We start from the raw sequence: 230,686 nt of genomic DNA on the forward strand, positions 1-230,686 counted from the left end.
AGCCGAAAGCCGATTGCCTTCTCCCGCGTGCGGGAGAAGGTGGAGAGTCACTATGAGGCGAAAGCCGATTGCCTTCTCCCGCGTGCGGGAGAAGGTGGAGAGTCACTATGAGGCGAAAGCCGATTGCCTTCTCCCGCGTGCGGGAGAAGGTGGCGCGCAGCGCCGGATGAGGGCCGCAATGCACTGCTGCCGACACCCAACCGACAAACCCGCTTGCAGCTCAGCCCTTGGTAAACACCAGATGCCCCCCCTCGGCACGCACGCGCACCGTGTCGCCAGTAAGGTACTGGCCGGACAGGATCTGCTGGGCCAGCGGGTTCTCCACCTGCGACTGGATCGCACGCTTGAGCGGGCGTGCGCCATAAACCGGATCGAAGCCGACATTGCCCAGCAATTCCAGCGCGGCATCGTCCAGATCCAGCTTGAGTCCGCGCTCGGATAGGCGCTTTTCCAGCCCATGCAACTGGATGCGCGCGATCGATTTGATCTGCGCCTTGTCCAGCGGATGGAACACCACGATGTCGTCGAGCCGGTTGATGAACTCCGGGCGGAAATGTGCCTGCACCACGCCCATCACCGCCGCCTTCATCTGCGTATAGGCCTCGGCACTGCCATCGCCGGAGAGCTCCTGGATCTGATGCGAGCCCAGGTTGGAGGTCATCACGATCACCGTGTTGCGGAAGTCCACGGTGCGGCCCTGGCCATCGGTCAGACGGCCATCGTCGAGCACCTGCAGCAGGATGTTGAAGACATCGGCGTGCGCCTTTTCCACTTCGTCCAGCAGGATCAGCGAATACGGACGCCGGCGCACCGCCTCGGTGAGATAGCCGCCTTCCTCGTAGCCCACGTAGCCCGGAGGCGCACCGATCAGGCGCGACACCGAATGCTTCTCCATGAACTCGCTCATGTCGATGCGGATCATCGCTTCAGTGCTGTCGAACAGGAAATCCGCCAGCGCCTTGCACAACTCGGTCTTGCCCACGCCGGTCGGCCCCAGGAACAGGAACGAACCGCTCGGGCGATTGGGGTCGGACAGGCCGGCGCGTGAGCGACGTACCGCATCGGACACCACCTTGATCGCCTCGTTCTGGCCGACCACGCGGTGATGCAGCTCATCTTCCATGCGCAGCAATTTGTCACGCTCGCCTTCGAGCATCTTGTTGACCGGAATACCGGTCCAGCGCGACACCACTTCTGCGATTTCCTCGGCGGTCACGCGGTCCTGCACCAACTTGAAGTCGTGATGTTCGACCTCGTTGGCCAGCGCCATCTGCTTCTCCAGCTGCGGCAATACGCCGTACTGGATCTCGCTCATCTTGGCGTAGTCCTGGCGACGCTGCGCGGCTTCCAGTTCCAGCTTGGCGTGCTCGATCTGTTCCTTGACCTTGGTGGTGCCCTGCAGCGCCGCCTTTTCCGACTTCCACAACTCATTGAGGTCGTAGAACTCGCGTTCGAGCTTGTCGATGTCGCTTTCCAGGTCGGACAGGCGTTGCCTGGACGCGTCATCCTTTTCCTTCTTCAGCATCTCGCGCTGGATCTTCAGCTGGATCAGGCGGCGCTCCAGGCGATCAAGTTCCTCCGGCTTGGAGTCGATCTCCATGCGGATGCGCGATGCCGCTTCGTCCATCAAATCGATGGCCTTGTCCGGCAACTGGCGGTCGGTGATGTAGCGGTTGGACAACGTGGCCGCCGCCACGATCGCCGGGTCGGTGATCTCCACGCCGTGATGCACCGCGTAGCGTTCCTTCAAGCCACGCAGGATCGCGATGGTGTCTTCCACCGTCGGTTCGCCCACGAACACCTTCTGGAAACGCCGCTCCAGCGCCGCGTCTTTTTCGATGTACTTGCGGTATTCGTCCAGCGTGGTGGCGCCGATGCAATGCAGCTCGCCGCGCGCCAGCGCCGGCTTGAGCATGTTGCCGGCGTCCATCGCGCCATCGGCCTTGCCCGCGCCGACCATGGTGTGCAGTTCGTCGATGAACAGAATGATCTGGCCTTCGTTCTTGGACAGGTCGCTGAGCACCGCCTTCAGGCGCTCTTCGAACTCGCCGCGGAACTTGGCGCCGGCAATCAGCGCGCCCATGTCCAGCGACAGCACGCGCTTGCCGCGCAGGCCTTCGGGCACTTCGCCGTTGATGATGCGTTGCGCCAGGCCCTCGACAATCGCGGTCTTGCCCACGCCGGGTTCGCCGATCAGCACCGGGTTGTTCTTGGTGCGCCGCTGCAACACTTGAATGGTGCGGCGGATTTCTTCGTCGCGGCCGATCACCGGATCGAGCTTGCCGCTCTCCGCACGCGCGGTGAGATCGATGGTGTATTTCTCCAGCGCCTGGCGTTGTTCCTCGGCGTTTTCCGATTGCACGGTTTCGCCACCGCGCAGCTTGTCGATGGCCGCTTCGATCTTCTTCTTGTCGCCGCCGGCCGCGCGCAAGGCCACGCCCAGCGGGCTGGCATCGTCGGCAGCGGCCAGCACGAACCACTCGCTGGCGATAAAGGCGTCGCCATGTTGCTGGGCGAGTTTGTCGGTCTGGTTGAGCAGGCGGTTGAGATCGTTGCCGATCGACAGATTGCCTTCCTGCCCCGACACCTTGGGCAGCGTATCCAGCGCCTCGCCCAGCCGCTCGCGCAACAAGGGCACGTTGACGCCGGCCTGCGACAGCAGCGGGCGCGTGCTGCCGCCACTCTGGTCGAGCAGCGCAGCCAGCACGTGCACCGGTTCGATGATGTTGTGGTCGCGGCCCACGGCCAGCGACTGTGCGTCGGCCAGTGCCTGCTGGAACCGCGAGGTGAGCTTGTCCATCCGCATGGGGAATCCTCTGAACGGGTGGCCGGCAACGCCGGCGATACCGTGCAGATGCGGCTGCTGTGCGGGGTTTCAAGGTTTGGCGGGCACCAACCGTGCGGTCGCGCGCAGGCGGGCCGGTCCGAACTGGTCGCTGGCCGCGACCTTCGGCGGGTCGAATCGATCGATCCGGCAGGCCGACCGCTCCACCGCAACGATGCCTTGGCGGCCCGCTGGCGCGTCAACGCAAGCGGACGCCCGGCCGTCATTCACTCCACAGAAGCCGCAGCCGATGCAGCAACGCCATGCCAGGCCAGGCGCTGGCGCTGGCGCTGACCAGCCTTCCTGCATCGCCAGCCGATCGCCACAGTGCGTGCTTCCCTACCTTCAGCAACGCAACACCCACCCTGCAGGCACGGCGATCGCTTGCTCCGGCTCAATCGGTGGCCGGCTTTTCCCAGAGATTGATGCCGCCCTCGACCGCGTAGCGATCGATCTCGGCCAGTTCCTGGGTACTGAAGGCCGGTGCCTGCAAGGCCGCGACGTTCTCGATCAGTTGCTCGGGGCGGCTGGCGCCCAGCAAGGCCGAGCTCACCCGCAGGTCGCGCAGCACCCATGCCAACGCCAGCTGCGCCAGGCTCTGCCCACGCCGCCGCGCAATCGCATCCAGTCCACGCGCACGCTGCAGATTGTCGTCGGACAGATGTTCCGGCCGCAGCGAATGGCCACCAGGCCGATTCACGCGCGCATCGCTCGGCACCCCGTCGAGGTATTTGCCGGTGAGCACGCCCTGCGCCAGCGGCGTAAACGCGATCACTCCGGCACCGACCTCGTCAGTGGCATCGAACAAGTCGTGCTCGGCCCAGCGATTGAACAGGTTGTAGGACGGCTGGTGGATCAGTAGCGGCACCTTCCACTCGCGCAGCAGCGCGGCGATCTGGCGTGTGCGCGCCGCCGAATACGACGACACTCCCACATACAGCGCCTTGCCTTGCTGCACCGCGCTGGCCAGCGCACCGGCGGTCTCTTCCAGCGGCGTGTCCACATCGAAGCGATGCGAGTAGAAGATATCCACGTAGTCCACGCCCATCCGCTGCAGGCTCTGGTCAAGACTGGACAGCAGATATTTGCGCGAGCTGCCGCCCTGCCCGTACGGGCCAGGCCACATGTCCCAGCCGGCCTTGGTGGAGATGATCAGCTCATCGCGATACGGTTTGAAATCTTCCCGCAACAAGCGGCCGAAGTTGATCTCCGCACTGCCGTACGGGGGGCCGTAGTTGTTGGCCAGATCGAAATGGGTGATGCCCAGATCGAAGGCGGTGCGCAACAACGCGTGCTGCGTGTCGATCGATGTGCTGTCGCCGAAGTTGTGCCACAGGCCCAGCGACAAGGCAGGCAACACAAGTCCGCTGCGACCGACACGGCGGTAGGCGATACGGTCGTAGCGATCGGGGTGTGCGAGATAGGTCATCGAAGTGTCCGGTTGTTCAGCGTGCGCAGAAGCGTCGTGGGGAACGTGCAAGCCCGAATACTGGTGCACCGGGTATCGGACATGTTCACACAGGCCGTCCACCCCGCTGCGGTTTCGGTGTGATACGCGCTGCATCATCTCCAAAGCGGCGTAAAAAAAGCGGGAAACAGCAGCAGTGGAAGCCGCGCTTGAACCCTCAACGACCTTGCCTGCAACGGTGACCGCCGCTCCTGCACGCGCCGACGAACAAGCCCGTCCCCGTAGCGCGGGTGCTTCGACGACGCGGCGCACAAAAGATCCTGTCAACCGCGATAATGCGCGGATGGAAGCGCCCAAGCCCTGGCATCTTTATCTATTGCTGTGCAGCAACGGCAGCTACTACGCCGGCATCACCAACGATCTGGAACGCCGCTTTCAGGCGCACCTGCGTGGTACCGGCGCGCGTTACACGCGGGCGAATCCACCGCTGCAGGTGATCGCCAGCCATGCGTACCCGGACCGTGCCAGCGCCTCGCGCGCGGAATGGCAGCTCAAGCAGCAACCGCGCGCGCGCAAGCTGGCCTGGCTGCAGGCACAACCGCCGCAGTCTTCGCCCGCCGACGCTTCGGTCATCCCTGGCTAGCGGAGGGTTTCCAGGTCACGCTGTGTAGGCCGTGCATGCCCCTTGGAGATGCGATGCACGACCACCCTCGGGTGCGAAGCGATGGCTGCGCCGCGCAGGCTTGGTGCCGAGGCAAACGGCGTGGCATGGCGCAGGCTGCAGACCGTTGACGCCCACCGTCGGCAAGCGACTCATGGCACACCAATACTGCAGTGCGCGCCTGCTTCCATACCTCGCAGTTCGCCTCGCACTCACCTCACCCTACATCGCAGCTTCTAACCTGCAGCGCTGTGGATGATGGAGCAACGCATGCGTTACAACCTGTATTACTGGACCGGCCTGCAAGGCCGCGGCGAATTCGTGCGCCTGGCACTGGAAGACGCCGGCGCCAACTACACCGATGTGGCACGTGTCCAAGGCGATGCGGTGATGAATGGTTTTCTGGAAGGCGATCAGGCCGGTACCCAACCGTTCGCACCGCCCTTCCTCGAAGCCGACGGCATGCTGGTCGCACAGGTCGCCGCAATCCTGCATGTCATCGCACCGCAGCTGCAATTGGTGCCAGCGTCGGAAGCGCAGCGCATTCAAGCGCTGCAGCTGCAGCTGACCATCGCCGATCTGGTGGCCGAGGTGCACGATACCCATCATCCAATCGCGTCCGGGCTGTATTACCAGGACCAGAAGGCCGAAGCAGCCAAGCGGGCGCAGGACCTGCGCGCGAATCGTTTACCCAAGTTCCTCGGCCATTTCGAACAGGTGCTGCACCGGGCTGGTGGCGTCCACGTGCTGGGCACGCATTCGTATGTCGATCTGTCGTTGTTCCAGCTGATCAGCGGCCTGGAGTACATGTTCCCCAAGCGCATGGCAACCCTGTCGACCGATCTGCCCGGCTTGAAAGCACTGCAGCAGCGCGTGGCCGAACGGCCGCGTATTGCGGCCTATCTGGCCTCCGAGCGCCGTGTGGCGTTCAACACCAACGGCATCTTCCGTCACTACCCGGAGCTGGATGCGGCCTAGGCATTGAGGCGACATGCCAGGCGTCGCAGCGCAGATGCCGCCGAGCACGCACTCCACCGCACCAGCCGCGTTTGCAAGCCGTTGCAGGCCGGCACGCGATGCGGCCTGGTGTCGCGCCCAGCGACGGTGGCGTCAACGCCCCTGCAGCAGCGCCGCACGAATTGTCCGCAGCTGCGCTTTCACCGCGGCCTCTTGCGTCGGGCCGAGTCGCAGCAACGCCTTCTGTCCGACCGACAGCGACTCCAGTGCGGGATCGACGAAGCGGTAGCGGCCGCGCTCGTCGCGCAGCACCACGATCGGCTGGGCCGGATCCGGCGTGCGCAGCAGATGATCGATCACATCGATCACGCGGTCGTTGAAGTAACGATCCGGCGCGCCGAGATCGGCATATGCCTGCTGAAACAGCGGGTAGAAACGCACATAGCTGCGCGCCAGCGCCTGCGCATCAACGCCGGTAAACGCCGCCACGTAAGGCGCATAGCGCGCCGCATTGGCCTGATCGATCACAACAGCGCCAGCGGCATCGGAGACCTGCAACTCACCCGGCACCGGCTGCAGCACCGAGACACGGCGGCTGATGCTGGGCTGGGTGAGATTGTCGATCATCACCACCACACGTTCGATCAGATGCTTGCGCAGCACGAGCGACAACGCGCCGTCGTCCTGCACCAATGCCAGCAGCGCCTGCCAGGCCGCATCGTCGCTTTGCGCCAGGGCAGGAATCGCCGCATCGGCCGCATCGGCGGAAGGCGGTTGCACCGGGTGACGTGGACCGGTGTTGGCCGGCGTGGGTGCGGTCACCGCGGCGGCCACCGCACTGGCGGTACGACTGATTGGCGCGGGTAACGCGTCCGGCGCAGTCGAAGTACCGCTGAATAGCCACCAGGCGGCACCGAGTACGACGGGCACGGCCAGCAACCACGGCCAACGCGACGGTTTGGATTGCATTGTGGAACTCCTCACATCGACAACATCCATGGTGTGACCATGGGAGATCGCGGTGGTTCCATCGATCCTGCAATACGCAGCACCAAGCGTCGCCGCTGCCGCTGCCGCTGCCGCGCCAAGTCGATGTCGTCGGTGTCGTCGGTGTCGGTGTCAGACGGCCCAATTCATCCACGCATCCAGCTTACCGCCGCAACGCGTGGCGGCGCGCGTCATTCGGGCCCTTCGCCGAAGGCGATGCGTGCATCGACCCACTCGGCGACGACGGCTGCCGCGATGCGGTCGGCCTGCGCGGCCTGCATCGCCTTGTGTTCGATCAACCAGCGCGCCGTCGCCGCGCGCGCCGGCTGCAAGGCAGCCAGCGCAGCAGTGCGCTCGGCCTGTGACCACAGCGCCGCGTCTTGCAAGCCGGCGATCGCCGCCGCCGGATCGCGCCGCGGCTCGGCACCTTGCGGGCGGGACAGAAACAGCGTCGGCGAGACCGTGGCCTGCAGCGACAGCACGCGCCACGCGGCAAAATCGGCGTAGCGCATCGTTCCGGTCTCGGCGGATGCCCGCTCGATCATTGCAGAAAACGCCTGATACAGCCGCTTCCATGCCGGTTGATCGAACAGGCCGGGCTGCGGCTGGCAGATGGGCGCGCCGATGTCGCGACTGGATCCGTACATCGGCCCCATCGCCTCGTAAGCGGCTTCGCCCTGCTGCGCGAACACGAAGCAATGCACGTAGGGACGCCCGTTTGGCAACGTATCGGTCACGCCGTAATCGCTGCGCTCGATCCACAACCGCAACAGGGTCAGATCGCGGGCCTGCGCGGCCTGCGCGTCGGCCGGCTCGTCCGTATCGAGCAGCTGAGCGGCGACCGTATCCTGCTTGCGTAACGCAGCACTCGCCGCCGCAAAGCGGGCGCGCGCGTCGGATGCGCCGACGCCGGCCGCTGGCACGAAGCGATGCAGATAGACCAGCCACGCAGAGGCAAGGCCGCCGTCGTATTGGCGCAGCTGTGCAGCGGCTGCGGCCGGCGCCGTGGGAATGCCGGCGATGATGCGGTCCAGTGCGTGTTGCTGCGCAGTGAGCGCCTTGGTCAGCACATCGGCTCTGGCCTTCAATGTGCGCTGCAGGCAATCGTCCAGCTGAGCGTCCTGCGCGCAGGCGTTGCGCTGGCGCAGCCAGGCCCGTTGCTGATCGCGCACGCTCGCTACCGAACTGCGCGGCGTGGTCTCCACCAGCGCCCGATAGGACTCGTCCAACTGATCGTCCAGATTGCCGAGCGCCGGCACCGCACACAACCGTTTTTCGACCGCAGTACTTGCCTGCTTGCAATCGAACGAGGCCGCCCAGGCACCGCTGACGCCGAGCAACAGCGCGCCACCGACAACGGCGCGCAACACACCGACGCGATATGTCATTGCAACGCCTCCTTGCGTGCAGGCAGCAACGAGAGCAGCAGCAAGGTCACCGCCAGCGCGACGTAGGCACCAACGAACTGCCAGCTGATTACCCGCGCCAATCCTTGCAGCGACCACGGCAGATAGATGCCGCCGCGCGGGTCCACCGAATGGATCAAGCCGAACAGCGTCAGCCCTGCTGCGACCAGCAGGAACACCGCTCCACGGCGCAGGCGACCATCGATCATCGCCGCCACCGTGGCGATCCACAGCATCGCGGTGATGATGAAGCCATTGCCCAGCGCGAAGATCACCGCCAGCTCCGGCAAGCCGTGCCCATCGAGTTTGGTGGTCAGCGCAATCAGGTGATCCGGCGCGATCCAGCCAGGCGCCTTGATGGTCAGCAGGTACGCCACCGACGGCAGGAACCCCAACACCATCGCACCGGCGTGATGCCTGGGGGTGGCCTGAAACGCCTGCGTGGTGATGTCGATCGACACATACACGATGATCGGCGCCAGCACCGCCAGCGGCAGCCACTGCACCAGGCCCGAGATCACGCCCAACATGCCGCCGATGCCGACGAACAAACCGGTCAGCAACGTATAGCCGGTACGTGCGCCCATGTGCTTGTACGCGGGCTGGCCGATGTAGGGCGTGGTCTGCGCCACCCCGCCACACACGCCTGCCACCAAGGTTGCAAAGGCTTCCACCAGCAGAATGTCGCGGGTGCGGTAGTCGTCGCCAGCGGCACGCGCGCTCTCGCTGACATTGATGCCGCCCACCACCATCAACAGGCCGAACGGCAGCAGCAACGGCAGATACGCCACTGTGGCCGGCAGGCCATCGATAAAGCCCAGATTCGGCAACGGCAACACGATCGTCGGCGGCGCCCATTCCGGCACGGCAAAGCCGGGCGCACCCAAACCCCCCAGGCCCAGCCCGTAATACAGCGCAGTGCCGATCACGAACGCCACCAGCACGCCGGGCAGCTTGGTCGGTAACCGCCCCTTGGCCAACAGCACGTACAGCAGCAAGCCCAGGGTGACGAAGCCGGCCACCGGCGAGCGCAGCGTCTCCAGCAGCGGCAGCAGGCCCATCAGCACCAGCGCGATGCCGGCAATGGAGCCGAGCAGGGCCGCACGTGGCAGCGCGCGGGTGACCGCTTCGCCGACGAACGACAGCACCAGCTTGAGCAGGCCCATCACCACCAGCGACGCCATGCCGAGTTTCCAGGTGGCGATGGCCGCCGCCTGCGGATCCAGCCCCTGCGCCTTGAAGCCGACGAATGACGGGCCCAGCACCAACAGCGCCATGCCGATGCTGGTGGGCGCATCCAGGCCCAGCGGCATCGCGGTGACGTCGTCGCGCCCGCTGCGAGCGGCCAGCCGCCGCGCCATCAAGGTGTAGAGCAGGTTGCCCACCAGTACGCCGAACGCGGTGCCGGGAAACATGCGCCCGAACACCACCTCGGCCGGGAACTGAAACATCCCGATGAGCGCCATCGCGATGAAACCGAGGATGGAGAGATTGTCGACGACCAGGCCGAAAAAGCCATTGAGGTCGCCGGCGACGAACCAGCGCGGCGCAGCCGCAGTACGCGAAGAAGGGGCCGACATGGGAGCCAGGAAGCGTGGGGATCGACCGATGGTAGCCGCTGCCCCGCATGCGCGACAGCCGCGCAATGGATCAGAGCGTGTCGTTGCGACCGCGCCGATCGGTTCCGTGGCAGGCGGCTGCGTGGCACCGACGGCCCTACTTCATCGCCGCAGCGACCTCGATCCAGCCAACGATGTCGCCACGGCCGGCATCGCGATAGCGCACCTGCACGCGTGTGGCATCGGTGCTGACATCCAGCGCGTCGGCCCGATCGCCCTGCACCAGATAGCGCTTGGTGCTGGTGGCCATGGGCGTGGCGTACAGCGGCAGACGCGCCACCTGCACGCGCAGTTGAACCGGCATCGGGGCGTCCAGCGTGGTGCCGATCTCGCTTGAAACCTTCGTCCCGCGCGCGTCGTAACTCGGCCACACCGATAGCGGCATGCCAGCGTCGGTACCTGGATCCAGCAAGGTCTGGATGTCTGGCGACGCGATCGGCTGCTGCGTCCTGGCCACATACAACCGCCCATCGGCCGCATAACGATACACATCGGCGTACCACATCGGCCCGCTGCGGCAGGAGCTGGTCAAGCTGCGCTGCTGCTTGTCGGGCGTCAGATTGAAGAATCCTTCGCACTGCACCGCCGGGCGGGTAGGCGCGGTCAGCGCACGAAAGCGGCGTTGCGCCGGATCGAACACAAATACCAGCACCGCTTCGTTGACCTGGCCGAGCATCGCCGACACCGCAAGATCCGGATGTCCGTCGAAGTTGTAGTCGTCGCTGTCCACGCCGGTGCCGCCCTCTCCCTCGTCCACGTTCGCGTCGAACCATTGCTCCTTGCCGCCCGGGTTCAGCACCACATGCAGGCGTGCGCCGACCAGTGTGGCGGTCGCACGCGTGTTTGCGTCGAGCGTCACCTGCACGCTGGTGTCGCGTGCCAACGACGCGAACGACAGCCCGCCAAATGCGGCGAACAGCAGCGCGCGCGCAGCGCTCACGCGCATTCGGTGCAGATGTTCAAGGCGCATGGTCACCCGCCTCAGAACGACACCTCAACCGCCTGCCGCGACCACAGCACCGACTGGTGTCCGGTGGCCTGCTTCCAGGCCAGGCGGATCGCCTCGATATCGTTGCGCCGCTGCGGGGTGTCTTCGTGCAGGATCACCAGCACCTTGGTGCCTAGCCGGTTCGGCTCCTTGGCACCGCGGAACAGCCATTGGCCATAGGCGTCGAACACGGTCAGCCCGTCTGGAAAGCGCGGCGTCACTTCCTTGTCCAGGAACGCGCGCCACTGCGCCTCGCCGATCGTCCGGGTCTGCGGGCGGTCGGCCGGGCCGGTTTCCTCGCCGACGCCAAAGTACAGCTCGCTGCGCACCCAGCCCTGGGCGGTCGCCGGCCGTGCCGCATCGCCTTGCAGGCTGGCGGTGGTCGCGCCCGGCGCACCGCCGGGAGTGGTCGCGCAGGCGGACAGCGCCAATAGGGCGGCAAGCAGGCAGGACGGCAGCAACTTCATCGATTTCTCCACAACGGGTCTGGGCGGGCTGATTTGAAGCAAGCTCATGCAGGCCGGGCATCAGCTGATGCCGGCGTGCGCGCACTGTGCCATCTCGCACGCGCCTGAACAACGCGATAACATCTCTCCATCCGGATGAATGTGGACGATCCGCCCCCTTTGCGCCCCCCGCCCGGCCGGATGCCGACCGCACGGCGCATTCGCAGTTGTTGTCGCAGGAGAGAGAGATGACCCGCCCTACCCTTTCGGCTATCGGCCTGGCCATTGCCGCCGTGTTGAGCGCCAACGCGCACGCCCAGCAGGCCGCCTCCGGCGCCACCACCATGGACACGGTGATCGTCACCGGCACGCGTGCCAGCGATCGCACCGTGCTGGAATCGACCGTGCCGGTGGACGTGCTCACCGCCGAGGACATCCGCAAGGCCGGCGTGGTCAATGGCGAGCTTGGCAGCGCGTTGCAGGCGCTGTTGCCGTCGTTCAATTTCCCGCGCCAGTCCAACTCCGGCGGCGCCGACCATATCCGCGCCGCACAGTTGCGCGGGCTCTCGCCCGACCAGGTGCTGGTGCTGGTCAACGGCAAGCGCCGCCACACCTCGGCGCTGGTCAACACCGACAGCAAGATCGGCAAGGGCACCACGCCTGTGGATTTCAACTCCATCCCGATCAATGCGATCAAGCGCATTGAAGTGCTGCGCGACGGCGCCGGCGCGCAATACGGCTCGGATGCGATCGCCGGCGTCATCAACGTGATCCTGGACGACAACCCCTCGCGCGGCGAACTGGAAGCCAGCTTCGGCGCCTACAACACCGATGTGGAGCCGATCAATCGCCGCGTCACCGACGGCCAGACCAGCTACGCCAGCGCCAAGGTCGGCACCCTGCTCGGCGATGACGGCGGCTTCTTCAAGGTCGGCCTGGAGCTGAAGAATCGCGAGGCGACCAATCGCGCCGGCTTCGATCAGATTCCGCCGTTCGAAGAACAGACACCGGCCAATCTGGCGCTGGCCGGCAAGCGCAATTACGTGCTCGGCGATGGTGCCACCAAGGGGCTGAACGCCTGGCTCAACACCAAGGTTCCCTTCAGCGCCAGCGGCGAGTTCTACGCCTTCGGCACGTATAACCAGCGCGATACCGAAGGCGCCAATTACTTCCGTTACCCGGACAGCAGCGCCAACTGGCGCGCGCTCTATCCCAACGGCTATCGGCCGATTTCCGAAGGCGAAAACCGCGATCTGCAGATCGTCACCGGCGCGCGCGGGCAGTTGGGCAACTGGGACTACGACGCCAGCGTCAACTACGGCCGCAACGACTTCACCTACCGGCTGCGCAATTCGCTCAACGCCTCGCTCGGCCCAGGCAGCACCACGCGTTTCAAGACCGGCGACTTCGCCTTTGCGCAGACCGTGGGCAATCTGGATCTGACCCGCGTGTTCGATGCGGCCGGTGCCACCCACACCTTCGGCACCGGCGCCGAATTCCGCCGCGAGCAATACCGCACCCACGCGGGCGATCCGGCCAGCTATGCGGCCGGCCCGTTCACCGATCGTCCCACCGGCTCGCAGGCCGGCGGCGGGCTGACCCCGCAGGACGAAGCCGATCTGTCGCGCAATGTGGCCAGCGCCTACGCCAACGTGTCCAGCCAGTTAGGCGACAAGTTCTCCACCGACCTGGCCGGCCGCTACGAGCATTACCAGGATTTCGGCAGCCAATGGACCGGCAAGCTGGCTGCGCGCTATGCCTTCGCGCCGGCATTCGCGCTGCGCGGCGCGGTCTCCAACAACGTGCGCGCGCCCTCGCTCAGCCAGATCGGTTACGAAGCCACCTCCACCGGTTATGACGCCGCCGGTCGCCTGACCCAGGGCCGGCTGCTGTCGGTCAACAACCCGATCGCACGCGCGCTCGGCGCCACCGACCTGAAGCCGGAAAAATCGCTCAACTACAGCCTGGGCTTCACCAGCCAGCTGGGCGATCACTTCGACCTGTCGCTGGACTTTTTCCAGATCGATATCGACGACCGCATCGCACTGTCCGAAGACATCACCGGCGGCACGCTGACCGACTTCGTGCAACAGAACTTCGGCGTCACCGGCGTACAGAGCGCCAGCTACTTCCTCAATGCCGCCGACACCCGCACCCGCGGCGCCGAGTTGGTCGGCAACTGGCGCCACTACGCCTTCGGCGGCGATCTGCTGCTGACCGGTACCTACAGCTACGCCAAGACCGAGTTGAAGAACGTCATCGCCACACCGGCGCAGTTGCTCGCCCTGGACCCGGAGTACGTGCTGTTCGGTGTCGAAGAGAGCAACACGCTCACCGATGCGGCGCCGCGCACACGCGCCGCCCTGGCCGCCAACTGGACCAACGAGCACTGGAACCTGCAGACCCGCGTCAATCGCTACGGCAGCGCCACCCGCGTGTTCGACTTCGGCGGCGGCTTCGTGCCACGCCAGACCTACGGCGCGGAATGGCAGCTGGACCTGGAAGCGGAGTACCGCCTGGGCACGCAGTGGACGCTGGCGATCGGTGGCCAGAACATCCTCGACAACTACTCGGACCGCTCCATCGACGACATCGCCTACTTCGGCAACCTGCCCTACGACGTGCTCTCGCCGATCGGCAGCAACGGCGCGTATTGGTATGGGCGGGTGCGGTATTCGTTCTAGGCCGGGATTGGAGATTGGAGATTGGGGATTCGGGATTGGCAAGTGCGGCTTTGCTGCGAATCCCGACTCCCCGATCACCCATCCCCCGCAGTTCCAGAACCTGAAGCTCACCCCGGTCGGATCGCTCCATCGACGACATCGCCTATTTCGGCAGCCTGCGCTTTAGGCCGAGATGGCGACTCCGGATTGGGGAGTGAGAAGTGCGGCGTTGTTACGAATCCCGACTCCCCAATCCCCAATCCCCGCCATTCCATAACCTGAATCTCACACCGGTTTGCGCACACTGCCGTGATGGCAGACGCGCACTCCCCCCTTCCGTCGCCGCCATTGCTGGACGATGCCTGCGCATTGTTTCTGGACGTGGACGGCACTCTCATCGACTTCGCCGACAGCCCCGAGGCTGTGCGGCTGCTGCCCGAGGTCCGCGCGGCCATCGGCCGCCTGAGCGGCCGCCTTGGCGGCGCAGTTGCACTGGTCAGCGGACGACCGCTCTCGCAGCTGGATGCCTTGTTCGCGCCGTTGCTGCTGCCGGCCGCCGGCCTGCACGGGCACGAGCTGCGTAGCGACATCGCCGCACGCGCCGCGATGCCGCAAGACACCTCCGAATGGCTGCACGGCCTGCATCAACGCGCTGCCGCACTGACCCGCCAACATCCCGGTGTGCTGGTCGAAGACAAGGGCGTCAGCGTCGCGTTGCATTGGCGCGCGCAGCCACACGCCGGACCGGATGTTCTCGCCTTCGCGCAGCAGGAAATCGCCCAGCTTTCCGGGTATCGCCTGCAACCGGGCGATCACGTGGTCGAATTCGTGCCCGAAGGCAGCAACAAGGGCCTGGCGGTCGAGCAGCTGATGCAGCACGGCGCATTCGCCGGCCGCACGCCGGTATTCGTCGGCGACGACCTCACCGACGAATTCGGCTTCGAAGCGGCCAATCGCCTCGGCGGCTGGAGCGTGCTGGTCGGCGATCGCGCCCAGACCAGCGCGCGCTTCCGCGTCGATGGCACTGCACACGTGCATGCCTGGTTGCAACACAACGCGCGCAACGTGTGATCGTCGCGCGGCTGACTTCTTTTCTCTATCAATAGGATCGTTCGCACTCCATGACCGAGCCAAACCTGGATCTGGGCGTCATCGGCAACTGCAGTTTTGGGGCATTGGTCGATCGACAGGCACGTGTGGTGTGGAGTTGCCTGCCGGCCTTCGACGGCGACCCGGCGTTCTGTTCGCTGCTCTCGCCCAAGGGCGAAGGCGGCGACTTCGCCGTGGAGCTGGAAGACTTCGCCAGCAGCGAGCAACACTACCTGCCCAATACCGCCGTGTTGCGCACGGTGTTGCGCGACAGCCACGGCGGTGAAGTGGAAGTCATCGACTTCGCACCGCGCTGGCGCAATAACGCGCGTTTCTATCGGCCGGTGAGCATCATCCGCCAGATCCGTCCGCTGGCCGGCAACCCGCGCATCATCGTGCGCGCGCGCCCGCTGGCCGACTGGGGTGGCCGCACGCCGGAAACCACCTGGGGCAGCAATCACATCCGCTGGGTGCTGCCCGAGTTCACGCTGCGCCTGACCACCGACGTGCCGGTACGCTTCGTGCGCGACGGCCTGCCGTTCGTACTCAGCCACCCGGTGAGCCTGGTGCTGGGCGTGGACGAATCGCTGACCCGCTCGCTCACCGGTTACGTGCAGGAAGCGCAGGAACGCACCGAGGAATACTGGCGCGAATGGGTGCGCTATCTGTCGATTCCACTCGACTGGCAAGAGGCGGTGATCCGCAGCGCGATCACTCTCAAGCTATGCCAGTACGAGGACAGCGGCGCGATCATCGCGGCGATGACCACCTCGATCCCGGAAGCGCCCAACACCCCGCGCAACTGGGATTACCGCTATTGCTGGCTGCGCGATGCCGCATTCGTGGTGCGTGCGCTCAATCGCTTGGGCGCAACGCGCACGATGGAGCAATTCATCGGCTATATCTTCAATATCGCCACCACCGACGGCACCATGCAGCCGCTGTACGGCATCGGCTTCGAGTCGCAGCTGGAAGAGCACGAAGTCGACACGATGGACGGCTATCGCGGCATGGGTCCGGTGCGGCGCGGCAATCTGGCCTGGATCCAGCAGCAGCACGATGTCTACGGCAGCGTGGTGCTGGCCTCCACGCAGTTGTTCTTCGACCTGCGCCTGAAGGATCAGGGCGACGCCGACACCTTCCGTCGCCTGGAACCGTTGGGCGAGCGCGCCTTCGCGCTGCACAACGTGCCCGATGCCGGCCTGTGGGAATTCCGCGGTCGCGCCGAAGTGCATACCTACACCGCCGCGATGTGCTGGGCCGCCTGCGATCGCCTGTCCAAGATCGCCGAACGGCTCGCGCTGGACGATCGCAGGGCCTACTGGCTCGAACGCGCCGACACCATCCGCGAGCGCGTGTTGAACGACGCCTGGAGCGACGAACACGGCCATTTCACCGATACGCTCGGTGGACATCGCCTGGACGCCTCGCTGCTGTTGCTGGCCGACATCGGCATCGTCGCCAACGACGACAGTCGCTTCGTGCGCACCGTCGAAGCGGTCGGCCGCGTGCTCAAACACGGCGATGCGCTGTACCGCTACATCGCACCGGATGACTTCGGCGAGCCGGAAACCAGCTTCACCATCTGCACGTTCTGGTACATCGATGCACTGGCCGCGATCGGCCGCAAGGAGGAAGCGCGTGAGATGTTCGAGCGTATCCTCTCGCGCCGTAATCACCTCGGCTTGCTGTCGGAAGACCTATCGTTCGAAGACGGCGAAGCCTGGGGGAATTTCCCCCAGACCTATTCGCACGTTGGGCTGATCATTGCGGCAATGCGCTTGTCGCGGAGCTGGCAGGAGGCGTCATGAGTCGTTTGGTGGTGGTATCCAACCGCGTTGCAGTGCCCGGTGAAAACCGTGCCGGCGGCCTGGCGGTTGGCTTGTTGGCTGCGCTCAAGGAGCGCGGCGGTGTGTGGTTCGGCTGGAGCGGCAAGACCGTGCGCGGCGACAGCGGCGGCATGCACGAGCAGACCGAGGGCGACATCAAGTTCGTCACCATGGACCTCAACAAGCGCGACATCGATTCGTACTACAACGGCTTCGCCAACCGCACGCTATGGCCGCTGCTGCACTTCCGTCTGGACCTGGTCGATTACGACCGCGCCACCCGCGAAGGCTATATGCGCGTCAATCGGCTGTTCGCCGAAAAGCTGGCGCCGTTGTTGAAGGACAGCGACACGCTGTGGATCCACGATTACCACATGATCCCGCTGGGCGCGATGCTGCGCGAGATGGGCGTGGGCTGCAAGATGGGTTTCTTCCTGCACGTGCCGATGCCCTCGGCCGACCTGATGCAGGCCATGCCCGACCACGCGCGCCTGTTCAGCACCTTCTATGCCTACGACCTGGTCGGCTTCCAGACCCAACGCGACGCCGAACGTTTCAAGGCCTATGTCCGCCTGTTCGGTGGCGGGCGGGTTCTGGAAGGCGACATCGTCGAAGGCCCCGGCGGGCGTCGCTTCAGTGCGGCCGCCTTCCCAATCGGCATCGATACCGAGTTGATCGCCAACCAGGCGAAAGCCTCGGTCGGCAAGCAGGCAGTACGCGACCTGCGCGAAAGCCTGCGCGGCCGCCAATTGGCGATCGGCGTGGACCGGCTGGATTATTCCAAGGGGCTGCCAGAGCGGTTTCAGGGATTCGAGCGCTATCTGGAACGCTACCCCGATCAATCCGGCAGCCTGACCTACCTGCAGATCGCGCCGGTGTCGCGCGGCGACGTCAACGAGTATCGCCAGTTGCGCGGGCAGCTGGAGCAGATCGCCGGCCACATCAATGGCGGCCATGCAGAGCCCGACTGGACCCCGCTGCGCTACGTCAATCAGAACTTCAGCCATGCGACGCTGACCGGCTTTTATCGCGCCGCCTCGGTGGGCTTGGTCACGCCGTTGCGCGATGGCATGAACCTGGTCGCCAAGGAATTCGTGGCGGCGCAGGATCCGGAAAATCCGGGCGTCCTGGTGCTGTCGTTGCTGGCCGGTGCCGCCGACGAAATGAAAGAGGCGCTGCTGGTCAATCCGCACGATCTGGATGGCGTGGCCGACGCGATCGCCACCGCGGCAAGCATGCCGCTGGCTACGCGCATCGAGCGCTGGCGGGCGATGATGGATCATCTGCGCAAGAACAACATCAATCACTGGCGTCAGCGCTATCTGCAGGCGCTGGCGGATATCTGAACCTGTTTTCCCCGAGCTGATAGCACCACGCGACTAGCGCACAGATGCGCCGCACACTGGCAGCGCCTCCCTTCTCCCATCGGGAGAAGGGGCCCGACGGGCGGATGAGGATACGCTTGCAGGTGGCACTGCAACGGTGCTGCTCTTGCGAATTCCAAAATCCCGAATCCCCACTCCCACCCCAAGAGCCTCGACGCCTTCAGGCGCGGGTGACGACAGCGACTGCGACGCGCGTGCCGCCGGGACGCGCTGTCAGTGCCCGCGCAAGCCCAGCCGGATCGCAGCTCGCATTGCGGATTCGGGCGATTCCAACGCTGCAGATGCACAGCCTGGAACGCTGGTTCTCATTCCGTCACGGACACGCGCGTGGTTGAGGTCTAAAATGTGCACATGATTAGCGCAGAGGGACCCTGGGAGGGGCTGCGCGTTCATATCCAGACGTTCTTGATTAGATCGGGGCCGCTCCTTGCCAGCCCGTGATCTTGCTCCCTCCACGACTCGCCACCGCTTGCTGGTGCCTGGGTCCTTCCTGACATCTCAAAATGACTGATCAATCCTCAAAACGTGGGCTAGGCACCTGGTTGCTGGTGGCCTATGCGGTGGTGATCGCCGTGCTCGGTGCGGTGCTCGCCTACGAAGGCGGCCGCCTGGTCGCCGTCGGCGGTTCCTGGTACTACGTGCTGGCCGGCATCGGCATGTTCCTGGCCGGCGTGTTGCTGACGCTGGGCAAACGCGCCGGCCTGTGGCTGTTTGGCGCCACGCTGGCGGCCACCATTGCGTGGGCGCTGTGGGAAGTGGGCCTGGATGGCTGGGCCCTGGTGCCGCGTCTGGCCTGGATATCGGTGCTGGGTCTGCTGCTGCTGCCGTTCTGGGGCGTGGCACGTCGGCGCATGCAGCCGCTGTCGGGACTTGGGTATGCGGTGGTGACCGGCGTGCTGCCGATCCTGGGCGCCGCCCTGATCCTGTGGCCGTTGCTGGTCCCGCGCAATGTGGAACTGGCCGACGCATCCAAACTGCCGGCCGATAACGCCAGCCCGTTCAGCCGCGCCATCGTGCCAAGCCCGGACGGCAACGTCGCGGCCAACCACGACGCCAGCAACTGGACGTCCTACGCCGGTTCCAACCTGTCCAACCACTACACCCCCGGTGCACAAATCACCCCGGACAACGCCAAGCAACTCAAGGTGGCCTGGGAATTCCACACCGGCGACCTCAAGCCGGCCGGTTCCAAGCTGGGCTATGCCTTCCAGAACACCCCGCTCAAGGTCGGCGACCTGCTCTACATCTGCACCCCGACCCAGAAGGTGATCGCGGTGGAAGCGGCCAACGGCAAGGAGCGCTGGCGCTTCGACCCGCAGACCAATCCGAAGGCGATGGCCGGCGTTGCCGCCACCACCTGCCGCGGCGTGTCGTACTACCAGGCGCCGGAAGGCACTGCCGAGTGCCCGACGCGGATCTTCTGGCCGATGGTCGATGGCCGCCTCGGCGCGCTGGATGCGCAGACCGGCAAGCTGTGCACCAGCTTCGGTAACAACGGCTTTGTCGACCTCAATGCCGGCACCGGCAACACCAAGCCGGGCTTCGTCGGCCCGACCTCGCCGCCGGTAGTGATGCGCGGCGTGGTGATCCAGCCCACCGGCCAGGTCCGCGACGGCCAGGAAGGCGATGCGCCCTCGGGCGTGGTGCGCGGCTTCGATGCCCTCACCGGCCAGCTGCGCTGGGCGTGGGATCTGGGCAACCCGGCGATCACCGCCGAGCCGCCGGCCGGGCAGACCTATACCCGCTCCACCCCGAACGTGTGGTCGCTGATGGCCGCCGACGACGAGCTGGGCCTGGTCTATCTGCCCACCGGCAATGCGTCCGGCGATTTCTTCGGCAAGGGTCGTACCTCGCAGGATGAGGAATACACCGCCTCGCTGGTTGCCGTGGATGCGGCCACCGGCAAGGAGCGTTGGCACTTCCGTACCGTCAACCACGACCTGTGGGACTACGACATCGGCCCGCAGCCGAACCTGGTCGATTGGCCGGTCGCCGGCGGCGGCACCCGTCCTGCGGTGATCCAGGCCACCAAGTCCGGCCAGGTGTTCGTACTGGACCGTGCCACCGGCGCGCCGCTGATGCCGGTCAAGCAGATCGCCGTGCCGCAGGGCACCGATCATGGCGACTGGACCGCTGCCACCCAGCCGATCTCGCCGGGCATGCCCAATACCGTGGGCGCGCCGAGCCGCGAGTTCGAAACCATCGTCGAATCCGATGCCTGGGGCATGACCCCGTTCGACCAGCTGGCCTGCCGGATCCAGTTCAAGCAGCTGCGCTACGAAGGCATGTTCACCCCGCCCACGCTGCAAGGTTCGCTGGCCTTCACCGGCAACCACGGCGGCATCAACTGGGGTGGCGTGTCGGTCGATCTGCAGCGCGGCATCATGGTGATGAACAGCAATCGCCTGCCCTACACCTTGCAGGTCTATACCCGCGAGAAAATGAACGCGCTGGGTGTGGTGTCGGTGTTCGACGGCAAGAGCAAGACGCCCGGGTACATGGCGCAGAAGGGCCTGGCCTACGGCGCGCGCAAGGAGCCGTGGATGTCGCCGCTCAACACCCCGTGCATCGCCCCGCCGTGGGGCTACATCTCCGGCGTGGATCTGCGCACGCAGCAGGTGCTATGGCGCCGTCCGCTGGGCACCGGTTACGACCAGGGCCCGATGGGCGTTCCGTCCAAGACCAAGTTCGAGATCGGCACGCCCAACAACAGCGGCTCGTTGGCCACCGCTGGCGGCGTGACCTTCATCGGCGCATCGCTGGACGACTTCATGCGCGGCTTCGACACCCGCACCGGCAAGCAGGTCTGGGAGACCCGCGTCCCGGCCGGCCCGCAGGCTGCTCCGATGAGCTACACCATCAACGGCAAGCAGTACATCGTGGCCGCAGTGGGTGGACACGACCGCATGGAAACCAAGTCGGGCGACAGCGTGATCGCCTGGGCGTTGCCCGACGACGCGCAAGCCACGCCGGCCAAGTAAGCCGGACGAACGCGGCCGGCAGCGGCAAGCACGCATGCACGGTGTGCTTGCGGCCTGCCGCTCACGTCGATCGGACGGCCGCTCGCCGGACGCCGTCGGCCACGCTCGACCCGCCCTGCGTCAGGGATGCAAGACCATACCGGCCGTCGCAAGACGGCCGGTTTTTTTGTGCGTGGGTCGCCGACCAACACCGACGATTGAACGCATTGCGGGGCCACCGGCCGGCGAACGCTGCGCGACCGCCTCCGCGCGTCTGGCCGACCGGCTTGCGAAAAAACAGACCCAGACACGGACGCACGCCACGCACCCCGTGGCTGGTTCGATCCCAGGCTGCCGTTCGATGGACCGGCGCGGACGATTGCCGTCCAATCTTCACGTAAAACTTACAATCAATGGCCAAGTTCCGTCCTCGCGATGCCCCTAACGCCTCCCACCAACCAGACTGAAAACGCTTCCAAATCAATTACATCGGCATTTTGCTTACTCATCGCTCAGATTCCGACGAACGGTGATTTCACGCCGTCATGATTCGGACTCAGCCGCCGATATCCCCAATGCAGCCACAACTGCCGGAACCGCCCCACTCCAGATCACCTCGTCGGACTCAGCCTATGTCGCCTTTACACGATGCCCCTGCTTCCCGCCGGCCCGCCGGTCGGAACGCTCCGCGCACCAGCACGACTGCATGGCTGCCTGCCGCCGCACAGATCGGGCTGCTGACCGTGCTGACGCTCTACGCCGCCACGCTGATGCCCGGTGGCTTCTGGAGCGGGCTGGGACGTTTGCTGCCGGCTCTGCTGGTACTGGGCCTGGCGAGCGCCGGACTGTGGTGGTGGTCGCGCCGCAGCAACGCCGCGCAATTGCAGACGGCGGTCAGCACGGTCGTGGCGATGGGTGACGAACGCTTCCAGCGTGTGGATCTGCGCAACGCCTCCGGCGAGTTCGCACCATTGCTGCACGCCTTGCAGAACACCCAGGACAAGCTGGCCATCCGCATCGACGTGATGGAACAGGGCCTGCGCCATGGTCAATTCGTGATCAAGGCACTCGACGATCTGGACACCATGATCCGCATCGCCGATGACGATGGCCAGGTGCTGTTCGCCAATCGCAAACTGCTCAAGATGCTCAAGCTGATCGAGCCGGATGTGCAGAGTTTCCGCCCCGGCTTCCGGGCCGAAGGCTTTGTCGGCGGCAGCATCGGCGACATCTATCCGGACAGCCAGGCTGCGATCGACCGCATGCGCGCGTTGACCGCCTCCAAGGCCGTGCGCGCGCCGTTCTTCGGCCGCCAGATCGACTTCGTCTACAGCCCGATCATCGCCGCCGACGGCACCCGGCTGGGCAACATCGCGCAGTGGATGGACGTCACCGCGCAGGTCAAGGCCGAGCAGGCGTTGATCCAGATCATCGATGACGCGGCGGCAGGCGATTTCAGCCACCGCATGCAGATCGACGGCATGGACGGAGTGCTGCTGTCGCTGGCGCAGGGCATCAACCGCATCTACGACTCGGTGGAAACGCATCTGGCCGCGTTGGAACGCGTGATCGGCGCGCTGGCCGAGGGCGACCTCACCCAACGCGTGGACGGCGAGGCACGCGGCATCTTCGCGCGTCTGCGCGACGACACCAATCAGACCGTGACGCGCCTGACCGAGATCATCGGCGGCATCCAGACCGCCTCGGACACGATCCGCAGCGCGGCGGTGGAAATCGCCGCCGGCAATACCGATCTGTCCGGGCGTACCGAGCAACAGGCGGCCAATCTGAAAGAAGCCGCCAGCGCGATGGAAGAACTCACTTCCACGGTGAAACAGAACGCAGAAAGCGCGCTGCATGCCAACCGCCTGGTGGCGGGCACCGGCGACGTCGCCCACAACGGCGGCCAGGTGATGGACGAGGTGGTCGCCACCATGAGCCAGATCAGCACCGCATCGCGCAAGATCGGCGAAATCATCGGCGTCATCGACAGCATCGCGTTCCAGACCAATATCCTTGCGCTCAACGCCGCAGTGGAAGCCGCACGCGCGGGCGAACAGGGCCGTGGCTTTGCGGTTGTGGCCTCGGAAGTGCGGGCGCTGGCGCGGCGCTCGGCCGACGCAGCCAAGGAGATCAAGACGCTGATCGCCGATTCCACCGACAAGGTGGAACTGGGTTCGGGCCTGGTGCACCGCGCTGGCGCGACCATGCGCGAGATCGTCGGTTCGGTCAAACACGTCACCGACATCATGGGCGAGATCACCTCGGCCAGCGCCGAGCAATCCAGCGGTATCGAACAGGTCAACCGCACCGTCGCGCAGCTGGATGAAGTCACCCAACGCAATGCGACGCTGGTGGAAGAAGGCACTGCAGCGGCGCGTAGCCTGGAAGAACAGGCGATGGAACTGGCCGATGCCGTGGCGATCTTCCGCCTGCAGTCTGCCCGGAGCGGCCCCTCCCAGGTGGCGCATGCACGGTTTGCGCATGCGGCTGCGTGATTCGCGCAGCGCATGAAGCAATGCACTGACCACGCGTGATCGATCGCACCCCAGCATCCAGTGGGGTGCGATCAGGTTCACCTGGCGCGCGCCAGCGAATCCTTTCAATCACTAGCGAGCGATGCGAACCTACCCCAGGGACCGTCGCTGTCGGCGACGGTTCGCGCGTCTTCGCCTGAGGCGACGGCAATGGCGATTGCTGCGGTGATGACCGCTGTGTCGCGGCCATGCTGGCTTCAGCACGCGGACGACGACGCGTTATCGATGATGCCGGTCGCGCCCAGGAGCGCACTCATACCTATGGCATCGACTTCAGCAGCTGCAGCTGGCACTGATCGGCGTGAGCGGCGTGATTATTTCAACGCGCAAGCGCCTGGCTGTGCGCGTACTGGATGCCGATCTTCCGCACGCGCGCGCAACTGCCGGCCAGGCAGCAACGCGGTTGACGGTGCTCACTCCAGAAATCGCGCGCGCTGTTCGGGCGTGGGCAGCATGCAGTGCTCGCTGCGGCCGAACCACCGATAGCGATTGCGTGCGATCCGTCGATAGCCGATGTCGCGCACGCGACGTGGCACCACCCGCAGCACACCGGCCAGCCGCCACAGGCCGCCCAGGCCCGCCAGCACCCGCACGATCGCGTCGCTGTCGGTCCATGCACCACTGGCATCCACCAGCAGGAACGACAACGGATCGTCCGGATCCAGACCGTGGTGCTGCAACAGCGCACGCCCGGCCTCGCCTTGCATGGCGGCGAAGCGATAACGCCCGCGCCGGTCGTGCTTCAGCAGAAACTTGACCCAGCCATTGCACAGCAGGCACACGCCATCGAACACGATGGTCGCGGGCGCAACATGTGGCGCGGCACTGGGTGGCTCACTGCGGTTCAAGCCAGCCCTCGTAGCGAATGAACGGACCCACCAGCGGCAAATACACATCGACCAGGAAGGCGTAGCGGCCGCTGTCGGCATGCTCACGACACCGCACCTGGTCGAACCAACGCGCCGGCAGCGGCAGCCAACCGAAGGCCCACACGCGTGTGGCTTGCCAGTACAACGACTGCGCATCGGCCCGCAGCGCGAACTCGAAGCGCACCGCGCCGAGGTGTTCGCGCAGACCGTTGCCCGCTCGCCACATCCGCGAATCCATCGGCACACCGCCGAACCGCCGCTGCCAACGCTCGCCGCGCGCATCGACCACAAACGTCACCGCGACATCCACCTCGCCGCTACGCGGCAACCGGCTCAGCAGCGCCAACAACGGCACCAAGGGATGCCGGCCGCGCTGGATGCGCGCCCAACCGGCAAAGGTCTGCCGTTGTTGCACCGAATGCAGCGCGCGTACCGGCGCAGGCAATTGCGCGAATGCGTCCGCCCCCAGCAGCTGCGCGAACAGCGGCGTGCTCAGGGCGCGATCCAGGCCAGCGTGGCCATGCGTCCGCTGCGACGATCGCGGCGATGCGAAAAGAAGCGTTGCGGGTCGGAAATGGTGCACAGGCCGCCGCCATGAATCGCACTGGCCGCTACACCGGCCTGCTGCAAGCGCTGCCGTGCCAGCGCGTACAGATCCACCCGCCAATGCCCCGGACGCGTCGCGACAAACGCGTGCCGCGCCTGCGCATCGTGCCCGACGAAGGCGGTGAACACGTCCTCGCCGATTTCATACACTTGCGGCCCCGCCGCCGGCCCCAGCCACGCCATCAGCTGCTGTGGCGGCGTGCGCATCGCCGCGACACTGCGCTCCAGCATGCCATCGGCCAGACCGCGCCAACCGGCATGCGCGGCGGCGACTTCGCTGCCATCCACGGCAGCGAGCACCACCGGCAGGCAATCGGCGGTCAGGATCGCCAGCACCACACCTGGCACCGCCGTCACGGCCGCATCGGCAACCGGTTCCTGCGCAGCCGGCACCACGTCGTTCCCGTCATCCCGTTGCGTGCCGTCCGCCGCGGGCGGCGCATCGGCGCGCAGGACCTGCACGCCATGCACCTGCCGCAGCCAGTGCGGCGTACTGGGCAGCGCCAGCGCCTGGACCAGCAACGCCCGGTTGCGTTCCACCCGCTCGGGGATATCGCCGTCCGCACTGCCGCGGTTGCCGAGGTTGAGCGTGTCGAACGGTGCCAGTGATTCGCCCAGCCCGTAGCGCAGCGTGGTCAGCGCGTGGATGCGCGGCGGCGCGGGCCAGTCGGCCGGCAGGAGGAAGGGCGCGGCCACTGTCACCTCAGCGGCGTGCCAACTCGGCCGCGCGCGCACTGTCTTCGCGCAATGCCGTCATCAGCCGCTGCAGGTCGGCCGGCACCGGCGCGCTGGCGCGCACCGGCTCGCCGCTGACCGGATGCAGGAATTCCAGCGTTTCGGCATGCAGCGCCTGGCGCTTGAAGGTGCGCAGCTCGTGCACCAGTTCGTCGGTGGCGCCCTTGGGTAGCTTGAGCGCGCCACCGTACAGCGGGTCGCCGACGATCGGCGACTTCAGGTGCGCCATGTGCACGCGGATCTGATGGGTGCGCCCGGTTTCCAGGCGGCATTCCAGCGCGGTGTGCGCGCGGAAACGCTCGCGCAGGCGGTAATGGGTGACCGCATCGCGGCCGTCGTCGCGCACCGCCATCTTCAGGCGATCGCGCGGGTGGCGGTCGATCGGCGCATTGGCGGTGCCGCCGGACACCAGCGCGCCGACCACCACCGCCAGATACTGGCGATGCACATCGCGCGCGGACAATTGTTCCACCAACGCGGTCTGGGCCTGCAGCGTGCGCGCCACCACCATGACGCCGCTGGTGTCCTTGTCCAGGCGATGCACCACCCCGGCGCGCGGCACCGCCGACAGCGCCGGGTCGCGGAACAGCAAGGCGTTGACCAGGGTACCGTCCGGATTGCCGGCGCCCGGGTGCACCACCAGGCCGGCCGGCTTGTCGATCACCAGCACCTGGTCGTCCTCGTACAACACGTTCAGCGGGATGTCCTGCGGCGCGGCATGGGTCTGGGTTTCCAGCACCACCTGCACTTGCACGCTCTCGCCGCCGCGCAAGGTGTCGCGCGGGCGCGCCATTTCGCCGTCCAGCAGCGCATCGCCGGACTTGATCCACTCCGACAGCCGCGAGCGTGAAAATTCGGGGAACAGCTCGGCCAGCACCGCGTCGAAGCGGCGCCCTGCGGCGTTGTCGGGCACGATGGCCTGGCGGAGGGACGGGTCGAGGGGTTCGGCAGATGGGTCGGACATGGACACAGGCACTCAGGCAAAAGCGGGAATTTGGGGGTCCGGGCGGCGGGAGTCAGTCGCCGGACAGGCCACTAGGCTATCATCGCGCTCTCGTTTTCCTGATGCGTCCTGCCCAGACCCATGATCCGACGGTCCACGTTTTCCGCGCCTGTGCGCCTTATTGCCCTCATGCTGGTCATGGCGTTCGTCGTCACCGGCTGCCATCGCGGTGCCAAGAAGAACCCGGACGAGGGCATGCCGGTCGAGCAGCTTTACGGCAAAAGCCACGGTCTGATGGAGAAAGGCAACTGGGCTGGCGCCGAAGCCAGCTACAAGCGCCTGATCGCCCAGTACCCGTACGGCCCGTACACCGAGCAGGCGATGATCGAAAGCGCCTACGCCCAGTACAAGGCCGGCAAGCACGACGATACGGTGTCCAGCGTCGACCGCTTCATCCGTACTTATCCGACCCATCGCAACATCGCGTACCTGTACTACCTGCGCGGGCTGGCCAACAGCAACCGCGACACGGTGTTCCTGCGCCGCGTGTGGTCGCTGGACCCGAGCCGTCGCGACCTGTCCTCGCCACAGCAGGCCTACAACGATTTCAATACGGTCACCGACCGCTATCCGAACAGCCGTTATGCCGCCGATGCGCGCAAGCGGATGATCGAGCTGCGCGACATCTTCGCCCAGCACGAACTGGACAACGCGCTGTACTACCTGCGCCGCGACGCCTGGGTATCGGCAGCGGGCCGTGCCAACTACCTGCTGGAAACCTATCCGCAGAGCGCCTTCCAGTACGACGCGATCGCCGTGCTGGCCGAGGCCTACACGCACCTGGGTAACAAGACGCTGGCCGCAGACGCACGCCGCGTGCTGGAACTCAACGATCCCAATCACCCGTGGCTGACCGGCAACTGGCCGAAGTATCCGTGGGCAGTGCGCAAGCTCAATCCGTTTGCTGGCGAAAAATCCGCCGCGACCGGTCAGCACAATGCGCAGATGAGCCGCGACTGAGTCCGCAGCGACAGATGCATACCGAAGGGGCCGCAAGGCCCCTTTCTTATTGCCGCATGTCTGGTTGCAGCAGGCAGACCTAAGCCGGGGGCAGCGGCGATTTCACCGCAGTGCCCGGCAGTGCCGGCAGCGCCGGCCCGGCAGACCCGCCAGTCTGCGGGCGCATTGCAGGCCACTGCAAGGAACCGGCACCAAGTCACCGAACGGCGCGGACGGGCTGCCTATACTCGCCGCAGAGCACGATCCGACTCCCTGCCGGCGCCAGCCAGGAAACCATATGTCCCGTTCCCCCGTCTCGCTCATGCTCGCCATGCTGGCGACGTTGCTGACCGCAACGGCCGCGCCCGCAGCGGCCGCGCCCATCGTCTACGGCGTCAACACGCACGACAATCGCCCCGGCTATGCCATGGCCCAGGCCGAGGCCCGCTTCCAGCTGCTGGCAGCGCGCAACCTGCGCAGCTACCGGTTCGACGTGGATCCGCGCGATTACGCAACGCTGGATGTGCTGGTCCCGCTGGCGCGCAAGTACGGCATCACGCTGCGCCCGATGGTCTACCCGATGTCGCGCGAAATCGGCTACCAGCTGGCACGTCGCTATGCGGCGGACATCAAGGTCTGGGAGATCGGCAACGAGCAGGATCTGGTCCGTGCCGAGGCCGATGCCCGCATCGCCGCGATGACCACGATGTATCTGGGCATGCGGCAGGCCTCCGACGAACTGGGCGCCGGCCTGCGCTTCACCATCAACATCACCGCCTGCAACAGCGACGACCGCAGCGCCAACGCACGCTGCCCGGGCGATCGCAATGGGTCGCTATGGTTTCTGGCCAAGGCCAAGGCGGCCGGCTTCAACTTCGACCACATCAGCTTCCACTACTACGCCTTCCACTACGATGCCGGCTACTGGACCGAGTTGTATCTGGGACAACTGCGCACCGCCGCGAAGACCTACAACACGCCGGTCTTCTTCAACGAGCTGAACTGCGCCGAGATCTACACCGGCAACACCACCGGCGGTAGCGAAGGCGATCGCGGTTGCTACGACAGCCTGGCGCAGCTGCTACGCAACGTGCGCGACAACTATGCCGACGTGGTGTCCGAAGTGAACGTCTACGAATTGCTGGATCAGACCACCATCCAGGGCGCGGAAGGCCATTTCGGCCTGATGTACGACCTGGCACGTCCGAAACCGACCCTGGACCTGCTCACCCGCTTCGCCCAGCAGCCGGCCACCACGGCGGCGGCCGATGCAGCGGGTTACTGACCGTAGTAGCCGTTGGTGATCGGATAGCGCCGCTCGCGACCGAACGCGCGCCGCGACACCTTCGGCCCCGGCGCGGCCTGGTGGCGCTTCCATTCGTTGAGCCGCACCAGCCGCAGCACGTGTTCGACCGTATCGGCCGCATAGCCGGCGGCGACGATGTCGTCGCGCGACTGCTCCTGGTCGACATAGCGATACAGAATCCCGTCCAGCACATCGTACGGCGGCAGCGAATCCTGATCGGTCTGGTTGTCGCGCAGCTCGGCCGAGGGCGGGCGCGAAATTACTGCCGGCGGAATCACCGGCGCGCCGCCGACGGTATTGCGCCACTTGGCCAGACCGAACACCTCCGTCTTGTACAGGTCCTTGAGCGGTGCGTAGCCGCCGCACATATCGCCGTAGATGGTGGCGTAGCCGACTGCGTATTCGCTCTTGTTGCCGGTGGTCAGCAGCAGCCCGCCAAACTTGTTGGACAGCGCCATCAGGATCACGCCCCGGCTGCGCGACTGCAGATTTTCTTCGGTGATATCCGGCTGGGTGCCCTCGAACATCGGCCCCAACGCGGCGAGCAAGCCTTCGAAGGCCGGCTCGATCGCGATGGTTTCCAGCTTCACGCCCATCGCGCGGCATTGCTCCTCGGCCAGATCGTTGGACAGGTTGGCCGTATAGCGCGAGGGCAGCCGCACCGCGGTGACGTTCTCGCCGCCCAGCGCATCGACCGCCATCGCCAGCACCAGCGCCGAATCGATACCGCCGGACAGGCCCAGCCAGACCTTGCCGAAGCCGTTCTTGCGGCAATAGTCCTTTAGCCCGCGCACCACCGCGCGCCAGGCCAGCGCGTCCATGCTCTCGTCGCCATCGTCCACCCACACCACCGGGGTGAAGCTGCGCTCGCCGGCGGCATAGTCCACCACCAGCCACTGGTCGACGAATGCGGCGGCAGCCGGATGCACGGTGCCGTCGCCATCGGCCACCACCGAGGCCCCGTCGAACACCAGCGCGTCCTGCCCGCCGACGACGTTGAGATAGGCAATCGCCGCCCCGCTCTCGCGGGTGCGCTCGGCCAGCAAGGCATCGCGCTGCGCATGCTTGCCGCGCTCGTAGGGCGAGGCATTGGGAACCAGCACCAGCTCGGCACCGGCCTGCACCGTCCTGGCCAGCGGCTCGGCAAACCACAGGTCTTCGCAGATCACCACACCCACCTGCACGCCCTTGACCGTGACCACGCAGGCCTCGCCATCCGGGTCCACGTCGAAATAGCGGCGCTCGTCGAACACCGCGTAGTTGGGCAATTCGCGCTTGCGATAGGTCGCTTCGATACGCCCGTCGCGCAACACGCTGGCCGCGTTATAGACCACGCTGCCGGCGCTCTGCGGCCAGCCGACCACCGCGACGATTCCGTGCGTGCTGGCCGCGATGCGCGCGAGCGCTTCTTCGCAATGGGCGAGAAATCCGGGCCGCAGCAGCAGGTCTTCCGGCGGATAACCGCTGATCGTCAGTTCGGAAAACAGCACGATGTCCGCCCCGAACTCGTCCCGTGCCGCCGCGATGAACGCGATGATGCGGTCGGTATTTTGCGCCACTGCGCCGACCGGGAAGTCGAACTGGGCCATGGCGATGCGGAGGGTCTGGGACATATCGGCAGCCTTTTGCGGATTCCTACCGAATGCCGGAAGGAGGAAGAGAAGAGTGGGCGACGCACAGACGTTGCGCAATCGCTTCACACACATCGTTGGTGCGCACCAGCACCTCATTATTCCAGAAGCGCAGCAGCTGGAAGCCCTCTCGGCGCAGGAAGGCCTCGCGCACTGCATCGGAGGACGCATCCAGGTGCTGGCTACCGTCAAGCTCGATGATCAGCGCGCAGTCCAGGCAAGCGAAATCGGCGATATACGGCCCAATGGGACATTGCCTGCGAAACTTGCATCCCAACAGGCGCCGATCACGCAGGTGGCACCAAAGCAAGCGCTCGGCAGCGGTCATCTCGCGCCGCAGCGTTTTTGCGAATCGGATTTTTTCGCCAGCGCGCATTGGACGCTATAGAGGTCTACGGGAGCTCACAGCTTGGGGTGGGGCATGTGCGCCCGCTATCGGCTGTGGTCGTTTGGTGGTGTAGGGGAAAGCGGCCCTCACCCCTACCCCTCTCCCGCAAGCGGGAGAGGGGAAATCAAGGCAAAAGCAGGCAGTAGAACTGCCTTAACTGCTCCTCGCTCTTTCCAGGCATCGCCCTGTCATCGAGAGGCTTCCTCTAATTCGGCCTCTGCGTCTGCTTTTGCCTCTGCTTTTGCCTCTGCTTTTGCCTTTGCCTCCGAGACTGTTTGTGCTTATGCCTCCCGCTTCTGCTTGTGGCTCTAACACCTCTGCTGGTTTTTGCTTTTGCTGTTGCTGTTGCTGTGTCCGCTGTATCGCTACAACACAAGCCACCGCTGCCACTCCCTTCTCCCGCGTGCGGGAGAAGGTGCCCGAAGGGCGGATGAGGGCAGCAAAACCAGCCCATAAAAAAGGCCACCCGAAGGTGGCCTCTCTCAACCCACACGCTTGCGCGCAGCGAGTGCTTACTTCACCAGCGCAGCGATCGCCGCACCCAGATCGCCCGGCGAACGGACGGTCTTGACGCCGGCCGCTTCCATCGCGGCGAACTTGCCTTCGGCGGTGCCCTTGCCGCCCGATGCGATCGCACCGGCGTGGCCCATGCGCTTGCCGGCCGGGGCCGAGGCACCGGCGATGAAGCCGACCACCGGCTTCTTCACGAACTGCTTGATGTACTCGGCACCGGCTTCCTCGGCGTCGCCGCCGATTTCGCCGACCATGATGATGCCTTCGGTCTGCGGGTCTTCGTTGAACAGCTTGAGGCAATCGACGAAGTTCAGGCCGTTGATCGGGTCGCCACCGATCCCGATGCAGGTGCTCTGGCCCAGACCCACTTCGGTGGTCTGCTTGACCGCTTCATAGGTCAGGGTGCCCGAACGCGACACGATGCCGATCTTGCCCGGCTTGTGGATGTGGCCCGGCATGATGCCGATCTTGCACTCGCCCGGGGTAATCACGCCGGGGCAGTTCGGCCCGATCAGCACGGTGTCCGGATGCGAGCGGGTCAGCACGTTCTTGACGCGCAGCATGTCCAGCACCGGGATGCCTTCGGTGATGCAGACGATGACCTTGATGCCGGCCGCAGCCGCCTCCAGGATCGCATCGGCCGCGTACGGCGGCGGCACGTAGATCACCGACGCATCGGCGCCGGTGCTCTGCACGGCATCGGCCACGGTGTTGAACACCGGCAGGTCGATATGGGTGGTGCCGCCCTTGCCCGGCGTCACGCCGCCGACGACCTGGGTGCCGTACTCGATCATCTGAGTGGCGTGGAAGGTGCCCTGCTGGCCGGTGAAGCCCTGCACGATCACCTTGGTGTTCTTGTTAATCAAAACGGACATGGATAGTTCCTTCGGTGTCGTGGATCAGGCGGCGTTCTTGACAGCTTCAACGACCTTCTTGGCACCGTCGTTGATGTTGTCGGCCGGGATGATGGCCATGCCGCTGTCGCGCAGCAGCTGCTTGCCTTCTTCCACGTTGGTGCCTTCCAGGCGCACCACGACCGGCACCTTGACGCCCACTTCCTTGACCGCGGCGATGATGCCTTCGGCGATCATGTCGCAGCGGACGATGCCGCCGAAGATGTTGACGAAGATGCCTTCGACCTTGTCCGAGGACAGGATCAGCTTGAACGCCTCGATGACGCGCTGCTTGTTGGCGCCGCCGCCCACGTCCAGGAAGTTCGCCGGCTCGCCGCCGTTGAGCTTGATGACGTCCATGGTGGCCATGGCCAGGCCTGCGCCGTTGACCATGCAGCCGATGTTGCCGTCCATGGTGACGTAGTTGATGTCCAGCTCCGACGCGGTCACTTCGGTTTCGTCTTCCTGCGTCTTGTCGCGCATGGCGATCAGCTGCTTCTGACGGAATGCGGCGTTGTCGTCGCTGTCGAACTTGCCGTCCAGCGCGTACAGGTTGCCGTCGTCCAGGATCGCCAGCGGGTTGATCTCAACCAGCGCCAGGTCCTTTTCGTTGAACAGGCGATACAGGTTCACCATGATGCTGGCGAACTGGCCGGCCTGCTTGGCATTCAGACCCAGCTTGAAGCCGAAATCGCGGCCGTGGTAACCCTGCACGCCCTCGACGAAGTCGACGTTGAGCGCGTGGATCAGCTCCGGCGTCTCGGCAGCGACCTGCTCGATCTCCACGCCGCCTTCGGACGAGGCGATATAGGTGATGGTCTTGGTGCCGCGATCGACCAGGATCGACAGGTAGAGCTCCTTGACGATCTCGCCGGCGGTGGTCACCAGCACCAGATTGATCGGCAGCTCGACGCCGGCGGTCTGGTAGGTGGACATCTTGGTGCCGAGCATCTTGGCCGCTGCGGCTTTCACATCGTCGGTGGTCTTGCAGAACTTGACGCCGCCAGCCTTGCCACGGCCGCCCGCGTGAATCTGCGCTTTCACCATCCAGGGGCCCTTGCCCAGGGAGTTGGCAACTTCAACCGCTTCGTCCGGGGTCGCCGCGACCTTGCCGGCCGGGACGGGGATGCCGTACTCGGCAAGCAGCTGTTTTGACTGGTATTCGTGGAAATTCATGCGTCACCGTGGGAAAAGGAAACGACCGCTGCGTGCAACGCAGACCGCCAGGGCGGCACGTCATAAGACGCGAACGGGCCGCCTATTGTGGCCGACCACGCTGCGCTGCGCAAAATTCGCCGGCATCGCCCGCCCTTCCTACGCCTGCCTGCGGCCAGCCGCCGCCAGGCCCGCGCGCAGCGCAGGCGCCGTACCTGCCTATACTCGCGGCTTGTTCCAGCGGGGAAGTGGCTTGGCATCCAGCGCATCGCTTATCGACCGGATCCAGTCCGCGCCGCAGCGCGAGCTGTACTTCTTTTCGCTGTACCGGGTGCTGGTGGCCGGGCTGATCGCCGCATTGGTCTTCAGCCCGTTGTCCGACGCCATTCCCGAGCCACGTTACCCGCGCCTGGCCGCCGGGGTGGCGATCGGCTACCTGTCGCTGGCCATCCCGCTGCTGTTCTGGAGCCGCAACGAACGCCGCCTCACCGCCACCGTGCTGTGCGCGGTGATCGCCGACATCCTCGCCGCGACCCTGGCCACGCATGCCCTGCCCGGCGCCAGCGCCGGTATCGCGATGATGTTGCTGTTCAACGTCGCCGCCGCCTCGATCCTGCTGCGCCTGCGCTACGGCATGGGCATCGCCCTGCTCGCCAGCGCCGCCATCGTGCTCGAATACCTGTGGACCCTGCTCGAAGGCGCCGGCGCCACCCGTCCGGTGGCCGAGCTGGCCATGTTTGCCACCAGTTACGTCGCGGTGGCCTTCATCTGCGAACAGATCGCCGCGCGCGCGCGCAGCAATCAGGTGCTGGCCGAACAGCGCGGCGCGCAGGTCGCCAATCTGTACGAGATCAACGAGCTGATCATTCGCCGCCTGCGCACCGGTGTGCTGGTGGTCGATACGCATAACCACATCACCCTGGCCAACGAGGCGGCATTGGCGCTGCTGGGCGATGGCGACCAGCGCAACGCCCCGGCAGATCTGTCGCTGGCCGCACTCACGCCGGAACTGGCGCGTCGCCTGCAACGCTGGCGCAGCGGCTGGTGCCAAGAAGAAGCCCCGCTGCAACTGGGCGCCGACCGCCCGGAAGTGCAGCCGCGCTTTGCGCGCCTGCTGGCCGACAGCGACATGGTGCTGGTGTTTCTGGACGACGCCAGCGTGGTTTCGCGCCGCGCCGAATCGCTGACCTTGTCGGCGATGGGGCGCTTTTCGGCCAGCCTGGCGCACGAGATCCGCAACCCGCTGGCGGCGATCAGCTACGCCTCGCAACTGCTGGAAGAATCCCCGGACATCGGCGATGCCGACCGCCGCCTGCTGCAGATCATCCACCAGCAATGCCAGCGCACCAACGGCATCGTCGAAAGCGTGCTCGGCCTGGCCCGCCGCGAACGCGCAAACCCGGAAAACCTGGATCTGGCCGCCTTCGTGCGGCGCTTCGTGATCGATTACCGGCAGACCCTGTCGATGGAAACCGACAGTCTGGAATCCAGCATCCAGGGCAGCTCGGTGCATGCATTGGTCGACCCCAAGCACCTGCATCAGATCCTCACCGCACTGGTCCACAACGCGCTCAAATACGGCCGAGTGCTGGACGAACCGGCGCGCGTCAAACTGCGCGTCGAGCGCCAGGACCGTATGGCGGTGATCGACGTGATCGACCGCGGCCCGGGCGTTCCGGACACCGTCGCCGCGCAGTTGTTCCGCCCGTTCTACACCACCTCCGAACACGGCACCGGGCTCGGCCTGTATATCGCCCAGGAGCTATGCCGCGCCAACCAGGCGCAACTGGACTACGTGTCGGTCCCCGGGGGCGGCGCGTGTTTCCGGATTCTGTTGCAGGGGCCCAATGGCCTGCTGGGCAAGTGAGTGATCGATCTGCGCTGTCGCACTTCGAGCATCGCTTGGCAAACAGCGCAGCTGCTAGGGAACCGCTGAACAACTCACCGACCATCGGGGGAAGCTTGTAGCCTCGCCTGATCCCGACAAGTGCGCTTACTGAAAATCAAGCGCTTACGCGTGACGCAGTCTGGCTCAGGCTCCGATCGAAGGCCTGAGACAGAGTTGTTCAGAGCTTCCCTAGAACCACATCAGGTGTGCGACATCTGCACGTGCGGATGAAGCCGCGTCCCCACATCGCCCCCCTCCAAGACGACGACAGCCCTGCCCGGCCAGGCCAACCCCACCGCAGTGGAGACGCCTTGCACCACATGCGGCGCGGCACCTATCCCTCGCTTCTGACTGGCACCCATCGGCGCACCTCGATCTGCACACACGCACCAAACATCCGCGTGAACCGTTTGGCGCCAACGCGGCCGGCAATTGTCGACGGTCATCGCGCTGGGATATCGTGGGCAACATGAACGAACAGAAAAGTGCCCTGGTTGTCGATGACGAGCGTGACATCCGCGAGTTGCTTGTCCTGACCCTGGGCCGCATGGGGTTGCGCATCAGCACCGCCGCCAACCTGGCCGAAGCACGCGAACTGCTGGCCAGCAATCCCTACGATCTGTGCCTGACCGACATGCGCCTGCCCGATGGCAACGGCATCGAACTGGTCACCGAAATCGCCAAGCACTATCCGCAAACGCCGGTGGCGATGATCACCGCGTTCGGCAGCATGGACCTGGCGGTGGAAGCGCTGAAGGCCGGCGCCTTCGACTTCGTCAGCAAGCCGGTGGATATCAGCGTGCTGCGCGGCCTGGTCAAGCACGCGCTGGAATTGAACAACCGCGACCGCCCCGCTCCACCGCCACCACCGCCGGAACAGGCCAGCCGCCTGCTCGGCGACTCCGGCGCAATGGAAAGCCTGCGCGCCACCATCGGCAAGGTCGCGCGTAGCCAGGCACCGGTCTACATCGTCGGCGAATCGGGCGTGGGCAAGGAGCTGGTCGCACGCACCATCCACGAACAAGGCGCACGCGCGGCCGGGCCATTCGTCCCGGTCAACTGCGGCGCCATTCCTGCCGAGCTGATGGAAAGCGAATTCTTCGGCCACAAGAAAGGCAGCTTCACCGGCGCGCATGCCGACAAGCCCGGCCTGTTCCAGGCCGCGCATGGCGGCACGCTGTTCCTGGACGAAGTGGCCGAATTGCCGCTGCAGATGCAGGTCAAACTGCTGCGTGCGATCCAGGAAAAATCGATCCGTCCGGTCGGCGCCTCCAGCGAGACGCTGGTGGATGTGCGCATCCTCTCGGCCACCCACAAGGATCTCGGCGACCTGGTGTCCGATGGCCGTTTCCGCCACGACCTCTACTACCGCATCAACGTGATCGAACTGCGCGTCCCACCGCTGCGCGAACGCGGCGGCGACCTGCCGCAACTGGCCGCCGCCATCATCGCCAGACTGGCACATAGCCACGGCCGCCCGATTCCGCTGCTGACCCAATCGGCGCTGGACGCGCTGAACCATTACGGCTTCCCCGGCAACGTACGCGAACTGGAAAACATCCTCGAACGCGCCCTGGCCCTGGCCGAAGACGACCAGATCAGTGCCACCGACCTGCGCCTACCCGCCCATGGCGGCCACCGCCTCGCAGCCAGCCCCGGCAGCGCCGCCATCGAACCGCGCGAAGCGGTGGTCGACATCGACCCCGCCTCGGCCGCCCTGCCGTCCTACATCGAGCAACTGGAACGTGCCGCGATCCAGAAAGCGCTGGAAGAAAACCGCTGGAACAAGACCAAGACCGCCGCGCAACTGGGCATCACCTTTCGTGCGCTGCGCTACAAGCTCAAGAAGTTGGGGATGGAGTAGAGAGGCCGGGAATCGGGAATCGGGAATCGGGAGTGGGGAGTGGGGAGTGGGGAATCGTAAAAGGCGAATGGTCGGTTTCGGCTGCTGTTTTGAGCAATCACAGGCGGTGCGGGGACGGGAGCGCCAGGACTGGAGCGCCGTTACGATTCTCCAACTTGACCCACCCATCCAGGTATAATTTGTCTCGGTCGCACATGCATGAGGAGCCGTCATGAAAAAGCCCAGCCTTGAGACCGTTGTCGAGCATTATCGCGCCACTCGCAGGGACAATTTTGCCGCCAGCCAACGCTTGGAAGGCATCAAAACCCCTGACACAGCTTCAAACAATCAGCGCCCCTTACCCAGCAAAGAGGCATTGCGCAAAAAGTACCTGGCCCTCTCCCGGCCAGGATGAAAGACAAGTATGCGGTCATTGCTGACCCTGCCTGCTATCCCGGCACAGGTGTTCTCCGGAACAAACTGAACATCGTCGACCCTGATGCTTTGGAGGCGGCCGAAGCCGCCTTTGCAGCAACCGCAGTGCAATCCATCGAACTCGGCGCGCCACCGTTCGATCTTGCTTATCTTTGCAGCCTGCATCGGCAACTGTTCGATGAAGTCTACGAATGGGCGGGCATGCTCAGAACAGTGGATATCGCCAAGGGCACCACACGATTTTGCATCAGCAACCGCATTAAAGCCGAAGCGCATCGCTTGCTGAGCCAGCTGGACGCTACCGATCTGACCACGCTGCCTCGCTCCGCACAGATGGCGTTGGTCGCAGAGCTCTATGGCGAATTGAACATGATTCACCCGTTCCGTGAAGGCAACGGTCGGACGCAGCGCCTATTCTTCGAGCATTGGTTGCTGCTCAATGGACTGGCGGTCTCGTGGAGGCATGTGAGCGCAGGCACCTGGGTTGCAGCCTGCATCGCTGCCGTGTCATGCGATTACGTCCCGCTGGAAGAAGTCTTCGATCGCTGCATCACGCAGATCGAAGAACCGTCAGTCGATCAGGATCACGACTGACGCTCCACTCAGTCCTTGGTAACCCGATTAATCTCAGCCAAGCTGGTCACCCCATGCGCCGCCTTGACCAGCGCCGACTGACGCAGATCGCGGATTCCGATCTTCTGCGCCGCCTCTGCAATCTGCATCGCATTACCGCCTTCCAGCACGATCGCGCCGATCTCGTCGTTCATCGGCATCACCTGATAGATACCGGTACGGCCTTTGTAGCCTTCGGTGCACTCCTCGCAACCCACGGCCTCATACAGTTCGATCCCCGCAGCGACCTGCTCTGCAGTGAACCCCTCCGCCAGCAACGCATGCTCAGGCAAGGTCGACTTGCGCTTGCAGTTGCTGCACAAACGCCGCGCAAGACGCTGCGCGATCACCAATGTCACCGACGAGGTGATGTTGTACGGCGCAATCCCCATGTTCATCAGACGCGCGATGGTCTGCGGCGCATCGTTGGTATGCAGCGTGGACAGCACCATATGACCGGTCTGCGCCGCCTTGATCGCAATCTCGGCCGTCTCCAGGTCGCGGATTTCGCCGACCATGATGATGTCCGGGTCCTGGCGCAGGAACGAGCGCAGCGCAGCGGCAAACGTCATGCCGCGCTTGACGTTCTGCTGCACCTGATTCACGCCAGGCAACCGGATTTCCACCGGATCCTCGGCCGTGGAGATATTGCGCGTTTCGTCATTCAAGATGCCCAGCGCCGTATACAACGACACCGTCTTGCCCGAACCGGTCGGACCGGTCACCAGCACCATGCCGTACGGCTTGTGGATCGCATCCAGGAACAGCTTCTGCTGGTCCGCCTCATAGCCCAGCTTCTCGATGCCCAGCTTGGCCGCACTACCGTCCAGGATACGCAGCACCACCTTCTCGCCGAACAAGGTCGGCAAGGTGCTCACACGGAAGTCGATCTGCTTGGTCTTGGACAGGTTGAGCTTGATGCGCCCGTCCTGCGGCACCCGCTTCTCCGCAATGTCCAGCTGCGACATCACCTTCAAGCGCGCGGCGATGCGTTGGCTCAGCTTCACCGGCGCCTTGGCCACGTTCTTCAGCAGCCCATCGATCCGCAACCGCACCCGATAGTCGTCTTCATACGGCTCGAAATGGATGTCGGAGGCTCCCCGCCGGATCGCATCCACCAGCACCTTGTTGACGAACCTCACCACCGGCGTGTCGTCGCCCTTGGCATCGACCCCGGCATCCCCGCCAGCGCCCATGTCCTCGTCCCCGGTGGAGACGTCCAGATCCCCCATGTCGTCATCGTCGTCACCGAGCGATGAGCCAAGCGAGGCGTTGCTGGCCTGCCACTGCTCCAAGGTACGGCGGATCTGGTCCTCGTCCACCAGGATCGGCTCGACCACCAGATTGGTATGAAACTTGATGTCGTCCAGCGCACGCGTCTGGGTCGGGTCACTCACCCCCACGAACAATCGGTTGCCGCGCTTGAACAGCGGCAGCACCTGGTACTTCTGGAGCAACTCCTCGCTGACCAGCTTGATGGCATTCTGGCTGGCGTCGAAGACCGACACGTCCATCAGCGGCATACCGAACTCGACTGCGTTGGCGGCAGCAAGTTGGGACGCGGTGACCAACTTCTTCTCGGAAAACCATTGTGGCAACGGCACCTTAGCGTTAGCGGCCTGATCCATTGCAGATCGTGCAGTAGCTTCTTCTAATGCCCCGTCCTGAACTAGACGTCGGGCGATTCCTGTAATACCAACGAGATTAGCAAAAACGCTAGCATTCATTTCACACCTCAGTTGCACGTCTTACATGAATAGCGCGATAAGTTACATTACAGACGCCGTCCTCGCACTAACGCCGTTTGAAAAACAAAGGCCCCTGAAAAGGGGCCATTGTTTCATAACGACTAGCTCGCACCAGTAAGATTATCCCTTGGTACGGCAGCTAGCTGGAACGTGCTTAGCTTCGCCTGCAGTGTACTTGCATACCCAGGTAATCGGCGCATCTTTGTCAGCTTGGGTCGGAGTTAGCGTCAAAATCGGATCAACCTTTGCACCAGTATTTTGCGTGGTACCGGTGATAACACCCTTATCAATTGCTACACTTTTAACCTTGTCCGTTGCTTGGCCAGCATAACCAGCTGCAGTGTTATCAGCAATGGTGGTTGCCAAAACGCCTTGCGACTGAGCCGTCTCCGCTACCGCAAGCTTAGCTGCAGACATAGCTACCATGGTCTCGCTTACCTTTGTTCGGATCGTGTAATCCTGATAAGCCGGCAGGGCGATAGCTGCCAAGATCGCAATGATGGCAATAACGATCATCAATTCGATAAGAGTAAAACCTTGTTGCTTCTTCATACGTAAATCCCCTAGAGATTGGTTAGATGAAATTTCCTCAGCGTCACTGGCCTGCATGGCCTGGCGCAGGGAGCGTCTTGCAATACTCAGGAAAGCAGGTTCCGTGCCAACTCACCCAACAAGGTAGACCTGCCTCCCTGTGACAGATCATGACAGAGCAATACACAAGATCGACGTGCCAATCCTCGCAAGTGGGACGGAGCCGACGATGTGACGCAATGAGTCACTTTCAGCCCAACAAGGCAGCACGCAAGCGCGCAAGATGTCATACCCGCACAGCTAGATAAGATGATGTATGCAGCGCTAAAACGCGCTAACATCCATGGGGTTGCGGCCTGGGGATGGCCAATGGGGGAGCATATGTCAATTACGCGAAGCGCCATCAAAAAACAGGCGGTGGATCGAACCAGCCAGGTCCAGTCGTTCATTTGGGAGGGAACTGACAAACGCGGCGTCAAAATGAAGGGGGAACAGAGCGCTCGCAATGTGAACATGCTGAGGGCTGAACTTCGCCGTCAAGGAATCATACCGTCTTTAGTCAAGACAAAGCCCAAACCTCTTTTTGGAGCAGCCGGCAAAAAAGTTACGTCGAAAGATATTGCATTCTTCAGCCGCCAAATGGCGACAATGATGAAATCAGGCGTGCCAATTGTTGGCTCACTGGAGATTATTGGTGAGGGGCATAAAAATCCGCGAATGAGACAGATGGTAGGTCGAATTCGAACTGACATCGAAGGAGGATCTTCTCTTTATGAAGCAATTAGCAAGCACCCCGTGCAATTTGACGAACTCTATCGAAACCTTGTAAGAGCGGGTGAGGGAGCTGGTGTGCTAGAAACAGTACTAGATACGGTTGCCAATTATAAAGAGAATATCGAAACACTTAAAGGCAAGATCAAGAAAGCGTTATTTTATCCCGCCATGGTAGTGGCGGTGGCGCTAATAGTTAGCGCAATTCTTCTTATTTTTGTCGTACCACAATTCGAAGAAGTTTTTAAAAGCTTTGGAGCAGAACTACCAGCATTCACACAGATGATCGTTAACGCCTCCCGATTAATGGTTAGTTATTGGTGGTTATTACTCGTTATAATGGCGGGGGGCATTTCTGGGTTAATTTTTGCTTATAAACGCTCGCCCCGTATGCAGCATACCATGGATCGCCTGATCTTGAAATTTCCGATCATTGGCCAAATCATGCATAACAGTTCAATTGCGCGTTTTGCTAGAACTACCGCCGTTACGTTCAAAGCGGGTGTTCCTCTGGTAGAAGCACTCAGCATCGTGGCTGGCGCCACTGGCAACAAGGTCTACGAAGAGGCCGTACTGCGGATGCGCGATGACGTATCGGTTGGCTATCCGGTCAACATGGCGATGAAACAGGTGAACCTATTTCCACACATGGTTATTCAAATGACTGCGATTGGCGAAGAAGCCGGCGCGCTTGATGCAATGCTCTTCAAAGTGGCGGAATACTTTGAGCAGGAAGTCAACAACGCCGTAGACGCGCTCAGCAGCCTACTGGAGCCGCTGATCATGGTGTTCATTGGCACCATCGTAGGCGGCATGGTCATCGGCATGTATCTTCCGATCTTCAAACTCGGCGCAGTGGTTGGATAAGACGTAATGGCATTTCTCGACCAGCATCCCGGTCTCGGCTTTCCCGCCGCGGCCGGACTGGGACTGCTGATCGGCAGCTTCCTGAACGTGGTGATCCTGCGCTTGCCCAAGCGCATGGAGTGGCAGTGGCGGCGCGATGCGCGCGAGATTCTGGAACTACCGGACATCTACGAGCCGCCGCCGCCGGGGATCGTGGTGGAGCCATCGCACGACCCCGTCACCGGCGACAAGCTCAAGTGGTGGGAGAACATCCCGCTCTTCAGCTGGTTGATGTTGCGTGGCAAGTCGCGCTACAGCGGCAAGCCGATCTCGCTCCAGTACCCGCTGGTGGAGTTGTTGACCTCCATCCTGTGCGTAGCCAGCGTCTGGCGCTTCGGCTTCGGCTGGCAGGGCTTTGGCGCGATCGTGCTGAGTTGCTTCCTGGTGGCGATGTCGGGCATCGACCTGCGCCACAAGCTGCTGCCGGACCAGCTGACCCTGCCGTTGATGTGGCTGGGCCTGGTCGGCTCGATGGACAACCTCTACATGCCGGCCAAGCCCGCCCTGCTGGGCGCGGCGGTCGGCTATGTCTCGCTGTGGACGGTGTGGTGGCTGTTCAAGCAGCTCACCGGCAAGGAAGGCATGGGCCACGGCGACTTCAAGCTGCTGGCCGCGCTCGGTGCCTGGTGCGGGCTGAAAGGCATCCTGCCGATCATTCTGATCTCCTCGCTGGTCGGCGCCATCCTCGGCTCGATCTGGCTGGTGGCCAAAGGCCGCGACCGCGCCACCCCGATCCCGTTCGGCCCCTACCTGGCCATCGCCGGCTGGGTGGTGTTCTTCTGGGGCAATGATCTGGTGGACGGCTACCTGCGCTTCGCAGGCCTGCGTTGACCGGGGCACGACGATGAGCGACTTCATCGTCGGCCTGACTGGGGGCATCGCTTCCGGCAAGAGTGCCCTTGCCGCCGAGTTCGAGAAGCTGGGCGTACCGGTGATCGATGCTGATGTGGTTGCGCGGCAGGTTGTCGCACCTGGGCCCATTCTCGATGCCATTGTCGATCGCTTCGGCTCCGGCGTTCTGCTTTCGGACGGAACGCTAGACCGTCAGGCCCTACGTCAGATCGTCTTCGCCGATGCCACGCAGCGGCGGGCACTCGAAGCCATCACGCACCCGGCTATCCGCGCCGAACTGACGCGCGCTGCGAAGGCGGCTAACGGCCCTTATGCCATCGTCGCAATTCCCCTGCTGACCGAGGCTGGAGGACGAACCGCCTATCCCTGGCTGGACCGCATTCTGGTTGTCGATGTACCAGTTGCAACACAGCATGCTCGACTCATGCAACGCGACATCAGCACGCCGGAACTAGCTCATCAGATGATTGCCGCCCAAGCCTCCCGCGAACAACGGATAGCGATAGCAGATGATGTCGTGCGCAATGATGGCCATGCAGAGCGGCTGATGCATGAGGCGCGCAGGCTGAATGCGATCTACCAGACTGCGGCTTCGTCCTAACAACATCGACTTCCGCAAGAACGAGACGTCTTTTTCGTGACTGCTTGCAGGCAGGCCGACGTGATGCCTATGCCGGAGACACCATTACCTACAACAACTCATCAGGCTGCGGTACGTCACCGGCATTGAGCGACGCCATAAGTCTCTGCCAGCCCACAGCCGCTTGTCGGGCTTTGGTATTTCCAGTTCTCGAAACGGGGAAAATGGAAATCAAAACCACCCCTTAATCAGCTAGCCATGTCCGCGATCCTTAAACTATTGGATCGCCAGCACCAGCAAGCATTTGCGCAAAATGCACGCAATTAGGAACGAATTGATTTATCTAGCCGCTGCACGAAGTCATTTTATCGGAAAGCGAAAAAGCACCTGATGGCAGTTGTTGCTTCTGAAAAACCACTTCCGCTGGATTGCGCCTGGCGATTAAGTGCGGGCTTAACTCACACCCTCCCACTGCACATCTCTCGCAGGCGGGAGAAGGAATACCAATTGCAGGCGCGCAAGGCACTTGGTGATCACCGCCGGAACGCCAACGTGGCAATCACGCCACGCTCCTGCCCCGGGCGCACACTCACCCGCCAGCCATACAGATCGCAGAGCCGGCTGACGATCGACAAGCCGATGCCACCGCCTTGCGAGTGGCCGGCGTGGGTGCCGCGGTAACCGCGCTGGAACAGTTTGGCGGCGTCCTCCTCGCTCAGGCCGGGACCGGAGTCGATCACTTCCACCGCATCGCTCAGCACGCGCACGCGCACCTGGCCGTCCTGGGTGTATTTGACGGCGTTGCCGATCAGGTTGCCTAGCGCGACCGACAGGGCGGATTCGGGGGCGTCGATGACCAGATCGCGCTCGCCTTCGATCAGCAACTCCAGTGGCTTGCCACCAAGTTGTGCGCGATGCGCGTCGATCAGTTGTTCGGCCACCTTGGCGACGTTGCTGCTGCCCTGGCCGCGTTCGTTGCGCGAGAGCAGCAGCAGCGAGCCGATCAGGTCGCTGCACTGCAGTTCGGCACGCTGGATGCGCTGCAGACGTTGCAGCACTTTTTCATCCAGGTTGGGCCGGGTGAGCAGCAATTCGGTGGCGCCGCGAATCACCGCCAGCGGGGTGCGTAGTTCATGGCTGACGTCGGCGTTGAATTCGCGGTCGCGTTGCACGACTTCGGTAAGGCGCGCCGAATAGTCGTCCAGCGCCTCGGCAAGCTGGCCCACTTCGTCATCGGGGAAGTGCGCGGCCAAGGGCTTGGGCTCGCTGGTACCGCCGCGGTAGGCACGCAGGCGCGCGGCCAGGTCCGACACCGGGCGCATGACCTTGGAGGCGGACCACCAGCCGATCAGCAGCGAAAATCCGCTGAACACCAGCACCGACAACATCAACGTGCGCTTGAGCTGGATCTCGCCCTTGAGCGTCTGGGTCATGTCGTAGGCCAGGAAGAACCACTCGCTCGGTGTCTTGCGCACGGCCAACTTGTACGAATACGCGTTGCCGCTCTCGTCCACACCGGAAATGGTGTGGATGCCGTCGGGCAATCGGTACCACTCCGGCTGCTCCAGCCGCAGCGCGTCGAACTTGTCGCTTTTGACCACGCGTCCACGCATCTGCTGCACCGGCAGATCGGGGTTGCGCAACGGGTCGGAATAGAAGCGCTGCGCGAACGCGTCGATGTTGCGATTCATCACGTCTTCGACCAACTGGTTTTCCACGCGCGAGCGCGCCCAGTTGGTGGCGAAGGCGAACAGTGTCGTCAGGCAGAAGCCCAACAACACGAACGACAGGATGATGCGGCTGCGCAGGCGCCGCCGGTAGCGGCCACGCTTGGGAGCGGGCCGCACGCCGCCATGGCTTTCAGGCATCGGGCGAAGCGATGCGGTAGCCGATGCCATGACGGGTCTGGATCATCGGCACGTCGAACGGCTTGTCGACGACCGCGCGCAGGCCGTGGATATGCACGCGCAGCGAGTCCGAATCCGGCAACTCCTCGCCCCAGACGCGGGTTTCCAGCTCCTGGCGGGTGACCACGGCCGGCGAGGCTTCCATCAGCGCCTGCAGGATCTTCAGTGCGGTCGGATTGAGCTGCAACAGCTTGCCGCGACGACGCACTTCCAGCGTGTCCAGGTTGTATTCCAGGTCGCCGGTTTCCAGCACGCGCGTGTGGACGCCCTTGCCGCGACGCGACAGTGCGTTGAGCCGCACCTCCACTTCCTGCAGTGCGAACGGCTTGATCAGGTAGTCGTCGGCACCGGAGTCGAAGCCGGCCAGCTTGTTGTCCAGCGAGTCGCGCGCGGTCAGCATCAGCACCGGCGTCTGCTTGCGCGCTTCATTGCGCAGCTTGCGACACACCTCGATACCGTCCATGCCGGGCAGATTGAGGTCGAGCACGATGGCGTCGAACTCGTGCACCACCGCCAGATGCAGACCGGTGACGCCATCGGCGGCAAAGTCCACGGTGTGGCCACGGTCTTCAAGATAGTCGCCCAGATTGGCGGCGATATCGCTGTTGTCTTCGATTACTAGAATTCGCACTGGAACCTCATTGGTTAAACTGTTTTTAGCGCTGGCGCCGAGAAATTTCGTCTTGCCTCACAGTCGTCATCCGGCACGGGCGGCCGTGATCCACTGCTTGGTGCTCATCTGCAAAAACCAAGTGCGCGCTGGCGCCGGCACATCAGCCGGCTATTTTCGCTCGCCTTGGTCAAAATTCTGGTGACGACCTCCTGATCGCTGCCGATAGCGCCACGCCGTGCTGGCAGCAGCGTCGCGTTCGGACATGCCTTCAGTCGCGCCAGGATCCGGTCGATCACTGCCGCCACCTTAACGCGCTCATCCTGACTGATCCCGGAGTCTTTCGCGCCCTCCTCGGACCCGCGCGTACCTGATCTGCCAGCGGCTTGAATAGGGTGTCGGCGCTGCCCCGCGCAGCCACGTCTGGCTGTTGGAAGCACCGGGTACCCGTGGCCAGCCACCCCGCGCTCGATTGATTGGCCATGCTGACGCCTCCTTGTGTCTGACCGATTTAACATTTGGCGAATGTAGACGCGAACCCCGGGGGCGGCAAGTCGTTCAATAAAAAGGCCCAAGTGCGACACCGCACTTGGGCCAAAAGTTCATCCCGATCACCGTCACTGCCGAGAGCGGAGCTACGGTCGGGTGAGGCTAGCGGGCCAAGGATTACATTTTCGTTAATTTTTCGATAAGGGCGGCGACATACCGATCAACGGATCGACTGCTCCAGATGCTCGATGATGCTGGCCGCCACATCGACCCCGCAGACCCCTTCCACCCCTTCCAGGCCGGGGGTCGAGTTGACCTCCAGCACCAGCGGCCCGCGCCTGGAGCGAATCAGGTCCACGCCAGCCACGGCCAGGCCCAGTGCGCGTGCCGAGCGCACCGCCACCTCCTGCTCCTGCGGCGTGGCTTCGGCCACGGCGGCGCTGCCGCCCAGATGCAGGTTGGAGCGGAAGTCGCCTTCGGCCGCCTGGCGCCGCATGGCCGCCACCACCCGGTCGCCGACCACGAAACAGCGCAGGTCCGCGCCTTCGGCCTCGCCGATGAACTCCTGCACGATGAAGTTGGCGTAGAGCCCACGCAGCGCCTCGACCACGCCGCGCGAGGCGCTGGCCTTCTCGGTCAGGATCACCCCGGCGCCCTGCGCGCCTTCGTTCAACTTCACCACATGCGGCGGCGGGCCGAGCATGGACAGCAGATCCTGGGTGTCGTCAGGGTTGTCGCCGAACACGGTCACCGGCATGTCGATGCCTTGTGCCGCCAGCAACTGATGCGCACGCAGCTTGTCGCGCGAACGCAGGATGGCGTCGGACGGGTTCGGCGTATAGGTACCCATGAACTCGAGCTGGCGCAGCACGGCAGTGGCGTAACGGGTGACCGAGGCGCCGATGCGCGGGATGACCGCATCGAAGCCGGTGATGGGCTTGCCCTTGTAGTGCAGGCTGAAGCCATCGGCAGCGATACGCATATAGCAGCGCAGCGGGTCGAGGATGCGCACGGTATGGCCACGCTTGCGCCCGGCTTCGATCAGCCTTCGGGTCGAATACAGCTTGCTGTTGCGCGAGAGGATGGCGATTTTCATAGCAGCGGGCACACGGCGCGGCCTGGACATGGTTCGGAGTCTGATGACGGGTGAGCCATGTCCGCGCCTCCGGCCGATCGCGCGTGCAAGCTGCAATCCTGCACTGCACGCAAACAACCCGACTGGTGTGCGACGGCCCGAGGATGGGACAACGTAGCGTCTCCAAGAACGTTGCGGCGACGCACGCACTGCGCAACCTCAACTGCATCGATGCTAGCAGGGCGCGCGCGCGGCACTCAAGCAACCTGTGCATGCGCGGCACAAGGTGCCGCATTGGGGTGATGGGCGACAAACCGGGCGCTACGTTACGCATGACGGATCGCATCGACCTATGGCACCGTGCGCAAAGCTCCCCTGTCCCAGCTATCCACGTCCAGCCAATGCGAGCATGGCTGTCGCCCTCACGCGGCACCCTTCCGGTCGTAACGCCTTTTGCACAGCTGAAAACGCAATGCTTGCGCCCCCTCATGCCGGCATGCCGGCGCACCCGAGACTCTTCATGCGACGTCCAGCAAGCGCGGCCTATGCCAACCCCTCCCGCATCCGCCAGGGACGCCCGTTTCCACGCGGCGCCATGTTCGATGGCAAAGGCACCAATTTCGCGCTGTTTTCTGCGCATGCCACACGGGTGGAGCTGTGCCTGTTCGACGAACAGGGCACCGAAGTCCGCGTCGACCTACCCGAATACACCAACGAGATCTGGCACGGCTATCTGCCCGACGTCAAACCTGGCCAGCGTTACGGCTATCGCGTCCACGGCCCGTATGCGCCGACCGAAGGTCATCGCTTCAACCACAACAAGCTGTTGATGGACCCGTATGCGCGTGAACTCGAAGGCGATCTGGTGTGGGCAGACGAGCTCTATGGCTACACCGTGGGCCATCCCGATGGCGACCTCAGCTTCGACGAGCGCGACAGCGCGCCGTTCATGCCCAAATGCGTGGTGGTCGAAGATACCTACGACTGGGAAGACGACACGCAGCTGCTGAAGCCGTGGAATGAGATGGTGATTTATGAAACCCACGTACGCGGCTACACCATGCGCAATGCACAGGTGCCCGAGGCCGTGCGCGGCACCTTCGCCGGCCTGGCGCAGCCGCAGGTGCTGCAATACATCAAGGACCTGGGTGTCACTGCGGTCGAGCTATTGCCGGTCCATGCGTATCTGGACGACCAGCATCTGCTCGACAAGGGCCTGCGCAACTACTGGGGCTACAACACCATCGGGTTTTTCGCGTTGAAATCGCGCTATCTGGCCAGCGGCCATCGCGACGAGTTCCGCGACATGGTCAAGGCCATGCACAAGCAAGGCCTGGAAGTCATTCTGGACGTGGTCTACAACCACACCGCAGAAGGCAGCGAGCTGGGGCCGACGCTGTCGTTCAAGGGCATCGATAACGCCAGTTACTACCGCCTCGCCGAAGACAAACGCTATTACATCAACGACACCGGCACCGGAAACACGCTGAATCTCAGCAATTCGCGGGTGATCCAGTTCGTCAACGATTCGCTGCGCTACTGGGCGGGCGAGATGCACGTGGACGGTTTCCGTTTCGACCTGGCCACGATTCTTGGCCGCGAGCCGAGCGGTTTCGATCAACGTGGCGGCTTCCTGGATGCATGCAACCAGGACCCGCTGCTATCGGAAATCAAGCTGATCGCAGAGCCATGGGACTGTGGCCCGGGCGGTTACCAGGTGGGCCATTTCCCGCCTGGCTGGACGGAATGGAACGACAAGTTCCGCGACAACGCGCGCGCCTTCTGGAAGGGCGACGAAGGCATGCTGGCCGAGTTCGCCACGCGCTTTACCGGTTCGGCAGATCTATTCGATCGTCGCGGCCGTCGTCCGTGGGCCTCGGTCAACTTCATCACCGCGCACGATGGCTTCACCCTGCGCGATCTGGTGAGCTACAACGAGAAGCACAACATCGACAACGGCGAGGACAACCGCGACGGTTCGTCCAATGACGGGTCGTGCAACTACGGCGAAGAAGGCGACACCGACAACCCCGACATCCTGCAGATCCGCGAGCGGCAGATGAAGAACCTGCTCGCCACGCTGTTGCTGTCGCAAGGCACGCCGATGATGCTGGCCGGCGATGAGCGTGCGCAATCGCAAGGCGGCAACAACAACACCTATTGCCAGGACAACGCGATCACCTGGCTGGATTGGGAGAATGACCCCACCGATGGCCGCCTGACCGAGTTCGTCAAGGCGCTCACGCAGTTACGCAAGCGCTACCCGATCCTGTCGCGCGGCCGCTTCCTCAATGGCCAGTACAACGAGGAAGCCGGCCTGCGCGATCTCACCTGGCTCAATCCGGGTGGCAGCGAGATGGAAGAGGCGCACTGGAACGATACCGGCGCGCGCTCGGTGGGTTTGCTGCTGGAAGGCAAGGCGCAGACCTCAGGCGTCAAGGAACTTGCCAACGACGCCACCTTGTTGATCGTCATCAACGCTTACCATGAGGGCGTGACCTTCACCCTGCCCGCCAACGACGAGCCGGTGTACTGGAAGCTGGTGCTGTCGACCGACGAGGCGCTGGAAGTGGACATGATGCCCGCAGGCGCCAGCGAGTTTCTGGCACCGCCGCGTAGCGTCTCGGTGTTTGAGTGCAAAAGCGATCAGTAACGCTTGAGCGGTGAAACAAGCGCGCTGCCCGCTGATTTCTGGCGGGCGGCGCGTTTTTCACGTTGGCGTGCGGGCGATGGTTTGAACGCTTTCCACGCAACGCAACTGCAGTTTATTGGGGTATGCCGCTGCACAATCGAATGCCGCCCTATGTCGGCCCGGTTCAACCAGACACTGTGCCAAGCCAGGAAGAAGGTGGCAGCATTGCCCCTTGCCCGAGTTGAAACCCGGCCAAGTCAGCGACAGAAAGCTAACGGACGCGCAGGAACTGGAATGCAGGCCGGCAGGCTGCGAATAAAGTCTCGGCATGCACTCACGCGGCGCGGTTCCTGCAACTGCAACTGCAGATCGCGCAGGACCGCGAACGACGACTTCAAACGACCATGCGCCGATCGATCGCTGGCAAACACCCAACAAAAAGACCGTACCAGCAATGCCCTGACTTCAATAAACCTCAACCCGGATACAACGGAAACCGTTTGTCCGGATGATTGGCTTTCCATTCCTTGTAGGAGCTGGTGCCTTCCCAGGCCTTGAACGCTCGCGGCGTGCGACCGCGCCCGGACCAGGTCTCGCCGGAGTGCGGAATCCAGTATTTGGCCACGACTTCGCCGGTGGACGACAGCGGCCCCTTGGACTTGCCAGTCATCGCCAGGGAAGCGATCTGTGACTTCTGTTTTGCGTTGAACCGGCTACCGAACTGGGTGAGCACCTCGACAACATGGTCGAACGCTTCCAGCGTCTGGGCATACTTCAGCTGGGCCTCTTCCTGCTCCAGCTTACGGAGCTCCTCCAGCAATTTGGCTTTGGCGGCGGCGGCGGCGGGTGAGGCGGGCGGAACCTGGCGCATTGGCAAAACTAAAGGGTTGGGAGGGGTCAGCGAGTATTGCCGTTGCGAAGGCTAGCGTAAAGCGCCGAGTTTTACGTTGGTCTGCCGGCGCTCAGCGATGGCACTGCAGCGCATGCTCCCGGGCCATGGTCAGCACCGGCCCGATACGCCCGGCCCGGATCAGCTCGCTGCAATGCTTGCCAACAAATTCGACCCGTGGCGCAGAGAACCACTGCATCACCCGCTCCAGCTCACCGGCATTGATCGACCAGGCGTGGCACACCGTCTCGCCAAGTTCTTCGACGCCGATCAACCCCAGCTCACGGATCTGCTCGGCGTCGAGCGCGAACATCTGCAGCACCTTGCCCGCATCGTCCGGCGTGCCGAAGCCTGTGCTTATCTGTTGCGCCAGCCCGGTGCAGTAGGCCACCGAGGCGGCGCGTGCAGCCTGGGCGCGACGCATTCCCTTGATCAGCGCGCCAACAAGTTGGGAATGAGTGGTCGTCATGGTGCTCGCTCGATAATGGCTTGCACTATGCCTGTCATGGCGCACCTTCTCAATCAGGAAGTTCCCCACGACTGCGAAGGAAATAACGGAAAATGTTGGCAGCGATGCTCTACATGCAGTTACAACTGCAATCGTCGTCATTGTGTCTGCGAGGTCATCTTGCAAATGGATATTACCTAAATCGACCAGGCTACCCACTCCGTTTTACCGACCAAGACATGGCACACCATGAAGATCGCCGAAAATCGCCGCGCATGAAAAAATGCAAAAACCTGTGAGAAATGCTTAACCGGCAATGCTCAGATCAAGCATCGCCGCCCGAAATTTTTCATACTTTCATCCATCCATTTCTGACTATTCAGAGACCAGGATGCCTGGACGCAACGTTACCCACCTCATATCCAAAACATAATGAACTCCATGACACTTGCGCAACAGCAGTCATTTTCCTCATATAACCCAGACATTGAGAAGATAGAGCGTGGAAAAACAGCGAAACAACAATTGAAAATATCGCCTGATTCTCTTCATCTGGAGACAGGCAACTGCCTTTCGTTTTCAAGTCGTCCCGACAAGTACTTTTCCGCGCATCGATCTGCACAATAGTCGATACACAACTGGCTATAGATTCAGCAACGATCGTTCGCCCAACCGGTTTCAAGTCCGCTATCCGCAGCGATAGAGCAAGGGGTGCACCCTGCCATCAATGCGCTGGATATTCCGGCGCCTGCCTGCCTTGCATACAGGCAGACCACCACCCACGCTTCAGTCCGTTTCTTAGAGGACTGTCGCCAGCACGGTGACGATCCAGCCAAACGATTGCAAAGCCCTGGCGCGGGAAAACACGCAACCCACGAACTTCCGGCTAGCAGGCTCGAGAGTGACGCCACACGACCAAGCTGAATGAATGAAAACCCTTTTATTTCAAGGTGGTGCATCAATAAACCGCAGGTCACCCCTGAAAATTTCGGATAGGCAATGATTCGCCCCCCCTGACCGGAGAACACGCTATGCAATGCCATCTCTTCAACGAACGTCTGTGTTTTTTCGGGCGAGCGCTTCTGGTGACATCTCGCCAACGCTCTATGGTTGCAGCTGGATTTCGCCGGCACGGGATCGAGGCAGATTGGGCGCGATCGACACACGCACCAAGTTCCTACGGCGCTCCGCCTGGTCCGGTTGCTGTGTGGTCTGTCATCGTTCCACTTCCACACGACGCAGTGCGAATGCAGACCTGGCTTGATGGACAGGCTGACTTGCAGGGCATGGAATGACTGCCGGATGTGGAGCAAGGGACGTTGCGGAGCGGGCCACTCCCTCAAAACCATGCACCACATGGAGCGGGCGATGGGAATCGAACCCACGTCAGTAGCTTGGGAAGCTACAGCTCTACCATTGAGCTACGCCCGCGCGGCGTTGCGAGAGTTTAGGCGGGCGCGGGGGCCGGGCGCAATGCGCAGACGTGACGAGGGCCGGTTGCCCGGCCCTCGTTTGCAACACGCGTGGTGCGTAAATCAGAAGTTGCCGCTGAAATTCACGAACAAGGTGGCGTCGCGGGCGCTGCGCTGGGCTGTGGTGGTGCTCAGGCCGACGTTGCTTTGCAAGCCCCACAGGCCGGTACGGGCCCCCAGCACGACGGTGGCGTAGTTGCGATCGAAGTTCTGGCCCGGCACGGTGTACATGCCCACCTCCGGCATCGACTGCAGCCAGGCGCTGGCTTCGCCGCCATCCTTGAACTCGTGGTCGTAGGTCGCCTGCAGGTACGGCTTGACCGCCGCGCCATCCAGGCGCACCTGGAAGCCGATACGGCCGACCAGCGAGTCCACGTCCTGGTCGGCATAACCCAGTGCGGTCGAGCTTTCGTTGCTTTCGGTATAGCCGTCGAGCTTGAGCTTCTGCCAGGTCAGGCCGACCACCGGGCCGTACTTGACGTTGCCTTCGCCCAGCGAGTAGCCGGCGTTGAGCGCAGCGGTGAGGTTGCTGCCGTCCGGCGAGCCGCTGTGCACGCGGGTGGCAGGCCCAAGCTGCACTTCGCGGTCGACGTCGTAGCTCAGCCAGCTGTAGCTCACCTGCGCGTTGACCCACACCGGGCCGGTGTACCAGCCGAAGAAGCCGCCCAGGGTAGTGTCGTCCTGCTTGAAGCTGCCGTTGCGGTTACCGAAGTCGGCGTCCATGCGGCCGAAGCCGGCAAAGCCGCCGAACACCAGGTCACCGGCGCTCCAATCCACGCCGAACAGACCGGCCGGGGCCATGCCGTCGTACAGATCGGCGTGGTCGTAACGCTGCATGTCGCCCCGCACGCTGCCCCACCAACGCAGGCCGTCGGCATCCGGCTTGCCGTCCAGATGCCAGGCCACCTGGTCGGCGCGCGCGCGGCCACCGGCCTGCGCCGAGTGGGTCAGCACCTGCTGCAGACGCGGCGCTTCCAGCAGCGAGATCGCGTACTGGCCCAGGATCTGATGGACCGCGGTGGTCGGGTGGATGCCGTCGGCGAACACATAGGTATTCTGCGCGTTGGCCGCAACCAGGCTGGTCGGGTTACAGGCCGGCAGCGGCACGGCCGGGTTGCAGGCGGTGCCGGTGACGTTGCTGAAGCCGTAGGTGCCCGGATCGGCGACGATTTCCTGCAGCATGTGGAAGGTATCGACCGGGATCACACGCAGGCCGGCCGACTGCAGGCCGTTGAACAGCGCGGTATTGTACGCGGTCGCAGCGCCCGTGCCCTGGGCCATTGCGGCCGCGCCACCGGCACGGAAGCGCGGGGTGATGCCCACGTCCGGAATGGTCGGCACCATGACGTAACGCGCGCCGGCAGCCTGCAGCGCACCGACCGCGCCGACCTGGGCGGTCACGGCATTACCGATGATGGTCTGCGCCTGGGCCGGCACTGCGGCAGCGGCCAGCAGATCGTTGGCACCGCCCCACACGGTGTACAGCGCATTCGGATTGGCCCGACCGCCGTTGGCGCTCAGGTAGGTATTGATCTGGCTGGTCACCGAAGGCGCTGCGCCCAGCGCGCTGACCGAGCTTGCCTGGATGCGGGCGCCGCCGGCAGCGTAGTTGTCGCCGGTCTGGCCATTGCCGTTGGGCGCGGCATTGGTGCCGTAATGGTCGGCCACATATTCGGCCCAGACCCAACCCGGGTTGGTGGTGAACTTGCCGGTGACTGCGCGCGAGGCGGCCGGCAGCAGCGGGTTGTAGTAGCCGCTGTCGGTGAGGCTGTCACCGAAGAACACGGTCTGGTCGAAGGCAGACGCGGCCATGGCCGGGACGGCCGCGATGGCGATGGCAACGGCCATCAGGGAACGGATCGGACGACGAATTGAAGCCATGGAAGTGCCTGCTCAAGGTAGTGTGGAACTGGACCGGCCGCGCATACGTACGCCGGCGAATGGCCTATGGTTTCACCCTCGCCGCCCGCGCTCACGCTGCATTGCCGCATAACGCAAAAACGCGCGCCCTGAAGGCACGCGATGCCACAATGATGACATGAACATTCAACTCAACGGCAGCCCGCGCGATGTTCCCGACGACTTGCTGCTGGCAACCCTGCTGGAGCAGGAAGGTCTTGCACAGCGGCGCGTGGCGGTGGAGGTCAATGGCGAAATCGTATCGCGCGGACGGCATGCCACGCATCGGCTGGGTGCCGGCGATGTGGTGGAGATCGTGCACGCGCTGGGTGGCGGTTGATGCCGGCGCAGACCGGCGCATCCGCGCCCGATCGGTGATAATTGCCCGATGAACACTCCCATCCCCTCTGATGCGCTGGTCATCGCCGGCAAGTCCTACCGTTCGCGCCTGCTGACCGGTACCGGCAAGTTCAAGGATCTGGACGAAACCCGCCTGGCCACCGAAGCGGCCGCTGCGCAGATCGTCACCGTGGCGATCCGCCGGGTGAATATCGGCCAGGACCCAAACGCACCCAGCCTGCTCGACGTGCTGCCGCCGGATCGCTACACGCTGCTGCCCAACACCGCCGGCTGCTACACCGCCGACGATGCGGTGCGCACCTGCCGGCTGGCGCGCGAGCTGCTGGACGGCCACAACCTCACCAAGCTGGAAGTGCTCGGCGACGCGCGCACGCTGTACCCGGACGTGGTGCAGACGCTCAAGGCCGCCGAGCAACTGGTGGCCGACGGCTTCGACGTCATGGTCTATACCTCCGACGATCCGATCCTGGCCAAGCGCCTGGAAGAGATCGGCTGTGTGGCGGTGATGCCGCTGGCTGCGCCGATCGGCTCGGGGCTGGGCATCCAGAACAAGTACAACCTGCTGGAAATCATCGAAAACGCCAAGGTGCCGATCATCGTCGATGCCGGCGTAGGCACCGCTTCGGATGCAGCGATCGCGATGGAGCTGGGCTGCGATGGCGTATTGATGAACACCGCCATTGCCGGCGCACGCGATCCGATCCTGATGGCGAGCGCGATGCGCAAGGCGATCGAGGCGGGGCGCGAGGCATTCCTGGCCGGGCGGATTCCACGCAAGCGCTATGCATCCGCCTCCAGCCCGGTGGATGGTGTGATCGGATGAGCGGGCGTGCTGCGTTGACATTGCAGTCGATGCGCAATGCTGGGCCGTATGCCGTGCCGGATCCTGCCGTCGATCGATTGCGTGTGGCGGCAGACACTGCCTCACCCCAACCCCCGGCCCGCGCCGGCGTCGCGGGCGCTCCCAGGCACGCGCGCCCACGGCGCGCAAGCTGCGCCTCCTCGCCCCGACGGGAGAGTGGCTTTTGTTTTCTGACGTGACTTAATTGATGACTGACCCCTTCACCAGCGACGGCGCCAAGATGCCGCCCAAGCCCTTCACCATCGAAGAGGGCCGCCGGCAGGTGCGCAGCTTCGTGCTGCGCCAGGGGCGCTTCACGCCAGCGCAGCAACGTGCATTCGATGAGTTGTGGCCGCGCTTCGGCCTGGACTACACCGGAGCGCCACGCGATCTCGATGCGGCGTTCGGGCGCACTGCGCCCAAGGTGCTGGAAATTGGCTTCGGCAATGGCGCAGCGTTGCGCTTTGCCGCGCAGCACGACCCCAGCCGCGACTACATCGGCATCGAGGTGCATGCGCCCGGCGTCGGCCGCCTGCTCAACGCCTTGGACCAGGACGGCAGCACGCAGGTGCGCCTCTATCACCACGATGCGGTGGAAGTGCTCGAACACGAGATCGCCGATGGCGCGCTGGACGAAGTGCGCATCTATTTCCCCGATCCGTGGCACAAGAAGCGCCACAACAAGCGCCGCCTGATCCAGCCGGCGTTCGCGCAGCTGGTGGTGCGCAAGCTGCGCGATGGCGGCCGCCTGCACGCGGCCACCGACTGGGCCGACTACGCCGAACAGATGTGGGATGTGCTCGACACCACCGCAGGTCTGGTCAATCGCGCCGGCCCGCGCGGCCACGTCGAACGCCCCGCCTGGCGCCCGCAGACCCACTTCGAAACGCGCGGCCAGAAGCTCGGCCACGGCGTGTGGGATCTGCTGTATGACCGGGAATCGGGAATCGGGAATCGGGAATCGCAAGAGCGAGTGCCCTCAGCATCCGGATAACATCGACCTGCGTTGGAATTTCCCGCTTTTCCAATTCCCCATTCCCGACTCCCCATTCCCGGTACCCAATGGACACCGCGCTGACACTGACCACCGATATGAAGCTCGTCCTCGGGCTGGTCGGTTTCACGATGGCGATGTTCCTGTTCGAGCGCATCCGCGCCGACGTGGTGGCGTTGATCGTGCTGGTGGTGCTCGGCGTGACCGGCCTGGTAGCGCCGGAAGAACTGTTCGGTGGTTTTTCCGGTAATGCGGTGATGAGCATCATCGCCACCACCATTCTGGGGGCGGGGCTGGAGCGCACCGGCGCGTTGAACCGTTTGGCGACCTGGTTGCTGCGGCGTTCGCATGGCAGCGAACAACGCTTGATGATGATGACGCTGGCCATCTCCGGTTTGAATTCCTCGTTCATGCAGAACCCGTCGGTGATGGCCTTGTATCTGCCGGTCGCCTCGCGCCTTGCAGCGCGCACCGGCCTGACCTTGCAGCGCATGTTGCTGCCGATCGCGGCGGCCATCGTGATGGGCGGCGCGCTCACCATGGTGGGCAATTCGCCGTTGATCCTGCTCAACGATCTGCTGGTGTCGGCCAACAACAACCTGCCCTCGGGCATGGCCAGCATCGAGCCGTTGACGATGTTCGCGCCGCTGCCGATCGGCGTGGCGTTGCTGATCGCCGCATTGCTGTACTTCCGCTTCTACGGCGATCGCAAGCTGATCGAAGAGGAAAACCTGATCAACGAAGGCGTCACGCCCTCGCGCACCGAAAGCTATTTCGCCAAGACCTATGGCATCGATGGCGATGTGTTCGAACTCATCGTCAGCGCCGAAAGCCCATTGGTCGGCATGACCCTGGGAGAAGCCGAAGCGATTCACGATGCGCCCCTGTTGCTGGCCCTCAAGACCGGCAACGACACCCGGCTGGCGCCGCCGGCGGACATGCGTATCTGGGTCGGTAGCGTGCTCGGTGCGATGGGCAAGCGTCAGGAAGTGACCGATTTCGCGCAGAACCATTTCCTGCGCATGTCTTCGCGGCTGCGCAATCTGGGCGACCTGTTCAATCCTAGCCTGGCTGGCATTTCAGAGGCAGTGGTTCCGCCGAACTCCCGCCTGATCGGCAAGAGCGCGGGCGAACTGCGCCTGCGCAAGCAGAGCGGCATCAGCCTGCTGGCGATCAACCGCGACAAGCAGGTCATCCGCGAGGACGTGCGCAACGTGCCGTTGCGGGCTGGCGACATGCTGGTCTTCCACAGCATCTGGCAAGACCTGGCACAGGCGGCGGAAAGCCGCGACTTCGTGCCGGTCACCGACTTCCCCAAGGGCGAGCAACGCCCGCACAAGTTCAAGATCGCGATGGCGATCTTCGCTTTCACCATCCTGATCGCACTGACCTCGCGGCTGCCGGTGGCGCTGACGCTGATGACCGGGGTGGCCTGCATGCTGGTCAGCGGCGTGCTGCGCATGGACGAGGCCTATGCGTCGATCAACTGGAAGACCATCTTCATGATGGCCGGGCTGATTCCGCTGGGCTGGGCGATGGACAGCAGCGGCACCGCCGCCTGGGTCGCCGGCCACACCATCGACCGCCTGCCCGATGGCATCCCGGTATGGGCGCTGGAAATCAGCCTTGCCTTGCTGACCACCGCGTTTTCGCTGGTGATCAGCCACGTGGGCGCGACCATCGTGATGGTGCCGATCGCGGTCAATCTGGCGCTGGCGGCCAACGGCAATCCCACCGCATTCGCGCTGATCGTGGCGTTGTCGGCATCCAACAATCTGATGACCGCCTCCAACCCGGTGATCTCGATGGTGGCCGGCCCGGCCAACTATCAACCGCGCGAGCTGTGGCGCGTCGGCGCACCGCTGTCGCTGATCTACATCGTGGTGATGGTGTCGATGATCAATCTGATGTTCTGGTGGGCGGCGCGCTGAGTCGGCGCCTTGGTCAGCTGCACGGAGATGCGTGGACCGATACGCATGGCTGCACGACCTTCATTGGCAGTGGTACACGCCCACCCTCCTCTCTCGTCAAGGCACGGCCTGGCGAGGGCTTGCGCCTACTTCAGGCCCGCTGGTGGATGCGGCGATGTGCCGCTGACACTCTCATGCGTACCGCCAAGGGCATACGCAGCACCCCCGCGACATTCACCAGCCCCTAGAGTGGCTTAGCGCGTCGCCGTCGTGCAGGTGCGAGGGATCCAGAGGAATGGAATCCACCAGTGACACATGCCGATTGCGTGCGCTAGCCGCCCCCGCCTGATGACGATGCGGGAGCGCATGCGTCGCTCAGTCGGACACTTCTCCCAACACCACCTGTTCGCCCTCGACGCGCACCGGCACCGTCAGCAGCGACTCGCCGCGACACGGCCCGCTGATGCACTCGCCGCCGCGCAGCTCGAACGCAGCGCCATGCGCTGCGCAGACCAGGTGACCCTCTTTGGTTTTGAGGAACTGACCAGGCGCCCAGTCCAGGCGTCTGCCGGCATGCGGGCAGACGTTCAACCACGCCCGCACCTGCGCACCGTCGCGATACAGCACCAGCGACTCCATGCCGCCCTCCCAGGGAGCTTCGACTTCCAGAAATCCGGCATCGGGAATCTGTGTCAGTACGGCAAGCGTGGCGGGCAAGGACGAGGACATGACGGGCTGCGGATCTGGAGCGATCGTGGATTGTGGCATGCATCTGCCTAGCATCACGGCAGCCGTGTCCACGCCACTTCCTCGACGCAATCTGCCTGCATCCGTCGTCACTGCAACCCTACTGACGCATGCGCACTGTGATCCACTTAACAAAACGCGCCGCGGTTTAACGAACTTTTCACTCAATGACATGAAACCGCAACGATACTGCGCGCTTGTTTCCTGCCCCGGCAGCCCACCGCCATGTCTGCACGCATCTTCCAATTCGGCAACCTGCACCACCTGTTTGCACCGCGCAAGCCGCGTCACCCATTGGTGCGCGTTGCCGCCGGTCTGGCGGGTCTGGTCATCCTTGCGGTGCTGATCTTCTTCAGCGTGTTCGTCGGCGCGGCGATGATCCTGGGCGGCATCGCCTGGAAGCTGCTGAGCAAGTCGAACCGCCGCACGCCACAGCACGCACGCGTGGTCGATGCCGAGTACCACGTGGTGCGCAAGCCCGCGCTGCCCTGGTCGCACTGAGCACAGGCATCACAAGCCTCTGACTGTCGCCACACGGCGCCACGCCGCTGCACTGCTGAGAGTTGGAAACGGCACGCACTCACGTACGTGCCGTTTTTTGTGCTTGCCCGATGCATCCGGCGAGTGTCCGCACGCTGCGGCAGTGGCCTGAAGCGTGTTGTACGGTTGCCTCCACGGTTCCGTCATCCATCATCAAACAGCTAGACTCATGCACCCCGTTCTTCAAGGATGCGCGCATGACCCACGACGTGATTCCCGCCGCCGATGTTCCGCGCATTCCGGTGGTTGGCGGCGGCAGCTTTCCGGTGCACCGCATCTACTGCGTCGGCCGTAACTTCGCCGACCATGCGCGCGAGATGGGCGCCACCGCCCCCGCATCCAAAGACGAGCGCGGCCAGCCGACGTTTTTCATGAAGCCCGCCGATGCCATCGTGGTCGGTCACGGCGACCGCATTCCGTATCCGCCCGGCACCAAGGAGCTGCACCACGAAGTGGAGCTGGTAGTGGCGCTGGGCAGCGACGCGCCGGCTGGCGAGTTGCCGGTGGAGCAGGCCGATGGCTTGATCTACGGCTACGGCGTGGGCCTGGACCTGACTCGCCGCGATCTGCAAGCGGTGGCCAAATCCAAGGGCTTGCCGTGGGATATCGCCAAGGGGTTCGATCATTCCGCACCGGTCAGCGAACTGGTGCATGCCGGTGAAGTCGGCGCGCTGGAGGCGTTGAACCTGTCGTTGGAGGTCAATGGGCAGGTGCGTCAGCAGTCGTTGCTGGATCAGATGATCTGGAGCGTGCCGGAGGTTCTGCATGAGCTCTCCAAGCTCTATGCATTGCGCGCGGGCGATCTGATCTTCATGGGCACGCCGGCCGGCGTCGGCCCGTTGCTGCCAGGCGACCAGTTCAGTGCACGCCTGGAAAACGTCGCCGAGCGTCACGGCGTCATCGCGGGCTGACACGCGGCCGGTTACGCTCCGGGTGCGGCAGTTGGTCCGCGACCGCATCTGGAGTGCGCTATGGGAATGGTCAGCGAATTCAAACAATTCGCGATGCGTGGCAATGTCATCGACCTTGCAGTGGGCGTGGTCATCGGCGCGGCGTTCGGCAAGATCGTCACTGCGCTGGTGGAGAAGATCATCATGCCGCCGATCGGCTGGGCCATCGGCAATGTGGATTTCTCGAGCCTGGCCTGGGTGCTCAAGCCGGCCGGAGTCGATGCCACCGGCAAGGACATCCCCGCCGTGGCGATCGGCTATGGCGACTTCATCAATACCGTCGTGCAGTTCGTGATCATTGCCTTCGCCATCTTTCTGGTGGTGAAGCTGATCAACCGCTTCACCCAGCGCAAGCCGGATGCTCCCAAAGGTCCGAGCGAAGAAGTGCTGCTGCTGCGCGAGATTCGTGACTCGCTGAAAAACGACACCCTCAAAACGCCGAACGTGCCGTAAGCAAGCGGACGCATCCACTGCGCGACATCGCGCACGAGGATGACCTTTCGCACGCAGCAGGGGGACCTTGCGCTGATAAGCTCGGGGTCCCCCTTGTCGTTGGAGCCGCCCTGCATGCGTCGCCTCGCTGTTGCCATCTCTGCCCTACTCGCCTGCTCCCCCGCGCTCGCCGCGCAGACCACCATTGCCGACAGCGCGTTGCGTACCGCTGCGCAGCTGCGCGAGCAGGCGTTGGCCGATAACACCGGCTTTGCGGTGGTGGAATCGTTGACCACCGAAGTGGGACCGCGCATTGCCGGTGGCGAGGCCGATCCGCGCGCGGTGGCCTGGGCCAAGGCCAAGTTCCAGTCGCTTGGCTTCGACAAGGTGTGGACCGAGCCGGTGACGTTTCCCAAGTGGCAGCGTCGCAGCGAACAGGCCGCGGTGATCGGCGCGCATGCGCAGCCGTTGCACATCACCGCATTGGGCGGCAGCCCTGGCGGCACCGTCGAAGGCGAGGTGGTGCGCTTCGAAAACCTGGCTGCACTACAGGCGGCACCGGCCGGCTCGCTGGCCGGCAAGATCGCGTTTGTCGATTACCAGATGATCAAGGCGCGCGACGGCAAGGATTACGGCAATGGCGGCGCAGTGCGGAGCAAGGGGCCGTCGGAAGCGATCCGCAAGGGCGCGATCGGTTTTGTGATGCGCTCGGCCGGCACCGACTCGCACCGCGTGCCGCATACCGGCATCACCCGCTTCGATGACGGCGTGACGCCGGTACCGGCAGCGGCATTGTCGGTGCCCGATGCCAACCAGCTCGCGCGCCTGACCGCACTGGGCAGCACGCGTGTGCGCCTGGCACTGGATTGCGGCTGGGACGGCACTGCGACCTCGTACAACGTGATCGGCGAAATCACCGGACGCAGCAAGCCGAAGGAAGTGGTGGTGATCGGCGGACACCTGGATTCGTGGGATCTGGGCACAGGCGCCATCGACGATGGTGCAGGCGTGGCGATCACCATGGCCGCAGGCCACCTGATCGGCCAGCTCAAGCAGGCACCCAGGCGCACCATCCGCGTGGTGGCCTTTGCCAACGAGGAGCAAGGCCTGTACGGCGGCAAAGCGTATGCCGCGGCCCACGGCAGGGATGCCAAGGACATGGCGCTGCATCAGATCGGTGCGGAGAGCGACTTCGGTGCCGGGCGCATCTATGCGTTCAACACCGGTTCTGCGGCGCCGGAAGAATCCCGCGCAGCCACCAGGCAGATCGCCGACGTGCTCGCACCGTTGGGCATCGCGTATACGCCGGACAAGGGTGGTCCCGGCCCGGATGTCGGCCCGATTTCCGCCAAGGGCGGTGCGTGGGCGTGGCTTGCACAGGACGGCACCGACTACTTCGATCTGCACCACACCGCCGACGACACGCTGGACAAGATCGACCCGAAGGCGCTCGCGCAGAACGTCGCTGCCTACACGGTATTTGCGTATCTGGCCGCCGAAGCGGATGGCGATTTCGGTAGCCGCGCGAAGGATGTGCAACCGCCGAGGGAGTAAGAGCGGCTAACAAAACGATTTCGCGTCAGCCTACTGCAGGTCGGCTGATCTGCGACCTGGCTGCAGGGCCCTTGCCCGCCCAGCGTCGCGGGACACGCTGCAAGTACGTCCTTGTAAGCGCTTACGCGGCATCCATGCCGCGTAAGAGCCCACGACGCTGGGCGGGCAAGGACCAGTCGAGATGGTCGGCATGCATGGGTTAAACACAGCAACCAGCGGAGTCTCTGCTGCGGTGTCCTCACCGCTTGCGGGACCGTGTGGCGGCATGGATGCCGCCACCGAGCCTCCATGGATGGACTCACGGCGTGTCCCGCGAGCGGTGAGGGCACCGCGCATTCGACCCACGCAGTGTTTGATCTGGACTTCTGACGGCATCCACCAAGACGCGGCCGACAAAACCACTGCACTCACTGACAGGCGCTCGCTCGCCAGGTTTTGTTAGCTGCTCTAAGTGCGGCGGTGTCCGGTGGGCCGCGTCGTGCTGCCGTCGCGAGACGGAAACGGCGCATCCCGCCGAAGACGTCTTGACCGCCAAAGCATGCCCTGGGCAGGCGCATACCCAATCGACATACCTGCACGGACGTTCGCAACAGGGTGAGGCGTTGCGGGATGGATGTTCGTCGGCAGTTCGCGCGCATCTGCTGCGTGCGCTGGGTGTCTGTCGTGATGTCCGCCGAGCACGCGAGCAGGCGCATGCGCTCGATGCAGGCTGGAATGGTTGAACGTGGATCGGCGCGCGATTGCGCACCGTCCACTTGACTGCCAGGTGCACTGCGGGCAGCGGTGCGATATCTGTATCGGACCCGCTGACCCACGCGCATGAACGTCGGCTGCGCGTCACTGCCATAGCCGTACATAGCCGTGCGCGCGACGGCTATGGCAGAGACACCTCGGCGCACACAGGCGAGCGCGCATCCTCGATCGGCTGCACGCCACTGGCGTCGAACTGCAACGCCGCGTTCCCCGCAGCGAATGTCGGCCAGGCCGGCAAGCCCTTGGTGTTCGGGTTGCCGGACTGCACGAAGGCGGCCCAATAGCGCTGCAGGTTCACCGGAGGTTGGCCGATCGGCAGCCCCTTGAACAGGAACGGCAGCTCGGCGCTGTGGGTCACCCGCCCGCCGGGTGCGGCGGTGTCGAACAGGTAATGCCAGACCGGCACGCCGAGCGCGGCCTGCTGGCGCGCGACAGCGAGGGCCGGACACCGGAACGTCAGATCGGTGGACAGCTGCATCGCCGCATCGCCTTGACGTGCAGCGCGCTGCGCCTGATGGCTGCGTTGCGCCTGCAGCACGGCGTCGGCCTGCGCGGGATAGTCGCGGCGCAGACGTGCCTGCGCACCCTGCTTGCCGCCGTATTCCAGCTCCTGCACCACATAGCCGATCAACAACGGCACCTTGGCCTGTGCGCCGGCCGCCAGCATGTCGGCCGGCGCATCTGGCAGCACGCGTCCATCGACAACGGCCTGCAGCCAGATGTAGCCATCGTCATCCAGTGCCGGCACGTCGATGCCCTGCGCAGCCGCGAGCAATCGGTCGGCCGGTAGTGCGCGCAATTGCGTCAGGCGCGTCGCAGCGTCCTCGATGCCTGCGCGCTCGGCGATGCGCACGCCCAGGCTGCGATTTTCCTCCAGGCTGCGTGCAGGCAGCCCGAAGCCCGCCGTGCCGCTCTGCTCGATCGCCGCAGAAAACAGGCCGCGTGCAAGCGGGCTGAGCATCAGCAAACCCACGTCCTGCCCGCCGGCCGACTGCCCGGCGATGGTCACGCGCGCAGGGTCGCCACCGAACCGGGCGATGTTGTCGCGCACCCATTGCAGCGCGGCGATCTGATCGAGCAAGGCATAGTTGCCAGCCGCTGCGTTGTCGCCATCGCGCAATTCGGGCAGCGACAGGAACCCCAGCGCACCGAGCCGATACTGCAGCGTGACCACCAGCATCCGCTGCGCAACCAGGTTGGTGGGCAGATGCCCGTCGGCGCCGCCGGCCACATTGGCACCGCCGTGTATCCACACCAGCACCGGCAACGGTTCGCTCGGCTGCAACTGCGGCGTCTGTACTTCGACATACAGGCAATCTTCGCTGCCACGTTTGGCCATCGCGTTGTTCCAGCCCAAGGCGGGCTGGACGCAGGGTCTGGCCGCATGGGTGGCATCGCGCACCGTCGACCATGCAGCCAGCGGTTGCGGCGGCTTCCAGCGCAGCGCGCCCAGCGGCGGCGCAGCGAACGGGATCCCCCGGAACACCGCGCTACCGTCGTCCTGCCATTGCCCACGCACCGCACCGTGGTCAGTGCGTACCTGCGGCGGCGCGGCAGGCCTGGACGGCCCGGCCGCATCGACCGTCGCGCTCACGGCGCAGCTGGCGGCAAGCAACCAGGCAGACAGGCGCATCACGCCTGCCCGGCAAGCGCGCGGGCGCACCAGGCGGCCTGGAAGACCGCAGTGGCCGAGGCCACATTGAGACTTTCGACCTGGCCGCTGCCACGGATGGACAACTGCAGGTCGCAATCGCGCGCGAACTGGCGGTCCATGCCCTCGCTCTCTGCGCCCATCACGTACACCAGCCGCTGCGGCAATGCGGCGGCGAACACATCCTGGCCGCCCTCCACCAGCGTGGCGGCCACGGCGAAACCGGCCTGACGCAACTGCGCCATCGCCTCGACGGTTTCGGGCAACTGCACCAACGGCACTGCTTCGGCGCCGCCCTCGGCCACACGCGCCGCCGCGCCGGACAGCCCCAGGGTGGAGCCGGCCGGCAGCAGCAGACCGGCCACGCCAAAGTGCGCAGACGAGCGCAGGATCGCGCCGAAGTTGTGCGGGTTGCCCACACCATCCAGCCATAGCGCCAGCACCGGCCCCTGCGGCAACGCCGCCAGCCAGTCCTGCAACGGCTGCGGGGTGACGCGCAGCACCTCGGCCACCACACCCTCGTGATGCGCACTGGCGGCGAGCTTGCTGAGGTCGGCGTCCTCGACCACGCGGTAGCCGATGCGCTGCGCAACGCACCAGGCCAACAGCGCCTTGAACTGCGGAATACGCGCCTCGCTCAGATACAGCTTGCGCACCGCCTGCGGACGCGCCTTGAACACGGCCTGCACCGCATTGATGCCGTACAGCCGCACTTCGCGCGCGTTGCCACCGGGCGGCGGCGATGCAGGCGGTGCGGCTACCGGCGCGGACTGCGCCGGCGGCCGCTGCGCAGGCGCGCGCGGCACGGCGCGGCCCCAGGGATTGTGCGAGGCGCCAGAGCTGCCGCCATCGCGCGGCGGGCGTCCGCCACGTCCATCATGCTGTGTCATCGTTGTATCCAGAAGTTCGCGTGCTGTGCAGTCCCGGCAAGGCCTGCTTCGGCCCCATCGCCACTGCGGTGGTTCGTGTCGTCCCGCAGGGTCGGCATGACCGGCGCTGCAGGCAGTGGCGACGATGGTAAGCCACTTGTGCGCCTGCTCGTGGGGAGCGGTCGACGATGCCGCGATTTTCCTGGCCCCTGCGATGTCCCCGGGCGCTCGCGGTACGAGCGAGGCAATCCGCTGCAAGCTCAGTCATCCAGCGCGCGGTCACCCAGGCCACAGGCAGTCGATCGAGCGTAACCATGGGCGTCATCCCGTTCGACTGACGGTATTGCGCATGCATCCACTGGCTTGGCGACACGCGCGAACACACGCAGGTCGTGCAATCCATCTGGTCGCACGATCGCGCAGCGGCTGACGCCTTCTTCGACGAAGCCGTTGCGCAGCAGCACCTTGGCCGATGCCGGGTTGGTATCGAGCACGGTGGCCTGGACGCGATAGAGCGGCAAGGTCTGCATTGCCCAGGCAACATACGTGGCCATGATGCGTGTCATCCAGCCACGGCCCCAATAGGCGCTGCCGATCCAATATCCCAACTCGGCGCAAAAGCGTCGTTCGCCCTGTCCTGGACGCACCGCGATCGTGCCGCAGGCCTGGCCGTCGATCTCGATGGCCAGCACGGGATGCTGCAGATCGACCACGTCTCCGGCCAGGAAGGCTTGGCCATCGGTGCGCGTGTACGGATGCGGGAAACGCTCGCTCAATCCGCGCGGCACCAGCGGGTCGTTGGCATGCCGCAACAAGGCGTCCAGGTCGCACTGACGCCAGCGACGCAACACGAAGCCCTCTCCGTGCAGCATCAGTGATTCGTCCATCGCTTCGGCCTCATGCGTGCAGCATCGACACTGCCGATGCTGCACGCAATGACCGCACGTCGCAACTCAGCGCTTGGCGGTTTGCGCCTGCTTGAGCGCGGCGCACAGGCGGATGGTTTCGCCGGTCTGCGCCAAGCCGCGATCGGCGCCGCTGAGCGTTGCCAGGCGCGGCTTGAAGAAGGCATCCAGGCGGTCGGCCTCTTCCACGCTGCAGCCGCCGGATGCGCCGAGCGCCGGCAGACCACCGCCGTCGAACGAACCGCTGCGCTGCACGATGCGATCGAAGTTGGCGGTGAACCACGGCCACATCGAATCATGCGAGGCCTCATCAGTGTGCCCGCGGGTCAGCAGGCTCTTCATCTCGCCCACCTTGATCGCGTCGGTGAGCGCGAAGTCGCGCACCTGCTTGAGCAGCGCCGGGTCCTGCACGGTGCCCAATGCAGCGATCATGGCGTTGCGCTGCGCGGGGTCGGCGTGCGTGCGCAATGCCTCGATCAGGGCCTGCACGGCGGGCGCGCCGCGTTCCTGCGCGGTGACCGCCAGTGCGGTGCCGAGCAGGTCCGGGTTGGCCGCAGAGAAATCCAGCGCCCCGTTGCCGCCGGACAGCACCGCATCGCCCTGGGCGAGCAGCGCCTTGCGCACTTCCGCGTTCTGCAGGCGCAGCGCAAACAGGCCGACCAGCGACGAACGCAACGTGGTGTCGTCGATCGACTCACCGTTGCGCCGCGTATAGCCCAACTGACGCAGGCGCGGCAAATAGGCCTGTTCGGCGACCTTGCGCAACGCGCCGCGCTGCGCCTCGGTGGTGGTCTGGTAACGCCAGATCCACAGGAAGCGATCCACCAGCGCGGTCGAGACATCGGACGATGCAGACGGGGCCAGTTGCTTGATCGCCATCAATACCGCATCGCTGTCCGCATCGCCGTGGCGGTAGGCCGCATCGATCGCATCGGCATAGGCCAGCTGCTCGCTGTCGTCGAGCTGGCCGACCTGCTTGCCCAGAGCGGCCAGCTGCTTTTTCGGCAGGCTGAAGCGGTAATAGCCGGCGCCACGCGCGTTCGGGAACACCCAGGTGTTCTTGCCGGCGCCTTCCAGCACGATGCTGCCGCTGCCGCTCTCCAGCATCTGGCAGGCGGTGCCGACCTGGTTCTTGCCCTTGCCGTACTTCACGCACACCGGCACGCCCCATTGTTGCGCGGTGGAACCGGTCGAACCCAGCGGCAAATACCGCTGCTGCTGCAGCTTGACCACGGTCTTGCCGTCTTCGCGCGCCACCTGGGCCTGAAGATACGGCACGCCCGGCTGGTCGAGGAAGCTGCGGAATGCGGCCTTGAAATCATCCCCCTTGCCCGCCGCGGCAGCGATCGCATCGACTAGATCATCGGCGGTGGCGCTACCGAATTGATGCTTGGCGATATAGGCACGCATGCCTTCGCGGAACACGTCTTCGCCGACGAACGCCTCGAACATGCCCAGCACCGCCGCACCCTTTTGATAGGTGATGCCGTCGAAGGCGGTTTCGATATCGCCGTTGCCGGTGATCGGCTGGCGGATCTTGCGCGCACTGACCAGGCTGTCGTTGTCCATCGCGTGCTGCGCGCCGCCGATGCGGTCCAGGTTGGCGCGGTATTCCGGGTGCAGCTGCATGGTGATCTTCTGCTGCATCCAGGTGGCGAACGCCTCGTTCAACCACAGGTCGTCCCACCAGGCCATGGTGACGGTGTCGCCGGTCCACTGGTGGGCCAGTTCATGCGCGTTGGTATTGAAGGACCGCTGCAGGTTCTCTGCAGGTGAATCCTTGTCCAGCAACAGCAGCCAGTCGCGGAAGGTCACAAAGCCGGGGTTTTCCATCGCACCGGCGCTGAAGTCCGGGGCGGCGACCAGGTCGAGCTTGTCGAACGGATAGCCGAAGGCGTAGTAGTCCTCCAGCGCGGCGATGATCGCCGGCGTCTGGTCCAGCGCCGGGGTGATGCGCGGGCCCTGGCCCTTGGCGGCGATGCCGCGCAACGGAGTTGGATTGGGGCGCTGCGGGGTGGCCGGCATGGCCGGTACGTCCACCACATCCCACGGGCCGGCAGCATAGGCGACCAGATAGGTCGGCAGCGGCACGGTCGGGGCGAAAGTCACCGTCTTCCAGCCCTTGCCGGCCGGCTTGCTGGAGGTGGCGATGGTATTGGCCAGCGCCTGGTCGTCGGTGGGCACGGTCAGGCTGAGATCGAACGGGGTCTTGAACGCGGGCTCGTCGAAACCGGGAAACGCATAGCGCGCGCTGATCGGCTCCATCTGCGTCATCGCATAGGACTGGCCCTGGTACTTCACCTGGTACAGGCCCTGCAGCTGCCGATTGAGCGGCGCGCTGTAGGTGATGTCCACGGTGAGCGTCTGCGGTTTGAGCGTGCGTCCGAAGTCCAGGCGCACCACACCGGTCTGCGCATCGGCATCGACGTAGCGTGCGGTGAGTGCCTTGCCCTTGCCCGGCTTGACCGTGGCCTTGCTGACCTTCAATTCCTTGCCGTGCAGCCAGAGGTGATCGGAGGCCTGCTTGAGCTGCACGCGGATGGTGGTGCGGCCGCTGAACTCGGCCTGGTCAGGGTCGATCTTGAACGCCAGGCTGTAGCGCTCGGGCACCGCCCAGGCCGGCAGCCTGCCGTTGGGGACCGGCTCGCCGGACGACTGCGCGATGGCGGTGCCACAGCACAACGCAAGGAGGGAAGGTGCAAGCAGGCAGGCAAGACGACGCATTGGCAATTCCGGTCAGGGTAACCGTCGAAGTCGACCATAGCCGGGCATGACTGTCATGTGACCTTCGTCATTGCGCCGGTCTCCCGACGCCATGACTCAGGCGTGCCCACCCACCGACGGCGTCTGCGCCTCCAGCGTCTCCAGCGCGCGCGCCACCGCTTCGGGCGATTTGGTGAAGGGCGCAATCAGGCTGTAGAAGGCCGGCACCACGTACAGCGACAGCAACGTGGACAGCGACACGCCGAAGATCACCACCACACCGATGGTGGCACGGCTGGCCGAGCCGGGCCCGCCGGCCACCACCAGCGGAATCGCACCGACCACGGTGGCGATCGAGGTCATCAGGATCGGACGCAGGCGCACCGATGCCGATTCCACGATCGCCGCATGCACGCTGCGGCCTTCGTCGCGCAACTGATTGGCGAACTCCACGATCAGGATGCCGTTCTTGGCCGCCAGGCCCACCAGCATCACGATGCCGATCTGACTGAACAAATTGAGCGTGCCTCCGGTGAGCCACAAGCCGACCAACGCCCCCAACACCGCCAGCGGCACGGTGAGCATGATCACCAGCGGATGCGCAAAGCTCTCGAACTGCGCCGCCAGCACCAGATACACCACCAGCAAGGCCATGCCGAAGGTCAGCAACACCGCGCTGCCGGATTGCTGGTATTCGCGCGATTCGCCCTTCCAGTCCACCTGCGCGTACTCGGGCAACTCCTCGCGTGCAGCCTGTTGCGTCCAGGCGATTGCCTCACCGAGCGGGTAGCCCGGCGCCAGGCCTGCGCTGATGGTGATCGCGCGCAGGCGATTGAAGCGATTCAAGGTACCGGCTTCGGCCACTTCGCTCAGCGTGACCAGGTTGGACAACGGAATCAGCTCGCCACGGATCGAACGCACGCGGATGGCGGTGAGGTCTTCCGGCGCCATGCGGCCTTCGCGGCCGGCCTGCAGCATGACGTCGTATTCCTCGCCGTTGTCGACGAAGGTGGTGACGCGACGCGACCCCATCATCGCCTCCAGCGCGCCGCCGATCGCGGTGACCGACACGCCCAGATCGGCGGCGCGCAGACGATCGATATTGACGCGCATCTGCGGGCGGGTTTCCTTGTAGTCCGAGTCCGGGCCCACCAGCCCCGGATTGGCTTCCATGCGCTGCAGGATACGATCGCGCCACTGCGCAATCTCCGCATAATCCGGCCCGCCCAGCACCAGCTGGAACGGTTGCCCGCGGCTACGCACCAACCCGCCACTCACCTGCGTGCGTGCGCGCACGCCGCTGAGCACGTTGAGTTTCTGCTGCAGTTCGTCGGCCACTTCGGTGGTCGGCCGGCTGCGCTTTTGCCAGTCCTGCAAAAACACGCTGACGCGACCGGTGTGCATTTCCTCGCTGCTGCCAAAGCCGCCGGGCACGCGCGGGTTGGCCCGCACGATCGGCTTGTCCGGGCCCACGTACGGGCCGAGGATGGCTTCGACCTGATGCATCTGCCCCACGGTGTAGTCGAAGCCGGCGCCTTCAGGCCCGTCGATCATGATCTGGAAATTGCCGCGGTCTTCGGCCGGCGCCAGTTCGGAGGGAATGCGGCTCATCAACCAGGCGCTGGCACCCAGCGCCAACAGCATCAGCAGCGCGAAGATCCAGGTGCGATGCACATGCCGCTCCAGCGAGCGCCCGTACGCAGCGGACACCGCCTGCATGCGGCCATCGAACCAGCGATGGAAGCGATTGGGCTTGGCCTGCCCGTGCGACCGCAGCAGCTTGGACGACATCATCGGCGTCAGCGTCAGCGCCACGAACGCCGAGATCGCTACCGCTGCGGCCAACGCCACCGCCAGCTCGCGGAACAGGCGCCCGGTATTGCCTTCCAGGAAGCCCACCGGCAGGAACACCGCCACCAGCACCGCAGTGGTGGCGATCACCGCGAAGGCGACCTGCCCGGTCCCGCGCTTGGCGGCCACCAATGGCGGCTCGCCCAGGTCGATGCGGCGCTGGATGTTTTCCACCACCACGATGGCATCGTCCACCACCAGGCCGATACACAGCACCAGCGCCAGCAGGGTCAGCAGGTTGATCGAGAAATCGAAGGCGTACAGCGCGATGAACGCGGCGATCAGGCACACCGGCACCGTCACCGCCGGAATCAAGGCCGCACGTGCGCTGCCCAGGAACACCCAGATCACCACCAGCACCAGCACCACCGCTTCGACCAGCGTGTGGTACACGCGCTCCACCGCCGCGTCGATGAAGGTCGTGGTGTCGAAGGCGACGAAGATGTTGGTGCCCTGCGGCAGCGTTTTCTGTATTTCTTCGGCCTGCGCGCGCGCCTCGCGGGCCACATCCAGCGCATTGGCGGTGGAGTTGCGCACGATGCCCAGGCCCACATTGGGCACGCCGTTGCTCTGGAAATAGGCACGCCGTTCGGCCGAGGTCAGCTCGACCCTGGCCACATCGCCCAGGCGCACCACATAGCCGCCCTCGCCCTTGCTGAGCGGCAGCTTGGCGAAGTCTTCGGGCTTGAGATAACTGCGCTCCACGCGCAGGGTGAAGTCGCGCTGCGCCGATTCGATGCTGCCGGCCGGCAGCTCCACATTTTCGTTCTGCAGCGCGGTTTCGACGTCGGCCACGGTGAGCGCGCGCGCTGCCAGCTGGTCGCGGTCCAGCCAGATGCGCATCGCATAGCGCTGACGTCCGCCAATACGCACCTGCGCCACGCCATCCAGGCTGGAGAAGCGGTCCACCACATACCGCTCGGCGTAGTCGGACAGCTGCAGGGTATCCATCGTGCTGGAGCTCATGTTGAGCCACAGGATCGGGTCGGCGTCGGCTTCGACCTTGGAAATTTCCGGCGGGCGCGCCTGGTCGGGCATGCGATCGGAGACGCGGCTGACCGCATCGCGCACATCGTTGGCGGCCGCCTCCATATCGCGCGTCTGCACGAATTCGATGCTGATATCCGAGGACCCATTGCGGCTGCGCGCCTCGATGGTGGCGATCCCTTCGATACCGGCCAGCGCGTCTTCCAGCACCTGGGTGATGCGGCTTTCCACCACCGCCGCCGAAGCGCCGGTGTATTCCACATCCACCGACACGATGGGCGGGTCGATCGCCGGCAACTCGCGCAGCGTGAGCCGGGTGAACGACATCACCCCCAGCACGATCAGCAGCAGGCTCATCACCACCGCCATCACCGGGCGGGTAATGGACAGATCGGAAAGTTTCATCGCGCTGCCTGCGGGCGTGCCGGCGGCGGCGCGGCTTGATCGACCACCTTCAGGCCCGGACGCAGCTTGCCGGTGCCGTCCACCACGATGCGCTCACCTTGCTTGATGCCTTCCAGGATTTCCACCTTGCCGTCGCGCCGCTCGCCCAGGCGCACATCGGCACGCTCCACGCTGCTGTCGGGCTTGACCCGGAACACGTAGGACTCGCGCCCCACCTGCACCAACGCAATCTCCGGGATCACCACCGCCTGCCGCGCCGGCTGGAACAACCGCACATCCAGCAACATGCCCGGGCGCAGCCGGCGATCGCCGTTGGGGAAGTCCGCGCGTACCGTCACCGAGCGGGTGGTCTCGTCGATACGCGAATCGATCGCCGCCACCACGCCTTCGAACTGTTCGCCCGGGTACGCCGCCGCGCTGCCATTGACGGTATTGCCGAGCTGCACCAGGCCGAACTGCGATTCCGGCACCTGGAAGTCCACGTACATGCGTTCCACATCGTCCAGCGTGGCGATCACGGTACTCGATGTGATCAACGAACCCGGGCTGATCTGGCGGATGCCCAGCACGCCGGAAAACGGCGCGCGCACTTCGCGGTCGGTGATTTCCGCGCGCATCTGCTGTACCCGCGCCTGTGCGGCGTCGCGCAGGGCGCGCTGGGTATCCACCGTGGATTTGGCCACCAGCTGCTGGCCGACCAGGCTCAGCTGCCGACGATACAACTGGTCGGTTTCTTCGAAGGTGGCCTGTGCGGCAGTCAACGCCGCCTGCTGCGAATTGCCGCGCAGGCGCAGCAGCAACTGCCCGGCCTTGACCTCGTCGCCGCTGTCGAAATTGACCTGCTCCACCACATCGCTCACCGCTGCGGTCAGCGCCACCGACTCGCGCGCACGCACGGTGGCGATCGATTGCACGGTCGAATTCCAGGGTTGGGTGGTCACCGCCTGCACAGAGACCGGAATGGGTTTGGCGGCGGCCGGCGTGGCGGCCTGACGGCTACAGCCGGCCACTACAACGGCCAACAGGAGCGCGGCGCAAAAACGCGCGCTGGGTCGAACAAGCATCGGAACATCCTGGCGGGGTACGTCGAAAGTTTAACGACCTAGCCGCCATGGAGTTGGCAGAAAGGGCGCGCTTGCACCATGACCAAAGACCCTTGCCGTCGTCAGCGCGATGCGCTGGTCAGCGGTCCAGCCCGAGAAACTCAAGCACCTGGTGCGCCAGCGCCTCTACATTCTCACCATCGGCGTGAAGATGGATCTCCGGCGCGTCCGGCGCCTCGTATGGCGAATCGATGCCGGTGAAGTTGGGGATCTGCCCGGCCCGCGCCTTGCGGTACAGCCCCTTCACGTCGCGCGCTTCGGCGACCGCGAGCGGCACGTCCACGAACACCTCGACGAATTCCCCGTCGTCGAACCGCTCGCGCGCCAGTTGCCGTTCGGCACGGAACGGCGAAATGAAGCTCACCAGCACGATCAGGCCCGCGTCGGCCATCAGCCGCGCCACTTCGGCCACGCGGCGGATATTTTCCACGCGGTCTTCGTCGGTGAAGCCCAGATCGCGGTTGAGCCCGTGGCGCACGTTGTCGCCGTCCAGGATGAAGGTGTGATGGCCCAGTGCGTGCAGCCGCTTGTCCACCAGATTGGCGACGGTGGATTTGCCCGCCCCGGACAAGCCGGTGAACCACAGCACGCGCGGAGTCTGGCCCTTGATGTACGCACGCGCGGCGCGGTCCACGTCCAGATGCTGCCAGTGCACGTTGCCGGCGCGGCGCAGCGCAAATTGCAGCGTCCCGGCGGCGACCGTGGCGTTGCTCTGCCTGTCGATCAGGATGAACCCGCCGAGCACGCGGCTGCGCGCATACGGCGAAAACGCGATGGGCTCGTCCAGCGCCAGATTGCAGTAGCCCACCTCATTGAGCTCCAGCCGCTTGGCGGCCAGGCGCTCCTGCGTGTTCACATCGACCTTGTGCTTGATCTCGCTGATGCTCACGGTGACCGTGCGGGTGCCGATCTTGAGCCAGTACGGGCGGCCCGGCAGCAACGCGGCATCATCCATCCACAGCAGATGCGCAGCGAACTGGTCGGCCACTTCCGGTGGGTCGTCGATGGCGGCGATGATGTCGCCGCGACTGATGTCGATGTCTTCGCGCAAGGTCAGCGTCACGGCCTGTCCGGCGCGTGCGCTGCCCACCTCGCCATCGGCATCCAGCACCGATGCCACCTGCGCGCGGCGCCCCGATGGCACCACCACCACCGCATCGCCCACGCGCACCTGCCCGGACGCGATGGTGCCGGCATAGCCACGAAACTGCGAATTGGGGCGATTGACCCACTGCACCGGCAGACGGAACCCGCTATCGGCTTCGGGCGCCAGTTGCACTGTTTCGAGATGCTGCAGCAGATACGGCCCGCCATACCACGGCATCCGCGTCGAGGCGCTGGACAGATTTTCGCCAGCCAATGCCGACAGCGGAATGCACTGCACATCGGCAATGCCCAGCTGCGCGGCCAGCACGCGATAGGCATCGGCGATCTCGGCGAACACCTGTGCGTCGTAATCCACCAGATCCATCTTGTTGACCGCCAGCACCACATGGCGAATGCCCAGCAACGACACGATGTAACTGTGTCGGCGCGTCTGCGCCAACAGCCCCTTGCGCGCGTCCACCAGCACCACCGCAACATCGGCGGTGGATGCGCCGGTGGCCATGTTGCGCGTGTACTGCTCATGCCCCGGGCAATCGGCGACGATGAACTTGCGCTGGTCGGTATCGAAGTAGCGATACGCCACATCGATGGTGATGCCTTGTTCGCGCTCGGCGGCCAGCCCATCCATCAACAACGCATAGTCGATACTCGCGCCCTGCGTGCCATGCCGGCGGCTATCGCTTTCCAGCGCCGCCAGTTGATCGTCGAACAGCCGCTTGCTGTCGTACAACAAGCGCCCGATCAATGTGCTCTTGCCGTCATCCACGCTGCCGCAGGTGATGAAGCGCAGCAACGGCTTGGATTCGTGTCGATGCAGGTAGGCGCCGATGGCGCCGGGATTGGGGAGTCGGGAATCGGGAATCGCAACGGCGGCCTCCTCCCTCATCGCGTTCGCGGCCAACTGCTGTTGCGATTCCCCATTCCCGATTCCCGATTCACTGCCCATCAGAAATATCCCTCAAGCTTCTTCTGCTCCATCGATGCACCCGGCGCATGATCGATCATGCGGCCCTGGCGTTCGGAGCTGGTGCTGACCAGCATTTCGGCGATCACCGCTTCCAGCGTGTCTGCAGTCGATTCGATCGCGCCGGTCAGCGGATAGCAGCCCAGCGTGCGGAAGCGCACCGAGCGCAGTTGCGGGGTCTCGCCGTCGTGCAGCGGCAGGCGATCGTCGTCGACCATGATCCAGGCACCGTCGCGTTCCACCACCGGACGCGGCGCGGCGAAATACAGCGGCACCACCGGAATTTTCTCGCGGTAGATGTACAGCCAGATATCCAGCTCGGTCCAGTTGGACAACGGAAACACGCGCACGCTCTCGCCGGGTTTGGTGCGCGCGTTATAGAGATTCCATAGTTCGGGACGCTGATTCTTGGGGTCCCAGCGATGGCGTGCGTTGCGGAACGAGAACACGCGCTCCTTGGCGCGTGATTTCTCCTCGTCGCGGCGCGCTCCGCCAATGGCCGCATCGAAGCCGCCCTGCTCCAGCGCCTGCTTCAACCCCTGGGTCTTCATCACATCGGTATGCACCGCCGCGCCATGGCTGATCGGGCCGATCCCCTGTTCGATACCGTCCGGGTTGATGTGCACGCGCAGGTCCACGCCGGTCTCGGCGGCGCGGCGGTCGCGGAAGGCGATCATCTCGCCGAACTTCCAGCGCGTGTCCACGTGCAACAACGGGATCGGTGGCGACGACGGGGCAAACGCCTTGAGCAGCAGATGCAGCAGCACCGAGCTGTCCTTGCCCACCGAATACAGCATCACCGGGGCCCGGAATTCGGCGGCGACCTCGCGCAGGATGTGGATGCTTTCGGCCTCGAGTCGGTCGAGGTGGGACAGGGGCTGCAGGGTCATCGGAGCGTCGGGGGCGTGAGCAGCAGGGCCCACCCATGGTAGGCCATGGCAGCGCAGTGTGTGGCGGAGGCGATATCCGGCTGAAATAAGCGCCCGGCATAACGCGATAACCGGTGGTCCTTTCTGGCGGCGGCGGCGCTTCCCTACCATCACTGGTCTCATCGATGCCCCACGGACCCGAATGACCGCCGCCAGTTCGACGCTACCGCCCAGCCCCTTGCCCGACGAGCGCAAGGCGCTGCTGGACCGGTTGGTGGACGGCCTGGATTCGGCATCGCTGTGGTGGCTGTCCGGCTACACCGCCGGACTGGCGCAAGGCCAGCCGCCGCGCTCGCTGGCGGTACTGCCGGGCGGCCAGCCGCACGCCGTGGCGCAGGAAAGCCAGCGCCTGACCGTGCTGTACGGCAGCCAGACCGGCAACGCGCGCAGGGAAGCCGAGCGCCTGGCGGCCGAGGCCGACGCTGCGGGCCTGAGCGTGCGCCTGCAGCGTGCGGACCAGTACCCCACCCGCGAACTGGCCGGCGAGCGCCTGCTCTATGTGGTCATCAGCACCCAGGGCGAAGGCGACCCGCCGGACGATGCGATCGGCCTGGTGGAATTTCTGGCCAGCCGGCGCGCGCCCAAGCTACCCGAGCTCAACTACGCCGTGCTGGGGCTGGGCGATTCCAGTTACGCGGATTTTTGCGGTATCGCAAAGCGCATCGACGACCGCTTGGCCGAACTCGGCGGCAGCCGCGTGCTGGCGCGTGGCGAAGCCGATCTGGATATCGACAGCGTGGCTGCGCCCTGGCGTGCACAAGCGCTCAAGCATGCGCGCGAGCACCTCAAGAACGGCCCGCCCTCGGCCACCGTCACGCCATTGCGCAGCGGCGTGGCCGCGCCGGTGTGGTCGCATCAACACCCGTTCCCCGCCGAGCTGCTGGCCAACCAGATCATCAGCGGGCGCGACTTCAAGGGGCCGGGGTTCCGCGTCTATGCATCGCCCGGCAAGCGCGTGCGTCACCTGGAACTGTCGCTGGAAGGCAGTGGGCTGAGCTACGCGCCCGGCGATGCGCTGGGCATCCGTCACCGCAATCCGTCCGCGTTGGTGGATGCGGTGCTGCAGACCTTGCGCCTGGATGGTCATGCCCCCGTCACCATCGGCGAAGAGACTCTGCCCTTGAACGAGTGGCTGGCCACCCGGCGCGAACTGACCAAGCTGTCGCGGCCGCTGTTGGCCGCACACGCCGAGCGTGCGCGCGCCGACGACCTGCAGGCGCTACTCACCCCGACCCAGACTGCCGGCCTGGCGTCGTTGCTCGCCGATCATCAAGTGATCGACGTGCTGCGACGCTGGCCGGCGGCTTGGGACCATGACGGCCTGCTGGCCGCCTTGCGTCCGCTCACTCCACGCCTGTATTCGATCGCCTCCAGCCGCAAGCGCGTGGGCGAGGAAGTGCACCTGGTCGTGGACGAACTCCGTTACCACGCGCATGGCCATGCCCATCTGGGCTCGGCCAGCGGCTTTCTCGCCGCCCTTGTCGAAGGCGACAGCGCACCGGTCTATATCGAGCCGAACGAACGCTTCCGGGTGCCGCCCGATCCGGATCGCGACATCGTGATGATCGGTCCCGGCACCGGCGTGGCACCGTTTCGCGGCTTCGTGCAGGAACGCGCCGAAACCGGCGCCAAGGGCCGTAACTGGCTGTTCTTCGGCGCCCAGCATTTCACTACCGATTTCCTGTATCAGGCCGAGTGGCAACAGGCCTTGCAGCGCGGCGAACTGCACGCGCTGGACCTGGCGTTCTCGCGCGACCAGGCGGAGAAGATCTACGTACAACATCGCCTGCGCGCGCGCGGCGCCGAGGTCTATGCCTGGCTGCAAGGCGGCGCGCATCTGTATGTGTGCGGGGCCATCGGCATGGGCAAGGACGTGCATGCCGCGCTGCTGGATATCGTCGCCACCCACGGCGCCCTGGATGCGGAAGCCGCCGCCGCGTATCTCACCCGTTTGCAAGTGGAGGGGCGGTATGCGCGCGATGTCTATTAGTGCCGGGAATCGGGAGTGGGGAATCGGGAATCGGTACAGCCCGCACCTGAGTTTTTCCGGCAGACCAGCCAGCTTTTTACGATTCCCTATTCCCCATTCCCGATTCCCATGACCCATTCCGTCGAAGACATCAAATCCGAAAGTCGCCGTCTGCGCGGGTCGCTGGAACAGAGCCTGGCCGATGCGGTGACCGGCGCGTTGCGCGAGGACGATCAGACGCTGATCAAGTACCACGGCAGCTACCAGCAGGACGATCGCGATATCCGCGATGAGCGGCGTCGGCAGAAGCTCGAACCGGCGTATCAGTTCATGATCCGCACGCGCACGCCGGGCGGGGTGATCTCGCCCACGCAGTGGCTGGCGCTGGATGGCATCGCTACGCGGTACGCCAATCACTCGCTGCGCATCACCACCCGCCAGGCATTCCAGTTCCATGGCGTGATCAAGCGCGAACTCAAGGCGACCATGCAGGCGATCAACGCGACCTTGATCGATACACTGGCCGCCTGCGGCGATGTCAATCGCAATGTGCAAGTGGCCGCCAACCCGCTGCTGTCGCAGGCGCATGCCACGCTGTATGCCGATGCCGCGCGGGTGTCCGAGCACCTGTTGCCCAACACCCGGGCGTATTACGAGATCTGGCTGGACGAAGAACGTGTATCCGGCTCCGGCAGTGAAGAGGAACCGATCTACGGCGACCGCTATCTGCCGCGTAAGTTCAAGATCGGTTTCGCCGCACCGCCGCTCAACGATGTGGACGTGTTCGCCAACGACCTGGGCTTTATCGCGATCCTGCACGCGGGTGAGTTGCTCGGCTACAACGTCAGCATCGGCGGCGGCATGGGCGCCAGCCACGGCGATGCGGAAACCTGGCCGCGCGTGGCCAATGTCATTGGGTTTGTCAGCCGCGATCAGCTGCTGGATGTCGCCACCGCCGTGGTCACCACCCAGCGCGACTTCGGCAACCGGGCGGTACGAAAACGCGCGCGCTTCAAGTACACCATCGACGATCACGGCCTGCACACCATCGTGGCCGAGATCGAACGGCGTGCAGGCTTTGCGCTGCAACCTGCAAGGCCGTTCGCCTTCGAGCACAACGGCGATCGTTATGGCTGGGTCGAGGGCGAACACGGGCTGTGGCACCTGACCCTGTCGCTGCCGGCCGGGCGCATCGCCGATACCGACACCGTTGCGCATCTGAGCGGCCTGCGCGCGATTGCGCAATTGAACGTTGGGCAATTCCGCATGACGCCCAACCAGAACCTGGTCATCGCCGGCATACCGGCCGACGCACGCGCGCGCGTCGATGCCCTGGTTGCGCAACACGGCCTGGATGCCGGCAATCGCGCACCCACCGCGCTGGCGCGTGGCGCGATGGCCTGCGTGGCGCTGCCCACCTGCGGCCTGGCGATGGCCGAAGCCGAGCGGTATCTGCCCGACTTCAGCGCGGCCTTGCAGCCGCTGCTGGAGCGGCACGGCTTGGCCGACACCCCAATTGTGTTGCGCCTGTCCGGTTGCCCGAATGGGTGCTCGCGCCCGTATTTGGCCGAGATCGCGCTGGTCGGCAAAGCCCCGGGGCGCTACAACCTGATGCTCGGCGGCGATCGCCGTGGCCAGCGCTTGAACACGCTGTACCGCGAAAACATCACCGAAGCGGAGATCCTCGCGGAACTGGAGCTATTGCTGGCCCGCTATGCGGCCGAACGCGACCAGGCCGGCGACGAAGGCTTCGGCGATTTCCTGCATCGCCGTGGCCTGATCGCCCTGCCGCCCTATCCCACGCACCGTCACCTCGACCTGGAATTGCTCGCATGACCGCGCTGCCAGCTGCATCGATCGCACTTTCCGCGCTGGACGACCTGGACACACTCAACGCGCAGCTGGAAGGCCTGCGTGCCGACGAACGCGTGGCCTGGGCGTTGCAGCACGGCCCGCAGGACGCGGCGCTGTCGTCCAGCTTCGGCGCGCAATCGGCGGTCACGCTGCACCTGCTCACCCAGCAGCGCCCCGACATTCCGGTGATCCTGATCGACACCGGCTACCTGTTCCCGGAAACCTACCGCTTCGCCGACACGCTGGCCGACCGCCTCAAGCTCAACCTCAAGGTGTATCGCCCGCTGGTCAGCCGTGCCTGGATGGAGGCGCGCCATGGTCGCTTGTGGGAACAAGGCATGGTGGGGATCGATCAGTACAACAATCTGCGCAAGGTCGAGCCGATGCGGCGCGCCCTGGACGAGCTCAACGTCGGCACCTGGTTCACCGGCTTGCGCCGTAGCCAGTCCGGTGGACGCGCACAGACGCCGATCGTGCAGAAGCGTGGCGAGCGCTACAAGATCAGCCCGATCGCCGACTGGACCGACCGCGACGTGTGGCAATACCTGCAGGCGCACGACCTGCCGTATCACCCGCTGTGGGAACAAGGCTACGTGTCGATCGGCGACTTCCACACCACCCGCCGCTGGGAACCGGGCATGCGCGAAGAAGACACGCGCTTCTTCGGGCTGAAGCGCGAGTGCGGCATCCACGAAGACATCTGATCAACCGCGCTGCATCCGGCCGAACCAGTACCGATCCAGCAGCCACATCAGCAGCAACGATGCACCGACCAGCGGGAAGATCAGCCCGCAGATCACCAGTGCCAGCATCAGACCGCGCAGCGTGCGCGGATCGGCCGGCAATGGCGGCACGCCCAGTCCACCGACCGGGCGACGTTTCCACCACATCACCGCTGCGCTCACGCACAGCAGCACGATCGCCGCGCAGGCCAACAGCAGGATCAGTTGATTGGCAGTGCCGTATTGCTGGCCCAGATGCACATTGATGCCCCATTCCAGCGCGCGCCCCACCGGACCGTAGTCGCCGTAAGTCATGTCGAGCAGCACCGCCCCGCTGTATTGGTCCAGATGGATCACCCGCTGACGTTGCAGGTCGGCTGGATATACCGAGGCGGTATACACGCCGGTCGCGCCACGCGGCGGCGACACGCTATAGCCCGGCACGATGCCGAGCGCATCGAAGCGTGCCATCGCCGCATCCAGCCCAATCGCGCCAATCCCCGGCGCAGCGACACTGCCGACGCCACCGTGAGCTGCATGTTCTGTGTGCTCTGCGCCTTCAGTGGGCTGCGAATGTTCCGAATGTTCCAAGTGCTCCGAATGTTCCGAGTGTTCTGCTAGCGCGAAGCGGGGTGTGGAATGACGATCGGCCGCACGCATCGCATCCGCCTGCGACCCGCCCGCTTGCCCGTCATGCAAGCGTTCCTCCTGCGCGCCAGGCCCACGTCCCGGCACGCCAGACTCCGGGACGCGCGCCTGCCGCAACGACCACGCCGGATCGGTGGTATCGACCAGCCGCTGCTCCGACATCGGCTGCTGCACCCGCAGACCGGCCGGATACCCGAAATCATGCCCATTGACCCAGCGATTGACCTGCGCGCCCCACAGCCACGACCACGGCATTCCGGTCAGCGCTAGGAACAGCAATACCGCGCCAACGCCCGCACCGGTGACCGCATGCAGGTCGCGCCAGAACAGCCGCTGCGCCGGCTTGCCGCGCACGCTGACCACCCCGCCACGGCGCCCGCGCGGCCACCACAGATACACGCCGGTCAGCACCAGCACGATCGCCCAACCCGCCGCCATCTCGATCAGCCCGCGCGCAAATGGCCCGATCAACTCAAGACTGTGCAACCGACGGATCGTCCAGGCCAGGGTGCCATGCTCGGGCAACGTACCGAGCACGCGTGCACGATACGGATCGACATAGGCCACCTGGCGCACACCATGCGCATCGACCAAGCCGATTTCGGCGCTGGCATCTGCCTGCCTGGGCGTGGTGTAGCGAAACACCGTGCCGCCATAGCGGCGCTGCGCCGCATCGACCAAGCGCTGCGCGGAGACGCGCACCTCGCCCACCGGCACGACTTTCAACGCATGATGCACGCTGCGATCGATCGCATCCTGGTACAGAAACGCCGCACCGGTCAGCGCCAGCCAGATGATGAAGGGCAGCACCAGCAGACCGGCGTAGAAATGCCAGCGCCACACCGCGCGATAGAAGCGCCAGCGGCTGTCCTGGCTCGTCTGCGCACGCGCGCCCTCTGCCGTCGATACGCGCATCAGAAGCTCCAGTCCCACGACAGCGACAGCGCACGCCCATCGCCTGGCGAATAGCCGGAACTGCCGCTGTCGTACCAGGCGTACACATACGCGCGGTCGGTGACGTTACGCAGCTGCGCACTGAGCGCATGACGCGCATTCAGCGTCCAGCGCGCGCCCAGATTGAGCAAGGCGTAGCCACCGGTGCGGCCCAGCGTATTGCTGCGTTCCAGGTAGTAGTCGCCTTGCGCATTGCCCCACGCGCTCAACTGCACCGCCGGATTGAGCTGCCACTCAAGCCCGGCGGTCGCCAGCCAGTGCGGCACGTTTTCGATCTCCTTGCCGCGCGTGGCCGGCGCGCTGGGGTCGGGTGTGGCGATGCTGGCCTTCTGCCGCGAATACGACATCCACGCACGCCAGTGTTCGGCCGGTTGCAGATTCACTTGCGCATCCCAGCCGCGCCGCAACGTGCGTCCGACGTTGGCGACATCGCCGACGCCGGCAACCCCGTTCACGCCCAGAATGGTCGCCACTTCGCCGGAGGCGCGTTGCTCCCAGTACGCCACGCGTCCATCCAGCAGCGCCGATGGCGCGAACTTGAAGCCGGCCTCCCAACCGTCGTTGATCGATGGCCCCAGGTTGCCTGGCTGGCGCCGATACGCACCATCGCCACTGCCGATCTGAAACGTGCGGCCCCAGTTCGCGTACACGCTGCTCTGCTCGGCCAGTTGATAGCTGGCACTGAACTTGGGCTGCTTGATCGTGCCGTAGTCGTAGGTGGGTGCGTACAGGCCGGCGAGGATATCGTGCAGTTCGCCATCGACGCGATCGATGCGATAGCCCGGCACCAACTGCAGGCGCGCAAGCGGTGTCAGCACCGCCTGTACATAGGCGCCGCGTGTACGCAGGTCGTAATCCCAATCGCGCAATTGGGCACCGCGCACACGTGCCGCAGTGCGGTAACGCTGCGACTGGTTGTCCTGCCACTGCGCATCCACGCCGGCTTCGAGCTTGGCGGCCAGCGCGCCCCACGCCGGTTGCCAGTTGCCGCGCAACAACAGCCCGCGATGGGTTTCATCGGTATCGCGTTCCTGCTGCAAACCCGCTTCGGAAAACCGTACCCAACGCTGATTGCGGTAGTCGTTCTGGTAGGCCTTCGCGCTCCATTGCGCATCGGCAGCCAGCGTGCCATCGGCATGCAACGCGGTCTGCCGCACTCGGCGCTCGCTGCGATCGTCTTGCGCATAGGTCGGCGAACTGCGTGGCGCCGCACGTGCGGTGGCCGCATCCAGATAGCCGGCTTCCAGCGCGTGGTTATCGAAGTAACGCGTGGTCAGCCCGGCACGAAACGCGCCATCGGGGTCGGTGTAGAACCACTTGCCTGCGACGCTGCGTTTGCGGGCGTCGGCATGGTCGCGGTAACCATCGGAGTCGCGCCAGGCAAGCACATAGTTCTGACTCCACGCACCGTGTTCGATGCCCTTGCTCAGCTGCACCTCGCGCGCACCGAAGCTACCGCCGGTGACGCTCAAGCGGCCATCGTTGCCGCCGGTACGCGTCAGCACATCCACACTGCCGGCGATTGCGTTCAAGCCATAACGCGCATCGTTGGTGCCGCGCACGATCTCGATCGCGCTGATGTCCTGCGCAAACACCGCATCCAGATACGGCATACCGCCCGCGTTGTCGTTGCTGGGAATACCGTCGATCAGCAGCTTCACCGCATTGATACGCCCTTCGCCATTGAAACCGCGGAACGAAAACCGCCCCGCATCGGTGCCCATCCGGAACTGGGTCACCTGCACACCCGGCGCACGCATCAGCAATTCCCAGCTGTAGTCCACGTGTTGATCGTGCAGCAGCTCGCCACCGATCACATCCACCGAACTCAGCACGCGCGCCGTACTCGGGCTGCGCTGGGCCTGCGCGCTCACCTGCACCTTGCCCAGCGTCAACGCCGCATCCTGCGCCTGCACACCGCAGGCCGGGCCCCACACCAGCGCCAACGACGGCGCGTACCACATCGTTTTCAACAACCGTAAACGCATGACCAAACCCTTTGCCGTGCCGGCACGGCACCACCGCCGTGCACCGCAGCGACTGCGGCGGGCACGGGCATCACTCGATCGGGGAACGCGTCGCCCTTCCCTGACGTGCCTGCAGGCCGAGCTTGCGGGCCTTTATGGTCACGATGGATGGAACAAACGCTCGCACTGGGGCAAGACGTGGCGCGTGTGATGCCGGTTGAGAGGCGATGCATCGGCCGGCAACGGGACCAGACCGGTGCCGCGTGCCGCCGACGTTGGCTGGCCGCCAACGCAGACGCAGTGCACGCCGCGTGCCGCCAACGACCACCTACCGGCAATCGCCCTGTAGCGCGTCGAAACTGCGGTACGCGTCATCTCAACGCGTCACGGGCCGCTTCGCACCCACCTCAAAGGGAATCACACGTGCCGAGCGTGCAGCGGCGGCCCGCGTGCCCCAAGGCCAGCCCAGCGCAGGGCCGACCACGTCCGCGTCTTGACGTGTACCGCAACCGGCGATGGCCGCAGTTGCAGCAGGCACAGCACCACCAGCGCCAGCCATGGCAGCAGGCGCGCAGCCAGTCCGCAGTAATCGCAGGCTTGGCCGTGCGTGGCCGCGTCGTGGTCACCGGCGTGTTGCCGGATCGCTGGCGCGCTGTCGTACTGGGACGCCACAGGCTGCATCGTCATGGCCGGATGACCGGCGTGCAGCGCGCCGGCGGCCTGTTCCGGCGCGCTTACGCACATCGGCTCGGAGGGCCGCGCCTGGCTCCAGCGGCTGATCAGCGGCGCCACCAGCATCAGCGCCACCGCCAGAAAGGCAAGCAGGTGCAGCCAACGGTGGTCACGCAGCGAACGCATCGGGCGAGTGTAAGCCGCCGATACCGCAGGCGCGATGGGCGCGGCCGGAGACGCGACCAGATGTCGCACCCCGCCGACGGCCTGCGTGGCCAGCTGCAGTGCCCTACCCATTCCTTCAGCCCAGCACTATCCACCGGACCGCCACACACCATGCGTCATCACCGATATGCGCTCGCGCCCGGTTGCCCGCGCTGGCGGTCACAGTTCCCATTGCGGGCGTGACCGTGCACACATGCCGGGCCTGTCCATGCCCTATGCTTATCGCTCTCTTTTTTCGCATCCTGCGCGCGCATGAGCATCGTCCTGTCCGATCCAGCGGCTGAGCCGCTTCCCTGCGCGCCAAAACCGCCCAGCGAAGCGATGCGTCTGCAGGCGCTACGTAGTTACGGCATTCTCGATACCCCCCGTGAGGCGGCCTTTGAGGACATCACCCGGCTGGCGTCGATCATCTGCCAGACCCCGATCGCCCTGATCAGCCTGGTGGACGCCGACCGCCAGTGGTTCAAGAGCGAGCGCGGCATGGGCGAGCGCGAGACGCCACTGTTCAAGTCGATGTGCGCGCATGCGCTGCTGGACAACGACGTGCTGGTGGTGCCCGACACGCGCCGCGACGTTCGCTTTGCGCGCAACCCGCTGGTCACCGGCGAATCGCCGCTGTATTTCTATGCCGGCGCACTGCTCAAAACCGCCGACGGCCTGCCGTTGGGCACGGTCTGCGTGCTGGACCGGCAACCGCGCCAACTCACCGACGAACAGGTCGAAGCGCTGAAGGCGCTGGCACGCCAGACCATGGCGCAGCTGGAACTGCGCCGCGCGCTGCTGCTTGCCGAAGAGTCCGATCGCTACCGCAGCCGCCTGATGGCCATCGCCGGGCATGACCTGAAGACCCCGCTGCGCACTGCCGCCTACGCCATCGACAAGATGCGCCGGCATGCCAATGTCGAATCCATTCCGAACCTGGTGACCGCACGCGACGCCATCGGCCTGGTGGCGCGCAGCCTGGACGAGCTGGCCACGCTGGCGGCAGCCAGCAAGACCGCCACACCGGATATGCAGTCGATCCCGCTGGAAGATGTCGTACATGCGGTGCTGGGGGTGTGGCGGCAACCGGCGATCGACAAGGGTCTGTCGCTGCGCCATGTGCCCACCTCGCTACGTGTGCGCAGCCACCCCACCTTGCTGACCACCTTGATCGGCAACCTGGTCGGCAATGCCATCAAGTACACCGAGCGCGGACGCGTGCTGGTCGGCACCCGGCGCCGGCCCGGCCATGCGGTGGTGGAAATCATCGACAGCGGCATCGGTTTGAATCTGGATCAGCCCGAGCAGGTGTTCCAGGCATTCCGCCAGGCCGACCCGCGTAGCGACGGGCTCGGCATCGGGCTGTGGATCGTGCACCGCACCGCCGAAACGCTCGGCTGCGAGATCGATGTCCGCGCGCGTGCGCAGGGTGGCACCTGTTTCTCGGTGCGTATCCCGCTGGCCTGAGTCCAGGCGTTTCCAGCGGTGCGCACGGCGGCGCGCCAAGCGGTTGCGCAGGGCCACTGTGGTATTCCGGCGCGGCATGCCGCTCGCACGGCGGCCACGTTGGCGACAGACCGACGGCATCGTGGCGCCGACGTCATGTCGCGCAAAAAAAAGGCGGATCCAGGCTCCCGACCTGGATCCGCCGCCAAGCACGCCAGGCCTCTCCCCAGGGACCCGGGTGCGCCAGCCGCGTCGTCGCGCAGCCTCGCGCAACGATGATGCGACAGCGCTAGCAACCCTCGACGACACCCAAACCGACCGACCCTGCGCTCTCTGCATTGCCGGTCCTGCGCCGTCCACCCCTAGACGTCTGAAAGTGTCGTGTTATGGCTGCTATAAGTATTTACGACAGCGCCACGCCCAACTTGATGGACGTCGATGACGCCGGCCCGGCGGCCCTGACATGGGTAGGGGAAAATCACCGACAGCAAGGCTCCTCACTCGCCAAGCGACGCACGCATCCCCTTGATCGCAATGGATTTTCTTCAGAGCGAACACGCTGCGGCGCAGCAATTTCGGGATTCGGGATTCGGGATTCGGGATTCGGGATTCGGGATTCGGGAGGCGGGAGGCGGGAGGCGGGAGGCGGGAGGCCAAGGATCGCAGCAGCGGTTCCGTCTCCACGCCGATCGACGGAGCCGCATGCCCTGGCTCTCGTAACCCCCACTCCCCCACTCCCGAATCCCCGCACCTCAGGCCTCGAAATCGTCCGCATCCTGACGCGCGAACCATGCCGCCGAGTGCACCTCTTCTGCCGCCACCTCCAGCACCTGCCGCAATACGGCCAGTGGAATCTGTACCTGCGTGCCGCCGGCAGGCAGCGCGATCCACAGCGATTCGTCCTGCGCATCGGCCACGACGGTCAGCACCGCGTGCTCGCGCCCATCCACGGTGGCCGACAGCTGCAACGACATGCCGCCGTCCTGGTCGGGCGACCACAGCCTGCTCAGCGGCGGGCGCAGTGTCTCGTTCATCGGTGGCAGTGCCTCGGGGCTGACAGGGCGGTATGCGTGGGCAGCGCTGAAACGGGAGCGCGCCGCACGTTGGAAGTGCAGTGTACGAGTCTGCAGTGCCTGCGGGCGTCGGACCCGAGCCGCGCAACCCGTGCGGCTGCGCAGTCGCGCCCGCACACGCAACCGCACTCAGCTGGTAATCGTCTGGGTCAGCGATTCCCAGGTCGGGGGCAGCGGCCAGGCCGGGGCCTGGTTGCCGTCCAGCACGCGGCGCAGGTCGCGCTTGTCGATCTGGGGCGCCAGCACATGCACCAAATCCAGCGCGTAGTCGCGCAGCACACGGTCGCGCGGCAGCACCGCCCAGGCGATGCACTCGGCGATCGGCGCCGGTGCCGGCCAGGCGCGCAGGTCCTCGTCGCTGGCGCTGACCGCCATCTCCGCGACCAGGCCCACGCCCAGCCCCGCGCGCACGTAAGTCTTGATCAAATCGGCATCCAGCGCCGTCAACGCGATGCTCGGCTCCAGCCCGACCTGCGCGAACGCGCGCTGCAGCGACGAACCCGGCCGGGTGGAGGATTCGTAGCTGATCAAGGGGTGCTGCGACAGCGCCTGCATGTCCGGCGCGGTGCGCACCTGATCCAGCGGATGGCCGCGCGGCACGATCACCAACCGCCGCCAGCGGTACAACGGTACGGCGATGCCGGCACCGGGTTCGCTACCGGCGGTGCTGACCACCGCGATGTCGGCATCGCCCTGGCTGAGCAGATCCAGCGCCGCACTTTCGGCCGCCTGTTGCAGATGCACGCTCACCTGCGGATAGGCGTGCTTGATCTGCGCCACCGCCGGCGGCAGCACGAAGCGCGCCTGGGTGTGGGTGGTGGTCAGGGTCAGCTGGCCCTGGCTCTCGCGACGTTGGTTGGCCGCATAGGTGCGGATGTTGTTGGCTTCCGACAGCACCGCGCGCGCGCGCTCGATCACCTCCATGCCGGCCGGCGTCACCGCATCCAGGCTGCGGCCCTTGCGCACGAACAGCAGAAAGCCCAGCTCGTCCTCCAGCTGCTTGAGTTGCTTGGACAGCCCGGGCTGGGTGGCATGCACCCGCGCAGCGGCGAGCGTGATGTTGAGCTCGGCATCGGCGATGGCCACCAGGTAACGAAGTTGGGTCAGCGTCATGGGCTTATATCCAAAAAAGCGCGAGGCGCTACAGGGGCTCGACTGTAGAGGAGTTCTACCGGCCAGCTTATAACCGAACGCTATTTTCAGGGCGCATGAAGTCATTTCCGACCGCTATATGCCGGCGTTACGGTCTGGCCCTGTCCTTTCGATGCTATGGCCGTGCCCTCTGTGTTCCCGCTTCTTGCCGACTTGCGTGGCCGTGCCGTCCTGGTGATCGGCGGCGGCGCCGAGGCCGAGCGCGCCACCGCCAACCTGTTGCAGGCCGGCGCGCTGCCGCTGGTGGGCGCACCGGAACTCACCCCGCAACTGCGCCGTTGGGCACAGGCCGGGCAGTTGCGCTGGCTGGCAGGGCGGTTCGACCCGGCATGGCTGGCACTGCCCGAGCAACCGGTGTGGCTGGCGATCGCCGCCAGCGAGGCCGGGGAACTCAATGACGCGCTACGCGCTGCGGCAAGCGCGCACCGCCTGCTCACCCATGACGCCACGCCAGCCGTCACCGCGTCCACGCCACCGCGCGCCCCCACGTACCGCACTGCCGTCGGCACAGTGTCCCCTGGCAGCGTGACCCTGGTCGGCGCCGGCCCTGGCGACCCCGGCCTGCTCACGCGCCACGCCTTGCGCGCGCTCCGCCAGGCCGACGTCGTGCTCCACGACCGCCTGGTCAGCCCGCAGATCCTGCGCCTGGCCCGTCGCGGCGCGCTCTGCGTGGAAGTCGGCAAGGCCGCGCAAGGCCATAGCACCCGCCAGGAGCAGATCCATGCGCTGATGCTCGAACATGCGCGCGCCGGGCGTCGGGTGGTCCGGCTCAAGGGCGGCGACCCGTTCGTGTTCGGCCGTGGCGGCGAAGAGCTGGAATTCCTGCGCGCGCACGGCATCGGCTTCCAGGTCGTCCCCGGCATCACCGCCGCCATCGCCTGCGCCGCCTACGCCGGCATTCCGCTCACCCATCGCGACCACGCGCAATCGCTGCGGCTGATCACCGCGCACTGCAAGGATTCGCTGGACACGCTGGACTGGCAGGCGCTCGGCCAGGAGCACCAGACGCTGGCGTTCTACATGGGCGTGGCCGGCCTGGAGGGCATCCAGCAACGTCTGCTACAGGCCGGCCGCGCGCCCACCACACCCTTCGCGCTGGTGGAAAACGGCTCGCGCCCGCAGCAACGCGTGGTCACCGGCACCCTCGCCAGCCTGGCCGTCACCGCGCAGCAGCACGCCGTGCGCGCCCCGGCCTTGCTGATCCTGGGCGAGGTCGCCGGGCTGGCCGCCAGCTTGCATTGGTACGGCGCGCCGCCGTTGACCGGTCCCCCGCTGCTGCACTCACCCATCGCAACGCCCCACGCGCCCACACTTGCCCACGCAGCCTGATTCCGACGGAGACCCCATGGCCCTGTACGACAACATCCTCGACACCATCGGCCGCACCCCGGTGGTCAAACTCCATCGCCTCGCGCCCGAGCACGTGACCCTGTACGTCAAGGTCGAGTCGTTCAATCCGGGCGGCTCGGTCAAGGACCGCCTGGCGCTGGCGATCATCCTCGATGCCGAACAGCGCGGCCTGCTCAAGCCCGGCGACACCATTGTCGAAGCCACCTCCGGCAACACCGGCGTGGCGCTGGCGATGGTGGCCGCCGCGCGCGGCTACAAGTTCGTCGCCACCATGGTGGAAACCTTCTCCATCGAGCGCCGCAAGCTGATGCGCGCCTACGGCGCCAAGGTCATCCTGACCCCGGCCGCCGAGCGTGGCAGCGGCATGGTGCGCAGGGCCAAGGAACTGGCCGAGGAACACGGGTGGTTCCTGGCCAGCCAGTTCGCCAATCCGGCCAATCCCGCCTATCACCGCAACACCACCGCCGCTGAAATCCTGCGCGACTTCGCCGGCCACCGGCTGGACCATTTCGTTACCGGCTGGGGCACCGGCGGCACGCTCACCGGCGTGGGCGAAGTGCTGCGCGTGGCCCGCCCCGAGGTGCGCATCACCGCCACCGAGCCGGCCGGCGCTGCATTACTGCAGGGCCAGGACTGGAAGCCGCACAAGATCCAGGGCTGGACCCCGGATTTCGTGCCGGAAGTACTCAATCGCGACGTCGCGCATGAAGTGCTGAGCGTGGAAGACACCGACGCGATCAGCGTGGCCCGCCGCCTGGCCGCCGAAGAAGGCATCTTCACCGGCATTTCCGGCGGCGCCACCGTCGCCACCGCACTGCGCGTGGCCGACAGCGCAGTGCCCGGCGCGGTGGTGCTGGCGATGCTGCCCGATACCGGCGAGCGGTATTTCTCCACCCCGTTGTTCGCCGACATCAACGAAGGCTCCGACGACGACTGGCTGGCCGGCCTGCCCTGATCGCTCGCCGCGTCTGTCTGCATCGCCAAGGCCGCGCATTGGACGCGGCCTTTTTCATGCGCCCGGTAGAAAGGCAGGCACGCCGGGCGCTACAGGATTTCGCAAGCCATTGGCTGCCACACCCTGCGCAGAACGGCACGCGCACACTGACGTGCATGTCAAGGAAACGTTAGGATGGCGACCCTCATGCAGGGAGAGACGTTGTGAGCAACAGGCCGTATGGACACAGCAACAGCCGCGCCTGGCGCGCACCATGGCTGGTCAAGATCACCTCCCCTGTGCACTTCGCGCTGGCGCTGGGTCTGGGCGCCTGGCTGCAACGCATGTTGGACCTGCCCTTGCCCGCACCCACGCCATTGGCCTGGATCGAATTGGCAGGTGGCGTGATTGCCAGCCTGGGGCTGGCATTGGCAGTGAGTTGCTTCATCCTGTTCGCGCGGCGGCGCACCACCATCATGCCCAGCGGACACCCATCGCGGCTGGTGCTGGATGGCCCGTATCGCTTCACCCGTAACCCGATGTACCTGGCACTGGTGCTGAGCTACGTCGGTCTGTGCCTGCAGCTAGGGTTGCTGTGGGCGGTCGCGGTCTTGCCGCTGCCGTGGTTGGCCTTGCAGCTGTACGTCATCCCATTTGAAGAAGCGCGTCTGCGCACCGAATTCGGCCGCCATTACAACGACTACTGCCTGCGCGTCCGACGCTGGTTGTAGGAGCGCGGAGGGTGCCAAGACACCTGCCTGGCGATTGAGCGGAACGATCACCGCAGCGCGTTGATGCCGCTGGCCGACGACACAGAAACAGCGCCCGCCCGGCAGTCGCAGCGCATGAGATGAATGGGCAATAGCGTGCATGCTCCGCAGTGCTTACCCATCACGCCCCCATCATGCAAATCCCATAATTATCACGCCATGAGAATTGAAGTCTGGCAAGGCGACATCACAGAACTCGACGTGGACGTCATCGTCAACGCCGCCAATGAATCATTGCTGGGCGGTGGCGGCGTCGATGGTGCCATCCATCGTGCGGCCGGCCCGCGCTTGCTGGAAGCCTGCGAAGCATTGCCGCAGGTGCGCCCGGGCGTACGTTGCCCCACCGGCGAAATCCGCATCACCGACGGCTTCGATCTCAAGGCACGCCATGTGTTCCATACCGTTGGCCCGGTGTGGCGCGACGGCAAGCACAATGAGCCGGAACAACTCGCCAACTGCTACTGGCAATCGTTGAAGCTGGCAGAGCAGATGATGCTGCATTCGATCGCATTCCCGGCGATCAGCTGCGGCATTTATGGCTACCCGCTGTACCAGGCCGCACGTATCGCGGTTACCGAAACGCGCGATTGGCAACGCTCGCACAAGGTGCCCAAGCACATCGTGCTGGTGGCCTATAACGAAGCGACCTTCAAGGCGTATCAGCAGGCCTTGGCAATGCAGGAGACTGATGCTGCCTGACGGCATCGACACAGAGTTGAAACGACGAGCGCCGCAAGGCGCTCGTTGCGTTTCAGACATGCGTCCTGGCTGGCCGCAATCGAGCATCGCGTACCTGCTCTCAAAGCATTCCGCATCTTCGGCGACCGCCACAGCATGTCGTGCGGCGCTTGCAAGACGGTTGTCCATCCGGTGCTGAAGGCAGCGAGCGATGCGCCATCGGTCCATGTCTATCGCCAACCCGCTCACTTCCACCGCGAGCAGCGAATGAAGTGCTGCACGACGCAATACCACGGGCGTCGGCCACCACGCATATCCATTGCCCACAGGCCAGTCCCTGCGGGCAACGACGCCGTGTGCGATGCCTGATGAAAGCCACGTCACCGCACATCGCACGTTGACCTGGATGCAGGCGGGGCGCGACCGATGCGGTGCGCTTGCTTATCGGTCGGCGCAAAACGCAAGACGCCGGCATCGCTGCCGGCGTCCTGGTATCACGGTCGATCTGGCGTCAGCCGAAGATCAGCCCTTCCACTTGCCCAGCGCGGCCAGGCCGTTTTCCTTGGCGCGCTCATAGATGACCTGCTGCGCCTTGGCGTAATTGCCGGTCATGTCCTTGGCCCACAGCGCCAGGGCAGCCTGCTGCATGGCGCGGCCATACGAGAAACTCAGCGGCCACGGCAGATTGCCAAGCTGATGCATCTCGTTGAGGTGTGCGGTGGACTGCTCGTCGGTCTGGCCGCCGGACAGGAACACGATGCCCGGCAGGATCGCCGGCACGGTCGACTTCAGGCACATCACGGTGGATTCGGCCACTTCTTCGATGCCGGCCTGCTCTTCGCAGCCCTTGCCGGAGATGACCATCGAGGCCTTCAGGATGGTGCCTTCGAGCACGACATTCTGCTCATACAGTGCGCCGAACAGCGAACGCAGCGTGGCTTCGGTGACTTCGTAGCAGGTTTCGATATCGTGGTTGCCGTCCATGATCACTTCCGGCTCGACCATCGGCACCAGGCCCTGTTCCTGGCACAGCGCGGCGTAACGCGCCAGCGCATGCGAGTTGGCCTCGATGCAGGTGCCGGACGGAATGTCTTCGCCGATGTTGATGACCGCACGCCATTTGGCGAAACGCGCGCCCAGCGTGTAGTACTCCTCAAGCCGTGCACGCAGGCCGTCCAGGCCTTCGGTGACCAGCTCGCCCGGCATGCCGGCCAGCGGCTGCGCGCCCTTGTCGACCTTGATGCCGGGAATGATGCCGTGGGCAGTCATGTACTCGGCAAACGGCACGCCGTCCTTGGTCTTCTGACGGATGGTCTCGTCGAACAGGATGGCGCCGGAGATGTAGTCGCTCAGCTTGGGCGTGGTCAGCAGCAGTTCGCGGTAGGCGCGACGGTTTTCTTCGATGTTCTCGATGCCGACGCTGGCAAAACGCTTGGCGATCGTGCTGGTCGATTCGTCGATGGCGATGATGCCCTTGCCCGGGGCGACCATGGCCTGGGCGGTTTCGGCAAGCTGTTCGATGCTCATGTAGTTCCTGTGGCAGCAGCGGGGGAGAACGAAAGTATAGCGACGAAAGTTGCAGACATTCCTTCACGGAATGTCTGCAACCGATTACACGTATGTCGCGTGACGCAATGCGTGCGGCCGGGCACCTCGCTGCGGTCGGCATGCGCCGCGTTGCCGTTTTCGCTGGCGTCGCAGTCCGTGATGTGGGCATCTGCATCGGCCGCAGGCGTGCGGCGGCACGACGTCATGTCGAGGTCGCGCTCACCGCGCTGCCTGACTGCATGAACGCCGCCGCGAAGATGGATTGCGACAGGTTGGTGTGGTGGCACGCGCGCTATGGGTCGGCAGCGCCACGCGTTGTCGCACGGGATGACCGCCTGCGTGCCACGCCTGTACCGCGCAATCAGCAGGGACCGAACACCACACAGCACAACGGCGACCCGCAGGCCGCCGTTGTCGTTCGCTCACGCTTGCCTGTCACTTCACGCATCGCCCGTGGCAGATGCGCAGGCGACACGTCGGGCGTTACAGCTCGCCCAGACCGCTGGCGCGGCCGTCCTCGCCCACTTCCAGCAGACGCAGGGTATTGGTGGCGCCATGGGTTTCCATGTGCTCGCCGCTGGTGAACACCACGCGGTCGCCAGGACCCATGCGCTCGTTCTCCACCAGCAGACGGATCGCCGCACGCGCAGCTTCGCGCGGGGTCAGGCCGCGGCTGTCGAAGCTGATCGGGAACACGCCGCGCATCATCGCCATATGGCGGCGTGCGCCATCGTGACGGGTGAAGGCGTAGATCGGCATGTTGGAACGGAAGCGCGACAGGTACCGCGGCGTGCCGCCGGACTCTGTCAACGCGACCACACCGGCCAGACCGATATGCTCGGACAGGAACATGGTCGCCATTGCAATCGCCTGGTCGGCACGCTGCAGATTGCGTTGCGCCGCTTCGAAATCGGTATCGAATTCGAACTGGCGCTCGGCTCCCAGACAGATGCGCGCCATCGCTTCCACCGCACGCACCGGGTAGGCGCCGGCAGCGGTTTCGGCCGAGAGCATCACCGCGTCGGTGCCGTCGATGACCGCATTGGCCACGTCGAGCACTTCGGCGCGGGTCGGGATCGGACTTTCCACCATCGACTGCAGCATCTGCGTGGCGGTGATCACCACCTTGTTCTGCGCCAGCGACTCGCGAATGATTTTCTTCTGCAGGCCGGGCAATTCGGCATCGCCGATTTCCACGCCCAGATCACCGCGCGCCACCATCACCACGTCGGAGGCTTCGACGATCTCGACCAGGTTTTCGATCGCTTCGGTGCGCTCGATCTTGGATACCAGTGCGGCATCGCAGCCGTGCTGGCGCGCGATGCGGCGCGCATCGTTCATGTCTTCGGCGTTGCGGCAGAACGATACGGCGATGAAGTCCACGCCGATCTTGGCGACGATGCCGATCAGTTCCTTGTCGCGCTCGGTCAGCGCACCGAGCGACAGTCCGCCGCCCTGCTTGTTCAGGCCCTTGCGATCGGACAACACGCCGTCGTTGAGCACGGTGGTGACGATGCGCTGCCCCTGCACTTCGGTCACCTGCAGCTGCACCAGGCCATCGTCGAGCAGCAGCACATCGCCGGCGGCCACGTCCTGCGGCAGGCCGAGGTAGCTGACGCCGACCTGGTGCTGGTCGCCGGCCGGCGCGTTGGCATCGGCCACCAGGTCGAAACGCGCGCCCATGGCGAGTTTGATCTTGCCTTCGGCGAAGCGCTCGATGCGGATCTTCGGGCCGGGCAGATCGGCCAGGATGCCGACCTCGGCGCCGACGCGCACGGCGGCCGCGCGCACTTCGGCCGCGCGCTTGGCCTGGCCGGACGGGTCGCCGTGGCTGAAATTGAGGCGCACCACGTTGACGCCCGCCTTGAACAAGGCCTCCAGCACACCGGGCGGATCCGTCGCCGGTCCGAGCGTGGCGAGAATCTTGGTGCGGCGTTGACGTTCTTTCATGGTGGCCTCCCTGTAAAAGCCGCGAAACTTAACACACGCGTCACGTCCCAAGGATGGCATTGCGGCATAGCCACCCTCGTATTCCGGCATGTCCTATAGACAGTGCGGGACAGTACGTACGCTTTCCGCACGGCGCCCAGGCGCGGCGGGGTGTTGCTGTGGGTTGCCACCCTAACGCGGCGGCGGTGAAGGTCACACGCTTCGGAACGGCCAACACCGCGTGGCGAGCGATTATCAGGCAACGCGCGTCCGTGGCTGGAGGTGACTACGGACGGTGCTTTTTAAGAACCGCCATCAATCCGCCGGCATCCGGCGCCCCGGCTGCGCTCGCCTGACAGTGCGTGCAGCCGGGGTGTCAGTTACGCCTATGCAGCGATCAATGTGCGCAATTGGTCCGGCGCATGTGCGATCGCACCGGCACCGGCGGCGCGCAGCTCGGCGTCGTCACCGAAGCCCCACAACACACCGATGCTATGGATGCCGTGGTGGTTGGCGCCATCGATGTCCATCCGACGGTCGCCGATCATCACGCAGCCGGTCTTGGCGATGTCCAGACGCCGCAGCGCCTCGGCGATCAGGTCCGGCTTGAAGCGGCGCTCGCCGTCCTCGCTGGCGCCGATCACCTCCTCGAAGCACGCACCGAACGGCAGATGCTCGACGATCCGGCGTGCATAGCGCTCGTTCTTCGAGGTCACTACCGCCAGGCGATGACCGGCACGATGCAGGTCGATGACGACGTTGCCGATGCCGTCGAACACGCTGAGTTCGGTCCAGCCCACCGCGTCGTAACGCCCGCGATACGCCGCCAACGCGCGCTGCACCAGCTCCGGATCATCGGGGAAACACTCGCTGAAGCTGTCGCGCAGCGGCGGGCCGATCCATGCGCGCAGGGTCTGCGCCGATGGACGTGGCTGGCCGACTGCGTCGAAGGCATGCACGATGCTGGCGACGATGCCCGGTTCCGAATCGACCAAGGTGCCGTCCAGATCGAAAAACAGCGTGGCTGCAGTCACTTGCCGCGCGCCTCGAGCGCGGCCACCGCCGGCAAGGTCTTGCCTTCCAGGAATTCCAGGAACGCGCCGCCACCGGTGGAGATGTAGGTGACGTCCTTGGCGATGTCGTACTTGTCCACCGCGGCCAGGGTGTCGCCGCCACCGGCAATGGAGAACGCCTTGGACGCGGCGATCGCACGCGCCAGGGTTTCGGTGCCGTGGCTGAAAGGCTCGAACTCGAACACGCCGACCGGCCCGTTCCACACGACGGTGCCGGCGTTGGCGATCAGTTCGGCATAACGCGCGGCGGTCTGCGGTCCGATGTCCAGAATCAGATCGTCGGCCTCGACGGCATCGAGCGACTTCACGCTGGCTTGCGCATCGGGCAGGAACTGCTTGGCGACGACCACATCGGTGGGCAGCGGAATCTCGGCGCCGCGCGTCTTGGCATCGGCCACGATCTGGTTGGCGGTGGGAATCAGATCCGGCTCGCTCAGGGACTTGCCCACGTCATGCCCGGCCGCTGCGATGAAGGTATTGGCGATGCCGCCGCCGACGATCAGCTGGTCGACCTTGTTGACCAGGTTGGACAGCAGCTCCAGCTTGGTGGACACCTTGCTGCCGGCCACGATCGCCAGCAGCGGCTTGGCCGGGTTGTCCAGCGCCTTGGCCAGCGCATCCAGTTCGGCCATCAGCAACGGGCCGCCCGCAGCCACCGGCGCAAAGCGGATCACGCCATGCGTGGACGCCTGCGCGCGATGCGCGGTGCCGAAGGCGTCCATGACGAACACATCGCACAGCGCGGCGTACTTGCGCGCCAGGGTCTCGTCGTCCTTGCCCTCGCCGACATTCATGCGGCAGTTTTCCAGCAACACCACCTGGCCCGGTGCAACCTCGACACCGTCGACCCAGTCGCGTACCAGCGTGACTTCCACACCCAGCAAGGTGGTCAGGCGCGCGGCCACCGGCGCCAGCGAATCTTCTTCGCTCCAGCTGCCTTCCTTGGGCCGGCCCAGGTGCGAGGTGACCATGACGGCCGCGCCCTTTTCCAGCGCCAGTTTGAGGGTGGGCACCGAGGCGGTGATGCGTTGCTCGGAGGTGATCTGGCCGTTGTCGATCGGCACGTTGAGATCCTGGCGGATCAGCACGCGCTTGCCGGAGAGATCGAGGTCGGTCATGCGGACAATGGACATGGGGTCAGCTCGCTAAGTCTGGGGATTGGGGAATCGGGATCGGGGAATCGAAAAAGCAGTTGCTGCGGACTGCTGCGCTCTGGGCGCTGCGCGGGCAGACGGCCTGGGGCAGCCATCGCACGATCGCGTTATGCGCACGTGCGGATCGCGGAGATTGCAGCTTGCCTGTCGCGCATGTCGCCGCCCGTACGGCTGGCGATGCGGGGGATGGTCGGTCAAAGACGACGGGCAATGCGGCTGCCTTGGCGACGGGGGATGCCCATTGTCGGACCTTCCCGTCGCAGCGGCAAACGGTGGTGCGCTGCGTGCGGTCGTCAGGGCGTGCGATTGGCCGCCGAGTTGCGCAGCAGACTCACTGCGAAACCACCGACCAGCAACGCGCCGCCGACCAGCAGCCCCCACAGCAACCACCGTTTCCAGTCGCGCGGGGGAGTGGCCGGCTGCAGTGCGGTATCGCCGGCCAGTGGCTGTGCCTGCGCAGCCACGCTGGCCGGTGCCGGTTGCCATTGCGCACCACGTTCGCGGCGCAGCGCTTGCAGCATCGAGGCCAGTGGCGCGTCGCCGCGTTGCGCACGCGCGCTGCCCGCGGCTACCGCATACGGCGGCTGACCCTGCGCGAGGAACATCAGGCGCTCCGGCTGGTAGCCCACCCGCAGGGTCGGCACCGCAGTGCTGCGCCCTTGCGCGGCAATCAGTCGCCATTGGCGATCGCGTACCGGTGCTGACAACTCTTGCGGCGGCGACGCGGCTGCAGCGCCCTTGCCAAGTCGATACGCCAACCACGGCCCGGCGCGACGCAGCCACGGCGCGTCATCGGCATCGCGGCTTTCCACGATCCATTCGACCGCCTCGGCCTGACCGCCACTGACATCGACCTGCGTGATCGGAAAACGCCCCGGCAAGACATACACCACCGCCGTGTCCTGTGCGGTGCCGCGTAATTCCAGCCACTGCGATTGCGTCGGTGCGGCGATGCCGTCCAGTTCCGCATCGACCGCGCGCAAGGCCGGCAGTTCGCCAGCCACCGGGACGATGCGCAGGTAGCGTGCGCCCTCGTCCAATGCGATGCGGCGTTGCTGTAGGCGCTGGGCCTGATTGTCCAGCGCCATGACCGTGGCGTCCAAGGCAAGCACGCGCCAGTCGCGCAGATCGTCGCTGCCTTCCACACGCAGCCGGGCCTGCACCGGCATATTGCCGTCCCAGTCCAGCCACAGCGCGCGCGGTCGGTCGTGCAAGGCGCTGGCATCGATCAGCCAACTGCCACCGGTACCGGCAGCAGTGGGTGCGCCGGTGGCAAAACGGCCTTCCAGCCGGCGCACGGCGCCACTGGCATCGCGTTCTGCGATCAACTGCAGATCGCCATTGGCAGGTGCCGCACCGGCGGGCAACGCAAACAACGGCAAGCGTTGCCGACGGGGTGCAGCGGCCGGCGCGGTATCCACGGCTAATCGCGCGGACGGCATTTCTTCGCCGCGCGCATCGATCACCGTGACATCGCGCAGCGCCGCATCCTGTGCGCTGCGATAGATCGCCGCGTTCACGCGTAGCTGATACATGCCGGCATCGGAACCGGTCACCTGCAACGGCCACTGTTGGCGATAGTCCTGCCGCACATCGGCTGCCTGCGCCACTAGCGGCACCAACAGCAGCCAACCCCAGTGCTTCGGTTTCATGCGTGATCCTTTTCGACGCCATCGTCTGCGACAACATGCGATTCGGCAGCCACCCGACGCGGCGGTGCCGGCGCCAGATAGCCCACCACGGTGCACAACAGGCCATAGGCCATGAACGAACCGATGCCGAGCAGATTGCCCAGATGCTGGCGGTCGACCAAGACCAGCTTGGCCAACACCAGGCCCATCAACAACGCTCCGCCCAGCCACAGCCCACGCTGACCGCGCCGCGAACCGATCACCCAGCCCAGCACGCCCAGCACGCTCCACACGATGGTCAGGCTGGTCTGCGACAAGGTCGCGCCGATCAAGCTGGCATCCCACGGCACGCCGCCCCAGTGATGCACGCTGTGCAAGGTGCTGCCGGTGATCAACGCCCACCCCAGCACGCCCAGCGCGGTGACACGCCGACGTTGCAGCATCGCCGATGCCTGCGCCGACCACGCCCACCGTGCGAGCAAGGCGAGCACCGCCAGTTGCGCCAGCTCGGCCGGGTTGAGCAAGGGCAACCACGGCAAGGGCGCGGCGCTCACCGGATCCAGCAGCACGATCAACCAACCGATGCCCAGCACCGCGAACAGGCAGCCCAGCAATGCGTTGCGTGCGCGATCGAAGCTGGTTCCCTGCGGCCACGCCAGCCACGGCCACTGCAGCACCCCCACTGCCGCCACGATCAGCCAGGGCGCGGCGAGCAAGGCGCAACGCCACCCAGTTGCGAGTATGAACGTATCGGCCAACCAGGCGGCACCCAACGCCACCACCAACGGCCACAGCAGCCACCAGATGAACTGCGCGGCTACGGCGCCTGCGCCGTGCTGCATGCGCAGGCACCACAGCGCACGCGTGCCCGCCACGGCAAACCCCAACCAGGCCATGGCGCCCCAATGCGCGAAGGGTTGCGTATGCGCATGGCTCTGCCACACCGCCAGCGGCGCAGCCAGCGCCAGCCCGAACATCGCCGTCCACACCAGCACCGTGGCCGGGCGACGACGGTGCACTTCGGCCACCAGCCATACGGTCAGTGCGACAAAGCCCAGCAATAGATCCGGCTCGCTGCGCAGATCGCCGGCAAAACGGAAGATCTCGTGCACACCGCACAACGTCCACCAGCCCAGCCCCCACAGATACGCCACCAGCGCGCGCCGCGGCTGCCCCGCGTCGCGCAGGAACCAGGCACTGGCCAGACCGGCAAGTGCGAGCAGCAAGGTGCTCATGCAGGTGGCATTGGCCACCGCCACGCTGTCGTAGCGCCATGCATCCACACCAAAGGCTACGCCCACCGCTGCCAGCAACTGCAAGGCCACGCCGCTGATCTGCGGGATGCGTCGCTGCTGACGCAAGCCCAACCACAACAACCCCACACCTTCCAGCGCAAAGACGCTGGCGGTGGCGCGTGCCGACAATGCCAGCGGCACCGCCAACGTGGCAAAGCCAGCCGCCAGCATCGCGTGCGCCTCGCCCAGCAAGCGCGTGGAGGCGCGTCGCAGCAACCAACTCGCCAGACCCGCATACAACGCAGCAACCGCCAACGCGCACAAGGCCAGCGGCAGCCGATCGCCCTCCAGCAAGCGCGCCTGCAATGCAAACGCCACCAGCGGTGTGCCGAACAACAGGCTGCCATCGATGACCTTGCCGGCGCTGCCATCGCCGCGACGCGCATGCAGCACCGGAATCGCCACGTACATGGCGAAGAACAACAGCAGGAACGGTTCGGTCGTGGCGAATTTCGCCGGGCTGTATTGCAGCGCGCCCCACAGCGTGCCGATGCCGAAGGTGAAAACGAATCCGAGCAGGTTCAGCACCCGCCACGGGCGCGTCCAGGCGATCGCCACGATGCCGGCATTGAGCACGGCGTAATACGAAAACAGCGCGACATGATTGCCGCTACCGGTGGACAGCCAGATCGGCGCAAGGAAGCCGGCCAGCACACCCAGCACGGCCAGCGTACGCGACTCCTGCACCACCGCCAGCACGCACATGCCGGCAATCAGCACCACGCTGATGCCCATCGCCAGGCCGGCGCCGAGCAGTCCGTACAACTTGAAGGCGGCAAACACGGTCAGCAGCAAACCGCCGATGGCGCCGCCCTGCAAGGCCAACGCAAAGCCCGGCCGCTGCAACCGCTGTTTCCAACCGAACACCAGGCCGGCAAGCGCCAGCACGCTGATACCGGCCAGGCGCAGCTCGACCGGCATGCGCATCCAGCCCTGGTCGCTGGCGTACTTCAACAACGACGCCACGCCGGCCAGCAACACCAGCATGCCGACCTTGACCGGCACATTGCCTTCGGTAAACCAACGCTTCAGCGCGCTTGCGGCGCGCGATACCGGGTCGGGTTCGCGCGGCGGCAGTGGTGCTTGTGGTGCGTGCGATTGCGATGCGGACGCCGGTACATCGACTCCATCGCGCGCGAAAGGCGTAGGCGCTTGCGCAGGCAGGGGGGGCGGCAACGGCACGACGGGCGCAGGTGCCACATCGCCGTCCACCTGACGCGGCAGATCGCCTGGATCGGAGGCAGGCATGTCGAAGCCGGAAGCGTGGCCAGACACGTCGACCGGCGGCTCCCACTCCCTGCCCTGCCGTTGCGCCGACGTGCGGCCTGTCGTACCGGCGATTCCGGCATCGCTTGCAGCCTGCCATTGCGCAAGCCGCTGCTCCAGCGCATCCACGCGCCGCCGCAGCCCGACGACCCACACCAATGCAATCACCAACCCCACCGGGACCGCAAGCAGCACCAGCGCCACCACGACGAACATTGTTTCCACGCCAACTCCCGAGTTCGGCGTCCGGCCGAATGCGCGCACCATACAGCCTCGGATGCACCTGGGCAGCAAATGCCAGCGCCAGGACTGGACGCTGCAGAACGCCGTCTCAACGCGGCGCCGTAGCAGACACAAAAAAACGCCCGGAGAACCGGGCGTTTTGTGTGTTATTCGCGGTAGCCGCTGTCGTTCTTGTTATGGATGATCCAGATCAGGTTGCCGCCGGTGTCCATCGACTTGCCTGCGAACACCAGACGCCCCTGGCCCTTATAGGCCATCTCATAACGGTAGCGGTCGCCACCGAAAAAGAACGGGATGAACGCCTTGCCGGTCACATAGGAGCCTTGGTCGGTTGGCTGCCCGATCAGATCGGTGACCTGCTTCATCGGCATACCGATCTTCAGCTGGGTGAACTTGCTGTCCGGCGCCGGTTTGCCGGTGATCTCGCCTTCGTAATCGTTGACGCCCTTGACCGTTTCGCCATAGCCCGCCTCCACGTCGGAGGATTTGATCACTTCCCCATCGGCATTCATCCAGGCCGGCGTACCGGTCTGCTTCTTGGCAATCGCCTCAGGTGCAATGCCCCCCAACACCATGGTCAGCACCATGGCTCCCATCCACATACGACTGATCTGCACGTTGTCTCTCCTTGAATTCATTGGGTGCCCCTGTACGTCCTCTGTCGTCCCAGCGCAGGAACAACCGCTGGCCGGCGAGGCCATTAGCGCACGCGTTTGGGTCGATGTCCACGCTTGACCCTCCTGCAGCGGCAATCAACTACTTGCCGAGCGTTGCCGCTAGTGCTAAAAACGCGCCAGCGCCCGGGTGAGCACCCGATTCGCAAGGATCAACGGCATCGCTGCCCTGCAAGGACGTATCACAATGCACGCTCTTTTCCGCTCTTACTCACTGCCCGCCCTTTGCGCCATCGTGCTGCTAACGACCGCAGCGCCGGCATCTGCTGACCTGTTCGGCACCGCTGAAGTTATCGCCCAAAGCTGGGTCGGCCACGACGCCACAGAGCTCATGATGCAATGGCCGGTAGGAAAAGGCCTCTATACGTCCGAGAACACCGAGACGCAGGAGACCGCCTACACCTATAACTTTGGCATTGAAGCGCATTACCGCACCAATTACTGGACCACGCAGGGAGGCATTATCGGCATGGACCGCGGCACCCCGATCTTTGAGGAATACCAGCACAGCGAGAAAGTCTATGTTCCCGCCGAGCATCATTGCGAAATCACCTTCATCGCCGACGCGGAAGGCATCATCACCCGATACGATTTCGCTGGCACCAAGTGCCATGAGCATGCCCGCAACTGGGGGCGCCCAAAAAAGAAGAAGTAGCCCTGCCACGTGATCGACATCAATTTATCAACCAAGGAACGTTCGAATGAAAGCACGGAATTCACTGAGTCGTACTGCATGGTTAATGCTCGCACTGGCGCAATGCATGTTGGCCATGCCGGTCATGGCCGAATCGGCAAGGCACGGGACCATTGCGGCACTGGAGCCCATCGAGAACAAAGGCGATAATGTTCCAGAACGCAATAAAAACCTTAAAAATGCCGCCTCGGACCTCGGTGGCATAGCCGGCAGCTTTCTCGGCCTGAAGTCCAACAACCGATTCGGTGCAGAAGCCGGAGCAGCGGCAGGCACTTATGCTGGCAAGCAGGTTGGCGACAAAGTTGTCAGCAGCGGCGTGGCCTCGCATTACATGTTGAAGATCCGTTTCGACAACAAGTCGCAAGTGATCGTGACAAAGCCGAGTGCCGAAGTCTCCGGCTTGGCGGTTGGCAGCCGAGTCGCCGTCACGGGCAAAGGCGAAAGCATGCGCATCACTGCAGAATAAGCGCTTGCTGAAAAAACGCGACTCCAAATAAAAAAGCGCCCAAGGGCGCTTTTTTATTCAATGACGACGATGCTTACTTCGCCACAACCCGCACCATTTCCAGGCACTTGTTGGAGTAGCCCCACTCGTTGTCGTACCAGGACACCAGCTTGACGAAGGTCGAGTCCAGCGCGATGCCGGCGTCGGCGTCGAACACCGAGGTGCAGGTCTCGCCACGGAAATCGGTGGCCACGACCTTGTCTTCGGTGTAGCCCAGCACCCCCTTCAAGGCGCCTTCGCTCTGCGCCTTCACTTCGGCGCAGATCTCGGCGTAGGTGGCCGGCTTTTCCAGTTCGACGGTGAGGTCGACCACCGACACGTCCGAGGTCGGCACGCGGAAGCTCATGCCAGTGAGCTTCTTGTTGAGCTCGGGAATCACCACGCCCACGGCCTTGGCCGCGCCGGTGGAGGACGGAATGATGTTCTCCAGGATGCCGCGGCCGCCGCGCCAGTCCTTGTTCGACGGGCCGTCCACGGTCTTCTGCGTGGCGGTGGCCGCATGCACGGTGGTCATCAGGCCGCGCTTGATGCCCCACTTGTCGTTGATGACCTTGGCCAACGGCGCCAGGCAGTTGGTGGTGCACGAGGCGTTGGAGACGATCGCCTCGCCCTTGTAGGTCTTGTCGTTGACGCCGTAGACGAACATCGGCGTGTCGTCCTTGGACGGCGCCGACAGGATCACCTTCTTGGCGCCCGCGTCGATGTGCTTCTGCGCGGTGTCCTTGGTCAGGAACAGGCCGGTGGACTCGATCACCACCTCGGCGCCGACCGCATCCCACTTGAGGTTGGCCGGGTCGCGTTCCTGGGTCAGACGGATCTTCTTGCCGTTGACGATCAGGGTGTTGCCGTCGACCGACACCTCGGCCTTGAAGCGGCCGTGCACCGAGTCGTACTGCAGCATGTAGGCCAGGTAGTCGGGCTCGAGCAGGTCATTGATGGCCACGATCTCGATGTCATTGCCGAAGTTCTGCACCGCAGAGCGCAGCACGTTGCGACCGATGCGACCGAATCCGTTGATGCCGACCTTGATTGCCATGTTCACTAGCTCCTGCGGCCGCGACAGCGCGGCGGATGGAAAGGGATCGCCATTCTAGCAGCGTCGTCCGTATGGGGCCGGGATCGGAGCATCGGGAGCCAGGCTAGGAGCCGGTGGCGATTGCACTGCCGGACAGGTTGGCCAGCACGGCAAGCCGACCGATGGGCCCCGCCATGCCCGACACTGCACTTGCAGACCATCTGGCAAAACGCGCCCCGACAAGCGCCGATCGGGAGAGACGTTCGTCGATGAAATACGCCGGCACCGGGGTGCTGCTTCAAGCACCACAGCGCAGCGGCCACGGAGTGGATACGCGAACGCCTGGCATGGCCACCAGCACCAACATACCCCTGCCTTGATCAGGATCAAGGCGGCCGACGGACAAACCCGCAAGACTTTCATCCCCCCACTGCCATTACGAGAGTTTCATGCGCATGCGCTCGACCCTGTTGTTCGCCGGCCTGGCCGCCGCCTTCGTCAGCGCTTCCGCTCTGGCTCAATCCAAGGGCGACTGGACCGTTGCCGTCGGCGCGCACCAGGTCGCCCCCACATCCGACAACGGCCGCCTGGTCGGCGGCACGCTCGAGGTGGACGTCGGCAACGACATCAAGCCGACCTTCACTGCCGAATATTTCATCGCCGACACCCTGGGGATCGAAGTACTGGCTGCGCTACCGTTCGAGCACGCGATCACACTCCGTGGCCTGGGCCGGGTCGGCAGCACCAAACACCTGCCGCCGGTGATCTCGCTGCAGTACCACTTCAACCGCCAGGGCAAGGTCTCGCCGTTCCTCGGCGCCGGCATCAACTACACCCGTTTCTTCAGCACCGATACCCGTGGCGCGCTGGCCGGCAGCAGGCTGGAGCTGGGCGATTCCTGGGGTTTGGCTGCGCATGCGGGACTGGACTTCACGCTCAGCCACCGCAGCGCCCTGCGTGTGGACCTGCGCTGGATCGACATCGATTCCACCGCCCGCCTCGATGGCGCCCGTATCGGCACGGTCCACATCGACCCGCTGGCCTATGGCATGGCGTACGTACATCGGTTCTGACCCACAGCGGCGGGCGCGGCGCATCTCTGGCACACTTGACCTCCAGGGACGTGAATCCACCGCCGGAGTTGCGGACAGGTTGGTCACGTCGACCGCCCGTCCGACCTACCGGGGATTCCATGAGCATGCTGATTCGCACCGCCCTCGCCATCGCATTGACCGCTTCGGCCGCACCCGCCCTTGCCCAGTCGGCCGGCCACTGGACGACCGGCTACGGTGCCGGCTATGTCTCACCCAAATCCGACAGCGGCACCTTCGGTGGCACGCGTGCCGAGATCAAGGGCGCGCCGGCACTCTCGTTCACCTACGAATACTTCCTGCGCAACAACCTCGGCATCGAGGTGCACGCCGCCGTCGCGGGCAGGCACGACCTCGAACTGGAAGGCATCGGCAAGGTAGGCAGTTATTGGTCGGTGCCGCCAAGCGTGCTGCTGCAGTACCACATCAACGGCTATGGCACGGTCTCGCCGTTCGTGGGGGTCGGCATCAACTACACCACCTTCCTAGGCGAGGACACCGAAGACACCTTCGGCAATGGCAATCTGCGCTTCGACGACTCGGTGGGCGCCACCGCGCATGTCGGCGTGGACTTCATCTTCAACGAGCGCAGCGGGTTGCGCGTGGATGCGCGCTGGACCGATTCGCGCAGCAACGTCGACTTCAATGGCACACGGCTGGGCAAGGCGCAGATCGATCCGTTGACCTACGGCGTGTCCTACCTGGTCTACTTCTGATCGCAGCGCCGACGCCATGCTGAGGCGTGGCTGTCGCCGGACCGGACGGCCATCAAACTGTACCGAACCGATGCGTACAATCGGCGGATGAAGACTCTCTCTGCTCGCCTCATCGTCATTGCCGCCGCCGTTGTCGCGGCGCTCCAGCCCGCCAGTGCATTCGCCTGGGGGCCCCAGGGACACCGCCTGGTGGCCCGCATCGCCGAAACCGAACTGAGCCCGCAGGCACGCGCGCAGGTGGCGCAGCTGCTGGCCGGCGAGCCCGATCCCAGCCTGCACGGCGTGGCCACCTGGGCCGATGAGTTGCGCGAGCACGACCCGAATCTGGGCAAACGCTCCGGGCCCTGGCATTACGTCAATCTTGGCGAACACGACTGCACATACCAGCCGCCGCGCGACTGCCCGGATGGCAATTGCGTGATTGCCGCGCTGGATCAGCAAACCGCCCTGCTTGCCGACCGCAGCCAGCCGCTGGACGTGCGCCGCCAGGCCTTGAAGTTCGTGGTGCATTTTGTCGGCGACATCCATCAGCCGATGCATGCCGGCTACGCGCACGACAAGGGCGGCAACGATTTCCAGCTGCAGGTCAACGGCAAGGGCAGCAACCTGCATGCGCTATGGGACAGCGGCATGCTCAACGATCGCCACCTGAGCGACGATGCGTACCTGCAGCGTCTGCTGGCCTTGCCGGCCGCCACTGCGGTGTCGCCAGCGCTGCCGCCGGCCGCTGCAGCCTGGGCGCAGGCGTCCTGCAAGATCGCCATCACGCCGGGCGTCTATCCAAGCGCGCACGTGTTGCCTGACACCTATATCGCCACCTATCGCCCGATTGCCGAAACGCAATTGCGCATCGCCGGCGATCGTCTGGCTGCCGTGCTCAATGCGGCGCTGGCCGCACCCTGACGTGGGGACGCCGATGCAGCCCCAGGTGCTTGCGTTCTTTCACGCCGACAGCAACACCTTCACCTATGTGGTCGCCGATACAGCGACCGGTGCAGCGGCGGTGATCGATCCCGCGCTGGACTACGCAGCCGACACCGGCATCACCGGCACGCACGCAGCACACCCCGTCGTCGATGCAGTTGCCCGACACCGATGGCAGGTGCAATGGCTGCTGGAAACCCATGCACATGCCGATCATCTGTCGGCGGCGCAGTGGTTGAAACAGCAGTGGCCGCAGGCGCGTATCGGCATCGGCGAAGGCATTCGGGATGTGCAGCAGACACTCGCGCCACGCTATGCGTTGCCGGACGACTTTCGCGCCGATGGCTCGCAATTCGATCACCTGTTCGCCGATGACGAGCGCTTCCTGCTCGGCCGTCTCCAGGCGTGGGTCATCGCCGTCCCCGGGCACACCAGCGACAGCATCGCGTATCTGATCGGCGATGCGCTGTTTCCCGGCGATTCGTTGTTCATGCCGGACGCCGGTACGGCGCGTTGCGATTTTCCCGGCGGCGATGCGCGGCAGCTCTACGCATCGATCCAGCGCTTGTATGCGTTGCCGGAAGATACGCGTGTGTTCGTCTGTCACGACTACGGTCCGGGCGGGCGCGCGGTGGCACACCAGACCAGCATTGGCGAACAGCGGCGCAGCAATATCCACGTGCACGATGGCGTGGACGTGGAGACATTCGTGCGCCAGCGACAGGCGCGCGATGCCACGTTGGCCGAGCCCAAGCTGATCCGGCCTGCGCTGCAGGCCAATCTTCAGGCGGGACGCTGCGACTGGGTGAGTCCATAGTGTCCGTCGTGCCCGCCACGCGGGGCTGATCGCACAGCCGCTATGATCGGCGTTTGATCCTGTTGGAGTTCACCATGCGTACGATCGGCTTCTGGCAGCGCACGCTCTGCGTGCTGATGCTTGCCTTGCCTGTTCTGGCCACCGCGCAGACCGCGCCGGTGACGGTGTTCGCGGCAGCAAGTTTGAAGGAGTCGATGGACGAGGCGGCATCTGCGTACGAAAAAGCGACCGGCACACCGGTGCGCGTGTCGTATGCCGCCAGTTCTGCGCTGGCGCGTCAGATCGAGCAAGGCGCTCCGGCTGACGTGTTCTTCTCGGCCGACCTGGAATGGATGGACTATCTGCAGCAGCGCGGCCTGGTCGTGCCCGCGCAGCGCTACAACCTGCTCGGCAATACGTTGGTCTTGATCGCACCGGCCAGCAGCAAGGCACGCGTGGATCCACGTCAGCCCGGCGCGATTGCCAAGGCGCTCGGCGACCGTGGCCGATTGGCGGTTGGGCAGACCAACAGCGTGCCGGCCGGCAAATATGCCGCTGCATCGTTGCGCACACTGGGCCAATGGGAGGGCTTACGTGATCGTCTCGCCGAGTCCGAAAGCGTGCGCGCCGCGTTGATGCTGGTATCGCGCGGCGAGGCGCCGCTGGGTATCGTGTACGGCTCGGACGCACGCGCCGAGCCCAAGGTGCGCGTGGTCGCCCCGTTTCCCGATGACAGTCACGAGGCAATCGTGTACCCGCTGGCCGCGCTGAAGAACAGCCGCAACCCGGGCACCGCCGCGTTCGTGCAGTGGCTGCGCAGCGCGCCGGCGCGGGCGATCTTCGCGCGCCGTGGTTTTTCGTTGAAGGATTGAGGCGCAGCGCTTGTCGATGTTCACCCCGCAAGAGCTGACCGCGATCGGCTTGAGTCTCAAGGTCGCCCTGGTCGCGGCGATCGCCAGCCTGCCGCCGGGCATCGCCTGCGGCTGGCTGCTGGCGCGGCGACGCTTTCCCGGCAAGGCGCTGCTGGACGCACTGCTGCATCTACCGCTGGTGATGCCGCCGGTGGTCACCGGTTATGCGTTGCTGGTGGTGCTGGGCACGCAGGGGCCGGTCGGCAGTTGGCTGCTGGAGCATGTCGGTGTGCAGTTCGCGTTCCGCTGGACCGGTGCCGCGCTGGCCTGCGCGGTGATGGGGTTTCCGTTGATGGTGCGTGCGATCCGCCTGTCCATCGAAGCGACCGATCGCCGCCTGGAAGCGGCCGCCGCCACGCTGGGCGCTGGCCCGTGGCGGGTGTTTTTCAGCATCACCTTGCCGCTGGCCTGGCCCGGCCTGGTGGCCGGCATGGTGCTGGCGTTCGCCAAGGCCCTGGGCGAATTCGGCGCAACCATCACCTTCGTATCCAACATCCCCGGCGAAACGCAGACCTTGTCGTCGGCCATCTACGGCCTGATGCAGGTGCCGGGCATGGAATCGGGCGTCTGGCGGCTGGCGGGGGTTGCATTGGCGATCTCGCTGGCGGCCTTGCTGCTATCGGAGTGGCTGGTGCGCCGGCCACTTCCACGCGAGGAGCAATAGCGATGCATTCGTTTTTCGAACAACGTGGGTTGGAGAGACAGGAGAGTCCGTCGGCGATGCCTTGCGCACTGTCTGATGCGTGGATACATCAAACAGCGCAACGTTGGCGCGCGCTCTGGCAGCCCCAGCCCGAACAGCCATGCGGATGCATGCCCGCTGCCATGCCATCGCCCGGGCGTCATGCATGAGGATTTTTCCCCGCCGACCTATCGTTACCGCATCCCGGCGCGGCGCACGCCACTCACGTAACGAACGCGTGCTCTGATGCTCGATCTCGACCTGCAGCTGCAACGCGGCAACTTCACACGGCATCTGCGTATCGAGGATGACGCACGCGTGGTGGCCTTGGTCGGCCCGTCCGGCGCGGGCAAGAGCACCGTTCTCAACGCGATTGCCGGGCTGGTGCGCCCGCAGGCCGGGCACATCCATATCGATGGGCGATGTCTGTTCGACAGCCAGCACGGCGTGAACCTGCCCACGCACAAGCGCAGGATCGGCTATGTGTTTCAGGATGCGCGGCTGTTCCCGCATCTGGATGTGCGACGCAACCTGCGTTACGGCCGGCATGCCCGTGGCGCTTCGCCCTTCGGCTTCGACGATGTGGTGGCACTGCTGGGCATTGCGCCGTTGCTGCAGCGCCGGCCGCGCAATCTTTCCGGCGGCGAAGCGCAACGCGTGGCGATCGGCCGTGCCCTGTTATCGCAGCCGGCAATCCTGCTGTTCGACGAGCCGTTGTCGGCGCTGGATCAGGCACGCCGTGAGGAATTGATCCCCTACCTGCAGCGCGTGCGCGACGAGATCCGTCTGCCGATGTTGTACGTCAGCCACAATCCCGACGAAGTGCAGCGCATCGCCGATAGCGTGCATGTGCTGGAGTGAGCGCGGCCGACGGAATGGTTTTGCGATGGCTGAAGGAATAATCGAGGATCGACGTTCAACACGCACCGCGCATCCGTGCACGAACCGCTCGCTTCGGCCGGTGATCGGCCGCGTCAAACTGTGCATGCTGCTGCACCCGCCTGGCGGCAGGCACCAAGCCGGCAACGCGCGCCTTGCTTGAAACAAGGCACATGGCGCGGCTGAAAAGACCTGGCCAGTGGCGGTCAGCTGGATGCGGACAGCGCGCTCGCGTGTGGCACATGGCACGTCCGAGCGCTTGCCACGTCCGTCCGCCACTGCACGCAGCGGCGTTGTTGGCCGCGCATCTCAACGCGCAACCTTGCCGGTGCGTACGCTGACCTTGCCTTGCCGCACCTCGAAGGTGAACGCGTACGAGAGCGTCACCGGCACCGGCTCTTCGCGGCTGGCGCCGCTGCAGTCGTCCGACGCCGCCGGTTGCGCCACACCGGGCGCGAACGTGCACATCGCGGCCGGCACGAACTCCCAATGCTGCACCGTGGTGCGCACCGCCTGCACCAGATCGGCATTGTCCGGCAGCAGACCGGCGGCGCATTCGTCGCGGTCGGACATGGGATCCACGCGCTGTACCGCGCCTTCGGCGCTCAGGATCACATGCGTGCACACGGTGGTTGGCGGCAAGCTCTGCCGTGGCGAGTCGGCCGGCAGCTCCGGGGCCTCGCTGTGCAGCGCGCGCGGCATCCGGAAGCGCTGGGTCGGCGCCAGCGTGTAGGACTGGATGGCGGCATCGCCATTACCTCCCGACTGCGCGCTCAACATGCGCTGGTCCACCGAATCTTCGCGCTGGCTGCGCTGCTGTTCCTGCACGGGTGGTGTTGCGCATGCGCCAAGCGACAGCGCGAGAAGTGCACCGCAGATCCGACCGACTCGCATCACAGCGTCTCCTGCTTCAAACAGCCTGATCCGGTGCAACCGGCGAGTCGGCCGGACTGTGCCGCATCCGATCGCGCGGTGGCGGCAGTGGCGGCGGTAGCCGGTCTCTCCGGCTCCGGCGCATCCATCGCAAACCTGACCGGCACGAGGACGCTGGATGCAACCGGCTTGCCGTGTGCAATCGCGGGCTTCAACCGCCATCGGCGCGCTGCGTCCAGCACCGCTTGATCGAACACGCCGGCCGGCGTGCTCTGCACAACGGCGATGCGCTGCGGTACGCCGCTTGGGTCGATATCGATCTGCAGTTCGACAAAGCCCTCGGTGCCAGCAGCCAACGCAGTTGCCGGATACGTGGGTGGCTGCAGCGTGGCGAAATCCAGCGCGTTGCCGGCTGCAGGCGCGGCGTGCGCGGGTGTCGCCACGCGTGCGGGCTGCGTGGCCCAGGTCGCCGTACTGAGTGTCGCAGCCAGCAGCAGCACCGACGCCACGCGCCAGCGCGCGCGCCTGGCATCGGCCACGGGGCCGCGCAATGCCGCGATCCGTTGCGTCAATGGATGCGACGCAGCCCAATGACAGCCCAGCGGCGTGCAACCGGGGCCAAGCTGGGTCTTGAGCATTGCGGTGGCATAGCTGCGTCGTTTGCCTGGGTGCTGCGCCAGCACGCCGGCATCGCAGGCCAGTTCCTGATCCAGCCGGAACGCGCGCCAGGCCAGATGCATCAGCGGGTTGAACCATCCGATGCAGAGCATCACCGCCGAAAGCAGATTGGCATGCAGATCGCCGCGACGCAGATGCAGCCGTTCATGCGCCAGAATCAAGGCACGCTCATCGGCGCTGTAGCGCACCTCGAAGTCGGCCGGCACCACGATGCGCGGGCGCCACAGTCCCAGCGACGCAGGCAGACCGACATCGTGCGCAGCCGCCCACAACCTGCCATCCAGCATCTGTAGCGGCCCCAGACTGCGCAGGAAGCGCTGTTGCCGCCACCACAACGCCACGGCCATCAAGACCGCGCCAACAAGCCACGCGGCTGCCAACCAGACACGCCACGCATCGCCTTCGCCACGCACGCTGGAAAGTGCCGGCATGGCAGCCAGTGTTGGCAACGTCAGCACCTTTGCGCTGGCGGGCGGGCCTGGCAGCAAGGCAGCCACCCACGCGAGCGGCACGCAGACCCAGATCGCATAGGCCGCGGTGGCACCCAGCCAGGCACGCAGTGGACGGCGCACCAGCAGGCACGCCAGCAACGCAGCCGTGATGTACAAGGTTGCGCGCAGCAACAGCACCGATGCATCAAGGTTCATCGTCCAACTCCTTGAGAAGCCGCTTCAATTCCGCGATGTCCGACGCGCTGAGTTGTCCGCGCTCGCTGAAGTGCGCCACCAGCGGCGCCACCCGCCCACCGAACAGGCGCTGCAGCAATCCTTCGCTCTGTTGCTGCACCCATTGCGCGCGCTCCAGCAGCGGCGAGTAGAGGTAGCGCCGCCCCTCTTTCACCGCGCAAATGGCGCCCTTGGCCAGCAGGCGGTTGAGCAGCGTCTTGACGGTGGGCTCGGCCCAGTCGCTGCGCGATGCCAACGCGGCCACCACGTCGTCGGCGCTGCGTGGCGCCGCCTCCCAGAGCACCTGCATCACCACTGCTTCGGCATCGCTGATCGGCATACGATTACACCCGTAATTTTTATCGATTACGCGCGTAATTTTATTGCTTGTCAAGTAGGCGCTTGGCTTGCTGGCGGCTGTTCCCGACGGCGGTGGTAGACGCCGGCAGATCGTGCGACCGATAGCGGGCCGACCTCACCCACTGCATCGTTACGGATCGCTGGAGATCGAGCTGCAGATGCCGGGCCATGGCGATGTCCTAGCCAGCATATGCAGACCACATTGCCTAGCCATCGGGCCAAGCAATGCCACCGCATGCGCGGTCTCGGTCAGCTGACCGGACTGCCCGCGAATCGCACACTGACGCGCAAACCGCCCAACGTAGGTGCTTCATCCAGCTGCACGTGCGCCGCATGTGCCACCGCAATGTCGTGCACGATCGAAAGACCCAGGCCGCTGCCTTCCACCCCGGTGCCCAGCTCTCGATGGAAGCGGTGGAAAACGCGTTCGCGCGCCGCGTCCGCAATGCCGGGGCCGGAATCTTCCACCACCAGCATCGGCGACGGTTCGGCGTGCGTGCTGACGCGGATGCGCCCACCCGGCGGGGTGTAGCGCACGGCGTTCTCCAACAGATTGCGCAGCAGCAGCGACAACGCGGTTTCATCGGCGATGACCAGCACCGGCTGCAGTGCCAGCTCCACGGTCTGCTGGCGCTGCAGCGCAACCGCCAGCACGTCTTCGGATTCGCTGCGCACCAACGTGTCCAGACTCACGCTGCGCCGTGGCAAGGCAGTCACCGCTTCGACCCGGCTCAAGGCAAGCAATTGCGCGACCATGCGTTCGATGCGCAGCACGTTGGCATCGAGTTGCTGTTGTGATTCGTCGCGCTCCTGCGCATCGGCGGCCAGGCGCAGATTGGCCGCATGCACCTTCAACGCCGCGATCGGCGTACGCAGTTCGTGTGCGGCATCGGCGATGAAGCGACGCTCGCGCTCCAAGCCGTCCTGCACACGGTCCATCAACCCGTTGACCGCGCGTACCAAGCCGTGGACTTCGCGTGGCATGTGCTGCGGCTGCAGCGGCTGTAGCCGCTTGGGGTCGCGTTCGCCGATCTCGTCGGAGACACGCACCAACGAACGCGTGGCCCAGTTCACCACGGCCCAGATCAACAGCGCCATCAACGGCAAGGCCATCAGCAGCGGAAACAAGGTTCCCAGCGCGATATCTTCGGCAAGCTCTTCGCGGATGTCGGCGCGCTCGGCCGATTGAAACCAGCGCCCACCCGGCGAGTGCAACGTAAAGGTGCGCCATTGCCCATCGGCCAGTTGCACGTCTGCATAGCCGGCGCGCAGCGGCGCCAATGGCTGCGCCGGCGCACTGTCCGAACGCAACACCAGCGCACCGGCAGCATTGCGCACCTGGAACGCCAGCTTGGTTTCGTAGGCGTGGCCATCCTTGAACGCCAGCGCTTCGCCGACGCCTTGCGCCTGCCCGTGCCATCCACGGATCACGATCGGCTCGCCTTGCGGCAGATCGTCCAAGGGTTCGTCCACCAACGACAGCAGCACGCGCGCCGATTGCACCAGACGCGCATCGAACATCTCACCGGCTTCCTGCAGGCCTGCGCGATAGCTGAAACCGGCCGCAGCCAGCATCAGCAACGACAACACGCCCAGCAAGGCGAGCAGCAACACGCGACGGATCGAATTCATTGCGGCGGCGGCACGGCGGCGGCCTGGGCGGCCAGTTCGTCGAGCGCGTAGCCGATACCGCGCACGGTGCGGATCAGCGCTGGCGACAGCTTGCGACGCAGCTGATACACGTGCACGTCCACCGCATTGCTGGCGACGTCTTCATCCCATCCGTACAGATGTTGCTGGATACGCTCGCGCCCGATCGGGCGGCCGCGTTGCTCCATCAGCAGCCACAGCAATGCGAACTCGCGCCGGGTCAGATCCAGATCGCGGCCATGCCAGCGCACCGACATGCCGGCCGGATCCAGCCGTAACGCACCCGCCTGCAACGCCGGTTGCGCACGTCCGGCGGCGCGGCGCAGCAATGCGCGCGTGCGCGCCAACAGTTCGTTGATGTCGAATGGCTTGCCCAGATAATCGTCGGCGCCCACATCCAGGCCGAGCGCGCGATCTGCGGCGCGCTCGCGTGCGCTGAGTACCAGGATCGGCGTGTCCAGCGCACGTGCGCGTGCGGTACGGATGACCTCGATGCCATCCATGCGCGGCAGCCCCAGATCCAGGATGACCAGATCCAGGGTGTCTTCCTGCAAGGCCATCAACGCACTGACGCCGTCATGCACCCAATCCACTGCATAGGCGGCACGCCGCAATGCGGTGCGGATGCCTTCGCCCAGTGAGAGATCGTCTTCGACCAGCAGAATGCGCATGTGGGCCAGTCTGTAAGCCTGCTCAATGCTTGGCAAGCTGCGCGCGCACTTCTGCCAGTTTGGCGGCCAGTTCCTTGCGGCGACCGGCATCGGCAAGTTGCCGGCCAGGCCGTGGCGGCGCGGCTGCGGCCTTTTCAAACGCTTGCTCCGCGCCCGCCCAATCCTTCTGGTCGCGCAGGAAATCGCCGACGAAATAATTGCTGTCCAGTCCGTCAGGATCGATCGCCAACCCCTGATAGAGGAAGCTGCGCGCCTTGGCGTCGTCGCCGAATCCGATCGGCCAACCGGGCACCTGGTAGTACAACGCGCCCAGGCTGGTGTAAGCCGCTCCATCGAGCGCGCGCGGTGCGCGCTTGATGGCCTGTTCGAAATCGGTGCGGGCGAGCTTGACCTGCGCCAATGCGCCCAGACCGCCTTTTTCACCTGCCAGGCTGGAACGCACGATGCCGTCCCAGATCAAGGCTTGGGGATCGTCCGGCAGGGCATGGCGCACCTGATCGGCCTGCTGTGCAAGGGCCTCCAGCGCCGCAACCCGCTGCGGTTTTGGCGTTTGATACGCGATCACCGCCCAGCGGTCCTGCAGCTGCGCCACCTGCGGCGACAGATCGGCTGCGCAAGCGGCACCGGCGATCAGGCATAACGCCAGCGCAGAGAAAACGCGCGATTTACGGCGACTGCGGTGCATGGGAAAGCTCCTGCGTGGTGACGCCGGTGGGCCGCGCGTGGCGGCGGATGGTGGAAAGCTGCTTGCGCAACGCGCGGTCGACCAGTTCCGGCAGCAGTCCGTTGAGCCGGGCAAACAGCTTTTCCGGCCAGCCCAGCTGCCGTCGCGTATCGCCACGTACGATCGATTGCAACAGCGCTGCGGCCACCGCATCGGCATGATCCACCGTCGTTCCCAGGTCTGCGTTGAGCGCATCGACCGCGGCCGGGTTGAATGCCGTGGCGGTGGCACGCGGCGACAGGTACTGAAAGCGCACGCAGGTGTCGGCATGCTCGCGCGCCAATGCTTCGAACAGACCGCGCAAGCCGAACTTGCTTGCGCTGTAGCCGGCAAACCCGGCAAACCCGATGCTGCCGAAGGTGGAGCCGACCGCCACTACCGACGCTTCCGGCTGACGCGACAACGCCGGCAACAGCGCCTGCACCAGCAGCATCGGCACGGTCAGATTCAGATGCACCATTGCGCTCAGCGCGGCCGGATTCTGATCCTGCAGCAATCCGAACTGGCTTTGCGCATGCGCAAGCACCAGCACCGAGGGTGCCGGGCGCATCTCGTGCGCACGCGCCAGCAACAACGCGCGGCCCGCCTCACTGGCCAGATCGGCCGCAACCGGAACGATGCGGCCGGGCGGATGCACGGCCGCCAGGCGCTGCAAGGTCTCGGCTGTACGCCCCACTGCAACGACCGTTGCGCCGGCGTCGATCAAGCTGGCGCAGAGCGCGCTGCCGATGCCGCCGGTGGCGCCGGTCAACACGACGCACTTGCCGTGGAGGTCCATCACGCCGCCTCCGCCAGACGCAAGCCGTCGCTGCGCAGGGTGCGAAACAGATCGCCGTACAGCACGTAGAAACGCTTGGCCGCATGCACCACCGCCTGCTGGTCGAGCGGGTCGTCGAGCCGGTTCATCAGTGTTTCAAAAAAGCCGGCGTGCTCGATATCCAGATCGCCGTGCGACAACAGGTAACTGAAGGCATTGCGCGGCAGTTCCAGCGACTGCGCGATGCTGTTGGCCGCACGCGTGGCCAGCGCCACGCTGGTGCCTTCCAGCACCAGCACCATGCCGAAGAAACCGACCGGGTTGCCGCGCTGGATGGTGTCGTACGCGTAGCTGACCAACAATTCGGTGGCCAGTGACGGCCCGGCCAACACGGTCGCGTCGCGCGCCTGCCCGCACGCCACCAGATCGTCCAGGATCCATTCCTGGTGACCCATCTCTTCCTCGATGTATTCGCCGATGGCTTCGCGCAGCCATTCCAGCCGCGCCGGCAGCCGCGCGCCGCAGGCCATCAGCAACGGCACGGTATGCCGCACGTGGTGATAGGCCTGGCCGAGAAACGCGATGTAATCGTCGCCGGCGATATTGCCGGTCAGCGCCGCCTGGATGATCGGCACTTGGGTCATGCGCTCGCGTTCGACCTGGGTCTGCGCCAGGAGGGATGTGTAAAACGTCATCGAGAAATTCCTTGAGAGACGACAGTGGCCGGCGACCGATAACTGCGATCGACTGCGGATTGGTAGCGCGCGAGGATCGCGTCGCGGCGGGGGCGCCCGTTGGCCGTGAGCAGGCCCTGGTGTGCGCTGAACGGTGCATCGGCGCGCACGAAGCGCGCCACCCGTGCGTAATCGGGCAGACCGGCATTGACCTCGGCCAACGCCTTGGCGATGGCCGCGTCGTCGCTGTCGGGCCGGCGCGGCCACAGCACCGCCACGTTGTCGGCCTGCGCCTCGCCCCACACCACCGCCTGCGCAAGCAGTGGATGTTGCAGCAATTCGCTTTCCACCCATTCGGGCGACACGTTGCGGCCGAAGGCGGTGATGAACACATGCTTGCGGCGCCCGGTGATGTGCACGAAACCGTCGCGGTCCACATACCCCAGATCGCCGGTACGTACAGGCCCCGGCGGCAGCGTTTCTTCGCCCAGATAACCGAGTGCGCGCACGCCATCGACCTGAATTTCGCCATCGACGATCTGCACCCGCGCATGCGCCAGCGCCTGACCGACACTGCCGGCGCGCACTGCATCCGGCCGATTGAGGCAGACCACCGAGCCGCATTCGGTCAGGCCGTACCCTTCGAACACCGGCAAACCCAATGCACCCGCCCGCGCCAGCAGACTGGGGCCGATATGCCCGCCGCCCACCGCGATGTAGCGCAACGATGCCGGCAACGCCACGCCTTGCTCGGCAGCGCTGACCAGGGCGAGCAACAACTGCGGCACCAGGATCACGCTCTCCGGTTGATACCGCTGCAGGCAGTGCAGCAGGGTGGGCACATCCAGCCCACTGGCGCCGGTGTAGCCGATCTGCGCCAGCGACGGCAGCGCCACCTGCGCACCGGACAACAAGGTGGCGTACAGCCCGGCGACGTTTTCCAGCAAGGTGGACAAGGGCATCAGGCACAGATGCCGGCGCGGCGCGATCGCGGCCGATGCCTCCACCAGCGAGCCGGCCACCGTGAGCAAGCTGTCGGCCGACAGGCAAACGCCCTTGGGCCGCCCGGTGGTGCCGGAGGTGTAGGTGATGCAGGCGGTGCCGCCGGGCAATGGAGGCAGCGGACCGATCGCTTCGACCCGCCATGCGCGTAAGGTCTCGCGCCCAAGCGTCGACAGCGTGCCGCTGGTGCCGGCCGGCGCGGCGGCGGCAGCTTCGGTCACCACGCACTGCGCGCCGCTGGAGGTCACTGCGTGCAGCACCTGCGCATCGGAGAAGAACGTCGGCAAGGGCACGTGCACCGCATCGATCAGGCGTAGCGCCAGATCCAGCATCAACCAGTCCGGACCGTTATCCAGGCGACTGGCAACCCGCGTCAGCCCTGCCGCCTGCAAGCGCATCGCCAATTGTGCGATCGCATCGGCCGCTGTCTGCGCATCCAGGCTGCCTGTCGAGGTCAGCACCCGTGGCGCATGCCCATGCAGGTTGCCGATCAGCTGTGCAAAGCCGGCGCTCATGCGCCTACTCCCATCTGGCAGGGCATCGCCTCGAAGCCATAGCGTGCCACCTGCGGATGCAGCGCCTGGCGTTCCAGCAGAAACGCATGGCCGGCGGCAACGTCACCACACAGCACCTGCGGTTGGGTCGCGTAGTAGCTGCCCCAGTCGGTTCCGTCATCGCCCACGCGTGATTGCAGCGCCGGCGCCAGCGCCACCGGCTGCAGTTGCAATCGATCGAAGGTGTTGCGCAAGCCGCGCGTGGCGGTGAACAACACCCAGCGCACGCCGGCGTGATGCAGCGCACGGGTCATCTGCGGAATCAGCGCGCGTGCGCTGCCGGAGCTGATCGCGGCGAAATTGCCCACCTCTGCCAGACCCGAGCGTGCCACCGGTGCCGCCATGCGGGTCGCCAGCGCCGACTCGGCGGGCACGTCCAGATACTGCTCCACGAATAGGTCGCCAGTGCTGCCGAGCCGCATTCCCACCACGGCCATCAGCGCACCGTCGGCATCGCGGTAGGCAAGCAATTGCGGAAGGAAGCTGCGCAGCTGCGCGCCGTAGCGGCGCAGGTAGACCGCAGCGATGAACGATTCCACCTCCTGGCGTTGTGCATGCCCAGCCTCGACCACGCTGGCACTGGCAAATCCATGGTGGGACCACAAACGAGAGGGCGTGGTTGAGCTGATCATGCAGCGCATGCTGAGCGCGCTCGATTAAGTCACCATGAGCCGACTGTTATGTAGTTGTAATTTCTAACGAAGCAATGCGTTGCCCGCTGTCGGGCGCCGCCTGACAGGTGTCGGCACCTCCACCACAGCCGTTTCGGCTACGCTCTGACGCATGAATCGACATGCAACTGATCTGAGCACGGCGCTCGCGCACATCCTGCATCATATCGACGGTCCCTTGCGGGTAGGCGCGCCCCTGGGCATCGGCAAACCGCACCGGCTGTTGAACGCACTCTACGCGCAGCTCAAGGACACGCCATCGCGGCCATTGGCGATCTACACCGCGCTGTCGCTCAATCCGCCCAAGCCGGGCGCCGGTCTTGAAGCGCGCTTTGCTGCACCATTTGTCGCACGCCATTTCGGGGAAGACTTCCCACGTCTTGCCTATGTCGATGCCATGCTGCGCGACGCACTGCCGGCGCATGTGCAGGTGGAAGAGTTCTACATGCAATCCGGTGGCCTGCTGCGCTCCACTCAAGCGCAGGCCAACTACACCAGTCTCAACTACACCCATGCCGCTGCGGCCGTGGCGCAACGCGCACCGAATCTGATCGTGCAGAAAGTGGCACGCGAACCCGGTGGTACGCGGCTGTCGTTATCGTGCAACAACGACATCACCCAGGACACCCTGGATGCGGTGCAGGCACTCGGCTTGCCGCGCCCCATGCTGGTGGCCGAAGTCGACCCGCAACTGCCGTGGATCGGCGGAACCGCTGCAGTGGATGCCACGTTCTTCGACCTGGTCATCGACCTGCCCGGCCCGTCGCCGCGGCTGTTCGGCTTGCCTCGGCAAGCGGTGAACAGCGTCGATTACGCGATCGGCTTGTATGCCAGCACGCTGGTGCGCGACGGCGGCACCTTGCAGATCGGCATCGGGACCTTGGCCGATGCATTGAGCCATGCACTGGTGCTGCGGCATACCGACAACGCAACCTATCGGCGCGTGCTGCACGCACTGGACCCGGCGCTGGAACAACATCCTGCAGTGCGTACCAGCGGTGGCCTGGAGCCGTTCGCGATCGGCCTGTACGGCTGCAGCGAGATGCTCAACGAAGGCTTCAAGCAACTGGTCAGCAGTGGCGTGATCCGCCGCAAGGTGCACGACGATCCGGCGCTGATGCAACGCATCGCCGATGGCAGCGCCGACGCAGACGATCATGCGCGGCTGGCACGCGAAGGCGAGTTTCTGCATGGCGCGTTCTATCTCGGCTCACCCGACTTCTACCAATGGCTCCGCGACCTGGATGCGGACACACGCGATGCCATCGGCATGCGCCGCATCAGCGAGATCAATCAGCTCTACGGCGGCAATGAGGCATTGGAGCGTTTGCAGCGCCGCGACGCACGCTTCTTCAACTCCTGCATGATGGCGACCGCACTCGGCGCTGCGGTGTCCGATGGGCTGGAAGATGGCCGCGTGGTCTCCGGCGTCGGTGGCCAGTACAACTTCGTGGCGATGGCGCATGCCTTGCCGCAGGCGCGTAGCACGCTGATGCTGCGCGCCACCCGCGATACCGGCGCAGATGCAGCCAGCAATGTGCGCTGGAACTATGGGCACACCACCATCCCCCGCCATCTGCGCGATCTGTACATCACCGAGTACGGCATTGCCGATCTACGCCACAAGACCGATCAGGACTGCGTGCTGGAGATGGCCGGCATCTGCGATGCGCGCTTCCAGCAGGCTCTGCTCACGCAGGCCAGGCAGTCGCGCAAACTGCGTGAGGCACCGGCACTGCCCGCGCGTGCCCAGCGCAACACGCCTCAGGCACTGGAGCAGGCACTGGCGCCATTTCGCCGCGATGGCAGCCTGCCCGATTATCCGCTTGGCAGCGACTTCACCGACGTCGAGCAACGTCTGCTGCGCGCACTGACATGGCTCAAAACCGCCACCGCGACCAACGGCGCCAAATTGACGACGCTGGTGCGCGCGATAGGATCGCGCGGCATCGGCCACGCCGACGACGCTGCCTGTCTGCAACGCATGGCATTGGACACACCGCAGACTGTTGGCGAGCGCATCCAGGCACGCTTGCTGGCCTATGCATTGCGCCAAACAACGCCGCAATGAAACTATCCATGTATTGATGGAACACAGTCCGTTGTACGCATTGGAGCAATTGACGCACGACGGCAACATTGTGGAAAGGTTTGCGTCAAGCTGAGCCCGGATGATGACGACCACCTTGTTTCCTGGCGTCACCGCATGCGTTTTTTCCCGGTTTTTCCCGCGTCTTATTCAGGCATTCACCGCAAAGCGAAGTCATCACGCGCGAAGCGAAGCAAGTTGGCGCAAATTGCATTGTTCGGTGTCTCGATCACGACCACGCTCGCGCTGTCTGCCGCGCCGCGCCTCACCGACCTGCAGTACATCGGTAGTCACAACAGCTACCACGCCGGCTTCGCGCCCAGCGAAGCCACGCTGCTGAAACAGCTGAATCCTGCGTTGTTCGCGGCGCTGGATTACCGCCACCCGTCGCTGACGCAGCAACTGGACGATGGCGTCAGGCAACTGGAACTGGATGTATTCGCCGATGCGCACGGTGGCCGCTACGCACACCCGGCGCTTGCTGCGCAGATTGCCAAGGCCGGGCTGCCGCCCGCACCACCCAGCGCACCGGCCGGCGTGATGGACAAGCCTGGCTTCAAGGTCATGCACGTGCAGGACGTGGACCAGCGCAGCAACTGCCAGCCGCTGATCGCCTGCCTGCAGCAAGTGCGCAGCTGGTCCAGGCAGCATCCCGGGCATGTGCCGATCTTCATCCTGCTGGAAACCAAGCAGGCGCCGGTGCAGCTGGACTTTCCCACCGTGCAGCCCGAGCCGTTCGACGCAAAGACCATGGATGCGCTGGATGCCGAACTCCGCTCGGTGTTCCAAGCTGGCGAATACGTCAGCCCCGACCAGGTCCGTGGCAACGCGCGCACGCTCAATGCAGCAGTGCGCGCGCAGGGCTGGCCGTCGTTGGCCGACACGCGCGGCAAGGTGGTGTTTCTGCTCGACCAACGTACGGCCGGCGCGAGCTACCTGCCGGGGCATCCATCGCTGCGTGGCCGTGTCTGTTTCACCAATGCCGAGCCTGGGCAAGACGATGCCGCATTTACCGAACTCAACGATGGTCCTGCCGACAAGATCACGCAGCTGGTGAAAGCCGGCTATCTGGTGCGCACGCGGACCGACGCAGACCTGAAGGAAGCGCTGCAGCACGACACCACCCGCCGCGACAGCATGCTGGCCAGTGGCGCGCAGTTGCTCAGCACCGACTTCCCCGCACATGAGCCGGCCAGCAACGGTTACGTGGTGCGCATGGACGGCGATGCGGTGGCGCGCTGCGCTCCGCAGCTGCCGCCTGCGCATTGCAAGGGCGTCGATCTGCGTCACTGATCGGCGCCGCTTGCGTCGACGCAATACCGCATCCCCGCACACACAGACCTGTCGCAATGGAAGGCGTCGGCGCTGCACGCCTGCGCCCGCGTCACGGGGCAGGCGCCCCCTTTCATTCACGCGAGTCCATAGCATGCACACTCCACGCACCCTCCATCGTCTGAGCTGCGCCATCGCACTGGCGCTATCCGCGCCGGTGTTCGCCGAGACGCCGGAACTGAGCACCACCACGTTGGATTCGGTCAACGTGCAGGCCAAACACGCCGCCGCACCCGGCTCGCTCAACGAACAGCGCCTGTCCAGCAGCGTCAACAGCGTGATGAGCAAGCAGCAGATCGACGCCATCCCCTCCGGCGGCATCGCCGATGTCGTGGCGCACATGCCAGGCCTGTCGTCGTACAGCGACATGCATCTGGGCCAGGCCACCACCGGCGAGAACGCCTACGTCAGCATCCGTGGCATGGACGCCAGCTACAACGCGTACAGGCTCAACGGCTTCGGCATGCCGGAAACCGATTCATCCACGCGCGCGATCTCGTTGAACATGCTGGCGCCGTTCGGCATCCAGTCGGTGCAGGTGTCCAAATCGCCCACACCCGACATGCCCGGCGACGCGATCGGCGGCGCGATCGACATGCGCACACCCAACGCGTTCGATTTCGGCCAGGATTTCTACGCCAAGAGCACCGCGCAAGGTCAGTTCAATGCACTGGCCTCGCACCTGGGCGGCAAGGACACCGGTGGCACCTTCCAGCAGGAACTCGCCTGGAAATTCGGCGACAATTACGCCTTCGGGCTTTATGCATCGGCCTATTACGGCAAGAACAACAACATGGCACAGGCGCCGGCACCCAACAGCAAGTACCTGCCGGCCGACCCTGCATTGGCCAGCGCAACCGACCTGCGTGATGTCGGCCCGTTGATCAACACCCGCTACAAATACAGCCTGTACACCAGCCAGATCGAACGCTATGGCGCCAATCTCTCGCTCGACTGGCAAGGCGACAACAGTGCGCTGTTTGCCCGCGCCATCTACGGCAGCTACGGGGTCACAGGCCAACAGGATCAGTCCAGCGCGCGCCTGGAAACCTATCTCAACCAACCCACTGCCGTGCGTGGCGGTTACTTCAACACCCATGATATCGACGAGAAGCTGGCGACCTTGCAGCTGGGCGGTCAGACCACGCTGGATCGCTTGCGCTTCGACTACGGCACCTCGGTGGGTCGCGGCACGCGCAGCCGGCCGGATTATGTGTCGGCGAGCCTGTATGGCTTTACCCCGGGCAGCTTCGCCTTCGACCTCAGCGACCCGACCTACCCCAGCATCGGCCCCAGCTCGGCGGCGTTGAAGGACTTCTTCTACAACCTGGATTCGTCGCTGCTGTGGAAGGTGCAAGGCCATGATGCCGGCAGTCACGACAACCGCATCAACGCGCACACCGATATCACCTACCAGGTCGATGGCGATGTACTGGACAGCGTCAAGCTGGGCCTGTCTGCCGACCACTCTGACCGCGGCGCCTACGATCACCCGTTCTTCCACAAGGACGGCAACTTCGTCAGCAACGGGCCTTACTTTGGCGGCCCCAACTACGCATTCCCCACTGCTGGCGGACCGCCGCTGAGCGCCATTCCGGGCCGCCTCACCTATCACGCGTTCGATGGTCACTACGCGGGTCCGTTCAAATTGCTGGACCGCGACTGGATGCTTGCGCAAGCCTTGCCCTATAGATACATCGACGACCCCAAGGGCGCGGGCGTCTATACCGCCAACGACTACAACGCCAACACCACCTCCAGCACCGAGGCGATCTATTCGGGCTACGCGATGGCCGCGCTGCACTTCGGCCAGGTGAGCGTGCTACCTGGCGTGCGTTACGAATTGACCCGCTATTCGGCCGATTCCTGGCAATCCAGCGGAGACGGCGCCAGCGGCAGTTTCGTCGGCACCGGCAGCACCTACGGGCAGGTCCTGCCCGGCATCAGCATCAACTATCGACCCGACGATCTCACCGTCTACCGCGCCTCGCTGCGCCGCAGTTTCAGCCGTCCGGCCTTCGGACTGATTTCCGGCGAGACGGTGTACTCCATCGACGACACCCAACGCGTGGTCGGCATTTCCAAACCCAACCCCGATCTGCATCCGAGCAAGGCCGACAACGCCGATCTGTCGGCCGAGTTCTACGATCACAACGGCGGCGTGCTCAGCGCCTCGACCTACTACAAGCGCATCACCGGTTTCATCTACACCTCGCAATCGGCAACCAGCAACGACAACACGCTTGGTGGACTGGTGCCGACCGGCACTACCTTCGAAAACGGCGTGCCGGTGACCATGCCGCAGAACGGCGGCACCGCCACGCTTTACGGGCTGGAACTGGCAGCGAGCAAACGTCTGCAGGATTTGCCGGGCATCTGGAGCAATTTCGGCGTCACTGCAAACCTCACGCTGCAGCACAGCGAAGCGGACAGCAAACGTGCCGATCAACCGGAAAAGACCTGGTTGCCGCGCGCCCCGGAGCGCATCTACAACCTGGACCTGTTCTACGACGACAGCCACCTGCGCGCAGACCTGAGCTACAACTACACCGGCCTGCAATTGCTGGGGCTGACCACCGACCGGCTCAATTACTACCTGCAGCCGGTCAAGTCGCTGGATTTCAACGCCACCTATCACCTGCCGCACCACATCGATGTAGGCGTGTCGGCAAAGAACCTGCTCAATGCCGCCACGTTCTACGAAACCCAGGGCAGATCCAAACGCTACATGGCCTACGACAACGGCGCCGATGGCGCGTATGTGCAGACCGGACGGGTGTACATGCTGACGTTGGGCTACACCTACTGACGACAAACCCTGCGCGATACGCGGCGACGTGGGTGCTCACGCACGTCGCTGCCGATGCCATCGGCCGATCGTCTGCGCATCACGCAGGCGACCGGTTCCGGTCGATGCTGCCGGATCGCACACGCCAGCCTGCGCGCCCCGCCACGTGCAACGTGACGGTTGCATCCGCAGCGGCGCAAGACCACATCCCCTCCTCGTCGGCCAGTGGCCGCATCGATATCCCACCCTCAGTCAGTCAGGGTGCAGCCATTTCACGCAGCAAGCGCAGCCCGCTCGGGCAAGGTGCGCCCATGCATCCATCGGATCTGCTCATGCCCCCACGCCCTTACGCTCGCCTCTGCCTGCTCGCCCTAGCCCTGGGCACGTCGCTCTGCGCGTCGGCACAGGCGCCACAACCGCCCGCCACTGCTGCGCCTGCCGCTGCGCCCGCTGCGGGTGCCGTAGCAACCGGCCCGCGTTCGGACCTGCACGCACAGGTGCTGCTGGACCGTGCACATTTTTCGCCGGGGCAGATCGATGGCGAACGTGGCTCCAACCAGAAGCGCGCCGTGTCCGGCTTCCAGGCCGCACACGCGATCAAGGTGAGCGGCGAGCTGGATGACGCCACCTGGCAGGCCTTGCAGGCCGATACCACGCCCGCGCTGGTGCAATACACGCTCACCGCTGCCGATGTCGCCGGACCGTTCCTGCCAATTCCCAAGGGCCCGGCCGAACAGGCCAAGCTACCCTCGCTCGGCTACACCTCGGTGGACGAGGCCCTGGGTGAGCGCTTCCATGCCGCCCCCGAACTATTGCGCCACCTCAACCCCGGTGTGGATTTGAGCAAGGCCGGCAGCGTCATCCAGGTCCCCAACATCGATGGCGTGCCGGCGCTGGCCAAGCCGGCCAAGCTGGTGATCGATAAATCCGACTCGACGCTGCGGCTGTTCGATGCCGACGGCAAGGTGTATGCGCAATTTCCGGTATCGTCCGGCAGCAAGCACGATCCGCTGCCGATCGGCCACTGGAAGATCCAGGGCATCTCGCGCGATCCGGTGTTCAAGTACAACCCCAAACTGTTCTGGGACGCGAAGAAAGGCGATCAGAAAGCCACCTTGCCCTCCGGCCCGAACAATCCGGTCGGCCGCGTCTGGATCGACCTCTCCAAGCCACACTACGGCCTGCACGGCACGCCGGAACCCGGCCATGTCGGCAAGACCGAATCGCATGGGTGCGTGCGCCTGACCAACTGGGATGTGGTCAACCTGGCCAGTGTGGTTGGTCCCTCGGTGCCGGTGGTGATGCAGGAGTAAGCATGAAGCTGCTGTTGACCTTGATGCTGGGGCTATTGATCGGTGCCGCTGGCTATTGGTGGCTGGAACGTGGCGCGCCGGATGCGGCGGTGTCGCCGTCGCCGTCTCCCACGCCCACGCCCACGTCAACGGCGACAGCCGAACGCGCAGCAGCCGATGCGGCTGCGGCGGCGGCGGCGTTGCCAGCGGCCTCTCCAACATTGGGTACGTCCGCGCCAGCGCTTGCCGCATCGCCTGCGCCAACAGCGCCGGTAGAGCAAGCACCTGCGCCCACGACCTCGACTGCGACTGCGACTGCGCCGCAACCCACAGGCAGCGGATTGCTCATTCCGGTGCAAGGCATCGGTCCCGACCAACTGCAGGACACCTTTACCGACGCACGCAGCGAAGGCCGCGTCCACGACGCCATCGACATCCTCGCCCCCACCGGCACACCGGTGCTTGCGGTTGCAGATGGCACGGTGGAAAAACTGTTCGACAGCGAGCGCGGCGGCCTGACCGTGTATCAGTTCGAGCCAAGCGGCACGTATTGCTACTACTACGCCCACTTGCAGCGCTATGCAGACGGCCTGACGGAAAAGCAATCCATCAAGCGTGGCCAGGTCATCGGCTACGTGGGCAGTACCGGCAACGCCGACCCTGGCGCACCGCATCTGCATTTCGAGATCCATCGTCTCGGCCCGGAGAAGCAATGGTGGAAGGGCGAAGCGTTGAATCCCTATCCCGTCCTGCATGGCGATCAGACGCTGCAGTGATGCACTGACGGATTGATGCACACAAGGGGCCGACGGCACGACGGAAACGGCTTATTCGTTTGGTATATGCCGATTCCGGGCACCGGCAGCGCGCCTGCCGGCTAAAGGCTGGAGTTGTTGCCCGCTCTCAGATCAACATTCCGCCCGACACTTCGATGCGCTGGGCGTTGATCCAGCCGGTACCCGGCGCAAGCAGCGCCGCCACCACGGGCCCGATATCGTCCGGCACTCCTGGCCGGCCCAACGCAGTGACCGACGCCACCATCGCATTGACCTGCGCGTTGTCGCGCACGCTGCCGCCATTGAAGTCGGTTTCGATGGCACCCGGTGCCAGGGTATTGGCACGGATACCGCGTGCACCCAGCTCCTTGGCCAGATAGCGGGTGAACACTTCCACTCCGCCCTTCATCATCGCGTAGGCCGACGAGCCGGGCAGCGCGAAACGTGCAAGACCACCGGACACGTTGAGGATGCGCCCACTATCGGCAATCAGCGGCAACAGTGCCTGGGTCAGCGATCTGGCCCACCACGATCTTGTGCATTACGCGCCGACGCTGGGCCAGCAGGCGTCGGGCCTTGAATATGACGACGGGCATGCTTATCAACTGCAGCCGATGCGCGGCCCGGTAACGGTGAACAACGGCGATGCGTATCTGGCCGCTGCGTTGGCCGGCCTGGGCATCATCCAGGCACCGGCCAGCCCGCTGCGTGCGTATCTAGACAGCGGCGCCTTGATCGAAGTGCTTGCCGATCTCGCACCGGAACCGATCCCTGTCACCCTGCTCTACGCGCAACGCCGCCATCTGCCGCAGCGTGCGCGTGCGTTCATGGACTGGGTCGCAGAGGTGATGCCGCCGCATGTGCAACCGATGTTGCCTTGAGCTGCTGCGGATTCGGATACAGAGCTTTTAGATTTTTCGATCGCGTGATGAAACGCAAGCGTCAGCAATGCAGCGCTATATGACTGCCTGGTTGCCACGGCATCTGCGGCGTCCTTTCGCGCTAGGACGCTTACGCTTTGCGCAACCTGCAGACGCCAACTTCGCCCAGGAAACAACCGCACTCCTTCCAGCAAGAGACGGCTGTTTCTGTTGATGCCAGCCGCACAAAAAAAACACGGGCACCTTTTGCAAGGTGCCCGTGCAATCTCACGGCACTACGTCAAGCACACACGTTATGCCAGCAGTCGTCCGCGATCAGAACGTGTAATTGAAGGTCAGCATGCCGTTTCGTGATGCGCCCCAGGCGTCATAGCCCGCATTGATCTGCGAGTAGTAGCGCTTGTCGAGCAGGTTATCCAGATTCAGCTGCACCGAGAACTGCGGCGAGAGCCTGTAGCGTGCGAACGCACTGACCAAGGCATAGGCATCCTGTTGCAAGGTGCCGTAGGCCGAATCCACGTAGTAAATGCGGTTCTGCCAATTGACGCCACCGCCAACAGTCAGGTCACTCCACGTCCCCTGCGGGGTGTAGCTATTGAACAGCTTGATGGTGGTACGCGGCAGCTGCTTGTTGATCGAGGTGTCGTTGGCATCGCGTGCGGTGTAGTGCGAAGCGCCGAAGGTGGTGTTCCAGCCCTCAACAAGGCGGCCCGACACTTCAAAATCGAAGCCTTCGCTGATGGTGCCGCGCGCCGCGAAGTAGGCTTGTTCGCCGTTAGGCAGCAAGACACTGGTAGGCTGTGCAACGTTGTCCTGTTCGATACGGAAGATCGCCAGCGATGCATTTAATTTGTCGTCGAACCACGCTGCCTTGACACCGGCCTCGTAGCTCCTGCCATCGATCGGATCCAGAAACGTGCTATTGCGACTACGCAGGCTCTGCGGCTGAAAAATTTCGGTGTAGCTGACATAGGTCGACCAAGTGTCGTCGATGTCGTAGATCAGACCGGCGTACGGCACGGTCACCGTGTGAGAGCGGTCAGCGCCCTCCCCTTCACTCTGCCAATCGGTGTAACGCGTGCCCGCAATCAATGTCAGCGGGTCGGCCAGCGACAAGCGCACCGCCGCATAACCTGCCTTCTGGGTAATAGTGCCGCCACTTGGAAAGACCTCCGTAGTACTCCAATCAGGCTGCGGATAGCTACCGTTCCATGCCCGATAGTCGGGAATGGTTTGGTACACGAGTGGATCGAGTGAAACGACAGGAAAGTTCGACCGGCCCAAGTTCACATACTCCCTGCGGTTATAGCTTAGGCCGCCCATGAACTGGTGTTCGCGTCCGAATGCCTGGAATGCGCCTTCGACGTAGGTATCTGCGCCATCAACCTTGCGCTTGGTTTCGTAGTGGCCCGAATAAGGTATGACGCCACCTCCGGTCTGACGGTCGAAGCCATAAATCGTATAGAACGGGTAGAACAGCGTGTTTGCGGCAGACGTTTCTTCGTGGCTGACGTTCGCCTTGAGCGTCCAGTCGTTCTCGAAGGCGTGCTCCAGGCTAGCAAACGTGCGCTCCATGCGCGTGTCCCAATAGGTCCAATCGGCCGCCGGGTTGAACGAATTCGGGAAGTTGGTGCGCGTACCGTCGCTGTACACCGGCGGGAAACCACCCCAGGTAACGTCGTCGGCTTCTTTCTTCTGATACTCGTAGCCCACGCTCAGCAGCGTGCTGTCGGTGAGATCGGCATCGATGATCGCCGAGCCGATCTTCTTGCGCATGCTGTAGCGGTCCATCTCCGACTCGCCATCCTGATATACGCCCACCACGCGTGCGCGCACATTGCCGCTGGACGTCAGTGGCACGGTGACATCGACCACGTTGCGGGTCTTGTTGAAATCGCCACCGCCCACCGACACCGTGCCGGTGAAATCACGGCTCAGCGCATGCTTGCGCACCAGGTTGATCGAGGCCGACGGATTGCCCGAGCCGGTCAGCAAGCCGGTCGCACCACGCACCACTTCCACGCGTTCGTACAGCGCCACGTCCAGCGCCGAGTCGCCGTAGCTCCAGGCCTGATCCATGTAGGCCGGAATACCGTCGAACTGGTAATTGTCGATGTAGAAGCCGCGCGCGTAAAACTCCACACGCTCGCTGTCGCTGGGCACCGACGACACGCCGGTGACGTTGTTGAGCACGTCGCCGATGCTCTGCATGTTCTGGTCGTCCATGCGCTCGCGTGTGACCACCGTGACCGACTGCGGAATCTCCCGCAGCGACAGGTCCATGCGCGTGCCGGCGGTGGTCTTTTCCACCGTATAGCCGTTGGCCTGTTCAGCCTGCACGTTGAGCCGGTCCAGCGTGGTGACCTCGGCATCGGCGGCGGCAACAGGCGCCTCGGCCAGCACCTGGCCGGCGGCCATCGTGCACAGCGCAGCCAACAGCGCGCGCGGCAAGACATGGCGACGCGCGCCCACAGAAGCAAGACGCAATTCGGTACTACGGGTCATCGGGGACTCCAACGCAAACGGATCAGACCACGCGCTGCGAAGAGGCGGCGCCGGCAACAAGGGGGAACGTGTGCCTTACCACCGGCAACGCACCATCTTAATGGGAATGATTCACATTTTAAACAGGAGGATTTACAAATTTTTAGCGCCCGTTCAACCCAAGCGAACGCTACAGACATGCCGATGCGTGCTGCCAGCAGACGCACCGGGTCGGAGGCACGCGCCACCCAAAGGATCAGCCCGGTTTAACCGCGCCCCTGCAATGCCGGGCGCTCCCATCGCCCGCTCCGCCGACACCACGGATCCGCCGTGATTGCCCGCAAGACATCAACATCCGCCTCCGCACGTCTGCTGGACGACAGGCATTGTGGTCGAAGCCGCCTGCACGCAACACTCGGCGCGAGTGCCAGGCAGACAGGCCACTCATCGACAACGGAGTGCAACGCAATGGAGATCAGATGAAGAAATGCTGGATGGCAGCCGCACTCCTGCTGCAGTGCGCGCCGGGACTGAGCGCTGCACCTTCAAAGGAAATACCGCCGAACGATGCGTGCCGTGCGCCGGGCAGCAGCGTGCACGAAGCCGGCCTTGTCCCGATTGGCGGTATCCTGCAATGGGTCACGATCGAAGGCCAGGACTGCCGCAACCCCGTGGTGCTGATCGTCCATGGCGGGCCGGGCAATCCCAACACGCCGTTCGCGCAACCTCCGTTCGGCAGCTGGACGCGCGATTTCACCATCGTGCAGTGGGACCAACGCAGCTCCGGCAAGACCTACGCGGCAAGCAAACCCGCCGACGGCGAGACGCTGACGATGCAGCGGCTGACCAGGACGGTCGCGAGGTCGCACGCTATGCCACGCAACGGCTGGGCAAGCACAAACTCATCCTGATGGGCGGATCGTGGGGCTCGGCGCTGGCCGTCAACATCGCCAAGGCCAGTCCCGAGCTGTTTCATGCCTATGTCGGCACGGCGCAACTGGTCAATTACCAGAACGACATGGCGTCGAGCTACGCCAAGACGCTGCGCCTGGCCCAGGCGGCCAGCGATGCAGACGCCATCGGCAAGCTGGAAACGATCGGGCCGCCGCCCTGGAGCAACCCGCGCAACTTCGGGGTGCTTCGGCGCCTGACGCGCAAGTACGAAGCCTTGAGCACCGATCCGGCACCGGACGGCTGGTTCACCTTCGCAGCCGAGTACGACACGCCCGACTACCGCGCAGCTTATGAAGCCGGCGAAGACTATTCCTTCCTGCAGTTCGTCGGGCTGGCAGGCGACGGCATGGGGCCGCGGATCGACCTGCACAAACTCGGGCCGCAGTTCGCCATGCCGGTCTACCTGATCCAGGGCGAGCAGGATCTGGTCACCCCGAAGGAGATCAGCAAGGCTTATTTCGATGGGCTTTCTGCCCCGTCCAAGCACTTCCTGTTGCTGCCGCGCACCGGGCACGATCCCAATCCGCCGATGCTGGACGCACAGTTGCACGTGCTGACCAGGATCCGCGCATCGGCGCTGGCCAACGACGCGCACTGACACGCGCAATGTCTCCGTTGCACGGTGGCGCATCGCACACAAGGTAAAAAAAAGCCGGCTTTCGCCGGCTCTTCTTTCAGGCAACACCTCAGGCCTTACAGCGCCTTGGCAGCCGCAACCACATGCTCGGCGGTGATCTTGAAGTACGCATACAGCTGATCCGCCGGCGCCGAGGCGCCGAAGGTGTCGATACCGACCACATCGCCATCCAGGCCCACGTATTTGCGCCAGAAGCCGGTCACGCCCGCTTCCACCGCCACGCGCTTGCGCACTGCATTCGGAAGCACCGACTCGCGGTAGGACGCATCCTGGCGATCGAACACGTCGGTGGACGGCATCGACACCACGCGCGTCTTCAAACCGGCAGCGTCCAGGGTCTTCTTGGCTTCCATCGCCAGGCCGACTTCCGAACCGGTACCGATCAGGATCACGTCGGGCGTGCCGCCTTCGGCATCGGCCAGCACGTAACCACCGCGCTCGATCAGCTTGAGCTGCTCGGCGCTACGCGGCTGGTGCTGCAGGTTCTGGCGGCTGAACACCAGGCAGCTCGGGCCGTCCTTGCGGGTGATGGCGGCCTTCCAGCTCACCGCCGATTCCACCGCGTCGCCCGGGCGCCACACATCGTTGTTGGGGATGTAGCGCAGCGAGGCAAGGTGTTCCACCGGCTGATGGGTCGGGCCGTCTTCACCCAGGCCGATCGAGTCGTGCGTGTACACGTGGATGGCATGCGCCGGATTCAACGCGCTCATGCGTACGCCATTGCGCGCGTAGTCGCTGAACACCAGGAAGGTGGCATCGAAAGGAATGAAGCCACCATGCAGCGCCAGACCATTGGCGATGGCGGTCATGCCGAATTCGCGCACGCCGTAATACACGTAGTTGGCATCCGGGTCGTCGGTGGCCACCGACTTGCTGGCCTTCCACAAGGTCAGGTTGGAATGCGCCAGATCGGCCGAGCCGCCGATCAGTTCCGGCAACAGCGGCGCGAACGCTTCGATCGCCAGCTGCGAGGCCTTGCGCGAGGCGATGGTCTGGCCGTCCTGCTGCGCCTTGGCGATGTAGGCATCGGCCTGGGCGATGAAGTCGGCCGGCAGTTCGGCGTGCGAGCGACGGGTCAGTTCGGCAGCTTCGGCCGCGTACTGCTTGCCGTACTTGTCGAACAGCTGCTCCCACTCGGCCTGACGCAGCGTACCGGTGCCACCTGCGCGCCAGCCGGCGTAGATCTCTTCGGGAATTTCGAACGGGCCGTACGGCCAATCCAGCGCCTTGCGCGCACCTTCCAGTTCTTCCTTGCCCAGCGGCGCGCCGTGCGAGGATTCCTTGCCGGCCTTGGTCGGCGCACCGAAGCCGATCTTGGTGCGGCAGCAGATCAGGGTCGGCTTGTCGCTGTTTTCCAGCGCGGCTTCAATCGCCGCCTTGATCTTGTCGGCGTCATGCCCGTCCACATCGCGGATCACATGCCAGCCGTAGGCTTCGAAACGCGCCGGGGTGTCGTCGCTGAACCAGCCGGCGGTGTTGCCGTCGATAGAGATATGGTTGTTGTCCCAGAACGCGACCAGCTTGCCCAGGCCCCAGGTGCCGGCCAGCGAGGCGGCTTCATGGGAAATGCCTTCCATCATGCAGCCATCGCCCATGAACACCCAGGTGCGGTGGTCGACGATTTCCAGCTCCGGGCGGTTATAGCGCTGCGCCAGCAACTTCTCGGCCAGCGCAAAGCCCACGGCATTGGCAAAGCCCTGCCCCAGCGGACCGGTGGTGGTTTCCACCCCGGGGGTTTCGCTGCGCTCGGGGTGGCCCGCGGTCTTGCTGTGCAGCTGACGGAACTGCTTGAGCTGTTCGATCGGCAGGTCGTAGCCGGACAGGTGCAGCAGCGCGTATTGCAGCATCGAGCCGTGGCCGTTGGACAGCACGAAACGGTCGCGGTTGAACCACTGCGGGTTGTTCGGGTTGTGCCGGAAGAAATCGTTCCACAGCACTTCGGCGATATCGGCCATGCCCATGGGCATGCCGGGATGGCCGGATTTGGCGGCTTCGACCGCATCGGCGGCGAGAAAACGGATGGCGTTGGCCAGCTGGCGGCGGGTGGGCTGGGTCATGGGCGTCTATGGAAGCGGAGGGAAACCGCTGGAAGCGGAGACCGCTATTCTCCCACAGAGCGTGTTAGTGGGGCCGGAAATGGAGAATTGAGAATGGGGAATCGGATGCAGCGTTGCAGGTTGGCCGCTAACGCTGCTCGTAGACATGGCCCTCGCATCGCACGTGCCGATCGCAACAGCCCGCTTTACCCATTCACTACTCCCGATTCCCTATTCCTCGCCCTTGGCCACCAAGGTCGTCAGCGCCAGGTCGCCCGTGACATTGAGCGCAGTGCGACACATATCCAGGAAGTGGTTCACGCCCAGGATCATGCCGATGCCGACCGGGTTGACCCCGACCATCGCGCAGATCAGCGCCACCACCGGCAGCGAGCCAGACGGTACGCCAGCGGTGCCGATGCCGCCCAGGATGCAGACCAGCATCACCATGAATTGCTGGCCGATGCTCAAGTCCACATTGAAGAACTGCGCCAGGAAGATCACCGTCACGCCCTCGAACAGCGCGGTGCCGTTCTGGTTTGCGGTGGCGCCGACGGTCAGCACAAAGCGCGACACGCGCGGCGGCAGGCCCATTTCGTCGGCCACACGCAAGGCGGTGGGCAAGGTCGCGTTACTGGAGGCAGTGGAAAACGCCATCATCGTGGCCTCCTGGGTCTGCTTGAAGAAGCCCAGCGGCGAGCGCCCGGCAAACTTCACCGCCAGCCCGTAGCTGACCACCATGTGCAGGCCCAGCGCCAACACCACCACGCCCACGTAGGCGCCCAGGCGGATCAACAGATCGAACCCGAACAGCGCGGCCAGGTTGAACATGAAGCAGGCCACCGCATACGGAGCCAGGCGAATCACCAGCCCGATCAAGGTCATCGAGATTTCGAAGATGCCCTCGATGCCGCGCTTGAGCGTGGCGACCTTTTCGTCGGCGGTGAGCACCATGCCGACGCCAAACATCACTGCGAAGAACATCAGCGACAGGATCGCGCCATTGCTGGACGCGGCGGCGATCACGTTGTTGGGCACGATCGACAGCAACATATCCATGCCCTGCGGCTGGGTGCCGGAGCTGGAAATGATCTCGCGGGTGCGGTCGGCGTTTTCCTGGATCAGCTGATTGGCCAGCTGCGGGTCCACGCCAGCACCGGGCTTGAGCACGTTGACCAGCACCAGACCGAGCAGCACCGCAATGCCGGACAGCACCACGGTGTAGCCCAGCGTGCGCCACCCCACCCGCCCCAGCGCGCGGATGTCACCCATTTCGGAGATGCCCATCACCAGCGCCGAAAACAGCAGCGGCACGATCAGCATGAAGATCAGATTGAGGAAAATCTGCGAGAACGGCGTCGTCACGTACTTGGTCGCCAGCCGCACCCACTCGGCATCGCTGCCGGCCAGGTAGTACACGGCCAGACCCAACAACAGGCCCACGGCGAAGCCAATGCCCATCTTCCAATGCAGGGGCAGGCCCGGGCGGCGTGCGGCTGGGGATGCAGTCATCTGGTCGGCCTTGATCTGGACACAATCCCCGGAGCTTAACAAACGCCATCCCCGCGGCCACCTACCCGGCACGACGCCATGCTTCTGTCCAAGGGTAGGTGCATCTCGACGGTAGCTGCATTCACCACCCCGTGGAGGGTGGCGGCACGTGCCGGGGTGCTGCGATGAGTGAATCCACGTTATTTTTGGAGCGTCGCGCCAAGGGCGAAAATCTACATGTCCTTACGGCAAAACGCTTCGGCGACAACGGTTACGGCGGGGATCAGGTTGAAGCAGTTGCAGAGGACTTTTCCTATTTTGTCGCCAGCTTGAAAACCGAATTATTCGTAGCAAACAGCAGATTGCACTAAACGAAAGGTTCGGTTTCGGGGAATGCGGATCGCCAAGATCGGTGGTCGAGGGCAAGGACACCGCGCCAGGACATGTGCTGATTGCTTTGCTGAAAACCTTGCGTACCGATCGTCTCGACTGGCCCTTACCCGCCTACCGTCGCGGGCTCTATGCGGCATGGATGCTGCAGAAGAGAGCACACAAGGACGTACTTGCGGCGTGTCCCGCGATGTAGGCGGGCAAGCGCCCTGCAGCCAAGCCGCAGCCCAACGCTCTACGTTCGGCAACACCGCTAGTCACCCAGTTGCGCAATCAGATTCAATGGGTCACAGCGATACACGGCATGGCGACCATCCACGGTCTGTCAACCGATGAAGCGGCAGCACAGCCGATCACGGCGCAGGCGGATACAACGGCGCCAGCACCTCCGGCTCTGCTGCGGTGGCATTGCGCCAGCGCGGCCCCTTGGCGAAGGCTTGCCGCAGTGCCGCCCGCGCCGCAGCCACATCGCCATCGCCGCCCCAGCGGGCGCGCTGCATCTGCGCCACCGCCGCACGCTGGGCCGGATCCGCCAACGCTGCGAGCACGCTGTCGATCTCGGTCAGGCCAGCCATACCGCACAACACCGCAGCCACATCGTCCATGCCACCGCTATCGAGCGCGCGGCGCAACTCGGCCACGCCATGGGTCGCACGCCGGCCGGGCGCAGGCGCGTCGCTGCCAGTGCTCGCCGGGGCACGGTGCACTCCCCCGCGACGCTGCAGCAAGGCCCACACCAGGGTGGCGATCCACAACAACGCAAACCCGATCGCCGCGCCGATCCAGCCCCATGGCCGTGATGCAGCTGCCGATGGCTGCGCACCCAGTGCGCTGGCCGCTGGAGCAGGCGCTGCGTTATCCGGCGACGGACTTGCTGCGGGTGCAGGCGCAGGCGTCGCAAAGGCCCCACTCCCGGCGACCACGTCCAGCGTGAGGTCCGGCAGCGCTGCGGTCTTGGCCGCCGCCGCCCCCACGTCCCACCAAGCCACCTGCAAACCCGGCACCACCAGCGGGCCGGCGCGATTGGGCACGATCGAATAGCGCCGGGTCAGCCGCAGTTGCGGCGATCCATCCACGAAGCGTTCCTCGTACTGCGCTGGCTCGGCGAACACTTGCGCGTCGGGCACGCTCGGAGTCGGCAATTCCGGGAACTGTGCCTGGGTGGCGCCGCGTGCGCTGGCTTCGACCACGATCTGCGCCGCTTCACCGGCCCTCGCGCGCTGCGGCGTGGTCGTATAGCGCAACTGCAGGCTGCGCAGCGGCAACCACGGCTGCGGCGCATTGGCAGGCTGCGCGCGCACCTGCAGCGCAATGCTGGCGCTGCGCGCGCTCAGTTCGCCGTTGCCGCGACCGAAGTAGTCGTCGAAGAACCCGCCCACCGAGCGCCCATTGAACCGCGCCGAGGGCAGCACCACGCGTCCGCTGCGCTCGGGCACCAGCAGGTAACGGCGCTCCACGACGTTGTAGCGGCGCCCGTTGACCATCTTGACCGAATTGACGTCATCGCCAACGCGTTGCAGCGATGCGCCAGCGGGCGCATCCAGATCCAGTTCGCCCGACGCCAGCTGGTTGGCGAAGTACAACCGCAACACCACCCCGACGCTTTGCTGCACATAGGGCTGCGGATCGTCCACCTGCGTCTGGACGAAGACCTCCTCGTTGCCCTGCGCCGCACTCGCTTCGCCCGGTGCGCTACTGCCGGCATCGTTTGCCGCACCAACCACCTGCAACCGCAACGGCTCGGTGCGCTCATTACCGACGCGGATCGCCGGCACGATCAGCTCGCCGCTCTTGCGCGGGGTCAACACCACACCGAACAACGCACGCACCGTCACCGCGCCATTGGTCACCTGCATCTGCTGGTTGGCGCTCTTGGCGCCCAGCGCGAAGTCGTTGCGCAACGGCGTGTAATCCGGATCGACGCCGCGTTGATCGGTTTCGATATTCAACATCACCACGTCGCCGGCGTTGGCGCTGTCCCGATCCAGCCAGGCGCGCGTCACCGCACCAACCGGAGCGCTGGCGAGCAGCACCACGCTGGTCAACATGCCGATTGCCGCGCGGCGCAAATGGAGTGTGCCGATCATCGTCCGTCCCGTTGCCTGCGTTCGTGTTCCAGCCTGAATTTGGTGCGCAGCAAGCTGCCCGGATCGTCCGGTACCCGCCGCAACCAGGCATCCACCGCCTGGCGTTGCTCACGCTGTTCCGGCGTCTCGCTGTCGCTTGCCGCAGTCGCCGGTTTGCCGCTTACATCGGCGTTCTTGTCGCCGGCCTGGGCCATCGCCTGCTGCATCTTTTGCCGCTGTGCGGCATCGGCCTGCTGCTGTGCCTTGGCATCGGCCGATTGCGGCGGTGCGTCCTGCTTGCTCTGCTCGCCTTGCCCGCTCTTGGACTGTTGGTCCTGCGACTTTCCGTCCTGTGGCGGCTGCGAAGATGACTGGTCCTTGCCGTCCGGTTTGCCCTGCGAATCCTGCTGGTCCTGCCCGTCCTGACCAGAGGACTGGTTGTCCTGCTTGTTCTGCCCGGCGTGATTTTCGCCGGCGTTGTTCTGCCCGGATGGCTTCTGATCTTTGGACTGGCCTTTCCCGTCTTTGTTGTTCTGCTGCTGGCGCTTGCGCGCCGCCTCGACCGCCGCGCGATTGGCAATGGCATCGGGCTGACGGGGCTGTTGCTTGAGCGCACGATCGTAGGCCGCAATCGCCTCGTCGTACTGCCCCTGCCGCGCCAGCGCATTGCCGAGGTTATACAACCCCTCATCGGTGGGCACGCCTTCAAAGGCTTTCTGCGCCGCCGCAAAATCACCTCGGCGGTAGGCCTGCACGCCCGCATCCAGACGTTGTTGCTGCACCTGGTCGGCACGCTGCCACAACGAGCGATCGGCGGCTTCTGCCGGCTGGGCCAGCGGCAACACGCACACCAGCGCCAGGACCGCCACCACAGCGCGGCGACGAAACGCCAGCAGGCCCAGCAGCATCACCGGCAGCAGCAACCAATACCCTTCGTCCAGCCAGGTCTTGCCGCCGTTGGCTTCGGCCGTCTCATCAGCCAGTGGTTGTTGCGCAGGATCGAGCACACCCAACGCGCGCAGATCCGCATCATCGGGCGCGATGCGCGCGTACCGGCCACCGCCCTGCCCGACCAGATCGCGCAGGCTGCCCTCGTCGAGCTTGGCCTGCGCGATCTCGCCGTTGGCCGTGCGATAGGCCGCACCGCGCTCGCTGCCTGCACCGAGCGCAGACACGCGGAATCCGCGCGAACGCGCCAGCCGCGCCGCACTGTCGGCGGCCCTGTCCGCGCTATCGCTGACCAGCAGGATGTCGCCCTGCCGGAAGCCGGCGTGCAACAACAACTGCGTGGCCGCGTCGATGGCGGTATCGGCGCGCTTGCCGTCCACCGGCATCACCGATGGCGATAGCGCATCCAGAAACAGCGCAACGTTTGCGGTGTCGTCGGTCAACGGCGCCACGGTGAAGCTTTCGCCCGCGTAGACCAGCAGCGCGACTTCGCCGCCGGCCCGCTTGCGCAGGAGCGTGGCCAATTTGGCGCGTGCCTGCAGCAGGCGCGATGGCGGCAGATCGTTGGCATTGATGCTGGACGATAGATCCAGCGCCACCACCAACGGCCTGCTGGATTGGTACACCGGCCGCTCGGTCTGGCGCCAACTCGGCCCGCTCATTGCCACCACCGCCAGTGAGTAGGTCAACGCAGCCAGTGCGAATCCCAGCCATCCACGCCGACCACCGGCAACCAGCAACCTCGGCAACAGATGCGCATCCACGTTGTGCCGCCACACATCCGCACTGCGGCGACGCACGTGCCACAGCACCGCTGCCGGAACGATCGCAAGCAGCGCCCAGAGCAGCATCGGGCGCAATAGATGCAACGACTGCCACGCGCCCATGACCTCGGCCAGCGCGTTCATCGCCATCTCCGTGGCAACACGTAGGCCAGCAGCGCAATCACGATCGCCGCGCCCAGCGGCCAGTAATAGCGCTCCACGCGCGGCTGCACCGACGGGCCGAGTGCCTTCACCGGCTCCAGACGATCCAGCTCGGCGTAGATGCCGGCCAGCTCTTCGGTATCGCGGGCGCGAAAGAAACGCCCGCCGGTCTGCTGGGCGATCTTGCGCAGCCCGTCTTCATCGATATCGTCGTTGGCGCCGGCCGGGATCGGCACGCCGAACAACGAATAACTTCCGCTGCCGCCAAAGGCGATGGTGTGGACCCGAACGCCTTCGGCCTTGGCGAGTTCGGCCGCCTTGAGCGGATTGAGCACGCCTGCGGTATTGACGCCATCGGTCAGCAACACCACCACGCGCTGACCTTGTTTTTGCTCGCGCAGCCGCTTGACCGACAAGGCGATCGCATCGCCGATCGCGGTTTCGCGCCCGGCCAGTCCGACCACGCTGTCGGCCAACTGGTCGCGCACGGAGGTCAGGTCGGCGGTCAACGGGGTCAACGCATAAGCACGCTGGCCGAACACCAGCAGGCCGACACGATCGCCGTCGCGCCGGTCCAGAAAGTCCGACAACACCGCCTTGGCGGCGGTCAGGCGATCCACCACGTTGCCGCCGAGCACCATGTCCGGCTCGCTCATGCTGCCGGACAGGTCCACCGCCAACATCATCTGGCGCGCCTCGCGCGGCGGCTGGATCACATCGCCCAGTTGCTGCGGGCGCGCGAGCGCCGCGCACAACAAGAACCAGCCCAACCAGGCGAGCCAACGTGGCACCCGCAGCGCCGGTATGCTTTTGGACTGCGCCACTGCACGCAACTGATCCGCATAAGGCACGCGCAGCGCAGCCGTATCGGCGCGACGCTGCGGCCAGAACCACATCAGCAACGGTAGCGGCATCAACCACCACGCCCACGGCCATGCGCAATTTGCCAGCGCGTCCTGCCATTGCGACCACTGCAGCCAGTTCATCGCCGGCCCCGCATCAAGCTCACAAAGCGCTGGCGCGCCAACGCCTGCACCGCATCCAGGTCGGCCACCGTCGGCGCACGTTGAAATCCTCCCTCCAGTACCGCTCGGCCCGGTCCCTGCGAAAAGGCCTGCGTCTTGCTCTTACGTCCGTCCAGAAACTGCAGCCACTCCTCGCCCTGCAGCCGATCGGCCTGCGCATCGACACCGCGCGCCGCGCGCCGCAACAACCCAGACAAGGTTGCCAATCGCTGCGCCGGCGTCGTCGCGCGTCGCAGCTCGGCATCGAAAGCCGCCAACCAGCGACGCTGCTGACGGCGGCGACGCCACCACCAGAACCACACAGTTCCAAGCACCAGCACCACCGCTGCGATCACCAGCCACCAACCAAGCGCCAGCGGCCACCACGAGGGTGACGGCGGCAGATGGACATCGCGTAGCGGCAGCGATTGCGGCGCCATCGTCATCGGCTCCGCACGGCGGTGCTGCTGCCCAACCAGGCGTCGCTGGCATCGTCGGTGGACAGGCGATGCAAGCGCACGCCGCGTGCCTGCAACAGCGAGGTCAGTTGTTCGAGCGGCGCCACGAATTCGGCCTGCCACCGCGCGCGTCCGGCCTGCGTGGACAGATCGATCGCAATGCGCTCGCCACGCACATCGAAGGTGAGCGCGCTTGCAGGCGGCGACAGCTCCAACGGATCGACCAACACGATCACCACCACCTCGTGATGCAACGCCAGGCCCGACCAACGCGTGGCGGAAATCCGGCTGGCGCTGCGTGCGTCGGCCAGCACGGTCAGCCGCGCACCCGGGCGCAGCAGTCGTGCGGCATGATCCAGTGCGACATCCAGACCGGCATCGCCGGACGGCGGCTGCGCGTACCAGCGCGCCAACGCATCCAGCACCGGCAGCACGCCGCGTTGACCGGAGCGCGGGGCGATCGGCGCCTCGCTGGCAGTGCCACGCAAGGCGGCGATCCGGTCGCCTTGCCGCTGCGCCAACCACGCGGCCACCGCGCCGGCACGTGCGGCCTGCACCGATTTGTAGCGCACCCGCGTACCGAAGAAGAGCGCAGGCGAGGTATCGGCCACGATCAGACTCAGGCGTTCGCGCTCGGCCTGAAACAGCTTGGTGTGGGCACGCCCGGTGCGCGCGGTGACGCGCCAGTCGATATGCCGCGCATCGTCGCCAGCCACGTACTCACGCGACTCGGCGTACTCCATCCCGCGTCCACGTGTCGCCGCCGGCACCGGCCCCACCACCCCATGCCGACCACGACCCGGCTGTCCGCGGTGGATGGCGCTGCCACGCAGCGCGATCAACTCCGCAAGCGTGGGGCGCAGTCCATCACCGGCGATGGACGACGGCGCGATGGCAGGGGACGAAGACGGCATCGAAGACATCGGATTCTGGTCAGAGGGCGGCATACCTCGGCGACACGCTACCCGATCAGGGCAGCGGAATCTTTTCCAGCAAGGCGGCGACCAGACGTTCGCCATCCCAGCCTTCGGCGGTGGCTTCGTAGCTGGGCAATACGCGATGACGCAGCACATCCGGCGCGATCGCACGGATATCGTCCGGCGTCACATAGTCGCGTCCGGCCAGCCAGGCACGCGCACGTGCGCAGCGCTCCAGCGCAATGGAACCACGCGGGCTCGCACCCCACGCAATCCGACGCGCCAGCGCCGGGTCATAGCGCTGGGCGTCGCGCGAGGCCAGCACGATCTCGATCAGATAGCGTTCCAGCTGCGGTGCCAAGTGCACATCCAGCACCACGCGTCGTGCGGCGAACACATCTTCCAGCGGAATCTTCTCGGGCACGGTCTCGTGCTTTTCCAAGGTGTCGCGCGCAGCTTCGCGTGCCAGGCGCAGGATCTCCGCCTCGGCGTCGGCGTGCGGATAACCGATGCGCACATGCATCAGGAAGCGATCCAGCTGCGCCTCGGGCAACGGAAACGTGCCCTCCTGCTCGATCGGGTTCTGTGTCGCCATCACCAGGAACAGCTGCGGCAATGCATAGGTATGCCGGCCGACAGTGACCTGCCGCTCGCCCATGGCTTCCAGCAGCGCCGACTGCACCTTGGCCGGCGCACGGTTGATCTCGTCGGCCAGCAGGATCGGATGGAAGATTGGCCCCGGCATGAACTCGAACCGGCTGTCCTGCGGTCGCCAGATCTCGGTACCGGTCAGATCGGAAGGCAACAGATCAGGGGTGAACTGCACCCGCGCGAAATCGGCTTCCAGCCGCGAGGCCAGCGCGCGGATCGCGGTGGTCTTGGCCAGCCCGGGCGCGCCCTCTACCAGCAGGTGACCGTCGGCCAGCAAGGCGATCAACAAGCGCTCGACCAGCGCCGACTGCCCGACGATGCGCTGCGCCAGCGACTCGCGCAGTGAGGTGAATTGACGATGCAACCGGTCCTCGGCGGGCGCGGCAGCGGCTTCTGGGGGTAAAAGCGGCGGTGCGTTCATAGACCCAGTGTGACCGATTCGGGGGCGAATGGTTCACTGCGGACCAGGAATGACGTTCAGTGAGCGGCCAGGGTCATGCTGCCTGCCAACGGATATGCGGCGCACCTGAATCGCGGAAAGACACCACGGCATTGATCGCCCCGGTCTAACGGTCAGGTAAGCCTCCCAACTTGGGACGGACGTATTTGCACTGCGCCTAGGATTCGAGTGCATCGCCTAAAAGAAGAAGGCCGCTTTCGCGGCCTCCTACATTCAGCACATTTACCGCGCTGCGTTTGCGACCCGCAATACCTTGGGGGTCACAAAGACCAGCAGCTCGGCCTTTTCCTTGCTGCGCCCACGCTTCTTGAACAGGTTGCCCAGGAACGGGATGTCACCCAGGAACGGCACCTTCGACACACTCTCACGATCAGTGAATTCGTACACACCGCCGATCACCACCGTCTCGCCATCGGCCACCAATACTGCTGTATTGACTTCCCGACGGTTGATTTCCGGCACGGTGCCGTATTGCGGCAAGGTAATGAAGCGTGCCACTTCGTCCTTTTTGACATTCATATTGAGGAAAACGCGGTTATCGTTGGTGATCGTCGGCGTCACCTTGAGTTCGAGCAGGACCTCCTTGAACTGCACATTGGCCTGCGACCCGCCACCTGCAGCGCCCGCGCCACTGATGGTCACATAGCCGATTTCGCGGCCCTGTTTGATCACACCTTCACGCTGATTGGCGGTCACGATGCGCGGATTGGAAACGACTTCGCCGCGCCCTTCTTCCTGCATTGCCGACAGCTCGATATCCAGGTTGAAGTTGGAGCCCAGCAGGGTATAGGCGAGCCCAGCCGCACCACTGTTGGTGAAGCCGCCAGCCCCAAGATCAAGATTCAGCCCCGATGGAAACAGATGCGCCGGCAACGTGTTACTGGTTCCGGGCGAAGTGCCAGTTCGAGTGTTATTCAGCTCATTCTGTCGCTGTGCCGAGGTGTTCAAATAGTTGACATTGCTTTCCAGCGAACCACTGAGAATTCCACGCCCAGTTGCGCCTGTCACACCAAAGCGCGCCCCGAGGTCACGCGCAAACGTATCGGTCGCAATCACGATCCGGCTCTCGATCAACACCTGATCCACCGGACGATCGATATGCGAGATCAGTTCGCGCATCTGCGCAACCTTCTTCGGGATATCGCTGATCATTAGCGTATTGGTGCGTTCGTCAGCGACCAAGCGTCCGCGAGGCGACAAAAATCCGTTGTCCTGCTGCCCTGCACCGCCACCACCCTGGCCACCACCTTGACCGCCGCCACCGCCGCCGCCAATCCCCTTCGCCTCGGTCAGCGCTTTGAAGATCACTGCTGCATTGTGGTAATTGATCTGCACGTAATCGGTAATCAAGTCCTCGCGGTTCTCGATCGCGATGCGGGCGTCTTCCTTGTCCTGCTCGAACTTGGCCAGCTCCGGCTGCGGGGCGACCCACACCACGCCGCCGTCGCGGCGCTTGTCCAGGCCCTTGGCGCGCAACACGATGTCCAGTGCCTGGTCCCACGGCACGTTCATCAGGCGCAGCGTGACATTGCCCTGCACGGTGTCGGAAGCGACGATGTTGAGATTCGATTCCTCGGCGATCAGCTGCAGCACGGTGCGCACCGGCACGTCCTGGAAGTTGAACGTCACCGGGCGACCGCTGTAACCGCGTGCAGCGATCTGCGCTGCGGCCTGGGTGACCGCCGTGGCGCTCACGCCACCGACCGCCGGCTGGCCCTTGCGCGGAGTGATCTCGACCACGTATTCGTTGCCGGTCTGATAGGCCAGCGAGTCGAACGCGCCCTTGGTCGACAGCACCAGCTGCGAACCGGAACCGGACGGCTTGACCTCGACCCGCTGCACCGGCGTCGCGAAATCGGTGACATTGAGCGGGCGCTGCAACTCGGCGGGCAACTTGGCGTTGCTGATGTCCACCACCACGTTGTCGCCCTGCGTGCGCAGGTCCGGGCTGGCGCCCTGACCGTCGAATTGCAGGATCAGGCGGCCCGCACCATCTTCACCGCGCTTGAAGTCGATCTTGGACACCGCCAGGCTTGCCGGAGCGGCCTTGGCTGAGGTCTGCGCAGGCTGAGCGAGCGCTGCCGCCGCGAACGAACTGCCGCTGGCCAGTGCCAGCGCCAATCCCAACCCGCAGGCATGGAGCAGCGCGTGGCGTCGAACCGGACGCAGCCGCCGGGCATTGGAAAACGTCATCGTGCTATCCCCTATCACTTTATTGATCATCCAATGCGAGCGCGGCCGGCCGTTCAAGCCATCCACCCGCACCGTCCGGCACAAGTTCAATCAGTTCGATGCGGTCTTCGTAGACCCCGGTCACCCGGCCATCGCTCTGTCCCAGATACACGCCCGGCCGCACCCGGTAGGTCACCTTGTCCGGCGCCATCACCAGAGCGATCAAGCCCGACCCACCGCCAATGGTCCCCACCATGTCGAGGGCGTCGAGCGGAAAGGCTTCCAACGGTTCCTTGCGCCGGTTCGGATCCGGACGCGTGCCGTTACCACCTTCCGCACTGACCCAGGCATCGCTGAACGGGTCGCGCATCGACTGCGCTGCGTATTCGAACGTCTCGAACTGCTGCATCACCGGCAATGGCTCCAATGGCGGCGCCGGGCGCGCACGCACCTCGGCGACCCAGGCTTGCAGATTGGGCGCATCGCCCGGTGTGCTGGTCACGCCGCGGCTACACGCCGGCAATACTGCAATTAGCGCCACACAGGACAGGATCTTGAGCAATTTCATGGTCATTGGCCGCCCTTCTTCGCAGCGTCGGCCGCAGCCTTCTCCTGCTCGGCCATTTCCTCATCGTCCAGATACCGATAGGTCTTGACCGTGCCGGACAGTTCCAGCGCCCCGCGCGGCGTAATGCCGGCCTTGGCGTCCTTCGGCTTGAGGTTGATGTCGTGCATGGTCAGGATCACAACGCGCGGCAGCGAGGCCACGCCGCTGACGAAGGCGCCGAACTGGTGGTAGCTGCCCACCATGCGCAAGGCGATCGGCTTTTCGGCATAGAACTCTTTCGGCGATTCCGGGCCCGGCTGAAACAGCTCGTTGGACAGGCCGCTGGACAGCGCGGTCTGCGAGATGTCGATGATCAGGTCCGGCATTTCGGTCTTGCTGGGCAGCTGACGCAGCATCTGCTGCAGCACCTGTTCCATCTGCGCGAGCTGCTGTTTGAGCGGCTCCAGGTTCACCGCACGCCCCTGCTGCGTCTCGAATTCGGTACGCAGCTGGGATTCGGTACCTTCCAGCCCTTCCAGTTCATCGCGCTTGCTGCTGATCAACAGGAACCAGGCCAGCACCAGGATGAACAGCCCGACGACCACGCAGAACACGATGCGCGCCTGCTGCGGCCAACCACCGATATTGTTGAAATCCAGATCGCTGAGCTTGAATGATTTCTTACTCATGACGCCGCCCCCTCCTGCGGCCGATTGGCAGACGCGGGCGCGGGCTGCACGGGTGCAGGCGCGGCGGCCGGTGGTGTGGCGGACGCAGGTGCAGCGGCAGGTGCCGCCGCTGGCGTGGACGCAGGTGCCGTCCCGGCTGGCGTCGGCGTCGCGCCCGGCGCTTGCGCGTCGACCGCAGCCGGCGTGGCGCCGTCCTTGTCAGTCTCGTTCGGATTGGCCAGCTTGACCTTGAGCGTGAACACGTACGGCAACGCCTTGGTATCCATCGACGAGGCAGGCTGCCCGGCCTTGTCCTGGCTCTTGGCCTCGATGATCGACAGGTCCGGATTGGTCATCCAGCCCGAGCCTTCCAGGTTGCGCATGTAGGCACTGACGCGCGCGTTGGATTGCGAGCGGCCTTCCAGGGTCAGGATGTCGCCGTCCTGCTTGATGTTGGTCAGCGCCACGCCATCGGGGATGGTGCGCACCAGCGAATCGAACAGGTGCACCATCTGCGAGCGGTTGGCCTGCAGTTCCTCGATCACCTTCTTGCGCGCAAGCAGGCGGTCCTTCTTCTTGTCGAGTTCCTTGATTTCTTCGTTCTGCGCCTTGACCTTGTCGATCTCGGTGGTCAGGAACGCATTGCGCTCGGTCTGGCCGCTGATCTGCGCGTCGTAGTAGAACCAGATCAACGCCGACAGCAGCACGCCGCCCAACGCGGCGAAGCCCAGCATCGAATAGAACTCACGCTCGCGCGCCTTCCGGCGCTCGGCGCGCCAGGGCAATAGATTGATTCTTGCCATCAGTCAAAGCTCCTCAGGGCCAGGCCGGTGGCGATCATCAATGCAGGCGCATCCAGCGCCAGCGCATGGGCCTGAACCTTCGGGCCGAGCGTCATCTGTGCAAGCGGGTTGGCGACCACGGTGGTCACACCCAGTTGCTCTTCCACCATCTCCGGCAGGCGCGACAGCGCGGCGCAACCGCCGGCCAGCACGATGCAGTCGACGCGATTGAATTCGCTGCCCGCATAGAAGAACTGCAGCAAGCGGCTGATCTGCTGCACCGTCGCCTCCTTGAACGGCTCCAGCACTTCGACCTCGTAGCTCTCCGGCAACCCGCCCTGACGCTTGGCCAGGCCGGCCTCTTCGTAGGTCAGGCCATAGCGGCGCATCACTTCGTCGGTCAGCTGCTTGCCGCCGAACACTTGTTCGCGGCTGTACAGGCTACGACCGGAGCGCAGCACGCTCAGCGTGGTCATGGTGGCGCCGATATCCACCAGCGCGACCACCGCATCGGCGGCCACCGGCAGTTCGCTGGCAACCAGGGCAAAGGCGTTTTCGACCGCGAAGGCCTCCACGTCCATCACCTTGGCGGTCAGGCCACCGAGTTCCAGCGCCGACTGGCGCAGTTCCACATTCTCCGAGCGCGAGGCCGCCAGCAGCACCTGGACCATGTCCGGGCTGTTGGGCATCGGGCCGATCACCTCGAAATCGAGATTCACTTCCTCGATCGGGTACGGAATGTAGTTGGTGGCTTCCAGTTCGACCTGGGCTTCCAGATCGCTGTCATCCAGATCGGCGGGCATCGGGATCAGCTTGGTGATCACAGCGGACCCGGCCACCGCAGCTGCCGCGTTCTTGGCCTTGCTGCCGGACCGATTGATGGCGCGACGAATGGCTTCGCCCACCGCCTCGACCTCGACGATGTTCTTTTCCACGACCGCATTCGGCGGCAATGGTTCCACCGCGTAATGTTCCACGCGAAAACGATTCCCGCTGCGCGACAGCTGCAAGAGCTTGACCGCAGTGGAACTGATATCGACACCTATAAGTGGCGATTGACTCTTGGGTAGAAGCCCCACGGAAACTCCCCTGCCGATGGGCACTTGGACGCTTGTCTGCGCCCGCGTATTAATAATCAAATTTTAACAGTTGACAAGCACTTCACGCGCAGGGCAACAACCCCGCGACGTGCCCCCTGCTGTCTTCTGCGATCCCCAGAGTTCGGCCCCAGCCAAACTCGGCGTCATCTATACTCTGTGACCAAGCAATCCGCAATCGGAATCTCTCTTACATGCCCCGTATTCGCCGTTGGCTGGGCTGGATCCTGGCCACGCTCGTCGTGCTCGCACTGCTTGGCGCCATTGCCGCCGGCGGACTGTACTACGCCATCTCCTCCAAGCTGCCGGATGTGCAGTCGCTCAAGCAGGTCGAACTGCAGGAGCCGATGTACGTCTATTCCAGCGATGGCCGCCTGATGGCGGTCTATGGCGAGACCCGGCGCTATCCGATCCAGATGAAGGACGTGCCGCTGCGCCTCAAGCAGGCCTTCCTGGCCACCGAGGATGCGCGCTTCTACCAGCATGGGGGCGTGGACTACAAGGGCATCGCCCGCGCGGTCTGGCTGCTGGCCACCACCGACGCCAAGCGCGTGCCGGGCGGTTCGACGATCACCCAGCAGGTGGCGCGCCAATTCTTCCTCAGCTCCGAGTACAGCTACACCCGCAAGCTGGCGGAGATCCTGCTGGCCCGCAAGATCGAAAGTGAACTGAGCAAGGACGAAATCTTCGAGCTGTATCTCAACAAGAGCTTCTTCGGCAACCGTGCCTATGGCGTGGGTGCTGCAGCCGAGTACTACTACGGCAAGAAGATGAATGAGCTCAGCCTGGACGAGATGGCCTCGCTGGCCGGCATCCCCAAGTTCCCGTCCAGCGGCAACCCGATCAGCAACCCCGAACGTGCGCAGGAACGTCGCGACTATTACGTGCTGCAACGCATGGCCGACCTGGGCTTCGTCAGCCAGGCCGAAGCCGATGCCGCCAAGGCGGTGCCGATGCACGCCAAGCCGCACGAGCCGCCGGTCGAGGTGTATGCCCCGTACGTGGCCGAGCTGGTACGCCAGGAAATGATCGCCAAATACGGCGGCGATGTGCTCAACAAGGGCTACCACGTCACCACCACCATCGATGCGACCCTGCAGACCGGCGCCGACGCGGCAATCGCCGAAGGCCTGCGTCTGTACGATCACCGGCATGGTTGGCACGGCGTGGAGCAGCACTTCGACGTGGCCGCCGATGCCGATGCGCCGACGCTGGCCAAGCATTTGTCCGGTGCGTTCACCCAGGGCGGGCTGCAGGCGGTGATCGTGGCGCGCGTCAATGCCGATGGCGGTGTCACCGTCGTGCAACGCGACAAGACCGAGTTGACCTTGCCGGCAAGCGCCAGCCGCTGGACCAACAAGACCCCGGCCAAGCTGCTGACGCGTGGCGACGTCACCCGCATCCGAGCCGGCGAGAAGGAAGGCGAGTGGATCATCGACCAGCTGCCGCGCGGCCAGGCCGCCTTGGTGTCGCTGGATGCCAATAGCGGCGCCCTGCGCGCGCTGGTCGGCGGCTTCAGCTTCGCCGGCAACAAGTTCAACCGCGCCACCCAGGCACGCCGCCAGCCGGGCTCGAGCTTCAAGCCGTTCGTCTATGCGGCGGCATTCGAGAAGGGCTTCAACCCCGCCTCGATCGTGCTGGATGCGCCGGTGGTGTTCCGCGACCGCCGCGGCAAGACCTGGTCGCCACAAAACGACGGCGGCGGCTTCCGCGGCCCGATGCGCTTGCGCGAAGCGTTGGTGCAATCGCGCAACCTGGTGTCGGTGCGCCTGTTGGACGCGATCACCGTCGATTTTGCACGCAAATACATCAGCCAATTCGGCTTCCAGGAAGCAGAGCTGCCGCCCAACCTGTCGATGTCGCTGGGCACCGCGTCGCTGACGCCGTTGTCGGTGGCCCGGGGCTATGCAGTGTTCGCCAATGGCGGCTCACGCGTGGACACCTGGATCGTCGACGAGGTCAAGGACCGCGACGGCAACCTCATCTTCAAGGAAGTGCCGGCCGTGGCCTGCCGCACGTGCGCAATGCAGGGCGGCACCGCCGCACCGGTCAGCCAGGTGGTGGACGGCTTCAACTTCGGCGCGCCTGAGCTGCCCAAGTCGATCGAACCGGCCGCAGCGACGCCGGCCACGCCGGCAGAGACCGCCCCGGTCGCCACTGCCGAAACCAAGATCGCACCACGCGCCATCGACGCACGTACCGCGTACCAGCTGGTCTCGATGATGCGCGACGTGGTCCAGCGCGGCACCGGCACTGCCGCAAAGGTGCTGGGACGCGAGGACGTCGGCGGCAAGACCGGCTCGACCAACGATCACCGCGACGCCTGGTTCTCCGGTTTCGGCGGCCCCTACGCCACCACCGTGTGGGTCGGCCGGGACGATTTCCGTTCGCTGGGCTACCGCGAGTACGGCGGCAAGGCCGCGCTGCCGATCTGGATCGACTACATGCGCGTGGCGCTCAAGGACAAGGCGATCGCCGCCAACGATCCGCCTGAGGGCATGACCCAGGCCACGATCAACGGCGCGGTGGAGTGGGTGAAGAACGAAGATCTCGACCGTCTGCAGGACTACGACTACGGCCTGCAGGAACAGCAGGACGAGAAGGCATTCGATATTTTCTGAGGGCCGGGAATCGGAAATCGGGATTGGGGAATCGGAACGGCGCGCGCCTGACGATTCCCCGAGCCCACGTAGCGACCTCGACGGTATAACGCTACGCATCTGCGCGGCGCCATGGCACCGATTGCGTCATTCGGACATCGCGTCCATCCGGTGTGGGGCGTTCGCCACGCCGTCATGCGGCTGTTGTAGAGTCGGACCAGGTTGCTTAGGGGAGCCCGGTCATGCATCACGCGCGCGAACACGCCGATACCCGAACCCGAGAACGTCGCCACCGCCTGGCGCACGAAGCCGCCCGCCTGATGGCCGAAGGCGGCATCCGCGATTTTCATCAGGCCAAGCTCAAGGCGGCCAGCCGCCTGGGCATCCACGACGATGCATCGCTGCCGCGCAATCGCGAGATCGAAGATGCCTTGCGCGAGCACCAACGCCTGTTCGCCGGACCTGCGCATGGGCTGCGACTGCGCCAACGCCGCGAAGCCGCCTTGCGCGCACTGGAGTTTCTCGGCCCGTTCCAGCCGCGACTGACCGGCCCGGTGCTCGATGGCACCGCCGACGCCAATGCGCCGGTACAGTTGCAGCTGCACAGCGACGACGCCGATGCGGTGCAGCGGTTTCTGGATGAGCACCGCATCCCCGCCGAACTGCGCACGCGCCGGTTGCGACTGGATCGTGAGCGTACTGCCGAATTCCCGGTGTGGCTGTTCAGCGCCGAGGAACTGACCTTCGACCTGACCGTGCTGCCATACGACGCCCTGCGCCAGGCGCCGCTCTCGCCGCTGGACGAAAAACCGATGCAGCGCGCCTCGGCCGCCCAGGTGCGCCAGCTGTTGGCAGACGACGACGGGGGCGATGCCCTGCCACGCGCGCGCTGATCGTCGCGCGCCGTCAGCGGGTCACAACGCACGCCGTACCCCGTAAAAGCAAACGCCCCGCAGTGCGGGGCGTTGGTTCAAACGGACAACCGCCAGCGCTTAGCGCTGGCCGGCATCCTTGTACTCACGCTTGTCGTAGCCGGTGTAGATCTGGCGCGGACGGCCGATCTTCATTTCCGGGTCGACCTGCTGTTCCAGCCAATGCGACACCCAGCCGGCGGTGCGTGCGATGGCGAACATCACGGTGAACATTTCCACCGGGATATTCAGCGCCTTGTAGATCAGGCCGGAGTAGAAGTCGACATTCGGGTACAACTTGCGCTGCACGAAGTAATCGTCCTTCAGCGCGGCTTCTTCCAGCTTCAGCGCCACTTCCAGCAACGGATCGTTGACGCCCAGCTCGCCCAGCACCTTGTGGGTCATCTCGCGGATGATCTTGGCGCGCGGGTCGAAGTTCTTGTAGACGCGGTGACCGAAGCCCATCAGACGGAACGAGGAGTTCTTGTCCTTGGCCTTGGCCACGGCGGACTCGACGTTGTCTGCGGTGCCGATCTCTTCCAGCATCTTCAGCACCGCCTCGTTGGCGCCGCCGTGTGCCGGGCCCCACAGCGCGGTGATGCCGGCTGCGACCGAGGCGTACGGATTGGCACCGGTCGAACCGACCAGACGCACGGTCGAGGTCGAGGCATTCTGCTCGTGGTCGGCGTGCAGGATGAACAGCAGATCCAGCGCCTTGGCGACCACCGGATTGATCTCCAGCGGCTCGCTCGGCACTTCGAACATCATGTGCAGGAAGCGGTCGACGTAGTTGAGGTTGTTGCGCGGATAGCGGATCGGCCAGCCGATCGAATAGCGGTACGCCGCAGCAGCCAGGGTCGGCACCTTGGCGATCAGACGGATGGCGGCCTGACGGCGCTGTTCCGGATCGTTGAGGTCCAGGGTGTCGTGATAGAACGCCGACAGCGACGCGACCGAACCGGCCAGCATGGCCATCGGATGGGCGTCGTGACGGAAGCCACCGAGGAAGTTCTTCAGCGACTCGTGCATCATCGTGTGATGCGTGACTTCGTGGTCGAACTTCTGGAATTCGTCCGCCGTCGGCAGCTCGCCGTTCATCAGCAGGTACGACACTTCGAGGAAGCTGGACTTCTCGGCCAACTGTTCGATCGGGTAGCCGCGATACAGCAACACGCCGTTGTCGCCATCGATGTAGGTGATGGCCGACTTGCAGCTGGCGGTGGCGGTGAAGCCCGAGTCGTAGGTGAACAGACCGGTTTCTTTGGTCAGCTTTGAAATATCGACGCAATCATTGCCAAGCGTGGGCTTGAGTACCGGCAGAACGACCGACTTGTCGCCGGCGTTGAGCGTGACCTGATCAAGATCGGACACTATGTACGCTCCTTCAGTGGAAGGCGCCTGTCACCAAATGGGCAGGCACGTGATGGAAGTCCAGGGCATCGCCCCGGATCACGTCATTATCGCACAGCAACATTTTGGCCGTCGCTTGGACAGAAGTCGTAGACGCACCCGTCCAGGGCGCGAAAACGAAGCTATCGCCGCACAAAAAACAACGGCCGCGCAATGCGCGGCCGTTGCCGGTACAGCCCGTCCTGCAAGTTCAGCGCGCGTAGCGCTTCTGGAACTTGTCGATACGGCCGCCGGTGTCGATCACCTTGTGCTTGCCGGTATAGAACGGGTGCGATGCCGAGGAAATATCCACCTTGATCAGCGGATAGTCCTGGCCGTCTTCCCACTTCACGGTCTCTTTCGAGCTCATGGTGGAACGGGTCAGAATCTTGAAATCGGACGTCACGTCGTGGAAGACGACGTCGTTGTAGCTGGGATGAACGTTATCTTTCATGGACTTGGCGCCGGGCTGCCTGGATAAGCCGGTCATTATAGCGGCCACTCTTTGCCCGGTGCAACCCAGGCCCTAACCCGCTGCCAATGCCGCCCCGACCAGGCCATAGAACTGCTGGCAGTCGTACTCCAGCAGCAGATTGGCGTTGTCGGACCCGCCGCCTTGGCGATTCCAGTCCACCAGGGTCATGCCGCGGGTGTGGGTGCCGGTCAGCTCGATGTGGACCGGCCGCCGCTCCAGCCGCTGCGCGCCTTCCGGGTGCAGCGCGAACGCCATCGCCAGCGCATCGGCGGCATACCAATGCTCGCCACGGCTGTCTTCGGACCACAGGCGGGTCTTGCGCGAGATTTCTTCATAGAAGCGCGCACGCACCGAGTCGGCCGCCAGCCATTGCTCGACATCGCGATGCAACAGACCGTGCGCGATGGTGGCTTCCCAGTCGGCGACATCGAACTGCGGAAAACCGCGGAACACGATATGCGCCGCTTCCGGGTCGAAGCCGATATTGAATTCGGCCGCCGCGGTGATGTTGCCGTGCCCGGTCAGCGCCCCGCCCATCACCACCAGCCGCGCCACGCGCTGCGGCAGGGTCGGGTCCAGCGTGAGCGCCAGCGCCAGATTGGTCAGCGGACCGAGCGCGACCAGCAGCAGCGTGCCGGCGTGGGCGTGCGACAGGCGCAGGATGGCCAGCGCGGCATGCTCGGCCTCGGCAGTGCGTTTGGCCGGCGCCAGGCCGACATCGCCAAAGCCATCGATGCCATGCACATGCGCCGCGTCCACCGAGGGATGCAGCAGCGGCTGCGGGCAGCCCGCGTACACCGGCACATCGTCACGCCCGGCAATCTCGCAGACCTTCAGGGCGTTGCGCACGGTGTGCTCCAGGCCCACGTTGCCGGCCGCGATGGTCAGGCCAACGACCTCATGCCGGGTGTCGTTGAAGGCCATCAGCAATGCCAGCGCGTCGTCCACGCCCGGGTCGGTGTCGATCAGCAGCGGTATCTTTTTGGTCATGGGATTGGAGATTGGGCATTCGGGATTCGTTACCGCATCTTCGCAAGGATCGGCGTGTCAGGCGAATCACCCGGACGCCCAGGACACAGCAGCCTCCTCGCTTTTCCGATTCCCGATTCCCGGCCGCTCACGCGGCCGCGTAACGCACCGCGCTGCCGATCCAGCGTGCGACCACACGGTCTGCAATGTCCGGCGCCTCGTCCAGCAAGCGTTCGGCAAGGACCTGAACGCGCGGCAGCAGGCCGGCGTCGCGGGCCAGATCGGCAATGCGGAAACTTGCCAGGCCGGTCTGACGGGTGCCCAGCAATTCGCCCGGGCCGCGCAGTTCCAGATCCTTTTCGGCGATCACGAAGCCGTCGTTGGTCTGACGCATGGTTTCCAGGCGCTGGCGCGCCATCATCGACAACGGCGCCTGATACAGCAGCACGCAACTGGACGCGGCCGCGCCGCGCCCGACCCGGCCGCGCAACTGGTGCAACTGCGCCAGACCCAGGCGCTCGGCATTTTCGATGATCATCAGCGAGGCATTGGGCACGTCCACGCCGACCTCGATCACCGTGGTGGCGACCAGCAGATCGGTGTTTCCCTGCTTGAAATCCAGCATGGCCTTCTGTTTTTCGGCCGGTTTCATGCGCCCGTGTACCAGCGCCACGCGCACGCCGGGCAATTGCGCGGACAAGGCTTCGAAGGTGACCTGCGCCGCCTGCGCTTCGATCTTTGGCGGGCCACTGGGCACCCCCTTGCCGGGCTCTTCGCTTTCTTCGATCAAGGTGCACACCCAGTACGCCTGCCGCCCTTCGGCGCAGGCGGCGCGGATGCGCTCGACCAGGTCCGGCCGCCGTTCGGCACTGAGCACGATGGTCTGCACCGGCGTGCGCCCGGGCGGGAGCTCGTCGATGGCCGAGACATCCAGATCCGCATAGGTGGACATGGCCAAGGTGCGCGGGATCGGCGTGGCGGTCATCACCAACTGATGCGGCACGCTGCCGGCAGCCGCGCCCTTGTCGCGCAAGGCCAGGCGTTGATGCACGCCGAAGCGGTGCTGCTCGTCGATGATGGCCAACGCCAGATCGTGGAAGACCACCGCCTCCTGCATCAAGGCATGCGTGCCCACCACCACCTGCGCCTGGCCGGAGGCCACCTCGGCCATTGCCGCGGCGCGCGCCTTGCCGGTGACCTTGCCGGCCAGCCAGACGATGCGCACGCCCAGCGGTTCCAGCCAGCCGCGCAGATTGGTGAGGTGTTGTTCGGCCAGCAATTCGGTCGGTGCGGCCAGCGCGACCTGCTTGCCCTGCTCCACCGCCAGCATCGCCGCCAAGGCGGCGACCACGGTCTTGCCGCTACCGACATCGCCCTGCACCAGCCGCAGCATCGGCGATGGCTTGGCCAGGTCACGGGCAATCTGCTCGAACACGCGCTGCTGCGCACCGGTGAGCTGGAACGGCAATGCCGCACGCAATTGCTGCACCAGGCTCCCATTACCGGGCAGCCTAGGCGCATGAAAGCGCTGCAAGGCGATGCGTTGGCGACGCAGGCTGAGCTGATGCGCCAGCAATTCTTCAAGCGCCAGGCGCTGCTGGGCCGGATGACCGCCTGCCAGCAGCTGCTGCGGATCGGTGTTCACCGGCGGGCGATGCATGGTCAGCAACGCCGCGCGCAACGACGGCAGCTGCTCGTCCTGCAGCCAGTGCGGCGGCAGCAGTTCCAGCGCCGCCTCCGCTGGCAACCGTTCCAGCGCCTGGCCGATGAGTTTGCGCAGCGTGGCCGGGCCGACCCCTTCCAGCACCGGATAGACCGGATCCAGGCTGTCGCCCAGCCCGGCATCCTCGCCCGGTGCGAGTACGCGGTAACTGGGATGCACGATTTCCCAGCCGTTCTGTCCCGGCTTGGGCGTGCCGAAGACCCGCAGCCGCGCGCCCGGTGAAAATTGCGCCACCTGCGCGGCGCGGAAATGGAAGAAGCGCAGCACCACGGTGCCGTGCGAATCGTCCGACACCGCCACCCGCAACATCGGCCGGTAACGGAAGCCGCGTTCCACCGCATCGACGCGGCCTTCGATCTGCGCCGGCACACCGGCCTGCAGCTGCGCGATCGTGGTCAGCCGCGTGCGGTCTTCGTAGCGCAACGGCAGATGCAGCCACAGATCCTGCAGGGTCAAAATGCCGCGCGCAGCGAACTTGTCGGCCACTTTCGGGCCGACGCCGGGCAGGCTGGCAAGCGAGGCCTGGCCTGCGACGGCCAGGCTTGGCGTGACGGTAGGTGCGCGCGGCACGGCAGAGCGTTCGGATCAGCCGACCTGACTCAGTCGAGCACCATCACCGCATCGACTTCAAAGCCCGCGCCCTTGGGCAGGCCGGAGACCTCGATGGTCGAACGCGCGGGGAACGGGGCCTGGAAATACTCCTGCATCACCGCATTGACCGCGGCGAACTGGCTGAGATCGGTCAGGTACAGGCCCAGCCGCACGATCTTGTCGAGCGAGCCGCCGGCGGCTTCGGCAACCGCCTTGAGGTTATCGAAGCAGCGGCGTGCCTGCGCACCGATGTCGCCGGGCACGATCTCGCCGGTGGCCGGATCCAGCGGGATCTGCCCGGAGAAATACACCGTGTTGCCGGCACGCACGGCCTGCGAGTACGGGCCAATGGCGGCAGGCGCCTGGTCGGTATGGATGATCTGGGACATGGCAACTCCGTCAACGCTGAAAACGAACGCGCATTGTATCGGCGCCCGCCCTGCCCGAGCCAATGCGACGGCGCGGCGCATGCGTCGGGTTCCAGGCAGCGAAGGCCGGAAGCTGGCTCAGGTGATCGGTGCCGGATTGAACAAGGCCAGATCGTTGTGCAACCGATGCCGCTCGGTCCAGGTGCGCTGCCCGCTGGCCACGTCCAGATACCGCTGGAACAGTTCCCAGCCGAGTTGCTCCAGCGTCTTGGCGCCGGTGGCGACGACGCCGGCATCGATGTCCATCAGGTCGGACCAGCGCTGCGCCAGCTCGGTACGCGTGGCGACCTTGATCACCGGCACCATGCCCAGGCCGTACGGCGTTCCGCGTCCGGTGGTGAAGACATGCAGATTCATGCCCGCCGCTACCTGCAAGGTGCCGCAGACAAAGTCGCTGGCAGGCGTGGCGCAGTACTGCAGCCCGCGCCCCTTGAGCCGTTCGCCCGGCGACACCACGCCGTTGATCGGCGAGGAGCCCGACTTGGCGATCGACCCCATCGCCTTTTCGACGATGTTGGCCAGGCCGCCTTTCTTGTTGCCGGGCGTGGTGTTGGCACTGCGGTCGGCCTGCCCGCGCGCAAGATAGGCGTCGTACCAGGCCATCTCGCGCACCAGCGCCTTGGCCACCTCGGCATCGGCTGCGCGCGGCACCAGCAGATGGATGCCGTCGCGCACCTCGGTGTTCTCCGAGAACATCACCGTGGCGCCGGCACGCACCAGCAGATCGGCCGCAATCCCCAGGCCGGGGTTGGCGGTCACGCCGGAGAACGCATCGCTGCCACCACATTGCATGCCCACCACCAATTCGCTGGCGGGGACGGTTTGGCGGCGGCGCGTGTCCAGATGGCGCAGCCGTTCTTCGGCCATCGCCATGATCGAGTCGACCATGTCGGCAAAGCCCAAGGAGGCCTGCTGCAGGCGATAGATAGCGCTGTCGTCGGTGCTGGCATCGTCGGCCAGCAGGCGCTCGGGCGCCAGCTTCTCGCAGCCCAGCCCGACGATCAGCGCCTGGCCGCCGAAATTGGGACTGCGCGCGATGTTGCGCAGCGTGCGGATCGGGATGATCGCTTCTGGCGCAGTGATGGCCACGCCGCAGCCATAGACGTGATTGACCGCGACCACATCGTCGACATTGGGATACTTGGGCAGCAACTCGGCGCGGATGCGTGCGACCGCATGCCCGAGCACGCCGACCACGCATTGCACGCTGGTCATGATGCCGAGGATGTTGCGCGTGCCGACGCTGCCGTCGCGGTTGCGGAAACCCTCGAAGGTGTAGCCCTGCAGTGGCTCGGGAGCTGGCGCCGGCTGCAGCGACAGATCCAGCGTGGCCAGCTCGGGGGCCTCCGGCATGTCCAGCAGTTGCTCGCTCACCCACGCACCGCGCGCGATGTCGGCATTGGCGGTGCCGATGACCGCGCCCAGGCGGACCACCGGCGCCCCCCTGGGCACGTCTTCCAGGGCTATCTTGTGGCCCTGCGGCACGTGCTCGATGGCGGTCGGCCCATCTGGAAAGGCGGCTCCGGCCGGCGCGCCGCCGTCGTTGACGACGATGGCGACATTGTCGTGCGCATGCGCGCGGATACTGAGCCAGCGAGCGGGTTGCTGGGTTGCGGACATCGTGGGCTACCTTGCGAAACGTGTGGGGAAGGCACTATCGGTTGGGGCTGTCGAACTGACGCCGATACTGCAGAATCAGGCGGTTTTCATCGACATTGCGCTGGTAATTGGAGCGGAAGGTCCCGTTGAACCAGATGATGCTCAGATGCTTGAAGCGCTCGCCCTGGAACTGATAGGTGGTCAACACATCGCGCGCCCACTCGCGGCCTTCGCCGGCGTAGGCCGCCGGCCGTGCATTGTCGCCGCTGATGTAGCGCGCCATGACGCTGAGGCCGGGAATGCCGATGCCGTCGCCATCGATGTTGTAGCGCAGTTGCCAGCTGCGCTCGCCACGTTCGAGGAAGTCGTTGATGAAGGTCCAGTTGAAGACATTGCCATCGGTGCCGCCCGGCCATGGCATGGCGCTGGGCCCGGACAGTGCTTGATAGCCCGCACCGAATTCGTGGGCGCCGCTGCGCCAGGACACCATCGTGCTGAACATGCGGTTGTCGATCGGGCCCGCGCGCGACTGGCCGATATCGTCGGTGCGGAAGTAGCGCAGATCCACGCGAAGACGATCCTTGCCGAACATGTGGGTCTGGATCAGGTTGTAGAGCTGCTGACGATAGACGTCTTCCATCAGCCCACCCTGATAGCGCAGTTGGGTGCCCGGAGCGAGCGTGTAAGTCGCCGAGAGCAGATTGAAGGCGTCCGAATCCGGCGTCCCGCTGAAGCGTCGATTCTTGTTGGTCAGGGTGATCGGCACGCGCGAATCGCCATCGCGATACCAGGCGCTGGTGAAGCGCGCGAGCAGCAGATCGAGCTTGGGCACGTCCTTGGATTCCAGCGTCACGCCTTGAAACGTCTCCGGCATGATGCGGGTGATGCTGGCGCGTACCAGCGGCTCGTTGGGAATGAAGCTGCCCCACTTCAATTCGGTTTGCGAGGCGCGCAGTTTGAGCGTGGGTGCCACCCGCATCAGCGCATGTTGCGCTGTGCCATCGTCGTTGTTGGGCAGCAGGCCGGTGCCGCCTTCGGCGCGCACGCCATCGAGCTTGAAATCGCCGATGCCGAGCAGATCCAGCCCGGCGCCGACAGGGCCACGGGTGTATCCGCTTTTGGCATCGACGACGAAACCCTGCGCCCATTCGGCGCGTTTGCCCTGTCCGTCGCCACTGCGAAAATCACGGTTGTAATAGAAATTGAGCGCGGTGAGCTCGGTGCTTGCGCCATTCCAGAACCCGTCTTCCGGCGCTTGCGCACGTGCACGCCCGGCAGCGCCGACCGCCAGCAGCGCAGCGCTACCGAGTGCCATCATGTTCTTCATTGATCCGTTCTCCGGCTGTGGTGACCTTGCGTGTGGCGCGCCGTAGACGACGGCAGCGCTAGCGCACCAGGCACGGCCGCTTGTTGTCGAAGCTCCAGTTCGGAATCAGCGCCTGCATCGCCGCCGCGTCGTCGCGCGCCCCGAGGCCCAGTCCCTGATAGGTGCGATGCGCCGCTTCCAGCGCATCCATATCGAGTTCGACACCCAGTCCGGGCTTCGCCGGCACCTGGATCTGGCCACCGGCGATCTGTAACGGGGTGTGGGTCAGGCGTTGGCCGTCCTGCCAGATCCAGTGCGTGTCGATCGCGGTCACCCGCCCCGGCGCTGCGGCGGCAACGTGGGTAAACATCGCCAGCGAAATATCGAAATGGTTGTTGGAATGCGAGCCCCAGGTCAGGCCCCAGTCGCGGCACAGTTGCGCCACCCGCACCGAGCCTTGCAGCGTCCAGAAGTGCGGGTCGGCCAGCGGGATATCCACCGACTGCAGCTGGATGGCGTGGCCCATCTGCCGCCAGTCGGTGGCGATCATGTTGGTGGCCGTGGGCAGGCCGGTGGCGCGGCGGAATTCGGCCATCACCTCACGCCCTGAATAGCCATCCTGCGCGCCGCACGGATCCTCGGCATAGGCCATCACGCCATGCATGTCACGACACAGCGCGATGGCCTGCTCAAGCGACCAGGCGCCATTGGGATCGAGGGTGATGCGCGCCTGCGGAAAACGCGCATGCAACGCATGGATCGCGGCAATCTCATCCTCGCCGCGCAACACGCCGCCCTTGAGCTTGAAATCGCGAAAGCCGTATTTCTCGTACGCCGCTTCGGCCAGGCGCACCACCGACTCGGGCGTCAATGCTTCCTGGTCGCGTAGCGCTTCCCACGCATCGTTGGCATTGCTGCCGTCACGATAATCCAGCGCTGTCTTGCGACGATCGCCGATGAAAAACAGATAGCCCAGCACATCCACCGCATCGCGCTGCTGGCCCTCGCCGAGCAGTGCGGCAACCGGTTGATCCAGAAACTGTCCAAGCAGATCGAGCAATGCCGCTTCGATGGCGGTCACCGCATGGATGGTGATGCGCAGATCGAAGGTCTGCAGGCCGCGCCCGGCGCTGTCGCGGTCGGCGAACGCCGTGCGTACCTGGTTGAGGATGCGCGGGTAATCGGCGATGGAGCGGCCATGAATGAGCGCAGCGGCATCGCGCAGCAGCCCGGCGATGGCATCGCCGCCAGGCACCTCGCCTACGCCGGTGCGCCCGGACGAATCGCGCAGGACGAGCACGTTGCGGGTGAAGTACGGCGCATGCGCGCCACTGAGATTGAGCAGCATGCTGTCCTGGCCGGCGACCGGTACGACGCGCACGTCGGTGATGCGCGGCGTGGTACCGATGCCGTCAGGTGAGCGATGGATAGTCATCACGATTCTCCGAAGATGGTCAAAGCGGTGCGGGGACGGGCGTGGATGGGCCGCCCGGCGGGGCCTTCAATTCCACGCGCTTGATTTCGCCGACGACCACCAGATAGGACAGCACCGCCAGCAAGGCATTGAGTCCCACGAACACCAGCGCCCACTTGAAGGTGCCGGTGGTGGAGACGATGTAGCCGATCACGATCGGCGTGGTGATGCCGGCGATGTTGCCGAAGGTATTGAACAGGCCACCGGACAGACCGGCGATTTCCTTGGGCGAGGTGTCGGCGACCACCGCCCAGCCGAGAGCACCGATGCCCTTGCCGAAGAACGCCAGCGCCATCAGACCGACCACCATCCATTCGGCTTGCACGTAGTTGCAGCCGATCATCGTCACCGACATCAACATGCCGACCACGATGGGCGTCTTGCGCGAGACGGTCAGCGAATAGCCACGCCGCACCATGCGGTCGGAGATATAGCCGCCCAGCACGCCACCGGCGAAGCCGCACACCGCTGGCAACGAGGCGACGAAACCGGCTTCCAGGATCGACATGCCGCGCTCCTTGACCAGATACACCGGAAACCAGGTCAGGAAGAAATACGTCAGCGTGGTGATGCAGTACTGGCCGATGTACACGCCCAGCAACATGCGATTGCACAACAACTGCTTGGCGTAATGCCATTGCGTGCCCTTGGGCTGGCTACCGGACCTGTTGCCCTGCTCCATGTCCACCAGCGCGCCGTTGCGCCGGATGTAGTCCAGTTCCTGCGCCGACAACCTGGGGTGTTCGCGCGGCGCGAAGATCGTCTTTTTCCACAGTGCGGCCAGCAATACGCCCACCGCACCCATCACCAGAAACACGTGTTCCCACCCCCAGGCATGCACCAGCCAGCCCATCAGCGGCGCAAACGCCACCGTGGCGAAATACTGCGCGGAGTTGAAGATCGATGCGGCCAGGCCGCGCTCGGCGGTGGGAAACCACGCCGCCACGATGCGGCTATTGCCAGGGAACGACGGCGCTTCGGCAATGCCGACCAGAAAGCGCAGCACGAACAAGGTGGTGACCGCCCAGGTCACCGGCACCCAGCCGATAAAGCCCTGCAGCGCGGTGAACAACGACCAGATCAGCAGCGACAGGCCGTAGACGCGCCGCGAGCCGAAGCGATCGAGCAACCAGCCGCCGGGAATCTGCCCGGCCACGTAGGCCCAGCCGAACGCGGAAAAGATGAAACCCATCTGCAGCGCGTCGATGCCCAGTGCGTCCTGGACGGCCGAACCGGCGATGGACAGGGTGGCGCGATCGGCATAGTTGATCGTGGTCACCACGAACAGCATCAGCAGAATCAGATAACGCCTGCGTGGAACCGTCGTTGAATCGACTGTCGTTGCACCGACAGTCTTTGTGTCGATAGCCATCATCGTTCCTCACCTATGACGATGGAAGCGCAGTGCGCTTCGATGCTCCAAAGTGCGCCTGTCGCCAGCGTGCCGGACCCTCCTCCGGCACGCCTCAGGCATCGTTGCCGCGGTCGCGCTCAGTCGTGGCCCAGCGCGCCGTCGACACGTCGCCACAACCCGAGCGGATTGCCATCGGCCAAGGCAGCGGGCATGAGCGCGGCAGGCAGATCCTGGTAGCAGACCGGCCGCAGGAAGCGGTCGATCGCCAGCGTGCCCACCGAGGTGCTGCGGCTATCGGAGGTCGCCGGAAACGGGCCGCCGTGCACCATCGCGTGGCAAACCTCCACGCCGGTAGGCCAGTCGTTGACCAGGATGCGCCCGGCCTTGCGCTCCAGAATCGGCAGCAGCGCGGCGGCGGTTGCGGTATCGCCTGCATCCATGTGCAGCGTGGCGGTGAGCTGGCCTTCCAACTGCTCGCTCAATGCGGCCAACTGCGCGCTGTCCCTGCACCGAACCAGCAGCGACGAGGCGCCGAACACTTCGGCCTGTAACGCTTCATCGGCCAGAAACGCATCGGCGTCGGTAGCAAACAAGGCTGCCGGGCAGCGACCCGCATCCGGCGCATCGCCACGCGCCAGCGTGGTCACCTGCGGATGCGCGACCAGGCGTTGCACACCCTGGGCATAAGCGTGGCCGATCCCGGCAGTGAGCATCACGCCGGGCGAGACCTGTTGCAGGGCTTGCGTTGCAGAGGCGATGAAGGCATCCAGCGCAGGCGAATCGATCGCCAGCAACAGGCCGGGATTGGTGCAGAACTGGCCAGCGCCCAGCGTAAGCGAGCCGACGCAGGCCTTGCCCAATGCCTGCGCACGCGCCTGCAGCGCGTGCGGCAACAAATACACCGGATTGATCGCGCTCATTTCCGCATACACCGGAATCGGCTCACGGCGCGCCGCCGCGATCTGCAGCAGCGCCATGCCACCGCCACGCGACCCGGTGAAACCGACCGCCTTGATCCGCGCATCGGCCACCAGCTGCGCGCCGATCTCGATGCCGGCGTCGAACAGCAGCGAGAACACGCCCTCCGGCAATCCGCATTGCGCCACCGCGGCCTGAATCGCGCGGCCCACCAGTTCCGAGGTCCCCGGATGCGCGCCGTGTGCCTTGACCACCACCGGGCACCCGGCTGCCAGGGCCGAAGCGGTATCGCCGCCGGCCACCGAGAACGCCAGCGGGAAATTGCTGGCGCCGAACACCGCCACCGGCCCCAGCGCGATATGGCGCTGGCGCAGGTCCGCGCGCGGCAACGGCGTGCGCTGCGGCAGCGCAGGGTCGATGCGCGCCTGCAGCCAGCTGCCCTCGCGCACCACGCTGGCGAACACGCGCAGTTGCCCCACGGTGCGTCCGCGCTCGCCTTCCAGGCGTGCGCGCGGCAGGCCGCTTTCGCGCATCGCGCGTTCGATCAAGGCATCGCCCAGCGCCACGATGTTGTCGGCGATCGTCTCCAGGAACTGCGCCCGTGCCTGCAGCGGTGTTTCGCGATAAGAATCGAAGGCCGCCTGTGCCAGGGCGCAAGCCTGCTCCAGGTCCGGCGCGGTCGCCGACCCGAACACCGGCTCCAGCAGCTCGCCGCTGGCGGCATCCACGCCCTGCAAGGCAACGCCGGTGCCGACCACGCTGCGCTGGCCGATCAGCGATTCACCCAGGATCGTGTACATCAGCGGCGCCCTCCGATCAGTTGCTTGAGCTGGGCGGATTCGGCGTCGGTCAGATCGGCCAACGGCGTGCGCACCGGCCCGGCTGGGCGGCCCACCGCGCGCATGCCGGCCTTGACGATGGACACCGCATAGCCGGCGCGCCGGTTGCGCAGCACCGTGTACGGCAGCACGAAGTCGTTGAGCTCGCGGTAGATGGTGGCGTGGTCACGCGCCCGCACCGCCGCGTAGAACGCCAGTGCCCATTCCGGCAGGAAATTGAAGATGGCCGAGGAATACGTGGTAACGCCCATTTCCAGATACGGCAATGCAAAGGTTTCGGCCGTCGGCAGGCCGCCGACATACAGCAGGCGATCGCCTAGCCGCGCATAGATGCGGGTCATGCGATCCACATCGCCGATGCCATCCTTGTAGCCCACCAGGTTGGGGCAGCGCTCGGCCACGCGCGCCAGTGTCACATCGTCGAGCTTGGCGTTGGCACGCCCGTAGACGATCACGCCCAGCTTGGTCGCCTTGCAGACGCGCTCGACATGCGCAGCCACGCCGTCTGCGTCGCACTCGGTCAGGTATGGCGGGAACAGCAGGATGCCGTCGGCATCGTTGCGCTCGGCCGCCTGCGCCATGTCGACCGCAATCGCGGTGCCGTAGCCGGCCGGTGCGATCACCGGCATGCGGCCTGCGGTCTGGGTCACTGCCGCGCGCACCGCGCGGTTGACTTCGTCCAGGGTCAGCGAGAACAACTCGCCGGTGCCGCCTGCGGCGAACAGGCCCGCAGCCGGATGCGAGGACAGCCAGTCCAGGTTGCTGCGGTAGGCCGGCTCGTCGAAGGCCAGCGCCGCGTCGAAATGGGTGACCGGAAACGACAGCAATCCGGCGCCTAGCGCCTGGGCCATTTCGGTAGGTGTGTATCTGCTGCTCATGGATGCGTGGGTCCTAGGCGGGGGTGGAAGGATCCTAGGAAGGCGCATCGTTGCTGGTCCAAACCAAATTACGTATTGTTTGATACCTCTATTGAATCAGTGCCTGCACGGAAACGGCGCAGCGATTGCAAGCCGCTGCTTTGCAACGGCTTTTTTGTCGCCGCGTGATTGCCCGCGATGGCGCACGCGCAGGCAGCGAACACTGCGGCAGGCGTATTCATCTGCACCGCCGCAGCAAACATGCTGCGAGTGCAGCACCCGATCACCGCAGCATCGCTCTGAGAGGCAACCCCGGATGTTCGATCTGCCGCAATTACGCTGCTTTGTCGCGGTTGCCGACGAACTGCATTTCCGTCGCGCGGCCGAGCGTCTGAACATGACCCAGCCACCGCTGAGCCGGCAGATCCAATTGCTGGAGCACAACGTCGGTACACCGCTGCTCGAACGCAACAGCCGCCACGTGCGCCTGACCCAGGCCGGGCGCAGCCTGTTGGCCGAGGCGCGCGCGATCCTGCGCCTGGCGGAAAACGCCGGCCTGCGCGCGCGACGCATTGGCATGGGCGATGCCGGCAGCGTATCGGTGGGTTTCACCGCAGGCGCCAGCTACCGTTTTTTGCCGGAGGCCATCGCACGCTGGCGCAGCGAAGCGCCGGATGTCGATCTGCAACTCAAGGAGATGGTCAGCCTGGCGCAACTGGACGCCCTGGACGCCGGGCGCCTGGACATCGGCCTGCTGCGACCGCCGATCCAGCGACAGGGCTTGCGCAGTCGCTGCGTGGCGCGCGAACCGCTGATTGCCGCGCTCCCCGAGGACGCGCCATTGGCGCAGCGGAGCAGTCTGCGCCTGCAGGACTTCGACCGACAGCCGCTGGTCAACTACGCGCCCGACGAAGCGCGCTACTTCTACGATCTGCTCGCGCAATTGTTCGGTGCGCGTGGCATCGCGCCGCGCTCGGTGCAATACGTCAGCCAGATCCACTCGGTGCTGGCGCTGGTGCGTGGCGGCATGGGCATGGCGCTGGTGCCCGAAGGCGCCAGCGGCCTGCGCTATGCCGGCATCGTCTATCTGCCGTTGCAGGACGATGCGCCCGCCACACCGGTGGAACTGCACCTGGTGTGGAAGCAGGACAACGACAACCCCGCCTTGCACCGGCTGATCGCCTAGAGCCTGTGACACCAGGCCACTGGCCTGGGAGCCAGTCACTCGCCGTGCCGCGTGTTCGGCAAGGCGATGCGATTCTCCGCGTCATCGCCGCGTGCAGCCATCCGGCGGCTACTGACGACCGACGCTCTGCACCACATGCAACCGCCGCAGCCGGCGCATCACCTCGGCCAGATGGCGGCGGTCGCGGACCTGGATGTTGAAACGCAACACCGCCGCATTGAAATCGCGGTCCAGGTAATCCACGCGTTCGATATTGGACTGGCTCTGCGCGATCGCCGCCGCAAGCTGGGCCAGCACCCCGGTGCGGTTTTCCACTTCGACCACCAGGGCGGTGTCGTAATCGCCGGTGACGCCGGAATCCCAATCGATCGGCACCCAGCGCTCGGGCGACTTGCGCAGTTCGGCCAGGTTGGGGCAGTCCAGCCGGTGCACCACGATGCCCTTGCCGGCGGTGTGGTAGCCCATGATTTCGTCGCCGGGAATCGGCTGGCAACAGTTGGCGAAACTGATCACGCCACGCTCGCTGCCATCGATCAGGATCTTTTCGTGCGAATGCTTGGAATGCCCGCCGCCGCGCAGCTCGGCGTAGGCCATCAACGCCTGTGCGGCCTGGGTCGGCATCCAGTTGCCCAGCGCGACATCGGCCAGCAGGGCTTCCAGGCGCGGGTAGCGATGCTCGGTGAGGAAGGCATCCAGGCGGCCCTTGGGCAACCGCTCCAGCGAGCTGTCCATCGCTTCCAGCGCACGATCGAGCATGCGGTGGCCAAGCTGCACGGCGTCTTCGTGTTCGAGTTGCTTGAGCTGGTGGCGGATCGCCGTACGCGCCTTGCTGCTGACCACAAATTCCAGCCACTGCGGCTTGGGCGTGGCCGAGCGCGCGGTGATGATCTCCACCGCCTGCCCGCTGACCAGCTTGGTGCGCAGCGGCACCAGCTTCTTGTCCACCCGCGAGGCCACCGCGCGATTGCCCACATCGGTATGCACCGCGTAGGCGAAATCCAGCGCGGTGGAATTGCGTGGCAACGCCAGGATCTTGCCCTTTGGCGTGAACAGATAGACCTCGTCCGGGAACAGATCCACCTTGACGTTGTCCAGAAACTCCAGCGACGAGCCGGCGGCGCGCTGCGAATCGATCAGCTCCACGATCCAGTCGTGCGCACGGCTCTGCGCGCTGTTGGGCGAGGCCGAGCCGACCTTGTAGGTCCAGTGCGCGGCCACGCCGCGTTCGGCGATCAGGTCCATCTCTTCGGTGCGGATCTGCACCTCGATCGGCGAGCCATACGGGCCGAACAACACCGTGTGCAGCGACTGATAGCCGTTGGCCTTGGGGATCGCAATGAAATCGCGGAAGCGCCCGTCCAGCGGCTTGAAGGTGGCATGCACCGCGCCCAGCGCGTGATAGCAATCGGCCACCGAACGCACCACCAGGCGGAAGCCGAATACATCCATCACCTGGTCGAAGGACTTGTTCTCTTCGTGCATCTTGGAATAGATGCTCCAGGGCGTCTTGATGCGGCTGACCAGCCGATGTTCCAGCCCTTCCTTGGCCAGCCGCTGCGACAACTGCACCTCCACCTGCGCCATCGACTCGCGGCGCACCACCGGCTGGCTGCGAATGTGTTTTTCGAGGATGGCATGACGCCACGGATACAGTGCGCGGAAGCCCAGGTTCTGCAGCTCGGACTTGATCAGGCTCATGCCCAGGCGCTGGGCGATCGGCGCATAGATCTCCAGCGTTTCGCGCGCAATGCGGCTGCGTGCTTCGCTGCTCTGCGCGCCGAGCGTGCGCATGTTGTGCAGGCGGTCGGCGAGCTTGATCATGATCACGCGCAGGTCGCGCGACATCGCCAGCAGCATCTTGCGGAAACTTTCCGCCGCCGCTTCCTGACGGTCGCGGAACTTGAGCTTGTCCAGCTTGGTGACGCCATCGACCAGCTCGGCCACCGCTTCGCCGAATTCGGACGCCAGCTCTGCGCGGGTCAACGGGGTGTCTTCGATGGTGTCGTGCAGGATCGCGGCGATCAGCGATTCCATGTCCAGCCCGAGCTCGGCGAGCACGCCGGCCACGGCCACCGGATGGGTGATGTAGGGCTCGCCCGACTTGCGGGTCTGGCCGGCATGCGCGATGGCGCCCACTTCCCAGGCACGGCGCAGGATCGGCAGCTGCTCCTTGGGAAGGTAGCTGGCAGCGCGTTCGAGGTGCAGGACATAGTCGGGGATGGCCGGGTCGGAAGACGAGGACGTCACGACGGTCGCCTGGGCAGTGGGGCCTGGGTTCATCCCTGAAGACTATGCCAGCAACGCAGTCACGGCAAACGTTTGCGCGCTGCGCGCGGCAAAGCCGGTATCAAACGAAAACAGCCCGCGCGAGGCGGGCTGTTCAAATCGATCGCAGTGATGCGGGCAATCAATCGTCGTTCTTGGACATGTCTTCGTCGGCGACGACTTCGGCAGCGGCCCATTCCAGCGCTTCGCGCTCGGCACGCTCGCGCTCGGCCTTCTCGACTTCATCGATCAGCGCGTTGTCGATCCGGCGTGCGGCGATTTCGCGCAGCGCCATCACGGTGGGCTTGTCGCTGGCGTCGGCGTTCTCGATCAGCGGCTGCACGCCGTTGGCGAGCTGACGGGCGCGCTTGGAGGCCATCATGACCAGTTCGAAACGGTTGTTCACGACTTCCAGGCAATCTTCTACGGTAATGCGGGCCATGCGGGCTCCCGGCGACCAGCAATGGCCGCGCATCGAATGAGGGAAAGGGGGCGGAGTGTACGCCCGCCCTTGCGCCACGGCAACCGGCACCCATTCAGTTTCCTTTGGAATCAGCTATTTGAGTGCGCGCTGATTGGCGATCGCGCGCGGTCACGCAGCCTCGGCAGATGCGCGCCCTGCCCGTCCGCGCGACACACTGCCTGCCCTGACGGCCGCCGCGCCAGAGCAGCGGGCGCGGGACGACCGTGTCGCATTCAGTCCAGCAACGCCTGGATCAAGCCGGCATGCCGCTGCTGTTGCGCCTGCCGCCGCAGCCGGCTGGCGGTGAAGATCGCGCACATCTCCGACACTGCCGTGTCGAAGGTCTCGTTGATGATGACGTAGTCGAACTCCTCGAAGTGCAGCATCTCTTCGCGGGCGGCGGCCAGGCGCTGCGCCATGACGTCCTCGCTGTCCTGCCCGCGCTTGCGCATGCGCTCGTCCAGCGCCTGGCGCGACGGCGGCAGGATGAACACGCTGACCGCATCGGGCACTTTCTGGCGCACCTGACGCGCGCCCTGCCAGTCGATTTCCAGCAACACATCGTGGCCGGCCGCCAGTTGCGGTTCGACCGACTGCCGCGCAGTGCCCTTCCAGTCGCCATGCACCAGCGCATATTCGAAGAAGTCGCCCGCTTCGATCATGCGCTGAAATTCGTCGGCAGAGACGAAATGGTAATGCTCCGCATGCCGTTCGCCCGGACGCGGCGGGCGCGAAGTGAACGAGATCGACAAGGCGATCTTGGGATCACGCGCCAGCGTGGCGTTGACGATGCTGCTCTTGCCGGCACCGGAGGGAGCCGCAACGATATAGAGGGTGCCGCGCATTTTAGGGAATAGAGAGTCGAGAATAGGGAATGGGGCACCGCGCCAAGCAAGCAGGCCAAGGTGAATCGTACCTGCTTTGACGATTCCCCATTCCCGATTGCCTATTCCCGGCTATTCGATGTTCTGCACCTGCTCGCGGATCTGGTCGATCAGCACCTTCAGATCCACCGCGGCGTTGGACGTGCGGCTGTCCACCGACTTGGAACCGAGCGTATTGGCTTCGCGGTTGAATTCCTGCAGCAGGAAGTCCAGGCGACGGCCGACCGGCTCGCGTTGTTTGAGCACGCGGCGGATCTCGGCGATGTGACTGGAGAGGCGGTCGAGTTCTTCGTCCACGTCCAGCTTCTGCAGCCACAGCACCAGTTCCTGCTCGGCGCGGCCCGGGTCCACCGGATGCGGCAGATCGGCCAGGCGGGCGGCCAGCTTGGCGCGCTGGCCGTCGCGAATGGCAGGGATCAAGGTGCGCACTTCAGCGGCGATGCGTTCGATCGCATCCACCCGCTCGCTGATCGCCTCGGCCAGCTTGCCGCCTTCGCGCTCGCGCGCGGCGACAAAGCTGTCCACCACCTCATCGAGCAACGCCAAGGCCTGCGCCTGCAACGCCGGTGCGTCCACGTCCTGCACCTGCAGGACGCCGGGCAGCTGCAGCAGATCGGTAAAGCCGACCTGCAACTTGGGAAACACACCGTCCAGCCGCGTGGCCAGTGCGCCTAATTCCTGCAGCAGCGATTCGTTGACGGCCAGCGTGTGTGCGTTGTCCGGCGCGCGCAGACGCAGCGTCAGATCCAGCTTGCCGCGGCTGTTTTTCGCCGCCACGCGCTCGCGCAGCATCGGTTCCAGCGCGCGCAACTCTTCGGGCAGACGCACGCCCACTTCCAGAAACCGGTGATTGACCGAGCGCAGCTCGCAACCGAGCGTGCCCCAGGGCGTGATGCGTTCGCCGCCAGCAAACGCGGTCATGCTTCGGATCATCGTGAATCCCGTGACGTCAAAGCGCGAATGGTACCCTAGCCGCCCGCGCTGGCTGACCGCCTCGCCACGCGCTGGCCCAGACCACCTCCCGACTTCCGGACTCATTGCATGACCTTTTCCCGTCCCAGCGGCCGCACGGCCGACCAGCTGCGCCCGGTGCGCATCGAACGCGCCTTCACCCGTCACGCCGAAGGCTCGGTGCTGGTCAGCTTCGGCGATACCCGCGTGCTGTGCACCGCCAGCGTGGAAAACCGCGTGCCGGGGTTCCTGCGCGGCAAGGGCGAAGGCTGGGTGACCGCCGAATACGGCATGTTGCCGCGCTCCACCCATACCCGCTCCGACCGCGAGGCCGCGCGTGGCAAGCAGGGCGGGCGCACGCTGGAAATCCAGCGCCTGATCGGCCGCGCACTGCGCGCCTGCGTCGATCGCAATGCCTTGGGCGAGCGCACCATCACCCTGGACTGCGACGTGCTGCAGGCCGATGGCGGCACCCGCACTGCTGCCATCACCGGCGCGTATGTGGCCTTGGCCGATGCAGTGAACCTGCTGCGCAAGCGCGGCGACATCAAGAAGCATCCGTTGATCGGTGCAGTGGCTGCGGTCTCGGTGGGCATTTATCGCGGCGAGCCGGTGCTGGACCTGGATTACCCCGAAGACAGCGACTGCGATACCGACATGAATGTCGTGATGAATGACGGCGGCGGGTTCATCGAGTTGCAAGGCACCGCCGAAGGCCATGCATTCCGCCGCGACGAACTCAACGCGCTGCTCGCCCTTGCCGAAAAGGGCGTGGCCGAGTTGTTCGAACTGCAACGCGCCGCGCTGGCCGGATGAAGCGGCGCATCGCCCTGACCACCTTGCTGGTCGCCGACTACGATGCCGCGATCGCCTGGTATACCGGCGCGCTCGGCTTTGCCGTGCTGGAGGACCGCGCGCTGGGCGATGGCAAACGCTGGGTCTGCATCGGTCCTGGCGATGCGCAGGACGCGGCCTTGTTACTCGCGCAACCAGCCGATGCCGCGCAACGCGCGCGCATCGGCGACCAGACCGGCGGACGGGTCGATCGTTTCCTCTACACCGACGACTTCTGGCGCGACCACGCGGCCATGCAGGCCTTCGGTGTGGAATTTCTGGAAACCCCGCGCGAGGAGCCGTACGGCACGGTCGTCGTCTTCCGCGATCTGTACGGCAACAAGTGGGATCTGCTGGAGCCCAAGCAATGAAACAACTGGTCCTGGCCAGCGGCAACGCCGGCAAGCTGGAAGAACTGCGCGCCATGCTCGCCGACCTGCCGCTGCGCATCGTCGCGCAAGGCGACCTCGGTGTGGAAGATGTGCCGGAAACCGGCCTGACCTTCGTCGAGAACGCCTTGATCAAGGCGCGCCATGCCAGCGCGGTCACCGGCCTGCCGGCACTGGCCGACGACTCCGGCCTCATCGTCGATGCACTCGGCGGCGCGCCGGGCTTGTACAGCGCGCGCTACGCCGGCAGCCCGACCGACGCACAGGCCAACAACGCCAAGTTGCTCGACGCCATGCGCGCCGTGCCGGCCGAGCGCCGCAGCGCGCGGTTTTACGCGGTGATCGTGCTGCTGCGCCACCCGGAGGATCCGCAACCGCTGATCGCCGAGGGCAGCTGGGAAGGGATGATCACCACCGAACCGCGCGGCGATGGCGGCTTCGGCTACAACCCGGTGTTTCTGGACCCGGTGCATGGCCTGACCGCTGCGGAAATGGAGACCGCGTTGAAGAATCGGCTGAGTCACCGGGCGGTGGCGTTGGCCACGTTGCAGCACAAGCTGCACGCCCTGTCGCTGTGAACGATGGCCTGATGCAGTGCCCGACCTGATTCCGCCCCCGTTGTCGCTGTACGTGCACCTGCCCTGGTGCGTGCGCAAATGCCCGTACTGCGATTTCAATTCGCATGCGGCCAAGGGCGTGCTGCCGTTCGAGGAGTACGTGGATGCGTTGATCCGCGATCTGGACAACGATTTGCCGCTGGTGTGGGGACGCGTGGTGCATTCGGTGTTCTTCGGCGGCGGCACGCCGAGCCTGTTTCCGCCCGAGGCGATCGATCGATTCCTGCAAGCGGCAGCAGCGCGACTGCGCTTTGCGCCGAATCTGGAAATCACCCTGGAAACCAATCCGGGCACCGCAGAACATGGCCGCTTCGATGGCTATCGCGCTGCGGGGGTGAACCGTTTGAGCTTCGGCGTGCAGACCTTCGACGACGTGGCGCTGCAGCGGCTCGGTCGCATCCACGACAGCGCCGAGGCCGAGCGTGCGATCAAGCTGGCGCAGGATGCCGGCTACGACAATTTCAATATCGACCTGATGTACGCGCTGCCCGAGCAAACCCTGGCGCAGGCCGAGCACGATCTTGAGCGCGCCTTCGCGCTGCAGCCCACCCACCTGTCGCATTACCAGCTCACGCTGGAGCCGAACACGGTGTTCTTCGCGCGGCCGCCCAAGGGCATTCCCGATGACGATGCGGCCTGGGACATCCAGGAACATTGCCAAGCGCTGCTCGCCGACGCCGGCTATGCGCAGTACGAAGTCAGCGCCTACGCCAAACCGGGGCGGCAGTGCGCGCACAACCTCAATTACTGGCGGTTTGGCGATTACCTGGGCATCGGCGCCGGTGCGCACGGCAAGATCAGTTCCGGGGCCGGGCAGCAGGTCTTGCGCCGTTGGAAGCACAAGCATCCGCAGAGTTATCTGGCCAGCGCCGGTCGCGCGGCGTCGATCGGCGGCGACGAAATCGTGCCGCGCGAACGGCTGCCGTTCGAATACATGCTCAATCTGTTGCGCCTGCACGAAGGCTTCCGGCTGAGCGATTTCGAGGCCTGCACCGGCCTGGCGGCTTCCACTCTCGATCTGCCCGTGGCGCGGGCGATTGCGCAGGGCTGGATGACCGAGCGGAATGGTCGCATCGTGCCGACCGAACTGGGCCGCCGCTTCACCAACGATGTGGTCGAGCTGTTTCTGGCCTGAAATCCGCAGCCGCAGCGCGTCAGGCGCCGCACGCGCCCAGGCGACGAAGGTAGGCGCAGACCTGGCCGATTGCGGCGCCGCCCCTGCTGCAGCGTGCCCACGCAGCCCTGGCGCAACCGCCCGTCGGTGCCGGTGCAGTCGCTGATTGAGGGGAAAACATGCTACATAGCTCACGCTTCGACCCGAGCCCGCCTCCCGGATGTCCACTCTCGCCTCTTCCCTGCAACCCGCGCTCAGCGGCCCAATCGCCGATGCGGCAGTGTCCGCGCGCGGCCGCCGCCTGCTTGCGGCCGTGCATGCGCACTGCGTGCAGACGCTCAGCGGCCCATTGCGGCTGACCATCGTCGAGCTGGAACGCGAGTTGCTGCAGCAGGCCGAACACGCACGTACCAGCCAACTCCAGGCCGAGACCTACGCGCAGATGCGTGGCCTGCGCGATCACATCGACCGGTTTCCGCAGGCATTCCTGCAACAGCTGGCGCAGGCGCTGGCCGATGTGCGGCAGCGCCCTTCCAAGACCGCACTGCCCCCTGCCCCCGCGCAACCGCAGATATTGACGCTGACGCTGGTGGAAGACACCGATATCGACCGCGACATCGTGCTGAGCGAGATCGCCCGCCGCGAGACCTCGCGCCGGGCCGATGCCTTGCAACTGCTGGCGCAGCGGCTGGCGGTGATCGGTGCGGTGCCGGAATTCGAACTGGAAGAGCTACCGCTCGGGCCTTACGCGCTATGCCGCATGCTGCGGCACTGTGGCGAGGCGCTGGGACTGAGCCTGGACGGGCAACTCACGCTGTACAGGGTGTTCGAGCGCCAGGTGTTCGATCGCCTGGGCGATCTGTTCGAGCGCGCCAACGGCCTACTGGCGCAGGAGGGCATCCTGCCGGGGCTGATCTATCACCCCTATCTGGTCAGGCCCACGCACGTGCAGACCCGGCGAGCGCCGGCGGCATCGTCCAATGCCCCCCATGCCCATGACACCCCAGCGGCCAGCAAAGCCATCGCCACGCCGCATGGTGAGCGCCCCGCGACCACCTGGAGTGGCCAGCCCGTGGAGGGCGGATGGCAGGGCGCGCTGCAGCATCGGTCCGACGCACCCATGGCGCTGTCAGTGTCGCCACCGGGCCACTCGGCGACACCGGCACTGGACGACGCGGCACAGGCACTCGGCAGCCTGTTGTCGTCCGTGCGTCGATCGCAAGCCGCTGGCGGTATCGGAGCACATGCCGGCAGCGCCGCCGCGCCTGCAATGTCCCTGGCTGCGCTCTCTGCGCAAGGCTCCTATCCGTTCGCTGCTGGCCAGGACGCTGTCGCCGAAGTGCCCAAGAGCGCCGTCAGCGACGCGCTGGTCAGCCTGCAGCAGGTGCAGGCCGCCGCCTCGCAGCCATCGGGCATCGATGCGGTGCAGCGCCAGGTGCTGGAGCTGCTGCGCGCCCGGCACGGCGCGGACGCGGCACTGCCGCAGCACGATGCCGACACCTTCGACCTGCTCGGCCTGCTCTACGCGCAAATGCAGCGCGAAGTGCGCGACCAGACACCGGCGCAAACCCTGCTCACCAAGTTGCAGGTGCCGGTGGTGCGCGCCGCGTTGGCCGACCCGCATTTCTTCGTGCGCGACCAGCATCCGGTACGCGAACTGCTCAATACCGTGGCCGAATCGGGGGCGGTGTGGCTGGGCGAAGACGATGTGGATCCGCAGCTGCTGCACAAGCTGAGTAGCGCGGTCGACAAGATCATCCACGACTATCAGGGCGACGAAGCGGTGTTCGCTGCCGCCAACGACGATATCCAGACCCACCTGCGCGCGCTTGCACGCAAGGCCGAGGTCGCCGAGCGCCGCCACGTCGACGCTGCACGCGGCAAGGAGCGGCTGGAGTCGGCCAAGCAACAGGCCGAGGACCGCATCGAACAGTTGTGCGAAGACAACGCGCCGCCGCGTTTTGTGCAGGCGCTGCTGCGCCAGGCATGGTCGGACGTGCTGACGCTCACGCTGTTGCGGCAAGGCGAACAATCGCCCGAATGGGACGAACGCCAGGCACTGACCGCACGCATCGCCGAGGTCACCTGCCGCAGCAAGGGGCAGCCCACCGACACCGCGCTGGGCGCCAATGTCGAAACCGCACTGCTGCAGGTCGGCTATCACCACGACGAAGCAGCGGCGATCGCACGGCGCCTGTCCACGCCCGGAGGCGAAGACGAGGTGACCTCGCGCACCGAACTGGCCGCCAAGCTCAAGGCACGCACCCGCCTGGGCGATCAGGGCGATGACGTCCCGCGCAGGCAGGCCGCCACGCCGCGTACGCCGGCCGAGGAGGCCTGCCACACGCAGCTGCGCAATCTGCCGTTCGGCAGCTGGTTCGAATTCGTGATCAACCAGCAGGGCGATCTGCGCCGGCAACGCTTGTCCTGGTACAGCCCGATGACCGGACACGCGCTGTTCGTCAATCAGCGTGGGCAGAAGGTCGGCGAGCAGTCGCTCGACAACCTTTCGCGGCTGATGACCACCGGGCAGGCGCGCTTGCTGGTCGAAGAAAAATCGCGGCCGATCGATCGCGCCTGGCATGCCACGGTGCGCGCGCTGCGCAGCCTGGCCGGGCAATCCCCTGTTGCTGAGGCTCACCCATGATCCAGGACACCCGTCGCGCGCCGCGCCGCCAGCCGACCGACCTGGTCCCGGTCACCGATGTGCTCAACGAGGCGCAGATCGGCCGGGTCGGCAACGTCTCGGAAACCGGCATGCTGCTGTTGGCTTCGGTTCGCTTGCATGACGATGCCCTGTATCAATTGCGCTTCAGCCTGCCCGAGCGCATCGGCCGGGCCACCGACATCGACGTCGGCGTCCACCTGCTGTGGACCGAAGCCGCCCATGCCCCCGGTCAGGCCTGGGCCGGTTTTCGTTTTCTGACCATGTCCGAGCCGCACCGACGACGCCTGCGCGCCTGGATCGCCGAAGAACACATGCTCGGCTGACCAACAGCATCGCAACGTTGATTGCGGCAAAATCGGGCATTGCCTTTGCATTGCCGATCGAGTCCCGCATGACCCAGCCCCGCCTGAGCCACCTGTATTCCGACCACCTGCGCACGCTGACCGCGCGCGCCGACCAGGCGCTGCAGCGCGGCGGCTTCGATCACCTGGTGATCCCCAGCGGTACCGCGCACTACCAGGTGTTCGACGATCGCGACTACCCGTATGCGGTCAACCCGCAGTTCAAGGCCTGGGTGCCGCTGACGCGCGTGCCCAACAGCTGGCTGATCTACACGCCGGGCAAGCGCCCGACGGTGATTTTCTACCAGCCGTTCGACTACTGGCATGTGGTCCCCGATGCGCCCAGCGGCTGGTGGGTGGAGCATTGCGACATCCACATCATCCGCACCCCGGACGCGGCCTTGGCGCTGCTGCCCAAGCAGATCGAGCGCTGCGCCATCGTGGGTGAGCCGAACAGCACCCTCGGCGCCTATGTCCCGAACAATCCGCAGCCGGTGATCGATTACCTGGACTACCAGCGCGCCTTCAAGACGCCGTACGAACTCACCCTGATGCGCATCGCCCAGCAGTTGGCCGTACGCGGCCATCGCGCCGCCGAAGCGGCCTTCCGTGCCGGCCAGAGCGAATTCGGCATCCACATGGCCTATTGCGCGGCCGTCGGCCAGGATGCCAACGAGCTGCCGTACGGCAACATCATCGCGCTCAACGAACATGGCGCGGTGCTGCACTACACCGAACTCGGCCAGCAGCCGCCGCAACCGCTGCGCAGCTTCTTGATCGACGCCGGCGCGTCGGCCTATGGCTACGCCAGCGATATCACCCGCACCTACGCAGCCGACACCGGCAGCGATTTCCAGGCACTGATCGACGCGGTCGATGCCGCGCAACAGCGCATGGGCGAGAGCGTGCGTGCAGGCGTGGACTACAAGCAACTGCATGTGGATGCGCACCTGTCGCTGATGGGCATCCTCAAGGACGTCGGCATCCTCACCGTGTCGCCGGAAGCCGCGCTCGCCACCGGCGTCAGCGCCGCATTCTTCCCGCACGGGCTGGGCCATCTGATCGGCCTGCAGGTCCACGATGTGGCCGGCTTCGCCGCCAACGATCGCGGCGGCCGTATCGAGCGCCCCACCGGCCATCCGTACCTGCGGCTGACCCGCGTGCTGGAACCGGGCATGGTGGTCACCATCGAGCCGGGCGTGTACTTCATCGACATGCTGCTGGACGAAGTGAAGAAGAACGGCCACGCCGCCAGCATCGACTGGCAGCGCCTGGAGCAGTTCAAACCCTACGGCGGCATCCGCATCGAAGACGAGGTGGTGTGCACCGATGGCGCCCCGGAAAACCTGACCCGCCCGGTGTTTGCCGCCCCATGAGTGATGACGCACAGACACGGAGCACTGCCATGAACGATCCACGCCAGCCCTCGCATCCCGACCACACGCTGTATCAGCAGATCGAACGCGGCGTGCACGCGATCGATGCCGCCCATGGGCGCGCGCCCGACCAGACCAGTGCGCGGCTGACCGCGGCCCTGTTGCCGCTGGCAAAGGAAGGCGGCCTGTCGCGCGTGGACCACGTATTGATGAGCGAGGCCAACAATCGCGGCGTGCATGGCGGCGAAAATGTGTTCGTCGTGCAAGGCGATCCGGCCAACCCGGCGCATCTGCGCGCGCACATGAAGACCGAACAGGCACTCAATACCCCGGAAGAACAGTCGTTCGCGCGCGCGCAGCAACTTGCGGCACCAGGCGAACAGGTCCAGCAGCCCGAGCGCACGCAAACACCACAGCTCGGCCAGTAACCGACGCGGCACGGGATGCGCCGCGCCGCACGCAGTGACGACCCACCAGGACGCGGCCTCAGACACCTGCGCCCGGTACTGGAAACAGCGCTGCCACGCGCACGTGGTGTCTATCGGATACCGCCATGACGTGCAGCCCAGGTCGGCAAACGGGCGATCACCCTGCTTGTCACCGCGCCAGGCGCGTCACGCGATGGCGCCGGCCATCTCCGCTTCGATCTCATCGGCGCTACGCGCCAGCGCATCGGTCAGCACGCGATGGCCCTCGGCGGTGATCAGCACGTTGTCTTCGGTGCGGATCCCGATACCGCGCCACCTGGCTTCCACCGTGGTGTCGTCGGCGGAAATGTACAGGCCCGGTTCGATGGTGAACACCATGCCGGGTTCGAGCAGGCGCGAATCGCCCGCCAGCCGGTAGTCGCCCACATCGTGCACATCCAGGCCCAGCCAGTGGCCGGTCTTGTGCCGATAAAAGCGCTTGTAATGGCCGTCGGCGATATTGCGCTCCAGCTTGCCCTTGAGCAGCCCCAGGCGCAGCAATCCGTCGGTCAAGGTTTCCACTGCGGCCAGATGCCCGGCTTCGTACGCTACGCCAGGGCGCGCCTGCGCGAGTGCGGCAGCCTGCGCAGCACCGACCAGATCGTGCAGCGCACGCTGCGCCTGAGTGAAGCGACCGTTGACCGGAAAGGTGCGGGTGATATCGGCCGCATAGCCGCGGTATTCGGCGCCGGCATCGATCAGCACCAGCTCGCCATCGCGGCTGCGCGCGTTGTTGGCGCGGTAGTGCAGCACGCAGGCATTGCTGCCGGTGCCGACGATGCTGCCGTACGCCGGCCACCCATCGGCAGCGCGGAACTCGCGCTCCACCTCGGCCTGCAGTTCGTACTCATGCACGCCCGGTCGCGCCAGCCGCATCGCGGCGCGATGCGCACGCACGCTGATATCGGCGGCCTGCTGCATCAACGCGATCTCGTCGCGCGACTTGAACAGCCGTTGCTCGTGCAGCAGATGTCCGAGTTCGAGAAATTCATGTGGCGGCTGCGCGCCGTGCCGCACCTGCTCGCGGACCCGCTTGAGCCAGCCGATCAACTTGAGATCGAAATCGACATCGCGCCCGAAGTGGTAGTACACGCGGCTGCGCCCTTCCAGCAGGCCCGGCAGGATCTCGTCCACATCGTCGATGGGATACGCATCGTCCATGCCGTAGCGCTCCACCGCACCTTCCTGGCCCTCGCGCGGGCCGTCCCAGGCTTCGCGCTCGGCATCGCGCTCGCGGCAGAACAGGATCGCCTCGCCATGCTTGCGCCCGGGCACCAGCACCAACACCGCTTCCGGCTCGGGGAAGCCGCTCAGATACCAGAAATCCGAATCCTGCCGGTACGGGTAATGGGTGTCGTGGCTGCGCACCCGCTCGGGTGCGGCCGGCAGGATCAGAATTGCTTGATCGCCGGCCATCTGCATCAGCTGCTTGCGCCGACGCGCGTATTCGGCCGCGCCGATCCCGGTGAGCTTTTTCATGGCGGGTGCGGTCAGTTCAAACGTTGACGGAAACGCGGCCCCATCACGCAATCGCCATGCAGCAACAACACCGCCACGCGCACGAACTCCTCGATTTCCGCCAGCGCGGTGTCGTCTTCGTCGGCGGCATCGAAATCGTCGCTGGAGGCCTGCGCCAGGCGGGCCAGGTCCTGCAGCGCTTCTTCGCCTTCTTCGGTCAGTACCGGGCGCTGCTGCGCAGCCAGGCCAAAGCCGCCGAGAAAGGCGCGACACCAGTCGAACAAGGCATCGGTACGTTCCGGCAGCGGTGCGCCGTCTTCGACCAGCAACAGGTCGAAGGCGAAATCGCGGTCTTCCAGTTGCGCCACGGTGGCCTGCCGCATCTGGTCCAGCGCGCCGCCCTGAGCAGGCGCCACCTGCACGGTGTCGGCCAGGATGCGCGCCAGCCAGTCGCCGCTGTCGGCGCCGCCACCGGAGAGCCACCCGCACAGCCCGCCATGCAATTCCGCTGCGGAGGACGCCAGCGCGAGCTGACGACTTTCAGTTTGCACAGCGGTTACGTCGGGCAGATCCATCGAATCATCCAGGCTAAGGGCAGAGGGGCCGGCGCATGCACCGGCGATCAGACTGCCCAGTGTATCAAGGCCTCCTGATTCGGCTGCTACCGTCACGTTCCATGCTGCGTTCCACGGGCACTCCACCTGCCCGCAGCAGGCGTCGGCGAGCCTTGTCGGGATTGGCCTGACGGCAGGTAAGCGGGCGATGACCGGATGCTTGACCGGCGCGCGCACGCGCCCCTATCGTGAGCGCATGGACAACGCCGCCGCCCTCGCCCAACTCCGCGCACTTGCCGCCCGCGTGGAGGCGTTGGTCGAGCGAACTCAACGGTTGACCGACGAGAACCGCAGCCTGCGTCACCAGCAGGAGCAGTTGATCGGCGAACGCGCGCAACTGCTGACCAAGAACGAGCAGGCGCGCTCGCGGGTGGAAGCGATGATCGTGCGATTGAAGTCACTGGAGCAGCACACGTGAGCAGCAACGAGCCGGTCAGTGTCCGTATTCTGGATCGTGAATACACGGTCGGCGTCACCGCAGACGAACGCGAGAGCCTCACCGCCGCCGCACGGCTGCTGGATCTGCGCATGCGCGAGATTCGTGGCAGCAATCGCATGGCGGCGGTGGATCGCGTCGCAGTGCTGGCGGCGCTGAATCTGGCGCACGAATTGCAGCAACTGCGCGAGCAGCAGGCGCTCTACGAGCGTGAGCTGGCAAACACGCTGGACAACTTGAATCGTCGCCTGGACAGCGTTGCCGACACGCCGCGTTGAGGCGGACGTCGCATTGCCATCGCAAAGATGAATCTTCAAACCGGCTGGCCGACGAATGGGCTAGCCATCGCGCAGCAGAGGTCTATACTTCACCTGCGTTCTCTGCTGTAAACGACAGCGTGCAAAACATTCGCCTTGTCCCTTAATTACGACCACGGGGGCGCGACGAAGCCGGGAGTGCAAGTCCGCCTTGTAGCGGGAAGCCCGATGGCCTCACAACGTCCCCACTTGAACCCCGGGTTCAAGGTCGTTTCGCCCGCATCGTTCATGGCGGAGAATGCAAATCTGAAACGGCGCCTTCGGGCGTCGTTTCTTTTTGCGTTGCCGATACGTCGCGCCTGCAGAACGCCGCCATGCGCATGACGTCCGAACGGGCGACGTGGCGGTCCATCAGCTGGCTAGCATGAGCCTGCTACGCAGGGCACGTGTGGCATCGACGCGCCGTCTCCGCCACGACTGCGCGCGCAGACACCACCTGGCAGCGTTACGCACGGGTTCGTGTTGAAAGCGAACCGGTGGCCACACCGCGGCGCTGACGCATGGGGCTCTACAGTCATACCTCATCCGCCGCGCAACGCTCGTGGGCGATGCGGATCGCCTGCCGCCAGCGAATGCGCCCCGCACCATTTTGACACCGCTCCCCGCCACACCGCGATGCAGGCATCGACACGCCTAGCCTCAATACCGCCGCTAGGCACACGCACGTCCGCCACCGACAATGAGCGCCCTTCTCCTCGCTACGAGAAACCAATGACCGACCACCGAGATGCGCTACGTCAACAGCTGCGCGCACTGCGCCGCAGCCTGCCGGCGGCGCAGCGACTGGCGGCCGCCGATGCCTTGGCCGAGCGCCTGCTGGCGCTGCCGTTTGCGCCGCAGACTGGCGCGGTGGCCGGTTACTGGGCGATGGATGGCGAAATCGCGCTGCATCGCTGGCAGCTAAGCCTGCCGCACGGCGTGCGGTATTGCCTGCCGGTGCTGGACGGGCGCGTATTGCGCTTTGCGCCGTGGCGTCCGGGCCAGAGCCTGGTCAGCAATCGCTATGGCATTCCCGAACCGGACGTTGACCGCGCCGATACGCTCGCACCGGAGGAAATGGCGTTGGTGATTACCCCGCTGACCGGATTCGATACGCAGTGTCGGCGGCTAGGCATGGGAGGCGGCTGGTATGATCGCAGCTTCGCGTTCCGGCATCGCCAGGCGCCGCCGCCGTGGCTGGTCGGCGTCGGCTTCGCCGCGCAGCAGGTGCCCGCCTTGCCCACCGAATCCTGGGATGTGGCGGTGGACGCCCTCTGTACCGAACACGCCACCTTCCTGAAAGACGACGCCGTTTCCGTATGACTGCCCGCAAGCGCTACTGGTTGATGAAGTCCGAGCCGGACACGTTTTCCATCGATGATCTGCAACGCGTCGGCACCGAGCCGTGGAACGGCGTGCGCAACTACCAGGCGCGCAATTTCATGCGCGACGGCATGCAGGTCGGCGACGGCGTGTTTTTCTATCATTCCAACTGCAAGGTGCCCGGCATCGTCGGCATCGCCAAGGTCGCGAGCGCGGCGTATCCGGACGACACCCAGTTCGACCCCAAGTCTGATTACCACGATCCCAAGGCCAGCCGCGAAGATCCGCGCTGGATGCTGGTGGACGTGGCGTTCGAGCGCAAACTCCAACGCACGATTTCGCTGGATGAGATCAAGCAGCACGCCGATGCGCTGGGCGAAGGTTTCCCGCTGATCGCACGCGGCAACCGGCTGTCGATCCTGCCGGTGACTGCCGCCCAGTGGAAGCTGCTTCTAGCAATGGAATAGCCGAGATTGGGGATTGGGGATTCGCTCGATGCCCGCCGCCCGCTTTGCACCGCTCTTATCAAATCCCAAATCACCAATCACCAATTCCGAGCACTTATCAATGTCCGAAGCAAAACGCCTGGCCGCCGAGAAGGCAATCGATTATGTGGAAGACGGCATGATCGTCGGTGTCGGCACCGGTTCGACGGTGGCCTATTTCATCGACGCGTTGGGCCGCATCGGCCATCGCATCAAGGGGGCGGTCTCCAGTTCCGAGCAGAGCACCACGCGCCTGCGCCAGCACGGCATCGAGGTACTGGATCTCAACCACACCGGCAATCTGTCGCTGTATGTGGACGGCGCCGACGAGTGCGACCCGAACCGCTGTCTGATCAAGGGCGGCGGCGCGGCGCTGACGCGCGAGAAGATCATCGCCGAGGCCAGCGAGCGCTTCATCTGCATCGTGGACCCGAGCAAGCAGGTGCCGGTGCTGGGCGGCTTTCCGCTGCCGGTCGAGGTGATTCCGATGGCGCGCAGCCTGGTCGCCCGCCAGATCCTGGCGCTCACTGGCGGCCAGCCGGTGTGGCGCGACGGCGTGGTCACCGATAACGGCAATGTGGTGCTGGACGTGCACAACCTGCAGATCACCGACCCGGTGGCGCTGGAGCGCAACTTGAACCAGATTCCCGGCGTGGTCTGTGTGGGCCTGTTCGCGCGTCGCCCGGCCGATGTGGTGATCGTCGGCGGCGAACCGCCGCGCGTGATCTGATCTATCCGGTCGCGGGCGCAGGTGCGGGCCCGTTCCGTCGGCAGGCGCGGCTAGCGGCCGCGCCTATCCGGCGCTTCAGACACTGCAGGTGAATGCGCGTTGGCGGCTTGACGCACAGGCGGCGCTTGGCAGAAGGTGCGCCATCCCTGCCCAGTTGGTATGCCACATGCGCCATGTTCGCTTCCTCGTCCTTGCCTGCCTGCTCCTGCTGGGCGGCTGCGCCGCCAACGGTTCATGGGTGGAGTTGGCTGGCAGCCGCTATGCGGTGGAGCTGGCGCAGAACGATGCCGACCGTGCGCAAGGGTTGATGTTCCGCGATGCGATGGACGCCGATCGCGGCATGCTGTTCATCCACGACCGCCAGGAGCCGCTGGCGTACTGGATGAAGAACACCAAGATCGCACTGGACATCCTGTATTTCGATAATGAACGCCGGCTGGTGTCGCAGCAGCGCGACGTGCCTCCATGCTCGGCCGGCGACGCCTGCCCGCCCTACCCAAGCAAGCGCCCGGCACGTTATGTGCTGGAGCTCAATGCCGGCGAGGCGGCCAAGCTCAACCTGCAAGATGGCGCCACGCTGACCTTCAGCCCGGACATTCCGACCCTCAAGTAATTCTCATCCGCAGGCGCGCTGTCAGGAAGTACCGGACTTGAACCCTGCGCCGCTTGCCGACACTCTTGGCAGCATGGTCGACATGCTCCCACTTCCCCATTGGACCGCCCTCGCCAGCCTGGACGACGATGCGGTGCCGTTGATGTCCACCGCGCTACTGATCGCGCGCGACGAATATCCGCAGCTGGATGCCGAGTTGTATGACACGCTGGTGCAGAGCCACGTCGAACATCTGCGCCGCGAGGTGGAGGCAATCGATCTATGGCCGTTGAAGATGGCCGCAGTCAATCGCTACCTGTTCGATGAATTGGGCTACTCGGGCAACCACGACGAGTACTACGACCCGCGCAACAGCTACCTCAACCAGGTATTCGAGCGCCGGCTGGGCAATCCGATCTCGCTGGCGATGGTGCAGATCGAAGTGGCGCGCCGGCTGGGCATTCCGCTGGCGGGGGTGTCGTTTCCCGGGCATTTTCTGGTGCGCCTGCCGGTGGACGATGGCGTGCTGGTGATGGACCCGTTCAACGGCGGCCGCCCGCTGGGTGTGGATGAACTACGCGAACGTGCACGCCCGCATCTGGGGGGCGAAATTCCCGACGATCGCGCGCTGGCGCAGATCCTGGATCCGGCACCGCATCGCGCGATCCTGATCCGCATCCTGCGCAATCTGCACGGTGTGTATGCCGATGCCGAACAGTGGGACCGCGCCGCACGCAGCGCCGACCGCATCCTGAAGCTGGTGCCGGATCAGCCCGAAGCGCTGCGCGATCGCGGCATGGCGTATCTGCACCTGGGCCATCGCAACGGTGCCCGGCACGACCTGTCGCGCTATCTGCTGCTCAACCCGGGTGCGAAGGATGCGGCCAATCTGCACGAGCATCTGGTCGAGTTGAACAGTCAGCGCGCGCGGGCGCACTGACTGTTGCTAACAAGAAGGCGCAATCCCCTTATCGAGGTTGACCCTGAGGAGAACTGGGCACCTGATAAGAGGTTATATACTCACCGTTCGCACCATATATAACTAATATATTATAATTTGCATCACTGTAGACGACTTATGCACTGCAAGGGCAGTTTGCCTGAGCTGTCATCATCCCGTTTGGCTGCGCCATAGCGCTCTGTGCATTGGCTCCTATAGGCAGCTGAGATGCTGCGCCCGGCACCAGGGATAGCACTGCCAACACATCAGCAACCAAAAATAATGAAGACTCTGGCAGCCATCGCGGGCCGCCCATGGAGGCTACGCTTGTTAAATTTGGCTTGCAACTTTCACAAATAAGACACTCAATCAAAGGAGATTAATTCCATTACTCTCCAGAGATAAGATCAATAAGACTTTTTCAACAGTATTCCGTCAGTCGATCTCGACCATCTCGAAGTCGTCCTTGGTCACGCCGCAATCCGGGCAGGTCCAGGTCTCGGGAACGTCTTGCCAGCTGGTCCCTGGCGCGATGCCTTCTTCGGGGATGCCGTCGGCCTCGTGGTAGAGAAATCCGCAGACCACGCACATCCAGGTGCGGTAGGTGGTGGTGGTGGATGTGTCGCTCATTGGATAATCGCGGTCACGCAACGGTGGGGCTGCATTGTCCCATCCCACCCACCGCTTCCGGAAGCGCTGCCATGCTCCAGCTGCAAGACGCCCGCGGCGTCTACCTGATCACCCCCGACGATGCCGATACGCAGCGCCTGCTTGCGCGTACCGCGCCGCTGTTGCCGTGCATCACCTGGCTGCAATACCGCAACAAGCACGCCGACGCGGCGCTACGGCTGCAGCAGGCGACCGCCCTGCGCAAGGCCTGCGCCGCCCACGGCGTGCCGCTGATCATCAACGACGATGCGCAGCTGGCAGCGCAGGTCGGCGCGCACGGCGTGCATCTGGGCGAAGACGATGGCGAGGTAGCGGCGGCACGCGCGCTACTGGGGCCGCAGGCGATCATCGGGGTGTCGTGCTACGACGAGATCGCTCGCGCCCGCGCCGCAACTGCCGCAGGTGCCAGCTACGTGGCCTTCGGTGCGTTTTTCCCGACCACGACCAAGGTGACGACGCGTCGCGCCACGCCTGCGTTGCTACAGCAAGCTGGAAAACTGGGAGTGCCACGGGTGGCGATTGGCGGCATCGCGGCTGCGCAGGTGCCCGAGTTGGTTGCAGCAGGTGCCGAGTTGGTTGCAGTGGTTAGTGGCGTGTACGCCGCGCCGGACCCGCTCGCAGCAGTGCAGGCATATCGGGCCGGGTTTGCGCAGTAGCGCTGCTGGCAGACGACAGCATTGCCCTCGACACGTGCTGTCCAAGACGCCAGACGCAAGACCATCACGATTTCGAGTCGTAGCGATGTTTGATGCAGTCGGGAGCTCAGATCAAAAGCTTGGTGAGTCGAGGGCGCGGTGCCCTCACCGCACCAGGACGTTGGTCGGTAGCCGGATCAAAAGCTGGCTGCCTCGCAAGTTGCGTAGGCTTGCTGGCATGGCTCGCAGAACACGCTAGCTGACGAACTAGAAGTGCGTCATGCCCTGCTTGCAACCATGCACACCGATCATCTCGACTGGTCCTTGCCCGCCTACCGTCGCGGGACCTTACGCGGCATGGATGCCGCGTAAGAGCTTACAAGGACGTACTTGCAGCGTGTCCCGCGATGGTAGGCGGGCAAGGGCCCTGCAGCCAAACCGCAGATCAACCGCTCTGCAAGTGATCTATCCGCATCATCCACCCCACCCAAGACAACCGAATGATCGAGTCGTCGCGTCGGATAGATGCAGGCAACAGCTCAGTGGGCCGAGGACGCGCTGCCCTCGCCGAACCAGAAGGTTGGTCGTGACCCGGTAAAAAAAGTCGAGCGGGTCGCGCCTCTTATTCAGACGATTGAAGCTGGTTAGAGCCCCATCACCGCAAAAAAAACAGCGACGCGTGGCATCACACGTCGCTGCTGGTTGTGACTCCGTCGCCTAACGCAATTAGAAGTCGTAGCTCAACGTCACCCGGCCCGAGCGCGGTGCCTGGTAGGCCACGACCTGATCCCACAGCGGGTTGGTGGTGTTGTCGGGCAGCTGCGAGAAAGGATAGATATTGGTCGCGGTCTGCTCGTTGGTGATGTTGAACACATCGAAGCGCACTGCCAGCTTGCCGTCGGCGAACGCCGGCTTGTAGGTCACCCCCATGTCAAGCTGGGCGATCCAGCCAAGCCGTCCCTGCGAGCCCGGAGGCGATGCACTGCCGGTGCCGGTTTCCGGGTTGTAGCAGTAGTGGTACGGCCCACCGGTGATCGCACTGCCGCCGTAGCCGGCCGGGTCGCGGCCACTGTAGGTATCTCCGTAGTAGTTGCCCAGGCAGTTATGCGGCGCGCCCGAGATCAGGCTGAAGTTGGCCGAGGCGCCCCATTGCGGAGTGAACTGATAGAAGCCGAACAGCTTGAGCTGATGACGGTGGTCGTTGGATTGATCGCCGTTGAAGTGCTCCATCAACGCCGCATGGTCCCAACTCTGCGTGGTGGAGACCGACGCCTGGCCCTGGTAGCTGCCGAGTGCGCCGCCGGTGCGCCACAGATCCGAGCGCACCTGGCCTTCGGTGGTGCCGTAGCTATGCGACCAGACGTAGTTGACCTTGGCGTACCACTTGCCGTCGAACGGGCGCTCCAGGTTGAACTCCACCGCCGAGTAATTACGCTTGAACTTCGGGAAGCCCGCAGCCTCGCGGCTGACCGCCACTTCATGGAACTGGCCATCGGTGCCGATCACGCCCCAGGTATTGGTCTGGCCGGGATTGATCAGCGATGCACCCGCCACTTGCGAGAAGTCGATGGTCACGCCTTGCGCCGCAGCGGCGTCGATCAGCGCGGTGTTGGAGACGTCGTAGTTCTGGTCGTCGATGCCGGCATTGAGGCGACGATGGGTACCGCGCACGCCCAGCACCCAGCCGGTGTCCAGCTGCTTGGTGAAGCCCAGGATCACTTCGTCCTGGTTCTCGCCTTCGATGTCCTTGACCACCGCGGTGCGCACATCGGCGATACGGCCGAAGCGCGAGTTGGCCGACACTGCCGAGCCCAGCTGCTGCGCCAGGACCGGCGTGCCATCGGCGTTGATGCCGCTGTAGGTGAAGTAGGTATCGGTGGTGGTGGCCGGGGTGAACAGGCTCACTGCCGACAACGGCAGGCCCAGATAGTAACGGCCGACGTTGCCGAACACCTTCAGGCTGGAATCGCCGTTGACGTCCCAACTGAAACCCAAGCGTGGTGCCCAGGCGTTATCCACTTCGATGTAGGGATCGCCGAACGGGGTGTAGTTGGTGAACTCGTCCTTGCGCAGGCCGATGCTCAGCAGCACGTTGTCGGTGACCTGCCACTTGTCTTCGATGTAGTAGGCGCGTTGCTTGGCTTCGTAGGAATACAGGCTGGTGTTGATGTTGCGCACCACGTAATAACCGCTCGATCCGTTGACCGGATCGACCAAGCCCGGGCTCGGCGCACCGATGCCGCCGGCTTCGTTGGCCGACTGGCTGACCAGGCCGCCGGTCGCCAGCCCGTTAGGATCGTTGGTGCGGCCGTAGGTCCATGCATAGCCTGGGCCGGATAGCACCGAGCCGACATCGACACCTTCGGATTTCTGGTTGTCGATACCGAAGTTGAGCGTGTGGCGGCCGATACGCCATTCAAGATTCAGGCGCTGATTGTCTTTTTTGTACTCGCGATCCGGCGAGCTGACCGACGTGACCAACTGGTTGCCGATGCGCTGCGTACCACCGGTGTAGGCCGGGTTCTGCAAGGCGGCGCTATTGATGACCGGGCCACCTGCCGCGTCGTAGTTGAAGGGTGTCAGTTCATCGGGCGTGGTCATCTTGCCGTACAGCGCGGTCACGGTGAGGTTGTCGCCGATGTAGCCGGTGTACTTGCCGGTAAACAACGTCGGCCCGGTTTTCCAGGTGGACTCGTCGGTGAAGTAGCTGCCGCGCTCGCGGTCGACATAGTTGTAGCGGTAGATGGAGCCGCTGGTTTCAGCCTCGTCGCTGGCACCGGTCACCTCGATCAGGTGATTGTCGGTGATGTTCCAGTCCACCTTTGCGTACCAGCGCTTCTGCTTGTAATCGTAGTCGGTGAGGCCGCCGGTACGGCCGTTGTCGGAATCGCGATTGGACGCCACCCGCACACCGTCCGAATCCACTTGTTCGGCAGCCAGGAAGAAAAACAGCTTGTCCTGAATGATCGGGCCACCGACATAGGCGCTATAGGTGGTCTGGCTGGCTTCGGCCGCGCTCTGCGGCTGATACAGCCCATTGGCGGCACGCGCGTAGCTGTAGGCGGCGTTGTTGACCGCACTGGTCTGGCTGTCCGGGCGCCAGTAAATATCGCGCTGGTTGGCCTTCAGACCGTTCGGTTCCCAGATGGTGGCGGCGCCGAACTTCCATTCGTTGGTGCCGCGCTTGCCGATCTGGTTGATCACACCGCCGTTGGAACGGCCGAACTGCGCGCCGTAGCCACCGGTGAAGATTTCCTGCTGGTCGATGGCCCCGTACGGCAAGGTCAGACCGCCCAGGTTGTTGCTGATCGCGGTGGTGTTGAAGCCGTTGAGGTAGTAGGCGTTTTCGCTGGCAGCCGAACCGCCGAAGCTGGGCAGCGAGCCGCCGAGCGGGCCGTTGTCGAAGCCGCCGCTGTTGACCACCACGCCCGGCGCCAGCAGCGCGATGGCTTCGGCAGTGCGGCCCAGCGGCAGTTGCGCCAGCTGTTCGGCGGTGACCACGGTGCGGGTGTCCACGCTGCTGACGTCGATGCTGGCCAGGCTGGCGGCATTGACGGTGACGCTGTCCAGCGTCTGCACGCCGCTTGCCGACGCCGCAGCGAAGGACACATCGGTGTTGGCGCCGACGGTGATGGCGACATTCTCGCGGGTTTCCACCACCGCGCCATCGCGCTTGACCGTCACCTTGTAGGTGCCCAGCGGAAGATTGCCGGCGGTGTAGCGGCCGCGCGCATCCACCGGCACCTCGCGGGCAAAGCCGCTGTTGTTTTCCACCAGCACGCTGGTGCCGCTGCCCTGCCCCACGCTGCCGACGATGCTGCCGGTGGTGGACTGCGCCTGCGCGCTGCCGATTGCCACGACCAGCGCCAACGCCAAGGCACGCTTCTGGATACTACGGTTCATGCTTTCTCCCCAAGTCTGTCACTGTCGGCAAGGCGACTAGAAATTGAACGGCGCCAACGGCTACCGGAATCACACTCTGTGAAGATCTGCGGCAGGGCGCCAATAACTGCGGGCCATGACGTCATGCCCAAAGCCGCCGCATGCCCGACCATCGATCACGTCGCGCTTGATCATAGGCAGCCGCCCGGCCCTACCCGGGCGCTCCGACGGGTAGGCGGCCACCTGGTGGGTAGGCGCAGAGCCCCCCAGGCCTGACAATGGTCAACGCGGTGCCCGGCAACGGGCATCGACGTCCCCCATCGGCACCACTCTCGGCACCACTCAAGGATCTGCGCGCATGAACCACTCCCGCTCCCACGCCCTCTTTACCCAGGCGCAGACCTTGCTGCCCGGCGGAGTCAACTCGCCGGTGCGTGCATTCAAGTCGGTCGGCGGCGAGCCGTTCTTCGTGGCGCGCGCCGATGGCCCGTATCTGTACGACGTGGACGACAACCGCTACATCGACTACGTGGGCTCATGGGGCCCGATGATCGCCGGTCATAACCACCCAGCGGTACGCGAGGCGGTGGAGCGTGCGATTCGGGACGGCCTGTCGTTCGGCGCGCCCTGCGCGGCCGAGGTCACCATGGCGCAGACCATCAATCGGCTGGTGCCGTCCTGCGAGATGGTGCGCATGGTCAACTCCGGCACCGAGGCCACGTTGTCGGCGGTGCGGCTGGCGCGCGGCGCCACCGGGCGTAACCGCATCATCAAGTTCGAAGGCTGTTACCACGGCCACGGCGACTCGTTCCTGGTCAAGGCCGGCAGCGGCATGCTGACCCTGGGCGTGCCGACCTCGCCGGGCGTGCCGGCCGGCCTGAGCGAACTGACCGCCACGCTCAGCTTCAACGACTTCGAAGGCGCCACCGCCATGTTCGACGAGATCGGCGCCGACGTGGCGGCGGTGATCATCGAACCGGTGGTGGGCAACGCCAACTGCATTCCGCCGCAGGCCGGCTATCTGCAGCACCTGCGCACGCTGTGCACGCGGCATGGCGCGCTGCTGATCTTCGACGAGGTGATGACCGGCTTCCGCGTCGCGCTCGGCGGCGCGCAGGCGCACTACGGGGTAACACCGGACCTGAGCACCTTCGGCAAGATCATCGGTGGCGGCATGCCGGTGGGCGCCTATGGCGGCCGACGCGACTTGATGGAACAGATCGCTCCTGCCGGCCCGATCTACCAGGCCGGCACCTTGTCCGGCAATCCGGTCGCCATGGCTGCCGGCCTGGCAATGCTGGAGCTGGTGCAGGAGCCGGGCTTCCACGCGCGCCTGAGCGAGGCCACCAGTGTGCTGTGCGAAGGCGTGGAAGATGCCGCCCATGCCGCCGGCATCGCGGTCACCACCAACCAGGTCGGCGGCATGTTCGGGCTGTTCTTCACCGACGAGATCGTGGAGAGCTACGCGCAGGCCACCGCCTGCGACATCACCACCTTCAATCGCTTCTTCCACGCGATGCTGCAGCGGGGCGTGTATCTGGCGCCATCGGCATACGAGGCCGGCTTCATGTCCAGCGCCCACGACGCATCGGTGATCGAAGCCACGCTGGCGGCAGCGCGCGAAGCGTTTGCGGAAGTGGCGCGCTAAAGCGCATTCATGCCCGTGCGCTGCAAGCCTGAATAGCACGGGCTAGCCACCGCAACGGCAACGTCTTGAACGCCGGCACTGCTGCAAGCGCCGTTGGCGGTGCGGGCACCTGCCTTTGCGCAGGTGCGGCGGCCGGCAGGCAGGCAGGCAGAAGTGCCGCGTCCAGGACCGGCAGTTCATTCGCAGCCCGCCACGCACGCGCCAGACGGACGCGACCGTTCCTTGATCTTGCGCACACCTCGCATCATCGATCGCGCCCAAGACGGCTGACAACGGCCATTAGGCTTTGCTTTTGTCTTGTCGCTGTCATACCTTTCTGTAAGGTGTCCACGGATGGGCATGGGTGGGGACCCTTCGAAGCAGCCGATCCGCCGTTGTCGCCGTCACGGCGACGCACTGGCCGTTGCCGCTGTTTCACTCTGTTGTGCAGCGTGTCGAGCCGACACGCTGTCGACGCTTTACACGGCCGCCCTCGCCTCATGCTCAAGCCTGTTGCGTTGCTCACCCCGCGCCCGTCACCGCCGCGCGAATCCGCCCTTCCCGATTGGCTGCTTGCCAGCAAGCTCGAGCCACCCTTGCCGCGTCCCGGTGTGGTGGTGCGCGAGGCGTTGCTGGCCGCGCTGGCTCAAGCACAGGCGCAGCCGCTCACCCTGCTGCTGGCACCACCGGGCTTCGGCAAGACCACGCTGCTGGCGCAGTGGCATGCGCGGTTGCTTGCACGCGAACACGGCGCAGCGGCGTGGCTGTCGCTGGATGAAGAGGATGCGGACGCGGCGCGCTTCCTCGGCCATTTCGCACTGGCCATCCAGAACGCGGGCGCAGATCCCGCGCTCTGCGCGACGGTGCTGCACAACCGCGACCAGGACCCGCGCGAAGCGGTGACCGTGTTGATCCGCGCACTGCGTGCCGCGCCACGCCGCATCAGCGTGATTCTCGATGATTACGACCGGCTCGGCAGCGGCCTTGTCGACGAACTGGTGTTGCGTCTGATCGAACACAGTGGTGGGCAGCTGCATCTGCTGCTTGCCACCCGACGGGTGCCGGCGCTGCCGCTGGCGCGCCTGGATCTGCAGGCGCAACTCAGCCGCGTCGGCAGCGCGCAACTGGCGCTGGACGCGCACGAAGCGCAGGCATTGCTCGGGCCGCAGATACCGCCACCGGTGGTGGACGCATTGCTGCGCTACACCGAGGGCTGGCCGGTTGCGCTGCACCTGGCACGGCTGTGGCTGGAAGGCGGCGCGCAACGTCAGCAGGAAGTTGCCGCGCGGTTTTCCGGCCGCAGCGCGCAGATTGCGGCATATCTGGCCGAACAGGTGGTCAACGACCTGGATGCCGACACGCGCGACCTGCTGTTGCGTACCAGCCCGCTGGAGCGCGTCAACGCCTCGCTGGCCGATGCGGTGCGCCAGCGTACCGATAGCGGACGCCTGCTGGCGCGGCTGGAACATTTCCACGGGCTGCTGGTGCCGTTGGACGAGGAACGCGAGTGGTTTCGCTATCACCCGCTGTTTGCCGACTTCCTGCAGCAGCTGCTCGACCGCGAACATCCCGGCCAGGCCACGCAGCTGCATCAGCGCGCCGCACGCTGGTTCGGCGATCACCAGCATCTGGCCGAGGCGGTACGGCATGCCGCACGTGGCGATTGCGGCGACCTGGCTGCCAGCTACATCGCCCGCGCAGGCACCTGGCAATTGTTATTGACCCACGGCACCCACGCAGTCCGCGCGCTGCTGCGCCACTTCGAACACCGCATCATCCGCGACACGCCGGCACTGAATCTCACCCAGGCGCACCTGCACATCAGGCTCGGCGAATTCAGTCACGCACGCGTGTTGCTGGAACGCTTTCGCGACTTTCCCGCTGCGCTGCGCGAGCCGTTGCAGCGCGACTACACCGTGGTGGTGGCGCTGCTGCGCGATCGTCTGGACGAAATCTGCGCCAATCCGCACGGCCTGACCCAGATCGCCGCGCAGGCAAGCGCACTGGACGAGGACGACCATCTGGGCCGCGGCATGCTGCTGTGCATCTGCGCCAACACGGCCATGGCACAGGGCGCCTTTGCGACTGCAGAACGCTATGCAGTCAATGCAAGCGACGCGATGCATCGTGGCGGCAGCGACCTGGGCGCCAGCCAGGCACTGCTGTCGTTGGGCCAGAGCTTCTTCTATCGCGGCCGGCTCGGCGATGCCGAAACCTGTTACCAACAGGCATTGAACTGGTGCAGGCGCACGCCGCAGCTGGACCGCGTACTGGAGGCCGCCGGCAACTGCCTGCTGGCACAGCTGCACTACGAACGCGGCCACCACGACGATGCCGCCGACCTGCTGCATCCGGCGCTGGAATTGCTGGAGCAACACGACGGCGGCATCGATGTGCTGGCAGCCGGCTACGACACGGCGCTGGGCCTGGAACGCCTACGCGATCACAGCGGGCGCAGCGCATTGGCGGTGCTCGAACACGTCGAGCAGATCGCCCATGGGCGCAAGCTGACACGGCTGTCGGAGCTGGCGGCGGCATGGCGCCTGATGCTGCTGCTGGAACATCCCGGCAATGCCGCCATCGATGTCCTGATCGCACGGACCGGTGGCGAATCCGGTTTGGCGCATACGCTACGTTCGCCGCATCGCTGGCGCGATCGTGCGGCGATGGGATTTGCGCTGGCCCGCTGGCATCGCCTGGCCGGACGCAGCAGCGCCGCGCTGACCATCCTGGGCCAGATCGAACAGGCCTGCCTCGCCAACGACAATCTGTGCCACCTCGCCCGCACCCGCGCGCGCATCGCCCTGGTGCTGCAGCAACGTGGCGAACTGCTCGCTGCGCTGCCGCATCTCTATAGCGCGCTGGAACATGTGGCGCTGACGCAGAGCTGGCAGGCAATTGTCGAACTCGGCCTACCTGCAAAGGCCATGCTGCGCTCGCTCCGCCAGCACGACCCGCACACCGTTGGCGGTACCACGCGTGCACTCACCATCCAGTCGCTGCTCGAACGCCTCAGCGGCGAAGATGAGCCAGCCAACGACATCTTCAGCGAACGCGAACTGGAAGTCCTCGCGCAACTGGCACGCGGCTACTCCAACAAACAGATCGCACGCTGCCTGCACCTATCGGAAAACACGGTCAAATTCCATCTGAAGAATCTGTACCGCAAGCTCGACGCGCGCAGCCGCGAAAGCGCGCTGGCGCAGGCGCTGCAGCGTGGGCTATTGCGTGCCGCGGATCCGCAGGACGGACCGGAACCGCCGTCACCGAACTGAACGCGCGCATCCCGCCCTCGAGACAGGAGATGCGCCCCTCTCAGTTGCGATGCCAGCGATGGGCGCATCGCACGCCATCAACCAAAGCTCAGCGTGCCTTTCATCATCGCCCAGTGGCCGGGGAACGATTCAAAGAACGTATTGTTGATGGTGCGCACCTCTTCCGCCAACCACGATTTGGGATATATGCTGTCAACGACCGTGTCCTAGCAGATGCATTTGCATTGATGATTGCGAATCCAGGCGTCGTTCGGGTACGAGACGCTGCGAATTTACAAGCGATTGATCGAAGCAATAAAAACTATACTTTCAACGCATCGGCACATATGTATGGAGGCCTCTATGAATGAGCAAGCTGCAATTCCCGTTACTATCTCCCACGATTCCCATAAAGGGGAATTTTTTGTCCTTGAGCCCAGTTTCTGGGGCAATGGAAAAGTGCCTGGAATAGAAATCGAAAATGAAAAAAAGCTCAGGCTTCCTGGAAGCTTTATCGTTGAGCCGCCTAATGGCGATCCAGGGCAGTACTCGGAAAAACCTCATTTAGTCCATCTACCTGAATTGGGTGGCATGCCACGCGATTTTGAAAATCTGTTTGGTATGTGGATTGTTTCTGAAGCGTTGAAACGCGTTTTCGAATCAGTGGATCCAGAGGGCTTTGCGTTTGCGGCGTGTGACTTCACGCTCGCTGATGGCAAGCCTGGGCCTCAACACTACTTATGCGAAGTAGTGCGTTCGCTAGATGCACTCGATGAGGATTTGTCCCAGGTAAAGATTGAGTTCGAACGAGATCATCAAACAGGTGAAGATCTAAAGTTCTACAGCGTTTCCGGTGGAGCCAGCCTCATTTTCAAGCAAGAAGTCGTGGGGAGTGCGCATGTTTTTCGACAGCCCAGACTCGGTATCAACGCTATTTGCGACCGTGTTCTAGCTGAAGCACTCAATACTGCGAATCTGGACGGTATCGAACTAACCGACGCTTCGAAATTTTGATTCGTAAAACCTAGCCCAGGCGTTATCGCGCGGGAACATTAAAATGGCAGACACTCCGGTCTTTCAAGGTCATCACGTCATCGAACAAGCTGCTTATGGCCGCAGCAAATTATTAAACACCTTGTCAGAGCGTGGCTTATTCAATATTGATGGCCCCGGCAGCATGCTAAACCTACCAGCTGACAAGGCTTTAGCAGCCCAAATGGGATTATCGCCTCATCCAGGCGGACCACTTGGCGCTTATAATAAAGAACTCGCAATTAAACTGCAGCGCTTGGAGATATCACCCGACGGCCAGGCGATGTTCCGTGGTGACGAAGCCGCTACACAACGCATCGTGGCTAGGGTCAATAATCTTACCGCCACGCTCAAAGCCGGCCTGGTCAATGGCGACCTTGTGACTAACGCGCCTCAGGGCATGACGCCGGAGCAAGCCAACGCAAAAATTCGGACGTTCTTCGGTGACATCGAGGGCTACCAGCGGAACCACGCTACTCAGATTGCCGAACTTGGCAAGATGTCAGCAGCAGAGGCGCAATGGGCGGCCGTTACGAAGTCAGAAGGCAACGTGAAACTGGCATTGGACGCAATCGATCAGACAGGCGTCTCTGCGCTGAGTGATCGCTGGGGCGGACGGCAGTCTCTCGGCACGGCGATTGCCGAAGCAAACCAAGCCGGTCGCTTGCCACTCACCGAGCCGGTAGAAACGCGGCTGCGCCTCGCCTTTGCCCAGGAGATGCCCCCGGTTCTGGCACGGCCACCGGCTGGGCCGCGGCTTCCTGGCGCCCCAGGCGAAGGCGGCATCGTGGCGGGCGAAGGGCTTGCAGCGGAGGCTGCCGGGGCACGGGGGCTTTCTGGTGCTCGTGTCGCGGGTGCGGCCGGCGTTGCGCTGATGGCCTATGACTTCGCCGTGACCGGCCACCGCGTTGTCCAGCTAAGTACGCAGGGCAACGACACCGGCGCCGAGTCGGCAGCCACGCACTTCGTCGGCCGCAATGCAGGCGGCATCGCAGGCGGCTTCCTGCTTGGTGCAGGCTACGGTGCCGTCACAGGGTCGTGGACGGGGCCTGGCGCGCTGGCTACTGGCTTGGTTGGCGGCGTGGCGGGCGCCTACCTTGGCGAACGTTGGGCCGAGAAGCAGGACATCAACCGGATCTACACACAGCCAGACCGCAGTGGCAACGAGTGGACGCGCAACCCAGAGGATCCCCAAGGCACGTGGACGCGTACGGTGAGCGCTCCGTTGCCAAGCGGCGGCTATCAGGAAACACGGCTGGTTGCCGCTGGCCGCCTTGTCGACGAACTGAATTATCGCGCGGCTAACGACTCGTATTCACTCGGGCTGGCAAATCCACCAAAGCCGCAGGATCCATACCGCCTGGATGCCAAGAACGAGACGCATCCGCCGCGCGAGCCGTCTGAAACGGGCCGCGACTATGTGCGCGATGCGCAGACCGGGAAGTGGCAGCTTGAAATCAGGGAAAATATCGACGGCAAGATACCAGTCACACGCAGTGCCCCGATCAGCGCCGAGCGTGGGGCCGCGTTGGAGAGCCAGTCCCAGACGATCATTGCGCAGAACGCCGCCAACACGCCGGAAGCAACAGCGGCCCGCTACCAGATCGCCTACAACCAGTTCGGCTGGAATGAGTTCGCCAATCGCGAGCCGGTGCCGCAGGCCATCACGAACGCACGCACGCAACCGCAGCCGTTACAGGCGTCCGACGGTCATTCCTACACCCGCGACGCCCACGGCGAATGGACCACGCCCGGCACGCTCTATGGCACCAATGCGGCTACCGGCAACACGCGCGAGGAATTGAACCGCACGTGGCAGAGCCAACAGGCCGGGCTTCAAGACATGGCCTCGATGGCGGAGGTTGCCCGCAGCAATCCCACACCGACGCAGAGCGACTTGCACAGCCAGGTGGCCGGGATGTACGCCCGCGCTGGCATTACGCGCACTGACGCGCAGATCGATGCCGCCACGGCGGCAGTTGCACAAGACCATGCACGCGATACGGGCAAGCAGATGCCCTTTTTCCTGCAGCTGCAGAAAGATGGCTCGATTGCCACGGTGGTTGGTCAGAACGACGACCGCATGGAGATCAAGGCGACCACGACGGCAGCAGAGATATCGCAGGCAGAACGGCAGCAAGCCATGCCTGCCAACGCCACCTCGCCCAATCCTCCTGCGCAGTCGCCTCAGATGCAGCAGCCTGCGGCACCTTCCTCGCAAACCCCATTACCCAGCGCGCCGTCGTCGCAGACAGCGCCAGGAAGGTCGTCCTCGCTGGACGACGATCATGCGCAGGGGCGTACAGCGGCCACCGGCGCGACCACAGCACAGGTCGCCGCACCGGGAATGCAGATGGGTGCGCGCTCTGTTGCATGGCACGATCCACGTGAAGACGAGCAGCCATCTGTGAGTCGTCAAAGCGACGTTGGCCCGAAGCCGCAAGACGCTGCGCTGGTGGAGCAACTCCGCTCATCCATCGCAAGGCTCGATGAAAGCGCCAACAAACCGTGGGATGAGCGCAGCGATTGCATGGTTGCGAGCGCGTACAAAATGGCTGTTGAAGCGGGATTCAAGCCCGGCGACAAGGTCGATGTCGCACTGAACGTACCGACCGACAAGCTTCCAGGGGGCGTGACCATGTTTGTCATGCGCAGTGGCCCTGGAGCCTCTCCGGATCCGTATGCCAACCGCGCACACATGCCGACCAGCGAGGCGCTGGCGGCGGCTCCGGAACAGCAATACCTAGCTGCGACTCAGACCCGCGATACGCAGGAGCAAACACGATTACAAGAGCTAACGCAGGCACGTGACCACAGCCAAGAGGACCCAAGCAGAAGCGGGCCGAGAATGTCCTAACTGGACTAGGATCGGCTAACAAAACGTAGCGAGCAGCCGTTAGGCGGGTACGGACGGCGCGGAGAAACCGCAGTGGACGAGTAGTACATGAAAATTCCGAGCACCGGCCACGCCCGCCTGGCGGCCGCACAGTAGCTTTGATAGCCGCTCTAAGCTTTTGATTGATGAGAGTTGAGACCTTGAAGGTGATGAAACTAATCTGCCCTGTCAATGCCTCTCACTGCGCCTTGCAATAGGAGCAACGATGGCGAAGAAGTCCACCAGCCTTTGTTTCTTGAAGAAGCTCCCATGTCACATTGTCAGTAAATCTGCGTAGCCACGCCATCAACCAAAGCTCAGCGTGCCTTTCATCATCGCCCAGTGGCCGGGAAACGAGCAGAAGAACGTGTAGTCGCCGCCCTTGCTCAGCTTGCTGGTCGGAAAGCTCACGGTGGTGGTGTCACCGCCGCCGATGACCTTGGTATGCGCGATCACCCGGGCATCGGCCTTGGGCAGATAACTGTCGGCGATGGTCGAGCGCACGCCGGCATTGGCGACAGCCTGGAAATCGGCAGACTTGGTCAGCACCCAGTTGTGGCCCATCACCGTGGCCGCCATCTTGCCGGAGTGCTTGAGTGTGAGGTCCACCTGCGTGCAGTCGGGCGCCAGTTTGATCGCGCTCTGGTCGAACTTCATCTGATCGTTGCCGGCGATGGTCACCGCGCACGTCCGCGCCCATGCCGAAGGCGCCATCAGCACCAGGCCAACCACGGCAAACATCGAAAACAATTTCAAAGGAACACTCCTGCGATAAAGAATGCGCAACGCGCGGCGCGCCTGCCCGCACCGACGCGTGTGCACGTGCCGGTGCGATCAGGGTAACGCCTCACGCGTAACGGAAAAAAGCATCCATCGGATCATGCGCATCGGCCGTGGCTTCCGACAACGGGAACGGGCCGCGCTTGCCGGCCATCACCTGCACGAACGCCTGCTTGAAGCGCGCCATCTCCGCCTCGGTGCCCACCGTGATCCGCGACCAGGTCGGCCACACCGGCCAGCTACGACCGATGAACACGCCATGGGTGGCCATGTCGTCCTTGAATCCTGCGGCAGGGCGCTTTACATCGACCATGAAGCAGTTGCTCTCCGACGCGGTGCAGGCATAGCCCTGCTTGGCGAGAAAATCCATGACGTCCTTGCGCGTGGCGGCAGTGCGGGCGCGGCGCTGCGGCACCAGTGCCGGGTCGCGCAAGCTCGCCAGCCCGGCAGCGACTGCAGTCACCGGCAAGCTGTTGACGCTGTAGAACATGAGCTTGGCCAACAGGTCCGGGCGTGCGGCCGCATAGCCCAGACGCATGCCGGCCATGCCGTAGAGTTTGGAGAACGTGCGCAACACCACGACGTCCTCGCCTGCGGCAACCATGTCCACCACGCTGCGGGTGCTTTGCGCAAAGTGGATATAGGCCTCGTCCACCACCAGCACGCTTCCCTTGGGCTTGTGCGCCAGGGCGTAATCCAGATCCTTGCGGGCGGTCACCGAACCGGTGGGATTGTTGGGATTGCAGATGTAGATCACGCCGGGGCTGGTATCGGCCGCGCACATCGCCTGCACATCGTGCGAGAAGTCCTTGCGCAGCGGCACCTTGATGAGCTTGGCGCCATTCCGGGTGGCGGCACGCCAGCCGGATTCGTAGGTGGGATCGGCGGTGACGAGCGCGGCACTGGGCGAGGTGAACGCCAGCATGGTGTAGTCCAGCGGTTCGGTGGAACCGGCATAGGCCATCAAATGATTCACCGGCAACTTGAGTTCGGCAGCCAGGGTATTCATCAGTTCCATCTGCACATCGCGCAGGTAACGCCCGCCTCGTGGCGCAATCTGCGCAATGGCCTGCAACGCAGCGGGCGACGGACCATCGGGAAATTCGTTGGAACCGATCATCACCGGCGACAACGCGCTTGCCGCTGTCGGCACGGCAGCGGCGGCACGCTCGGCCGCATTGGCCAGCAGCGGCAGGGCACTGGCGCCGGCAGCACCGGCAAACAGGGCGGAATCACGCAGAAACATGCGGCGCGAAAGAGCAGTTTTCATCACAACCTCCAACAGGACGGCAACGCCGATTCAAGGACGAACAGCGACCACTTCAATTTCCACCCGATACAGCGGATTGCCCAATGCGGCGATCTGGAACGCGGAACGCGCCGGCAGATTGGGCTGCTCCTTGGTGCCGAAGAACTGGCGGTAGCCCTCCATGAACCCGTTGAAATCCATCTTGCCGCCCAGTGCCGGATCGCCGACCAGAAACACCTGCATCTTCACCACGTCTCCCATCCCCAAACCGATTGCAGCGAGTTGCTGCTTGACTTGATTCAACACGCTCACCGTCTGCGTCTTGGTGTCGCCATAGGCGGCAGCCGAGTCTTTCGGCGCGCTGGTATCCACCACTGCCGGCACCTTGCCGCTGACGTAGACGGTGGCCTTGCCGGCGGGAATCTCCACGGCGGCAGCGATGGGGAAATCGCTATTGGGAATCTTGTGACGGATCACCTCGGCAGCATGCGCGGCGGTCAGGCAGGCGGACCACAACATCGCGGCAGTGAGAACAGACGTCAGTGGACGAAACATGGCAACTCCTTGCATGAGTGGAAATCAGTGGCGCAGCAATTTGACGTCGTCAACGGTGACGGCATCGGCGTGATCGTTACCGAAGTGGGTGCGCACATAGCTCACCACCTCGGCCACCTGGCGGTCGTCGAGCATGTCGCCAAAGCCGGGCATGCCGGCATGCCCGTCGAGCACCATCATGGTCACATAGGGCGCGGCGGCCAGTTTGGGATTGTCGGCAAGCGCGGGATATTCGCCCGCACCGTGCGCACCGTTGCCGGCCGACATGTGACAGCCCTGGCAGATCGCTTGATAGACATCCTTGCCGGACGCCTTGGCAAAACCCTGCTGCGGAAACAGCTGCGTGGCATCGGAACTCTGCGCCTGCGCCTCGTACATCCCCGGTGGCATCAGCAACCCTGCAAGCGCCACCACGAAAGCGGCGATGGCCCATCGTGACAACAGGCTCATGCGCGGGCTCCTCCGGCAAGCACCTTGCGATGCAGTCGGTCCACGACATCGTGCGCGGACAGAATCGCGCCTTCCTGCCAGGCCGGGATGTAGGACACATGCTCGCCTGCCAACGCCAGGCGGCCGTCGATCTGGCACAGCGGCGTGTAGTGCTCGGCACGTGCCTGCTCGCTCCACATGCCGAAGCAGCCATGCGTGAACGGCACGCGGTGCCAGCCGACCGAAACGCCGTTCTCGAATTCGCGTGGATACTGCGGATGCAATTGCGTGCCGTACTCGACCGCCTTGCGCACGCGCTGCTCCGGCGTCATCGAGGTGAACTGGTAGGCATCCAGCCCCCACACATAGGCGCCAAGCAGCACGCCTTTGCCTGGGCTGTGATAGTTGGTGCTGGGATAGCTGATCAAGGTGATCGGCAGATCGGTGTAGCTGATGCCGCCATAGATGGCTTCGTCCTCTTCCCAGAAGCGGCGCTTGAATTGCAGGCCCACCTTGACCGATGCCGCGTATGGTACCTGGCCGATCGCGGTGGTCATCGCGTCGCTGGCGGTCACCGGAATGCGGCTGAGCACCGATAAGGGAATCGTGCAGATGCACCAATCGGCAGTGGCGGTGCGTTCTTCGCCGCCGCGTGCGGCGTCCTGCCAGGACACGCGCACGCCGCTACTGTCCTGGTCGATCTTGGTGACCTTGGCGTTGTAGGTAATGCTATCGCCGAGCTGGCGCGCGAACGCCTTGCCGATCTGATCCATGCCGCCCACCGGCTGAAACATGCTGGTCTGCATTTCGTAGTTGTTGCCTGCGGCCAGGGTGGTCCACAGCCGCGAACGCAGCACATCCTGCACGTTGAAAGGGTCGGAAAATTCCGGCTTGCCCGATAGACCACCGCCGGGATAGCGCGCAAATCCGCGCCGTTCGCTGCTTTCCTTGCCTTTGACGTAGCCGAAGTTGTGGTCGAGTGCGCCCCAGTTGCGAAGCGATTCGAGCAAGATTTCCTGGTCTTGGCGACTGACGCTCTTGTCGAGTGCGTGTTGCTGCGTGCACTTGGCCAACAGCTCGGACACGTGCCCCTTGTAGTCGGCATCGATCGCGCGAAACCGTTGCGGCTTGCCGCCGAAGCCTTTCTGGCTATGCAGCAGCGCGTTGAAGTTGACCTGGTTGAACGCTTCCAGCGCCACGCCGAACTGCTTGCAGTAACTCAGTACCGCCTTGTGGTGATGCGGAATGCGCCACGGGCCGGGATTGAGATACAGCCCATCGTCGAACTGACAGTGCTGGGTCGCCCCGCCAAGCTCGGTATAGCGATCGCCGCCGCGCAGTGTCCAGTTACGGCCACCGGGGCGATCGTTGTATTCGAGCAATTGCACGCGATACCCGGCCTTGCGCAGCTCGAAGGCGGCAGCCATGCCGGCCAACCCGGCGCCCAGAATCAGCACCGAGGCGCCTTTCGGGTCGCCGTCCAGTTGCAACGGCCCCTTGAAGTTGGATTCGGCCGCCATGCCCAGGCTGCTCATCGCCTGATACATCATTGCGCCGCCAGCGGTCATGCCGATGCGCGCCAGCAATTGTCGCCGTGTCATCGCCCCAGAGTGATTGCCTTGCATCAACGCGTTGTCCTTGCATGTCATGGATCAAGAGCGACTGACAAACTCGTATGCGGCCGGCAACGATGCCGGCCGCATCACCGCCTCAGAACTTGTAGGACAGGCTGGCGAACAGTTGGCGCGGTGCGACCAGCTGATAGGAGCCGGAGCTTTCGTTGGGGAATACCGCACCGATCGCATCGTCCTTGTCGAACAGGTTGTAGACCGACACCTGCAGCCGTCCACCGGCGAGAAAGCCGGTGTCATCGCCCTGATAGCCGACACTGCCGTTGACGATGAAGGTGGCATCGACCTGATCGGTGTTGAGCGTGTCGCCGTAGCGTTTGCCGGTGTACTTGGTATCGAGGTTGGCGAAGAAATGCTCGCCTTCCCACCCGCCGTTGACGCTGAACATCACCTTGGGTGAATCGGGCACGTCGTTGCCTTTCACCTGCACCAGGTTGCCGCTGACCGGGCCGAAGTAGTTGTCCTGGAATTCGGATGTGTTCCAGGTCAGCGATGCCCCCAATCGCCAGCCCGGCGCCGGCTTCCACATGCCGGATAGTTCCGCGCCATAGGTCTGTACGTCGCCGACGTTGGCGTAGACGGTGGGCGCGACCACCAGCGGGTCCGGGTCGGTGAGCGCGATGATGCGGTTCGCGTAATCGATCTTGTAGGCCGCGAGATAACCGCTCCACTGCGTCGATTCGGCACGGATACCGATGTCGATATTGGTCGATTCTTCCGGCGCGATATCCGGATTGAACGCGCCCGAGGTCAGTGCCAGGCGCGGCGCGGAGCTGAAGTTTTCCGCGTAGTTGGCGAACACCTGCACACCGTCGGCGAGCTGGAAGCTGGCACCCACCTGCGGCTGGAACCAGTCGCTGTTCTTGATGGTGACATCGCGCCGCGCACCGACGTTGAAGTCATCGAGATTGGCGATGCCGTTGTAATCGCGTTTGACGTCCAGTCCCTTGGCGCCGAACTCCATGGTGAGCCGGTCATCGAGCAGGCGCAGCGTGTCCTTGATGTAGAGCTGCTTCACTTCGGTGGAGAAATGGTTGTCGTAGTAAATGACGACCGGCAAGGCGTTCTTGAGCAACCCGCCGGTGGCCGGGTCCAGGTTGTACAGCGGGCGCACCTGGTCGAAATCGTAGCTCTCGTACCACGCGCCGACTTCGAGCTTGTTGTGTTCGGTCTCCCACGACACCGCCGTGGTCGCACCATAGCGATCGCCGCCCATGAGCTCTTCGCGCCGGGTCATCGCACCGACGCGGGTGACATTGCCGTTGGCATCGACAATCTGCGGATCGTTGATGGCGATATCGGTGCGCCCGGGCGTACCGGCAATGGCGTCGTTGTACAGGCCAGTGGCCGTGCTCGGCGGGGTACCGCCGACGCCATAGCCATGCTTGTTCTCGTAGTAGCCGGTGAAGGTGAAGCCGATCGCATCGTTGAACAGGAAATCGCCGTGCAGGCTGAGCAGCGAATCGCGCCGGCCGTTCTGCCATTCGCTGTAATGTTCGGCGTCCACTTCCGGATTGCCGGTGATGCGTTCCTTGATATCCCACGACACCGAACCGTCGGAGTTGTACGACTGCACGTCGTAGTCCTTGCGGTTGTTGTAGATCCAGCCCAGGGTCAGGCTGCCGACGTCCCAGGCCTGGCGGATCCTGGCTTCGAAGTGGTCGCTCTTCTGCGTGGCCGGCTCCATGTCCCACACCCCGCCCTGCGTGCGCGATGCGGAAAGGTAGGCACTGGGGCCGCCCTCCCACCAATCCGGCGTATCCAGACGCACGAAGCTCCGCACCAGATCGTTGGAGCCGATGGTCTGGGTGGCATTGCCGCTCCAGGTATCGCCGCCTCTGGGCGGCAGACTGGTGTAGCGGATCGCACCGCCCAGTGCGTGATAAGAGGGCTGGGTGACGTCGCCCGAGCCGGCCGACACGGTGACGTCGAGCAGATTTTCGCTGGACACATAACGCGTGATCGGCCCGCCTTCGCGGGTGTCGAAGGTTTCGATCGGAATGCCATCCAGCGTCACGCCGATCTGATTGGCGGAAAAGCCGCGAATGGTCATCGAGTCGCCGAATTCGTACAACCCGAATGGGTCGGTGGTCTGCACGTTCACGCCCGGCAGGCTCGCCAGTAACTGCTGCGGCGCCACGCCGGGCACCTGTGCCTGGATCTCGTCGGCGGAAATGGATGCCGTGGTGCGCGTGGAGCCGGTACCGACCACACTGACCGCATCCAGGGTACGCGCTTCCTGGGCCAGGCCTGGCAGGCTGTGCGCGCCAGCTAGCAACACGGCCATCGAGGTGAGCGTGCGGCGACGCGTGGCGGCGGTGAGAATGGCGGCGACCGAGACCGCCAGTTGATCGGTTTTGAAGCGCTTAGGCATGCAATCGACCCCTGGAGTGTACGTGCTGAGTGATCGGCCCCCTCCCAGGACCGGCTGACACCGCTGATGCGGCATGAAGCGACCATAACCAGCGCGGTTCCGCCGCATGCCTCATGCGGAGGGTGGGGTCTGCCTAGGTGGGTAGGTTTCTGCCGAATTCAAAACTATGAATAGGTAATAGCCCCACCCATCCGGACGCACCCGCTCCTACGAGCTCCCGCCCACTTGCCATGCCGCAGCGGATCGACAACGCTGCCGGGCCGCATCGCGAGCACACCTATGCCGCTTCCCTCGCCGTCCCTGCTGTTGCTCGACTTCGATGGCGTGCTCGCCAGCTACGCGCGGCCGCGGCGTCTGGCCGCACTCGCCATTGCAGCGACATGCAGCTCCCAGCGCGTGCACCAGGTGCTGTTCGAACAGGGTCTGGAGCGCGCCTACGACACCGGCACGATCGACACGCAGGCCTATCTGGCGCAGTTGAGCGCGGGGCTGGGGCACCCGATCGATCGCGCTACCTGGATCGATACGCGCGTGGCCGCCTGCCGTGTCGACCCGGCGATCGTGGCGCAGGTGCTGGCGGTGTCGGCAACGACCGCGGTGGCGGTGCTCACCAACAATGGGCCACTGATGACCGAGGCGATCGAGCGGATCGTACCGACACTGTTCCCGCGTTTGAACGGCCGGGTGTTGTGCAGCGGCGCGCTGGGCGGACGCAAACCCGATGTGCAGGTCTATCTGCGCGCGCTTGCGCAACTCGATGCGATTGCGTCGCGGACGTTGTTTATCGACGACCTGTTCGTCAACGTGCGCGGCGCACGCACGGCCGGACTGCATGCAGAGACGGTGCGCGATGCAGGTGGCTTGCGACGTGTGTTGAAGCGGTATGGGGTGGCGTGAGCGGCTGGAATTGGGAATTGGGAATTGGGAATTGGGAATTGGGAATTGGGAATTGGGAATTGGGAATTGGGAATTGGGAATCGGGAATCGGGAATCGGGAATCGGGAATCGGGAATCGAAAAGCATCGCAGGAGCGCGATCACCAGCGACGGCACACCTGACACGACCTGCAGCATTCAGCGCATCGGCATGCCCCTCTCCCGCCACTGCCCTGATCACCCGGCGGTGACCGATGCCCCCATCCGCCCTTCGGGCACCTTTCCCCGCATGCGGGGGAAGGCAAGACACGAAGAAGGCAAGACACGGGGAAGACAAGCATCGATCGCCGCAATCAAGCCCCTCTCCCGCTTGCGGGAGAGGGGTTGGGGTGAGGGCACGACCGACGTCCCCCAACTCAACAGAACGCGCCTGGGGAAGAACGATGCGGACATCCACTCTCTACAAAGCGCCGCCAGTCACTCGCGTCCAGGCTCCAACACTCCACGCAACTGCGTCGCCAGAGCGTCCAGCAGATCGCGCGATGCAGGCAACGGCACACCCTCCGGATAAAACCTCAACAACCCATCCACATCCCGCCGTGGCTGCACATGCAGATGCACATGCGGCACTTCCTGCCCACCCGCCACGCCGTTGGACTGCCACAGGTTGCTGCCGGCCGGCGCCCAGCACTGCTGCATTGCGCACACCACGCGATGCGCAACACGCATCAACTGCGCAGCGCTGTCCTCGTCAAGATCGTGCAGTTGCGGTGCATGCACACGCGGCACCACCAGCACACGCCCCGGCACGGGCTGGCGCAGATCGACAAACGCGACGACCTGCGCGTCTTCCCACACCACGCTGGCCGGCGCGGGGCCGGCCACGATGGCGCAGAACACGCAGGTATCGATCATTTCTGCGCGACGTACTCGGCGATCGCCAGATGCAGGCGCGCCAGGCCGTCGGCCAGTTCGGCATCGGTGAGATTGAGCGCCGGCACAAAGCGCAGCACATCCGGCCCGGCCTGCAACAGCAGCAAGCCGTGCTTGGCGGCCAGATCGAGGATCGCGCCCGCCTGACCGGCATGCGCCGGTGCCAGCACCGCGCCCAGCATCAGCCCGCGCCCACGAATCTGCGCGAACAGGCCGAACTCGGCGTTGAGCGCCTCCAGACCGGCGCTTAACGCCGCCGACTGCCGCGCCACGTTCTCGGCGATCTGCGGCGACGCCAGCTTGCGCAGCGCCACGCGCGCCACTGCTGCAGCCAGCGGATTGCCGCCGAAGGTGGTGCCATGCGCACCGAACTGCATGGTCTCTGCGACCTTGGGTCCAGCCAGCATCGCGCCGATCGGGAACCCGCCACCCAGCGCCTTGGCCAAGGTCACGATGTCTGGCGTCACCTGCTCCTGCCAATGCGCGAACAGCGTGCCGGTGCGGCCCATACCGCATTGGATCTCGTCCAGTACCAGCAAGGCATCGTGCTGGTCGCACAGCGCGCGCACGCGGGCGACAAAGCCCGGCGCGGCCGGCATCACGCCGCCCTCGCCCTGGATCGGCTCGAGCATCACCGCCGCCACATCGCCCGACGCCATCGCCGCTTCCAGCGCGGGCACATCGTTGAAATCCACGTAGCGGAACCCACCCGGCAGCGGCTCGTAACCTTCCTGGTACTTGGGCTGCGCGGTCGCGGTGATCGATGCCAGGGTGCGCCCGTGGAAGCTGCCACGGAAGGTCACGATGACGCGTTTGTCCGCCGGGCGGCCCTGATTGCTGGCCCATTTACGGACCAGCTTGATTGCCGCTTCGTTGGCCTCGGTGCCGGAGTTGCACAGAAACACCTTGTGCGCAAAACGCGAGGCGGTCACCAATTCTTCGGCCAGTCGCAGCGGCGGCGCGCTGTAGAACACGTTGCTGGTGTGCCACAGCTTGCCGGCCTGCTCGGTGAGGGCAGCCATCAGATCCGCATCGTTGTGGCCCAGCCCGCTGACCGCGATGCCGGCAGACAGATCCAGATACTCGCGACCCTGATCGTCCCACACGCGACTGCCCTGCCCACGCTCCAGCACCACCTGACGCGGGCGGTACACCGGCAGGTAGTAATGCGCGAGGGACAGGGGCGAATCGGCAGCGGTGCTCATGGTGGTGGGTCGCAGAAGCGGAGGGAGAACCGGCATTCTCGCGCATTCGCCGGCCTGCGGCACAATGCACGCATGCGCCCTTTCTCCGATCCCCAGCTCACGCCCGCCACCGCCGACGGCTGGCGCCGGCAGTGGTTCGACATCATCTACCGGCACGACACCCGCCCGTCGCGTAATTTCGACCTGATGCTGGTGGTGGCGATCCTCACCAGCGTGGTGGTGATCATGATCGACAGCGTGCCGCGCATCCATGCGCATTCGGCGCATTGGCTGGTGCCGCTGGAATGGGCGTTCACGGTGCTGTTCACCATCGAATACGCATTGCGCCTGGCGGTGGTGCGACGTCCGCTGCACTACGCGCTCAGCGCATGGGGTGTGATCGACCTGCTGTCGATCCTGCCGAGTTACCTGTCGTTCTTCGTGCCGGGTGCGCAGACGCTGCTGGTGGTACGCGTGCTACGCATCCTGCGCCTGTTCCGCATCCTCAAGCTCACCCGCTATATCGAAGAAAGCGGGCAACTGGTGGACGCGCTATGGCGTAGCCGGCGCAAGGTGCTGGTATTCCTGTTCACCGTGCTCACCATCACCGTGATCGCCGGCGCGACGATGTACGTCATCGAAGGTCCGCAACACGGCTTCACCAGCATCCCCACCAGCATGTACTGGGCCATCGTCACCATGGCCACCGTTGGTTTCGGCGACCTGGTACCGCAGACCACGCTTGGCCGCTTCGTCACCTCGGCCTTGATCCTGACCGGCTACAGCATCATCGCCGTGCCCACCGGGATCTACACCGCCGAACTGGCCAGCACGCTGCGCGAAGGCGGCCACACCGGCAAGCGCGATGCGCGCAATTGTCCACGTTGCGGACTGGAAGGCCACACACCCGATGCACGCTACTGCCGGCAGTGCGCCGAGCCGCTGACGGATATCTCCAACGGCTGACGCGGTGCTACCTACTTCGGGGAAGGTAACAACTACTTCCCCAGCGATTAGGTGGCGGCAGCTGGAGTTGCAGTTCCCATCGGCACACGACCAAGCTGGTAGGCGCGGTGCCCTCGCCGCTTGCGGGACCCTTGGTGGCATGGATGCCGCCATGGAGCATCCACGGACGGATTCACGGCGTGTCCCGCGAGCGGTGAGGGCATCGCGCCCTCGACCGACTCGGCTTTTGACGGCATCTAAATGCAGCGATTACTCGAAATAGCCGCGCGTTGGAACTTGCACGGTTATCTGCTCGATGCGCTTACACAACGCAACAGAGATGCCTGCACAGCATCAATGCGACATGCGGTTGCTCATTTCGATCAGGTCGTTGTAGCTGGCCAGCACCGCCTGGCGCGTGCCATTCGGCGGGATCGAGCCGCTGTCCAACAGCATCTGCTCGCTCTTGTTCACCGGTGTCTTGGTGCGGATACGCTCGAGCAGACGCCCCGACTCGCGTGCGAGCTTGTCGGCGGAACGTTCCATGTGACCCCACATCGCATCGCCCTGGCCGACCTTGGCTTTCTGCGCTTCCTCCAGAATGCCCTGGTAGCGCGTCAGCTGGGTCTGCGCTGCGGCTAGATCCGGCGCATCGTGATCGAGCACCTGCACCAACTGCTTGCCCTCGCCGATGATCTTCAATTGGTACCAGGACGCGTTACGCCCTTCTTCCTTTTCGATCGCATCGATCTGCGCCTGGCGCCGGGTATCTTCGTTGTGTTCCAGCGCAGTATTCATCGCTTCGCTGGCTTCGAAGAACGCGTCGTACGCCTGCATCAGCGGCGCATGCAGCGCCTTCATGCCCTTGCCGTCGTCGCGCAGATAATCCTCGCGGTCGTAGTAGCGCACCGCTTCCCCGATACGCTCGTTGAGCGCTGTGAAGCGTTGCTGGTAGGTCTTTGCCACCGGATCGAGCTCGGCGTTGGCCGGGGTCTGTGCCAATGCTGCGGTCATCGGCGCACCGCATGCCTCCACGTGATGGGACAGCACCGTGCCCGGCGCATGGATGTTGGTTTCCTTGCCGGTCGGGCCGGCCTTGGGATCCTGCATCCACTCGATGTATTGCTGGTAGCTTTCATGGATCGGCTGCTCGACGCCGTTGAAACAGGCGATATACGCATTGATCTTGTCGGCGCCTTCGACCGCTCCGGCGGGCGCATCTTTTTGGCAGCCGGCAAGCAGCGCGGCAAAAGCGATCGCCGCAGTCAGCGGCGCATAACGAAGGGGACGGGTCATGTCGCGTTCCATTGATGAGGTTGAAGAAGGTGGTCGCCGCAGCGTGCGACCGCCTGGCCTTGCCGACGATCGGCACACAGCGCGGCGGCGGAAGACGTGGTGATTACTGCCGATTGCTTGCGGAAACCAGCGCGTTGTAGGTGTTGAGCAGCTTGCGTGACGAGCCTTCGGGCGCCAGCGAGGGGCTATCCAGCCAGCCCTGTTCGATCTTGCTGTAGGGGGTTTTTTCCACCACGCGCTTGACCCGCGCCTTGGCTTGCCTGCGGAAGGTTTCTGCTGCGGTTTCGAAACTGTTCCAGGTCAACTTGCCCGGTTCCTGATCGGCCACCTTGGCATGCGCTTCATCGGACAGGCGGTTGAAGCCGTCCAGCAACGCATTGGCGCGCGTCACGTCGAACTGCTCCGCTTCCAACAGATCGGCGAGTTGCCTGGCGTCGAGCATCATCGCCAACCGGTAATACTCGCGGGTGCGGCCCTTGCCCTGTTCCAGCGTTTTGAGTTGTTGCCGTTGCACCGCGTCGTTCTGTACGTCCAGCTCGGCGCTGAAGGCATCACTGGCATCGGCGTAGGTCGACAACGCCTCCATCAACTGCGGGTGCAGTCGCTTGCCCTTGGCGAACTGGTCGTCTTCGTAATCCTGACGCGTGTAGTAATCGGCCACCTCGTGGCTGACCGGCCGCAGCGCCTTGAGCGCGGCGTGATACTGCAACGCTGCCTTATCCAGTGCCGGCAGCGAGGGTTTCGCGGCAGCGGCCGCACTGACCGGCGCATCGCAGTGCTTCATGTCGTCGTCGTCGATGTCGTACGGGCCGGTCATGCCGGACTCGCGGCCGGTCGGGCCCGCGAACGGGTCCTGCATCCAGCCGGTGTAGTGCTTGGCGCCCGCATGCACCCGCGCGTTGACGTGGTTGAAGCAGTCGATATACGCGCCCAGCTTGGTGGTCACGCCTTGCGAGGCATCCCGCTGTGTTTCAGCGGTTGTGGCAATGGCATCGCTTGCAGGCTGCTGCGATTTACCACCACAGGCAGCGGCCACGACGCAGACGGCAACGGCCAGAGCAGGCACACGGAACATCGAAGACACGGACGCACATCCTTGTTGGAAACGTTTTCAGCCGCGCACCATAGCAAACCTTGCCGTGAATCCTTTGTGCTCAATCGAAGACGTGCTCCCCGCGCCGACATGCGTGATACGCAGCCCCATCGACACTGTCTATATCTGCAGTCGACTCACCTGCACGACCCGATTCCCGCGCGTGCTGCGTATGACGTGCTCGTAGCCAGCACGCAAGTGCTCCCCCGCAGACACTGCCGCCGGTACCTGCAAGCGATCTGCCGACGCGTTCCCTCGTATCCCCGCCAAGCAGCGACACCGCAACCGCTGCGCTCAGTCGATGAACAGATCCGGCAACAGCGCGCGCGATGGGTCCACCGCGTAACCGCCCAGGTCGGTGACGCCAGCCTGCGCCAGCACCTGGTCATCGATCAGGAACTGGCCATGAAACCCGGCTGCCTCGCGGATCAGCACCGCATGCGCCGCGTCGGCCACGATATCCGGCCGGCGACAGGCAGCTGCGTCCACGCCGGGAAGCATGTTGATCGCATCGGTGGCAATCACGGTGCGTGGCCACAGCGCATTGATCGCCACGCCTTGCGGGCCGAATTCGGCTGCCAGCCCCAGCGTCACCAGGCTCATGCCCATCTTGGCGAGCGTGTAGCCGGTATGCGCACCCCACCACGCCGGGTTCAACGATGGCGGCGGCGCAAGGCTGAGGATGTGCGGATTGGGCGCCTGCAGCAGATGCGGCAGACACGCTTGCGCACACAGAAAACTGCCACGTGCATTGACCTGCTGCATCAGATCGAAACGCTTCATCGGCGTCTCCAACGCACCGCGCAACCAGATCGCGCTGGCGTTGTTGACCAGGATGTCGATGCCGCCAAAGGCATCGACCGTAGCGGCCACGGCCGCGTGCACCTGGTCTTCGTCGCGGATATCGCATTTGAGCGCCAGCGCCTGTCCACCGGCCGCGGTCACCGCCTCGGCCGCGCTATGGATCGTGCCCGGCAACTTGGGATTGGCCACCGCCGATTTGGCCGCAATGGCCACATTGGCCCCATCGCGCGCCGCCCGCAATGCGATCGCCAAACCAATCCCGCGCGAGGCACCGGTGATGAACAGGGTTTTGCCTTTCAAGGTCATGGCAATCGGGAATCGAGAATGGGGAATCGCAAAAGCTTAGCGCCTTGAACGTCGAGCAGCCGAGGAACAATCAGCTGCCGCAATACGCTCTACCTATTCCCTATTCCCTATTCCCTATTCCCTATTCCCGGCACCTCACGGCTTCGGCCCCTGCCCTTCGTTGTCTTCCCAATGCAGCACGCGGCGGGTCACGAAGCGGTAGACCGGTTTGCCGGTGGCGAACCACAGCTCGCGCACCCAGGAGGTGCGCTTGAGCACGCGGCGTTCCACCGGGGTGATCGCGGTCGGGCAATACATGCGCTTGTGCTTGAGCAGGTGACGCAGGTCTTCGCGTGCAAGCAGACGCATCCAGCGCGCGCGCGGATGGCCGCGCACGGCCAGCTGGAAATCGATCACCGCCGGGCTGCCGTCGTCCTGCACCAGCCAGTTGGCTTCCTTGGCCAGGTCGTTGTGCGCCACGCCGCAGCGATGCAGCTGCTGCAACAACTTGCGTGCGGTGCGGAAATAGGCCAGGTCGCCGCGCGGCGGGCGCTGGTACATCGCATCGCCGGCCAGATAGCTGCGATCCAGATGGCGTCCGTCCCAATGCAACAGGCGCGGTGTGCGCGGCAATCCATCCAGCTGACGCAAGGCCAACGCTTCGCGGCGCGCCAGCCACCAGGCCACGCCGCGCAGCAACCACGGCGCCACGCTCAGATCGCGCCGCACGAACACGCGATCGGCTTCGCGGATCAACAGGATGCGCCCGAAGGTATCGGACTTCAGCGGCAGATTGTCGGCGGGATCGTCACTCATCCCCCCATTGTAGGCGGCCTGCCGCATCGCCGATCGCAAGCGCCACCGGACATTGCGCACGCGCGTCAGGCGGGCGTCCGCTCGCAACCCCAGGTGAAGCGGGCAGGCCGATGTGAGGACGGTGCCAGTCAGTTGCCACCATGCCCACTTATAATTGGCCGATGAATTCATGGATCGACGCCACGCTGGAGTGGATCGGACACCACCCCACCCTGGCAGGCGTGGTGATTTTCGCCATCGCATTTTGCGATGCGGTGATCGTGCTCGGTGCCATCGTGCCGGCACTGCCATTGCTGTTCGCCATCGGCGTGCTGATCGGGCTCGGTCAGATCAATGGGCCGTATGCGGTGACCTGCGCCGCCCTGGGCGCCTTCATCGGCGATACGCTGAGCTTCTGGATCGGCCATCGCTGGGGCCATCAGTTGCACACCTATTGGCCGTTCCGCCGCTACCCGCAATTGCTGGAGCGTGGCGAGCTACTGTTTCGGCGCAATGCCTTCAAGAGCATCCTCATCGCGCGTTATGTGGGCGCGGTGCGGCCGTTCGTGCCGGCCATCGCCGGCATGTCGCACATGCCGTTCAAGCGCTATCTGGTCGCCAGCGGCCTGGCCTGCATCTCATGGGCGCTGCTGTTCCTGGTGCCCGGCTGGGTGCTGGGCACCGCCTACGACGCGGTGGCTGCGGTGGCCGGCCGCCTGTTTGTGGTGGTCGCCTTGCTGGCCGCCGTGATCGGCCTGGCCTGGGCGATGGTGCTGTATTCGTATCGCTGGTCGGCCGGCCACCTGGATGCCTTGCTGGCCCGGCTGCTGGAGTGGTCGCATCGGCATCCGGTGCTGGGCAACTGGTCGGTGAGCGTGTTCGACCCGCGCCGACGCGAGTCGGTGCCGTTGGCGATGATGGCCTTGATGCTGCTGTTGCTGGGCTGGGGTTGGTTCGTGTTGTTGATGGTGGTGTTGGCGCACGGCGAGCCGCTACGCGTGGACCTGGCCGTGCACGATCTGATGCTGGCGCTGCGCAACCCGTTGGCCGATTACCCAATGGTGGCGCTCGCCTCGCTGGGCGATTGGCAAGTGCTGTTGCCGGCGATTGCAGCGGCGATGGGCTATCTGGCCTGGCGCCGCCGCTGGATGGCGGCGACGCATTGGGTGATCGCGCTGGCGTTCGGGCTTGCCTTGACCCAGTTGCTTGGCGCTACCGTCCAGGTGGTGCGCCCGCCCGCAGCCAGCAGCGGTTTCGGATTCCCATCGGTGGCGGTCACCATGGCCACGATCGGGTTCGGTTTCTTTGCGCTGCTGATCGCGCGCGAACTGCCCGGCCGTCGCCGTGTATGGCCGTATCTGGTCAGTGGCGCAATCGTGTCGCTTATCGGTTTCGCACGCCTGTACCTGGGCGCGCATTGGCTCAGCGACGTGGTCGGCGGCATGTTGTTCGGCATCTTCTGGCTGTTGGTGCTGGGTATCGCCTATCGCCGTCGCGCCACGCGGGCGTTCTGGGTCAAACCGGTGTCGTGGATCTTCTATGGCGTGTTCCTGATCTGCGCGATCGTGTTCGCGCCGCGCAATCTGGAAACCAAACTGGCCAAATTCGAGCCGCCACCGCCGTTGCTGATGGAATTGCCGGCCAGCGATTGGTGGCAGGGCCAATGGCGATTGCTGCCGGCACGCCGCAACGAATTCGACGACGACCAGCGCTGGCCGCTGGACGTCCAACTGGCCGGGCCGCTCGCCCCCTTGCAGCGCCAGCTGGAAGCACGCGGCTGGCGGGTGCAACCGCAGGCCGGCTGGGAGCAGGCGCTGCATCTGCTGGATGTCAGCGGTCGCCCGGACGAGGTGCCGATTTTGCCGGCCACCCTGGACACCCAGGTCGAAGCCTTGCTGATGGTGCGCCACGCCACGCCCGGCCATGTGCATGTCCTGCGGCTGTGGCCGGCGCCCGCACGCCTGCAGCCGGGGGCACAGCCGTTGTGGGTAGGCAGCACCCAGACACTGCGCTATGGCCGCCATTTCAGCCTGATCGGGCTGTGGTATCCGCTGCGCGGGGTGGACCCGGCGCTGAGTGCATTGCGTGAGGCGCTGGGTCCGTTGCCGTATCGCATCGAACAACGTCGACGCTCGCAGGTACCGGTGATGTTGATCGACAGCACCTCGGGAGATGCAGTGCGCGGCAATGGCGCAGCGCAAGCGCAGCCCGCTACCGACGCGGCAACTGCAACTGGTCGCACTGCAGCTGATCCGGCACAGCCGCAGCCTTAGAGCGGCTAACAAAACCACTTCGCGTCAGCCTACTGCAGGCCGGCTGATCTGCGGCCTGGCTGCAGGGCCCTTGCCCGCCCAGCGTCGCGGGACACGCTGCAAGGACGTCCTTGTAGCTCTTGCGCGGCATCCATGCCGCGTAAGGTCCCGCGACGCTGGGTGGGCAAGGACCAGTCGAGATGGTCGGCATGCATGGGTTTAAACACAGCAACCAGCGGAGTCTCTGCTGCGGTGTCCTCGCCGCTTGCGGGACCGTGTGGCGGCATGGATGCCGCCACCGAGCCTCCAGGGATGGATTCACGGCGTGTCCCGCCAGCGGTGAGGGCACCGCGCATTCGACCCACTCAGTGTTTGATCTGGATTTCTGACGGCATCCACCAAGATACGGCCGACAAGACCACTGCACTCACTGACAGGCGCTCGCTCGCCAGGTTTTGTTAGCTGCTCTTAGTCAGTCGCTGCAGCAAGGGCGATCGAACGGGCGATGGCCCGACGGTGGCAGGCTATTGCGGCAGCGTCGGCGCAGTCGCGCGCCGCGCGGGTAGCGGCTAACGCGCTTGCGCCTGCGGCTACCGACAGAGTGGCACAGCAATCACGCGGCATCAGTCCGGCACCGCTTGCGGCACTGGCCCGCTCTGCAGCACCACGCGAGTCGACCGCGCGACGCACCCACACGCATCGCGGCAGGCCGCGCGCGCGTTGCAGCACTCACCACAACACGCCATCCTCCGGCTTCATCGGTTCCGGTGCCTGTTCGCCGATGGCTTGCAGCGCATCGATTTCCACCGTGCGGCACATGCTGTCCAGCGGCAGATCGTGGATGGTGTTGGCGAACGGATCGACCAGATCGTCGCCGATCTTGTACACCGCCAGAAACATCAAGCCGGCCACGGTGGAGCCTACCGGTGTGGCGTACTGCAACGTCTCCACCAGCCCGATGGGCAGCAATACACAGAACAGCCGCGTAAACAGGTTCGGATAGAAGCGGTACTGATAGGGCAGCGGCGTGTTCTTCAGCCGCTCCATGCCGCCCTGTGCGTTGGCGATGTCCACCAGAATGCGCTCGACACTGGCCTGCTGGATGCTGTCGATCCAGCCATCGCGGCGCGCCTGTTCGACATTGCGCCCGGTGGTGTCGAGCAAGCCATTGGCGACATTGGTACGCGTGATCACCGCTGCGATTTCATCGGCATCCAGCCGTGGCTCCAAGGCCATGGCGATCGGCAAGCGACGCAACTGGCAGCGCAGCGCATTGACGTAGGCAATCTGGCGCCGTGCGATGGTGCGCCCCAGGACCTCTGCTTCAGGAGCCGACAGGATGCTGGTGCTCAGGCGCACCAGATTGCGCGAGGCATTGATCATCTGGCCCCACAGCACACGCCCTTCCCACCAACGTTGGTAGGTCGAATTGGCGCGAAAGCCCAGGAATAACGCCAGTGCCGAACCGAAGATGGTCAGCGGCAACGCCGGCGCGCGGAACGGCAGCCCGTAGTAGATGATCGTGATCAACACGTCCCATACGAACAATACCGCCAGGGTCCGCCAGACCTGACTGATTACATCCGCCACACGCGGTTTGACGTCGATGATCAAGGGCACACTCCATGGATCGATGACGAGTGCCGCCAATGCGCGCATCCAGTGCGTGGATGCCATCGGCAGCGCACTCTCGAGCGTGAGCAGTGTGCCGTTGCAGCGGTGCAAGCGCGGTGATGGGCCACCTGCACCCATCAGCTCATCAAGGCATCCACGCCAGCAATTGATCCAGGCGCCGATGCGGATCGTCCTGCTGCAACAACGACAAGCGTTGTTGCTCGGTGAGCGGCAACAATTCGGCCAGCCGCCAGCCGACCCATGCGGCTTGATCCAGTAACCCCGGCCCGGCCGAGGCGAATTCGCCGCCGATCTGTTCGAGCATGCGTTCGAGCACGGTGGCCAGCAATCCATGCTCGGGCCGCAATTCGTCATCGCTCTCGGGCTCGCACCATGTCACCTCGCCCACCACCAGCCCGTTGTCGCGAATACGCGACCGCTGCACACGGAAGCGACGGGCCCCGCGCAAGCGCAATACCAGTACGCCATCGGCGCCGACATCGAAGTCCTCGATGCGCACCTCGGTCCCGAACGCAGCCGGCGTTGCCGGCGCACCCACCTCGGCGCCATCCAGGATCAGGCACACACCGAAACTGGTGCCGCTACGTCCACTGTCGCGCACCAGATCCAGATAGCGTCGCTCGAACACCCGCAGCCCGATCGCCGCGCCGGGCAGCAATACGCTGTGCAGCGGGAACAATGGCAAGTCGGCGGTGGCGGTGCTCGGTGCCATCAGGACAGCTGCGCCAGGAAGCGACGCGGTGCGCCGTCGAATCCGCCATTGGACATGAACACCACATGGTCACCCGGCTGCGCAATCTCGCCCAGTGTCTGCAGCAATCCCTCCACATCATGCGCAACACGGGCCTGGCCGCGCACCTGCGCGATGATCGGTGCGGCATCCCATGCCAGCTCTGGCCGATGCAGAAACACCACCGCGTCGGCATCCTGTAACGACGGCGCCAGCGCCTGCGCATGCGCGCCCAGCCGCATCGAATTGCTGCGCGGCTCCATCGCCACCAGCACGCGTGCGCGACCCACCTTCGCACGCAAGCCCTGCAACGTGGTCGCAATCGCGGTGGGGTGATGCGCGAAGTCGTCGTAGACGGTGATTGCGCGCGCCTGTCCCAGCACTTCCAATCGCCGCTTGACGCTCTGGAAGCGCGCCAACGCCGGCATCACCGTTGCCGGGTCCACGCCCACCGCATGCACGGCAGCCAGTGCCGCCAGACCGTTCAGCACGTTATGCCGGCCAACCAACGGCCACTGCACCTGGCCGATGTCCACACCACGATGCAGCACCGCAAACACGCTGCCATCGGCGGCGATCAGGCGTGCGCTCCACTCCAGCGACGCATCGAAACCGAAGCGTTCCACCGGCGTCCAGCAGCCCATCGCCAGCACCTCGGCCAGGCGCGCATCCTCACCGTTGACGATCAGCCGCCCGCGCGCGGGCACCGTGCGCACCAGATGATGGAACTGGCGCTGGATCGCGGCCACGTCCGGAAAGATATCGGCGTGGTCGTATTCCAGGTTGTTGAGGATCGCCACCAGCGGCCGGTAGTGCACGAACTTGCTGCGCTTGTCGAAAAACGCGGTGTCGTATTCGTCGGCCTCCACCACGAACGCACGCCCCTGCCCCAGTCGCGCCGAGACGCCGAAGTCCTCGGCCACGCCGCCGATCAAAAAGCCCGGCGCACGGCCGGCGGCCTCCAGCAGGTAGCTCAGGATGGTGGTGGTGGTGGTCTTGCCGTGCGTCCCGGCGACCGCCAGCGTGTCGCGGCCCGGCAGCACCTGCTCGGCCAGCCACTGTGCCCCGGAGGTGTAGCGACGACCGGCGTCGAGCACGGCTTCCACCGCCGGATTGCCACGCGACAAGGCATTCCCGATGACGACCTCGGTGGCGTCGGAAGAAATATTGGAGGGCGCGTAACCTTGGGCAAGCGCGATGCCGAGGGTTTCCAGCTGGGTGGACATCGGCGGATAGATGGCCTGGTCGCTGCCTTCCACCTGCCAGCCCAGCTCGCGCGCAAGGGCGGCCACACCGCCCATGAAAGTCCCGGCGATGCCGAGGATGTGGAGTTTGGTCATGCCGCATATTGTCGCCGATCGCCGGAGTTGCGGGACATTCAATCCGCCGCCGGTCGCAGTGTCAGAAAACACCTACTGCACTGTCGGGAATCTCCCGATATGCGAACTACGTCACATCGCTCATCCTGCTGAACGCCAGTCGCAGTACCTTTTTTGGTCCTACTCCCCAAGTGGCCAAAATCCCCAGGGAGCTCATGCTGCGGGGCTCTGAGCAAGCTCATTACTGGCGTTATTTCTGCCCCGGTCGCCTTGTGCGACCGGGGTTTTTCTTTGTGCATTCAATGCGTTGCATGCACCTTGCCCGCCAGCGACGCGGGCCAACATGGACCGGGCCTGCGCCCGGCCCGCCCGCCGTCAGCGACCGAGCGCCTTGCTGATACGGTCCAGCACTTCGTCCAGCGTCCCCACGCCGTCCACGCGCGCCAACTTGCCGCGCTGCTCGTAGAAGCCGATCACCGGCGCAGTGGAGTCGGTATAGACCTGCAAGCGCTTGCGCACCGACTCGGGGTTATCGTCCTCACGGCCTTCGGCCTTGGCACGACCGGCGATGCGCTCGACCAGCAACTCGCTGGCGACATCCAGTTGCACCACCGCGTCCAACGGCTGGCCGATCTTGCCGAGCAGTTCGTCCAGCGCATTGGCCTGGGCCACATTGCGCGGATAGCCATCGAGGATGAAGCCCTTGGCAACATCGGGCTGACCGAGCCGCGACTCCAGCATGCCGAGCAGGATGTCGTCGGACACCAGGTCGCCGCGCGCCATCACTTCCTTGGCCTTCAAACCCAGCGGCGAACCGGCAGCCACTTCGGCACGCAGCAGGTCGCCGGTGGAAATGTGCGGGATCTCAAACGTGTCTTTGAGACGTGTCGCCTGGGTGCCCTTGCCCGAACCGGGCGGTCCCAACAGAACCAATCGCATCAGTGGACTCCACTTTCGAATAAAAACGCGTTGCGGTTGGCGGCGTTAGACTCAGGTCTTCGCCAGCGCTGACCGTATGGTCGTGCAGCTTACCGCATCCGGGGAATGTCCCGGCACTGTCCCCCTGCGCCATGTTTCCATGTGAGGAGCCCGTTCCCCTATGTCCACTGGCAACCTGTTGTATGCCCAATCCGGCGGCGTCACTGCCGTCATCAACGCCACCGCCGCCGGCGTCATCACCGAAGCGCGCGCGCGCAAGATCAAGGTGCTGGCCGCACGTAACGGCATCCTGGGCGCATTGCGCGAGGAATTGATCGACACCTCGAAGGAATCGGCTGCCGCAATCGCCGCGCTGGCGCAGACCCCCGGCGGCGCGTTCGGCTCGTGCCGCTACAAGCTCAAGTCGCTGGAAGAAGACAGCGCCAAGTACGAACGCCTGCTCGATGTATTGCGCGCGCATGACGTGCGCTGGTTCCTCTACAACGGCGGCAACGATTCGGCCGATACCGCCTGGAAGGTCTCGCAATTGGCCAAGGCCTATGGCTACCCGCTGCACTGCATCGGCGTACCCAAGACCATCGACAACGACCTGGCGGTGACCGACACCTGCCCTGGCTTCGGCTCGGCCGCCAAGTACACCGCCGTGTCGGTCCGCGAGGCCGCGCTGGATGTCGCCGCAATGGCCGACACTTCGACCAAGGTCTTCATCTACGAGGCAATGGGCCGCCACGCCGGCTGGCTGGCGGCGGCCGCAGGCCTGGCCGGCCAGGGCCCGGACGAGGCGCCGCAGATCATCCTGCTGCCTGAGCGCGCCTACGACCAGGCCGCGTTCCTGGCCAAGGTGAAACAGGTCGTCGAGAAGGTCGGCTGGTGCGTGGTGGTTGCCAGCGAAGGCATCCAGGATGCACATGGCAGCTTTGTCGCCGATGCCGGCGGCGCGACCGACTCGTTCGGCCACGCGCAACTCGGCGGGGTGGCCTCGTTCCTCGCCGCGCAGGTCAAGCAGGAGCTCGGCTACAAGGTGCACTGGACGCTGCCCGATTATCTGCAGCGTTCCGCACGCCACCTCGCCTCCAAGACCGACTGGGAACAGGCCCAGGCCGTCGGCAAGGCCGCGGTGCAATACGCACTCAAGGGCATGAACGCGGTGATCCCGGTGATCGAACGCGTCAGCGACGCCCCCTATCGCTGGAAGATCGTGCCCGCCCCGCTGCACAAGGTGGCCAACCACGAAAAGAAGATGCCGCCCAGCTTCCTGCGCAAGGACGGCTTCGGCATCACCGAACGCGCCCGGCGCTATTTCGCCCCGCTGATCAAGGGCGAAGCCCCGCTGGCGTATGGCAGCGATGGGTTGCCCAAGTATGTGACGCTGAAGAATGTGGCGGTGGCGAAGAAATTGCCGGTGTGGGAGGGGTGAGCAAGGGGAGGATGGCCGCCAGCCTGGGCAACGGTGACAGCGCTAGCACTTCAGCTGCGTCGGGATATAACCGATTCCGCCTACCCAAGCCCGGGGATGCGTCTGCCGGAATACCTTCTGGTTCCAGCTGGCGCCGTCCAGCGCCCGCTGTCTATTGACCGTAACCGGGCCTGGCAAAGGAAGCTGCCACGCAGGCAAATGCCGCGATCGACTGTAGGGATTTCCTTACAAAAAGTGGCAAAACAAGCCAGGCCGCGCCTGAGCAGCGCGCCCGGGCCTGGCACCCTTTGCCGGCTTGGTAGAAATTTGGTTAAGCGTGTGCGACAGTTCGCACCAAACCTGCCTCATCGCGCATAAGGATCATGGCACAGCAGGCAAATCATCTCGAGCGCTTCCCCGGTGGTCAGCCAGTGCCGCCGGGGAGGCTGTGTCCGGACAAAACGGCCTCACTCACTCGCGACGAGCGCATGATTTATAAAGCCTCACCGTCCAGCTGAACGCGCATCTGCCATCCATTGCTCTTTCTGTTATCGCTGTTCCCGCCACCCACCTGTACCGAACCGACCATCGCCGCCGCCCTATGGCAGGGCAATATGGGCACGTTCCTCACCTACACCGCGTTTAATAATGCAGCAGCCCCAGGCCCGCAAGGGCAACCGGCTGGGTCGTATACGCCACAGCGGACAGCGCCTAACACCGATAGACCCGACGATAGCGCTTACAGGACGAATAGTGGGGCATCTAGAACCATAACTGGCGCAGATACTAGCGATGCAGTAACCCCTGGAACGCTAGGATTAGCTGGACAAAATTCGAGGACTCAAGGTTAGCACTACGAGTTAATCCTAAAGCTTTATAAAAACCCTCGAAGAGGCGCGCATGAACTTTAGAAAAGAAGTTTTTCTTGCTATTGCATTAATAATGTATTCCTCAGCTGGCCTTGCTGAACAAGGCTGTCCGCCAGGGCAATATCCCATCGGCGGCCAAGGCGTAGCTGCATGCGCTCCAATCCCTCAGAATGGTTCTACACAGGCGGCTCGGCCGACTGGCAAATGGCTTAAAACTTGGGGTGCAATTGCCAGTGACGGCGGAGACAACTTAGGCGTCGCCAAAAATAAAATAAAGAAGTCAGAAGCTCAGAAGGAGGCACTTGAAAAGTGCAGATCAACTAGCGGAAAAGAATGCACAGTTGATTTCACTTATGAGAATCAATGCGCATCTATTGCAGAGCCTTATGTTGGTGATAAATCCATTTCGGGAATGCTTTCGTATGCCGGAGGAGCATCCAAAGATATTTCAAGTGAAGGCGCGATTTCCCGCTGCATAAAAGACAATAAAGACACAAAATGCAGAGTTATATATTCCGCATGCTCCGAGCCGATATTCGAATCTTATTAAATACCTCTTTTTCATAAAAAGGATATCTTATGAAAAATCCTGGATCACCGCATTACCGCTTCAAACAATAGTCTCCAATTCCCCCGCCAAAACACCTACTGACGTTCACCACGAAGTAATCTCTACTACAAAGACGACACCTTCACATCTTGTACGCTGGTCGAGCTCATCGATTACTGACTCCCTTTTGATCCGCCACCCGCGCGTCGATTCATCTGCAGCGTGTCGACCTTTGGTTTGGCTTTTAAATCTCTGTTGACACTGCTAATCCGCGTCGCCGCGCTGGCGCGATCTCGGGATTAGTGCGGATCGCTCAATGCGCGGCTAAACTGCGCATCTTGATTGCGCAATGCGCGCAGGCAGCAGAAGCATCTCCAATGACTCCCAAGATTTTCGGCAGTTTCGCTTTTCTCCTCGTGCCCTTCTTCTTTGCAGGATGCAAGCCCATGAATGCCCCCAGCGAGCCCTCATCTCCCTACAACGTCGACACCGATCCGGTCTACCGGAAGAACCCGCATCCTGTGCAGGCGTATCGCATCACCATGATGATTGAAGATGCGCCTGGGCCGTTTGACTGGATCTCAGGCACGGCGTTTTACGAAATGACCAACCGCGATGCCTGCACGCCTTTTGATCGTTCGCTGGGCATGTCGACAAAGCAAAAAGAGGATGTAATTCCCATACACTTCGAGAAGCGTGATGCATCCACCTATGTGGCGACGATCTATGCCGATGGCATGGTCGATGCAGACTACTACGGCAAAGGCATGTGCGTATTTGAACTCAATGGAGTCGGCATCTCATTAAAGGCCACTGGAAAAAAAGAGGAAACACGCTTTCAGCCAGTTCTGTTTAAAAGCGAGATTCATAGTTCAGCACCCAAGATCACCTATTTCTGGAAAGGTCGTTACCCCAAGGAAGATATGGAAAACTTCCCGGATGGCGGTCGACTTTCTGTCGATCAATTCAATGATGATGCGCGAAACAACATCTTCAAAGTCACCTTGACTGCGGAGAGGGTTCAGTTATGAGCCTCACAAGCCAGCAATATGCAGCGCTTTCGAAGGATGTTTACGACCGCCCCGAGGAAGTCGGAGCGAACAGCAGCCCAGTAGATATTGGCGGAATTTCTTATCGCCGCCTGGAGTATGCCGATAGCACATCAGGCTACCAGGGCATCATTTATCAACGTGTCGACACAAACGAAATCATCGTTGCTCATCGAGGAACAGAATTCGAGCGTCAACCAAAACAAGATGGTGCCCACGCGGATGGTGGCATGGTTGCAGCACGTCATAACCGCCAGGTGCATGATGCGCTTGAACTGACACAACATGCGTTCGCTTATGCGCAAAAAATAGGCAAGGATGGAGCGGCCCCCGAAATCACCGTCACCGGCCACTCGCTCGGAGGCGACTTGGCGCAAGTCACGGCACATCACTACGG

General features: G+C 64.7%; 182 protein-coding genes, 1 tRNA gene, 2 other RNA genes and 5 pseudogenes (1 of these 190 cut by a window edge). 82 read left to right on the forward strand and 108 right to left on the reverse strand.

Going from position 1 to position 230,686, the window contains the following annotated elements:
- Positions 1–220: 220 nt before the first annotated feature.
- Together clpB and mgrA are read right to left on the reverse strand one after the other, a co-directional pair.
- Complete coding sequence (gene clpB, locus GGR62_RS08300) at positions 221–2,806, reverse strand: ATP-dependent chaperone ClpB (protein ID WP_184407446.1); 2,586 nt, start codon at positions 2,804–2,806, stop codon at positions 221–223.
- A gap of 412 nt (positions 2,807–3,218) precedes the next feature.
- Complete coding sequence (gene mgrA / locus GGR62_RS08305; RefSeq protein ID WP_184407447.1) at positions 3,219–4,253, reverse strand: L-glyceraldehyde 3-phosphate reductase; 1,035 nt, start codon at positions 4,251–4,253, stop codon at positions 3,219–3,221.
- A gap of 322 nt (positions 4,254–4,575) precedes the next feature.
- Here mgrA and GGR62_RS08310 point away from each other — a divergent pair, with 322 nt between their 5' ends.
- Together GGR62_RS08310 and GGR62_RS08315 are read left to right on the forward strand one after the other, a co-directional pair.
- Positions 4,576–4,875 (forward strand): GIY-YIG nuclease family protein, encoded by a 300-nt coding sequence (locus GGR62_RS08310; protein ID WP_184407448.1) that lies wholly within the window; start codon positions 4,576–4,578, stop codon positions 4,873–4,875.
- 288 nt (positions 4,876–5,163) lie between these two features.
- Positions 5,164–5,871: a glutathione S-transferase gene (locus tag GGR62_RS08315; protein ID WP_184407449.1), complete on the forward strand. Its 708-nt coding sequence runs from the start codon at positions 5,164–5,166 to the stop codon at positions 5,869–5,871.
- Positions 5,872–6,003: 132 nt separating this feature from the next.
- On the opposite strand, the gene GGR62_RS08320 is transcribed toward GGR62_RS08315, so the two are convergent.
- The 5 genes from GGR62_RS08320 to GGR62_RS08340 all read right to left on the reverse strand — a co-directional run bounded on the left by GGR62_RS08320 (position 6,004) and on the right by GGR62_RS08340 (position 11,317).
- Positions 6,004–6,819 (reverse strand): DUF3014 domain-containing protein, encoded by an 816-nt coding sequence (locus GGR62_RS08320; RefSeq protein ID WP_184407450.1) that lies wholly within the window; start codon positions 6,817–6,819, stop codon positions 6,004–6,006.
- Positions 6,820–7,028: 209 nt separating this feature from the next.
- Positions 7,029–8,225 carry a lysozyme inhibitor LprI family protein gene (locus GGR62_RS08325; protein WP_184407451.1) on the reverse strand — a complete coding sequence of 399 codons (1,197 nt, stop codon included), beginning with the start codon at positions 8,223–8,225 and terminating at the stop codon, positions 7,029–7,031.
- Positions 8,222–9,823 carry a hypothetical protein gene (locus GGR62_RS08330; protein WP_184407452.1) on the reverse strand — a complete coding sequence of 534 codons (1,602 nt, stop codon included), beginning with the start codon at positions 9,821–9,823 and terminating at the stop codon, positions 8,222–8,224. The genes GGR62_RS08325 and GGR62_RS08330 overlap by 4 nt, the downstream gene beginning before the upstream one ends.
- Before the next feature lie 136 nt (positions 9,824–9,959).
- Positions 9,960–10,832, reverse strand: coding sequence for a hypothetical protein (locus GGR62_RS08335; protein ID WP_184407453.1), 873 nt, complete (start codon positions 10,830–10,832; stop codon positions 9,960–9,962).
- Positions 10,833–10,843: 11 nt separating this feature from the next.
- Positions 10,844–11,317: a DUF3574 domain-containing protein gene (locus tag GGR62_RS08340; protein WP_184407454.1), complete on the reverse strand. Its 474-nt coding sequence runs from the start codon at positions 11,315–11,317 to the stop codon at positions 10,844–10,846.
- Positions 11,318–11,544: 227 nt separating this feature from the next.
- Between GGR62_RS08340 and GGR62_RS08345 the strand changes: the two genes are divergently transcribed.
- The 6 genes from GGR62_RS08345 (at position 11,545) to GGR62_RS08370 (ending at position 23,720) form a co-directional block, all read left to right on the forward strand.
- Entirely contained in the window at positions 11,545–13,980 is a 2,436-nt protein-coding gene (locus tag GGR62_RS08345; RefSeq protein ID WP_184407455.1) for a TonB-dependent receptor, read from the forward strand.
- Between the two features lie 291 nt (positions 13,981–14,271).
- The gene (otsB, locus tag GGR62_RS08350; RefSeq protein ID WP_184407456.1) at positions 14,272–15,030 is read left to right on the forward strand and encodes a trehalose-phosphatase; all 759 of its coding nucleotides are present in this window, start codon (positions 14,272–14,274) and stop codon (positions 15,028–15,030) included.
- A gap of 50 nt (positions 15,031–15,080) precedes the next feature.
- Positions 15,081–16,859 (forward strand): glycoside hydrolase family 15 protein, encoded by a 1,779-nt coding sequence (locus tag GGR62_RS08355; RefSeq protein WP_184407457.1) that lies wholly within the window; start codon positions 15,081–15,083, stop codon positions 16,857–16,859.
- Positions 16,856–18,223, forward strand: coding sequence for an alpha,alpha-trehalose-phosphate synthase (UDP-forming) (gene otsA, locus GGR62_RS08360; protein WP_184407458.1), 1,368 nt, complete (start codon positions 16,856–16,858; stop codon positions 18,221–18,223). The genes GGR62_RS08355 and otsA overlap by 4 nt, the downstream gene beginning before the upstream one ends.
- A 581-nt stretch (positions 18,224–18,804) precedes the next feature.
- A complete protein-coding gene (locus GGR62_RS08365; protein WP_184407603.1) occupies positions 18,805–21,243 on the forward strand; it encodes a glucose/quinate/shikimate family membrane-bound PQQ-dependent dehydrogenase in 2,439 nt (812 codons plus the stop codon).
- A 611-nt stretch (positions 21,244–21,854) separates the two neighbouring features.
- Positions 21,855–23,720 (forward strand): methyl-accepting chemotaxis protein, encoded by a 1,866-nt coding sequence (locus tag GGR62_RS08370; RefSeq protein ID WP_184407459.1) that lies wholly within the window; start codon positions 21,855–21,857, stop codon positions 23,718–23,720.
- A 452-nt stretch (positions 23,721–24,172) separates the two neighbouring features.
- Here the strand turns inward: GGR62_RS08370 and GGR62_RS08375 are convergent, their stop codons facing one another.
- Genes GGR62_RS08375 through rluD form a run of 4 tightly spaced genes read right to left on the reverse strand, consistent with a single transcriptional unit; the run spans position 24,173 to position 26,933 of the window.
- Positions 24,173–24,607: a thiol-disulfide oxidoreductase DCC family protein gene (locus GGR62_RS08375; protein ID WP_260305684.1), complete on the reverse strand. Its 435-nt coding sequence runs from the start codon at positions 24,605–24,607 to the stop codon at positions 24,173–24,175.
- Positions 24,594–25,100 carry a DUF4166 domain-containing protein gene (locus tag GGR62_RS08380; RefSeq protein WP_184407604.1) on the reverse strand — a complete coding sequence of 169 codons (507 nt, stop codon included), beginning with the start codon at positions 25,098–25,100 and terminating at the stop codon, positions 24,594–24,596. Before GGR62_RS08380 ends, GGR62_RS08375 begins: the two co-directional genes overlap by 14 nt.
- Before the next feature lie 20 nt (positions 25,101–25,120).
- Positions 25,121–25,936, reverse strand: a complete 816-nt coding sequence (gene pgeF / locus GGR62_RS08385) for a peptidoglycan editing factor PgeF (protein WP_184407461.1) — start codon at positions 25,934–25,936, stop codon at positions 25,121–25,123.
- A 1-nt stretch (position 25,937) separates the two neighbouring features.
- Positions 25,938–26,933 (reverse strand): 23S rRNA pseudouridine(1911/1915/1917) synthase RluD, encoded by a 996-nt coding sequence (gene rluD / locus GGR62_RS08390; protein WP_184407462.1) that lies wholly within the window; start codon positions 26,931–26,933, stop codon positions 25,938–25,940.
- A 120-nt stretch (positions 26,934–27,053) separates the two neighbouring features.
- Here rluD and GGR62_RS08395 point away from each other — a divergent pair, with 120 nt between their 5' ends.
- Both GGR62_RS08395 and GGR62_RS08400 read left to right on the forward strand, forming a co-directional pair.
- Complete coding sequence (locus GGR62_RS08395) at positions 27,054–27,932, forward strand: outer membrane protein assembly factor BamD (protein ID WP_184407463.1); 879 nt, start codon at positions 27,054–27,056, stop codon at positions 27,930–27,932.
- 277 nt (positions 27,933–28,209) lie between these two features.
- Entirely contained in the window at positions 28,210–29,196 is a 987-nt protein-coding gene (locus GGR62_RS08400; protein ID WP_184407464.1) for a hypothetical protein, read from the forward strand.
- Here the strand turns inward: GGR62_RS08400 and GGR62_RS08405 are convergent.
- From GGR62_RS08405 to sucC, 4 genes are all read right to left on the reverse strand, one after another.
- Positions 29,190–30,830 (reverse strand): NAD+ synthase, encoded by a 1,641-nt coding sequence (locus GGR62_RS08405; RefSeq protein ID WP_184407465.1) that lies wholly within the window; start codon positions 30,828–30,830, stop codon positions 29,190–29,192. The two genes, GGR62_RS08400 and GGR62_RS08405, sit on opposite strands and share 7 nt — an antisense overlap.
- A gap of 22 nt (positions 30,831–30,852) precedes the next feature.
- A complete protein-coding gene (locus GGR62_RS08410; RefSeq protein WP_184407466.1) occupies positions 30,853–31,224 on the reverse strand; it encodes a DUF559 domain-containing protein in 372 nt (123 codons plus the stop codon).
- A gap of 524 nt (positions 31,225–31,748) precedes the next feature.
- Positions 31,749–32,624 (reverse strand): succinate--CoA ligase subunit alpha, encoded by an 876-nt coding sequence (gene sucD / locus GGR62_RS08415; RefSeq protein WP_011038208.1) that lies wholly within the window; start codon positions 32,622–32,624, stop codon positions 31,749–31,751.
- Between the two features lie 24 nt (positions 32,625–32,648).
- Positions 32,649–33,818 carry an ADP-forming succinate--CoA ligase subunit beta gene (gene sucC, locus GGR62_RS08420; RefSeq protein WP_005992833.1) on the reverse strand — a complete coding sequence of 390 codons (1,170 nt, stop codon included), beginning with the start codon at positions 33,816–33,818 and terminating at the stop codon, positions 32,649–32,651.
- A 232-nt stretch (positions 33,819–34,050) separates the two neighbouring features.
- Here sucC and GGR62_RS08425 point away from each other — a divergent pair, with 232 nt between their 5' ends.
- The 4 genes from GGR62_RS08425 (at position 34,051) to GGR62_RS08440 (ending at position 38,557) form a co-directional block, all read left to right on the forward strand.
- Positions 34,051–35,664 (forward strand): HAMP domain-containing sensor histidine kinase, encoded by a 1,614-nt coding sequence (locus tag GGR62_RS08425; protein WP_184407467.1) that lies wholly within the window; start codon positions 34,051–34,053, stop codon positions 35,662–35,664.
- A gap of 490 nt (positions 35,665–36,154) precedes the next feature.
- A complete protein-coding gene (locus GGR62_RS08430) occupies positions 36,155–37,549 on the forward strand; it encodes a sigma-54 dependent transcriptional regulator (protein WP_184407468.1) in 1,395 nt (464 codons plus the stop codon).
- Positions 37,550–37,760: 211 nt separating this feature from the next.
- Complete coding sequence (locus GGR62_RS08435) at positions 37,761–37,943, forward strand: YhfG family protein (RefSeq protein ID WP_184407469.1); 183 nt, start codon at positions 37,761–37,763, stop codon at positions 37,941–37,943.
- Entirely contained in the window at positions 37,940–38,557 is a 618-nt protein-coding gene (locus tag GGR62_RS08440) for a Fic family protein (protein ID WP_184407470.1), read from the forward strand. The genes GGR62_RS08435 and GGR62_RS08440 overlap by 4 nt, the downstream gene beginning before the upstream one ends.
- A gap of 8 nt (positions 38,558–38,565) precedes the next feature.
- On the opposite strand, the gene pilB is transcribed toward GGR62_RS08440, so the two are convergent.
- On the reverse strand, positions 38,566–40,302 hold the full coding sequence (pilB, locus tag GGR62_RS08445; RefSeq protein WP_184407471.1) for a type IV-A pilus assembly ATPase PilB: 1,737 nt from the start codon (positions 40,300–40,302) through the stop codon (positions 38,566–38,568).
- A 141-nt stretch (positions 40,303–40,443) separates the two neighbouring features.
- On the reverse strand, positions 40,444–40,875 hold the full coding sequence (locus GGR62_RS08450; RefSeq protein ID WP_184407472.1) for a pilin: 432 nt from the start codon (positions 40,873–40,875) through the stop codon (positions 40,444–40,446).
- A gap of 360 nt (positions 40,876–41,235) precedes the next feature.
- On the opposite strand from GGR62_RS08450, the gene GGR62_RS08455 reads away from it, so the two are divergent.
- From GGR62_RS08455 to coaE, 3 genes are read left to right on the forward strand one after another with little or no spacing between them, the layout of a single operon-like run.
- Positions 41,236–42,492: a type II secretion system F family protein gene (locus tag GGR62_RS08455; RefSeq protein WP_184407605.1), complete on the forward strand. Its 1,257-nt coding sequence runs from the start codon at positions 41,236–41,238 to the stop codon at positions 42,490–42,492.
- A 6-nt stretch (positions 42,493–42,498) separates the two neighbouring features.
- Positions 42,499–43,362: an A24 family peptidase gene (locus tag GGR62_RS08460; RefSeq protein WP_184407473.1), complete on the forward strand. Its 864-nt coding sequence runs from the start codon at positions 42,499–42,501 to the stop codon at positions 43,360–43,362.
- Positions 43,363–43,375: 13 nt separating this feature from the next.
- Positions 43,376–43,984 carry a dephospho-CoA kinase gene (coaE, locus tag GGR62_RS08465; RefSeq protein WP_184407474.1) on the forward strand — a complete coding sequence of 203 codons (609 nt, stop codon included), beginning with the start codon at positions 43,376–43,378 and terminating at the stop codon, positions 43,982–43,984.
- A gap of 512 nt (positions 43,985–44,496) precedes the next feature.
- Here coaE and GGR62_RS08470 read toward each other — a convergent pair.
- The 4 genes from GGR62_RS08470 to rimK form a co-directional block, all read right to left on the reverse strand.
- Complete coding sequence (locus tag GGR62_RS08470) at positions 44,497–45,831, reverse strand: HAMP domain-containing sensor histidine kinase (protein ID WP_184407475.1); 1,335 nt, start codon at positions 45,829–45,831, stop codon at positions 44,497–44,499.
- A complete protein-coding gene (locus GGR62_RS08475) occupies positions 45,824–46,501 on the reverse strand; it encodes a response regulator transcription factor (RefSeq protein WP_003490678.1) in 678 nt (225 codons plus the stop codon). The genes GGR62_RS08470 and GGR62_RS08475 overlap by 8 nt, the downstream gene beginning before the upstream one ends.
- A 104-nt stretch (positions 46,502–46,605) precedes the next feature.
- The gene (locus GGR62_RS08480) at positions 46,606–46,779 is read right to left on the reverse strand and encodes a hypothetical protein (protein WP_184407476.1); all 174 of its coding nucleotides are present in this window, start codon (positions 46,777–46,779) and stop codon (positions 46,606–46,608) included.
- 410 nt (positions 46,780–47,189) lie between these two features.
- A complete protein-coding gene (gene rimK / locus GGR62_RS08485; protein WP_184407477.1) occupies positions 47,190–48,095 on the reverse strand; it encodes a 30S ribosomal protein S6--L-glutamate ligase in 906 nt (301 codons plus the stop codon).
- Between the two features lie 469 nt (positions 48,096–48,564).
- Between rimK and glgX the strand changes: the two genes are divergently transcribed.
- Entirely contained in the window at positions 48,565–50,697 is a 2,133-nt protein-coding gene (gene glgX, locus GGR62_RS08490; RefSeq protein ID WP_184407478.1) for a glycogen debranching protein GlgX, read from the forward strand.
- Between the two features lie 454 nt (positions 50,698–51,151).
- Here glgX and GGR62_RS08495 read toward each other — a convergent pair whose 3' ends face one another.
- The 4 genes from GGR62_RS08495 to GGR62_RS08510 all read right to left on the reverse strand — a co-directional run bounded on the left by GGR62_RS08495 (position 51,152) and on the right by GGR62_RS08510 (position 55,333).
- Positions 51,152–51,547: an H-NS family nucleoid-associated regulatory protein gene (locus tag GGR62_RS08495; RefSeq protein WP_184407479.1), complete on the reverse strand. Its 396-nt coding sequence runs from the start codon at positions 51,545–51,547 to the stop codon at positions 51,152–51,154.
- Positions 51,548–51,638: 91 nt separating this feature from the next.
- Entirely contained in the window at positions 51,639–52,034 is a 396-nt protein-coding gene (locus tag GGR62_RS08500) for a hypothetical protein (RefSeq protein ID WP_184407606.1), read from the reverse strand.
- 1,336 nt (positions 52,035–53,370) lie between these two features.
- Positions 53,371–53,444, reverse strand: a tRNA-Gly gene (locus GGR62_RS08505).
- 104 nt (positions 53,445–53,548) lie between these two features.
- Complete coding sequence (locus tag GGR62_RS08510; RefSeq protein WP_184407607.1) at positions 53,549–55,333, reverse strand: autotransporter domain-containing protein; 1,785 nt, start codon at positions 55,331–55,333, stop codon at positions 53,549–53,551.
- Between the two features lie 190 nt (positions 55,334–55,523).
- On the opposite strand from GGR62_RS08510, the gene thiS reads away from it, so the two are divergent.
- The 4 genes from thiS (at position 55,524) to GGR62_RS08530 (ending at position 59,510) form a co-directional block, all read left to right on the forward strand.
- Positions 55,524–55,724, forward strand: coding sequence for a sulfur carrier protein ThiS (thiS, locus tag GGR62_RS08515; protein ID WP_184407480.1), 201 nt, complete (start codon positions 55,524–55,526; stop codon positions 55,722–55,724).
- Positions 55,725–55,772: 48 nt separating this feature from the next.
- Positions 55,773–56,567: a thiazole synthase gene (locus GGR62_RS08520; RefSeq protein ID WP_184407481.1), complete on the forward strand. Its 795-nt coding sequence runs from the start codon at positions 55,773–55,775 to the stop codon at positions 56,565–56,567.
- A 226-nt stretch (positions 56,568–56,793) separates the two neighbouring features.
- On the forward strand, positions 56,794–57,579 hold the full coding sequence (gene trmB, locus GGR62_RS08525; protein ID WP_184407482.1) for a tRNA (guanosine(46)-N7)-methyltransferase TrmB: 786 nt from the start codon (positions 56,794–56,796) through the stop codon (positions 57,577–57,579).
- 68 nt (positions 57,580–57,647) lie between these two features.
- Positions 57,648–59,510: an SLC13 family permease gene (locus tag GGR62_RS08530; RefSeq protein ID WP_184407483.1), complete on the forward strand. Its 1,863-nt coding sequence runs from the start codon at positions 57,648–57,650 to the stop codon at positions 59,508–59,510.
- Positions 59,511–59,864: 354 nt separating this feature from the next.
- Here the strand turns inward: GGR62_RS08530 and GGR62_RS08535 are convergent, their stop codons facing one another.
- Entirely contained in the window at positions 59,865–60,218 is a 354-nt protein-coding gene (locus tag GGR62_RS08535; RefSeq protein WP_184407484.1) for a Rieske (2Fe-2S) protein, read from the reverse strand.
- A gap of 243 nt (positions 60,219–60,461) precedes the next feature.
- On the opposite strand from GGR62_RS08535, the gene GGR62_RS08540 reads away from it, so the two are divergent.
- The 4 genes from GGR62_RS08540 to GGR62_RS08555 all read left to right on the forward strand — a co-directional run bounded on the left by GGR62_RS08540 (position 60,462) and on the right by GGR62_RS08555 (position 63,712).
- Positions 60,462–60,737 carry a hypothetical protein gene (locus GGR62_RS08540; RefSeq protein WP_184407485.1) on the forward strand — a complete coding sequence of 92 codons (276 nt, stop codon included), beginning with the start codon at positions 60,462–60,464 and terminating at the stop codon, positions 60,735–60,737.
- A gap of 236 nt (positions 60,738–60,973) precedes the next feature.
- On the forward strand, positions 60,974–61,687 hold the full coding sequence (locus GGR62_RS08545; RefSeq protein WP_184407486.1) for a fumarylacetoacetate hydrolase family protein: 714 nt from the start codon (positions 60,974–60,976) through the stop codon (positions 61,685–61,687).
- A 60-nt stretch (positions 61,688–61,747) separates the two neighbouring features.
- Positions 61,748–62,179 (forward strand): large-conductance mechanosensitive channel protein MscL, encoded by a 432-nt coding sequence (mscL, locus tag GGR62_RS08550; RefSeq protein ID WP_184407487.1) that lies wholly within the window; start codon positions 61,748–61,750, stop codon positions 62,177–62,179.
- 114 nt (positions 62,180–62,293) lie between these two features.
- Positions 62,294–63,712, forward strand: coding sequence for a M28 family peptidase (locus tag GGR62_RS08555; RefSeq protein WP_184407488.1), 1,419 nt, complete (start codon positions 62,294–62,296; stop codon positions 63,710–63,712).
- A gap of 874 nt (positions 63,713–64,586) precedes the next feature.
- Here the strand turns inward: GGR62_RS08555 and GGR62_RS08560 are convergent.
- The 8 genes and pseudogenes from GGR62_RS08560 to cysD form a co-directional block, all read right to left on the reverse strand.
- Complete coding sequence (locus tag GGR62_RS08560) at positions 64,587–66,098, reverse strand: carboxylesterase family protein (RefSeq protein ID WP_184407489.1); 1,512 nt, start codon at positions 66,096–66,098, stop codon at positions 64,587–64,589.
- Positions 66,098–67,006: a TrmH family RNA methyltransferase gene (locus tag GGR62_RS08565; protein WP_184407490.1), complete on the reverse strand. Its 909-nt coding sequence runs from the start codon at positions 67,004–67,006 to the stop codon at positions 66,098–66,100. The genes GGR62_RS08560 and GGR62_RS08565 overlap by 1 nt, the downstream gene beginning before the upstream one ends.
- Positions 67,007–67,353: 347 nt before the next feature.
- Positions 67,354–67,872 (reverse strand): annotated as a pseudogene (locus GGR62_RS08570) (GNAT family protein); the annotation flags it as partial.
- 66 nt (positions 67,873–67,938) lie between these two features.
- Positions 67,939–70,614 (reverse strand): M1 family metallopeptidase, encoded by a 2,676-nt coding sequence (locus GGR62_RS08575; protein ID WP_184407491.1) that lies wholly within the window; start codon positions 70,612–70,614, stop codon positions 67,939–67,941.
- 96 nt (positions 70,615–70,710) lie between these two features.
- The gene (locus GGR62_RS08580; protein WP_184407492.1) at positions 70,711–73,836 is read right to left on the reverse strand and encodes an efflux RND transporter permease subunit; all 3,126 of its coding nucleotides are present in this window, start codon (positions 73,834–73,836) and stop codon (positions 70,711–70,713) included.
- Complete coding sequence (locus tag GGR62_RS08585; RefSeq protein WP_184407493.1) at positions 73,833–74,900, reverse strand: efflux RND transporter periplasmic adaptor subunit; 1,068 nt, start codon at positions 74,898–74,900, stop codon at positions 73,833–73,835. The genes GGR62_RS08580 and GGR62_RS08585 overlap by 4 nt, the downstream gene beginning before the upstream one ends.
- A gap of 118 nt (positions 74,901–75,018) precedes the next feature.
- Positions 75,019–76,992: a sulfate adenylyltransferase subunit CysN gene (gene cysN, locus GGR62_RS08590; RefSeq protein ID WP_184407494.1), complete on the reverse strand. Its 1,974-nt coding sequence runs from the start codon at positions 76,990–76,992 to the stop codon at positions 75,019–75,021.
- The gene (gene cysD / locus GGR62_RS08595) at positions 76,992–77,900 is read right to left on the reverse strand and encodes a sulfate adenylyltransferase subunit CysD (RefSeq protein WP_184407495.1); all 909 of its coding nucleotides are present in this window, start codon (positions 77,898–77,900) and stop codon (positions 76,992–76,994) included. Before cysD ends, cysN begins: the two co-directional genes overlap by 1 nt.
- A 181-nt stretch (positions 77,901–78,081) precedes the next feature.
- On the opposite strand from cysD, the gene GGR62_RS08600 reads away from it, so the two are divergent.
- The 3 genes from GGR62_RS08600 to GGR62_RS08610 all read left to right on the forward strand — a co-directional run bounded on the left by GGR62_RS08600 (position 78,082) and on the right by GGR62_RS08610 (position 82,466).
- Entirely contained in the window at positions 78,082–79,929 is a 1,848-nt protein-coding gene (locus tag GGR62_RS08600; RefSeq protein ID WP_184407496.1) for an assimilatory sulfite reductase (NADPH) flavoprotein subunit, read from the forward strand.
- A 108-nt stretch (positions 79,930–80,037) separates the two neighbouring features.
- The gene (gene cysI / locus GGR62_RS08605) at positions 80,038–81,744 is read left to right on the forward strand and encodes an assimilatory sulfite reductase (NADPH) hemoprotein subunit (RefSeq protein WP_184407497.1); all 1,707 of its coding nucleotides are present in this window, start codon (positions 80,038–80,040) and stop codon (positions 81,742–81,744) included.
- Entirely contained in the window at positions 81,741–82,466 is a 726-nt protein-coding gene (locus GGR62_RS08610; RefSeq protein ID WP_184407498.1) for a phosphoadenylyl-sulfate reductase, read from the forward strand. Before cysI ends, GGR62_RS08610 begins: the two co-directional genes overlap by 4 nt.
- Here the strand turns inward: GGR62_RS08610 and GGR62_RS08615 are convergent, their stop codons facing one another.
- From GGR62_RS08615 to GGR62_RS08625, 3 genes are all read right to left on the reverse strand, one after another.
- Entirely contained in the window at positions 82,467–84,047 is a 1,581-nt protein-coding gene (locus tag GGR62_RS08615) for a PepSY domain-containing protein (RefSeq protein ID WP_184407499.1), read from the reverse strand.
- Positions 84,047–86,050, reverse strand: coding sequence for a TonB-dependent receptor (locus GGR62_RS08620; protein WP_184407608.1), 2,004 nt, complete (start codon positions 86,048–86,050; stop codon positions 84,047–84,049). The genes GGR62_RS08615 and GGR62_RS08620 overlap by 1 nt, the downstream gene beginning before the upstream one ends.
- A 420-nt stretch (positions 86,051–86,470) precedes the next feature.
- Complete coding sequence (locus GGR62_RS08625; protein ID WP_184407500.1) at positions 86,471–86,911, reverse strand: DUF2946 family protein; 441 nt, start codon at positions 86,909–86,911, stop codon at positions 86,471–86,473.
- Between the two features lie 291 nt (positions 86,912–87,202).
- Here GGR62_RS08625 and GGR62_RS08630 point away from each other — a divergent pair, with 291 nt between their 5' ends.
- Complete coding sequence (locus GGR62_RS08630; protein WP_184407501.1) at positions 87,203–88,399, forward strand: GAF domain-containing sensor histidine kinase; 1,197 nt, start codon at positions 87,203–87,205, stop codon at positions 88,397–88,399.
- 731 nt (positions 88,400–89,130) lie between these two features.
- Here GGR62_RS08630 and GGR62_RS08635 read toward each other — a convergent pair.
- Both GGR62_RS08635 and GGR62_RS08640 read right to left on the reverse strand, forming a co-directional pair.
- Positions 89,131–89,412, reverse strand: coding sequence for a hypothetical protein (locus GGR62_RS08635; protein WP_184407502.1), 282 nt, complete (start codon positions 89,410–89,412; stop codon positions 89,131–89,133).
- Between the two features lie 168 nt (positions 89,413–89,580).
- A complete protein-coding gene (locus GGR62_RS08640) occupies positions 89,581–90,564 on the reverse strand; it encodes a LysR family transcriptional regulator (protein ID WP_184407503.1) in 984 nt (327 codons plus the stop codon).
- Between the two features lie 162 nt (positions 90,565–90,726).
- On the opposite strand from GGR62_RS08640, the gene cobA reads away from it, so the two are divergent.
- The 4 genes from cobA to GGR62_RS08660 all read left to right on the forward strand — a co-directional run bounded on the left by cobA (position 90,727) and on the right by GGR62_RS08660 (position 94,356).
- Entirely contained in the window at positions 90,727–91,932 is a 1,206-nt protein-coding gene (cobA, locus tag GGR62_RS08645; RefSeq protein WP_184407504.1) for a uroporphyrinogen-III C-methyltransferase, read from the forward strand.
- 16 nt (positions 91,933–91,948) lie between these two features.
- Entirely contained in the window at positions 91,949–92,908 is a 960-nt protein-coding gene (gene cysK, locus GGR62_RS08650) for a cysteine synthase A (RefSeq protein WP_184407505.1), read from the forward strand.
- Between the two features lie 203 nt (positions 92,909–93,111).
- Positions 93,112–93,618, forward strand: coding sequence for an isoprenylcysteine carboxylmethyltransferase family protein (locus GGR62_RS08655; RefSeq protein ID WP_184407506.1), 507 nt, complete (start codon positions 93,112–93,114; stop codon positions 93,616–93,618).
- A gap of 198 nt (positions 93,619–93,816) precedes the next feature.
- On the forward strand, positions 93,817–94,356 hold the full coding sequence (locus GGR62_RS08660; protein ID WP_184407507.1) for an O-acetyl-ADP-ribose deacetylase: 540 nt from the start codon (positions 93,817–93,819) through the stop codon (positions 94,354–94,356).
- A gap of 501 nt (positions 94,357–94,857) precedes the next feature.
- On the opposite strand, the gene GGR62_RS08665 is transcribed toward GGR62_RS08660, so the two are convergent.
- The 7 genes from GGR62_RS08665 to GGR62_RS08695 form a co-directional block, all read right to left on the reverse strand.
- Positions 94,858–95,862, reverse strand: coding sequence for a class I fructose-bisphosphate aldolase (locus GGR62_RS08665; RefSeq protein WP_184407508.1), 1,005 nt, complete (start codon positions 95,860–95,862; stop codon positions 94,858–94,860).
- 504 nt (positions 95,863–96,366) lie between these two features.
- Positions 96,367–97,833, reverse strand: coding sequence for a pyruvate kinase (gene pyk, locus GGR62_RS08670; protein ID WP_184407509.1), 1,467 nt, complete (start codon positions 97,831–97,833; stop codon positions 96,367–96,369).
- A gap of 365 nt (positions 97,834–98,198) precedes the next feature.
- Positions 98,199–98,846, reverse strand: a complete 648-nt coding sequence (locus GGR62_RS08675) for an HAD family hydrolase (protein WP_184407510.1) — start codon at positions 98,844–98,846, stop codon at positions 98,199–98,201.
- Complete coding sequence (locus tag GGR62_RS08680) at positions 98,843–100,018, reverse strand: phosphoglycerate kinase (protein ID WP_184407511.1); 1,176 nt, start codon at positions 100,016–100,018, stop codon at positions 98,843–98,845. The genes GGR62_RS08675 and GGR62_RS08680 overlap by 4 nt, the downstream gene beginning before the upstream one ends.
- Before the next feature lie 314 nt (positions 100,019–100,332).
- On the reverse strand, positions 100,333–101,691 hold the full coding sequence (locus GGR62_RS08685) for a DUF3999 domain-containing protein (RefSeq protein WP_184407512.1): 1,359 nt from the start codon (positions 101,689–101,691) through the stop codon (positions 100,333–100,335).
- Positions 101,688–104,447, reverse strand: a complete 2,760-nt coding sequence (locus GGR62_RS08690) for a DUF2339 domain-containing protein (RefSeq protein ID WP_184407609.1) — start codon at positions 104,445–104,447, stop codon at positions 101,688–101,690. The genes GGR62_RS08685 and GGR62_RS08690 overlap by 4 nt, the downstream gene beginning before the upstream one ends.
- A gap of 173 nt (positions 104,448–104,620) precedes the next feature.
- Positions 104,621–105,049 carry a hypothetical protein gene (locus GGR62_RS08695; protein WP_184407610.1) on the reverse strand — a complete coding sequence of 143 codons (429 nt, stop codon included), beginning with the start codon at positions 105,047–105,049 and terminating at the stop codon, positions 104,621–104,623.
- A 286-nt stretch (positions 105,050–105,335) separates the two neighbouring features.
- On the opposite strand from GGR62_RS08695, the gene GGR62_RS08700 reads away from it, so the two are divergent.
- Complete coding sequence (locus GGR62_RS08700) at positions 105,336–105,803, forward strand: hypothetical protein (protein ID WP_184407513.1); 468 nt, start codon at positions 105,336–105,338, stop codon at positions 105,801–105,803.
- Positions 105,804–105,909: 106 nt separating this feature from the next.
- Positions 105,910–106,308 carry a hypothetical protein gene (locus tag GGR62_RS08705; RefSeq protein WP_184407611.1) on the forward strand — a complete coding sequence of 133 codons (399 nt, stop codon included), beginning with the start codon at positions 105,910–105,912 and terminating at the stop codon, positions 106,306–106,308.
- 73 nt (positions 106,309–106,381) lie between these two features.
- On the opposite strand, the gene gap is transcribed toward GGR62_RS08705, so the two are convergent.
- Positions 106,382–107,383 carry a type I glyceraldehyde-3-phosphate dehydrogenase gene (gene gap / locus GGR62_RS08710; RefSeq protein ID WP_184407514.1) on the reverse strand — a complete coding sequence of 334 codons (1,002 nt, stop codon included), beginning with the start codon at positions 107,381–107,383 and terminating at the stop codon, positions 106,382–106,384.
- A 428-nt stretch (positions 107,384–107,811) separates the two neighbouring features.
- Here gap and GGR62_RS08715 point away from each other — a divergent pair, with 428 nt between their 5' ends.
- The 7 genes from GGR62_RS08715 to modC all read left to right on the forward strand — a co-directional run bounded on the left by GGR62_RS08715 (position 107,812) and on the right by modC (position 113,343).
- Positions 107,812–108,435: an OmpW family outer membrane protein gene (locus GGR62_RS08715; RefSeq protein WP_184407515.1), complete on the forward strand. Its 624-nt coding sequence runs from the start codon at positions 107,812–107,814 to the stop codon at positions 108,433–108,435.
- 119 nt (positions 108,436–108,554) lie between these two features.
- Positions 108,555–109,169, forward strand: a complete 615-nt coding sequence (locus GGR62_RS08720) for an OmpW family outer membrane protein (protein ID WP_184407516.1) — start codon at positions 108,555–108,557, stop codon at positions 109,167–109,169.
- 87 nt (positions 109,170–109,256) lie between these two features.
- Complete coding sequence (locus tag GGR62_RS08725; RefSeq protein WP_184407517.1) at positions 109,257–110,072, forward strand: S1/P1 nuclease; 816 nt, start codon at positions 109,257–109,259, stop codon at positions 110,070–110,072.
- A 13-nt stretch (positions 110,073–110,085) separates the two neighbouring features.
- Positions 110,086–110,910, forward strand: a complete 825-nt coding sequence (locus GGR62_RS08730; protein WP_184407518.1) for an MBL fold metallo-hydrolase — start codon at positions 110,086–110,088, stop codon at positions 110,908–110,910.
- 74 nt (positions 110,911–110,984) lie between these two features.
- Positions 110,985–111,761, forward strand: a complete 777-nt coding sequence (modA, locus tag GGR62_RS08735; protein WP_184407519.1) for a molybdate ABC transporter substrate-binding protein — start codon at positions 110,985–110,987, stop codon at positions 111,759–111,761.
- 16 nt (positions 111,762–111,777) lie between these two features.
- Entirely contained in the window at positions 111,778–112,464 is a 687-nt protein-coding gene (gene modB, locus GGR62_RS08740; protein WP_184407520.1) for a molybdate ABC transporter permease subunit, read from the forward strand.
- A 264-nt stretch (positions 112,465–112,728) separates the two neighbouring features.
- Positions 112,729–113,343 (forward strand): molybdenum ABC transporter ATP-binding protein, encoded by a 615-nt coding sequence (gene modC / locus GGR62_RS08745; RefSeq protein WP_184407521.1) that lies wholly within the window; start codon positions 112,729–112,731, stop codon positions 113,341–113,343.
- A gap of 327 nt (positions 113,344–113,670) precedes the next feature.
- On the opposite strand, the gene GGR62_RS08750 is transcribed toward modC, so the two are convergent.
- The 10 genes from GGR62_RS08750 to GGR62_RS08795 all read right to left on the reverse strand — a co-directional run bounded on the left by GGR62_RS08750 (position 113,671) and on the right by GGR62_RS08795 (position 122,574).
- Positions 113,671–114,255, reverse strand: a complete 585-nt coding sequence (locus tag GGR62_RS08750) for a hypothetical protein (RefSeq protein ID WP_184407522.1) — start codon at positions 114,253–114,255, stop codon at positions 113,671–113,673.
- On the reverse strand, positions 114,255–115,559 hold the full coding sequence (locus GGR62_RS08755) for a TonB family protein (protein WP_184407523.1): 1,305 nt from the start codon (positions 115,557–115,559) through the stop codon (positions 114,255–114,257). The genes GGR62_RS08750 and GGR62_RS08755 overlap by 1 nt, the downstream gene beginning before the upstream one ends.
- On the reverse strand, positions 115,549–115,917 hold the full coding sequence (locus GGR62_RS08760; RefSeq protein WP_184407524.1) for a BlaI/MecI/CopY family transcriptional regulator: 369 nt from the start codon (positions 115,915–115,917) through the stop codon (positions 115,549–115,551). The genes GGR62_RS08755 and GGR62_RS08760 overlap by 11 nt, the downstream gene beginning before the upstream one ends.
- A gap of 269 nt (positions 115,918–116,186) precedes the next feature.
- The gene (locus GGR62_RS08765; RefSeq protein WP_184407612.1) at positions 116,187–117,548 is read right to left on the reverse strand and encodes an ATP-binding protein; all 1,362 of its coding nucleotides are present in this window, start codon (positions 117,546–117,548) and stop codon (positions 116,187–116,189) included.
- A gap of 17 nt (positions 117,549–117,565) precedes the next feature.
- On the reverse strand, positions 117,566–118,258 hold the full coding sequence (locus GGR62_RS08770) for a response regulator transcription factor (protein ID WP_184407525.1): 693 nt from the start codon (positions 118,256–118,258) through the stop codon (positions 117,566–117,568).
- Positions 118,259–118,280: 22 nt separating this feature from the next.
- Positions 118,281–118,943 (reverse strand): hypothetical protein, encoded by a 663-nt coding sequence (locus GGR62_RS08775; protein WP_184407526.1) that lies wholly within the window; start codon positions 118,941–118,943, stop codon positions 118,281–118,283.
- Positions 118,924–119,760, reverse strand: coding sequence for an SDR family oxidoreductase (locus tag GGR62_RS08780; RefSeq protein WP_184407613.1), 837 nt, complete (start codon positions 119,758–119,760; stop codon positions 118,924–118,926). Before GGR62_RS08780 ends, GGR62_RS08775 begins: the two co-directional genes overlap by 20 nt.
- Positions 119,760–120,434 (reverse strand): iron-containing redox enzyme family protein, encoded by a 675-nt coding sequence (locus GGR62_RS08785; RefSeq protein WP_184407527.1) that lies wholly within the window; start codon positions 120,432–120,434, stop codon positions 119,760–119,762. Before GGR62_RS08785 ends, GGR62_RS08780 begins: the two co-directional genes overlap by 1 nt.
- The gene (locus GGR62_RS08790) at positions 120,431–121,930 is read right to left on the reverse strand and encodes an AMP-binding protein (RefSeq protein WP_184407528.1); all 1,500 of its coding nucleotides are present in this window, start codon (positions 121,928–121,930) and stop codon (positions 120,431–120,433) included. Before GGR62_RS08790 ends, GGR62_RS08785 begins: the two co-directional genes overlap by 4 nt.
- Complete coding sequence (locus tag GGR62_RS08795; protein WP_184407614.1) at positions 121,927–122,574, reverse strand: thermostable hemolysin; 648 nt, start codon at positions 122,572–122,574, stop codon at positions 121,927–121,929. The genes GGR62_RS08790 and GGR62_RS08795 overlap by 4 nt, the downstream gene beginning before the upstream one ends.
- 178 nt (positions 122,575–122,752) lie before the next feature.
- Between GGR62_RS08795 and GGR62_RS08800 the strand changes: the two genes are divergently transcribed.
- The 5 genes from GGR62_RS08800 (at position 122,753) to GGR62_RS08820 (ending at position 130,917) form a co-directional block, all read left to right on the forward strand.
- The gene (locus GGR62_RS08800) at positions 122,753–124,711 is read left to right on the forward strand and encodes an acetyl-CoA hydrolase/transferase C-terminal domain-containing protein (protein ID WP_184407529.1); all 1,959 of its coding nucleotides are present in this window, start codon (positions 122,753–122,755) and stop codon (positions 124,709–124,711) included.
- A 135-nt stretch (positions 124,712–124,846) separates the two neighbouring features.
- Positions 124,847–126,022: a phosphatidylinositol-specific phospholipase C1-like protein gene (locus GGR62_RS08805; protein WP_184407530.1), complete on the forward strand. Its 1,176-nt coding sequence runs from the start codon at positions 124,847–124,849 to the stop codon at positions 126,020–126,022.
- Positions 126,023–126,155: 133 nt separating this feature from the next.
- Positions 126,156–128,870 (forward strand): TonB-dependent receptor, encoded by a 2,715-nt coding sequence (locus GGR62_RS08810; protein WP_184407531.1) that lies wholly within the window; start codon positions 126,156–126,158, stop codon positions 128,868–128,870.
- A gap of 311 nt (positions 128,871–129,181) precedes the next feature.
- Positions 129,182–130,162, forward strand: coding sequence for a L,D-transpeptidase (locus GGR62_RS08815; RefSeq protein ID WP_184407532.1), 981 nt, complete (start codon positions 129,182–129,184; stop codon positions 130,160–130,162).
- A 2-nt stretch (positions 130,163–130,164) separates the two neighbouring features.
- On the forward strand, positions 130,165–130,917 hold the full coding sequence (locus GGR62_RS08820) for a M23 family metallopeptidase (protein WP_184407533.1): 753 nt from the start codon (positions 130,165–130,167) through the stop codon (positions 130,915–130,917).
- A gap of 127 nt (positions 130,918–131,044) precedes the next feature.
- Here GGR62_RS08820 and GGR62_RS08825 read toward each other — a convergent pair.
- Positions 131,045–131,431 (reverse strand): annotated as a pseudogene (locus GGR62_RS08825) (SDR family oxidoreductase); the annotation flags it as partial.
- Between GGR62_RS08825 and GGR62_RS08830 the strand changes: the two are divergent.
- Positions 131,427–131,798 (forward strand): annotated as a pseudogene (locus GGR62_RS08830) (LysR substrate-binding domain-containing protein); the annotation flags it as partial. The pseudogenes GGR62_RS08825 and GGR62_RS08830 sit on opposite strands and share 5 nt — an antisense overlap.
- Positions 131,799–132,113: 315 nt before the next feature.
- Here the strand turns inward: GGR62_RS08830 and fhuE are convergent.
- Positions 132,114–134,303: a ferric-rhodotorulic acid/ferric-coprogen receptor FhuE gene (fhuE, locus tag GGR62_RS08835; protein ID WP_184407534.1), complete on the reverse strand. Its 2,190-nt coding sequence runs from the start codon at positions 134,301–134,303 to the stop codon at positions 132,114–132,116.
- 458 nt (positions 134,304–134,761) lie between these two features.
- Here fhuE and GGR62_RS21420 point away from each other — a divergent pair.
- Positions 134,762–135,834: pseudogene (locus tag GGR62_RS21420) on the forward strand (alpha/beta hydrolase).
- Between the two features lie 95 nt (positions 135,835–135,929).
- Here GGR62_RS21420 and tkt read toward each other — a convergent pair.
- Together tkt and GGR62_RS08850 are read right to left on the reverse strand one after the other, a co-directional pair.
- On the reverse strand, positions 135,930–137,930 hold the full coding sequence (tkt, locus tag GGR62_RS08845; protein ID WP_184407535.1) for a transketolase: 2,001 nt from the start codon (positions 137,928–137,930) through the stop codon (positions 135,930–135,932).
- Between the two features lie 210 nt (positions 137,931–138,140).
- Complete coding sequence (locus GGR62_RS08850; RefSeq protein ID WP_184407536.1) at positions 138,141–139,421, reverse strand: dicarboxylate/amino acid:cation symporter; 1,281 nt, start codon at positions 139,419–139,421, stop codon at positions 138,141–138,143.
- A 164-nt stretch (positions 139,422–139,585) separates the two neighbouring features.
- Here GGR62_RS08850 and GGR62_RS08855 point away from each other — a divergent pair, with 164 nt between their 5' ends.
- Positions 139,586–139,771, forward strand: coding sequence for a hypothetical protein (locus tag GGR62_RS08855; protein ID WP_184407537.1), 186 nt, complete (start codon positions 139,586–139,588; stop codon positions 139,769–139,771).
- A gap of 372 nt (positions 139,772–140,143) precedes the next feature.
- Here GGR62_RS08855 and GGR62_RS08860 read toward each other — a convergent pair whose 3' ends face one another.
- From GGR62_RS08860 to GGR62_RS08910, 11 genes are all read right to left on the reverse strand, one after another.
- The gene (locus tag GGR62_RS08860) at positions 140,144–141,877 is read right to left on the reverse strand and encodes a BatD family protein (protein WP_184407538.1); all 1,734 of its coding nucleotides are present in this window, start codon (positions 141,875–141,877) and stop codon (positions 140,144–140,146) included.
- Positions 141,874–143,712 (reverse strand): VWA domain-containing protein, encoded by a 1,839-nt coding sequence (locus tag GGR62_RS08865; RefSeq protein WP_184407539.1) that lies wholly within the window; start codon positions 143,710–143,712, stop codon positions 141,874–141,876. Before GGR62_RS08865 ends, GGR62_RS08860 begins: the two co-directional genes overlap by 4 nt.
- Positions 143,709–144,716, reverse strand: coding sequence for a VWA domain-containing protein (locus GGR62_RS08870; RefSeq protein ID WP_184407540.1), 1,008 nt, complete (start codon positions 144,714–144,716; stop codon positions 143,709–143,711). Before GGR62_RS08870 ends, GGR62_RS08865 begins: the two co-directional genes overlap by 4 nt.
- Positions 144,713–145,174, reverse strand: coding sequence for a DUF4381 domain-containing protein (locus GGR62_RS08875; protein ID WP_184407541.1), 462 nt, complete (start codon positions 145,172–145,174; stop codon positions 144,713–144,715). Before GGR62_RS08875 ends, GGR62_RS08870 begins: the two co-directional genes overlap by 4 nt.
- 2 nt (positions 145,175–145,176) lie before the next feature.
- Positions 145,177–146,139 carry a DUF58 domain-containing protein gene (locus GGR62_RS08880; protein WP_184407542.1) on the reverse strand — a complete coding sequence of 321 codons (963 nt, stop codon included), beginning with the start codon at positions 146,137–146,139 and terminating at the stop codon, positions 145,177–145,179.
- 22 nt (positions 146,140–146,161) lie between these two features.
- Positions 146,162–147,181: a MoxR family ATPase gene (locus GGR62_RS08885; RefSeq protein ID WP_184407543.1), complete on the reverse strand. Its 1,020-nt coding sequence runs from the start codon at positions 147,179–147,181 to the stop codon at positions 146,162–146,164.
- Positions 147,182–147,442: 261 nt separating this feature from the next.
- The gene (locus GGR62_RS08890; protein ID WP_184407544.1) at positions 147,443–149,413 is read right to left on the reverse strand and encodes a type IV pilus secretin PilQ family protein; all 1,971 of its coding nucleotides are present in this window, start codon (positions 149,411–149,413) and stop codon (positions 147,443–147,445) included.
- Between the two features lie 19 nt (positions 149,414–149,432).
- Positions 149,433–149,966: a pilus assembly protein PilP gene (locus GGR62_RS08895; RefSeq protein WP_184407545.1), complete on the reverse strand. Its 534-nt coding sequence runs from the start codon at positions 149,964–149,966 to the stop codon at positions 149,433–149,435.
- The gene (locus GGR62_RS08900; RefSeq protein ID WP_184407546.1) at positions 149,963–150,628 is read right to left on the reverse strand and encodes a type 4a pilus biogenesis protein PilO; all 666 of its coding nucleotides are present in this window, start codon (positions 150,626–150,628) and stop codon (positions 149,963–149,965) included. Before GGR62_RS08900 ends, GGR62_RS08895 begins: the two co-directional genes overlap by 4 nt.
- Positions 150,625–151,410, reverse strand: a complete 786-nt coding sequence (locus GGR62_RS08905) for a PilN domain-containing protein (protein ID WP_184407547.1) — start codon at positions 151,408–151,410, stop codon at positions 150,625–150,627. The genes GGR62_RS08900 and GGR62_RS08905 overlap by 4 nt, the downstream gene beginning before the upstream one ends.
- Positions 151,410–152,468, reverse strand: coding sequence for a pilus assembly protein PilM (locus tag GGR62_RS08910; protein WP_343205398.1), 1,059 nt, complete (start codon positions 152,466–152,468; stop codon positions 151,410–151,412). The genes GGR62_RS08905 and GGR62_RS08910 overlap by 1 nt, the downstream gene beginning before the upstream one ends.
- 212 nt (positions 152,469–152,680) lie before the next feature.
- Between GGR62_RS08910 and GGR62_RS08915 the strand changes: the two genes are divergently transcribed.
- Together GGR62_RS08915 and GGR62_RS08920 are read left to right on the forward strand one after the other, a co-directional pair.
- Positions 152,681–155,107 (forward strand): penicillin-binding protein 1A, encoded by a 2,427-nt coding sequence (locus tag GGR62_RS08915; RefSeq protein ID WP_184407549.1) that lies wholly within the window; start codon positions 152,681–152,683, stop codon positions 155,105–155,107.
- 221 nt (positions 155,108–155,328) lie between these two features.
- Positions 155,329–155,979: a hypothetical protein gene (locus tag GGR62_RS08920; protein ID WP_184407550.1), complete on the forward strand. Its 651-nt coding sequence runs from the start codon at positions 155,329–155,331 to the stop codon at positions 155,977–155,979.
- Positions 155,980–156,078: 99 nt separating this feature from the next.
- On the opposite strand, the gene GGR62_RS08925 is transcribed toward GGR62_RS08920, so the two are convergent.
- The 11 genes from GGR62_RS08925 to kdgD all read right to left on the reverse strand — a co-directional run bounded on the left by GGR62_RS08925 (position 156,079) and on the right by kdgD (position 169,940).
- A complete protein-coding gene (locus GGR62_RS08925) occupies positions 156,079–157,368 on the reverse strand; it encodes a citrate synthase (protein ID WP_023902577.1) in 1,290 nt (429 codons plus the stop codon).
- A 229-nt stretch (positions 157,369–157,597) separates the two neighbouring features.
- On the reverse strand, positions 157,598–157,840 hold the full coding sequence (locus GGR62_RS08930; RefSeq protein WP_043889669.1) for a type B 50S ribosomal protein L31: 243 nt from the start codon (positions 157,838–157,840) through the stop codon (positions 157,598–157,600).
- A 72-nt stretch (positions 157,841–157,912) separates the two neighbouring features.
- Positions 157,913–158,851, reverse strand: a complete 939-nt coding sequence (locus tag GGR62_RS08935; protein WP_184407551.1) for a nucleoside hydrolase — start codon at positions 158,849–158,851, stop codon at positions 157,913–157,915.
- A gap of 127 nt (positions 158,852–158,978) precedes the next feature.
- Positions 158,979–161,123, reverse strand: coding sequence for an ATP-dependent DNA helicase RecG (gene recG, locus GGR62_RS08940; RefSeq protein WP_184407552.1), 2,145 nt, complete (start codon positions 161,121–161,123; stop codon positions 158,979–158,981).
- 29 nt (positions 161,124–161,152) lie between these two features.
- Positions 161,153–161,533, reverse strand: a complete 381-nt coding sequence (locus tag GGR62_RS08945; protein ID WP_184407553.1) for a RidA family protein — start codon at positions 161,531–161,533, stop codon at positions 161,153–161,155.
- 117 nt (positions 161,534–161,650) lie between these two features.
- Positions 161,651–163,192 (reverse strand): galactarate dehydratase, encoded by a 1,542-nt coding sequence (gene garD / locus GGR62_RS08950; RefSeq protein WP_184407554.1) that lies wholly within the window; start codon positions 163,190–163,192, stop codon positions 161,651–161,653.
- A gap of 34 nt (positions 163,193–163,226) precedes the next feature.
- Complete coding sequence (locus tag GGR62_RS08955; RefSeq protein WP_184407555.1) at positions 163,227–164,498, reverse strand: OprD family porin; 1,272 nt, start codon at positions 164,496–164,498, stop codon at positions 163,227–163,229.
- A 58-nt stretch (positions 164,499–164,556) separates the two neighbouring features.
- Positions 164,557–165,912 carry a glucarate dehydratase gene (gudD, locus tag GGR62_RS08960; RefSeq protein ID WP_184407556.1) on the reverse strand — a complete coding sequence of 452 codons (1,356 nt, stop codon included), beginning with the start codon at positions 165,910–165,912 and terminating at the stop codon, positions 164,557–164,559.
- A 19-nt stretch (positions 165,913–165,931) separates the two neighbouring features.
- Positions 165,932–167,326: an MFS transporter gene (locus GGR62_RS08965; RefSeq protein ID WP_221229105.1), complete on the reverse strand. Its 1,395-nt coding sequence runs from the start codon at positions 167,324–167,326 to the stop codon at positions 165,932–165,934.
- Positions 167,327–167,442: 116 nt separating this feature from the next.
- A complete protein-coding gene (locus tag GGR62_RS08970) occupies positions 167,443–169,023 on the reverse strand; it encodes an aldehyde dehydrogenase (NADP(+)) (protein ID WP_184407557.1) in 1,581 nt (526 codons plus the stop codon).
- Positions 169,023–169,940, reverse strand: a complete 918-nt coding sequence (gene kdgD, locus GGR62_RS08975) for a 5-dehydro-4-deoxyglucarate dehydratase (protein WP_184407558.1) — start codon at positions 169,938–169,940, stop codon at positions 169,023–169,025. Before kdgD ends, GGR62_RS08970 begins: the two co-directional genes overlap by 1 nt.
- 295 nt (positions 169,941–170,235) lie before the next feature.
- On the opposite strand from kdgD, the gene GGR62_RS08980 reads away from it, so the two are divergent.
- Positions 170,236–171,105, forward strand: coding sequence for a LysR family transcriptional regulator (locus GGR62_RS08980; RefSeq protein ID WP_184407559.1), 870 nt, complete (start codon positions 170,236–170,238; stop codon positions 171,103–171,105).
- Between the two features lie 108 nt (positions 171,106–171,213).
- Here GGR62_RS08980 and GGR62_RS08985 read toward each other — a convergent pair whose 3' ends face one another.
- The 4 genes from GGR62_RS08985 to GGR62_RS09000 all read right to left on the reverse strand — a co-directional run bounded on the left by GGR62_RS08985 (position 171,214) and on the right by GGR62_RS09000 (position 175,650).
- On the reverse strand, positions 171,214–173,385 hold the full coding sequence (locus GGR62_RS08985; RefSeq protein ID WP_184407560.1) for a bifunctional (p)ppGpp synthetase/guanosine-3',5'-bis(diphosphate) 3'-pyrophosphohydrolase: 2,172 nt from the start codon (positions 173,383–173,385) through the stop codon (positions 171,214–171,216).
- A gap of 127 nt (positions 173,386–173,512) precedes the next feature.
- Entirely contained in the window at positions 173,513–173,812 is a 300-nt protein-coding gene (gene rpoZ, locus GGR62_RS08990; protein ID WP_002812428.1) for a DNA-directed RNA polymerase subunit omega, read from the reverse strand.
- Positions 173,813–174,066: 254 nt separating this feature from the next.
- Positions 174,067–174,678 carry a guanylate kinase gene (gmk, locus tag GGR62_RS08995; RefSeq protein WP_184407561.1) on the reverse strand — a complete coding sequence of 204 codons (612 nt, stop codon included), beginning with the start codon at positions 174,676–174,678 and terminating at the stop codon, positions 174,067–174,069.
- 111 nt (positions 174,679–174,789) lie between these two features.
- Positions 174,790–175,650 (reverse strand): YicC/YloC family endoribonuclease, encoded by an 861-nt coding sequence (locus GGR62_RS09000; RefSeq protein WP_184407562.1) that lies wholly within the window; start codon positions 175,648–175,650, stop codon positions 174,790–174,792.
- Positions 175,651–175,758: 108 nt separating this feature from the next.
- Here GGR62_RS09000 and rph point away from each other — a divergent pair, with 108 nt between their 5' ends.
- From rph to GGR62_RS09040, 8 genes are all read left to right on the forward strand, one after another.
- Positions 175,759–176,484, forward strand: a complete 726-nt coding sequence (gene rph, locus GGR62_RS09005; protein WP_184407563.1) for a ribonuclease PH — start codon at positions 175,759–175,761, stop codon at positions 176,482–176,484.
- A complete protein-coding gene (locus GGR62_RS09010) occupies positions 176,481–176,873 on the forward strand; it encodes a VOC family protein (RefSeq protein ID WP_184407564.1) in 393 nt (130 codons plus the stop codon). The genes rph and GGR62_RS09010 overlap by 4 nt, the downstream gene beginning before the upstream one ends.
- Positions 176,870–177,469: an RdgB/HAM1 family non-canonical purine NTP pyrophosphatase gene (gene rdgB, locus GGR62_RS09015; RefSeq protein WP_184407565.1), complete on the forward strand. Its 600-nt coding sequence runs from the start codon at positions 176,870–176,872 to the stop codon at positions 177,467–177,469. The genes GGR62_RS09010 and rdgB overlap by 4 nt, the downstream gene beginning before the upstream one ends.
- Before the next feature lie 16 nt (positions 177,470–177,485).
- Positions 177,486–178,643 (forward strand): radical SAM family heme chaperone HemW, encoded by a 1,158-nt coding sequence (hemW, locus tag GGR62_RS09020; RefSeq protein ID WP_184407566.1) that lies wholly within the window; start codon positions 177,486–177,488, stop codon positions 178,641–178,643.
- Positions 178,644–178,842: 199 nt separating this feature from the next.
- The gene (locus GGR62_RS09025; protein ID WP_184407567.1) at positions 178,843–181,269 is read left to right on the forward strand and encodes a DUF1631 domain-containing protein; all 2,427 of its coding nucleotides are present in this window, start codon (positions 178,843–178,845) and stop codon (positions 181,267–181,269) included.
- Complete coding sequence (locus tag GGR62_RS09030; protein ID WP_184407568.1) at positions 181,266–181,613, forward strand: PilZ domain-containing protein; 348 nt, start codon at positions 181,266–181,268, stop codon at positions 181,611–181,613. The genes GGR62_RS09025 and GGR62_RS09030 overlap by 4 nt, the downstream gene beginning before the upstream one ends.
- Before the next feature lie 68 nt (positions 181,614–181,681).
- The gene (gene pepQ, locus GGR62_RS09035; RefSeq protein WP_184407569.1) at positions 181,682–183,007 is read left to right on the forward strand and encodes a Xaa-Pro dipeptidase; all 1,326 of its coding nucleotides are present in this window, start codon (positions 181,682–181,684) and stop codon (positions 183,005–183,007) included.
- Between the two features lie 29 nt (positions 183,008–183,036).
- Complete coding sequence (locus GGR62_RS09040; protein ID WP_184407570.1) at positions 183,037–183,435, forward strand: XVIPCD domain-containing protein; 399 nt, start codon at positions 183,037–183,039, stop codon at positions 183,433–183,435.
- Between the two features lie 186 nt (positions 183,436–183,621).
- Here the strand turns inward: GGR62_RS09040 and GGR62_RS09045 are convergent, their stop codons facing one another.
- Positions 183,622–184,953, reverse strand: coding sequence for an aminopeptidase P N-terminal domain-containing protein (locus tag GGR62_RS09045; protein ID WP_184407571.1), 1,332 nt, complete (start codon positions 184,951–184,953; stop codon positions 183,622–183,624).
- An 11-nt stretch (positions 184,954–184,964) separates the two neighbouring features.
- On the reverse strand, positions 184,965–185,507 hold the full coding sequence (locus GGR62_RS09050; protein ID WP_184407572.1) for a YecA family protein: 543 nt from the start codon (positions 185,505–185,507) through the stop codon (positions 184,965–184,967).
- 235 nt (positions 185,508–185,742) lie between these two features.
- On the opposite strand from GGR62_RS09050, the gene GGR62_RS09055 reads away from it, so the two are divergent.
- The 8 genes from GGR62_RS09055 to GGR62_RS09090 all read left to right on the forward strand — a co-directional run bounded on the left by GGR62_RS09055 (position 185,743) and on the right by GGR62_RS09090 (position 190,348).
- Positions 185,743–185,964: a TIGR02449 family protein gene (locus GGR62_RS09055; RefSeq protein ID WP_011038363.1), complete on the forward strand. Its 222-nt coding sequence runs from the start codon at positions 185,743–185,745 to the stop codon at positions 185,962–185,964.
- Positions 185,961–186,260: a cell division protein ZapA gene (locus tag GGR62_RS09060; RefSeq protein ID WP_184407573.1), complete on the forward strand. Its 300-nt coding sequence runs from the start codon at positions 185,961–185,963 to the stop codon at positions 186,258–186,260. The genes GGR62_RS09055 and GGR62_RS09060 overlap by 4 nt, the downstream gene beginning before the upstream one ends.
- Positions 186,261–186,356: 96 nt before the next feature.
- Positions 186,357–186,541, forward strand: a non-coding RNA gene (gene ssrS, locus GGR62_RS09065) — 6S RNA.
- A gap of 469 nt (positions 186,542–187,010) precedes the next feature.
- On the forward strand, positions 187,011–187,601 hold the full coding sequence (locus GGR62_RS09070; RefSeq protein WP_184407574.1) for a 5-formyltetrahydrofolate cyclo-ligase: 591 nt from the start codon (positions 187,011–187,013) through the stop codon (positions 187,599–187,601).
- Complete coding sequence (locus GGR62_RS09075) at positions 187,598–188,068, forward strand: EVE domain-containing protein (RefSeq protein ID WP_184407575.1); 471 nt, start codon at positions 187,598–187,600, stop codon at positions 188,066–188,068. Before GGR62_RS09070 ends, GGR62_RS09075 begins: the two co-directional genes overlap by 4 nt.
- A 100-nt stretch (positions 188,069–188,168) precedes the next feature.
- Complete coding sequence (gene rpiA / locus GGR62_RS09080; protein WP_184407576.1) at positions 188,169–188,816, forward strand: ribose-5-phosphate isomerase RpiA; 648 nt, start codon at positions 188,169–188,171, stop codon at positions 188,814–188,816.
- 166 nt (positions 188,817–188,982) lie between these two features.
- Complete coding sequence (locus GGR62_RS09085) at positions 188,983–189,429, forward strand: DUF192 domain-containing protein (protein WP_184407577.1); 447 nt, start codon at positions 188,983–188,985, stop codon at positions 189,427–189,429.
- A gap of 37 nt (positions 189,430–189,466) precedes the next feature.
- Positions 189,467–190,348, forward strand: coding sequence for a SirB1 family protein (locus tag GGR62_RS09090; RefSeq protein ID WP_184407578.1), 882 nt, complete (start codon positions 189,467–189,469; stop codon positions 190,346–190,348).
- Between the two features lie 435 nt (positions 190,349–190,783).
- Here GGR62_RS09090 and GGR62_RS09095 read toward each other — a convergent pair whose 3' ends face one another.
- The gene (locus tag GGR62_RS09095) at positions 190,784–191,026 is read right to left on the reverse strand and encodes a rubredoxin (protein WP_184407579.1); all 243 of its coding nucleotides are present in this window, start codon (positions 191,024–191,026) and stop codon (positions 190,784–190,786) included.
- A gap of 23 nt (positions 191,027–191,049) precedes the next feature.
- On the opposite strand from GGR62_RS09095, the gene thiE reads away from it, so the two are divergent.
- The gene (thiE, locus tag GGR62_RS09100; protein ID WP_260305704.1) at positions 191,050–191,673 is read left to right on the forward strand and encodes a thiamine phosphate synthase; all 624 of its coding nucleotides are present in this window, start codon (positions 191,050–191,052) and stop codon (positions 191,671–191,673) included.
- Between the two features lie 705 nt (positions 191,674–192,378).
- Here the strand turns inward: thiE and GGR62_RS09105 are convergent.
- Positions 192,379–195,555, reverse strand: coding sequence for a TonB-dependent receptor plug domain-containing protein (locus GGR62_RS09105; protein WP_184407581.1), 3,177 nt, complete (start codon positions 195,553–195,555; stop codon positions 192,379–192,381).
- A 337-nt stretch (positions 195,556–195,892) separates the two neighbouring features.
- Here GGR62_RS09105 and hemL point away from each other — a divergent pair, with 337 nt between their 5' ends.
- The 4 genes from hemL to GGR62_RS09125 all read left to right on the forward strand — a co-directional run bounded on the left by hemL (position 195,893) and on the right by GGR62_RS09125 (position 204,304).
- Positions 195,893–197,182 carry a glutamate-1-semialdehyde 2,1-aminomutase gene (gene hemL / locus GGR62_RS09110; RefSeq protein ID WP_184407582.1) on the forward strand — a complete coding sequence of 430 codons (1,290 nt, stop codon included), beginning with the start codon at positions 195,893–195,895 and terminating at the stop codon, positions 197,180–197,182.
- A gap of 479 nt (positions 197,183–197,661) precedes the next feature.
- Complete coding sequence (locus GGR62_RS09115) at positions 197,662–200,436, forward strand: LuxR C-terminal-related transcriptional regulator (RefSeq protein ID WP_184407583.1); 2,775 nt, start codon at positions 197,662–197,664, stop codon at positions 200,434–200,436.
- A 330-nt stretch (positions 200,437–200,766) separates the two neighbouring features.
- Positions 200,767–201,429, forward strand: a complete 663-nt coding sequence (locus GGR62_RS09120) for a DUF1629 domain-containing protein (RefSeq protein WP_184407584.1) — start codon at positions 200,767–200,769, stop codon at positions 201,427–201,429.
- Between the two features lie 892 nt (positions 201,430–202,321).
- Positions 202,322–204,304, forward strand: a complete 1,983-nt coding sequence (locus GGR62_RS09125; protein WP_184407616.1) for an XVIPCD domain-containing protein — start codon at positions 202,322–202,324, stop codon at positions 204,302–204,304.
- A gap of 13 nt (positions 204,305–204,317) precedes the next feature.
- Here GGR62_RS09125 and GGR62_RS09130 read toward each other — a convergent pair.
- From GGR62_RS09130 to GGR62_RS09160, 7 genes are all read right to left on the reverse strand, one after another.
- A non-coding RNA gene (locus tag GGR62_RS09130) (sX9 sRNA) lies at positions 204,318–204,393 on the reverse strand.
- A gap of 235 nt (positions 204,394–204,628) precedes the next feature.
- The gene (gene azu / locus GGR62_RS09135) at positions 204,629–205,078 is read right to left on the reverse strand and encodes an azurin (protein WP_184407585.1); all 450 of its coding nucleotides are present in this window, start codon (positions 205,076–205,078) and stop codon (positions 204,629–204,631) included.
- A gap of 91 nt (positions 205,079–205,169) precedes the next feature.
- On the reverse strand, positions 205,170–206,372 hold the full coding sequence (locus GGR62_RS09140) for a pyridoxal phosphate-dependent aminotransferase (protein WP_184407586.1): 1,203 nt from the start codon (positions 206,370–206,372) through the stop codon (positions 205,170–205,172).
- Positions 206,373–206,402: 30 nt separating this feature from the next.
- A complete protein-coding gene (locus GGR62_RS09145) occupies positions 206,403–206,906 on the reverse strand; it encodes a RidA family protein (RefSeq protein WP_184407587.1) in 504 nt (167 codons plus the stop codon).
- 24 nt (positions 206,907–206,930) lie between these two features.
- Positions 206,931–207,356: a cytochrome c gene (locus tag GGR62_RS09150; RefSeq protein ID WP_184407588.1), complete on the reverse strand. Its 426-nt coding sequence runs from the start codon at positions 207,354–207,356 to the stop codon at positions 206,931–206,933.
- Positions 207,353–208,960: a flavin monoamine oxidase family protein gene (locus tag GGR62_RS09155; protein WP_184407589.1), complete on the reverse strand. Its 1,608-nt coding sequence runs from the start codon at positions 208,958–208,960 to the stop codon at positions 207,353–207,355. The genes GGR62_RS09150 and GGR62_RS09155 overlap by 4 nt, the downstream gene beginning before the upstream one ends.
- A gap of 85 nt (positions 208,961–209,045) precedes the next feature.
- Positions 209,046–211,340 carry a TonB-dependent receptor gene (locus tag GGR62_RS09160; RefSeq protein WP_184407590.1) on the reverse strand — a complete coding sequence of 765 codons (2,295 nt, stop codon included), beginning with the start codon at positions 211,338–211,340 and terminating at the stop codon, positions 209,046–209,048.
- 279 nt (positions 211,341–211,619) lie between these two features.
- On the opposite strand from GGR62_RS09160, the gene GGR62_RS09165 reads away from it, so the two are divergent.
- The gene (locus GGR62_RS09165) at positions 211,620–212,237 is read left to right on the forward strand and encodes an HAD-IA family hydrolase (RefSeq protein ID WP_184407591.1); all 618 of its coding nucleotides are present in this window, start codon (positions 211,620–211,622) and stop codon (positions 212,235–212,237) included.
- Positions 212,238–212,692: 455 nt separating this feature from the next.
- Here GGR62_RS09165 and GGR62_RS09170 read toward each other — a convergent pair whose 3' ends face one another.
- Positions 212,693–213,130 (reverse strand): HIT domain-containing protein, encoded by a 438-nt coding sequence (locus tag GGR62_RS09170; RefSeq protein WP_221229107.1) that lies wholly within the window; start codon positions 213,128–213,130, stop codon positions 212,693–212,695.
- Positions 213,127–214,353 (reverse strand): acetylornithine transaminase, encoded by a 1,227-nt coding sequence (locus GGR62_RS09175; protein ID WP_184407592.1) that lies wholly within the window; start codon positions 214,351–214,353, stop codon positions 213,127–213,129. The genes GGR62_RS09170 and GGR62_RS09175 overlap by 4 nt, the downstream gene beginning before the upstream one ends.
- A 72-nt stretch (positions 214,354–214,425) precedes the next feature.
- On the opposite strand from GGR62_RS09175, the gene GGR62_RS09180 reads away from it, so the two are divergent.
- Positions 214,426–215,298 (forward strand): ion transporter, encoded by an 873-nt coding sequence (locus GGR62_RS09180; RefSeq protein ID WP_184407593.1) that lies wholly within the window; start codon positions 214,426–214,428, stop codon positions 215,296–215,298.
- Positions 215,299–215,631: 333 nt separating this feature from the next.
- On the opposite strand, the gene GGR62_RS09185 is transcribed toward GGR62_RS09180, so the two are convergent.
- From GGR62_RS09185 to GGR62_RS09200, 4 genes are all read right to left on the reverse strand, one after another.
- Entirely contained in the window at positions 215,632–216,573 is a 942-nt protein-coding gene (locus GGR62_RS09185; RefSeq protein WP_260305714.1) for a YiiG family protein, read from the reverse strand.
- Between the two features lie 103 nt (positions 216,574–216,676).
- Positions 216,677–217,648 (reverse strand): YiiG family protein, encoded by a 972-nt coding sequence (locus tag GGR62_RS09190; RefSeq protein ID WP_184407618.1) that lies wholly within the window; start codon positions 217,646–217,648, stop codon positions 216,677–216,679.
- A gap of 312 nt (positions 217,649–217,960) precedes the next feature.
- Entirely contained in the window at positions 217,961–218,776 is an 816-nt protein-coding gene (locus GGR62_RS09195; protein ID WP_184407595.1) for an NAD(P)-dependent oxidoreductase, read from the reverse strand.
- Positions 218,777–218,911: 135 nt separating this feature from the next.
- On the reverse strand, positions 218,912–219,571 hold the full coding sequence (locus GGR62_RS09200; RefSeq protein WP_184407596.1) for a serine/threonine-protein kinase: 660 nt from the start codon (positions 219,569–219,571) through the stop codon (positions 218,912–218,914).
- A gap of 161 nt (positions 219,572–219,732) precedes the next feature.
- On the opposite strand from GGR62_RS09200, the pseudogene GGR62_RS09205 reads away from it, so the two are divergent.
- A pseudogene (locus GGR62_RS09205) lies at positions 219,733–221,736 on the forward strand (VTT domain-containing protein); the annotation flags it as partial.
- Between the two features lie 795 nt (positions 221,737–222,531).
- Here GGR62_RS09205 and GGR62_RS09210 read toward each other — a convergent pair.
- The 4 genes from GGR62_RS09210 to GGR62_RS09225 all read right to left on the reverse strand — a co-directional run bounded on the left by GGR62_RS09210 (position 222,532) and on the right by GGR62_RS09225 (position 226,425).
- Positions 222,532–223,416 carry a bestrophin family ion channel gene (locus GGR62_RS09210; RefSeq protein WP_184407598.1) on the reverse strand — a complete coding sequence of 295 codons (885 nt, stop codon included), beginning with the start codon at positions 223,414–223,416 and terminating at the stop codon, positions 222,532–222,534.
- Between the two features lie 145 nt (positions 223,417–223,561).
- Complete coding sequence (locus GGR62_RS09215; protein WP_184407599.1) at positions 223,562–224,149, reverse strand: LON peptidase substrate-binding domain-containing protein; 588 nt, start codon at positions 224,147–224,149, stop codon at positions 223,562–223,564.
- Positions 224,149–225,516: a UDP-N-acetylmuramate:L-alanyl-gamma-D-glutamyl-meso-diaminopimelate ligase gene (gene mpl / locus GGR62_RS09220; protein WP_184407619.1), complete on the reverse strand. Its 1,368-nt coding sequence runs from the start codon at positions 225,514–225,516 to the stop codon at positions 224,149–224,151. The genes GGR62_RS09215 and mpl overlap by 1 nt, the downstream gene beginning before the upstream one ends.
- Positions 225,517–225,861: 345 nt before the next feature.
- Entirely contained in the window at positions 225,862–226,425 is a 564-nt protein-coding gene (locus tag GGR62_RS09225) for an adenylate kinase (protein ID WP_184407600.1), read from the reverse strand.
- A 160-nt stretch (positions 226,426–226,585) separates the two neighbouring features.
- On the opposite strand from GGR62_RS09225, the gene GGR62_RS09230 reads away from it, so the two are divergent.
- The 4 genes from GGR62_RS09230 to GGR62_RS09245 all read left to right on the forward strand — a co-directional run.
- On the forward strand, positions 226,586–227,842 hold the full coding sequence (locus GGR62_RS09230) for a 6-phosphofructokinase (protein WP_184407601.1): 1,257 nt from the start codon (positions 226,586–226,588) through the stop codon (positions 227,840–227,842).
- A gap of 879 nt (positions 227,843–228,721) precedes the next feature.
- A complete protein-coding gene (locus tag GGR62_RS09235) occupies positions 228,722–229,240 on the forward strand; it encodes a DUF4189 domain-containing protein (RefSeq protein ID WP_260305716.1) in 519 nt (172 codons plus the stop codon).
- Between the two features lie 446 nt (positions 229,241–229,686).
- Complete coding sequence (locus tag GGR62_RS09240; RefSeq protein WP_184407621.1) at positions 229,687–230,271, forward strand: hypothetical protein; 585 nt, start codon at positions 229,687–229,689, stop codon at positions 230,269–230,271.
- Positions 230,268–230,686: the start of a DUF6792 domain-containing protein gene (locus GGR62_RS09245; RefSeq protein ID WP_184407602.1), read on the forward strand. 931 nt of this gene lie beyond the right edge of the window; 419 of the gene's 1,350 nt are visible here — the first part of the coding sequence; its start codon is at positions 230,268–230,270; its stop codon lies beyond the right edge, outside the window. Before GGR62_RS09240 ends, GGR62_RS09245 begins: the two co-directional genes overlap by 4 nt.

The sequence above is a fragment of the Xanthomonas sp. 3075 genome (assembly GCF_014197275.1).
GTDB lineage: Bacteria > Pseudomonadota > Gammaproteobacteria > Xanthomonadales > Xanthomonadaceae > Xanthomonas > Xanthomonas campestris_B.

Coding starts and splice junctions, on each gene's coding strand:
- clpB (WP_184407446.1), bottom strand. CDS start 2,806: ATGCGGATGGACAAGCTCACCTCGCGGTTCCAGCAGGCACTGGCCGAC.
- mgrA (WP_184407447.1), bottom strand. CDS start 4,253: ATGACCTATCTCGCACACCCCGATCGCTACGACCGTATCGCCTACCGC.
- GGR62_RS08310 (WP_184407448.1), top strand. CDS start 4,576: ATGGAAGCGCCCAAGCCCTGGCATCTTTATCTATTGCTGTGCAGCAAC.
- GGR62_RS08315 (WP_184407449.1), top strand. CDS start 5,164: ATGCGTTACAACCTGTATTACTGGACCGGCCTGCAAGGCCGCGGCGAA.
- GGR62_RS08320 (WP_184407450.1), bottom strand. CDS start 6,819: ATGCAATCCAAACCGTCGCGTTGGCCGTGGTTGCTGGCCGTGCCCGTC.
- GGR62_RS08325 (WP_184407451.1), bottom strand. CDS start 8,225: ATGACATATCGCGTCGGTGTGTTGCGCGCCGTTGTCGGTGGCGCGCTG.
- GGR62_RS08330 (WP_184407452.1), bottom strand. CDS start 9,823: ATGTCGGCCCCTTCTTCGCGTACTGCGGCTGCGCCGCGCTGGTTCGTC.
- GGR62_RS08335 (WP_184407453.1), bottom strand. CDS start 10,832: ATGCGCCTTGAACATCTGCACCGAATGCGCGTGAGCGCTGCGCGCGCG.
- GGR62_RS08340 (WP_184407454.1), bottom strand. CDS start 11,317: ATGAAGTTGCTGCCGTCCTGCCTGCTTGCCGCCCTATTGGCGCTGTCC.
- GGR62_RS08345 (WP_184407455.1), top strand. CDS start 11,545: ATGACCCGCCCTACCCTTTCGGCTATCGGCCTGGCCATTGCCGCCGTG.
- otsB (WP_184407456.1), top strand. CDS start 14,272: ATGGCAGACGCGCACTCCCCCCTTCCGTCGCCGCCATTGCTGGACGAT.
- GGR62_RS08355 (WP_184407457.1), top strand. CDS start 15,081: ATGACCGAGCCAAACCTGGATCTGGGCGTCATCGGCAACTGCAGTTTT.
- otsA (WP_184407458.1), top strand. CDS start 16,856: ATGAGTCGTTTGGTGGTGGTATCCAACCGCGTTGCAGTGCCCGGTGAA.
- GGR62_RS08370 (WP_184407459.1), top strand. CDS start 21,855: ATGTCGCCTTTACACGATGCCCCTGCTTCCCGCCGGCCCGCCGGTCGG.
- rluD (WP_184407462.1), bottom strand. CDS start 26,933: ATGTCCGACCCATCTGCCGAACCCCTCGACCCGTCCCTCCGCCAGGCC.
- GGR62_RS08395 (WP_184407463.1), top strand. CDS start 27,054: ATGATCCGACGGTCCACGTTTTCCGCGCCTGTGCGCCTTATTGCCCTC.
- GGR62_RS08400 (WP_184407464.1), top strand. CDS start 28,210: ATGTCCCGTTCCCCCGTCTCGCTCATGCTCGCCATGCTGGCGACGTTG.
- GGR62_RS08405 (WP_184407465.1), bottom strand. CDS start 30,830: ATGTCCCAGACCCTCCGCATCGCCATGGCCCAGTTCGACTTCCCGGTC.
- GGR62_RS08410 (WP_184407466.1), bottom strand. CDS start 31,224: ATGCGCGCTGGCGAAAAAATCCGATTCGCAAAAACGCTGCGGCGCGAG.
- sucD (WP_011038208.1), bottom strand. CDS start 32,624: ATGTCCGTTTTGATTAACAAGAACACCAAGGTGATCGTGCAGGGCTTC.
- sucC (WP_005992833.1), bottom strand. CDS start 33,818: ATGAATTTCCACGAATACCAGTCAAAACAGCTGCTTGCCGAGTACGGC.
- GGR62_RS08430 (WP_184407468.1), top strand. CDS start 36,155: ATGAACGAACAGAAAAGTGCCCTGGTTGTCGATGACGAGCGTGACATC.
- GGR62_RS08435 (WP_184407469.1), top strand. CDS start 37,761: ATGAAAAAGCCCAGCCTTGAGACCGTTGTCGAGCATTATCGCGCCACT.
- GGR62_RS08440 (WP_184407470.1), top strand. CDS start 37,940: ATGAAAGACAAGTATGCGGTCATTGCTGACCCTGCCTGCTATCCCGGC.
- pilB (WP_184407471.1), bottom strand. CDS start 40,302: ATGAATGCTAGCGTTTTTGCTAATCTCGTTGGTATTACAGGAATCGCC.
- GGR62_RS08450 (WP_184407472.1), bottom strand. CDS start 40,875: ATGAAGAAGCAACAAGGTTTTACTCTTATCGAATTGATGATCGTTATT.
- GGR62_RS08455 (WP_184407605.1), top strand. CDS start 41,236: ATGTCAATTACGCGAAGCGCCATCAAAAAACAGGCGGTGGATCGAACC.
- GGR62_RS08460 (WP_184407473.1), top strand. CDS start 42,499: ATGGCATTTCTCGACCAGCATCCCGGTCTCGGCTTTCCCGCCGCGGCC.
- coaE (WP_184407474.1), top strand. CDS start 43,376: ATGAGCGACTTCATCGTCGGCCTGACTGGGGGCATCGCTTCCGGCAAG.
- GGR62_RS08470 (WP_184407475.1), bottom strand. CDS start 45,831: ATGCCTGAAAGCCATGGCGGCGTGCGGCCCGCTCCCAAGCGTGGCCGC.
- rimK (WP_184407477.1), bottom strand. CDS start 48,095: ATGTCCAGGCCGCGCCGTGTGCCCGCTGCTATGAAAATCGCCATCCTC.
- glgX (WP_184407478.1), top strand. CDS start 48,565: ATGCGACGTCCAGCAAGCGCGGCCTATGCCAACCCCTCCCGCATCCGC.
- GGR62_RS08495 (WP_184407479.1), bottom strand. CDS start 51,547: ATGCGCCAGGTTCCGCCCGCCTCACCCGCCGCCGCCGCCGCCAAAGCC.
- GGR62_RS08500 (WP_184407606.1), bottom strand. CDS start 52,034: ATGACGACCACTCATTCCCAACTTGTTGGCGCGCTGATCAAGGGAATG.
- GGR62_RS08510 (WP_184407607.1), bottom strand. CDS start 55,333: ATGGCCGTTGCCATCGCCATCGCGGCCGTCCCGGCCATGGCCGCGTCT.
- thiS (WP_184407480.1), top strand. CDS start 55,524: ATGAACATTCAACTCAACGGCAGCCCGCGCGATGTTCCCGACGACTTG.
- GGR62_RS08520 (WP_184407481.1), top strand. CDS start 55,773: ATGAACACTCCCATCCCCTCTGATGCGCTGGTCATCGCCGGCAAGTCC.
- trmB (WP_184407482.1), top strand. CDS start 56,794: ATGACTGACCCCTTCACCAGCGACGGCGCCAAGATGCCGCCCAAGCCC.
- GGR62_RS08530 (WP_184407483.1), top strand. CDS start 57,648: ATGGACACCGCGCTGACACTGACCACCGATATGAAGCTCGTCCTCGGG.
- GGR62_RS08535 (WP_184407484.1), bottom strand. CDS start 60,218: ATGTCCTCGTCCTTGCCCGCCACGCTTGCCGTACTGACACAGATTCCC.
- GGR62_RS08540 (WP_184407485.1), top strand. CDS start 60,462: ATGTCTGCACGCATCTTCCAATTCGGCAACCTGCACCACCTGTTTGCA.
- GGR62_RS08545 (WP_184407486.1), top strand. CDS start 60,974: ATGACCCACGACGTGATTCCCGCCGCCGATGTTCCGCGCATTCCGGTG.
- mscL (WP_184407487.1), top strand. CDS start 61,748: ATGGGAATGGTCAGCGAATTCAAACAATTCGCGATGCGTGGCAATGTC.
- GGR62_RS08555 (WP_184407488.1), top strand. CDS start 62,294: ATGCGTCGCCTCGCTGTTGCCATCTCTGCCCTACTCGCCTGCTCCCCC.
- GGR62_RS08560 (WP_184407489.1), bottom strand. CDS start 66,098: ATGCGCCTGTCTGCCTGGTTGCTTGCCGCCAGCTGCGCCGTGAGCGCG.
- GGR62_RS08565 (WP_184407490.1), bottom strand. CDS start 67,006: ATGACACAGCATGATGGACGTGGCGGACGCCCGCCGCGCGATGGCGGC.
- GGR62_RS08575 (WP_184407491.1), bottom strand. CDS start 70,614: ATGCGTCGTCTTGCCTGCCTGCTTGCACCTTCCCTCCTTGCGTTGTGC.
- GGR62_RS08580 (WP_184407492.1), bottom strand. CDS start 73,836: ATGAAACTTTCCGATCTGTCCATTACCCGCCCGGTGATGGCGGTGGTG.
- GGR62_RS08585 (WP_184407493.1), bottom strand. CDS start 74,900: ATGCTTGTTCGACCCAGCGCGCGTTTTTGCGCCGCGCTCCTGTTGGCC.
- cysN (WP_184407494.1), bottom strand. CDS start 76,992: ATGGGCAGTGAATCGGGAATCGGGAATGGGGAATCGCAACAGCAGTTG.
- cysD (WP_184407495.1), bottom strand. CDS start 77,900: ATGACCCTGCAGCCCCTGTCCCACCTCGACCGACTCGAGGCCGAAAGC.
- GGR62_RS08600 (WP_184407496.1), top strand. CDS start 78,082: ATGACCGCCGCCAGTTCGACGCTACCGCCCAGCCCCTTGCCCGACGAG.
- cysI (WP_184407497.1), top strand. CDS start 80,038: ATGACCCATTCCGTCGAAGACATCAAATCCGAAAGTCGCCGTCTGCGC.
- GGR62_RS08610 (WP_184407498.1), top strand. CDS start 81,741: ATGACCGCGCTGCCAGCTGCATCGATCGCACTTTCCGCGCTGGACGAC.
- GGR62_RS08615 (WP_184407499.1), bottom strand. CDS start 84,047: ATGCGCGTATCGACGGCAGAGGGCGCGCGTGCGCAGACGAGCCAGGAC.
- GGR62_RS08620 (WP_184407608.1), bottom strand. CDS start 86,050: ATGTGGTACGCGCCGTCGTTGGCGCTGGTGTGGGGCCCGGCCTGCGGT.
- GGR62_RS08625 (WP_184407500.1), bottom strand. CDS start 86,911: ATGCGTTCGCTGCGTGACCACCGTTGGCTGCACCTGCTTGCCTTTCTG.
- GGR62_RS08630 (WP_184407501.1), top strand. CDS start 87,203: ATGAGCATCGTCCTGTCCGATCCAGCGGCTGAGCCGCTTCCCTGCGCG.
- GGR62_RS08635 (WP_184407502.1), bottom strand. CDS start 89,412: ATGAACGAGACACTGCGCCCGCCGCTGAGCAGGCTGTGGTCGCCCGAC.
- GGR62_RS08640 (WP_184407503.1), bottom strand. CDS start 90,564: ATGACGCTGACCCAACTTCGTTACCTGGTGGCCATCGCCGATGCCGAG.
- cysK (WP_184407505.1), top strand. CDS start 91,949: ATGGCCCTGTACGACAACATCCTCGACACCATCGGCCGCACCCCGGTG.
- GGR62_RS08660 (WP_184407507.1), top strand. CDS start 93,817: ATGAGAATTGAAGTCTGGCAAGGCGACATCACAGAACTCGACGTGGAC.
- GGR62_RS08665 (WP_184407508.1), bottom strand. CDS start 95,862: ATGAGCATCGAACAGCTTGCCGAAACCGCCCAGGCCATGGTCGCCCCG.
- pyk (WP_184407509.1), bottom strand. CDS start 97,833: ATGAAAGAACGTCAACGCCGCACCAAGATTCTCGCCACGCTCGGACCG.
- GGR62_RS08680 (WP_184407511.1), bottom strand. CDS start 100,018: ATGTCCATTGTCCGCATGACCGACCTCGATCTCTCCGGCAAGCGCGTG.
- GGR62_RS08685 (WP_184407512.1), bottom strand. CDS start 101,691: ATGAAACCGAAGCACTGGGGTTGGCTGCTGTTGGTGCCGCTAGTGGCG.
- GGR62_RS08690 (WP_184407609.1), bottom strand. CDS start 104,447: ATGTTCGTCGTGGTGGCGCTGGTGCTGCTTGCGGTCCCGGTGGGGTTG.
- GGR62_RS08695 (WP_184407610.1), bottom strand. CDS start 105,049: ATGGTGTTGGGGGGCATTGCACCTGAGGCGATTGCCAAGAAGCAGACC.
- GGR62_RS08700 (WP_184407513.1), top strand. CDS start 105,336: ATGCACGCTCTTTTCCGCTCTTACTCACTGCCCGCCCTTTGCGCCATC.
- GGR62_RS08705 (WP_184407611.1), top strand. CDS start 105,910: ATGTTGGCCATGCCGGTCATGGCCGAATCGGCAAGGCACGGGACCATT.
- gap (WP_184407514.1), bottom strand. CDS start 107,383: ATGGCAATCAAGGTCGGCATCAACGGATTCGGTCGCATCGGTCGCAAC.
- GGR62_RS08715 (WP_184407515.1), top strand. CDS start 107,812: ATGCGCATGCGCTCGACCCTGTTGTTCGCCGGCCTGGCCGCCGCCTTC.
- GGR62_RS08720 (WP_184407516.1), top strand. CDS start 108,555: ATGAGCATGCTGATTCGCACCGCCCTCGCCATCGCATTGACCGCTTCG.
- GGR62_RS08725 (WP_184407517.1), top strand. CDS start 109,257: ATGAAGACTCTCTCTGCTCGCCTCATCGTCATTGCCGCCGCCGTTGTC.
- GGR62_RS08730 (WP_184407518.1), top strand. CDS start 110,086: ATGCAGCCCCAGGTGCTTGCGTTCTTTCACGCCGACAGCAACACCTTC.
- modA (WP_184407519.1), top strand. CDS start 110,985: ATGCGTACGATCGGCTTCTGGCAGCGCACGCTCTGCGTGCTGATGCTT.
- modB (WP_184407520.1), top strand. CDS start 111,778: ATGTTCACCCCGCAAGAGCTGACCGCGATCGGCTTGAGTCTCAAGGTC.
- modC (WP_184407521.1), top strand. CDS start 112,729: ATGCTCGATCTCGACCTGCAGCTGCAACGCGGCAACTTCACACGGCAT.
- GGR62_RS08750 (WP_184407522.1), bottom strand. CDS start 114,255: ATGCGAGTCGGTCGGATCTGCGGTGCACTTCTCGCGCTGTCGCTTGGC.
- GGR62_RS08755 (WP_184407523.1), bottom strand. CDS start 115,559: ATGAACCTTGATGCATCGGTGCTGTTGCTGCGCGCAACCTTGTACATC.
- GGR62_RS08760 (WP_184407524.1), bottom strand. CDS start 115,917: ATGCCGATCAGCGATGCCGAAGCAGTGGTGATGCAGGTGCTCTGGGAG.
- GGR62_RS08770 (WP_184407525.1), bottom strand. CDS start 118,258: ATGCGCATTCTGCTGGTCGAAGACGATCTCTCACTGGGCGAAGGCATC.
- GGR62_RS08775 (WP_184407526.1), bottom strand. CDS start 118,943: ATGCACCGCAGTCGCCGTAAATCGCGCGTTTTCTCTGCGCTGGCGTTA.
- GGR62_RS08780 (WP_184407613.1), bottom strand. CDS start 119,760: ATGGACCTCCACGGCAAGTGCGTCGTGTTGACCGGCGCCACCGGCGGC.
- GGR62_RS08785 (WP_184407527.1), bottom strand. CDS start 120,434: ATGACGTTTTACACATCCCTCCTGGCGCAGACCCAGGTCGAACGCGAG.
- GGR62_RS08790 (WP_184407528.1), bottom strand. CDS start 121,930: ATGAGCGCCGGCTTTGCACAGCTGATCGGCAACCTGCATGGGCATGCG.
- GGR62_RS08800 (WP_184407529.1), top strand. CDS start 122,753: ATGAATCGACATGCAACTGATCTGAGCACGGCGCTCGCGCACATCCTG.
- GGR62_RS08805 (WP_184407530.1), top strand. CDS start 124,847: ATGCGTTTTTTCCCGGTTTTTCCCGCGTCTTATTCAGGCATTCACCGC.
- GGR62_RS08810 (WP_184407531.1), top strand. CDS start 126,156: ATGCACACTCCACGCACCCTCCATCGTCTGAGCTGCGCCATCGCACTG.
- GGR62_RS08815 (WP_184407532.1), top strand. CDS start 129,182: ATGCCCCCACGCCCTTACGCTCGCCTCTGCCTGCTCGCCCTAGCCCTG.
- GGR62_RS08820 (WP_184407533.1), top strand. CDS start 130,165: ATGAAGCTGCTGTTGACCTTGATGCTGGGGCTATTGATCGGTGCCGCT.
- fhuE (WP_184407534.1), bottom strand. CDS start 134,303: ATGACCCGTAGTACCGAATTGCGTCTTGCTTCTGTGGGCGCGCGTCGC.
- tkt (WP_184407535.1), bottom strand. CDS start 137,930: ATGACCCAGCCCACCCGCCGCCAGCTGGCCAACGCCATCCGTTTTCTC.
- GGR62_RS08850 (WP_184407536.1), bottom strand. CDS start 139,421: ATGACTGCATCCCCAGCCGCACGCCGCCCGGGCCTGCCCCTGCATTGG.
- GGR62_RS08855 (WP_184407537.1), top strand. CDS start 139,586: ATGAGTGAATCCACGTTATTTTTGGAGCGTCGCGCCAAGGGCGAAAAT.
- GGR62_RS08860 (WP_184407538.1), bottom strand. CDS start 141,877: ATGATCGGCACACTCCATTTGCGCCGCGCGGCAATCGGCATGTTGACC.
- GGR62_RS08865 (WP_184407539.1), bottom strand. CDS start 143,712: ATGAACGCGCTGGCCGAGGTCATGGGCGCGTGGCAGTCGTTGCATCTA.
- GGR62_RS08870 (WP_184407540.1), bottom strand. CDS start 144,716: ATGAACTGGCTGCAGTGGTCGCAATGGCAGGACGCGCTGGCAAATTGC.
- GGR62_RS08875 (WP_184407541.1), bottom strand. CDS start 145,174: ATGGCGCCGCAATCGCTGCCGCTACGCGATGTCCATCTGCCGCCGTCA.
- GGR62_RS08880 (WP_184407542.1), bottom strand. CDS start 146,139: ATGCCGCCCTCTGACCAGAATCCGATGTCTTCGATGCCGTCTTCGTCC.
- GGR62_RS08885 (WP_184407543.1), bottom strand. CDS start 147,181: ATGAACGCACCGCCGCTTTTACCCCCAGAAGCCGCTGCCGCGCCCGCC.
- GGR62_RS08890 (WP_184407544.1), bottom strand. CDS start 149,413: ATGACGTTTTCCAATGCCCGGCGGCTGCGTCCGGTTCGACGCCACGCG.
- GGR62_RS08895 (WP_184407545.1), bottom strand. CDS start 149,966: ATGACCATGAAATTGCTCAAGATCCTGTCCTGTGTGGCGCTAATTGCA.
- GGR62_RS08900 (WP_184407546.1), bottom strand. CDS start 150,628: ATGAGTAAGAAATCATTCAAGCTCAGCGATCTGGATTTCAACAATATC.
- GGR62_RS08905 (WP_184407547.1), bottom strand. CDS start 151,410: ATGGCAAGAATCAATCTATTGCCCTGGCGCGCCGAGCGCCGGAAGGCG.
- GGR62_RS08915 (WP_184407549.1), top strand. CDS start 152,681: ATGCCCCGTATTCGCCGTTGGCTGGGCTGGATCCTGGCCACGCTCGTC.
- GGR62_RS08920 (WP_184407550.1), top strand. CDS start 155,329: ATGCATCACGCGCGCGAACACGCCGATACCCGAACCCGAGAACGTCGC.
- GGR62_RS08930 (WP_043889669.1), bottom strand. CDS start 157,840: ATGAAAGATAACGTTCATCCCAGCTACAACGACGTCGTCTTCCACGAC.
- GGR62_RS08935 (WP_184407551.1), bottom strand. CDS start 158,851: ATGACCAAAAAGATACCGCTGCTGATCGACACCGACCCGGGCGTGGAC.
- GGR62_RS08945 (WP_184407553.1), bottom strand. CDS start 161,533: ATGTCCCAGATCATCCATACCGACCAGGCGCCTGCCGCCATTGGCCCG.
- garD (WP_184407554.1), bottom strand. CDS start 163,192: ATGTCCGCAACCCAGCAACCCGCTCGCTGGCTCAGTATCCGCGCGCAT.
- GGR62_RS08955 (WP_184407555.1), bottom strand. CDS start 164,498: ATGAAGAACATGATGGCACTCGGTAGCGCTGCGCTGCTGGCGGTCGGC.
- gudD (WP_184407556.1), bottom strand. CDS start 165,912: ATGACTATCCATCGCTCACCTGACGGCATCGGTACCACGCCGCGCATC.
- GGR62_RS08965 (WP_221229105.1), bottom strand. CDS start 167,326: ATGATGGCTATCGACACAAAGACTGTCGGTGCAACGACAGTCGATTCA.
- GGR62_RS08970 (WP_184407557.1), bottom strand. CDS start 169,023: ATGTACACGATCCTGGGTGAATCGCTGATCGGCCAGCGCAGCGTGGTC.
- kdgD (WP_184407558.1), bottom strand. CDS start 169,940: ATGAGCAGCAGATACACACCTACCGAAATGGCCCAGGCGCTAGGCGCC.
- GGR62_RS08980 (WP_184407559.1), top strand. CDS start 170,236: ATGTTCGATCTGCCGCAATTACGCTGCTTTGTCGCGGTTGCCGACGAA.
- GGR62_RS08985 (WP_184407560.1), bottom strand. CDS start 173,385: ATGAACCCAGGCCCCACTGCCCAGGCGACCGTCGTGACGTCCTCGTCT.
- rpoZ (WP_002812428.1), bottom strand. CDS start 173,812: ATGGCCCGCATTACCGTAGAAGATTGCCTGGAAGTCGTGAACAACCGT.
- gmk (WP_184407561.1), bottom strand. CDS start 174,678: ATGCGCGGCACCCTCTATATCGTTGCGGCTCCCTCCGGTGCCGGCAAG.
- GGR62_RS09000 (WP_184407562.1), bottom strand. CDS start 175,650: ATGATCCGAAGCATGACCGCGTTTGCTGGCGGCGAACGCATCACGCCC.
- rph (WP_184407563.1), top strand. CDS start 175,759: ATGACCTTTTCCCGTCCCAGCGGCCGCACGGCCGACCAGCTGCGCCCG.
- GGR62_RS09010 (WP_184407564.1), top strand. CDS start 176,481: ATGAAGCGGCGCATCGCCCTGACCACCTTGCTGGTCGCCGACTACGAT.
- rdgB (WP_184407565.1), top strand. CDS start 176,870: ATGAAACAACTGGTCCTGGCCAGCGGCAACGCCGGCAAGCTGGAAGAA.
- GGR62_RS09025 (WP_184407567.1), top strand. CDS start 178,843: ATGTCCACTCTCGCCTCTTCCCTGCAACCCGCGCTCAGCGGCCCAATC.
- GGR62_RS09030 (WP_184407568.1), top strand. CDS start 181,266: ATGATCCAGGACACCCGTCGCGCGCCGCGCCGCCAGCCGACCGACCTG.
- pepQ (WP_184407569.1), top strand. CDS start 181,682: ATGACCCAGCCCCGCCTGAGCCACCTGTATTCCGACCACCTGCGCACG.
- GGR62_RS09040 (WP_184407570.1), top strand. CDS start 183,037: ATGAACGATCCACGCCAGCCCTCGCATCCCGACCACACGCTGTATCAG.
- GGR62_RS09045 (WP_184407571.1), bottom strand. CDS start 184,953: ATGAAAAAGCTCACCGGGATCGGCGCGGCCGAATACGCGCGTCGGCGC.
- GGR62_RS09050 (WP_184407572.1), bottom strand. CDS start 185,507: ATGGATCTGCCCGACGTAACCGCTGTGCAAACTGAAAGTCGTCAGCTC.
- GGR62_RS09055 (WP_011038363.1), top strand. CDS start 185,743: ATGGACAACGCCGCCGCCCTCGCCCAACTCCGCGCACTTGCCGCCCGC.
- GGR62_RS09070 (WP_184407574.1), top strand. CDS start 187,011: ATGACCGACCACCGAGATGCGCTACGTCAACAGCTGCGCGCACTGCGC.
- GGR62_RS09075 (WP_184407575.1), top strand. CDS start 187,598: ATGACTGCCCGCAAGCGCTACTGGTTGATGAAGTCCGAGCCGGACACG.
- rpiA (WP_184407576.1), top strand. CDS start 188,169: ATGTCCGAAGCAAAACGCCTGGCCGCCGAGAAGGCAATCGATTATGTG.
- GGR62_RS09085 (WP_184407577.1), top strand. CDS start 188,983: ATGCGCCATGTTCGCTTCCTCGTCCTTGCCTGCCTGCTCCTGCTGGGC.
- thiE (WP_260305704.1), top strand. CDS start 191,050: ATGCTCCAGCTGCAAGACGCCCGCGGCGTCTACCTGATCACCCCCGAC.
- GGR62_RS09105 (WP_184407581.1), bottom strand. CDS start 195,555: ATGAACCGTAGTATCCAGAAGCGTGCCTTGGCGTTGGCGCTGGTCGTG.
- hemL (WP_184407582.1), top strand. CDS start 195,893: ATGAACCACTCCCGCTCCCACGCCCTCTTTACCCAGGCGCAGACCTTG.
- GGR62_RS09115 (WP_184407583.1), top strand. CDS start 197,662: ATGCTCAAGCCTGTTGCGTTGCTCACCCCGCGCCCGTCACCGCCGCGC.
- GGR62_RS09120 (WP_184407584.1), top strand. CDS start 200,767: ATGGAGGCCTCTATGAATGAGCAAGCTGCAATTCCCGTTACTATCTCC.
- GGR62_RS09125 (WP_184407616.1), top strand. CDS start 202,322: ATGGCCTATGACTTCGCCGTGACCGGCCACCGCGTTGTCCAGCTAAGT.
- GGR62_RS09140 (WP_184407586.1), bottom strand. CDS start 206,372: ATGAAAACTGCTCTTTCGCGCCGCATGTTTCTGCGTGATTCCGCCCTG.
- GGR62_RS09145 (WP_184407587.1), bottom strand. CDS start 206,906: ATGTTTCGTCCACTGACGTCTGTTCTCACTGCCGCGATGTTGTGGTCC.
- GGR62_RS09150 (WP_184407588.1), bottom strand. CDS start 207,356: ATGAGCCTGTTGTCACGATGGGCCATCGCCGCTTTCGTGGTGGCGCTT.
- GGR62_RS09155 (WP_184407589.1), bottom strand. CDS start 208,960: ATGCAAGGCAATCACTCTGGGGCGATGACACGGCGACAATTGCTGGCG.
- GGR62_RS09160 (WP_184407590.1), bottom strand. CDS start 211,340: ATGCCTAAGCGCTTCAAAACCGATCAACTGGCGGTCTCGGTCGCCGCC.
- GGR62_RS09165 (WP_184407591.1), top strand. CDS start 211,620: ATGCCGCTTCCCTCGCCGTCCCTGCTGTTGCTCGACTTCGATGGCGTG.
- GGR62_RS09170 (WP_221229107.1), bottom strand. CDS start 213,130: ATGATCGATACCTGCGTGTTCTGCGCCATCGTGGCCGGCCCCGCGCCG.
- GGR62_RS09175 (WP_184407592.1), bottom strand. CDS start 214,353: ATGAGCACCGCTGCCGATTCGCCCCTGTCCCTCGCGCATTACTACCTG.
- GGR62_RS09180 (WP_184407593.1), top strand. CDS start 214,426: ATGCGCCCTTTCTCCGATCCCCAGCTCACGCCCGCCACCGCCGACGGC.
- GGR62_RS09185 (WP_260305714.1), bottom strand. CDS start 216,573: ATGACCCGTCCCCTTCGTTATGCGCCGCTGACTGCGGCGATCGCTTTT.
- GGR62_RS09190 (WP_184407618.1), bottom strand. CDS start 217,648: ATGTTCCGTGTGCCTGCTCTGGCCGTTGCCGTCTGCGTCGTGGCCGCT.
- GGR62_RS09195 (WP_184407595.1), bottom strand. CDS start 218,776: ATGACCTTGAAAGGCAAAACCCTGTTCATCACCGGTGCCTCGCGCGGG.
- GGR62_RS09200 (WP_184407596.1), bottom strand. CDS start 219,571: ATGAGTGACGATCCCGCCGACAATCTGCCGCTGAAGTCCGATACCTTC.
- GGR62_RS09215 (WP_184407599.1), bottom strand. CDS start 224,149: ATGGCACCGAGCACCGCCACCGCCGACTTGCCATTGTTCCCGCTGCAC.
- GGR62_RS09225 (WP_184407600.1), bottom strand. CDS start 226,425: ATGCGATTGGTTCTGTTGGGACCGCCCGGTTCGGGCAAGGGCACCCAG.
- GGR62_RS09230 (WP_184407601.1), top strand. CDS start 226,586: ATGTCCACTGGCAACCTGTTGTATGCCCAATCCGGCGGCGTCACTGCC.
- GGR62_RS09235 (WP_260305716.1), top strand. CDS start 228,722: ATGAACTTTAGAAAAGAAGTTTTTCTTGCTATTGCATTAATAATGTAT.
- GGR62_RS09240 (WP_184407621.1), top strand. CDS start 229,687: ATGAATGCCCCCAGCGAGCCCTCATCTCCCTACAACGTCGACACCGAT.